At 44.1% G+C, this 230,686-nt stretch carries 183 protein-coding genes, 2 pseudogenes and 2 riboswitches (2 of these 187 only partly in view); of the genes and pseudogenes, 28 read left to right on the forward strand and 157 right to left on the reverse strand.

Annotated features, from left to right (window positions below):
• From MKY54_RS28335 to MKY54_RS28400, 14 genes and pseudogenes are all read right to left on the reverse strand, one after another.
• A protein-coding gene (locus tag MKY54_RS28335; protein WP_076179704.1) for a DUF6056 family protein crosses the window boundary here: on the reverse strand, positions 1-513 show its 5' portion. 915 nt of this gene lie to the left of the window's left edge; 513 of the gene's 1,428 nt are visible here — the first part of the coding sequence; its start codon is at positions 511-513; its stop codon lies off the left edge, out of view.
• Positions 514-531: 18 nt separating this feature from the next.
• On the reverse strand, positions 532-981 hold the full coding sequence (locus tag MKY54_RS28340) for a GtrA family protein (RefSeq protein WP_081383742.1): 450 nt from the start codon (positions 979-981) through the stop codon (positions 532-534).
• 1 nt (position 982) lies between these two features.
• Positions 983-1,909, reverse strand: coding sequence for a glycosyltransferase family 2 protein (locus tag MKY54_RS28345; protein ID WP_036678648.1), 927 nt, complete (start codon positions 1,907-1,909; stop codon positions 983-985).
• Positions 1,910-2,049: 140 nt separating this feature from the next.
• Positions 2,050-2,913, reverse strand: coding sequence for a dTDP-4-dehydrorhamnose reductase (rfbD, locus tag MKY54_RS28350; protein ID WP_339188649.1), 864 nt, complete (start codon positions 2,911-2,913; stop codon positions 2,050-2,052).
• A 24-nt stretch (positions 2,914-2,937) separates the two neighbouring features.
• A complete protein-coding gene (rfbB, locus tag MKY54_RS28355) occupies positions 2,938-3,960 on the reverse strand; it encodes a dTDP-glucose 4,6-dehydratase (protein ID WP_339188651.1) in 1,023 nt (340 codons plus the stop codon).
• Between the two features lie 30 nt (positions 3,961-3,990).
• On the reverse strand, positions 3,991-4,542 hold the full coding sequence (gene rfbC / locus MKY54_RS28360; RefSeq protein WP_036678644.1) for a dTDP-4-dehydrorhamnose 3,5-epimerase: 552 nt from the start codon (positions 4,540-4,542) through the stop codon (positions 3,991-3,993).
• 19 nt (positions 4,543-4,561) lie between these two features.
• A pseudogene (locus MKY54_RS28365) lies at positions 4,562-5,303 on the reverse strand (sugar phosphate nucleotidyltransferase).
• The gene (locus tag MKY54_RS28370) at positions 5,300-6,439 is read right to left on the reverse strand and encodes a DegT/DnrJ/EryC1/StrS family aminotransferase (RefSeq protein WP_076179701.1); all 1,140 of its coding nucleotides are present in this window, start codon (positions 6,437-6,439) and stop codon (positions 5,300-5,302) included. Before MKY54_RS28370 ends, MKY54_RS28365 begins: the two are co-directional and overlap by 4 nt.
• 24 nt (positions 6,440-6,463) lie before the next feature.
• A complete protein-coding gene (locus MKY54_RS28375) occupies positions 6,464-7,150 on the reverse strand; it encodes a hypothetical protein (protein WP_076179700.1) in 687 nt (228 codons plus the stop codon).
• A 12-nt stretch (positions 7,151-7,162) separates the two neighbouring features.
• Positions 7,163-8,269 carry a glycosyltransferase gene (locus MKY54_RS28380; RefSeq protein WP_339188652.1) on the reverse strand — a complete coding sequence of 369 codons (1,107 nt, stop codon included), beginning with the start codon at positions 8,267-8,269 and terminating at the stop codon, positions 7,163-7,165.
• 14 nt (positions 8,270-8,283) lie between these two features.
• Positions 8,284-9,195, reverse strand: coding sequence for a glycosyltransferase (locus MKY54_RS28385; RefSeq protein ID WP_339188655.1), 912 nt, complete (start codon positions 9,193-9,195; stop codon positions 8,284-8,286).
• Complete coding sequence (locus tag MKY54_RS28390; RefSeq protein WP_076182195.1) at positions 9,188-10,810, reverse strand: class I SAM-dependent methyltransferase; 1,623 nt, start codon at positions 10,808-10,810, stop codon at positions 9,188-9,190. The genes MKY54_RS28385 and MKY54_RS28390 overlap by 8 nt, the downstream gene beginning before the upstream one ends.
• 17 nt (positions 10,811-10,827) lie before the next feature.
• The gene (locus MKY54_RS28395; RefSeq protein ID WP_036678636.1) at positions 10,828-12,138 is read right to left on the reverse strand and encodes an ABC transporter ATP-binding protein; all 1,311 of its coding nucleotides are present in this window, start codon (positions 12,136-12,138) and stop codon (positions 10,828-10,830) included.
• A gap of 15 nt (positions 12,139-12,153) precedes the next feature.
• Positions 12,154-12,957, reverse strand: a complete 804-nt coding sequence (locus MKY54_RS28400) for an ABC transporter permease (RefSeq protein ID WP_076179696.1) — start codon at positions 12,955-12,957, stop codon at positions 12,154-12,156.
• 156 nt (positions 12,958-13,113) lie between these two features.
• Here MKY54_RS28400 and MKY54_RS28405 point away from each other — a divergent pair, with 156 nt between their 5' ends.
• Positions 13,114-15,867 carry an O-antigen ligase family protein gene (locus tag MKY54_RS28405; protein WP_339188658.1) on the forward strand — a complete coding sequence of 918 codons (2,754 nt, stop codon included), beginning with the start codon at positions 13,114-13,116 and terminating at the stop codon, positions 15,865-15,867.
• A 74-nt stretch (positions 15,868-15,941) separates the two neighbouring features.
• Here MKY54_RS28405 and galU read toward each other — a convergent pair whose 3' ends face one another.
• From galU to uvrB, 7 genes are all read right to left on the reverse strand, one after another.
• A complete protein-coding gene (gene galU, locus MKY54_RS28410; RefSeq protein WP_076182190.1) occupies positions 15,942-16,829 on the reverse strand; it encodes a UTP--glucose-1-phosphate uridylyltransferase GalU in 888 nt (295 codons plus the stop codon).
• Positions 16,830-17,148: 319 nt separating this feature from the next.
• Positions 17,149-19,671, reverse strand: a complete 2,523-nt coding sequence (locus MKY54_RS28415) for a U32 family peptidase (RefSeq protein ID WP_339188662.1) — start codon at positions 19,669-19,671, stop codon at positions 17,149-17,151.
• 580 nt (positions 19,672-20,251) lie between these two features.
• Positions 20,252-22,165, reverse strand: a complete 1,914-nt coding sequence (locus tag MKY54_RS28420; protein WP_339188664.1) for a stalk domain-containing protein — start codon at positions 22,163-22,165, stop codon at positions 20,252-20,254.
• A gap of 27 nt (positions 22,166-22,192) precedes the next feature.
• The gene (locus MKY54_RS28425; RefSeq protein ID WP_249267658.1) at positions 22,193-23,242 is read right to left on the reverse strand and encodes a trypsin-like peptidase domain-containing protein; all 1,050 of its coding nucleotides are present in this window, start codon (positions 23,240-23,242) and stop codon (positions 22,193-22,195) included.
• A 176-nt stretch (positions 23,243-23,418) separates the two neighbouring features.
• Positions 23,419-23,628, reverse strand: coding sequence for a DUF2759 family protein (locus tag MKY54_RS28430; protein WP_036678627.1), 210 nt, complete (start codon positions 23,626-23,628; stop codon positions 23,419-23,421).
• A gap of 973 nt (positions 23,629-24,601) precedes the next feature.
• Positions 24,602-27,475, reverse strand: coding sequence for an excinuclease ABC subunit UvrA (gene uvrA / locus MKY54_RS28435; RefSeq protein WP_076137311.1), 2,874 nt, complete (start codon positions 27,473-27,475; stop codon positions 24,602-24,604).
• Positions 27,476-28,025: 550 nt separating this feature from the next.
• Positions 28,026-30,017: an excinuclease ABC subunit UvrB gene (gene uvrB, locus MKY54_RS28440; RefSeq protein WP_036678623.1), complete on the reverse strand. Its 1,992-nt coding sequence runs from the start codon at positions 30,015-30,017 to the stop codon at positions 28,026-28,028.
• A gap of 179 nt (positions 30,018-30,196) precedes the next feature.
• Between uvrB and MKY54_RS28445 the strand changes: the two genes are divergently transcribed.
• Together MKY54_RS28445 and MKY54_RS28450 are read left to right on the forward strand one after the other, a co-directional pair.
• Positions 30,197-30,979: a flagellar motor protein gene (locus MKY54_RS28445; RefSeq protein WP_339188666.1), complete on the forward strand. Its 783-nt coding sequence runs from the start codon at positions 30,197-30,199 to the stop codon at positions 30,977-30,979.
• Positions 30,976-31,806 (forward strand): flagellar motor protein MotB, encoded by an 831-nt coding sequence (locus MKY54_RS28450; protein WP_038573513.1) that lies wholly within the window; start codon positions 30,976-30,978, stop codon positions 31,804-31,806. The genes MKY54_RS28445 and MKY54_RS28450 overlap by 4 nt, the downstream gene beginning before the upstream one ends.
• 428 nt (positions 31,807-32,234) lie before the next feature.
• Here MKY54_RS28450 and gcvH read toward each other — a convergent pair whose 3' ends face one another.
• The gene (gene gcvH / locus MKY54_RS28455) at positions 32,235-32,627 is read right to left on the reverse strand and encodes a glycine cleavage system protein GcvH (protein ID WP_036678614.1); all 393 of its coding nucleotides are present in this window, start codon (positions 32,625-32,627) and stop codon (positions 32,235-32,237) included.
• Between the two features lie 226 nt (positions 32,628-32,853).
• Positions 32,854-32,952, forward strand: a riboswitch (glycine riboswitch).
• A gap of 186 nt (positions 32,953-33,138) precedes the next feature.
• On the opposite strand from gcvH, the gene gcvT reads away from it, so the two are divergent.
• From gcvT to gcvPB, 3 genes are all read left to right on the forward strand, one after another.
• Positions 33,139-34,251, forward strand: a complete 1,113-nt coding sequence (gene gcvT / locus MKY54_RS28460) for a glycine cleavage system aminomethyltransferase GcvT (protein WP_339188669.1) — start codon at positions 33,139-33,141, stop codon at positions 34,249-34,251.
• Between the two features lie 106 nt (positions 34,252-34,357).
• A complete protein-coding gene (gcvPA, locus tag MKY54_RS28465) occupies positions 34,358-35,710 on the forward strand; it encodes an aminomethyl-transferring glycine dehydrogenase subunit GcvPA (protein ID WP_076279169.1) in 1,353 nt (450 codons plus the stop codon).
• Positions 35,707-37,167 (forward strand): aminomethyl-transferring glycine dehydrogenase subunit GcvPB, encoded by a 1,461-nt coding sequence (gcvPB, locus tag MKY54_RS28470; protein WP_076182165.1) that lies wholly within the window; start codon positions 35,707-35,709, stop codon positions 37,165-37,167. Before gcvPA ends, gcvPB begins: the two co-directional genes overlap by 4 nt.
• A gap of 48 nt (positions 37,168-37,215) precedes the next feature.
• On the opposite strand, the pseudogene MKY54_RS28475 reads toward gcvPB, so the two are convergent.
• Both MKY54_RS28475 and MKY54_RS28480 read right to left on the reverse strand, forming a co-directional pair.
• Positions 37,216-38,192 (reverse strand): annotated as a pseudogene (locus MKY54_RS28475) (reverse transcriptase domain-containing protein); the annotation flags it as partial.
• Positions 38,193-38,260: 68 nt separating this feature from the next.
• Positions 38,261-39,109: a helix-turn-helix transcriptional regulator gene (locus tag MKY54_RS28480; protein WP_076220106.1), complete on the reverse strand. Its 849-nt coding sequence runs from the start codon at positions 39,107-39,109 to the stop codon at positions 38,261-38,263.
• A gap of 275 nt (positions 39,110-39,384) precedes the next feature.
• Between MKY54_RS28480 and MKY54_RS28485 the strand changes: the two genes are divergently transcribed.
• From MKY54_RS28485 to MKY54_RS28515, 7 genes are all read left to right on the forward strand, one after another.
• Positions 39,385-39,855, forward strand: coding sequence for a hypothetical protein (locus MKY54_RS28485; RefSeq protein WP_339188674.1), 471 nt, complete (start codon positions 39,385-39,387; stop codon positions 39,853-39,855).
• A 39-nt stretch (positions 39,856-39,894) separates the two neighbouring features.
• Positions 39,895-40,116, forward strand: a complete 222-nt coding sequence (locus tag MKY54_RS28490) for a hypothetical protein (RefSeq protein ID WP_076123799.1) — start codon at positions 39,895-39,897, stop codon at positions 40,114-40,116.
• 28 nt (positions 40,117-40,144) lie between these two features.
• The gene (locus MKY54_RS28495; RefSeq protein ID WP_076123801.1) at positions 40,145-40,357 is read left to right on the forward strand and encodes a hypothetical protein; all 213 of its coding nucleotides are present in this window, start codon (positions 40,145-40,147) and stop codon (positions 40,355-40,357) included.
• 519 nt (positions 40,358-40,876) lie between these two features.
• Positions 40,877-43,102, forward strand: a complete 2,226-nt coding sequence (locus tag MKY54_RS28500; protein ID WP_339188677.1) for a peptidase domain-containing ABC transporter — start codon at positions 40,877-40,879, stop codon at positions 43,100-43,102.
• Positions 43,099-44,757 carry an HlyD family efflux transporter periplasmic adaptor subunit gene (locus MKY54_RS28505; RefSeq protein ID WP_076220104.1) on the forward strand — a complete coding sequence of 553 codons (1,659 nt, stop codon included), beginning with the start codon at positions 43,099-43,101 and terminating at the stop codon, positions 44,755-44,757. Before MKY54_RS28500 ends, MKY54_RS28505 begins: the two co-directional genes overlap by 4 nt.
• A 16-nt stretch (positions 44,758-44,773) precedes the next feature.
• The gene (locus MKY54_RS28510; protein ID WP_339188679.1) at positions 44,774-46,054 is read left to right on the forward strand and encodes a hypothetical protein; all 1,281 of its coding nucleotides are present in this window, start codon (positions 44,774-44,776) and stop codon (positions 46,052-46,054) included.
• A gap of 44 nt (positions 46,055-46,098) precedes the next feature.
• Positions 46,099-47,286 (forward strand): copper amine oxidase N-terminal domain-containing protein, encoded by a 1,188-nt coding sequence (locus MKY54_RS28515; protein WP_076123809.1) that lies wholly within the window; start codon positions 46,099-46,101, stop codon positions 47,284-47,286.
• A gap of 139 nt (positions 47,287-47,425) precedes the next feature.
• Here the strand turns inward: MKY54_RS28515 and MKY54_RS28520 are convergent, their stop codons facing one another.
• From MKY54_RS28520 to MKY54_RS28550, 7 genes are all read right to left on the reverse strand, one after another.
• Positions 47,426-48,232: a helix-turn-helix transcriptional regulator gene (locus tag MKY54_RS28520; protein ID WP_076123811.1), complete on the reverse strand. Its 807-nt coding sequence runs from the start codon at positions 48,230-48,232 to the stop codon at positions 47,426-47,428.
• Between the two features lie 741 nt (positions 48,233-48,973).
• Positions 48,974-51,982 carry an efflux RND transporter permease subunit gene (locus MKY54_RS28525; RefSeq protein ID WP_339188684.1) on the reverse strand — a complete coding sequence of 1,003 codons (3,009 nt, stop codon included), beginning with the start codon at positions 51,980-51,982 and terminating at the stop codon, positions 48,974-48,976.
• Between the two features lie 277 nt (positions 51,983-52,259).
• Entirely contained in the window at positions 52,260-53,414 is a 1,155-nt protein-coding gene (locus tag MKY54_RS28530) for a cation:proton antiporter (RefSeq protein ID WP_076123814.1), read from the reverse strand.
• Positions 53,415-53,637: 223 nt separating this feature from the next.
• On the reverse strand, positions 53,638-53,961 hold the full coding sequence (locus tag MKY54_RS28535; RefSeq protein WP_038573529.1) for an L-rhamnose mutarotase: 324 nt from the start codon (positions 53,959-53,961) through the stop codon (positions 53,638-53,640).
• 122 nt (positions 53,962-54,083) lie between these two features.
• Positions 54,084-55,244 (reverse strand): ABC transporter permease, encoded by a 1,161-nt coding sequence (locus tag MKY54_RS28540; RefSeq protein WP_339188687.1) that lies wholly within the window; start codon positions 55,242-55,244, stop codon positions 54,084-54,086.
• On the reverse strand, positions 55,237-56,409 hold the full coding sequence (locus MKY54_RS28545) for an ABC transporter permease (protein WP_339188690.1): 1,173 nt from the start codon (positions 56,407-56,409) through the stop codon (positions 55,237-55,239). The genes MKY54_RS28540 and MKY54_RS28545 overlap by 8 nt, the downstream gene beginning before the upstream one ends.
• A gap of 17 nt (positions 56,410-56,426) precedes the next feature.
• Positions 56,427-57,362 carry an ABC transporter ATP-binding protein gene (locus tag MKY54_RS28550; protein ID WP_339188693.1) on the reverse strand — a complete coding sequence of 312 codons (936 nt, stop codon included), beginning with the start codon at positions 57,360-57,362 and terminating at the stop codon, positions 56,427-56,429.
• A gap of 164 nt (positions 57,363-57,526) precedes the next feature.
• Here MKY54_RS28550 and MKY54_RS28555 point away from each other — a divergent pair, with 164 nt between their 5' ends.
• On the forward strand, positions 57,527-58,684 hold the full coding sequence (locus MKY54_RS28555; protein WP_339188695.1) for a sensor histidine kinase: 1,158 nt from the start codon (positions 57,527-57,529) through the stop codon (positions 58,682-58,684).
• A gap of 17 nt (positions 58,685-58,701) precedes the next feature.
• On the forward strand, positions 58,702-59,355 hold the full coding sequence (locus tag MKY54_RS28560; RefSeq protein WP_339188698.1) for a response regulator transcription factor: 654 nt from the start codon (positions 58,702-58,704) through the stop codon (positions 59,353-59,355).
• A gap of 351 nt (positions 59,356-59,706) precedes the next feature.
• Here the strand turns inward: MKY54_RS28560 and MKY54_RS28565 are convergent, their stop codons facing one another.
• The 5 genes from MKY54_RS28565 to ftsE form a co-directional block, all read right to left on the reverse strand.
• The gene (locus tag MKY54_RS28565) at positions 59,707-60,681 is read right to left on the reverse strand and encodes a PDZ domain-containing protein (protein ID WP_339188701.1); all 975 of its coding nucleotides are present in this window, start codon (positions 60,679-60,681) and stop codon (positions 59,707-59,709) included.
• A 450-nt stretch (positions 60,682-61,131) separates the two neighbouring features.
• A complete protein-coding gene (locus MKY54_RS28570; protein ID WP_076123824.1) occupies positions 61,132-62,598 on the reverse strand; it encodes a S41 family peptidase in 1,467 nt (488 codons plus the stop codon).
• A gap of 124 nt (positions 62,599-62,722) precedes the next feature.
• Positions 62,723-64,021, reverse strand: a complete 1,299-nt coding sequence (locus tag MKY54_RS28575) for a peptidoglycan DD-metalloendopeptidase family protein (protein WP_076123826.1) — start codon at positions 64,019-64,021, stop codon at positions 62,723-62,725.
• 28 nt (positions 64,022-64,049) lie between these two features.
• On the reverse strand, positions 64,050-64,964 hold the full coding sequence (ftsX, locus tag MKY54_RS28580) for a permease-like cell division protein FtsX (RefSeq protein WP_076123828.1): 915 nt from the start codon (positions 64,962-64,964) through the stop codon (positions 64,050-64,052).
• Complete coding sequence (ftsE, locus tag MKY54_RS28585; RefSeq protein WP_036678556.1) at positions 64,954-65,640, reverse strand: cell division ATP-binding protein FtsE; 687 nt, start codon at positions 65,638-65,640, stop codon at positions 64,954-64,956. Before ftsE ends, ftsX begins: the two co-directional genes overlap by 11 nt.
• 342 nt (positions 65,641-65,982) lie before the next feature.
• Between ftsE and MKY54_RS28590 the strand changes: the two genes are divergently transcribed.
• Entirely contained in the window at positions 65,983-67,410 is a 1,428-nt protein-coding gene (locus MKY54_RS28590) for a VanW family protein (RefSeq protein WP_339188703.1), read from the forward strand.
• A gap of 153 nt (positions 67,411-67,563) precedes the next feature.
• Complete coding sequence (locus MKY54_RS28595; protein ID WP_076123832.1) at positions 67,564-67,971, forward strand: CBS domain-containing protein; 408 nt, start codon at positions 67,564-67,566, stop codon at positions 67,969-67,971.
• Positions 67,972-68,008: 37 nt separating this feature from the next.
• Here the strand turns inward: MKY54_RS28595 and MKY54_RS28600 are convergent, their stop codons facing one another.
• The 8 genes from MKY54_RS28600 to MKY54_RS28635 form a co-directional block, all read right to left on the reverse strand.
• A complete protein-coding gene (locus tag MKY54_RS28600) occupies positions 68,009-68,611 on the reverse strand; it encodes a DL-endopeptidase inhibitor IseA family protein (RefSeq protein ID WP_051491029.1) in 603 nt (200 codons plus the stop codon).
• 195 nt (positions 68,612-68,806) lie between these two features.
• On the reverse strand, positions 68,807-69,412 hold the full coding sequence (pilO, locus tag MKY54_RS28605; protein ID WP_339188706.1) for a type 4a pilus biogenesis protein PilO: 606 nt from the start codon (positions 69,410-69,412) through the stop codon (positions 68,807-68,809).
• Positions 69,396-70,997: a pilus assembly protein PilM gene (gene pilM / locus MKY54_RS28610; protein ID WP_339188709.1), complete on the reverse strand. Its 1,602-nt coding sequence runs from the start codon at positions 70,995-70,997 to the stop codon at positions 69,396-69,398. The genes pilO and pilM overlap by 17 nt, the downstream gene beginning before the upstream one ends.
• A 15-nt stretch (positions 70,998-71,012) precedes the next feature.
• Complete coding sequence (locus tag MKY54_RS28615) at positions 71,013-71,762, reverse strand: prepilin peptidase (RefSeq protein WP_339188711.1); 750 nt, start codon at positions 71,760-71,762, stop codon at positions 71,013-71,015.
• Positions 71,763-71,835: 73 nt separating this feature from the next.
• On the reverse strand, positions 71,836-72,330 hold the full coding sequence (locus MKY54_RS28620; protein ID WP_312148767.1) for a type II secretion system protein: 495 nt from the start codon (positions 72,328-72,330) through the stop codon (positions 71,836-71,838).
• Positions 72,331-72,519: 189 nt separating this feature from the next.
• The gene (locus tag MKY54_RS28625) at positions 72,520-73,725 is read right to left on the reverse strand and encodes a type II secretion system F family protein (protein WP_036678542.1); all 1,206 of its coding nucleotides are present in this window, start codon (positions 73,723-73,725) and stop codon (positions 72,520-72,522) included.
• Positions 73,725-74,774, reverse strand: a complete 1,050-nt coding sequence (locus MKY54_RS28630; protein ID WP_312148768.1) for a type IV pilus twitching motility protein PilT — start codon at positions 74,772-74,774, stop codon at positions 73,725-73,727. Before MKY54_RS28630 ends, MKY54_RS28625 begins: the two co-directional genes overlap by 1 nt.
• A gap of 43 nt (positions 74,775-74,817) precedes the next feature.
• Positions 74,818-76,482 carry an ATPase, T2SS/T4P/T4SS family gene (locus MKY54_RS28635; RefSeq protein ID WP_339188716.1) on the reverse strand — a complete coding sequence of 555 codons (1,665 nt, stop codon included), beginning with the start codon at positions 76,480-76,482 and terminating at the stop codon, positions 74,818-74,820.
• Positions 76,483-76,846: 364 nt separating this feature from the next.
• Between MKY54_RS28635 and MKY54_RS28640 the strand changes: the two genes are divergently transcribed.
• A complete protein-coding gene (locus MKY54_RS28640; RefSeq protein ID WP_339188717.1) occupies positions 76,847-81,451 on the forward strand; it encodes a DUF5057 domain-containing protein in 4,605 nt (1,534 codons plus the stop codon).
• An 84-nt stretch (positions 81,452-81,535) separates the two neighbouring features.
• On the opposite strand, the gene MKY54_RS28645 is transcribed toward MKY54_RS28640, so the two are convergent.
• The 3 genes from MKY54_RS28645 to MKY54_RS28655 are packed head-to-tail and all read right to left on the reverse strand — an operon-like array spanning position 81,536 to position 84,427.
• Positions 81,536-83,335 carry a hypothetical protein gene (locus MKY54_RS28645; RefSeq protein ID WP_339188718.1) on the reverse strand — a complete coding sequence of 600 codons (1,800 nt, stop codon included), beginning with the start codon at positions 83,333-83,335 and terminating at the stop codon, positions 81,536-81,538.
• A 14-nt stretch (positions 83,336-83,349) separates the two neighbouring features.
• Positions 83,350-83,892, reverse strand: a complete 543-nt coding sequence (locus MKY54_RS28650) for a prepilin-type N-terminal cleavage/methylation domain-containing protein (RefSeq protein ID WP_339188721.1) — start codon at positions 83,890-83,892, stop codon at positions 83,350-83,352.
• Positions 83,876-84,427 carry a type II secretion system protein gene (locus MKY54_RS28655; protein WP_339188724.1) on the reverse strand — a complete coding sequence of 184 codons (552 nt, stop codon included), beginning with the start codon at positions 84,425-84,427 and terminating at the stop codon, positions 83,876-83,878. The genes MKY54_RS28650 and MKY54_RS28655 overlap by 17 nt, the downstream gene beginning before the upstream one ends.
• A gap of 188 nt (positions 84,428-84,615) precedes the next feature.
• On the opposite strand from MKY54_RS28655, the gene MKY54_RS28660 reads away from it, so the two are divergent.
• On the forward strand, positions 84,616-85,404 hold the full coding sequence (locus MKY54_RS28660) for an alpha/beta hydrolase family protein (protein WP_076123851.1): 789 nt from the start codon (positions 84,616-84,618) through the stop codon (positions 85,402-85,404).
• Between the two features lie 113 nt (positions 85,405-85,517).
• Here MKY54_RS28660 and MKY54_RS28665 read toward each other — a convergent pair whose 3' ends face one another.
• The 84 genes from MKY54_RS28665 to fni all read right to left on the reverse strand — a co-directional run bounded on the left by MKY54_RS28665 (position 85,518) and on the right by fni (position 181,297).
• Positions 85,518-86,354 carry a phosphoenolpyruvate hydrolase family protein gene (locus MKY54_RS28665; RefSeq protein WP_038573568.1) on the reverse strand — a complete coding sequence of 279 codons (837 nt, stop codon included), beginning with the start codon at positions 86,352-86,354 and terminating at the stop codon, positions 85,518-85,520.
• 43 nt (positions 86,355-86,397) lie between these two features.
• Positions 86,398-87,606: a Tm-1-like ATP-binding domain-containing protein gene (locus MKY54_RS28670; protein WP_339188727.1), complete on the reverse strand. Its 1,209-nt coding sequence runs from the start codon at positions 87,604-87,606 to the stop codon at positions 86,398-86,400.
• A 152-nt stretch (positions 87,607-87,758) separates the two neighbouring features.
• The gene (locus MKY54_RS28675) at positions 87,759-88,958 is read right to left on the reverse strand and encodes a phosphoenolpyruvate hydrolase family protein (protein WP_076123857.1); all 1,200 of its coding nucleotides are present in this window, start codon (positions 88,956-88,958) and stop codon (positions 87,759-87,761) included.
• A gap of 136 nt (positions 88,959-89,094) precedes the next feature.
• Positions 89,095-90,510 (reverse strand): argininosuccinate lyase, encoded by a 1,416-nt coding sequence (gene argH, locus MKY54_RS28680; protein ID WP_036678523.1) that lies wholly within the window; start codon positions 90,508-90,510, stop codon positions 89,095-89,097.
• A gap of 93 nt (positions 90,511-90,603) precedes the next feature.
• A complete protein-coding gene (locus MKY54_RS28685) occupies positions 90,604-91,839 on the reverse strand; it encodes an argininosuccinate synthase (RefSeq protein WP_076123861.1) in 1,236 nt (411 codons plus the stop codon).
• A 297-nt stretch (positions 91,840-92,136) separates the two neighbouring features.
• Positions 92,137-93,105, reverse strand: a complete 969-nt coding sequence (gene argF / locus MKY54_RS28690; RefSeq protein WP_076182119.1) for an ornithine carbamoyltransferase — start codon at positions 93,103-93,105, stop codon at positions 92,137-92,139.
• Positions 93,102-94,388, reverse strand: a complete 1,287-nt coding sequence (locus MKY54_RS28695; protein ID WP_339188730.1) for an aspartate aminotransferase family protein — start codon at positions 94,386-94,388, stop codon at positions 93,102-93,104. The genes argF and MKY54_RS28695 overlap by 4 nt, the downstream gene beginning before the upstream one ends.
• 69 nt (positions 94,389-94,457) lie before the next feature.
• Positions 94,458-95,288, reverse strand: a complete 831-nt coding sequence (gene argB / locus MKY54_RS28700; RefSeq protein ID WP_339188732.1) for an acetylglutamate kinase — start codon at positions 95,286-95,288, stop codon at positions 94,458-94,460.
• 41 nt (positions 95,289-95,329) lie between these two features.
• A complete protein-coding gene (argJ, locus tag MKY54_RS28705; protein ID WP_339188734.1) occupies positions 95,330-96,562 on the reverse strand; it encodes a bifunctional ornithine acetyltransferase/N-acetylglutamate synthase in 1,233 nt (410 codons plus the stop codon).
• Between the two features lie 20 nt (positions 96,563-96,582).
• Entirely contained in the window at positions 96,583-97,632 is a 1,050-nt protein-coding gene (gene argC, locus MKY54_RS28710) for an N-acetyl-gamma-glutamyl-phosphate reductase (RefSeq protein ID WP_217696596.1), read from the reverse strand.
• Positions 97,633-97,815: 183 nt separating this feature from the next.
• The gene (locus tag MKY54_RS28715; protein ID WP_036678511.1) at positions 97,816-98,700 is read right to left on the reverse strand and encodes a YitT family protein; all 885 of its coding nucleotides are present in this window, start codon (positions 98,698-98,700) and stop codon (positions 97,816-97,818) included.
• A gap of 102 nt (positions 98,701-98,802) precedes the next feature.
• Positions 98,803-99,916 (reverse strand): peptide chain release factor 2 gene (gene prfB / locus MKY54_RS28720; RefSeq protein WP_139330096.1). Its coding sequence is split into 2 segments (ribosomal slippage): positions 98,803-99,843 and positions 99,845-99,916, totalling 1,113 coding nucleotides; the frame shifts between segments, so codons are not numbered across the junction.
• A gap of 365 nt (positions 99,917-100,281) precedes the next feature.
• Positions 100,282-102,789, reverse strand: a complete 2,508-nt coding sequence (secA, locus tag MKY54_RS28725) for a preprotein translocase subunit SecA (RefSeq protein ID WP_339188736.1) — start codon at positions 102,787-102,789, stop codon at positions 100,282-100,284.
• Positions 102,790-103,058: 269 nt separating this feature from the next.
• Positions 103,059-103,607 (reverse strand): ribosome-associated translation inhibitor RaiA, encoded by a 549-nt coding sequence (gene raiA / locus MKY54_RS28730; protein ID WP_036678506.1) that lies wholly within the window; start codon positions 103,605-103,607, stop codon positions 103,059-103,061.
• A gap of 229 nt (positions 103,608-103,836) precedes the next feature.
• Positions 103,837-105,273 (reverse strand): S-layer homology domain-containing protein, encoded by a 1,437-nt coding sequence (locus MKY54_RS28735; protein WP_339188739.1) that lies wholly within the window; start codon positions 105,271-105,273, stop codon positions 103,837-103,839.
• 317 nt (positions 105,274-105,590) lie between these two features.
• Positions 105,591-105,788 (reverse strand): cold shock domain-containing protein, encoded by a 198-nt coding sequence (locus tag MKY54_RS28740; protein ID WP_019915069.1) that lies wholly within the window; start codon positions 105,786-105,788, stop codon positions 105,591-105,593.
• Positions 105,789-106,022: 234 nt separating this feature from the next.
• A complete protein-coding gene (locus tag MKY54_RS28745) occupies positions 106,023-106,358 on the reverse strand; it encodes a flagellar protein FliT (RefSeq protein ID WP_076123873.1) in 336 nt (111 codons plus the stop codon).
• Positions 106,351-106,749: a flagellar export chaperone FliS gene (gene fliS, locus MKY54_RS28750; protein ID WP_339188742.1), complete on the reverse strand. Its 399-nt coding sequence runs from the start codon at positions 106,747-106,749 to the stop codon at positions 106,351-106,353. Before fliS ends, MKY54_RS28745 begins: the two co-directional genes overlap by 8 nt.
• A gap of 30 nt (positions 106,750-106,779) precedes the next feature.
• Positions 106,780-108,309 (reverse strand): flagellar filament capping protein FliD, encoded by a 1,530-nt coding sequence (gene fliD / locus MKY54_RS28755; RefSeq protein WP_081391785.1) that lies wholly within the window; start codon positions 108,307-108,309, stop codon positions 106,780-106,782.
• A gap of 16 nt (positions 108,310-108,325) precedes the next feature.
• The gene (locus MKY54_RS28760; RefSeq protein ID WP_339188745.1) at positions 108,326-108,715 is read right to left on the reverse strand and encodes a flagellar protein FlaG; all 390 of its coding nucleotides are present in this window, start codon (positions 108,713-108,715) and stop codon (positions 108,326-108,328) included.
• 345 nt (positions 108,716-109,060) lie between these two features.
• Positions 109,061-110,293 carry a flagellin lysine-N-methylase gene (fliB, locus tag MKY54_RS28765; protein WP_076303600.1) on the reverse strand — a complete coding sequence of 411 codons (1,233 nt, stop codon included), beginning with the start codon at positions 110,291-110,293 and terminating at the stop codon, positions 109,061-109,063.
• A 76-nt stretch (positions 110,294-110,369) separates the two neighbouring features.
• Positions 110,370-111,200 (reverse strand): flagellin Hag, encoded by an 831-nt coding sequence (gene hag, locus MKY54_RS28770; protein WP_076303599.1) that lies wholly within the window; start codon positions 111,198-111,200, stop codon positions 110,370-110,372.
• 243 nt (positions 111,201-111,443) lie between these two features.
• Positions 111,444-111,686 (reverse strand): carbon storage regulator CsrA, encoded by a 243-nt coding sequence (gene csrA / locus MKY54_RS28775; protein WP_076303648.1) that lies wholly within the window; start codon positions 111,684-111,686, stop codon positions 111,444-111,446.
• A gap of 1 nt (position 111,687) precedes the next feature.
• Complete coding sequence (locus MKY54_RS28780) at positions 111,688-112,134, reverse strand: flagellar assembly protein FliW (protein ID WP_076303598.1); 447 nt, start codon at positions 112,132-112,134, stop codon at positions 111,688-111,690.
• A 108-nt stretch (positions 112,135-112,242) separates the two neighbouring features.
• The gene (locus MKY54_RS28785; RefSeq protein ID WP_076303597.1) at positions 112,243-112,809 is read right to left on the reverse strand and encodes a DUF6470 family protein; all 567 of its coding nucleotides are present in this window, start codon (positions 112,807-112,809) and stop codon (positions 112,243-112,245) included.
• Positions 112,810-112,824: 15 nt separating this feature from the next.
• On the reverse strand, positions 112,825-113,742 hold the full coding sequence (gene flgL, locus MKY54_RS28790) for a flagellar hook-associated protein FlgL (protein WP_339188752.1): 918 nt from the start codon (positions 113,740-113,742) through the stop codon (positions 112,825-112,827).
• Between the two features lie 15 nt (positions 113,743-113,757).
• On the reverse strand, positions 113,758-115,341 hold the full coding sequence (gene flgK, locus MKY54_RS28795) for a flagellar hook-associated protein FlgK (protein ID WP_076303595.1): 1,584 nt from the start codon (positions 115,339-115,341) through the stop codon (positions 113,758-113,760).
• A 54-nt stretch (positions 115,342-115,395) separates the two neighbouring features.
• Positions 115,396-115,896 carry a flagellar protein FlgN gene (locus tag MKY54_RS28800; RefSeq protein ID WP_036678457.1) on the reverse strand — a complete coding sequence of 167 codons (501 nt, stop codon included), beginning with the start codon at positions 115,894-115,896 and terminating at the stop codon, positions 115,396-115,398.
• Positions 115,897-115,908: 12 nt separating this feature from the next.
• Positions 115,909-116,196, reverse strand: a complete 288-nt coding sequence (flgM, locus tag MKY54_RS28805; RefSeq protein ID WP_036678454.1) for a flagellar biosynthesis anti-sigma factor FlgM — start codon at positions 116,194-116,196, stop codon at positions 115,909-115,911.
• A gap of 103 nt (positions 116,197-116,299) precedes the next feature.
• Positions 116,300-116,710, reverse strand: coding sequence for a TIGR03826 family flagellar region protein (locus tag MKY54_RS28810; RefSeq protein WP_076124340.1), 411 nt, complete (start codon positions 116,708-116,710; stop codon positions 116,300-116,302).
• Positions 116,711-116,879: 169 nt separating this feature from the next.
• Complete coding sequence (locus tag MKY54_RS28815) at positions 116,880-117,734, reverse strand: ComF family protein (protein WP_339188757.1); 855 nt, start codon at positions 117,732-117,734, stop codon at positions 116,880-116,882.
• Positions 117,731-119,743 (reverse strand): helicase-related protein, encoded by a 2,013-nt coding sequence (locus MKY54_RS28820; protein WP_339188760.1) that lies wholly within the window; start codon positions 119,741-119,743, stop codon positions 117,731-117,733. Before MKY54_RS28820 ends, MKY54_RS28815 begins: the two co-directional genes overlap by 4 nt.
• 138 nt (positions 119,744-119,881) lie before the next feature.
• Positions 119,882-120,325, reverse strand: coding sequence for a glycosyltransferase family A protein (locus MKY54_RS28825; RefSeq protein ID WP_076123908.1), 444 nt, complete (start codon positions 120,323-120,325; stop codon positions 119,882-119,884).
• Between the two features lie 135 nt (positions 120,326-120,460).
• Entirely contained in the window at positions 120,461-121,183 is a 723-nt protein-coding gene (locus MKY54_RS28830; protein WP_036681509.1) for a response regulator transcription factor, read from the reverse strand.
• Positions 121,184-121,187: 4 nt separating this feature from the next.
• Positions 121,188-122,348 (reverse strand): sensor histidine kinase, encoded by a 1,161-nt coding sequence (locus MKY54_RS28835; protein ID WP_036681511.1) that lies wholly within the window; start codon positions 122,346-122,348, stop codon positions 121,188-121,190.
• A gap of 57 nt (positions 122,349-122,405) precedes the next feature.
• Complete coding sequence (locus tag MKY54_RS28840; RefSeq protein ID WP_081388197.1) at positions 122,406-125,138, reverse strand: stalk domain-containing protein; 2,733 nt, start codon at positions 125,136-125,138, stop codon at positions 122,406-122,408.
• A gap of 215 nt (positions 125,139-125,353) precedes the next feature.
• Positions 125,354-129,388 (reverse strand): Ig-like domain-containing protein, encoded by a 4,035-nt coding sequence (locus MKY54_RS28845; RefSeq protein ID WP_339188763.1) that lies wholly within the window; start codon positions 129,386-129,388, stop codon positions 125,354-125,356.
• Between the two features lie 200 nt (positions 129,389-129,588).
• Positions 129,589-130,791: a methionine adenosyltransferase gene (metK, locus tag MKY54_RS28850; RefSeq protein ID WP_036681514.1), complete on the reverse strand. Its 1,203-nt coding sequence runs from the start codon at positions 130,789-130,791 to the stop codon at positions 129,589-129,591.
• 339 nt (positions 130,792-131,130) lie between these two features.
• Entirely contained in the window at positions 131,131-131,400 is a 270-nt protein-coding gene (locus tag MKY54_RS28855; RefSeq protein ID WP_036681516.1) for an alpha/beta-type small acid-soluble spore protein, read from the reverse strand.
• Positions 131,401-131,553: 153 nt separating this feature from the next.
• Complete coding sequence (locus MKY54_RS28860; protein ID WP_076123912.1) at positions 131,554-132,093, reverse strand: hypothetical protein; 540 nt, start codon at positions 132,091-132,093, stop codon at positions 131,554-131,556.
• Positions 132,094-132,180: 87 nt separating this feature from the next.
• Complete coding sequence (locus MKY54_RS28865; protein ID WP_076307531.1) at positions 132,181-135,033, reverse strand: Ig-like domain-containing protein; 2,853 nt, start codon at positions 135,031-135,033, stop codon at positions 132,181-132,183.
• 500 nt (positions 135,034-135,533) lie between these two features.
• Entirely contained in the window at positions 135,534-135,875 is a 342-nt protein-coding gene (locus MKY54_RS28870; RefSeq protein WP_036681520.1) for a hypothetical protein, read from the reverse strand.
• A 154-nt stretch (positions 135,876-136,029) separates the two neighbouring features.
• A complete protein-coding gene (locus MKY54_RS28875; RefSeq protein ID WP_339188766.1) occupies positions 136,030-139,956 on the reverse strand; it encodes an S-layer homology domain-containing protein in 3,927 nt (1,308 codons plus the stop codon).
• Between the two features lie 160 nt (positions 139,957-140,116).
• Entirely contained in the window at positions 140,117-141,244 is a 1,128-nt protein-coding gene (locus MKY54_RS28880) for an MraY family glycosyltransferase (protein ID WP_036681523.1), read from the reverse strand.
• Positions 141,245-141,360: 116 nt separating this feature from the next.
• Positions 141,361-142,116, reverse strand: a complete 756-nt coding sequence (locus MKY54_RS28885; protein WP_036681526.1) for a WecB/TagA/CpsF family glycosyltransferase — start codon at positions 142,114-142,116, stop codon at positions 141,361-141,363.
• Between the two features lie 6 nt (positions 142,117-142,122).
• Positions 142,123-143,256, reverse strand: coding sequence for a polysaccharide pyruvyl transferase CsaB (gene csaB / locus MKY54_RS28890; RefSeq protein WP_076279125.1), 1,134 nt, complete (start codon positions 143,254-143,256; stop codon positions 142,123-142,125).
• Positions 143,232-145,268, reverse strand: a complete 2,037-nt coding sequence (locus MKY54_RS28895; RefSeq protein ID WP_076219972.1) for a DUF5693 family protein — start codon at positions 145,266-145,268, stop codon at positions 143,232-143,234. Before MKY54_RS28895 ends, csaB begins: the two co-directional genes overlap by 25 nt.
• Positions 145,269-145,396: 128 nt before the next feature.
• Positions 145,397-147,118: a phospho-sugar mutase gene (locus MKY54_RS28900; protein WP_076219973.1), complete on the reverse strand. Its 1,722-nt coding sequence runs from the start codon at positions 147,116-147,118 to the stop codon at positions 145,397-145,399.
• A gap of 42 nt (positions 147,119-147,160) precedes the next feature.
• On the reverse strand, positions 147,161-147,583 hold the full coding sequence (fabZ, locus tag MKY54_RS28905; RefSeq protein ID WP_036681536.1) for a 3-hydroxyacyl-ACP dehydratase FabZ: 423 nt from the start codon (positions 147,581-147,583) through the stop codon (positions 147,161-147,163).
• 263 nt (positions 147,584-147,846) lie between these two features.
• The gene (locus MKY54_RS28910) at positions 147,847-148,071 is read right to left on the reverse strand and encodes a DNA-directed RNA polymerase subunit beta (protein WP_036681538.1); all 225 of its coding nucleotides are present in this window, start codon (positions 148,069-148,071) and stop codon (positions 147,847-147,849) included.
• 10 nt (positions 148,072-148,081) lie between these two features.
• Positions 148,082-148,903, reverse strand: a complete 822-nt coding sequence (locus tag MKY54_RS28915; protein ID WP_076099680.1) for a flagellar hook-basal body protein — start codon at positions 148,901-148,903, stop codon at positions 148,082-148,084.
• A gap of 51 nt (positions 148,904-148,954) precedes the next feature.
• Positions 148,955-149,833, reverse strand: a complete 879-nt coding sequence (locus MKY54_RS28920) for a flagellar hook-basal body protein (protein WP_038573634.1) — start codon at positions 149,831-149,833, stop codon at positions 148,955-148,957.
• A 47-nt stretch (positions 149,834-149,880) separates the two neighbouring features.
• Entirely contained in the window at positions 149,881-150,879 is a 999-nt protein-coding gene (locus MKY54_RS28925; RefSeq protein WP_036681546.1) for a rod shape-determining protein, read from the reverse strand.
• Between the two features lie 129 nt (positions 150,880-151,008).
• Complete coding sequence (gene spoIIID, locus MKY54_RS28930; protein ID WP_036681548.1) at positions 151,009-151,296, reverse strand: sporulation transcriptional regulator SpoIIID; 288 nt, start codon at positions 151,294-151,296, stop codon at positions 151,009-151,011.
• Positions 151,297-151,568: 272 nt separating this feature from the next.
• Positions 151,569-152,312, reverse strand: coding sequence for a M23 family metallopeptidase (locus MKY54_RS28935; RefSeq protein ID WP_076123922.1), 744 nt, complete (start codon positions 152,310-152,312; stop codon positions 151,569-151,571).
• Between the two features lie 61 nt (positions 152,313-152,373).
• Positions 152,374-153,516 carry a stage II sporulation protein D gene (gene spoIID / locus MKY54_RS28940; RefSeq protein WP_339188772.1) on the reverse strand — a complete coding sequence of 381 codons (1,143 nt, stop codon included), beginning with the start codon at positions 153,514-153,516 and terminating at the stop codon, positions 152,374-152,376.
• A gap of 217 nt (positions 153,517-153,733) precedes the next feature.
• Positions 153,734-155,110, reverse strand: coding sequence for a UDP-N-acetylglucosamine 1-carboxyvinyltransferase (gene murA / locus MKY54_RS28945; protein ID WP_076123926.1), 1,377 nt, complete (start codon positions 155,108-155,110; stop codon positions 153,734-153,736).
• 200 nt (positions 155,111-155,310) lie between these two features.
• Positions 155,311-155,568, reverse strand: coding sequence for a DUF1146 family protein (locus MKY54_RS28950; RefSeq protein ID WP_036681556.1), 258 nt, complete (start codon positions 155,566-155,568; stop codon positions 155,311-155,313).
• A gap of 195 nt (positions 155,569-155,763) precedes the next feature.
• Positions 155,764-156,180 carry a F0F1 ATP synthase subunit epsilon gene (locus MKY54_RS28955; RefSeq protein ID WP_036681559.1) on the reverse strand — a complete coding sequence of 139 codons (417 nt, stop codon included), beginning with the start codon at positions 156,178-156,180 and terminating at the stop codon, positions 155,764-155,766.
• 102 nt (positions 156,181-156,282) lie between these two features.
• Positions 156,283-157,683, reverse strand: coding sequence for a F0F1 ATP synthase subunit beta (gene atpD, locus MKY54_RS28960; protein ID WP_036681562.1), 1,401 nt, complete (start codon positions 157,681-157,683; stop codon positions 156,283-156,285).
• Between the two features lie 238 nt (positions 157,684-157,921).
• Positions 157,922-158,791, reverse strand: a complete 870-nt coding sequence (atpG, locus tag MKY54_RS28965) for an ATP synthase F1 subunit gamma (protein WP_036681564.1) — start codon at positions 158,789-158,791, stop codon at positions 157,922-157,924.
• A gap of 191 nt (positions 158,792-158,982) precedes the next feature.
• Positions 158,983-160,494, reverse strand: a complete 1,512-nt coding sequence (gene atpA / locus MKY54_RS28970; protein WP_036681566.1) for a F0F1 ATP synthase subunit alpha — start codon at positions 160,492-160,494, stop codon at positions 158,983-158,985.
• Between the two features lie 11 nt (positions 160,495-160,505).
• Complete coding sequence (locus MKY54_RS28975) at positions 160,506-161,057, reverse strand: F0F1 ATP synthase subunit delta (protein ID WP_076123928.1); 552 nt, start codon at positions 161,055-161,057, stop codon at positions 160,506-160,508.
• The gene (atpF, locus tag MKY54_RS28980; protein WP_076123930.1) at positions 161,054-161,542 is read right to left on the reverse strand and encodes a F0F1 ATP synthase subunit B; all 489 of its coding nucleotides are present in this window, start codon (positions 161,540-161,542) and stop codon (positions 161,054-161,056) included. The genes MKY54_RS28975 and atpF overlap by 4 nt, the downstream gene beginning before the upstream one ends.
• Positions 161,543-161,639: 97 nt before the next feature.
• Positions 161,640-161,852: a F0F1 ATP synthase subunit C gene (gene atpE / locus MKY54_RS28985; protein WP_036681574.1), complete on the reverse strand. Its 213-nt coding sequence runs from the start codon at positions 161,850-161,852 to the stop codon at positions 161,640-161,642.
• 105 nt (positions 161,853-161,957) lie between these two features.
• Complete coding sequence (gene atpB / locus MKY54_RS28990) at positions 161,958-162,725, reverse strand: F0F1 ATP synthase subunit A (RefSeq protein WP_036681575.1); 768 nt, start codon at positions 162,723-162,725, stop codon at positions 161,958-161,960.
• 29 nt (positions 162,726-162,754) lie between these two features.
• Positions 162,755-163,132 (reverse strand): ATP synthase subunit I, encoded by a 378-nt coding sequence (locus MKY54_RS28995; RefSeq protein WP_036681578.1) that lies wholly within the window; start codon positions 163,130-163,132, stop codon positions 162,755-162,757.
• The gene (locus MKY54_RS29000) at positions 163,125-163,358 is read right to left on the reverse strand and encodes an AtpZ/AtpI family protein (RefSeq protein ID WP_036681579.1); all 234 of its coding nucleotides are present in this window, start codon (positions 163,356-163,358) and stop codon (positions 163,125-163,127) included. Before MKY54_RS29000 ends, MKY54_RS28995 begins: the two co-directional genes overlap by 8 nt.
• Positions 163,359-163,536: 178 nt before the next feature.
• On the reverse strand, positions 163,537-164,697 hold the full coding sequence (gene wecB / locus MKY54_RS29005; RefSeq protein ID WP_076123932.1) for a UDP-N-acetylglucosamine 2-epimerase (non-hydrolyzing): 1,161 nt from the start codon (positions 164,695-164,697) through the stop codon (positions 163,537-163,539).
• 58 nt (positions 164,698-164,755) lie between these two features.
• Positions 164,756-165,385 (reverse strand): uracil phosphoribosyltransferase, encoded by a 630-nt coding sequence (gene upp, locus MKY54_RS29010; protein WP_036681583.1) that lies wholly within the window; start codon positions 165,383-165,385, stop codon positions 164,756-164,758.
• 422 nt (positions 165,386-165,807) lie between these two features.
• Positions 165,808-167,055: a serine hydroxymethyltransferase gene (gene glyA, locus MKY54_RS29015; RefSeq protein ID WP_038573642.1), complete on the reverse strand. Its 1,248-nt coding sequence runs from the start codon at positions 167,053-167,055 to the stop codon at positions 165,808-165,810.
• Positions 167,056-167,170: 115 nt separating this feature from the next.
• On the reverse strand, positions 167,171-167,755 hold the full coding sequence (locus tag MKY54_RS29020; protein WP_076099682.1) for a TIGR01440 family protein: 585 nt from the start codon (positions 167,753-167,755) through the stop codon (positions 167,171-167,173).
• A gap of 74 nt (positions 167,756-167,829) precedes the next feature.
• A riboswitch (ZMP/ZTP riboswitch) is annotated at positions 167,830-167,912 on the reverse strand.
• 48 nt (positions 167,913-167,960) lie between these two features.
• Positions 167,961-168,548 (reverse strand): low molecular weight protein arginine phosphatase, encoded by a 588-nt coding sequence (locus MKY54_RS29025; protein WP_339188774.1) that lies wholly within the window; start codon positions 168,546-168,548, stop codon positions 167,961-167,963.
• 45 nt (positions 168,549-168,593) lie between these two features.
• Positions 168,594-169,166 carry a manganese efflux pump MntP family protein gene (locus MKY54_RS29030; RefSeq protein WP_038573646.1) on the reverse strand — a complete coding sequence of 191 codons (573 nt, stop codon included), beginning with the start codon at positions 169,164-169,166 and terminating at the stop codon, positions 168,594-168,596.
• 104 nt (positions 169,167-169,270) lie between these two features.
• Complete coding sequence (locus MKY54_RS29035) at positions 169,271-170,632, reverse strand: L-threonylcarbamoyladenylate synthase (protein ID WP_339191304.1); 1,362 nt, start codon at positions 170,630-170,632, stop codon at positions 169,271-169,273.
• A 105-nt stretch (positions 170,633-170,737) separates the two neighbouring features.
• Positions 170,738-171,496, reverse strand: coding sequence for a stage II sporulation protein R (spoIIR, locus tag MKY54_RS29040; protein WP_081382511.1), 759 nt, complete (start codon positions 171,494-171,496; stop codon positions 170,738-170,740).
• A gap of 83 nt (positions 171,497-171,579) precedes the next feature.
• Positions 171,580-172,767 carry an FtsW/RodA/SpoVE family cell cycle protein gene (locus tag MKY54_RS29045; RefSeq protein ID WP_076123936.1) on the reverse strand — a complete coding sequence of 396 codons (1,188 nt, stop codon included), beginning with the start codon at positions 172,765-172,767 and terminating at the stop codon, positions 171,580-171,582.
• A 531-nt stretch (positions 172,768-173,298) separates the two neighbouring features.
• Positions 173,299-174,483, reverse strand: coding sequence for an FtsW/RodA/SpoVE family cell cycle protein (locus tag MKY54_RS29050; protein ID WP_076123938.1), 1,185 nt, complete (start codon positions 174,481-174,483; stop codon positions 173,299-173,301).
• 140 nt (positions 174,484-174,623) lie between these two features.
• A complete protein-coding gene (gene prmC, locus MKY54_RS29055; RefSeq protein ID WP_256716007.1) occupies positions 174,624-175,577 on the reverse strand; it encodes a peptide chain release factor N(5)-glutamine methyltransferase in 954 nt (317 codons plus the stop codon).
• A 25-nt stretch (positions 175,578-175,602) separates the two neighbouring features.
• Positions 175,603-176,679, reverse strand: a complete 1,077-nt coding sequence (prfA, locus tag MKY54_RS29060; protein ID WP_036681601.1) for a peptide chain release factor 1 — start codon at positions 176,677-176,679, stop codon at positions 175,603-175,605.
• Between the two features lie 233 nt (positions 176,680-176,912).
• A complete protein-coding gene (ychF, locus tag MKY54_RS29065; RefSeq protein ID WP_036681604.1) occupies positions 176,913-178,013 on the reverse strand; it encodes a redox-regulated ATPase YchF in 1,101 nt (366 codons plus the stop codon).
• Positions 178,014-178,113: 100 nt separating this feature from the next.
• A complete protein-coding gene (locus MKY54_RS29070) occupies positions 178,114-179,481 on the reverse strand; it encodes a S41 family peptidase (RefSeq protein ID WP_339188781.1) in 1,368 nt (455 codons plus the stop codon).
• Positions 179,482-179,650: 169 nt separating this feature from the next.
• The gene (locus MKY54_RS29075; RefSeq protein WP_232061473.1) at positions 179,651-180,121 is read right to left on the reverse strand and encodes a GNAT family N-acetyltransferase; all 471 of its coding nucleotides are present in this window, start codon (positions 180,119-180,121) and stop codon (positions 179,651-179,653) included.
• Positions 180,122-180,157: 36 nt separating this feature from the next.
• Positions 180,158-181,297 (reverse strand): type 2 isopentenyl-diphosphate Delta-isomerase, encoded by a 1,140-nt coding sequence (gene fni / locus MKY54_RS29080; protein WP_339188784.1) that lies wholly within the window; start codon positions 181,295-181,297, stop codon positions 180,158-180,160.
• A 284-nt stretch (positions 181,298-181,581) separates the two neighbouring features.
• On the opposite strand from fni, the gene MKY54_RS29085 reads away from it, so the two are divergent.
• On the forward strand, positions 181,582-183,117 hold the full coding sequence (locus MKY54_RS29085) for a phospholipase D family protein (RefSeq protein WP_339188786.1): 1,536 nt from the start codon (positions 181,582-181,584) through the stop codon (positions 183,115-183,117).
• A gap of 51 nt (positions 183,118-183,168) precedes the next feature.
• Here the strand turns inward: MKY54_RS29085 and cls are convergent, their stop codons facing one another.
• Positions 183,169-184,677 (reverse strand): cardiolipin synthase, encoded by a 1,509-nt coding sequence (cls, locus tag MKY54_RS29090; RefSeq protein ID WP_076123942.1) that lies wholly within the window; start codon positions 184,675-184,677, stop codon positions 183,169-183,171.
• A gap of 226 nt (positions 184,678-184,903) precedes the next feature.
• Here cls and MKY54_RS29095 point away from each other — a divergent pair, with 226 nt between their 5' ends.
• Both MKY54_RS29095 and MKY54_RS29100 read left to right on the forward strand, forming a co-directional pair.
• Entirely contained in the window at positions 184,904-185,821 is a 918-nt protein-coding gene (locus MKY54_RS29095) for a TetR/AcrR family transcriptional regulator (RefSeq protein WP_076123944.1), read from the forward strand.
• A gap of 115 nt (positions 185,822-185,936) precedes the next feature.
• Positions 185,937-189,110: an efflux RND transporter permease subunit gene (locus MKY54_RS29100; RefSeq protein ID WP_339188789.1), complete on the forward strand. Its 3,174-nt coding sequence runs from the start codon at positions 185,937-185,939 to the stop codon at positions 189,108-189,110.
• Between the two features lie 729 nt (positions 189,111-189,839).
• Here MKY54_RS29100 and MKY54_RS29105 read toward each other — a convergent pair.
• The gene (locus MKY54_RS29105) at positions 189,840-190,532 is read right to left on the reverse strand and encodes a molecular chaperone TorD family protein (protein ID WP_076123947.1); all 693 of its coding nucleotides are present in this window, start codon (positions 190,530-190,532) and stop codon (positions 189,840-189,842) included.
• Between the two features lie 416 nt (positions 190,533-190,948).
• On the opposite strand from MKY54_RS29105, the gene moaA reads away from it, so the two are divergent.
• Entirely contained in the window at positions 190,949-191,950 is a 1,002-nt protein-coding gene (gene moaA, locus MKY54_RS29110) for a GTP 3',8-cyclase MoaA (protein ID WP_339188791.1), read from the forward strand.
• A 263-nt stretch (positions 191,951-192,213) separates the two neighbouring features.
• On the opposite strand, the gene MKY54_RS29115 is transcribed toward moaA, so the two are convergent.
• The 3 genes from MKY54_RS29115 to MKY54_RS29125 are packed head-to-tail and all read right to left on the reverse strand — an operon-like array spanning position 192,214 to position 195,726.
• Positions 192,214-193,266: a HAMP domain-containing sensor histidine kinase gene (locus MKY54_RS29115; protein WP_076192343.1), complete on the reverse strand. Its 1,053-nt coding sequence runs from the start codon at positions 193,264-193,266 to the stop codon at positions 192,214-192,216.
• Entirely contained in the window at positions 193,263-193,940 is a 678-nt protein-coding gene (locus MKY54_RS29120; RefSeq protein WP_076123953.1) for a response regulator transcription factor, read from the reverse strand. Before MKY54_RS29120 ends, MKY54_RS29115 begins: the two co-directional genes overlap by 4 nt.
• Positions 193,870-195,726, reverse strand: coding sequence for an ABC transporter ATP-binding protein (locus MKY54_RS29125; RefSeq protein ID WP_076182036.1), 1,857 nt, complete (start codon positions 195,724-195,726; stop codon positions 193,870-193,872). The genes MKY54_RS29120 and MKY54_RS29125 overlap by 71 nt, the downstream gene beginning before the upstream one ends.
• Positions 195,727-196,088: 362 nt before the next feature.
• On the opposite strand from MKY54_RS29125, the gene MKY54_RS29130 reads away from it, so the two are divergent.
• Positions 196,089-197,324: an MFS transporter gene (locus MKY54_RS29130; protein ID WP_305953522.1), complete on the forward strand. Its 1,236-nt coding sequence runs from the start codon at positions 196,089-196,091 to the stop codon at positions 197,322-197,324.
• An 85-nt stretch (positions 197,325-197,409) separates the two neighbouring features.
• On the opposite strand, the gene MKY54_RS29135 is transcribed toward MKY54_RS29130, so the two are convergent.
• Positions 197,410-199,116 (reverse strand): glutamine--tRNA ligase/YqeY domain fusion protein, encoded by a 1,707-nt coding sequence (locus MKY54_RS29135; RefSeq protein WP_038574952.1) that lies wholly within the window; start codon positions 199,114-199,116, stop codon positions 197,410-197,412.
• 230 nt (positions 199,117-199,346) lie between these two features.
• Between MKY54_RS29135 and MKY54_RS29140 the strand changes: the two genes are divergently transcribed.
• Complete coding sequence (locus MKY54_RS29140; RefSeq protein WP_036681941.1) at positions 199,347-199,895, forward strand: GNAT family protein; 549 nt, start codon at positions 199,347-199,349, stop codon at positions 199,893-199,895.
• Between the two features lie 94 nt (positions 199,896-199,989).
• Here the strand turns inward: MKY54_RS29140 and MKY54_RS29145 are convergent, their stop codons facing one another.
• From MKY54_RS29145 to MKY54_RS29230, 18 genes are all read right to left on the reverse strand, one after another.
• Positions 199,990-200,634, reverse strand: coding sequence for an MOSC domain-containing protein (locus MKY54_RS29145; protein ID WP_339188794.1), 645 nt, complete (start codon positions 200,632-200,634; stop codon positions 199,990-199,992).
• Positions 200,615-201,145 carry a GNAT family N-acetyltransferase gene (locus MKY54_RS29150; protein WP_038573668.1) on the reverse strand — a complete coding sequence of 177 codons (531 nt, stop codon included), beginning with the start codon at positions 201,143-201,145 and terminating at the stop codon, positions 200,615-200,617. The genes MKY54_RS29145 and MKY54_RS29150 overlap by 20 nt, the downstream gene beginning before the upstream one ends.
• 44 nt (positions 201,146-201,189) lie before the next feature.
• Positions 201,190-202,410 carry an MFS transporter gene (locus MKY54_RS29155; RefSeq protein ID WP_339188796.1) on the reverse strand — a complete coding sequence of 407 codons (1,221 nt, stop codon included), beginning with the start codon at positions 202,408-202,410 and terminating at the stop codon, positions 201,190-201,192.
• Between the two features lie 460 nt (positions 202,411-202,870).
• Positions 202,871-203,698, reverse strand: coding sequence for a formate/nitrite transporter family protein (locus MKY54_RS29160; protein ID WP_036681949.1), 828 nt, complete (start codon positions 203,696-203,698; stop codon positions 202,871-202,873).
• Positions 203,699-206,396: 2,698 nt separating this feature from the next.
• Entirely contained in the window at positions 206,397-207,761 is a 1,365-nt protein-coding gene (locus tag MKY54_RS29165) for an FAD-dependent oxidoreductase (protein ID WP_076123965.1), read from the reverse strand.
• A 334-nt stretch (positions 207,762-208,095) separates the two neighbouring features.
• Positions 208,096-209,730 (reverse strand): formate--tetrahydrofolate ligase, encoded by a 1,635-nt coding sequence (locus MKY54_RS29170; protein WP_339188800.1) that lies wholly within the window; start codon positions 209,728-209,730, stop codon positions 208,096-208,098.
• Positions 209,731-209,978: 248 nt separating this feature from the next.
• The gene (locus MKY54_RS29175; RefSeq protein WP_036681956.1) at positions 209,979-210,455 is read right to left on the reverse strand and encodes a glutathione peroxidase; all 477 of its coding nucleotides are present in this window, start codon (positions 210,453-210,455) and stop codon (positions 209,979-209,981) included.
• 141 nt (positions 210,456-210,596) lie between these two features.
• Positions 210,597-211,463: a M15 family metallopeptidase gene (locus tag MKY54_RS29180; protein ID WP_076123968.1), complete on the reverse strand. Its 867-nt coding sequence runs from the start codon at positions 211,461-211,463 to the stop codon at positions 210,597-210,599.
• Positions 211,464-211,663: 200 nt separating this feature from the next.
• Positions 211,664-213,463: a DEAD/DEAH box helicase gene (locus MKY54_RS29185; protein WP_081383618.1), complete on the reverse strand. Its 1,800-nt coding sequence runs from the start codon at positions 213,461-213,463 to the stop codon at positions 211,664-211,666.
• A 390-nt stretch (positions 213,464-213,853) separates the two neighbouring features.
• Entirely contained in the window at positions 213,854-215,521 is a 1,668-nt protein-coding gene (locus tag MKY54_RS29190) for an AarF/UbiB family protein (protein WP_076123972.1), read from the reverse strand.
• Positions 215,522-215,869: a phasin family protein gene (locus tag MKY54_RS29195; protein ID WP_036681962.1), complete on the reverse strand. Its 348-nt coding sequence runs from the start codon at positions 215,867-215,869 to the stop codon at positions 215,522-215,524.
• 98 nt (positions 215,870-215,967) lie between these two features.
• Positions 215,968-216,606: a ThuA domain-containing protein gene (locus MKY54_RS29200; protein WP_076123974.1), complete on the reverse strand. Its 639-nt coding sequence runs from the start codon at positions 216,604-216,606 to the stop codon at positions 215,968-215,970.
• Positions 216,607-216,811: 205 nt separating this feature from the next.
• On the reverse strand, positions 216,812-217,624 hold the full coding sequence (locus MKY54_RS29205; RefSeq protein WP_339170288.1) for a uroporphyrinogen-III synthase: 813 nt from the start codon (positions 217,622-217,624) through the stop codon (positions 216,812-216,814).
• Between the two features lie 115 nt (positions 217,625-217,739).
• Positions 217,740-219,716, reverse strand: coding sequence for a methyl-accepting chemotaxis protein (locus MKY54_RS29210; RefSeq protein ID WP_339188806.1), 1,977 nt, complete (start codon positions 219,714-219,716; stop codon positions 217,740-217,742).
• Positions 219,717-219,936: 220 nt separating this feature from the next.
• Complete coding sequence (locus tag MKY54_RS29215; RefSeq protein WP_076123979.1) at positions 219,937-220,332, reverse strand: transcriptional repressor; 396 nt, start codon at positions 220,330-220,332, stop codon at positions 219,937-219,939.
• A gap of 91 nt (positions 220,333-220,423) precedes the next feature.
• Positions 220,424-221,521, reverse strand: coding sequence for a Ger(x)C family spore germination protein (locus MKY54_RS29220; protein ID WP_339188808.1), 1,098 nt, complete (start codon positions 221,519-221,521; stop codon positions 220,424-220,426).
• Entirely contained in the window at positions 221,518-222,618 is a 1,101-nt protein-coding gene (locus MKY54_RS29225) for a GerAB/ArcD/ProY family transporter (RefSeq protein WP_076123983.1), read from the reverse strand. Before MKY54_RS29225 ends, MKY54_RS29220 begins: the two co-directional genes overlap by 4 nt.
• On the reverse strand, positions 222,618-223,976 hold the full coding sequence (locus MKY54_RS29230) for a spore germination protein (protein WP_076123985.1): 1,359 nt from the start codon (positions 223,974-223,976) through the stop codon (positions 222,618-222,620). The genes MKY54_RS29225 and MKY54_RS29230 overlap by 1 nt, the downstream gene beginning before the upstream one ends.
• 159 nt (positions 223,977-224,135) lie before the next feature.
• On the opposite strand from MKY54_RS29230, the gene MKY54_RS29235 reads away from it, so the two are divergent.
• The 3 genes from MKY54_RS29235 to MKY54_RS29245 all read left to right on the forward strand — a co-directional run bounded on the left by MKY54_RS29235 (position 224,136) and on the right by MKY54_RS29245 (position 227,799).
• The gene (locus tag MKY54_RS29235) at positions 224,136-225,683 is read left to right on the forward strand and encodes an FAD-dependent oxidoreductase (protein ID WP_076182015.1); all 1,548 of its coding nucleotides are present in this window, start codon (positions 224,136-224,138) and stop codon (positions 225,681-225,683) included.
• A gap of 148 nt (positions 225,684-225,831) precedes the next feature.
• Entirely contained in the window at positions 225,832-226,551 is a 720-nt protein-coding gene (locus tag MKY54_RS29240; RefSeq protein ID WP_036681981.1) for a 3-ketoacyl-ACP reductase, read from the forward strand.
• Between the two features lie 936 nt (positions 226,552-227,487).
• A complete protein-coding gene (locus tag MKY54_RS29245) occupies positions 227,488-227,799 on the forward strand; it encodes an antibiotic biosynthesis monooxygenase (protein ID WP_076201979.1) in 312 nt (103 codons plus the stop codon).
• Positions 227,800-228,136: 337 nt separating this feature from the next.
• Here MKY54_RS29245 and MKY54_RS29250 read toward each other — a convergent pair whose 3' ends face one another.
• Positions 228,137-230,362 carry an MMPL family transporter gene (locus MKY54_RS29250; RefSeq protein ID WP_339188815.1) on the reverse strand — a complete coding sequence of 742 codons (2,226 nt, stop codon included), beginning with the start codon at positions 230,360-230,362 and terminating at the stop codon, positions 228,137-228,139.
• 212 nt (positions 230,363-230,574) lie between these two features.
• On the reverse strand, positions 230,575-230,686 hold the 3' end of the coding sequence (locus tag MKY54_RS29255; RefSeq protein WP_076182009.1) for an ABC transporter ATP-binding protein. Its footprint extends 1,784 nt past the window's final position; only the last 112 of its 1,896 coding nucleotides appear in the window; the start codon falls outside the window, past its right edge — the gene reads right to left on this strand; it ends in the stop codon at positions 230,575-230,577.

The following is a 230,686-nucleotide window of genomic DNA, read 5'->3' on the forward strand; positions in this document are numbered from 1 at the left end:
CTTATTATTATACTCCTTCTCGAAATAATTATAAATTATAGGAATTAAACTAAATAAACCAAGAGCAGTAGGCCAAAGATAATTAAAAGATCCAGTAACCCAAATGCTACCACTCCAAAAAACTGCATCAGGTAATAAAAAAATGGACAGGCAAATAGATATTATCAAGTATGTCTTTTTTTCTCTTCTATCTCCAGTTATGGCTAATACAATCTTATACATAGTTAAAAATAGCAAGATAAAAATCATGGTATTTAGTATTTTCCAAACAATTGGATCTAGAACTATTATACTTGTAAGGAAATAATTAATCATAATTCTGCCATTCCAATTTAAATAGTAATTTTTGACAAATTCAAAAGAACTCACATCAGTTAGAGCCTTTTTAAATTCAATATCATCTGAAATATTACTATCCACATGTAGATTCACTATAAACATAATAATTGAAAAAAATATAAACAGTAATGTAACATTATATTTATTGGAAAACTTTTTTATATGATCTATCATATGTCAAATCCTTTACGATTATTTTCTAAATACTAATAAACGCTGTCCTAAATAGTTCAAAATTGTATATAACCCCATACCGAATAACATTGCTAGTTGTTCATTAGTTTCTATTGAAAACTTTAAAGAAAGTAAATTTATAATTTCTAGTATAAGGCGCTTAGATATAAGAAAACCAACTAAATAAGATACTGAGCTTACTAAAAAGAATTGAAAAAATGATTTGTAGTCGAAGTTACCATATTTAAAAGTAAAGGTCTTGTTTAAGAAATAACTAATAACCCCACCAAATAAATAGCTCAATGCACTTGAACTCCAGTATCCAAATCCAAAGTAATTATACAACAGGAACATAGTGATTGCGCCCAAAATTGTATTAAATACACCAACGAGTAGGAACCTTATGAGCTTATTGTTAGTTAGTTTCATACATACCTCTTGTGTCTTTTCCACAACTATATTTTTCATGCTATCCTTCTTGTTTTACTATATATATTGGACGCCCTTTTGTTTCCAGATAAATATTCGCCAAATAATTCCCTATAATTCCAGTGCAAAAAAGTTGAATCCCTCCAACAAAAAAAACTATAGATGCTAGTGAAGGCCAGCCAGTTACAGGATCCCCCCACAATAAAGTTTTAGAGATAATAACCAAAATAAGAACAAAAGAAGCAAAACAAAAAAACAAGCCTATTAATGAAGAAAGAGCAAGCGGAACAGTAGAAAATGCGACAATTCCTTCAATCGAGTAAATAAAGAGCTTCCAGAAAGACCACTTAGTCTCACCAGCTACCCTTTCAATATTTTCGAATTCAAACCATTTGGTTTTAAAACCTACCCAACCAAAAATACCTTTTGAAAAGCGATTGTATTCTCCCATTGATAATACTGCATTAACCATTTGACGAGTCATTAGTCGGAAATCGCGCGCTCCATCAATAATTTCAGCCTTTGATATTTTTTTTACGATTCTATAAAACATTCTTGCGAAGAAAGAACGTATTACGGGTTCGCCATTTCTTGAATTTCTTCTTGTAGCAGCACAATCATATCCTTCCTCTTTAATAGACTTAAGCATGTTAGGAAGGAGTGCTGGTGGATCCTGCATATCCGCATCCATTACTGCAACATAATCGCCTTTTGAATATTTAATACCTGCATATAAAGCTGCTTCTTTTCCAAAATTCCGTGAGAAAGATATAAATCTAACGCGATTATCTGAATTAGCAAGATCTTTAATAATATCTAAAGTGTTATCAGATGACCCATCATCCACAAAAACAAATTCAAATTCAACCTCGTTCATTAATTTAGCAATCCGTATTATTTCATTATAAAAAATAGGAAGACTTTTCTCTTCATTATAACAAGGGATACAAATGCTTATAATCTCCATAATTCATAGCTCATCCTTTATATTTAATACTAATATGGCAGTTAACATTAATTAATTAACCCTTATTTAGTACCTAATACTAAATAAGGGCTATTCATAGACCTAGTTCTCTTCCCGTTACGGGGATAATGCTACCACTATTAATTTTTAAGTTCTAGCAGAAAGCTTCTCAAACCTTCACGCCAGTGACGTATATCCTGAAAACCGTTTGTACGTATTGACAAATGCTCCATCACAGAATTACGAGGGCGTGGTGCAGGACGTATAAATTGTTCCGTAGAACACGGGTTAAGTTTGGCCGTAAAACTCAAACCCAAAATAGCCTCAGCCTCTACAAAAATCGCTTGTGTAAATTCAAACCAAGTACAAGAATCACTATTTGACGCATGGTATACACCATACTTCTCAGTTTGGATAAGCTCAACCAAGAATTGAGCTAAATCGACTGTATATGTTGGCGAACCTTTTTGGTCATCGACAACTTGAAGCATTGGCTTTTCTTGACCAAGCTTTAGCATTGTTTTGACAAAGTTATTTCCGTATTTGCCGTACACCCATGACGTTCGTACGATGAAATACTTAGAGGAGAGGGATTGAACGAGTACCTCACCCGCACGTTTCGATTTGCCGTATATACTCTTAGGGTCTGTATTATCATATTCATGGTAAGGCTGTGCACCCATACCATCAAATACATAATCCGTGCTAATATACACCAGCTTGGCTCCAGCTTTTTCAGAAGCAAGCGCTACATTTCGGCTGCCAGTAGCATTAATTAAATAAACTGCATCAATATCACTTTCTGCCGCATCTACTGCCGTATGAGCAGCACAGTGAATAACCGCATCCGGTCCAAACCCGCCAATAACTTGGATGCACTGATCCAGATCAGTAATATCCATCTCCTGACGATCGCAAGCCAACACTTCGTGACCTTGATGCTGGAGCAGTAAAACTACGTCCTGACCTAGTTGTCCGGCCGCACCTGTAACAAGTACCTTCATAGCTATTTTACCCCCGTATCAAAATTACAATGAGTCACCTAAACGATCACCATATTGCTGTTCAGCATATTTTTGGTATTCCCCAGATTGAATACGGGTCCACCACTCGCGGTTATTGAGATACCATTGGATAGTTTCTTTAATACCTGTTTCAAACGTATGTTTCGGCTTCCATCCCAGTTCATTCATAATCTTAGTTGGATCAATCCCATAACGGCGATCATGACCAGGACGGTCTTGAACATAAGTAATCAAAGAATCAGGCTTGCCTAGTTCCTGCAATACCGTGTTTACAATATGCACATTCGTACGTTCATTATTGCCACCAATGTTGTAGACTTCGCCGTTCACACCCTCATGAATAACCAAATCAATCGCGCTGCAATGATCCTCAACATACAACCAATCGCGGATATTCATTCCATCGCCATAAACAGGCAACGCTTGATCAGCAAGTGCACGGGAAATCATCAGCGGAATAAGCTTTTCCGGGAATTGGTACGGGCCATAATTGTTTGAGCAGCGGGTAATATTCACTGGCAGTCCAAACGTTTCGTGATACGCACGTACTAGCAAGTCTCCGCCTGCTTTGCTTGCTGAATATGGACTGTTAGGAGCCAGAGGAGTTTCTTCGGTGAATAATCCAGTCGCTCCCAGTGATCCATATACCTCATCCGTAGATACTTGAACAAACTTAGTGATACTGTATTTTTTCGCCGCATCCAAAAGCACTTGTGTTCCAAGTACATTCGTCTTCACAAACACTTCCGGCTCTAAAATACTCCGATCCACATGCGACTCCGCCGCGAAATTGACAACGACATCCACACCCTGGCTAATCAGTTCATCCATCGCAGTAACATCTGTAATGTCGGCCTTCACAAACGTATAGTTCGGATGATTCTCCATCGATTTTAGGTTCTCCAGATTACCTGCGTAAGTCAATGCATCCACGTTGACGATCTGGTAATCAGGATGTTGTTGCAGCATGTATAATACAAAGTTGCTGCCGATAAATCCGGCTCCGCCAGTAACTAGCAGTTTCATTTATAGCCCACCTTTTGTTCAATGAGATGTTTACATTTCGAAGTTTAACTCCGCATCCTTCAGTAAAGGATGACGTTGATCTTTATCCGATAATATCGCACTAGAAGTTGGCCAACCAATACCCAGCGCTGGATCATTCCATAATATGCCACGATCATTCTCAGGGGAATAATATTCGTCCACCTTATATAACACTTGGGTATTAGGTACTAATGTACAGAAGCCATGAGCGAATCCTTTCGGAACAAGCAACTGTCGCTTATTATATTCGCTAAGTATTACACCTACCCATTGCCCAAAGGTAGGCGAATTAAGACGAATATCAACAATCACATCGTAAATAGCACCCGATAAGACACGAATTAACTTAGTCTGAGATTTGGGATTAAGTTGGTAATGGAGACCACGCAAAACACCCACCTCAGCAGATAGGGAGTGGTTGTCTTGAATAAAATTATGAGTTATACCTAACTTGTTCATTATTTCTTCATTATAACTTTCCATAAAAAAACCACGATTATCACCATGAACCACAGGCTCTATTAAATTTGCACCAAACAGTTGAAGAGGAATTACCTTCATAGCCTCTCCTCCTTCACCATTATAATTTCAGCTTACCGAGCTCATTTCCAAACACAACAGATTGTGCTAGTTCATTCGCCTTAGCTAAGGACACATTCGTACCAACATCTGTCCACCAACCTTGCAGAATATCATAGGTTAACTCATCTCTTACAATATATGCATTATTTAAATCTGTGATCTCTAATTCACTACGTGCGGATGGCTTTAAGCTTTTAACTATTTCAAACACATGACTATCAAACATATAGATACCGGTTACTGCGTAATTCTATTTTGGTTCAGCCGGTTTCTCTTCTATTGAAAGAATTCGCCCATTGCGAAGTTCGGGAACACCAAATCTTTTGGGTTCAGATACTTCTTGAATCAATATTTTGGCCCCTTGTTTTTGATCAACAAAGTTCTATACATATTGCGTAATATCATCTTCAAAGAAGTTATCTCCAAGTATTACAACCATTTGATCATTACCAACAAATTGCTCAGCTAAATCTAAAGCTTGTGCAATCCCACCTGCTTCATCTTGTACTTTATATGTAAAGCACACGTCCATTTCACGACCACTACCTAATAGGTTAACCACATCACCCATATGCTCTTTACCAGTAACAATTAGGATATCATTTATTCCAGCTTTTTATAACTTATATACGGAATGAAATATCATAGGATATTTACTACAGGTAGCAAGTGTTTATTAGTAACTTAGTCAAAGGAAATAGACGAGAACCAGTACCTCCAGCAAGAATTATGCCTTTCATAATGACCTTCTATGGATTATATCTATATTTTTACATATTAAATCAACTATGTCATAACTTAAATCAGGATATATAGGGAGAGTTAGGATGTTATCACTTATTTTCTTAGCATTAGGCAATTCAATATTTGAATACTCCTCTTTAAAACAACTATAATCAGTTGCCAATGGATAAAAGTATTTTCTAGTGAAAATATTATTGTCCCGAAGGATTTCATATAGAGTATTTCTGGATACTCCGTACTTTTCTTTATCAATTACAATAGGAAAGTAAGAGTAGTTATAAACTATATTTGACTTTTTGTAATCCAGAAGACTTATTCCTGGAATCTCCCCAAGTAAGTCTACATATCTTTCTGTTACCAATTTTCTTTTTTCAATATTTTCCTGAACATGATTTAAGTTCACGAGTCCCATTGCTGCTTGGAACTCATTCATTTTTGCATTATAACCAACAATTTCAACAGTTTCAGGACCGCTAATACCAAAGTTTTTATAAAGATCAATTATTCTTTTATATTCGTCATTTTTATAAACTAATACTCCACCTTCAATTGAATGAAAGAGTTTCGTAGCATGAAGACTAAACATCGAAATATCTCCGAACTGACTTATAGGTTTACCATTAATCTCAACCCCAAATGCATGTGCAGCATCATATAATACTTTTAAATTGTATTTCTGAGCAATCCTCTCAATAGCGTCTACATTACATGGAGTTCCAAATACATGTACGGGCATTATGGCACTCGTATTTTCATTAATAAGTGCTTCTATTTTGGTACAATCAATATTATAGTCACTTAAATCAATATCACAGAAAACTGGTTTTAAATTATTATTGACAATAGCATGAGTAGTTGAAGCAAATGTAAACGGAGTAGTTATAACCTCACCAGTGATCCCTAAAGTCTTAATGGCTGTTTCTAAAGCCAAGTGTCCATTTACGAGAAGACTAACATTATTAATGGATAAAAAATCAATTAGCTTTTTCTCGAATTCTTGGTGCAACTCTCCATTATTCGTAATCCAAGAATTATTCCAGAGACGTTCAATTTCTGCAGTAAACTCCGAAAAAGGAGGCATATAAGTCTTTGTTACATTGACAGGTGTTTCTAATTTAATTAATTCATTCATTATGAGTTGCCCTCCACTTATAAATCATGTAGACATTTTTGTTGCAGCCTTAGAAATAACTATTGTAGAATCCTCAACATTCTTAATTATTATTGCCCCTAACCCAACAATACTTTTAACACCTATATTAGTTTTTTCTCTAACACAAGCTCCTGCACCAATTAATGTTAACTCACCAATAGACACATTCCCTGAGATGACTGCTGCAGGATTAATAGTGCAGAAATCACCAACCGTAGAATCGTGACCAATATTACAGGATCGATTTAATAATATAAAATTCCCTAGTTTCACATTAACAGTAAGATTTACTCCTGAACAGATTACATTTCCATACCCCATATTATTATTAGAACTTTTAGACAATTTAGAGAGAGGGTGTATTAAATTAGGAAAAACAATATTCGATTTATTTAAATCCATAATTTCTTGATATATCTTTTCTTTAATCTTTGGATCCGCTAAACCAATTATCACACCGATCACCGAGAATTTGTCGCTATACCCGGAAAATTCCATATTAGAAGTAATAATCTCTACATCTTCAATAGATTTACCAATTTCATTTGGATCATTAGTCACAAAACCAACCAAATGATATATATTAGTATACGAATAATCATTTATTTCATCTATTAAAGCTTTGATTTCTTTAGCACACCCTCCAGTACCATAAATAACAATCGGTAATCCATTCCACTCATTTGACATGCTTACCGACTCCTATTTTTTAAAAAATTTCCTGATCGTTGAATATAGGTTTGTATCTTTTTGAATTTTCCGTTTAGCACTTTCCACTACTACCTGATGAAATGACGTTTCAAACACATCAATAATATCAAGTTTACCAGTATATGCGAAGAAATCATTGGCACTAAAATTATACTTTTCTTTTAAAACTCTTCTTGTGTTTTCATTTTTCAAAAGAATGCTAAGTTTTCGTAAACCAATAAGAACGTAAATAGGTTTGATATCAGGAGATATTTCTTTTAAATAAGCGAATGCTTTTTCACATTCAATTTCTTCTTTCGTATATAAGGCGTTCGATTCATCTAGAAAACCTTCAACAAAATCTTCGTCTTTTATTTCATCAAAAAAGTTACTCATAATAATAAAAAGCTCATTTTTATTCCTAATTCTATTTTCATAAGTAACAGAACTAGTATTCATTTCATTAGATAATATTCTAAAGTTAACTAATTTTTCTTCCATTACATGAATATTGAATTTTTTAATAACATTTATCCACATTGAAAAATCCGGTAATTGTCTCAAACTCGGATCATACAATCCAACTTCGTTATAGACTTCCTTTTTAATTAGCATCGATGGATGACAAAAGCAATTTAATTTATAAAATAATTGTTTTAACCATTGCCCCGAAGACTTATTATTTTGAGTGAATGCATCTGCCCAAAAATAATCTGTTTTTGATAATACTTTTCCTGCTTCATCAATAAAATTGGCGTCTGAGAAAACACAATCCACACTATCACTTTCTTCTAAAAAGTGTACTTGTTTCTCTAATTTATCTATTTCCCAATAATCATCTGAGTTTAACAAAGCAATATACTCTGATGATGAGTTTATTATTCCATGATTAAGTGTATCAACTGCTCCCTGATTTGTTTCAAATCCATAAAATTTAATCCTGGAATCTTCATATTTCTTTATCACATCTACAGAGTTGTCAGGTGATGCATCATCAATAATTAGTAATTCAAAATTTCCATACGTTTGGTTTAAAACACTCTCTATAGCTTTTCCAATGAATTTTGAATGATTATAGGATGGAATAATTATAGAAACTTTCGGATTAGTACTTTTCAATTTCTGCACCTGCTCTATTTATAAAATTTTGGGGGTATTATACCTTTTAAGAGTGATGTTGCAAATGGAGGAAGGTATTTCTTTACTTTTTGTTTAATACTCTCTTTACTAGTAATAATCAAAGGACCATCTATATTATCTATTCTATCCTGAAGTCTTCTTTTATGAGCATTGAACTCTTCATGATACAGACCATCTAGATATTTATCATACTGCTCTATTAAGGAAATAGTATCTTTCAACTTTTCCAATTCCTTCTTTTGACTCCAAGTTCCGTTCGGATGCAAGCGATACACAGACATCACTTCTGGGAGATAGGCAATCAGTCCATTCTGGGATACCATTATATTCGTCATCCAGTCATAAACTGTCAACTCATATAAAGAGCTATCTAATTGCTTCAAATACTTAGCCTTATATACGCAAGTAGAGAAATTACCTATAAAATTGTCCAGTACAAGTTCAGAGACTGTGATCAACTGGAAACTACGATCCCAATTCCAAGGTTGAACATTATATCTCTTTTTCTTCATGTCATGTACCACAAATTGATTAAAGGTCATAACACAAGCCTTATTAGACTCTAGAAAATCCACATGTTTTTGGATTTTCAAAGGATCAGTCCAAAAATCATCACCTTCTAGAATAGCTATGTATTCTCCCTTACATGCAGCAAAGCCTCTCTTATAGTTTAGCGTTATCCCCAAATTACTCTCATTAGCTAAAATTCTAAATTTCCCAGGATGATTCTCAGCATATTGCTGAATTATACTCATAGTACTATCTTTTGAGCAGTCATCTGCTACTACAATTTCATAATCAAACGTCGTTTTTTGTTCTAGAATACTGTCTATTGCTTGATTGATATAACTCTCGTGATTATATGTCACCAATAGAATACTACATTTTGTAATTGAATCAGTCATTTTTTGTTCTCCTTAATTTATCAATGATTGGTTCTAATCTTGTTATTAACTTATAGGCCTTTCTATTCTTAATAGCTTCGATTTCTTTTTCTAATTCACTTTTCTCTTTTGAAATCCCCAAATTATTCAACTCAATCATTTTAAGTACTTCATCTTTCTTCTTAAACTCATCATCAAACCAATTTTCTCGTGACTCATTCATTTCTTGCATTTCTTGATTTCTCTGTATCAGATCTTCATTTGTTAACTTTAAAGTCTTAATCCTTCTTTTGAGAGTTTGATTCTTCATCCGTAATTTATTCACAAAATTCATATATTTATATTTAGTATGTTCCCAATCACTATTCGCTTGTAATTTTGAAATTAAATCCTCTGATATATCTAGTACAGGAGTACTATATTTAAGCAGACACGAAACTGATCTAATATAAGTGCCTTGCATAACCTCAATAACAATTTGAGGGTCATTATTAAGAAACATATATTGGTTATTTTCTGTAGAGAAAGCATTTGAACTCAGTGTATATTCTTTGTTTTTTAAATTATCTTGATTTGTTAATTCTAAATCTAAAATTTCAATAATGCACTTAGTAGCAGAAGGATCTATTCTAATCTTATTGGCTAAAGCAGGAAGATCGAAATTAACTTGAAATATTTTTTGGGATTTTTCTACTTTAAAAGATTCACTTTTTGATTCACTGTACCCCTGACCATCATCCCAGTATATTTGAAGGTATAAATTATCTTTATCAAGATCACCTCCGTTTTTTTTGTTGTTATCTGCATTCATTTTATGAGTTGACATAAAGTCAATCATATTTTCATGATGCGATATCATTGCATAATCTTCCGAGGTCATTTCTGCACTTATTTTTTTGAAAAGCGAAGGCAAGTTATCAATTCTTTTTTCGAATCCATTTTTTCCATATATAATAAACGTACGTACTGATTCTTCATTATTAAAATCTTTATAAAATAATTTTTCATTGTAAAAACTATTTACCGTATTCCAGTACTCATATATATCAGGATGTAATCCTGTCTTAAACTCCATTTGCATAAATTTCTCGAACAGAAAAATTGAAGCATGGTTAAATTGATTCCACTCTCCATTAAATTGATCCATCTTATCTTTAATTAATTGAAGATCAGGCAAACCATTTTCCTGATGTTCTTTACTCCATAGTATTTCACCGTTATATAAATAATGAAAAAAAGCACCTAATCTCTCTTCCACTTCCTCTATCCCGTTATTTGAAAACGGCGCTGAAATTATAAATCCATATTTAGATACTCTTTCAATTTCAGATAGAAAATCATTTCTCTTATTCAGAGGAATATGTTCAAGGACATCCAGCCCAATAACAAAATCAAAGTAATTATTATCAAAGCTAAGGTTAGTAGCATCACCCTGTATGAATGATGGATCATTTAATAACTCTTCAGGAAGGAGTAAATCCAAATATTTTATATTCTTATTTTCAACAAAGTTCTCTAAATTTTTATGTTCATTCGCCCCTACTTCCAGAATAGAAAGTTCAAGTTCTTTAATCCCCAATAATTCAAAAATAATCTCTACCATCTTATAACGTTGAAATTGATGAAATGGAATCACAACTCAAAATTCACCTCCTAATTAACTCTACTTATCTGTATTTCATTTGGAATGTATAACTTGTTCCAGATCTTATAAGGATCCCTTTCGCGCATTTCAAATATATATGAGTTCTCTGTATAGTCTACGAATAACGATGTTCTATTTTTTATAGTTGAGGTAGAAAGAACAGTAGAAAAATTATACATTCCTTCTACTAAGGGTAAGCGCGTTTTGAATTCAACAATTATCTTCTGACCTGCTTCGCCAGATATTTCGCCGATTTCCTCAATCAAAGTATTACTGCCTAAATATTCGATGTTTTGTTTATCTCTAATATGATACCCAACAGAAATTTGACATTTTTTATCAAATTTTATATGCATTCTAATTTTAATTTTGTCATTAAAATCAGCTGTTATAACTGGATTATTGTTGCTATCTAACACTTCTAGCTCTGTTAAAATCGCATCACGGGTCCCCTGCCTGAAATATTCCACTTTCTCCATAAACTCAGAATTCTCTTTGAAAACAAGATTGTCATCCAGGGAAACCTCATCGAGATGGTACAGTTTATCTTCCGAGTTCACTCTCCCCTTAGTATTATTGTTCATTTGATCTCTAACATATTTAGCATACATATCTACTACCTTTTCAGCATCTCCGTAAGCTTCAAGATTTCCGTTTTTCAAATATATAGCCTTTTTGCACAAGGACTTAACAGAATTCAAATCGTGACTTACATATAAAACTGTAACTCCCTGTAGAAATAATTCTTTCATTTTCGTTATACATTTCGCTTGGAAATACATATCTCCAACACTCAGAGCCTCATCAACTATTAAAATATCAGGTTGTACATTGATAGCAACAGAAAAGGCTAACCTTGCAAACATACCACTACTATATGTTTTAACTGGTTGATAAATATACTCCCCTAGTTCTGCGAACGAGAGGATTTGCTCAAGTCTTTCTTTTATTTCTTCTCTTTTAAAACCCATCATCAAACCATTTAAATAGATATTTTCAATACCTGTATACTCAAAATTAAATCCGGCACCAAGCTCCAAAAGTGCAGCTACTTTTCCATTCACTTCTGAGATACCACTTGATGGCGTTAATACTCCGGTTATAATTTTTAACAAAGTTGATTTACCAGATCCATTCTCTCCAATAATACCTACAATATCTCCCTTATCTATAGTGAAATTGAGATTCTGAAGAGCATGGTGCTCAGAATACAATGTCTTCTTGCGATAAAATAAAGACTCCTTGAGCCTATCCATAGGAGTTTTATATAGTTTATAAGTTTTGCTGACATTTTGAGCGCTGATCGCTATAGTTTCCATTTCCAAACCACCTTATCAAAGCACATCAGAAAGATGTGGTTTAAGTTTTCTAAATACTTTTATTGATATAGCAAAATTAACTATCACTACTAATGCAAAGTAAAGTGTCAATTTGTATTTCTCATAAAACCAAATTTTATTAATCATAGAATCTCGAAAACCTTCTACGATATAATAGAATGGATTTAATTTAAACAAAAAAATCATATGCGGAGACAAAACATCTACAGACCAAAGAATTGGCGTTAACCACATACCAAACTGCAAAATAATAGACAATACGTACGAGAAGTCTTTAAAAAATGGAGTAATTGCTGCAGTTAACCAAGATATACTAGAAATAAGAATTATATTACATAGGGTATAATATATAATTTGAACTGCAAAAAAACTGATAGGATAACCATAACTAATAAAAAAGGAGAATAAGATTATAATGAAAAACAGATGCACTAAGAATGCCGAGAATATCTTTACTAATGGTAATAATTCAATTCTAAAAACAACCTTCTTAACTAAATAATTATACTCTAAGAAACTATGTGTCGCTGTTGTTAATGCTTCAGAAAAATAGAACCAAGGTATAATCCCAGATACAAACCATAAAACGAAAGGTGCGTTTAAATCAGCCGGGGCGCTGACTTTCAAACCTTTTTCAAAAACAAACCAATAAACCAGTATAGTAACTAATGGCATTAGTAACGCCCATAACAATCCAAAATATGAACCTGCATATTTTGATTTGAAATCATTAATAGCTAAACTTTTAGTTAAGGAACATATATTTTTGATCCTCTTCATGTACGGTTCTTTCCTCATTTGTGCGTCTCCTTAGTAAAATCATATATATATTATTATTGCATTTATTACCTATACGTTTATTATTAATGTATTTATTATTAATGATAAAAAGTAGTTAGGTCGCCTTACATATGTTAAAATATCCACGTACCTACAGGAAAAGGAGATTATAACGTGTCGAAACCAGTATACGGTAAAAACGCCGCTCAGTCGAGAAATGTTGAAAAGATAGCAAGTCCGATATGGGCATTAGTTGTTGGTTTTATTCTATTTTTGTGTTGGACCCCATTTCAAGTGGGATTGTTTAATGGATCGCTAGTAGATTACGAGAAGCCAATATATGTATCCGCACTATTAAGCGCACTGATGCTGCTGGTCTGTGTTGGCTTGAACTACAAACAATTCAAGCTTGAAGAGCAGAGTGATTTAGTAGCTTGGGCAGCATTATTGCTCCCTGTGACCTATGCTCTGTCACTGTTTGTCGCAGTTTCGCATTATACGGCGATGAATATGCTGTTCATTCAGTGTACATATGCCGCAGTTTTCATTATAGCCTTTTATCTCATGAAGCAAAAGCAAGTAAATGTTGTCATTCAAAATGCTATATTAGCGATTGCCTATTTTATAGTGGGTTTTGGACTTTTAAATTGGCTAGGCAGTAGTAAGTTAGCAGGAAATCTTATAGGTTGGTTCTCAAACACCGTCCGAAATGATGTCTATTTAGATGCTGTTATGACTGACTCTAACGGACTTCGTCTGACTTCGATCTTTCAGTACGCAAACACGTACGCTGCCTTCTTGATGGCCTTTCTATTTGTAGCAATATTCGCGCTTATTCGCTCTAAAAATTGGTATGGATCGTTAACTCATGGCTTTATGTTAGTTCCCATTATTGTGTCGATCTTGTTAACCTTATCTCGTGGCGGCTTAGTCCTGCTACCTGTAGTATTCATACTCCTACTTTTATTCCTAAAACCTGCACAGCAAATCCTTTGGATTCTGCATCTAGGAGTTGCTGGTATTGTAGCTTTGCTCATTACGACACCCGTTACTAACCTAGGAATAGAGTTAAATGCTAATTTCACTTCTTCTTCAGCTTTAAAAGGTTGGACGTATCTATTAGGAGCCTCAATAGTTGTGGCTGGCCTTTCTTGGGTCATTCAGCGTTTTGTCGCTCCATGGTTGTATGCAAAACTAGAGAATTGGTCGTCACGTAAACGGACAGGTCTTTGGATTCCGCTCGGATCTGTCGCTCTAGTTGCTATTGTAGCTTTCTTGCTTATCGGTACGAGTGCAAAAAGCATCTTACCCGACAATATGGAGACTCGCCTAGAGAACATCAACTTCCAACAACATAGCGTACTCGAGCGGATTACTTTTTATAAGGATGCCTTGAAGGTGGTTAAGGATTATCCGATCCTCGGTGCTGGTGGAGGAGGCTGGGCATCACTCTATGAGCATTATCAGAATAATCCTTATACAAGCCGGCAGGTGCATAACTTCTTCTTACAATTTCTCATTGAAGTAGGTATTGTTGGATTTATAATATTTATGAGCTTCATTCTGTATATCTTCTATAAATATATTCGTGGATATGTAAAACGGGATAAGAATGAATTCGAGAATGGTTTCTTCTATTTAATTATTGCTCTATCTATTCTTGTGCACAGTCTACTTGATTTCAATATGAGTTATGCCTTTATGGGCATACTAGTTTTTATTGGTCTTGCTGGAATGGCAGCTGTTATGGATAGCAAGCCACTACGGAAAAATTGGAATAAAGCGGGCATCCGTTTTGGATACCTCGCTGTGCTTTCTTTAGGAACCTTGTTCCTAGTGTTCTTATCAATTAGCTATATTGGCTCCAGTAACTCCGCTTTGAAAGCTAAACAATTGAGGAGTTATAGCAATTCTTACGAAGAGCTTAGAGCTCCCTTGATAGAGACTTTGAACAAACGTCCAAGCCATCCAGAATCGACAATTTATCTTTCAGCCTTAGATCAGCAGGTATTTAGCCAGACCCAAGAGGAACAGTTCCTTGACGAATCTTACAATGTTTTAACTCGTGCACTCAAAGATGAGCCATACAACAAAAATCTTCTGCTCCAATTAGTGAGCTACTACGATCTGAAAGGTCAAAGCGACATCGCCTTGGGTATTTACCGTGACAACGCAGATAAGTTCAACTGGGATATCGATTGGTATGATGCAATAATCAGCCGTTCCTTTGCCTTAGGTCAGCAAGCACTTAATCAAAAGGATGAGACAAAGAAACAAGAGTATTTCAATGAAGCGCAAGAAGCATATAATCACGTTCTTGCTGGAATAGATCATCTGAAGACTCTTCCACCAGAACAACTGCAAGGGCGTCCTTTCTCAGTAACGCCAACTATCGCTTTGAACGTTGGCAAAATGCAGCTTTTATCCAGACAAGAGGATGCAGCGAAGACCACCCTCAAGCTTAATTCAGATGCTAATTACACGGATATCATGAACAGTGAAACTCCATGGGATATAAATTGGTACAGTTCACTCATCAGCCGTTCATTTGATTTGGGGCAGACAGCTTATGCACAACAAGATAATCCAGATAGAATAGACAATATGAAAGCTGGTTTTGTCATTGGGCTTTTGGCCTACGATCATGTACTTGCGGATAATGATCCTTCGAAGACATTTAATCCGGATGTAACACTGAAGGTAGGAAAGATGCAGTATATGTCTGGAAAGATACAAATTGCCTCCTCCATCTTAAAAACAGCTTTAAGCCAAGATTTCGCAGATGCAACTAATCGAGAGATTGCTCGTTGGTACCTAGCTGCACTGGCGAAAACTGGTGGCGAGGATCAGGCACTATACGGTTCGCTGATTGCAGCTGACCCTGCGGAAGCAGCACAAGTTGAGGCCATTACAAATTCACAATTTTAAAAAAGAAAGAAACCATAAAAGCGCGCCACTGTAATAACCGTGGCGCGCTTTTTTTTCGATTATACGAGATTTACTTATAGCCCGGTCTTAGCCGCTTCACTCTCAACAAGCTCTTTCATATAACGAAGCAAGTCATCTTTAAGCTCCTCGTGTTGAAGTGCATAATGAATGGTGGTCTGGATAAAGCCCATTTTCTCACCAACATCATGACGTTTACCTTCAAAGTCATAGGCAATAATTCGTTCAACCTCGCTTAGACGTGCTATCGCATCAGTAAGTTGGATCTCTCCACCTACACCTACCTGCTGCTCACCTAGCATATCAAAGATACGTGGGGTTAAGATGTATCGTCCTAAAATTGCTAGATTAGAAGGAGCCTCTTCTCTCTTTGGCTTTTCTACTAGACGATTAGCTTTATATACCCGTTCTGCCAAAGGCGAAGCATCTACAACACCATACCGTGATACTTCTTCCCATGGAACAGGCTGAACACCCACGATAGAAGATTTATACTCGTCATAAACATCTATCATCTGTTTGAGACAAGGTTTATTCGCTTCAACAATATCATCGCCTAGCAGGACAGCAAACGGTTCGTTTCCTATGAATTTACGTGCACACCAAATTGCATGTCCGAGACCTCTTGGTTCTTTTTGACGAATGTAGTGGATATCTGCCATTTCGGAAGATTTACGAACGGATTCAAGCAGCTCCCACTTCTGCTTCTCTGCTAAGTTAAATTCCAGTTCAAAAGAGTTATCAAAGTGATCTTCAATCGCACGTTTACCTTTCCCTGTTACAATAATAATATCCTCGATCCCAGAAGCAACAGCCTCTTCAACAATATATTGGATCGTCGGTTTATCTACAATCGGGAGCATTTCTTTAGGCATTGCTTTGGTCGCAGGCAAAAAACGGGTACCAAGACCTGCGGCGGGTATAATGGCTTTACGGATCTTCATCACATTAACTCCTTCTGTCAGATACTCTTCCATTCTAAATACTCAGTATGTAAAATGGCATATTTCCTTCAATTATAGCAGTTATAGCAGATTTATGTCAGAGTGTTTGTTATATTTGTATATCTATTCCATTGAAATAAGAGAGAAGGAATTATAAAATCATTTACTGCTAGAATAAACACTTTGCTGACCCTCATGATATATTATTTAGTATATGCAAATTAGGATGAGGACGAGATCAATTCTAAAAAAAGGGCTAAGCAATACCAGCATCTACCTGGTAGTTACTTAGCCCTTTTTCTTCAACTCTTAACTCTTATTACTTCGCGTTCACCAATTGCCCACGCGTTACACCAAGTTGGTTAGTAGCCTTTAAGCTCTTCCATACCTGTGTACCAGAGATTTCACCACGCAGAGCGCGGCTGTAGAGGCTAATTACCTCAGCCACTTGCTCTGGTGTCTCTTCCAAGAACTCCACACGGTATGAAGATACTCCTAGGTCACGGAAATTATTCAGATACTCCGCACCAGACTGCTCAACAGCGTTATAGACGGTATTACGGCAGCCTTCATCCACACGAACTGGATGTGACATTCCAATACGGTCTTGCAAAGAAGCACGGTGCTCTTCACAAGGACGACCACAGTTCGTATAGTCTGTGCCTTCACTCATAAAGGTACAGTACACGCAGTGTTCAGTATGGAACATCGGCAAATGCTGATGAATAACAATCTCCATCCGGGACGTATCACTGTGTTCAAGCAGATCAACCATCTGTTGAATGTTCAAGTCATAGGATGGCGTTACTATGTCACAGCCAGCCTCAAGGAACAAATCCACTGCTTTATGATTGGCGATATTCAGTGAGAAATCACCGATCAGGCGTGGATGCACAGCATCCGGCTGCTCCTGGCGGCGGCGCAGATAATAATATAACGCGCCTGTATTACGCACGAGCACAGCATCCGGCTGCAAGCGAAGAATATTCGCGTGGTAGCCGTTCTCGCCCGGCATATGAATGCGCGGCGTGGCCAGCGCTATGCTGGCCCCTGCAGCCCGTACCGCATCTACCGCTGCCGGGAACTGCTTGATAAACTCGAAGTCGGCGTAGATGTTTCTCACGCCGGCCTCGAGCGCAGCCTGCACCTGCGGCAGGCTGCGGCACAGCGCGGTGAGCTCCGCTTCACCAGCGCGCTGCAGAGCGACGCCCCTGCGGGTGGCGTCGCCGTAAACCTCGATCGCCCGTTTCACGTAGACGGGCGGTTTCGGGCGCTCGCCCGCAAGCAGCTCCACCGCTTGGCGGCGGATGCTGTTCAGCTCGCGCATAGGGACGATGACGTCGCCTTGCAGATGCGACTCCAACGCGTCAAGCTGGAACACGGTCCCGCCCAGGCGGCCGAATTGTTCTTCCAGCAGCGCGGTATCCATCGGACGCTTTTGCGCGGCTTCCAGCGCGAGCTCCGAGTCCACACGGACGGTAACGTTCTTCTGAACGTCCGTCCACCAAGTCGTCAGCTTCTCGCCGACGCAGCCTTGCACTCTAACATGTACCGGAAATACCCGGTACGGCTTTTCAGTTTCATAAGTCTGGCGCAGCGCCTTATCTAACGCAGGGTCATTTGTCTTCCAAATGCGGTCACCGACATTTAGACGACGAAGATCCACATCATTACGACCGGCTACGATGTCGATGATCCAGCCTTCTCCGGCTTCGCCTTCCAGCTTCACACCTTTACGACGAAGGTCGTAGACACGGCCGCCTTCTTCTTTTTTCGTTGGATCCCCAGCGTCAAAAACAATTCCGTCCCCACGCTTAAGCGGTGCATGAATACGGCAGACCACTCCGTCACGCAGAATTTGCTCAACCGTCCCTAAATATACACCACGGCTTTTTGGGAAAGTCCCGTCTACCAGTTTCTTATTGTTCGTTTCATCCAGGAAACCATGTGTAAACCCGCGGGAGAAGCTTTGTTGCAGCTCGCGCACCTCCTCCTTCGAAGGTTTAGACAGATCGCCTTCAAAATACCGATCAATCGCTTTACGATACTTACTAACTACATTCGCTACATATTCCGGGCTTTTGAGGCGGCCTTCGATTTTAAAAGAAGTCACACCCGCCTCGATCAGTTCAGGCATTAGATCAATTGCTGCCAGGTCCTTAGGAGAAAGCAGATAAGTTACGTCTCCCATAGGTTTTACCTCACCATCCACCATCAGATCATACGGCAGGCGGCAAGCCTGAGCACATTCACCGCGGTTGGCAGAACGTCCGCCCCACATTTCAGAGGTCAGACATTGACCTGAGTAGGAAACACACAAAGCACCGTGTACGAATACTTCCATCGGTAAGCGGGCTTGCTCCCCGATCGTACGAATTTGTTTCAAATTGTTCTCACGACCTAATACCACACGTTCCAAACTGAAAGGTTTAGTAAACTCGACCGCTTCCGGCGAAGTAATGGTCATCTGTGTCGATCCGTGAATCGGAAAATCCGGTGAGATTTCGCGGATCATTTTGACCAAACCTAAATCTTGTACAATTACTGCGTCCACGCCAGCATCCACGCACGCATCAATCAGTTCTTTTGCATCAGACAATTCATTTTCAAAAACCAGTATATTAAAGGTCAAAAAGCCCTTCACACCATAGCTATGCAAAAACGCCATAATTTCCGACAGCTCGTCCATGCGAAAGTTGTTCGCTCTGGCCCGTGCATTAAACTTCTCTACGCCAAAAAAGATAGCATCCGCTCCGTTTGCTACCGCTGCACGCATGCAGTCCCAATCACCTGCGGGTGCCAATAGCTCCACGTCTTCTCTGCGTATTTGTTGCTCTTTCATTTATATCCTCCCAAACCGCCATTTGACGGGTCATTTCTAGTTGATTAACTTGATAATTGTATCAAATATCACACTTGAGCGCTATGCGTTTACCAACATTTATATAGAATAAAAGTCATAATGCTGTCAGGAAGCTGACTTCTTGCTTATTGCTCTTTACTCCATGAATGTTGTAGAACATGCAACTTTATTGCCTAATCCAGCGCTTCGACAACTAAATGTTGTACTTAAAGCATCATTCTCACACTCTAGTAGCGACAACCGGTACAAAAAGTTGCAACATTTACAACAATTCACTAGGAATTCCGTGACATACGGGACATACGATAGAATGTTGTATCAAATACATCAATCCACCCTTTAGCTATTCACATTATGCCCAACTTGGATAACATTGGCTCCGAACCTAGCGATATCAATAAATTGTGACAAACGATTCCAATCGTACACCTCATATCCCTTTTCCCCCTTTATACAAAAAAAGAACGCCCCAAGCCAAATCGGCAACTGGGACGTTCTTCGTCTGATTGAATTACACGCTTCTATTCGTGTGTCAACTACGACATTGGTACTCTTTTAACTACTTGCTGCCTGTAAACCGAAACGATTGTAGTGTCTTGTCTAACAGAGCCTGCTGTTCTGCAGTGGCATTGGCATCATTCAGCGTAACGGTAATCGTGTAGACCACATCATTTTTACCAAACACAACCTGCTTACTGCGAAGAGGGATACCATTTTTGATTTGATGTGCAGTTATGATCGTAGCAGGGACATCTGCAATGGTAGACTCCACTACACTTTCTATACGAGGGCCTTTGGGATCATTATTTTTATTTTGATAAGCATCTTTGAGCACATTAACTGTATAATCCACTGAACCCTCGGGTTTTGAGTTGATCTGTAGACGTCCTCCGCTGAACCGATATTCAATCGACTGCGTCTCAAAAATATCCTGATAAGGTGTCCATAAACTTGGAATATCGATGGCATAGCCGTAGGTTTTGGATACTTTGGTTAATGTCTTATTTTTGAGCGTCTTATAATCATCACTAGCGAGCCGCCCGAAGTTCTCCTTCAGCAGAGCAAAATCAATATCAATAGAGGATATGATGGCTTTGAATTTTGCCTTATCGTCATCTTGCCCAGCTGCTGTTACATATTCAAAATAATAACGATACCCATTTTTGAGTATGAGAGCTTGATATTCTGTAGTAACACCGTTGCCGTAATTTAGCTGTAGCTCATTAATTTGTGCGGATACGCCCGAGATCTCCGACTTGTTGCTGTCTTTCAGAATATAAGCATCCGCTACAAAGTTTTCTTTAGTTTTCATTTTCAGATCTTCAGCCCAGCTCTCTAGTGTAGAACCAGCAGGTGCCGAGGTAACTGCCACACTCAGATGACTTCCCTGCTTACTCTCGTAATAGAGATGCTGGTCGTCCTTACTCCAATCTGCGGGAACCTGTAGTGAAATCCCATAGTCCTCATTGTACGCGTCACGCAATCCACTTTTCACCGTAGAAAGATCACGGATTTTTTTGCTTTTAGTATCAAAAGAAGGCTGGAAAGAGTTAAGTAATCCTGTATATTTAGCAAAATCCTTATAATTAACTGCTTTGTTATCCGTCAAATAAATCTCGTATAGTCGACCTTCAGCATATAACAGTCTGCTCTCCCAGAGCGCTCCACTGGAATCTTTACTGATCAATCTAGCATAAGGTACCGCGGCCTTGGGGAACGACTCCCGATCCAATATCAACTCCCCACCTGCCTCGACCTCCCGAACCAGCTGTTCCAGCAGCCCATCCGCATCCACCGCAACCGCCTGGTCACTTACATGAATCTCCACATAATATAGATTGTCCGCACTTGAAAAGGTAGCCACACTTTCATCTCCACCGCTATTTCCAGCAATCAGCCCAGAGGGATAATTCAGTGTCCAATGATAATAACTGTTTCCAATTTGAGTCTTACCAACATCGCTGTCAATCCCAGTATCCTCTGGCGTATCTTCTTCGTTGTCTATAGGAACTAGGGTAACCATTAGCTCACCCCCACTCCCTTGAGAGAGGGTCGCACCTAACACATCAGCTACAAAGCGTAGCGGTACCATCAGCACATCTGAAACCATCCGGGGCGCTGAGCCCAGTTTAACTTTGATCCCATCCTTCCAAGCGATATCACTCCCAATCGTCATCACCCCTGAATGAGCACCATAGGTTACTTTTACAACATTGTTCTGCTCTAAGGAAACAGTGCTGCCAAACGTCTTTTTAAAAACCCCAAGCGGGACCATAACCGTTCCATTCTCCGTATAAGGCCGCTCGATAGCCACCTTCTTACCATTCACCGTAGCTGAAGTACTGCCAACTTTTAGACTCAGCTGTAGCTTATCTCCTTGTGAAGCTAATACTGTTTGTATGGGTAATATAGAAAATAGCAGTAATAAGGTCAGCATCGCACAAAATCCTTGTTTTAAAATTTTAAAGCCCATTTACCGTCCCCCTCTCCAGTTTGCTGATCACTCTTCCGCGTGCTCGTCCCCATCCGTTTCATAATCATCTCCGCTTAACAATGGATCACCTTGAGTGAGCACGAGTTTACGGACGACGATATCCCCATCGCTTTGCATAACCAGCCGCACAGTTGCTCCCGGCAGGTAGCTTTTGAACAATTCATTAATATCAACTAGTGAGACCACACGATGCCCATCGATGCTATACAAGACGTCCCCTTCAGCAACCCCTGACTTGAGCGCTTCTGAAGACACCACCTTAGTGACGGACAGCGGGTCCAGCGTTGGCAATCCCACAATCGTAGACCAGCTCGCCTCCAGCTCTAGCCCTAGACTCGGATGCTGTACCTCACCATATTTTAAAAGCTGGTTCATAATATACTGCACAGTATTCGCTGGAATCGAAAACCCCATATTTTCCACACCCACCGCTGAGTATTTCAGGCTGTTGATTCCCAGCACCTCACCTTTCATATTTACAAGCGGCCCTCCGCTGTTTCCGGGATTAATCGCAGTGTCACTCTGGATAAGACGATAAGCCGCATCTACCTCACGGTTAAGACCACTTATAACGCCTACAGTCGCTGAGTTTCGTAGAGAAAAGCTAATCGGTGTTCCGATAGCAATAACCTTCTCCCCAACCACTGTTTTGCTATTCGCTGGAATAAACTTGGCGGGCTTTAAATGGGTGGCATTGATTTTGATCAGCGCCAGATCACTAACTTCATCCAGATAGGTTTCTTTAACGCTGTAGGTTTTAGAGTCCGAAGTGACCACTATGGCATTTTGCAGATCCTTGATTACATGAGCATTGGTTACAATCCATCCGTTCGATTTCACAATGATGCCGGAGCCATGCGTCAGATTGTACCGATCATCCGGGCCACTATTACCGCCACTCTCGTCTTTGCCGATAATGCCCACAACAGAAGGAGTGATACTTTTAATAATTCCAGGTATCGGATCTTCTGCCGCTGCTTTACTAACCACCTTACTAGTACTATCAAAAGCAAACACCGACTGACTCCATACTCCCGACAGCACTACGCCGCACAGTAATAGACCTAATCCTTTCTTCACCAGCTTCTCCCCAACACTCCTCATTCCTCACCAGACCCTCTCTTTGCTCATGGATAAATTTTACATTATATTATTTGAAAAAAGACGCCTTCAATGCGCCCATGGCGTTAAAGGAGTCTTTTGGTGCAAAGCTGTTCAATTTAGTTCTTTCATTAACTTAACCAATGCATCACCATGGCATAGTCAGAGATCACAAAAACCAGCAAACTAACGGCTCCAAAACCAATAGCAAATTTGTTCTTCTGGGGAGCTTTCAATAGTCGAACAACCCCGACCAAAATCAAGATGGTAAATAAAATCATAAACACATCAAAGGTATGAAATTTAGACGGTCCTTGCGCGGCAACTTCTGCAAGCAGCATAACCTTACCTCCTCAAAAATGTTGTCAAGCAAGATCCAGTAATCCCCATATCACCTTCTATGTTATCGCTACCATTTGGGCGATGCAATAGGTTTTGTAGAAAAATTATGTATTTGTCATAAAAAATATATTTTATCCCTGCAAAATCCGTAATAACGATGAGATTGATCACTGACAATTGGGGCGGATTAGTGAAAGTACTGTGAGTCCAATCAACTCTATCGTCATAAAGGTTACAATAGAAAGTCCGTTAACTGCTTTAGAGATGAGATAAATTGAGCAGTGAATTGGAATTAAAATTCAGTACTTAGAACTTAGAACTTAGAACTTAGAACTTAGAACTTAGAACTTAGAACTTAGAACTTAGAACTTAGAACTTAGAACTTAGAACTTAGAACTTAGAACTTAGAACTTAGAACTTAGAACTTAACATTCTGGGCTCGAAATTTAGGGTTTTAATGAATTAGGGAAATTTTCCCTAAAATTGACCGATTATCAGCTCATTTTGTGATTATCAGGGAATTCCTCCCTAAAAATCATTAGAAAACCGGCTATATGAGTAAATTCACCCGATAATTAGGGAGGTTTTCCCGGATTTCACCTTCTATGATCTAAAAACTCAGGTTTTCAGGGAGGTTTTCCCTAATCTAATAAACAGTTATTTGATAGAGTGATATGAAGGATTAATTATTCGGTTTTCAAGGAACTTTTGACCCTAATGTTAATCACTTACCCGTTAACCCTATCAACAGAATACTCCTCATTGAATCTTACTACGAACATGTCCTACATATGCCTACCTTACCTATTATTAAATCCATTTTTTCTATAGAATCCGTATAACTTTTGCTAGAAAGATCACATCATATATCTATGAGCCGTCTTTCGTATAATTACCGGATAATCCTACAATAAAAGCCCCGGCAAGATACCGAGGCCTTATTATACATAGGTTATATTACTTTCTGTTTATTTAGAGGGTTTCCGCCGTCTCAAGCATAAGCGCTTCGGTCCGCTCTGTATCACGAATCAGAACCGGCTTCAGATACTTACCTGTGTAAGACTCTGTGACAGTAATGATCTTCTCCGGTGTTCCTGTTGCCAGAACGGTACCACCGCCGCTACCACCTTCCGGTCCCATATCGATGATATAATCCGCTGTCTTGATTACATCCAGATTATGTTCAATAACAAGAACCGATTCTCCGGAATCCACCAAACGATGCAATACCTCAAGCAGACGACCAATGTCATCTACATGCAGACCTGTCGTAGGCTCATCCAAAATATAAAGTGTTTTACCCGTACTGCGACGGTAGAGCTCAGAAGCCAATTTTACCCGCTGTGCTTCACCACCGGATAAAGTGGTTCCCGGTTGACCAATCTTAATATAACCAAGGCCTACATCCATCAGTGTTTGCATTTTACGATGGATACGCGGGATATTTACAAAAAACTCTGTTGCATCCTCTACCGTCATCTCTAACACATCTGAAATGTTTTTGCCTTTATATTTCACTTCTAGGGTTTCCCGGTTATACCGTTTGCCTTTACATACTTCGCAAGGGACGTATACGTCCGGCAAGAAGTGCATCTCAATCTTAATAATCCCGTCTCCACGGCAAGCTTCACAACGTCCGCCTTTTACGTTAAAGCTGAAGCGCCCCTTTTGGAAACCACGTACCTTAGCCTCATTTGTCTTGGAGAATAGGTCACGGATGTCATCGAATACACCTGTATAAGTTGCTGGGTTGGAGCGCGGTGTCCGCCCGATTGGCGACTGATCGATTTCAATAACCTTATCGAGATTTTCTAGTCCACGAATTTCTTTATGCTGACCAGGACGCACCTTCACAGCCTTATTCAGCTGCCGTGCCAAACTCTTGTAAAGAATCTCGTTGATAAGCGAGGATTTACCGGAACCCGATACACCTGTCACCGCTGTAAATACACCTAATGGAATCTTCACATTCACATTTTTCAGGTTATTCTCTTTAGCACCACGTATTTCTACCCAGCGATCATCGGTAGGACGGCGTTTAGCAGTAACCGGAATAAATTTACGTCCGCTTAAATATTCACCCGTTAATGAATTCGGATCTTTCATAATCTCTTCTGGCGTCCCTTGAGCCATAACTTGTCCACCATGAATACCTGCGCCCGGACCAATATCAATAATATAATCCGCTGCCATCATCGTATCTTCGTCATGCTCTACAACAATCAGCGTGTTGCCTAAATCACGCATATGCGCAAGCGTAGAGATCAGGCGATCATTGTCCCGTTGATGCAAGCCAATACTTGGCTCATCCAGAATGTACAATACGCCCATGAGACTTGAACCGATCTGAGTAGCCAAGCGAATACGCTGCGCCTCACCACCGGAAAGCGAACCCGCTGCACGGCTAAGCGTCAAATAATCCAAGCCTACATTCACAAGGAATCCAAGCCGATTGCAGATCTCTTTTAAAATGAGATTGGCGATGGCTGTTTCTTTTTCGCTCAATTTTATCTCTTCAAACCAATGCTGACAGTCTCCTATTGAAAGGTCCGTAACATCAGAAATATTATGATCATTGATAGTCACAGCTAATATTTCTTTTTTCAGACGTTTACCTTTACACACATGACATGGCTTAGCACTCATAAATCCTTCGATAAATTCACGAATACCATCCGAAGCAGTTTCACGGTAACGCCGCTCGAGGTTAGGTATAATCCCTTCAAAAGCAACCATCGCATCTTTCTTTTGACCGAAATCATTTTCATAACGGAAGCGAACCTTCTCACTGCCTGTACCATTCAGTAATTTATTCATATGATCAGGTGTCAGACTGCTTACCGGAACGTTCTGAGGAATTTTAAAGTGTTCACAAACCGACTTCAGAAATTGCGGATAGTAATTAGAAGTACTTCCAGTCCAAGCTAAAAAAGCACCTTCTTCAATGGATTTCTCAGCATCAGGAATAAGCAGGTCTGGATCGACCACCATCTTCATGCCAAGTCCATCGCATTCTGTACAAGCTCCAAACGGACTGTTGAAAGAGAACATCCGTGGTGCCAACTCTTCAATACTAAAACCACAAATTGGACAAGCAAAGTTAGAGCTGAAAAGCAGCTCTTCCTGGCCGATGATATCAACAAGGATTTTACCGCCCGAAAGCTTAAGCGCCGTCTCCAGTGAATCCGTCAGCCGGGTCTCCACATCGTCTTTAACAACGATCCGGTCTACCACAACTTCTATTGTATGTTTTTTATTCTTTTCTAGTTCAATATCCTCTGACAGATCTCTTAGCTCCCCGTCCACACGCACACGTACGAAGCCTTGCTTAGAGATATCTGTGAAAAGTCCTTTATGCTCACCTTTACGTCCTGAAATGATTGGCGCCAGGATCTGTAACCGAGTTTTCTCTGGATACTGCATAATCCGGTCTACCATCTGTTCAACGGTCTGGGAGGTAATCTCAATGCCATGCTCTGGGCAATGGGGATGACCAATACGTGCAAAGAGCAGCCGCAAATAGTCATAAATCTCCGTAACTGTACCTACCGTGGAGCGTGGGTTCCGGCTTGTTGTCTTCTGATCTATAGATATCGCCGGGGACAAACCATCAATCGAATCCACATCTGGTTTCTCCATTTGTCCCAAAAACTGACGTGCATAAGCCGACAAAGATTCAACATAACGCCGTTGTCCTTCAGCATAAATCGTATCAAATGCAAGCGATGATTTACCTGAGCCGCTAAGTCCCGTCAGCACGACGAAACGGTCACGTGGAATCGTCACATCGATGTTTTTGAGATTGTGCGCCCTCGCGCCTTTAATTACAATATTTTCGTTCGCCAACGGAACCTCTCCTTTTAAAAAAACTATTTCAACTTTATTTCAAAATATTCTCAAAGCCTCTTCAGAACCCTTTCAAAGCCTTTCGATCCCTCCCAAACCCTCCCTTCCAAGGGAGGGCCCCAAGGGTTGCACCCTCTGGACACCCGCATTTTCTGGAGAAGGAGTATGGTGGGACGTAACTTAGTGACTACAATGCTCAGAGCGCTTATCCCTACGGGACCGCTTGGACGTTAGCGCACTAACTAAAGACAGGTACATGCAACTGTCATAAACGTTGCATGGTGCTGTCCCTGCGGGATACGCATAAGTGCCAAGTTCATTGCATGGTGCTGTCCCTGTGGGATACGCATAAATGCCAAGTTCATTGCATGGTGCTTTCCCTGTGGGATACGCATAAGTGCCGAGTTCATTGCATGGTGCTGTCCCTGCGGATACGCATAAGTGTCATAAACATCGCGGGATACGCGACCCTCTATTGATTCAAAAAGAACGGTCTAGGACAGCACCGTTCAATACCTATTTTAAATATCGGTGATGCATTAATGGTTTGTTACTCAGCCCGAAGCTCCAGCAATGCGTCGCGTAGCTCTGCCGCGCGTTCGAATTGCAGGTTCTTGGCAGCGTCCTTCATTTCAGCTTCCAGACGCTGGATCAGACTTTGTTTTTCTTTCTTATTCATCTTGCCACCAACACCTGTGAGATAATCAGCTTTAGACTCAGCAACCTTCGTTGCCTCGATGATGTCACGCACTTTTTTATTAATGGTGGTTGGGGTGATGCCATGTTTCTCATTATGGGCAATCTGAATGGCGCGACGGCGCGATGTTTCACTCATCGCCTTCTCCATCGAATCAGTGATCCGATCACCATACATGATTACACGACCCTCAGAGTTACGAGCCGCACGGCCAATCGTCTGAATTAGTGAACGTTCGGAACGAAGGAACCCTTCTTTATCGGCATCGAGAATTGCAACTAAAGATACCTCCGGTAAGTCGAGACCTTCTCTCAGGAGGTTAATCCCTACCAGTACATGGAACGTACCGAGACGAAGATCCCGCAAGATCGCCATCCGTTCCAGCGTCTTGATGTCAGAGTGCATATAACGAACCTTAATCCCGATTTCCTTAAAGTAGTCTGTCAGATCCTCCGACATCTTCTTCGTCAAAGTGGTAACGAGTACACGTTCATCGCGTTCAACCCGGTCACGGATTTCGCTAATCAGATCATCAATCTGACCTTCTGTAGGACGGACCTCGATGATTGGATCCAATAGACCAGTCGGACGGATAATCTGCTGCACCATAGTTTCGCAGTGTTCCATTTCATAAGGTCCAGGTGTCGCGGAAACGTAAATGATCTGGTTTACTTTATCTTCGAACTCTTCGAACTGAAGCGGACGGTTATCCAGTGCAGAAGGCAGACGGAAACCATGCTCTACCAACACTGTTTTACGCGCCCGGTCACCGTTATACATCGCCCGAATTTGCGGAAGGGTAACATGGGATTCATCTACGACGATTAACATATCATCAGGAAAATAATCCATTAACGTATATGGAGTTGCTCCCGGTTCCCTGAAGGTTAGCGGCCCGGAATAGTTCTCGATCCCCGAACAGAAACCCACTTCCTTCATCATTTCAATGTCGTAACGTGTCCGTTGTTCCAAACGTTGCGCTTCCAGAAGCTTGCCTGCGTCACGAAGCACGGTCAGCCGCTCTTCCAGCTCCCGTTCAATATTGACTATTGCTACACGCATCGTTTCTTCCTTGGTAACAAAGTGAGAAGCCGGAAAAATGGCGACATGATCGCGTTCACCGATCAATTCGCCCGTTAAAACATCTATTTCAGTGATCCGCTCAATCTCATCCCCAAACAATTCAACACGAATCGCATGTTCACCCTGAGAGGCCGGGAAGATCTCAACCACATCACCACGTACACGGAATGTTCCGCGTACAAAATTGATATCATTGCGCTGGTATTGAATATCCACCAGTCTGCTCAGAATCTCATTGCGCGGTTTCTCCATCCCAACCCGCAAGGACAACAGCAAGCTTCCGTATTCCATTGGTGAACCGAGACCGTAAATACAAGACACACTCGCTACAATAATAACGTCACGCCGTTCGAACAAGGAGCTTGTCGCGGAGTGGCGAAGTTTATCAATCTCTTCGTTAATACTGGAATCTTTCTCAATATAAGTATCGGAGGAGGGAATATACGCCTCTGGTTGGTAATAGTCGTAGTAGCTGACGAAATAGTCTACCGAATTATTCGGGAAAAACTCCTTAAACTCACTTGCCAGCTGGGCAGCGAGTGTCTTGTTATGCGCAATAACCAGCGTGGGGCGATTTAATTTGGAAATAACTTGCGCGACAGTAAAGGTCTTCCCTGTACCTGTCGCTCCCAGCAGCGTCTGGTGCTTCTTACCCTGCCGGATGCCTTGTAGTAATTCATCTATGGCATGAGGCTGATCGCCCTGGGGTGTATACTCGGACTCCAATTCAAAAGTCTTCGTACTGACGACAATATCACTCATTTGCCCGTCTCCCCTCTATCGTCTAAACTAGATTAATATATTATAATTGTTGTCTGAATCTTCTCTCTCCATACGATAGTAAAAAATATGGAAGATAAGAATATGTGTTCCCGTTCATTATACAGTGTTGCTTAGATCGATGCAAACCATAATACACAGAAATGTTAGGAGCTTGAAGCATGGATATTACCGCAATAATCGGCCTAGTGGCCGGACTGGCTGCGCTAATCGGCGGCTACCTCTGGGAAGGCGGAAGCCTTTCCGGACTGCTGCAGCTTAATGCAGCTTTGATTGTATTTGGAGGTACGATTGCTGCCGTAATGATCAGCTTCCCGGCAGCTAAGCTACGCTCCATTCCCGCCGCTCTGCGCATGGCTTTTGGCCGCAATCCTGAACGTGATGAAGAGAAAGCAGAAGAGCTTATCGCAATGGCCACAGTGGCCCGCCGCGGCGGCGTTTTAATGCTCGAAAAACAAGCGGAACTGCATCCTGATCCTTTTACACGCGAAGGACTGTTGCTTATCGTCGATGGCACTGACCCTGAGCAGGTAAGACAGATTTTGGAATTGGAAATGGATGCGAAAGAATTGAAGTATGAAAGCTACGCCAAGATTTTTGAAGCCGCTGGCGGATATGCTCCAACGATGGGGATCATCGGTACAGTTATGGGACTTATTAGGGTACTGGGCAACCTTACGGACCCATCAAATCTAGGTACCTCTATCGCAGTAGCGTTCACTGCAACACTGTACGGAGTAGCCATCGCTAATCTAATATTTTTACCCATTGCTTCCAAAATCAAATCCCGCAGCCAAAGTGAGCTGCATAGCATGGAGATGCTGCTAGTAGGCATTCTTTCTCTACAGAACGGGGATCATCCGCTGCTGGTGCGTAAAAAACTGAACTCCTTCATTTCAGACACCACCACAGATGACCGTGCAGAAGCAAGAGGTTTTATATGAGACAAAGAGACCGGCGCAAACGGCGGGTAGAGAATCGAGAAAGCCGTGATCGTTGGATGATTACTTACGCTGATCTAATTACACTTTTACTTATATTTTTCGTTATATTGTATGCGATGAGCAGCCTGGACACTGACAAATATAATATCGTTACCGGCTCTTTATCCCAGACTTTCAAGTCGAGCAGCACTGTTCTTGAAGGCGGGGATGGTATTTTAGATGCTGGAAAGACCCCTGACAACAAACCAGAGAGTACAGATGGGAATGCGAACGCAACTGCAAAACCAAATGACGGTTCTGATGAACAAACGGAGAATGAAACACCTTCAGCACGGGAGTTGGCTTTTCGAGAACAAGAGGCGAAGCTTGCTGAGTTAATGGGTGTGATCACCCACTATGTGGAGGAGAATAATCTCGGTGAACAAATATTTGTAGCCGACAAACCGCAGGGCATAGAAATCACGCTCAGCGACCGTTTTCTTTTTGATGTGGGTAAAGCAGATGTGAAGTCACCAGCCCTTCCTGCTCTTCAGCAGTTGTCTGGCTTATTCAAAGATATCGGAGCAACGATCAGCATTGAAGGACATACGGATAATACACCAGTGTCATCAGCTTCACGTTATAACGACAATTGGGAGCTATCGGGTGCTCGTGCGCTTTCTGTGCTGCGCTTTTTCTTAGATAATGAAGGACTGAACCCGGACACTTTTCAATATGCAGGTTATGCCGATACCCGACCAACAGCAGATAATACTACGGTAGCAGGCAAACAGAAAAATCGACGCGTAGAGATCATTGTACTTCGACAGCTTCAAGAGGTGGAATAAAATATAGTTGCTTGCGCTCAGAGCTAAGTTCGGCGGCAGGGGCCTTTGCAATTACCACATTGAGCTTACAAGGGGCTTCATCCAATTTAATTAGGGAAAACCTCCCTGATTATTCACCTATTATCGTATCCAATCGCGGAATGAGGGAATTTCCCCCTGATTATTACTCTTTTTAGTCTGAAATAGTGGTTTTACCGAGATGATTAGGGAGGAATTTCCTAAAACCCTAACTCTCACGCTATAATCGTCTAAAATGAGGGAGGTTTTCCCTAATTCCATACTCCACTAGACCCTCAAACCACTCGATTGGGTTTACGAATACTCGCACAATCCACATAAGAAACACAAACAGAAAGTCCCCGAATCACAGAAACTTGCTGCTAAAAATATCACACTTGATCAGACTATTTTCCGTCCCCGATTTCCAATTATTCAGCAACTAACGCGCTATAACCAGCTGCATCTAACAGACCTTTTACAGCATCAGCATACTCTCCATCAACTTCAATCTCAAAAATCCAACCCCCGCCATACGGCTGATCATTGATAAGCTCCGGACTAGCTTCTAATCCATCATTCACCTTGGTAACCGTCCCAGAGACGGGCGAATACAACTCCGATACCGTCTTAACGGATTCGATACTGCCTACGCTGTCACCGGCCGAAATGGTCGATCCTACCTCAGGAAACTCAACAAATACGATGTCGCCTAATAAATGCTGAGCATGGTCCGTAATCCCAACACGTACTACTCGCCCTTCTACTTGCTGTGCCCATTCATGCTCTTCGCTGTAAAGAAGGTTGTCTAATACTTCACTCATTTCAAGCCGCCTCATTTCCAATTTGGAGTTCTAAATTTAGTTATAGCCTAAGTTATCCCGGCTCACAATGTCAATATTACTAACAGGAAATTTAAATTTGTCATTTTTTCGACGTTTTCTTGTTGACAGCGCCCGACTATACCCGTTTAATGGAGACATACAAGAAGAAATGACGTTGTCGTCTTTTTATAGACAATAACCGTTTCTCGAAGAAATATAATTGCGGATGATGGCATAGGGAGAGACTGTCTCACTTGAAGACGGCGCCGAAGGAGTAAGCCCTAACAGGGGTGAATCTCTCAGGCAAAAGGACCTTTGTCGGACGTATCTCTGGAGAGCATCAGACGCAAGGCTAGATGCGTCAGATCACCAACGGGGAAACCTGCAAGCTAGTTACGGCAGGGTAACTCTCAGGTACAAAGGACAGAGCAGAAAGCGATTTGTGCATTTATGCATGATTGCTTCTGCCTGTCCTTTTTTCGTATGTAATCAGATCAAGGGGAGTGACGACATGGATGCTTTGAGAAGAACACCTTTTTATGATCTCTATTCCGCTTATGCGGAGTCCAGGTGCATTGACTTCGGTGGCTGGGAGCTGCCAGTACAGTTTACAGGTATCGTGAAAGAGCACGAAGCCGTTCGCCAGCAGGCTGGGCTGTTCGATGTCTCGCATATGGGTGAATTCATGGTGATTGGGAGCGGTGCAGAAGACTTTTTGCAAAAAATGACAACCAATGATGTCAGCCGCCTCACAGATGGTGCGGCGCAATATACGCTGCTCTGTTATCCAAATGGCGGAGTTGTCGACGACCTACTCGTGTATCGCCTAAGCGAAGGGCATTATATGCTCGTCGTTAATGCCTCCAACATCGACAAAGACTTCCAATGGCTGCAAGAGCATTTGACCTCTGAATTCGGCGAAGTCACGCTCACTAATGTCTCTGACGAGACGCTTTTGCTCGCCTTGCAGGGTCCTCTGGCAGAGACCATTCTCGCGGAAGTTACTGATGCTCCTATTTCAGCACTCAAGCCTTTCCATTTCATCGAACGCGCTACCGTTTGCGGTGTAGAGGTACTTATCTCCCGTACGGGTTATACCGGTGAAGATGGCTTCGAGATCTACGCTCCGCAGGAAGGTGCAGAAACGTTATGGAACGGACTGCTTGCAGCAGGCGCGCCCCACGGATTAACACCTGCTGGACTGGGTGCACGGGATACCCTGCGTTTTGAGGCAAAATTACCACTGTACGGTCAGGAGCTATCTGCTGATATCACCCCGCTTGAAGCAGGAGTACAGTTCTTCGTGAAGCTGGACAAAATAGACTTTATCGGACGCGATGCACTAATACAGCAAAAAGAAGCTGGCATTCCCCGTCGCCTTGTCGGCCTAGAAATGATTGATCGAGGCATTCCACGCTCCCATTATCCTGTCTGGGCAGATGGGGTTAAGATTGGTGAGGTCACAACCGGAACACAGTCCCCTACGCTGAAACGTAACCTGGGGTTGGCTTTGATTGATACTGCTTACAGTGAAATAGGCACAGAGGTTTACGTAGAGATACGCGGTAAGCAGCTTAAGGCTGTAGTGATTAAGGCCCCTTTTTACAAGTATAAACGCCTTTAGCGTCCATATAAGGACGGTGAGCTTTTAAGCGAGAAATAGAAGGATAAAGTATAGCGTCAAAATTGTACTTTCTTATATTTTAAAAAAGCCAAGGAGTGAAACCTTAATGAAGCACCGTTATCTGCCCATGACAGAACAGGACCGCGTAGAGATGATGGAGGCCGTCGGGATTCAGTCTATAGATGAGCTGTTCTCCGATATTCCTGAAGCGGTACGTTACCAAGGCACTATGCCGATGTCTGAACCACTCGATGAATACGCCCTGCTGCGCCACATGAAAGGTTTGGCTGACCAAAATGCCGACTTTGATTCTCACGCCAGCTTCCTCGGTGCCGGATTATACGATCATCACATCCCTGTGGTCATCAACCATGTCATTTCCCGTTCTGAATTCTACACTGCCTACACTCCTTACCAACCGGAGATCAGCCAAGGTGAGCTGCAAGCGATCTTCGAATTCCAATCCTACATTTGCGAACTAACCGGTATGAAAGTTGCCAATGCCAGTATGTATGATGGTGCTACAGCTTTATCCGAAGCAGCGGTTCTCGCGGCTGGTGCTACCAAACGCAAAAAATTAATCGTCTCCCGTACCGTTCATCCTGAGGCTCGCCAAGTGCTACGTACTTCGGCTAATGCTTGGGGTCTGGAGGTGGTGGAGATTGACTATAAAGACGGTGTTACCGATCAAGCTAAGCTTGCTGAAGCTATCGATGGTGATACTGCCGCAGTACTGATGCAATCGCCTAACTTCTTCGGCAGCATTGAGGATCTTCGCTCGGTTGAGCCGCTGATTCACGCGGTTAAAGGTCTTCTTGTAGTCAGCGCCAACCCAATAGCTCTTGGTGTACTTGAAACTCCGGGCAAACTTGGAGCCGACATCGTAGTCGGTGATGCTCAGCCACTCGGTATTCCAGCTTCTCTCGGGGGTCCAACTTGCGGATTCTTTGCCGTAGCTGATCACCTGATGCGCCGCATGCCAGGCCGGATCGTTGGCCAAACGGTAGACCGTAATGGTAAACGTGGCTTCGTTCTTACACTTCAAGCGCGTGAACAGCATATTCGTCGTGAAAAAGCGACATCGAATATCTGCTCCAATCAGGCACTGCTGGCTCTCTGCGCATCCGTCTACTTGTCCGTTATGGGCAAAGAAGGCATGCGTGAAGTAGGCGAACTAAATATTCGCAAAAGCCATTACGCTGCTAATAAACTTAGCGGACTAACAGGTGCTGAACTTGCCTTCTCCTCCCCATTCTTTAACGAATTTGTTGTGAAGCTTCCTGAAGGCAGCAGCGTGACCGCTATTAATTCTAAGCTGCTGAAGGACGGTTATCTCGGCGGTTATGATCTGGGTCGTGATTATCCTGAACTTGCTGGACATATGCTGGTTGCCGTAACGGAAAAAAGAAGCAAAACCGAAATCGACCAATTCGCTAGCGCACTGGAGGGCTGTTTATGAAACCGGAGCAAAGTCTAATTTTTGAATTAAGCCGTCCCGGCCGTTCGGCCTATTCTTTGCCACTATGCGATGTGCCACAGGAAGAAACCTTGGAGTCCCTGATTCCATCAGGTTTACTCCGTAGCGAACCCGTCGTACTTCCAGAAGTATCGGAAGTGGATGTCATTCGCCACTACACTTCTCTTTCACGTCGTAACTTTGGTGTAGACAATGGCTTCTATCCACTCGGTTCATGCACGATGAAATACAATCCGAAGATTAACGAAGATGTTGCCCGCTTCTCCGGCTTCGCCAAAATTCATCCCTACCAACCGGAAGAAAGTATTCAAGGCGCACTGGAATTAATGTATACCCTGCAAAATGATCTGTCCGCGCTGACGGGCATGGATGCAGTATCTTTACAACCTGCCGCAGGTGCGCATGGTGAATGGACCGGCCTCATGATGATCCGCGCCTACCATGAAAGTCGCGGCGAGACGCGTACTAAGGTTATCGTGCCGGATTCCTCGCACGGAACCAATCCTGCTAGTGCCTCAGCAGCAGGACTTGAAACGATCACGATCCCTTCCACAGATAAAGGAATGGTCGATCTTGAAGCACTGAAAGCAGCCGTCGGTAGCGACACAGCCGCACTAATGCTAACTAACCCAAGCACACTCGGCTTGTTCGAAACCCAAATCGTCGAGATTGCTGAGATCGTGCATGAAGCAGGCGGCCTACTCTATTACGATGGAGCCAACTCCAATGCCATTATGGGCATTACCCGACCTGGCGACATGGGCTTTGACGTTGTGCATCTGAACTTGCATAAGACAATGAGCACCCCACATGGCGGTGGCGGCCCTGGGGCCGGACCAGTCGGCGTAAAATCCATCTTGATTCCATTCCTACCACAACCTACTGTGGTGAAGAGTGAAGATAGCAGCTTCTCACTCGACTTCGGCGGACCCGAATCCATTGGACGCGTGAAAGCTTTTTACGGAAACTTTGGTATTCTGGTTCGTGCCTATGCCTACATTCGCACCTATGGTCCAGACGGACTACGTGAGGTATCCGAAAATGCCGTGCTGAATGCGAACTATATGATGCACCGTCTGGCGCCGTATTTTGAAATCCCATATCCGGGTGTATGTAAGCATGAATTCGTTATGTCCGGCAAAAACCTCAAGCAATATGGCGTGCGCACCTTAGACGTTGCTAAACGATTGCTCGACTTCGGCTACCACCCGCCAACCGTGTACTTCCCTCTGACCGTTGAGGAATGCATGATGATCGAGCCGACGGAAACCGAAAGTAAAGAAACGCTAGACGGCTTCATCGATACGATGATTCAGATCGTTAAAGAAGCGCAGGAGACACCGGAAATCGTAATCAACGCACCGCATACCACAGAGATTAGCCGTTTGGATGAGACACAGGCTGCGCGTAAGCCGGTTTTGAATTGTTCTTGCGGTTAATATTTCAATAATAAATCGAGTAGGAGGGGGCGGCGAGCCCCCGGCCTCTCACACCACCGTACGTACCGTTCGGTATACGGCGGTATTCCGTAAGGAGTTGTATCTGTCCAATACACTCTTTAATCCATTGGATTCCCAATATTGGTTATTCAATGCACGTTGCAGAATTGGACTCCCTGCAATTCGCCAATACCCTTTCCGAGTATTTCCCCACTCAAAAGGCTTATATCCTTAGGCACGCCTAAGGATATAAGCCTTTTGACTTTGGTTCTCGGGCTCTTCCATTGCTTCCAGAGACACATTCGCAATCTCCTTCGAATCCACATATCCATCGCTTTAAAGGCACTTGGCGTATCCGCCAGCGAGAAATATCCGTGCCATCCCATCAAGTATCGATTGAGCTCCTGGATTCGCTCTTCCGTTCGCATCGCTTTCTTCCGGGACGTTATCTCCCGAATTCGAGCCTTCGCTTTCTGCAAGGACTGTTTTGCTATCCTCACCTTGGGCTCTTTATCGCTACTAAAGCAAAACCCAAGAAATTTCCGTCTCCATGGGCGGTCCACCGCACTCTTCGCTTGGTTCACCTTTAGTTTTAGTCTTGTCTCAATGAATCTGGTGACGGATGCCTTCACTCGCTCTCCTGCTCTTAGTGTTTTCACATAGATGTTACAGTCGTCCGCATAACGGACGAAGCGGTGTCCACTTTTCTCGAGTTCCTTGTCGAGCTCGTCCAAAACGATGTTAGATAACAACGGACTGAGTGGACCACCTTGCGGTGTCCCTTCTGTTGTCGTATTTACTAGCCCGTTCTCCATCACACCTGACTGAGGATATTTACGAATCAGCAGGAGAACTTTCTTGTCCTTCACTTTAGCCGAAATCTTCATCATCAGTCGGTCATGGTTGACGCGATCAAAGAATTTCTCCAAGTCTAGATCGACTACGAATCGATATCCCTCTTTCATGAATGCTCTGGCTTTCCTTACCGCATCATGCCCTTGTCTTTTCGGACGAAATCCATAACTATCGGCTGGGCGCACTAAATAAAGGAGACCACTTAACACGTGGTCTCCTTTTCTCATATTAAAAAATGCTATTTTACATACAGAAGTTCTGGATTATGTACGGGATTAAATGAAAGTTTCTTAGTGAACTGCCAACGGTCAGTTACATTCATTTTGTTATATATGCTCTTCACTACATTTCTAACTGTACCTTCACTAATTCCCAACTCGTTAGAAATACGCAATGCACTTTTTTCACATAACCACATTTGAGCCACCTCTTTTTCTCGGGCAGTCAAGTTGAATTGTTCAAAACTAAACTCTAGTCTAAGTAACTGCATCTCAGGGTTACTCCACATCCATTTCTCGGTAACGTTTTCAGCTATCTGTTGCATAAATGGAATAGCAAATTCGATTTGCAGTCCTTTGTAGAAAGAAATATCTACATAGCCTCTTATAACACCATCTGAGTAGAGAGGAGAACATACACAGTTCCAATTAGAAAATATAGAATTCGTATGTTCGCTCCCTTTAACTACTCCAATAGAATTCATTTCCATAGAAAGTGAAACACCATTTAGCCCGAAATCCTGTTTGGCAAAACTCTTCCCAACTCTTATTCCTGCCTTATCAAATTCTTCTTTTATATGTACTGAAGAGAAATACAGATCGAGAATTCCCCCCATATCATCTGTTAGAAAAGCCGCAAAATCTACAGATATATACTTACTAATTTTAATCATCTCGTTATGTAGGGAAAGAATCATTGCCTCGTGATAAATAGATTCCTGGCCAATCTCCTCAAAAGAGTGCGCACTCGTTCTTTGTGGGGCCTTTGAACTTTTGACTTTACCCAATGAAGAGATAGAATCCATTTGTTCCTTCTTTAGATCTTCAGCTGAACACCAAAGTTTTGTCTGATCGTATGTTACTGTCAATTCCAACTCCTCCTGATTTCCATCATTTATAATGTAAAATGATACCATTATATATTTAAACATTGAAGATTCAACCAACTATTAACATATTTATTCATATTAGTAAATATCCAATGGGGGATATTTTCAAACTTTGTTATAAAGACCATAATTACATTTGTAGAACTTAAATAACCGCTAGATGCCCCATTTATTATTAATAATTATCCTTACACTCTCTTCTATTCAATGTGCCTTAAGTCATAGAAAAAAGAAACCTCTAAGGAGATAACACAGTGGAATTGTATAAAATTAATGAAAAACAAACATTCCAGTATTTTAATTTAGTCTCATATCGCAACACTATTCCTTCCAGTTTTTTACATCATAAACTAAACGAATTTATCCTTTCACTAAACAACTATAACCTCCAAAAGAATGGTCCTTTAATCACTTCTACTCATTCTGTATCCCGAAATAATGGCATAGAGATGGTGGATTTTGAGATTATGGTACCAGTAAAAGGAGAAATTAAAAAAAATCCCCCTTTTATATATAAGCAAGAATTCAAGTTAATAAATGCAATTTGCTTGATGTATGAAGGTAAAATGAATGGCATCAATTCTGCTTATGAATTTTTAGTCAAATATATCTCTCAAAACAATCTACATCAAATAACATCCGCATATAATATAAACTTATCTGAAGGTACTAGTGAAAATATAAAAATAGATATTTGTATTGGCATCAATCCTAGTCTTCTTTAACTAGTCAAAACTCGTCTATCTCGAAAGGAGGTGAATAGAATGGAACTGAGTCTTAATAGTCAATTTTCAACATTGTCCAACATTGAAACGATGGAGATTTCCGGAGGTATAAATTGGGATAATGTTGCTTATGGAGTCTTGGGAATGGTAACCGTGGTAGCCGCTGTTACCACAGCACCAGTAACGATTCCTACTGCGATTATGGCAGTGGGTGGATCAATAGTATCTGGATATCTTACTGGTAGCGGACTAAAACATTAAATATCTGTTATAAGGAGTGAGGAATTAAATGCTTTCATATGCCCCTAGTTTTTCAGAACTTACACTTGAAGATAGTATCAATATTGATGGTGGCGTTGATTGGGCCAAGGTAGGTGCAGGAGTGTTAGGTATGGTTACAATCATGTCTGCTGTTGCTGCCGCACCAGTAACAGCCACAGCCGCAGTTGTCTACATAAGTGGTACAGTGGCTGCCGGATATTTAGTGGGTACTTCATTCTAAATTTTGATGGAGACATTCATCTTCAGATGGATATGTCTCCATCTTTTCTTCTATAAAAGAAGAGAATAATCATAAATAGATTGCGAGTGATTTTTTTGAAAATAGATAAATTAATATCGTATCTAATTAGAATAGACATTACTTTAGGGCTAGTAATATCATTCTTATTAATTGTAAGACCTAATATAATCCTCCCATCCCAATGGTTTATAATGAATTTCTTAATTTTTCTAACAGGTATATATATATATAAGAAAAATAAAAACAAGACATTTATAGCAGTTTTTATTTATGCTTTCATCTATTTTTCTTTAGTCATATTAGATATGTTAACTTCAAAAGGTATTATTCGAAGTGACAATAGATCTGGAGATATTTTATTAAGCGTAGGATTAGTGGCGTTAGGCCTGATCGGATTTTTCATTGCATTTTACATGAGCAACAAAGATAAATGATTCATTGTATAGCACAGGTCACAATATAAAATCATCATTTAATAATTGCTTTTCGGAGGATTATATGGCATTCACTAAATACCAATGTGTCAAACAACAAGATATTAAAGACTGCGGGGCTGCCTGTCTCGCCACTATAAGTAAAAACTATGGTCTCAACTATCCTATAACTAAAATTCGCGAGATGTCGGGAACCGATAAAATGGGTACCAGCGCCTATGGCCTTGTTAAAGCTGCTGAAAAATTAGGATTCACTGCCAAGGCTGTAAAAGGGACTCACGAGGCATTCTTCGAAGATTTCCCCCTTCCGGCTATTGCTCATGTGGTCATAGACCAAACTTTATTGCATTACGTTGTTATTCATAAAATCACAAAAAAAACAGTTGTCGTTTCGGATCCTGCGAAGGGCATTGTTAAATATACACCAGAAGACTTCTTTAAAATCTGGACCGGTGTTCTCATATTAATGGTTCCTACCCCTCAGTTCAAAAAGGGCGGTGAGTCCAAGGGTTTATTCACTCGTTTTTTTGGTTTACTTATTCCTCAGAGAAGAATGCTACTAGGAATTTTTTTGACATCCATGCTCTATACAATATTAGGTATATTATCAGCCTTTTATTTTCAATTTCTGCTAGATGAGATTCTTCCTTTTGGCTTAAAGAAGACTCTGAATATAGTATCCATTGGAGTAATCATTCTATATCTATTCAAAGTTTTATTGAACGCTTTTCGTAGTCACATTCTACTAACATTGAGCCAAAAGCTTGATATTTCGCTAATTCTCGGCTATTACCATCATGTGTTGAAGCTACCCATGAACTTTTTTGGTACTCGCAAGACGGGGGAAATCATCTCAAGACTTATGGATGCCTCTAAGGTACGGGATGCCATCTCCAGCGCAACCCTCACCATCATGATCGATATTATCATGGTTATTGCGGGGGGAATCATTCTTTATTCGCAGAGTGCCCTTTTATTTGGTGTAACTGTGCTGCTGGTTCCTTTGTATCTAGCGTTAGTGTGGGGATTCCACAAGCCATTCGACCGGTTAAACCGTGAACAAATGGAGAAAAACGCCCAACTTACCTCCTACATCGTTGAATCCATAGACGGTATCGAGACGGTCAAAGCCTACCATGCGGAGTCTAAAGTTGGCTTTGAGACGGAACAGAAATTCATCACGTTTCTGAAATCCGTGTTCAGCTTTGGTATTTTCAATAATATACAAGGCTCGCTAAAAGGTGTGGTTCAGTTGCTTGGAGGTGTAGCCATCCTCTGGGTAGGTAGTAATCAAGTAATAAAAGGAAATATGACCATGGGTCAACTTATCACTTATAACTCATTACTTGCTTACTTCCTTGAACCTATTCAAAATCTCATCAATCTCCAGCCTACCCTGCAAACAGCTGTTGTAGCGGCGGACCGATTGGGGGAAATACTCGACTTAGAAGCGGAGAAGCTTGAGGATGAGGACAAGAAGATTCAACCCGCTTCATTAAAAGGTGATATTAGATTTGATCGTGTCAGCTTCAGATATGGTACACGTTCCCTTGTACTTCATGATATTGATTTGAGACTTAGACAGGGCGAGAAAGTCGCCTTTGTCGGTGAGAGCGGCTCGGGTAAAACCACCCTGATCAAATTGATCATGCAATTTTACCAACATGAAAAAGGCGATATCTTAATTAACAACTACAATATTAAAGATATTCATTTAGATAGCTTGAGACAGCGAATCGCATATATATCACAGGATACTTTCTTTTTTAGCGGAACAATCCGGGAAAATTTATGTCTGGGTGTCAATCAGGATACGGATCTGGAACAAATTGTTTCGGCCTGCCAGACCGCACAGGCACACGAATTCATTAATCAGCTTCCACTCCGCTACAACACTTTGTTAGAAGAAAATGCTACTAACCTTTCCGGGGGACAGAAGCAGCGACTAGCTATCGCCAGGGCAGTTCTTAAACAGCCCGATATTCTTATAATGGATGAAGCCACTAGTAATCTGGATTCTACAACGGAGAAGGCTGTATCGGAGACGATTAATGCTTTTGAAGACATGACTACGATTATTATCGCTCACCGGTTGAGTACAATCATGCGTTGTGATCGGATTTATGTCATGGATCAAGGACGGATTATTGAGCATGGAACTCATCAGGAGCTTCTGGATTACCGTGAAAAGTACTATGAATTGTGGAAAGATCAACTCCCTGGAGTTGAACAAAAACAAGAACATAACCATCAATATGCCGCAGGAGTAGGCGAGGTGTCTCTTGTATGAGCGCACAAATACATAACTTATCAGAAATGACAGATAGCAGAGAAATCATGGAATCCAAGACCAGTCCTGTGATTTCCATTTTCATACTTATCTTATTCATTCTATTGGGGGCTGCGTTAGTCTGGTCCTATTTTGGCCAGATCGATGAAGTTGCCAAAGCCTCTGCTGTAGTTAGACCCAATGAAAAAGTCAGTACCATTCAGACTTCATCTATGGGAAAAGTGGAACAGGTATATGTCCATGAAGGGATGCAAATTAAGCAGGGCGAGCAGTTAATTTCCTTTGAGCATAAAGAACTTGATATAGAATTATCCAATCGTAATTCAGAAATCAATAAGCTCACTAAGAAACTGCACTATCTCGGGCTGTATAAACAAAGCATTAGCAATTTAGATAATCAGTTTTCTTCTGAACGTGCAGATGAGGGTTACTATTATGACATGGTAGAACAATTTCTCCTTGAATACAGCCAGCAGCAGCAGACCTTTCAAGGAACCCAGGATCAGCTTACAGCTGCCATTCACGAGAATATAGGCTTGCAAGATTCTGCTACCTTTAGTGCCGAATCTAGTTCGGATAAATCTCTTCAGAATAAAATTGAATTGGAACGAAAAAAGAAACTGCTAAATGTTGAAATTGCAAACGAGAAATTGCTTGTGCAATCCATCAAAGAGAATCAAAATCTTCTTCCAATTGAAGATACCAAACGGACGGAACAATATAATACATACCAAATTAAATATGTCCAACTGTCTAAACAATCTGCTGAGAAAAAAGAAATCTACAATCGTTCGCTCAGCTTGGGGGACCGCCTTGTGCCTCAATCCCAGATTACAGATGAACAGCATCAATATGAAAGTTCATATTTGCAAATCAACCAATTCCAAACCGAAGCCGTGCTCAGCTCAGAAAGCAATATCACCAATTACAATCAGCAATTGGTTGAGATAGAGGTCAGCCTCGATTTGCTAAAAAATGGGCACGATCCATCAGTTTCAGAACGAAAAACTTTAGAAATGCAAAAGAAACAGCTGGCTGAGCAGCAAAATGATCTACTGAATCAAGAGAAACTTAACCGTTCATCTGAAGCAACCTCATTGAAAAAACTGAAACTTGACCGTATTGTACAGATTCATTCAGCAATAGAAGAAAATAAAAGAACCTTAATTACGCTGCAAGAGGCTGTTAAGGGACTTGAGCTTGAACGAGACAAAAGACTGCTCATAGCACCAATTTCCGGGACCATTAATATTTTAAAAGAAACCAGCATCGGGGACATGGTACAATCCGGCGAAGCCTTGATCTCCATTATACCTAGCAACGAGTCAAAATATAAAATGAGCATCGCTGTACCTAATGCTGAAGCAGGAAAAATAGCGATTGGCAATAAAGTTGATTTCAGCTTTTCAGCCTTTCCTAAACAAAATTTTGGTTCCCAAAAAGGTACGATTACATCTATCAGCACAGATTCAATTATTCAGCAAGACGGTCTAAGCTACTATCTGGTGGAGGCAACGATATCCAATGACCCACTTGTTAATCGCAGAGGTGAACGTGGAGAGCTTCGTGTAGGGATGATAGCGCAAGCCTCTGTTATTACCGACTCCAAGAAGATCATTGATTTTGTTCTTGAAAAAATCAACTTAAAGGAATAGTGAGGTTGCCAGCTAAATGTTAAAGAAATCAGCTCTCTTGATACTCTCCTTCTTATTACTCCTATTGCCGCATTCCATTACAGTTTATGCTGATACGCAGGTATCCAGCGCAATAAAATCGCTTTCCATGGAAGAAGCAATCCAGCTAGCATTAACTAACTATGTAGATATCAAGCTCTCACAATGGAATATTGCAGAAACGGATTCCAAATTTTCATATGTATCATCTGAAGAGAAAAAGTTGAAGCAAAAAAATGTAGTCACAACCAGCGGGCTGCTGCCAGTAAATCCTGATATTTTTATCAATAGTATTCCTGGTTACGCTGATTTAAGTGAAGAAGAACAGGCAGGGGTCAATCAATCCATTCTCATTCAAATTATGATTAACACATCTCTGAATCAATGGGTTAGCGCTCAGAATGAAAGCCAAAACAGTTACAATCAAGAGACTAAAACAGCGCAGCTTAAGGAATTTCGTGACCAGTTACGCACATTAGAAACAGATAAAGTAATTAATCAGTTACGACTTCAAAAAACAGAAGCCCTCATCCGCTACTATGCTGTGCAGAAATATTATCAACTCTCTTCTCTAAAAAAAACGATTGAATATGACAAACAAGAAAGCCAATATTGGTTTCAACAGTCTGAGGATACCTTGCGGTCCTATGAGCATGGTCTTCTGTCTAAGAGAAGTTTGGACGATTTTAATCGTAAAAACATAGTACAAAAATCTATTTTTGAACGTAACCTTCGAAGTTATGAAGCTCAGTTAGAACAATTTAAGCTTGAGTTAGGATTATCATCCTATTCAGAAGTCCTTCTAGATGATGTCATTTCCAGTACACCAGAGCCTGTGAATTGTAATACAGTAATTAGCCTCTCTAGTAATTATGATTTACGCGAAGAAGATGCACGTATCACACTCGCCAAAGATAATCTTGACGCAGCTAAAGCTTCCGATGCTGAACTCATCACTTATTATTCAGTCCTATGGTCTAGCCAGATTGCACACAAAAATATAGTACAACAACAACTCGAAGAAAAACTGGCTAGTTATAAGCCGGAAGCAAATGAAATTGATTTTGAATATTCAGAACTAAAAGAGCAGCAATTGGAACTCGTACGCGTCTCCCAGGATAATGATACTCTCCTAAATAGCGGGTTAATCTCAGCGGCTCAGGCAGATCAGGACAAGCTGGATTTACTAAACTTAAATCGGCAATTCGATAAGCAAAAAGTAAAGTACGGTTTATTCCAAGCAAAAGTTACTTTGGCTCTTAGTGGAGTTATCCTCTAATAACCATTAATTTATCATTCATAACCCAAAGGAGATATCACAAGATGAAAACCATATCTAGCCTAATCGCAGCAACTCTTCTTTCTACCGCTATCGCCTGGCCTGTCCATGCCGCAGAGAAGCCAATCTCCATTCAGATCAATCAGCAACAGCTCGCACTGAAGGGACAGGCTCCCTTCAATGATAATGGTACAATTGTCGTTCCTTTTCGCCCGGTTTTTGAAAAACTAGGACTTTCAATCGATTGGAATCAAACCACAGGTACCATAACGGGTACTAAGGAAGGGCTTACGATTACACTGCAACTAGGCAGCAAGCAGGCCAGCGTCAATGGTGTAATAACCCAACTTTCTGTTGCCCCTAAGCTCATCAATAATTCCACTTACATTCCGCTGCGCTTCGTTGGGGAGGCTACAGGTAATGAAGTCTCCTGGAATGCACACTCGAAGACAGTAACCATTACAGGCAAGACTAACCAGGTAAACCCGCAGGAAATCAATGCTTTTTTTGAAAAATACGTAACCTATACCAACAATGAGAATTATGAAGGGTTCATGAGCCTAATCGATAGCAAGTCTCCTCTTGTGATCATCGGGCCACAGATTAAGAGCCAAATGGAACAATACGATCTGACCACTTCACTTGATCAATTAGAGGTTATCAGCCTTCAACCCACAGAGGCTACGGTTCACACCGTTGAAACGACTACACACCTCAGCGGTCCATTCACCTTAGACAATACCTCTGAATATATTTATAGCTTAACGCGTACTGCCAGCACTGAAGACTGGAAAATCAACAACCTGCAGATTAAAGGCGTACAATATATACTCCCAGATAAACTGCTGAACGCTAAGCCAGCTGTGACGAAGTCGGATGAAACGGATATATTAGCTGTGCTTAAGAGCAACTTGGACTATACCAATGCAGAGAATATTCAAGGTGTGCTATCTACTATTGATCCTGAGTCCCCTGCTCTCGAACAAACCAAACAGCTCTTCAGCCAAATTTTCACAGTCTATGATCTAAAGTTCACTCTGGAATCTGCCAAAATCATTCATTATACCCAGGATACCGCAGCCGTATATATGGTTCAGACGAGCATCAAGCTTAAGGGTCCTGAGTTTCAGGATAACCGCTCCACCTCTGTCACAACGCTGAAGAAATCCAAAGCAGGCAAATGGATGCTGGATCAGACCTATCCGATTAGTGTAGACAAGTTAACTCCATAATTATAAGGATTTGTAACAAAACAAAAAAACGGCAAGCCCCATTAACCCGGAGGCTTGCCGTTTGCTTATCTAAAGCGCCGGAGCTCAATCTTACCCGCTTCCCCTACGTTCTCTGGCTGATACGGATATAGAACAGTTCCTAAATAGTTGGGACCACAATGGCCAATCTTTCAATCAATTCCCATCTCTCGCTGATATTCATCTTACTGTAAATACTCTTAACGATATTCCGCACAGTTCCCTCTTTCACATTAAGGTCGTTGGAAATTTGCAGCGCCCCTTTTCTTAGTGCCCAGTGATACGCTACCTCTCTCTCTCTAGGGGATAATCGATACAAATCACACTTCTCCTGAAATATGTACTCAATTAACTTCGGGCTTCGTTCCTTCAACTTCAACACAATCTTTTCGGATAATTGTTTAATAAAGAGAATCGAAAAACCAAGTTGCCTCTCGGCTTCAAATGAGATGTCTATATATCCACATATACAATCATTTATCATTATAGGAGCGCATACACAATTCCACTCTTTAAACATTGGCATACTATGCTCTTCTCCACGCACTACTGCAATTGACTCAACCTCCATCGCTAAAGAAACTGCATTCACTCCAGAGATTTGCTTCGAAAGATTAGTTCCACTCCTAATTCCATAATGATCTACTTTCTCCTGAAACGTTTCGAATGGACTGACAATATTAATAATATTGCCGGCTCGATCTGTTAAGAAAAAGACAAAGGGCAATAAGAGAAATTCCATTACTTTCGCCAATTCTGAATGTAATACTTCAACTAAAATCTCGTAGGGAACCAGCTCTTCTATAGAAAAGGATTTTTCTGTTTTGAGGTTACTCCAGGGTTGGCAAAATTCACACACGGAATTATTAGATTCTTTATCTACATCATCTACCGTAAACCAGGCACGTTCGCATTCAACAATATTCAAACAATCCATTCTCCCAACTTGTGGTATTAATGAAACAGAGCATATCATATCACTCCCTTCAAAGGAAAACAATGACATAATTAGTTAGGGTTGTGGGAGATTAGTAAGAATTGAAATAACATTGTTTGGGTTATTTTTCTATGGCCGATTATTTGATAAGAAATTTTCACCTGTCCTGTATTCTTGGAATTTCGTCAAAAAAGAATAGAGCATAACAATTACCACTTGTCTATATCCTACCTAGAATATATACGAAATCCATTTTTTTTATGAAAATAGGGATATTCGTTGATTAGAAAAAAATTTCACAATGGAGTCTGAGACTAGCGAGAAATCATGCTCAACATATTTATATCTGCTACCCTGAAAGGAATGAATTCCATCAAGAGTTTAGTAGGGATTTTCAGTAGAAAGTATACAAAGTCTATTCCATTTTTACTTTTGTTTTCATTATTTATATTGGCATTTTCTGCGGTAAATAGAATATTTCCAATAATATCTTTCTTAATAATTATGTTAAATGCTCTGTACATTGTTGTGAAAATAGCAATATTTAAAATTAAAAAATAAATATTTATTTCAGGGGGGGATATTGCAATCTGGCAAAGCGCCTTTCAGCCTTTCCTAAACAAAGTTTTGGCTATTAGTTTAGACAAGTTAACTCCATAATTATAAGAATTTGTAACAAAACAAAAAAAAAACGGCAAGCCCCATTAACCCGGAGGCTTGCCGTTTGCTTATTTAAAGCGCCGGAGCATTAGTCTTTTCTGCTCCTTTACGCTCTTTTGCCGATTTACGGAAGTAGAACAACTCGTAAATCGCCGGCACTACAATCAGCGTAAGCAGTGTTGCTGCGGTTAATCCGCCAATGACTACAATCGCCAAGCTTTGCGAGACGATGCTGCCCATCTCGGCATGGCCGAACAGCAGCGGTGTCATGGCGCAGATGGTGGCGATCGCCGTCATGAGAATCGGACGCATCCGTGTTCCGGCAGCTTCTAGAATAGCCTCGTGGATACTCATATTGGCTTCATTTTGCTTAATCCGGTCAATGAGCACAATGGCATTCGTAACAACAATACCTATTAACATCAACGCCCCGAACAGAGCTGTGAAGTCAGGCGTTACACCGGACACGATAAGTCCAACAATCGCACCAATCGCCGCGAGCGGTAAGGAGAACATAATCGCCAGTGGAGCCCGAAGGGTTTTAAAGGTGAGTACCATAATCAGATAGACCAACCCGATGGAGATCAATGCCGTCATGCCCAAGTCGTTGAAATCCTCTGACTGATCAACTGACGCTCCGCCTGCAAATAAGGTCACGCCTTTCGGAAGTGTAAGACTATCGGTTTCTTTTTTAATATTCGCACCGATCTCAGATACCTTCTTCGGATCAACCTCTGCTGTAATTCGTACATACGGCTTCCCATCTTTATGGAACAACATTGCTGGTTCATTCCGAACCTCGTAAGTTGCGAGCTGAGACAGTGGCTTCGGCCCCTCAGCCGTCATGAGCGTCAGCGCTTTTAAATCCTGCTCCGTTTGCGGCTGAACCATAGGATCTAACACTACACCTGCTGCGTCACCATCGAGCTCAATTTGCCCCATTGGAATCGGATTAAGCATCGCTGACAGCTGCATTGAAATCTCTTGCGCATTACTTTGCGCCGGATCTACCTTAAAGGAAAATACAGGTTTCGTGTCCTCCATATTGCTGCTGACTTTTTGAATTCCCTCTACGGTCTTCAGCTTAGCGGTGACTTCTGTTGCTACAGTAGTAATATCTGTAAGATTATCTCCGACAATATCAATATATTCACTGGTAGAGCTGGATCCCATCATACTCATTTGGTTAGCAACAAGTGTTGCTCCAGTGTATGAATCTTTTACCTCACGAACATGATCAATAAAAGCCTGAGCATCTGCACCTTTTTTCATAACAACGGTATAGTCCACTAAGGTTTCAGAGGTAACACTCCCCCACTTAGCGGCGTCCGCACTATTCCCTGATTGCATGATTACCGTTTCTGCTTGTGGCTGCTTCATCAAATCTTGTTCTAACTGCTTTCCCTTTTCCAAAATATCTTTGACAGGAACATCCTTCGGATAATTCATCTGAACAGAAACATAGCTGGCATCCGAAGCATCGAGCGCCCCTTTGGGCATAGTCACATAAGCAGCAATGGAGCCAATCAGAAGCAGGAGACCCAACGATAAGCTAACCCATTTACGGCGAAGATTCCAGTCCAGAAAGCGGATAAACCATTTAGAAGGTTCGTGTTCTTTCATTGATGTTCTTCTCAGCAGCCATGAGCTTAAAAGAGGAACAACCGTCAAAGCTACTACGAGTGAAGTAAGCAATGAATAGGTCACTGTTAAAGCAAACGGCAGTAGGAAAGCTTGCAAACTACCACGCAAGAGACCCATCGGCAAAAATACTGCTACGGTAGCAATGGTTGATGAGGTAATCGCTCTAGCCACTTCCCCAGTTGCACTAATAATCATTTCACGGGAAAAGGGTTCTTTTTGCAGCCTACGGTAAATGTTCTCAATCACCACGATACTATCATCGACCAAACGGCCTACCGCAACCGCGACTCCCCCGAGTGTAATGATATTCAAGCTTATGCCGGAAATATTCAGCAGATATAAGGTGACTGCTAACGAAAGTGGGATGGATACTGCCGTAATCAGAGTAGCCCGCAGGTTACGCAGGAACAACAGAATCACAATCGTCGCAAATAATGCACCTAGCAATACCTCACGCATCATACTGTTTACCGAGCTAACTACCATATCCGATGTACTGAATACCACTGCTGCTTCTGCATTAGGAATGGTTGTATTAATATGATCTACGGCAGCCTGAATGTTATCTCCGACACTGACTGCATTCGCATTAGCCTCTTTGGTCACTATGGCGAATAGAACGTCTTTCCCGTTCGAACGGCTGACACTTTCCTGATCCTGCTTCAATTCGACAGCAGCGATATCCTGTAGCTTAACGCCCGCAGATACAGGAAGCTTTTTCAAAGTATCCATACTATCTATCGTAGAAACTACGTTAACATTGCCGGTCTGCCCACCAATCGTTTGCTCCCCAAGGGATGCCGATACATTACGTCCTTGAAGTAAACCTAATACTTGTGGAGTCGTGACTCCCTTCTCAGCCATTAATTTCGGGTCCAGCTTAACGCTGACCTGCGGAGTTACCTTACCATATAAAGCAACGTTCGCTACCCCTTCAGCTTTTTGCATCTCTGGAATGATAGTTTCTTCCGCAAGCTTAAGATTCTCTTTAGTCAGGCCTTCGTCAAAAGCAAGAGTAACCTGTGATACAGGAATCATGGAGGTATTCAACTGAAGTACAAAAGGAGCCATTACCCCTTCCGGGAACTTCAATGAATCGACGACCTTCTGAACCTCCTGCGCAGCATCCTTCATATTCGTTTTCGAATCATAAAAAATATTTACCTGCGCATATCCGTCTCCGGAAGTGGACAGTATTTCCTTCTTCCCTTTCACAAAAGCTGCTCCAGCTTCTATCGGCTTCGTTACATTAGTCTCCATAGCATGTGTATCCTGGCCAGGACCCAGCACAGTTACAGTCACTTGAGGATTATCCGCCTCTGGCATAAATTCCATCGGTAGCGAAGTGTAGCTCATCCCTCCCACCACAAGAGCCATGACTACTAAAAGCCCCACCGCAGCCTTGTTACCGAACGACCATTTTGTTAACCATTTCATTTTCTTTTTCCCCTTCCACTCCACATGATTTCTGGCACTCCCCTTATGTCTGTTTGATTATGTATTAATTTCCATCCCGAGATTTAGTTTAGTCATTTTTGGCTGAACTCAAAACAGCCCTACGGCTGGTTTCGTACTCAGTCTTAAGACGGGGAACTTTCCCCTTCTGTAGACAGATCCCCGTCCTTTTTCTTGATGATGGCAACTGGAACGTGAGCATAAAAAAAGAGCCCCGTTAGCCATATAAATGACCAACAGGACTCCCTTTTGTTATGGTTTATTTCCCTTCCGCACGTACTGGATCACGGAACATAAATTTCAATAGTGGCGGCGTTACAAGTGTAGTTACAATGACAACAATAATGACCGAAGTAAAATACTGTTGCTGTAACAAGCCGCTTTGCAGCCCTGTGGCGGCAATGATCAACGCAACTTCCCCCCGTGAAATCATCCCAGACCCAATAATGGCAGACGAGTGGTTATCAAAGCCTGTAAGACGCGCACCCAGACCGCCACCAAACAGCTTGGTCAGAATGGCAACAACCGTAAGCAAGATCACGAAGCCTATTTGACTGCCTACTCCTTCAAAGGAAACACTAAGTCCGATACTTACAAAAAAGACCGGCACAAAAATCGAATAAGCAATCGGCTCGAGCTTGGATTCTACCGTGTGCTTAAAGGAAGTTTGCGAGATAGCAATCCCAGCCGCAAAGGCACCAATGATTCCTGCCATCCCCATGATTTCAGCAAAATAGGCGAATGCGAAACAAATCATTAACGCTGCTGAAATAATCGCCTCTGTCACCTTCAACGGAGCCATCCATTTCATGACCCGAGGAACAATGAACCAGCCGGCAATAATCGCTACGGCAAAGAACAACACCTTTTTCCCAATTAAAAGACCAATAGAAACGTCTGTACCTGTACCAAAAAAGCTCATCAGAACAGCGAGCAAAATAACAACTAGAATATCATCTACTACGGCAGCCCCCAGAATTGTAGAGCCTTCACGTGTGTTCAGCTTATTCATATCTTTTAACACCTGCACCGATATGCTGACCGATGTTGCACTAAGAATAACGCCCATAAACAAAGCATTATGATAAGCAAAACCAAACATTTCTCCTAAGGCGAACCCACCCAAAAAGGGTAATATAATTCCACCGACGGCTACTGCAAAAGCTGATTTCCAGTTCTTGCGCAATTGATCCAGATCCGTCTCAAGCCCCGCTATGAACATTAACAGTAGAACACCGATCTCAGAGATATAATGAATAAACTCTCCATCCTGAACCCAGCCCAGTACCGCAGGCCCCAGTATGATTCCCACAATAAGCTTACCTAGCACAGCTGGTTGCCCAAGCCGCACAGATAGATCACCAGCTACTTTGGTGAACAATATGATCAGCATAAGATATAAAACAAACTCCATCTTTCAATCCACTCCCTTGTTGTATATAAGAACTGCCAACCAGGAGCTTCTCCAAGCCAAAAAAAGACAAAGAGGAGCCCTTGTTGACAGGCTCCTCCAAAAAACAAATAATTATTCAATTTAACTTTATAAATTATATTATACCTATATTTAAAATAACTGTAAACCAGATGCGCCGATAATATAAATTATGCACATTTGATTTGTTCTAGAATTGAATTGCTTATTTCAGATAGAACACTTCACGTAAGGGCTGCATAGGCACCTCATCATTGAAATCAAATGACCCTTCAACCATCTTAGAGGTAATCGCATTCCAGCGGTTGCAGGCATCACTTTTGGCAATGTAATCAAAAGCCGCCTTACTATCCTCACACTCATAACAGTAAAAAAATTGATTGCCATTCTGAAAGATGGAATAGTTAGAAATACCAGCCTTACTGTGCTCCTCCAAAATTTCTGGCCAAGGATTTAAATGCATAGCTACATACTCCTCTAAACATTCTTCCTTCACCCGCCATGTCCAAGCCAATTTATTGCTGCTCATCTGCTCATCCTCCTAGAAATCCCCTCTTTTACACATATTAAGAACTAGGGACATTTGATACCTATTATTGTACCTGAATAGAGTAGTCCAAGCTATGCATATCTATATGATCTGTAAATTTTTTAAGCGTTAATTCCGGCTTCACTCGGACGTAGAATAGCAGAACCAATCGCCAGCAGCACCGCGGCCATAAGACCCAAGATGGCAAAAGGCAGCCATAATTCATTCCAGCCTCCACCTGTAGCAGCGATATCGATCGCTTGGATCGCCCATTTTTGCGGTACAAAATTAGCTGCCTTCTGCATATAATCCGGCATAATGGATAACGGCCAGAAACAGCCTCCAAGCATACAGGTCGGGGTCAGGATCAGCGAATTAAGCATGCCAGTATTATTGGGATTGCGAATCAGACCTGCTACCGTACTGGCTAAGCCCATGGAAACGAGCATAAATGCTGCAAGAACCAAAAAATACAAGTAGAGCGGTAATCCAAAGTCAAACTGCAGTACATAACGGCCCAAAGCAAGTACTACAACAATTTGAATTAACCCAACAATGAAGCTTCCCAGAAAATTACCGAGGGCAATCTCATACGAACGAACCGGGGCACTGAACATACGTTTCATTGTTCGTTCTCTTCGATCATCCATAATAAGCGACACTGAACTTGTAACCAGCCCCATTAAGAACATCAAAGTAAATCCTGTGACGATGCTTAAGCCCTCTTTGGGATATAAATCATAATCTGTTCTTATACTGCCTACACTATGTTGCTCAGCTCTTTGCATTACGGCAGCAAACTGTGAGTCCGAGTCCGTAGCCTCAGTCCGAGCTGCTCCAATTAGTCCAGCAGTGTTTCGCATTTCATCAGCAATTACACTGATTTTCATTTTTACCATAATGGATGTTTCAGTAGCCTTAAGCTCATACACACTAATTTGTGGCTCTTCTCCAGCAAGCAGTGCGGAGGTGAAGTTTTGCGGTATCAAAATACCGGCGTCTCCGTTCTGATCGATAATACTCTCCCTCAAATCAGCCTCATCTGTCTTCTCTACCAGCTTATAATCACCGGTATTCTCCAGCTCGGTAAGCAAATGTTTGCCCGCTGCACCATCGTCCATATTCGAATATAAAATAGTAGCCGGTCTCTCACCCATACTTCCACTAATTGCTACTACCCCGGCCACGACAAGACATGGCAGAAGAATATACGAAAGCAGCCCATTCCGAGAACCAATCGTTCTTTTCACCATATTCCAAGCAATCGTTAAGATCTTATCCATGGTAACCTACCTTCCGGTACGAGATAACCGCTGCACTGAATAGAACCAGACAGATGATCGACAAGACCAGCAGATTCGGCAAAATCTCTGAGACCTCTGCATGCAGCATCATTTTTAGAACAGCTTGTAGTACCCAGTGATTCAGGGTAAATGCCCCGACCGAGTTCACCCATGATTCCGGAAGTGGAGCCATCCCTCCACTAATGAAGGTCATGACCACAGTGATAACATTAACAATACTTCCTGCACTTGCTTTAGTTTTGCAAAACATTGAAATAACAATCGATAATGTCATGGAAGCTATGATCATTAAGAGACAGAAGAGCAGCAGCAAGCCCGGACGATTGCCCCAATTTACGCCAAACAACAAATGAGTCAGGATAATAATCGCTGCGCACTGCACTACACTTACAACCCCTACGCCTAGCATTTTACCAATAAACAGCTCAGAACCTTTTACCGGCATTGAAGTTATTCGGAAGAGGGTATGATTTTCTTTTTCATTAAAAAGAGAGGTACTGACGGTCAAACCGCTATATAGCAGAAACATCAGCATCATGGATACCGCATAGAATTGGGAGGCTGTATAGGATCGGCCACCTTCACTGAGCGCCCCAACCTTAACAGAAGGCTGCTCTCCCAAACTTGGTGCAGTAGCGGTCAAAGCTTCTGGACCCAACGTCATAGCTACGGATTGCTTATAGTTAATATTGTTCAAAAAGTTATCGAATACCGTCCCCGCAACCATATTATCTGTCCGATCTTTGCCCAGAACAAACTCTAGCTTTGCAGTTTCGCCGCTTTGTACTTTCTTATCGAAGCCTAGGGGAACAATAACCGCATAACCATATTTCCCGGCGCGCAGGCCGCTTTCCGCTGTCTCTCGGCTCCCTACTTTGACCGGAATAATGATATCCTTAAGCTCCGGCGTCTTCAAAAAGCTGTCTATCATCGCCGAGCTTTCATACCCTTCTCCAGAAAGATTAACTACACCAACACGTACAGGGTCAATCTTAGACGCTGCCTTATCACCGATTACACTGGAGAGGGAAGCACCCAGCAGAAAGATCAAAAGCAGCGGTAACAGAAACATATTAATGATGATTGAGCGTGAAATAAACAGCCTGCGAAGCTCATAAATCATAATTATCCAAATATTTCTCAAAACGTTCTCGCCCTCCTTTAATCGCGCAATGTCCGTCCTGTCAAACTAAGGAATAATGTCTCCAGATCCGGCTCCTCAATATTTAAAGAACCAATAATGCCTTCATGTTTAGCAAAAATAAATAAGATATCCTGCAGCTCATCCTGTGAGGAGGGGAGATACATTTCTACCGTTCCCTCTTTACTTTCCACTCTCGTGATCCGCGGGTGTAGACTAAGCTCATTGATTAACTCCGGGGTGATGTTCGTTGCTTTGACCACTATTTTTTCTTCCTGAGAAACCCGTTCCCGCAGCTCCTTTTCCGTGCCACAAGCAATGATATGTCCCTTATCCATAATCGCTACCCGATCACAAATGGCTGCAACCTCTTCCATATAATGACTAGTGTAGATGACGGTTGAGCCAAGCCGATTCAGCTCTTTGACCGACTCAAGGATATGATTACGAGACTGCGGATCAATCCCTACGGTCGGCTCATCCATAATAATCAGCTTTGGATGATGCATGATGGCACAAGCGATATTCAAACGTCTTTTCATCCCTCCGGAGAAGGTGGCTGGTTTTTCTTTGGCCCGGTCACTAAGTCCTGTGAAAGCAAGAGCTTCCGCCACCCGCTCTTTCAGCAATTTTCCCCGCAAGCCATACAATCTTCCGAAAAAAGTTACATTTTCAGCTGCTGTCATTGTATTGTACAAAGCCAAATCCTGCGGAACTAAGCCGATCTTTTTCTTAACCTCCAGTGCATTCGAAGAGACTGATAACCCATCAATAACAATGTCTCCACTATCAATCTTTAGCAGGCCGCAAATCATACTTATAGTTGTACTTTTACCTGCCCCGTTCGGGCCTAGCAGGCCAAAGATCTCTCCTGCTTGAATCGTAACATTCACATGATCTACCGTTAATTTGTTCTCATACCGTTTCACCACATCGGTCAACACCGCGATTGCCATCTCTTATCTCCCCTGTCGTGTGTGCTTCTATATTTTCAATTTTATTCTAGGTTGAATTTTTGCGGATGTACGAAAGGTCATTTTTTGAAGGTGACTAAAGTCATCTCCTGAAGTAGTGGGATAATATGCTAAGATTATTAAAAAACATAAAGGATGACTAAGGCGTGCCCAGAGAGCTAAACTTATTGCGTTACGGACTCATCTTAATCCCTGCGTTTATTACCATTTATGTCTATCAATATAACGATTATGGAATCTTCACGCTGCATATCCTGATGCTTCTATTCCTTGTGGTCATGGTGCCAAAGCTCCCTCGATCCATTCATGCTTTGATTAGTATCATTGAAATCTTGTTCACGGCCTGGTTATGTTATCAATATGGCAGCATGATGATTTTCCCCGCTATATCAGCACTGCTTTATTATTCCAGACTCCAGCCTAAAGCAGTGCCTTATGTGTTCACAGGTGTACATCTGATAGCTTTGAACGTTGCACTCCAGAATTCTCCATCGCTCGTAGTGACTTACATTAACCTTTCATTTCTGCTCACTGCCTACCTAAATAAGCTATTATTGAAAGCTGGCCAGCGGCGCGAAGACACTCTTCTTCTATATGATGAGTTGCGCAAAAAGCATTTCGAACTCGATGAAGCTCGCAACCGCCTGCTGGAGTTCAGCGCGCAAGTAGAAGAGTCTGCCCAGTCCAAAGAGCGCGTCCGAATCTCACGCCAGCTCCATGACGATATCGGCCACCGGCTAATCCGGATTAAAATGATGATGGAGGCCGCCCTCCAGACCTTACCTACCTCTCCCGAGAGCGGAATGCAAATGATGGAACTGATTCGTGACCAGCTGTCGGCCAGCATGGACGATATGCGGTCCGCAGTTAAACGTATCAACTACACTCCGAAGCTTGAGGGAGCTTATGCGTTAGACCGGCTGCTCGAAGAGATTGGGCGTGAGACGGGGATCGAGACCTCATACCAAGTTCAGGGCATACCTTATCCGCTCTATCCTAGTATCCAAGTGATCCTGTACAAAAACGCCCGTGAGGCTATAACCAACGCCTTGCGGCATGGAAAAGCAACGTCCATCCGGATCAAAATTGACTACGCACAAGCAGGAATCACTATGGAGGTTAGCAACAATGGATCACTTCCAGAAGAAGAGAAGCTCCGCAAATTATTGGGGAGTGGTGGGGACGGGATGAAAGGCATGTACGAGCGCACTCATCTGATCGGCGGAACACTCGAACTAAGGCAGGAGCCACATTTTACAGTCGTTACGCGGCTGCCCATATATAAGCAAGATGAGATTGTATAACGAAAGGAGCCATGCTAATGATTAAAGTGTTAATTGTTGATGACGACCCCTTTATTCGCCAAAGTCTGCAAGTATTGCTAGGGATGGACCCAGATATTGAAGTTGTTGGAGCAGCTTGTGAAGGTAACGAAGCCTTGGAATTACTTCAAGAAGGATTAATGGCCGATGTGGCTCTGATGGATATCCGCATGCCCGGCTGCGGTGGCGTTGAAGGAACGGAGAAGATTAAGCAGGTTTTTCCGCAAATTGCAATATTGATGCTGACCACCTTCGACGACGATGAATATATCATTGAGGCACTGCGTAACGGAGCTAGTGGATATTTGCTCAAAAACATACCGCCAGACCGGATCATCCAGGGCATTAAAACGGTTTTTGAAGGGAACATGCTTATCCACCCTGATATCGCCCGCAAGCTGGCAACCTTTCTGCAGCCCACGGCACGGCAAGAATTGCCACAGGTACAGCCACTGGAATCCTTCGGATTGACCAAAACAGAGCTGGCTGTAGTGGCTTCTATCGCTGAGGGGCATAGCAACAAAGAAATCGCCGGACAGCTTTTTTTAAGCGAGGGCACCGTCAAAAATTACATAACGGATATATTAAGCAAATTAGAGCTCCGCGATCGTACGCAAATTGCAATTTTTTATTTGAAGAATAGGCAAGGTTGAACTAGTAACATATAGCATATGAATAGTCCACTGCCAAAGTTAGTTTTTCTTACGGACTCCAGTGACATTACTCCTTGGACGCGGGTTCGGACTCCAGCGACGCTATTTACAATTTTATCGGCGTTTGAGCAGAGTTTCGGACCCCAGCGACGTTATTCCTCAGAAGAGGCTCATTTGGGGTGTTTTTGATGCCAATAGCGCCTTTTGGGTCCGTTACCATTCTAAAAAAGCGAAAATGCTGTGATTAGGGGCAACTGGGTCCGATAGCAACTTCTCGCACGCAAAACTACCATCTAATCAAAAACAAAGATGCCCCATTCACCATTTCATGGCTTATGGGGCATCTTCTAGTTATCCTTCCGCTGATTCCTGCTTGGCTTCAGTGGTTTTTTTTCGTTTAAGTTGGCCGTCCGGAAGGTTCCGGCTGCGTATGCCTGTCTTCATCCCGATGATGCTGTAGATGCTGGAAGGCTTCGCCTCAGTGGTAATCATCCCATCTGTCTCCGGCACCAAAATAATACCGAGCTGATGGTGATCCCCATCATAGATCGGGCTTTGAAGGTATTTGCTCTCCCCTTCACGGTTCAGCACCTCCAGCTTGCAGAACGCTGGATTCATGCGCAGCGCCTCATGTAGCTGCGCCGCATCGGTCAACAGGACCCCGTTGACCTTCAGTAAGATCTCGCCGGGCAGGATGCCCAGCTCCTGGCCGGGACTGCCCGGCAGCACGGCCAGCACTTTGCGGCCGCGCGGTGGATGCACGAAGATGGGGCTGATGCTGCGCTCTTCCAGAGCGCTGTACCAGCTTAACCCTTCGTGCAGCACAATAGCTGCGAGCGCCGCGACCAGAGTCAGCGGGCTCCACCAAGCGGCAAGCAGGCTTAAGCCGAGCAGGACGATGCTGTAGATCAGCAGCCGTCCTGCAGTGCGGGCCGCCTTGCGCCCGGGCAGCATGCCCTGTGTCATCTCGCTGAAGCCGATGATGACGGGCAAAGAGACGATGCCAAGGCTGCCGCCGAGCAGCGAGTGCCATGGCAAATCCGTTCCTGCTCCCGATGGGAGCAGCAGGAACAGCGGCAGCGGCCAGAAGGCCTGCAGCTGATAGCCGCCGACGACCATGCCGCGCTTTCCCTTCAGGAAGAGCGGCGTTGCAAGCTTGGCCCCTTGTCTGCGGGCCAGCAGTGCCTCCGCCATGTGCAGCAGCGCAGCTAACACTAGCAAAGCAGGAATATCCATCTCCCGTATGGCGGTGGTAATATTCCCTACCGTTCCACTATCTAAAGCATCTGGAAAGAAAGAAATTACAAACTGAATGATACCTAACAAGCCTATAGAATACGCAAAGCACAAATACCGTACACGCAATAGCGACAACACGAGACTAACTACCCAAATGCAGGCTACAGCGGTACCTGATAATGATATTCCTAGCAGAACGGCTGCTATAGAGACGACCAAACCCATGACTAGACCACTCCATACCGTCCGCCACGTTTCCTGACCCCAGCTATGTAATTTCACATGTATCAGCTTTCGTTCTAATGCCACCTGCCTACGGTAATATAACGCAATAAATATAATAGCAATGTAGTAATACGGCTGGATCAATAAGTGTAAGAACGCAGTGCCCAAGCTTCCTAACAGTTCCTGAATCACATTCAAACTGTTCGTCACACTCCTTTTCGTCCGATGACTGATTTGTATATATTCTAATTCCTCTACGTCGGTTGGCATTTTCTTATCTAAAAGAAAAAAAGAAGGCTGAATTCAGCCTTCTTACTTTTTCGACGCTGCCGCCTTAATTTCCTTCTGAATCTCAGCAATCCCTTTATTCCGTTGGTTGTCGTGAACAGGGTCTTGAATGACCTTGATCAGCGCCGCTTCCAGCGCCTCGGCTGTCTTGGCGTCAATTATGCCTGTGACTTGAAGCTTTGCTGTACTTTGGAACTTCTTCACTGCGTCCTTAGTGCCAGCATCGAAATAGCCATCTTTACGTCCAGGCTTATAACCCAAACCGTCCAGCATCGTCTGTGCACTCTTAACATCAGCGTTGTTCATATTATATTGCAGCGCCACGCTCTTGTTAATTGGAGCCACCGAGAAGTAATCCGGCTGCGCTACCGCGATATCCGGTTTAATGCCCTTACCGTGAATCCATGTGCCGTCTGGCGTAAGCCATTTGGCAATGGTAACTTTCAGCAAGCTGCCGTCTCCAAGCTGTTTGTCAAAGCTCGTCTGCACGGTACCTTTACCGAAAGAATTGTCACCGATCAGCTTAGCTCCTGCCGACTGTTGCAAAGCACCCGCCAATATTTCCGAAGCACTTGCGCTACCTTTATTCATCAGCACGACCACTGGATAAGCTTTACTCGATCCTTTTGAGGTACTAACTTCGCGTTTTTTGTCTTTATATTCTATTTGCACTATAGATTTGCCAGCTGGAACGAATTGCTCTGCCATTTCAATAACAATCGGAAGAACACCACCTGGATCATTACGGACGTCAATAACAAGTCCCTTCATGCCTTGCTTCTCCAGCTTCTCCAGCTCTTCCTTGAATCGTTCTGCGGTATTCAGGGAGAACTGCGTAACCTCGATTACACCCACATTGTCCTTTTCCATGGTAGCGTAGACTGTTTCAAGCTTCACATCATCCCGGGTAAGAACAAATTCGAGTGGCTCTACAGAGCCGGAACGTTGTATTTTCAAAGTGGCCTCACTGCCCTTAGGACCGCGAATCTTGGCAACAGCTGCATTCAGCTCCATGCCTTCCAGCGATTCACCGTTAACGGACAGAATAACATCTTTGGCCTGAATCCCAGCTTTCTCAGCAGGTGAGCCCTTGATCGGAGAGACCACGACTACCTTGCCATTATCCGAAGAGACCTCCGCACCGATACCTGAAAAGGAACCCTCAATACTTTCTTCGAATTTCTCAGCTGTTTCTTTGCCCATATAGTTGGAATAAGGATCGCCCAGCGCTTCCATCATACCGTTGACAGCACCGTCTATCAGCTTCTCCCGATCTACTGTCTCGTAGTAATTGCTCTCAATCAGACTGAGAGCCGTTCCAAGCTTCTGGGATTCCTTCTGCTGAAGGCCAGTAACCTGCAATGCCGAGGCCAGTCCTTCTCCTGCAGCTTGTCCGATAACATGACTATAACCCGTCACGCCCAAGGTCACCAGACTACCGCATAGCAGGGCGGCGATAATCATAAACGCCGCTGTGCTTTTTTTTAACATGATGTTCCCACCGTCCCTTCTTGTCCATCTCGCAAACAACTCCATAAGTCCGTCCTGAAAGGTACGGTATCTCTTCCAGTATATGCCGTACGCTCAAATAATATGAGTTATAAGTTCTTAAAAATTAGAGATAAGGCATCGGATTTACTGTCTTGCCGTCGATCCGAACTTCAAAATGGAGATGGGGGCCCGTCGAATTACCTGTAGAACCGGATTCAGCAATCACATCCCCACGATTGACTCTATCCCCAGGACTAACCTTGATACCACCTTTACGGATATGTCCGTAGAGGGTCCAAACTCCGCCGCCATGATCAATAATTACACAATATCCATAACCGCTATACCATTCAGCTACGATTACCGTTCCCGAATCAGCCGCATGAATATTGGTTCCTTGTGGAACTGCAAAGTCTACCCCGGTGTGTACTTTCCCCTTCTCCCCCGTAATAGGGTGTGTCCGTGGTCCGTAGGAGGAGGAGATTCTTGCCGAGCCTACAGGGAGCAGGAAGGGTCCATCTCCACCAGCATACGCGGTTGAGGAGCTGGAGCTTGAACTGCTGCTTGCCTTGCTGGCTGCGGCTTTCTTGGCAGCTGCTGCTGCCCGGCGTGCCGCTTCTGCTTTGGCGGCTGCTGCTTTGCGCGCTGCTTCCTCAGCTTTAATCTTATCCTTTTGGGTTTCCAAAGCAGAACGTTCGCTTGCCAGCTTAACCAGCTTCTCGTTCTGCTCTTCACTTAGATCATCGCTTTCTTGAATCTGCTTATCATAAAATGCGATAAGCTCCTGCTTCTCCGCTTCCTTCTCTTTCAGCAGGCTTCTCTGATTTTCCAAGGAGGTGTATAACTGCTTGGCTTGAGCATATTGCCCCTCAAGCTCCTGCTTTTTCTCTACAACTGTCTGCTTGTCCAGCTTGTGTTGGACTAACAGCTCCTGATCCTGATCCACAATCATCTTAAGCGAATCGGTGCGGCCCAGAAAATCAGAGAAGCTTGTCGATGAGAGCAAAACATCTAGGTAAGATACCGCTCCATCCGTGTACATCAACCGGACACGGGATCCTAAGAGTTCTTCTCTTGAGGCCACTCGTGCCTCTGCTTCATCCAATTCCGTTGCTGTAACATTAAGAGATTCTTCTGTATCGGAAATTTTGTTAGAGATTTCGGTCATTTTGCCTTTAACTTGATCCACTTGCTGCAATACATATTGTAAATTGATATTTGTCTTATTCTTATAGTGCTGCGCTTCCTGCGTTTGGGACTCCGCTTTCTCTTGCTGCGCCTTAGCTTCCTGCACCTCTTGTTGCAGCTGCTTTAATTGCTTATCGATTTCGGCAACACTTGTTTTTTTGGCATATCCATCAGAGGGTTGGAATATAGTGACAGCTAGTAACATTACGGCTAGTCCGGCGGCAATCTTCTTCAACTCGCACTCCCCATCCTTCACTCTTAAATTAAACTTTCAAAAACTTACGAATAGAAACCGTACTTCCCCAGACGCCGATCAACACACCTAGTCCAACTAACAGACCTACGAGCAGCAGCCAAATATCACTGAAAGGGATCAGCTGCAATCCGAGCATTGGATCTCCCTGTATCGAAGATTCCAAACCCTTGTAGCCGGCATATAAAACACCCGAAGTAATCAATGATCCAATGAGTCCAATTAATGCCCCTTCTATAAAGAAAGGCCAACGAATAAAATAATTTGTCGCGCCTACCAGCTTCATAATCCCAATCTCTTTACGCCGGGCAAGAATCGTTACCCGAATAGTATTGGAGATGAGGAACATAGACATAAGTGCCAGCCCCGCTACAAAAATAAAGCCAATGTTGCGTACGGCACGCGTGATTTTAAACAATGTTTCTATCGAGCCTTTGCCATATTTCACTTTGTAGATAGGCTGTTCAGTATGTGTCTTGTTAAGGGCTTGAATCTTCTCAGCCACAAAAGCAACGGTAGTAGGTTCAATAACTTCTACCTGAAGGGTATCTGGAAGCGGGTTATTGTCTTCATCGAACCCTTCCAGAAGCTCTGCTGCCTCCTCGCCCATATCTGCGCGGAGATCTTTAAGTCCCTGTTCCTTGGAGATGAACGTAATCTTGCTGATCTCCGGCATATTGCCAATTTCAGTCTGCAGGGTCTCACGCATCTTCTGATCTGTATTCAAAGCTAGATGCACTTTGATCTGTACCTGACTGTCTGCCTCATCAGCTACAGAATTTACGTTAAGAACAAGAAGAATAAATACACCTAGAACAAAAAGAGAAACAACAATCGAAGTGATTGAGGCGATCGACATCCAGCCATTACGGAATACGCTTTTGAAGCCTTCCCGCACATGTCGCAAGAAGGTTTTAAAACTCATAACCATATTCCCCTCTCGCTTGGTCTCTGACAATGTTTCCATTCTCAATCGCAAGCACCCGTTTGCGCATTTTGTTCACAATATCTCTGTTATGGGTAGCCATTACAATCGTTGTTCCACGAAAATTAATCTCGTCAAGCAGCTGCATAATGCCCCATGAAGTCTCGGGGTCTAAGTTACCTGTAGGCTCGTCCGCAATAATAACAGAAGGATTATTGACGATAGCCCGTGCAATAGCGATCCGTTGCTGCTCACCACCAGAAAGCTGTGAGGGCTCACGATTCGCTTTACTTCTCAGCCCAACCAAATCAAGAACCTCATTCACACGTTTCTTGATGACTTTTTTCGGCGCTTCAATAACTTCCATAGCAAAAGCTACATTCTCGTATGCCGTCATTCTGGGCAAAAGCCGAAAATCTTGAAATACAACGCCGATATTACGGCGGACATAAGGGATTTTGCGTGGTTTTAGCTTTCCTATATTGAAACCTCCCACCGAAATCTGTCCTTTGGTAGGCACTTCTTCTCTATAAATCAATTTCATAAAAGTAGATTTACCCGCGCCGGAAGGGCCGACAACGTACACGAATTCATTGCGGTCGATTTTCACTGAAACTCCTTGCAGTGCGTGAGTTCCGTTAGGGTACGTTTTCCATACATCTTGCATTTCAATCATTTTCTCACTTCCCAATTATGACATTTTCCACTTGTGCGAATCGACATTGTCCACCTCAAGTTTCCATAAACTTCAATATTTCCGCAATGTATCTATTGTAACAAATCTGTAACTGATTGAGTACCCCGTAACTGCACGACTATTCGAAAGTTTTGTAGTGACTGGACATATACATATAAAAAAGCACCTAGCGGTGCCTGTTATCAGATGTCCTAACTCCCTTTATTAGAGACTACTTATTTCTTACTAATTTATTATCGGTATCCCACGAAGTGTTCTTTAAGTTCTGTTACAGGGCCGCGCCTGCTTAACGCAATCCAAATCCCCAAAAGGAGATTAATCATGAAAAAAATCCATGCTGCCCTCATAGTGGTCATCGCACTCGTCCTTATCGGCTCCTGTATTTACGGAGGGCTTCATCTATATGGCAGCAAAACCACGCTTCCAAAGGGTACAACCCTTGCCGGCTGGCAGGTCGGAGGCATGACCCTCACCGAGGTCCGCTCCCAGCTGGATAAACGGCTACATGCCCTCGAATCCGTCCCTCTAGTACTAAAAGTGGAAGGCAATGCAGATTTACCCCTAACTCTTAGTAAGACTGGATTGAGCTATGAAGCCTCTGCTTTTCAGCAGGGCTTAAAAGAGCTTGCCGAAGGAACGCTTTGGGAGCGGGTAAAGGCACGCTATAACTTTCCTCAGCTGTGGAGGCTTGAAACCCATCTGGAAATCGCACAATTTCAAAAGATTCTAAGTCCCACTTGGGAGAAGGAGTCCTTTGGTGAACCAGTGGACGCTACACGACGAATTACAGGCGATGACCGAATCGTATATACTTCTGAGAAAACTTCCCTGGAGGTTGATTGGACAGCTCTGGAGACTTCCTTAGGAGCAGCTGCCCCCACCAACTTTAATCATCTGAATGCCCTGCTGGAGAAGGGAATCACGATGGAGGTCCCTTTGTTAATCCTGCAGCCTGACATAACTTTAAAGAAATTAAAGGAACAAGGTATCGAGCGAAAAGTAATGCAGTTCAGCACCTCTCTAGGTGCAAGTGGACCTGGACGAAGCTACAACGTGGAAGCTGCTGCCAAAGCTGTGGATGGAACCATTCTCCCGCCTGGAGCCGTCTTTGATTATGGAAAAGCTATAGAAAAAGCAAAGGTGAATTACGGCTTCCGTGAAGCGCCGGTGATTGTGAACGGCAAACTGCAAGCAGGTGTTGGTGGAGGGATCTGCCAAGTGTCGAGCACTCTTTACAATGCCGCACTGCGTATAGGGCTAGAAATTGTGGAACGCCGTAATCATTCCTTGCCCGTCAACTACTTGCCCAAAGGTCAGGACGCAACATTCGCTGAAGGTTATATCAACTTTCGTTTTCGCAATACGACTGGCAAATATCTCATAATTAAAGCAGCTGTGCAGGGTAAATCACTGACCATAAAGCTGTTCGGCACGTTTCCGCAAAATGTCACTTACAAAGTTCATTCAAAAACAGTAGAGGTACTCCCACCAGTCGATAAATACGTAAACGATTCTTCACTGCCTCGTGGCAGCTCACGCGTTATTCAAAATGGGAAAACCGGATATATTGTTGAAACCTACATTACAAAGTATGTTGACGGTAAATCCACTGAGGTGAATAAACTGTCCCGCGACGTATATTACGCACAAAAACGATTAATCGCCATTAATCGTGGAGGCGTGAGCAAATCCATAATCCCGGATGTCCCCCGAAAGCAGCTGGTGGAGGACGGCGTCCGCAGTGAATAGCTAACAACAAATAACCGGTCAGAGCCCCTAAGGTCTGATCGGTTATTTTTTCCAGCCATCTATTTTACCTGTAGCTTACGTTACCCGGCTTTGAAATTTACGATTCAGGGGTACATTAGAAGTAGACCCATAATCAGAAAGGATGAACATCCTATGACAACAGCTCTTGTAAATGATCTTACTGGTATTGTCCGCAGTGCTCCTGCTATTTTTGCCTCACGCACTTGCAGAGAAGCCCTTCGCGTCATGTTTCAGCATCCAGAATCCAAATGTATCGTCGTCTGCAATGCTATGAATGAACCCCTCGGATTGTTGATGAGCGAACGTTTCTTTTTGAAAGCTACAGGAAGATCGGGAGTAGACCTGTTCTACAGAGAACCTGCCATGAAGCTTATGAACAAAACCCCGCTCATTCTTGACATTTCCACTCCACTCGATATGGTATTGAGCCTCGCTATGAACCGCCCAGATCCTATGAAAAATGATTGTGTCATTATCACTCGCAAAGGTAAATTCGCTGGTGTTGCATATACCTCTGACCTTATCCGCGCCCAAGCGTAGAACCTCATTACCTTTCCTCTTCTACCCTAAACCTTCCTCAAAAAAGAATATCCGGTGACGTATCAATTCTCCAGTATCCATTCACCTTTTTCAGCTTCACATACACCGACTCACTGCCTTCCTGCCCGCTCGAATAAGGAACTGTTAAGTCAAATTCAGCGGTTGTTGCAGTTTTGGAGAGCATTCGGGCGGTGGCTTTTTCAAACATTAATGAGTTTCCAAGATCCGCATTCACCTGTGACATTCTACCTTCATGCTCCAAAAATTGAGTCTGCACATAATAAGCTGCTGCATTATGCGTGTAGGCTTTTTTTATGTAATTCATCAGCTTCGCCTTTGTCCCAATATCATTGGAAAGGTAACGGTACTCTTGCGCTTTATACATGAAGGTTTCCATCGGGAAAAAGTTGCCCCCGCGGCTAGTATAGAAATAGATTGCTCTGGCATGTACAACAAGCGGTACAACACTTTTTACCGTCAAATTGTTTATGGTAGCTGGACCTTCTTTTCCTGTACCAATCACAGCCACATTTTTTATTGCCGAGCTTCCCACTGATGATGAAGCTGCCATAACTCCGCTACCTGCTGATAAAAGGCCTAAGGAAAGGGCCAACGAACCAAGCATCCATTTTTTGTTCATCTGAAGTTCCTCCTCTTTCATCTAAAAAATACAGGCGATCGCCACTGTTTCAGCTTATGCACCCCGCAAGCTAAAATACCCAATAAACAGAGGAATGAAAACGTATTACAACTCTTTTGGAAATATAAAAAACTCCACCCTCCTGATTCACAGGAAAAGCGGAGTAATATAATTAAATAAAGTAGTACTAGAACCCTAATTGGATGCTGCTGCGGTGGCCTCATAATACGCTGTAAAAGCTACGTTAGCAGTCAAAATACTCTCCGTATTGTTCTTAGTACGATCCTCGTAGGATTGCTGAAAATTGAAAGAGTCCACATTCACAATACGAGGTAAGGCTTGTAGTTCATCCATCCATTGCCGTATCCCCGAATATGTCCCCTCCACCACTGCAGTCATTTTGATCTGTTTGACCGTCGGGAATGACACCTCAGCTGAACCTGTCATTTGCTGAATCGGATTAGCCTCATCCAAAACAAAACTAAGATCCTTTAGCCGCGCTTGTGAGGACGTGCTAACCTCCCGCAAATCAACAATCAGACCTTCGCTGTCATCGCCCTTTGGGAGTTCCCCCAGTAATTCCTTCTGTTCTAGATCTCCCTCATTGCCGCTGCCCTTCAGCTCATTGATTTTGGTTTGGAGCATTTCTGCTTCCTTTTCCAACTGACTGATCTCGCTGCTCTGTGCGGAAATTTCCTTAGTAGTCGGCTGAACACCCAGCATATAGAATGCAAACAATATCAGGAATAGAATTAACACCCCTAGTACGATGGGAGAGCGATATTTATTGATCTGTTCCATCGCTGCTCACCTCCCCTTGGCTGGCATCCGTTTCACTGTTTTGCTGCTTAGCCGCTGCTAAGTTCACTTTATAAATAGCCGTATACGTATTGTATGAAATGGCATCGGCGGCACCTTCAGTAAGCTTTTGAATAGAGGCATCGGCCGTAAAAGACATTTGGCGAAGTTGTCTTAAATAGTTGGAAGCATCCTCCATAGTGGATACATTTACAGTCAGATCTATAGATGTCCGGTAGGTATAGTTAATATCACGGATTAGTGCCTCCTTAGGCAATCCTTCCACTAATTCGTCCAAGATAGGGACTGCAATCACCTTATTGTCCTGAAGCACTGTGATGGCTGCTTTCCGATCTAGCTGTCCAGGTCCGCTGTTCTTAAGCTTCGCGAGCTCTACTTGGAGCATTAAACTGCGATCCTGCAGGCCTTGCAGCTCTTCTTTACCATTAGAAATTTGACCCTTATTGGCCGAAAAATAAATCCCCGTTCCGATCATCCCCAGCAGCCAGATCGCTACAAGCCCCATCGTGACATAAGGAAATAGCAACGTCTCTCGATCTTCTCTCGGCAATAGATCAATCGTATCCGTGTTGATGCTATTTTTTAGAGCGGTCCCGGCAGCTACACGGTAATCATTTAGATCAGGGTCAGAAACAGCAGCACTAGCCATCTGTTCCAGACTTATTGGTGTTATTTCAAGTTCAGCTAGGGACTGCTGGAGCTCCAGGTCCAGTTGTTTACGAATCGAGGGAGTGCCCGTAATCACTAAATTGTTGATACGAGTGGAACCGTCATGCAAGCTGTATTGATAAAAGCTGAGCATACGGGAGATTTCCGCAGTGATTTCCACCATTTGCTCGGGTGATAAATGTTCTTCCACAGCGACAGCTGTTTCTGCCAAGGTTTCACTGTCTGACAAAAGATCCATTCCCGCTAAATTTCTTCCTTTATGTAGATCAAGTAAGTTTATCGTACGAATGAAGACCGGATTCCCGTTTCTGAACATATAAATGTCCATTACCGATGGCTCCATATTAATCAGCATCGTCTCCGCAAAGCTCTCCCCGTGCCCAGTGGTTATAGCACGCGCTAAGGCGGTTGCCGAAATTTCGACACTACTTATCCGAAGACCCGCCCGCTCCAGAATTTCTACGTAATCCTGAATCGATTTTCGCGGAGCAGCAAATACGAGCAGGTGACTTTGCTCCTCATCCACTTCGAGCGTTACATAGTCGTAGACAGGATTTTCAAAAGGTAAATGCAGTCCCGTCTCCACTTCCAGCTTCACGAGTTGTTCTACCTGTTTGTCATTGGTACTAGGAATACTCATTTTACGGATAATGATCTGCGAAGGTGGAATGGACAAAGAAACCTTACTTCCCCTTAACCCTTCCTTCTTCACCCACTGCCTTACCCGATCATAAAGCGCCTCGCTATCCGCCACCTGATTCTCAATGATCATGCCTGGAAGGAGCGGGAGAAACCGTTTTTTACGGACTTCCCATGACTGTTTATTCTTAAAACTAATATAACGGATTCCGGCAGCTTCAATTGAAAGTCCGGCCACTTTGGGGCCTAATCCAAGCATGTGATCGATGTCCTCCTATCCGATGAGCGAGAGATACGCGCCGATGATGTGTGAACCATATCCAAAACTAATTAAAGCTCCTATAGCTAACCATGGGCCGAAGGGTACCGGCTGTTTACGTTTGATTACACCGAGCAGCATCAGCAGTCCGCCCACCACGCTCCCAAGCAGACAAGCCACAAAAAAGGCCAAAATCACATTCAGAAAGCCAATCACCAAGCCCAGCAGCGCAAATAACTTCACATCTCCAGCCCCCATGCCACCTAATAGAACAAAAGGGATAAGGCCCCCTCCCCCAAGCACAGCTCCTAGCAGATGATGCCATATCGGTCCTTCTGGAAATAGTAGTACAAGAATCAGCAGCAGCGGTAAAAAAAACAACAATACCTTGTTGGGAATCAGCATGTACTTCAAATCCGCAACCGTCACGATAACCGCTAAACTCACAAGAATGAACCCGATGATTCCCTTACCCGTCAGACCAAATTGCAAATACACCCATAAAAAAAGCAAACCCGTTGCCGCTTCTCCAAGCGGGTATAATGGCGAAATCCTTGTGCCGCAGTATCGGCACTTGCCTCCTGACAGCAGGTAGCTTACCACCGGAAGCAAATCCCGCGCTTTCAGCCGCGTATTGCAGTTCGGGCAATGTGACGGCGGATTAAGCAAGGATTCCTTGGCCGGCACCCGCAGCGCTACTACGTTATAGAAGGAGCCTAGAACCAGGCCCAGTAATGTGATGTAACTTGCGATAAATATCGTCATGGCTGTCCTCTGTTAGCTTCTGGATTTTAAAAAAGGAATCGGGAAGTCCGATTCCTTGAAAGTCTAATTCATTTTATTTTTTTGATTTCTCAGATTTGAGAACATCGGCAACAACAAAAGTATGATCTACCGCTGCTGGGGCAGTCCCTCCTGATGGAGTACTACCAGTTGTACTTAGAGAAAGAGCTGTTAATGCGCCATCGGTAAAGGTAACTGTGCCTGCGGTAATTGTATGTTTATTGCTGGGCAACAACAGATTAGGCTCAAGATAATGACCTGCTATTAATTCTGCAACTGTAACATTAACTGCAGTACCAGTTGTCGTAGTGTCAGAGTCGAATGCTCCATTTAACTCGGAAGTAATATACATACGAGTTGCATCATAAACTTGACGAGCAGTAGCAACATCAGCATCCTCTTTTGTGTTATTAATTATTCCACCAATCATCGGAATTGCAATAACCGCAATAATCCCCAAAATAACAATAACCGCCAGCAACTCAATCAGCGTAAACCCCTTTTGATTTTCCTCTTTGCTTAATCTTCTTTTAATCGCTTGTGCTAACATTTGATTTCCCCCTCTAAGTGGTGTGTGATGATAAGACCTATATCCTTTATTTCAGTGAATCCAGCATCAGCTTTCTTGTGCTTACGGAAACAGCTCGTCCATCGTCGTCTAATCGCCAGCGTAAGTTCGTGGATCTTGCCCCGCCTCCCCGGCGTCACCCCTCTCAATATATACAAGGAACCAAGAGGTTCACATATTACCGTACAGACTGAACATAGGCAGCATAATGGCTGCTACAATGACACCTACAACAGCGGCTAGAAAAGCGATCAATAGTGGTTCAAGCAGCGATTTCAGACGGTCGACGGTATTCTCCACGTCCATCTCATAAAAATCAGCTACCTTAGACAACATCGTGTCGAGCGCCCCTGTCTCTTCGCCAATCGCTATCATCTGCGTAACTAGTGGCGGAAAGACCCAAGCTTTTTTTAGCGGCTCAGATAGTGGATTACCTTGTCTCAGCGAATCCCCTGCACTACGGATGAATTTCCCGATGACCTTATTTCCTGCTACCTCCTCAACAATCACCAAGGACTGTAGGATCGGTACAGAGCTGGCATAAAGAGAAGAAAAAGTACGCGTAAACTGAGCAATCGAGCCTTTTTGATTCAGCTTACCGAACACAGGTATCTTAAGCTTGGCATAATCCAGAGCGTAAGCACCCTTTTCCGTACGTTTTGTAATCTGAAAAGCTATCACTAGGAGAAGTACTCCGAGTATCCAGAAATACCATTGACCTTGAATGCTTTTGCTAAGTGCCAAGACCATCTGTGTAATTGCCGGAAGCTCGGCATCCATCGATTCAAACATCGTTACAAACTGTGGCACAATCGCCCAAAGTAGATAGATAACCGCGGCAATCGCCATAACCCCTACGGTAATCGGGTACGTAAGCGCTGATTTTATCTTCTCTGTCGTGGTGTGCTGTTTCTCAAAAAACATAGCCAACCTGTCCAACGTCCCCTCAATATCACCGGATTCCTCACCGGCACGGATCATGCTGACAAATAGCTGCGGGAAGATTTTTTTATGATCCTGAACGGCTTGTGAGAACGATATCCCGCGCATCAGGCTGGAATTAACATCTACTAACGCTTTGCGCAGTGGCTTACTCTCGGTCTGCTCTGCCAAAATACGCGTTGCATCCACAATCGATACCCCCGCCCGCATAAGCGTGGCAAATTGTCTGCAATAAATGATGAAATGAAGCGGCTTAACGGGATTACCAATATAAATGTCCATCGATAAAATTGTGGTTTTGCGTTCAATCAGTGAAAATACCGTAAGTCCCCGCTTGCGTAGCTCCTCCATCGCCGTAGGTTTATCGGTTGCCGTTAGTTTCCCTTTGATAGATTTGCCTGCGGATGTCTTCACCTGATATTCAAAAAGAGGCATCAGCTGCTCACCTCCGCCATAAACGCCTTAGCTGCTGTTGGATCAATAAGCCCCTGCGATAAATAGTCACGGATGCTCATGTCCAAGGTGTGCATGCCTTGTGAGCGTCCCGTTTGCATCACATTTTTGATCTGATGTGTTTTTTCGGTACGAATAAGATTGGCTACGGCTGGTGTATTGATCAAAATTTCCGTAGCGCATAAACGCCCCCGACCTCCAGCCCTTGGGAACAACCGCTGACTGACTACTGCCAGCAGCACTGATGCTAGTTGTGAACGAATCTGTCCCTGCTGATGGCCCGGAAAAGCGTCGATAATTCGGTCAATCGTCTGTGGTGCGTCTGTTGTGTGTAAAGTTGCCATCACAAGATGACCTGTCTCTGCGGCCGTAACCGCTGCTGAAATGGTCTCCAAATCCCGCATCTCACCAACGAGAATGACATCCGGATCCTGACGTAAGGCAGCACGCAATCCATTAGCAAAACTAGCCGTATCACTTCCCACTTCACGTTGATCTACTAGACAGGTTCCATGGTTATGTAGAAATTCTATCGGATCTTCCAACGTCACTATATGCTTGCTCTCCGTCTGGTTAATATAATTCAGCATAGCTGCAAGCGTAGAAGATTTGCCGCTGCCTGTGGGTCCTGTAACCAAAATTAGACCTTGTGGCTTAAGCGACAAAGTAGTTAAAATCGAAGGCATCGACAGCTGTTCCAGACTCGGAATCTCTGCAGGAATGGCCCGGGCGGCGATACTAACCTCGCCCCGCTGACGATAAACGTTCACCCGGAATCTTACCCCACCATCAAGCGGATATGAAAAATCCAATTCGCCCGCATTCCGAAATGCTTCAATTCGTTCACTACCAAGTAGCATTTTGGCCATATCTGCCGCTTCTTCAGCAACCACGGACTCACCCTCAAGCGAGTGCAGCTTTCCATCCATCCGAATAACCGGCGGTGATCCTACGGAAATATGTAAGTCAGAAGCTTTGGAGGAGTAAGCCGTTTGTAATAGTTGTCTAATATCCCGCGTATACGTTGGCATTAGCCGCTCCCCCTAAGTTAGAATGCTAAATCGCTGTTAAACTCTAATGTGAGACCGTCTCGCGCATGACTTCTTGAAGCGTTGTAATTCCTTGACTGACCTTGAGCAGTCCGTCATCCATCAGTTGAACAAGCCCACGCGCTTTACCTGCTGCACGCAGTTCTTCTACTGAGGCAGTGTTTGTAATGAGCTGCCGTAAGTGATCATCAATACTGAGTACTTCATGAATCGCTATTCGTCCACGATAGCCAGAATTGTTACAGCTACCACAGCCGCGTCCACGCTGTAATGCTTCCACAGGTAGTCCTAAGCTACGTAGCATAATTGCTTCCTGTTCAGATGGTTTGTAGGTTTCTTTGCAGTCAGTGCAGATTTTGCGCACCAGCCGCTGTGCTACCACACCAATCAGCGAAGAAGCGATCAAATAAGGTTCTACCCCCATATCCCGCAATCGGGAGACGGAGCTAATCGCATCGTTTGTATGTAAAGTAGACAACACTAGATGACCCGTTAATGAGGCGCGAACAGCAATTTCAGCAGTTTCCGCATCCCGTATTTCACCGACCATTACGATATTCGGATCTTGTCGAAGAATCGAACGCAGCCCAGCTGCAAAGGTTAGTCCAATAGCCGAGTTTACGTGTACTTGATTTACTCCTTCAAGCTGGTATTCCACTGGATCTTCGACTGTGATAATATTTGCGCTTTCTACATTAAGTTGATTTAACGCTGAATATAAAGTTGTTGTTTTTCCGCTGCCTGTAGGTCCCGTGATCAGCAAAATCCCATAAGGACGAGCTATCATCTCCTTAAAAGCTTCTGCATTCCCCTCACTGAATCCCAAAGCATCTACGGATTTGACCCCTGTGCTTAAATCTAGCAGCCGCAACACAATCTTCTCTCCGTGCATCGTTGGTAATGAAGACACACGAATATCTACCATTTTGTAATCGAACTGCATTTTGATCCGCCCGTCCTGCGGCAAACGCCGTTCTGCGATATTCAGGCGGGCCATTATTTTCAGACGGGCGGTGATAAAGCCCTGCATCTGCTTAGGAATAATCCGCTCTGTCCGTAAGGTTCCGTCAATGCGGTAGCGGATGGTTAAATTATTTTCACCTGGGTCCATATGTATATCAGACGCCCGCAGGGCAACTGCCTGCTGAATCATCTGGTTGACTAAACGTACGATTGGGGAGTCCTCATCTGTAATCTCGGTCTCTTCTATTTCTTCCTGTGTCGGGAGTTCTACCAGCATCTGATTCATAGAATCGCGCATGCCATAGTGGCGCGCAATCGCCCGCTGCAGCTCATCTCTCGTAGAAATAGCGGGTTCGATCCGGAAGCCAGTACTCATACGTAAATCTTCTATCGCAAAATAATCCAGCGGGTCCGCCATCGCAACCATCAGCTTACCACCCTCTTTTAAGAATGGAAGCACCTGATATCGCTTAGCCATACTTTCAGGGATAATCTGCGTGATTGCGGGATCTACCTGGTATTTAAATAAACTGACATGCGGGATGCCGAGTTGAAATTCAAGCACTTCAATCAGCTGCTGCTCCGTGATATAACCTTGAGAGATTAGCAGATCGCCGAGCTTACGTTTACTCTTACGCTGTTCCGCGAGAGCCTCAAGCAACTGGTCCTGCGAAATAATATTATTTTCTACCAGCAAGTCGCCCAGTCTCTTTTTCGCGATAGCCAAGTCTATTCATCTCCGTATGCCGTTATTTATGCCGGCTGAAATAATGGATATTTTTTATAGAAATAGAAATCAAACTCCCAGCAAAATTCACTCAAAAACGAAAGATATAATTACCATAAATAGACCTTCCATAAATTTGTCAATTTTGAGTATTTTTCAATCTAACTAGGACTTTAGTTATAATTTAATAGGTATATTTCAATAGATTTATGTTGTCTATCAATGCTGAATGTCCTAGAATGTATATAACATAGATTGGATAATTTTACAACGACACGGAATGAAAAATGCTGTCGGAATCTAGCATATACGAGACGGAATACGACCATATCTGCCAATAGTTAACAATCAGGGAGAGATGACAATGAAACTTGCCAGTAACAAAAAAGTTTTTATTTTTACAGTAACTACCCTGCTTCTCCTTCTGCTTGTTATGCCAATCAAAAATCACTTTATGAATGTCGATGCCAGTTCTAATGAATACCAAATTCGTATGCTGGAGGTTACAGAGAGTGGGGTTAGTGAGCTTGCGTCTCTAAAAACGGGAATATCTAACCTTACCATCGACACGATGAGTATGAAGCGCTTTGTGGCGCTGCGGGATGATCTGGACGGGAGATATGATGCGGTATATATCGGGAAGGGGACTTACAATCCTGCACAGGTAAGTAATCAACAACCCGCCTCGGAGGAAAATAGAGCTAAGGCCCTTAATACCAAAAGTATGAAGAATGACATTACTCATCTGAAGGCTGATCAAATTACGAAGGAATTTATCAACAAGGGATTATATGTTTTTTTTCATAGCCAGCCCTTTAAAGACAAAGATGCAAAACCTCAAACTGAGCAAGGTATACTGTACAGCTCTTTTAACAGTTATCGTCTTTCCACCTCCAACCCAAATGTTAAGTTTGTAGATGACAGTGAACTGGCGGATATTTTTGCCGATTTAAAAAAACAAGACTCCAAATACATAAGCGACTTGAAGAAACGCCCTCGTCTACAAATTACGAATAGAATTCCCAACTATGACCCTAATGCAACTAACAGCAAAATCTATGTTCCTGGGGAGAAGCTTTCTTTTAATTTCAATGTCAACACACCCTCTACACAAAATAGTGCTCCACTCTCAGTCAAACTGTACGTTGGTCTTGATAAATCCATCAAAATGGGAGAAGAACAGGTCGTTGCTGAAACTGAGATTAGTACGTCCAGCGGAACTATTGAATACACTCTGCCAAAAACATACTCTGGGTTGCTCTACTGGAAGCTAGAAGTTAATGATTATCACAGTAGACAATTAAAAGACTTCGACAGCGGTGTAATTCGTTACCGTGGCGAGAAAACCATAGTAAATATTCTTCAGATTATGCCTGACACTCTAACGGAAAGCAGCCTCCTAGACACTAGTAATATGAATCCAAATTTTCTCGATACATCTGACTATAAGCTCGATATAAAAATCAAAACGATGACTGAATTTAAAAAATATGTTGATGACAGCTATGCTGCAACACATAGTTACGGATTAAATGGCACCTATGACATGCTCATCTTTGGATTTGTAGACGAATACTACAAAAAATCTAATTTAAACACTAATGCGATTAACGCTATTACACAATTTACTGGTACTTTCAAGCAAAGCGCCTTGTTCACTCACGATACCATCATTAATTTAGATGCAAATAAAAAGAACTGGATCAATAATTTCATGGGGATTACTGGTCAGGTGAATCCTGAGACCAACTTAGGCCATAATGCCATCAATCTTTCCACCAAGGTTAAGCCGGTGAATGACGGGCTTTTGATGCAATATCCTTTTTATCTAAGCAAGAGGGACGACAGCAACCAGCAAATCGATATTTCCACACCACAAATTGCACCAACACATAACCAGTACTTCACACTTAATCTGGAAGATCCTGAAGTAGTATCTTGGTATAACATTCAAAGTGAAGCATCAGGTACGAGGATAAAACCAAATGGAGAATATAATCAATACCAACGTGATACCGAGGATAGCTGGAATCAATATTACACATATTCCAAAGGAAATATTACCTACTCAGGTACAGGTCACTTTTTTGGAGTAAGTGATATTCCAGCCAATCTAAAGAAATTCCCTGTCTGGGAACAACAATTGTTCGTTAATACTATGTATCGTGCTTTTATTGGTGCCAATCATGCTCCAGAGATTACCGTGCATACGCCGGCTAATGATTCATCGATTCCGTCTTATCAAAAAACTCTCCTTGTCGACTATACAGTAACTGATCTGGACTTTAACGATCGTGATCTAACAACTGAAGTCCGTTTCAAATCAGGGAACACATACTTTCCTATGAATGAAATAAGCAAGATGGACATCAAGTCCGGTCAAAATATATATAGAACAGTTGACAATCCGCTTCCTAACGGAGGTCTACTCGACATCGAAATTAAAGCTTGGGATCAAAATGGGGCGCTCTCAATTAAAACGCTCAGAGTAAATGTCCTGCCGTCGAACACCAATTTGAGTGTAACACGATCTCTCTCTCAGAATGTTGTGAACGGCAAAATAGAAAAGGGAGAACCGGTCACTCTTAGTTATTCCATCACCCCAAAATCTGTACCGTTTGATAAAGTCGGCACGGTCAACCAGACCTCTAACACACAATTAATATCGGATATTGTATTTACCGAGAATCTCCCACCTAACCTGGAGATTTCAGGAGAATTACCAGCCGGTACGATAGTCACTGGAAATGCAACCAGTGGGTTTAGATTGACACGCAATCTAAATAACATAACCTATTCATTGAAAACGGTGAACGGCGCCCAAATCTATAAACCAGACTCTGAACAGCCTATAACGTTCCAAATCACAGTTAAACCGACCGAGACCCAAACCTATATTTTAAATGATTCCAAACTTAGTTATGTCGATATTCATGCCACATTGCCACCTCTGGGAATCTTAGGTAAATACAACGCATTTATCCTTCATGCCACTTCACTTCGTGGAGGCACTATCAAGGGACCACTGGCTTCCGGGGGAACAGTCAACTTCAACAACGCGGGTATTACAGTAAATGAACAATTTAAAGACCAAGTGCCATATGGTATTGTCACGGGCGGAGATGTTTCCCTTCCTGAAGGAACAGTTTACGGAAACCTAATGGTTAAAGGCACCGTTAAAGACCAACGTCCTGGTTCTATCCAAAATGGTACCATCAATTACGGAGAACTTCTCGATTTCAACAAGCAAGAGAGTTATCTCCTTGGACTCTCTGATGCTATTGCCAAGTTGCCTTCCAATGCCACGGCGACTCATGAATACGGAAAACTTACGGTCACAGGTAACTCAGATATCAATATTGTTAATATTTCTAGTTCAGCGTTAAATACGCTTAACAGTTCCGAGCTTAAGGTTCCGCAAGGATCAACGGTAATTGTTAATGTACAACAAGACAGTAACAGTGAACCATTTTTACATTTCCCACTGGGGAGCGACGGTAGCCGTGTGCTATACAACTTCCCTAACGCCAAGCCTTTGCTAATTTCCCAAGCCAACGTATACGGAACCATTCTGGCACCACGATCTACTATAAACTTTGATGGAGGACAGGTGTATGGAACAATCATTGGAGCTTCAATGAATATGAGTAGTGCCACTTTATACCATTTCCCTTTTACCGGTAGCCTACCAGCGGAAATCTATCCGCTACCTGTTCCAATCCCAACAGATCCTTCATCGACTAATTTAGCGCGGACTACGGTTTCGTTTGAGACTTTAACTTTTACAGCCGAATATAAAATTAAAACCCTGCAATTGGATGACAAAGCTATTTATGTAGGAGATAAGATTCGACTAATTCCAATAGTTACGCCTTCTGATTTAAGTAATTCTGCATTCCTCTGGACAACTAGTAATGCTTCAGTTGTACAAATAGACTCCAGCAGTGGCGATATTATCGGGTTGGCCAAAGGAACAGCACAAGTCACTGTTAAGGCTCTTGATGGTAGCGAAGTTACTGGTACTGCATTCATAACTGTAGAAGAACGTAATTCTCGTTCTCTATCAATTAAAGGATATGAAACAGCGAGAATCTATGAATCCATTACGTTAAGTGCCTCGTACGTCCAAGACAGTAAAGAACCTGAGACCAACATAACCTATATCTGGTCCGTTAAAAACATTACCTCTGGGGCAAGCACTGCTGTAATTAATACCAATCCAGAGTATCCCGGTGATGATACCGAAAAGATTTTCAGTGCGACGCAGTCAGGAACTTACCTAGTAAGTCTTACTGTAAATTCAAGTAACCCGGTTCCAATTACCCAAGATAAAACCATAACAGTTACTAACCCACTAACCTCATTGTCGATTACAGGTCCAACAACGGTATTGATAGGAGGACAAATCGACCTAAGCGCAAGTAGAAATCCTACGGATGCTGATCCAGCAACGCTAAGATGGAGATTCGTGAAATCAACGGATAAAAATATTACGGATGACACTATTACGAATGATCATATTGCTACTCTTACGCCTTCTAGTGATGGCTCGACCGCTAAATTGACGGCTGGTGATACCGCTAAAGAAGGACTGCTGATTGAGGTTTCATTCAAAGATATGACTTCAACACACGAGGTTAACATCGTTGATGCTTTGAAAGGGTTACGATTTAAAGAACAGTCCATTACTATTGAAGTGGGCCATACTTTCCCGTTAACCAATATTTTATGGGCATTCCCTACCTCCATCTCGATCGAGCAAATCAAAGGTAACTTAAGTTGGGTAAGCGACAATTCTGGAATCGCCAGTGTCGATAATGGAACCAATATTGATAGCAGAGGAATTGTTACAGGTGTCAAAAAGGGATCAACCACCATTACAGTTACTTATACCGGAAGCACAGGCACAACAGCAGAAGCAGATATTACAGTTAAGGTTGTAGCACCCCAGAATGACGATCGTTACTAATCTTTACATTTAAAAATAAGAAACTTCCAACGAAAAAAAGGGTATCCCTAAGCACTCGCTTAAGGATACCCTTTTCAATTGGTCTCAATGACTCACAAGCTCCAGAGGGCCTACAGTTACATTCACCTGCTGCACACGCGGGAGGCTAGACTGCTGATGAGTAAAAACATCCTGATTATATTGAATCTGAAAACGGTGACCCAAATTATATCGATCCGCATCCTGATTTTCAAAATTAAAGCCGAGAGCCGGATCTAAGGGCTCAGTTACTCCTCCTAGTACTGCGTTTACTGTAAGATTCCCTTTGGCAAAGAAGCCACCATTTAACCAAAAGATTGACCCCACTCCGTACAAATCAGCGTCACTATCCGTGTAAAAAAAAGCTTTCATATAAAATGAATCCTGCTCAACTTTTTTCTTAGGTGGATTAGTAAAAGTATCAATTCGGTTAATGAGCACATCTCCTTGAGATATGAGGACTAACTCCTTACTACTTAAACCTTGGATCACGGCGTCCTCGACTTTCGTTTCTCCTAAAACAAACATAGTAGAGTTGAATTTCACCTGTCCTTTAATAGTAACATTACCTGTAACTAGAATATTAGCTTGAATCTCCAAAAATTTAGTTATATCTGGACTATAGTTATTTACCTCCAGATCACCATTAACAATAAACCATTTGGGCTTATTAGAAGGATTACCTGTTTTGGCTTCATCACTAAACTTTAACTGTTTGTAATCAATTCCATCGATAAGCAGATTACTGTTATAAACAGTAGAATTATTCAAATCCTTATCCAACAAGGAATTCTGATATATGCTCAATTGTTCTAAGTATTGGCTGTACTCTAGTTCGTACTTATCCTTTTCTTCTTTTGTCGGATTATCTTCAAGTACTGGCTCAGTGTAGGGTGGATTCTCATCGGGTAGTCTATCTAATGTTGTTGTGCTTAAATAATTCCCCAGTTGATTATCCTTAATAGCTTGTTCAAGTTCAGACCTTTTCCCGGTCACCCCTGTCGCTTCCTCCACTTTATCAAGAAACGATTCCAGCACATTAATCTGCACGAACTTTTTTTGCGGTTTGATAAACACCTGCTCTTTATTAACTCCCAGTATGTTAGGAAGAATAATTGAGGCATTGTTTTTATTTACTGCTGCGTTAATAATTCCATTTCCGGAATATTTAATACTTTCAAGTGATTGCACATGCACCTCAGGAAGAGGTTCCGTAGATGCTGGACTGGCAGAGTCTTTTAGTAATTCTACTTTAGGATATTGAGTCTTTTCTTTAAGATCTTTCACTTTCTTATACGTATAAACAGCCGTATCGCTGATGTTTAGTTCTTCACCCGCATATATATTGCCATGGAGACCAGGTGCTCCGTTTAATGTTAATACTTTTTCCGATCCAAAAGCATATTTAAGAAAATCAGGATAGGTATCAATGACAATCTTTTGTCTCAGCTGTCTGATGACGCCATTAACTGTGGCTTGTGCTTCAATATCTACATAATATTTTTGCTTATCCTGCTTCTCATAAGTGATACTTTTGATCGTACCGCCAGCTCCAGATAATCCCGTACTTACGCCATTGTTAACGCCGACAACTTTGGTGGTCACCTCACTAACAATACTTTTAATCTCATCTTCCATATGATCAGGGTCAATATCCGTACGCCCGTCCAACTTCGTCTGTATGTATGCCGCTGCTTCATCGAGCCCCTTTTGAGCCAGATGCAGGCTCTGCACGTCGTTTTCCCTTGTCTCCGTTCGTTGTGCGCCACCCATCGTTGCCCCGAGTACAGCTACTCCGAGTATAGTAAGTAGAAGAGCAACAAACATAACTAATACTAGAGCTGAGCCTCTTTCATTATTCTTCATCCCTCCTGCTCCTCCTAGAATCCGAATTTACTTTTCAACTCCAATGGGTAATCCCTTCCGTCGTAGCTCTGAACTAGCGATAAATTTATAGATATCAAGCCGCTATCACAAGGGATGCTATTCTGACACTCTAAAGTTATAGCAGAACCCTGTTCTAATTTAGATATCGTCTCAGTTCTTGCATCTACTGGTGGATCGACTACATCAGGATTTGCTATTGTAAGAGCACCATTAACAATACGAATCTGAGACTTAGTTCCATCCTGACGTTCTAACGTAATGTAGCTATCAATAATAGTCCCTGCATCATTTTTGAGAATAGTTGGAGTGACCTTCTCAGGAGCAAATGTATACAACTCCGTTATAATCGCCGACATTAACAAATCACCTTCGTCTCGTAATGAGTTTTCAATCGATATTTTATGATAGCTTCGTAAGCCCAGCATTGTTATCCCCGAAATAATTCCCGCTGCAACTGTAAACAACGATAGTGCCACAATTAGCTCCACTAAGGTAAAGCCGCCTTCTCTGCGAAGAAGATTAACGAATTTTCTCATCGGTAATATATCCCTCCACAACAGGTTCACTTTCAGGTCCGCCAGAAGAATCCGCTCTGCTGACTTTGACCAACACAGGTAACAAATATACTGCCATATTTTGTTTCTCCGGATCACTAGATTCCAAGCTTTGGTTATGTAGATCACGCTGATATTTAATATCTATCTGATAGTTCACACCATTTATTGCAGGATTCAAAACCTGGTTTAAGATTTCTGTATCCTGAACAAGCCCCTTGTAATCCTCACATTTCAGAGAATCATCCGTATCCTTTTGGCATTTCGCCGCCTCTATCGCATCATGATTCTGCTTTATAAAAAATTCCTTCATCGCCTCAAAATCCTGCTTCTCCACATAAAATAGCGCGTTACGCGCCAGATTGACCATAATCGTTTTGTTCTGGTTCGATTTAGAGTAACTCATGGCGTTAGTAAAGTAAGACGTAAGCACCAGAGAAACTATCGATAAAATTACAATAGCGGCCAGAACTTCGATTAACGTAAATCCTTTTTCCTGCTTTAGGCCCGGTTTCATCCTACTTTCCGCCTCTCGCCTATGAAAATACTTTTCGTATTTGCACGTTTTTCCTAAATTTTCTACTTCCATTATATTCTCTCATATCCAGCTACAGCAATCCTCAAAACCCTTATAATTCAGATATTTCTACAATATCTCTCACTTTAGGTCTATGCTATGATTTGGAAAGAGAGGAGATGAATGAAATGGCTTTAATAGAGTGCAAATTTTATTCTGAAGTACTAGGTTTGAATACCTCAATGACTGTAATTTTGCCGCAAAAAACAACTACACAAATCGGGATGAGTAATGTAACAAGAGGTGATCTTCACCCTACTTTGTATTTACTGCATGGCTTGTCTGACGATGATTCGATCTGGCTGCGCCGGACTTCCATAGAACGGTATGTAGCGGAGATGGGGATAGCTGTGGTAATGCCGAATGTGCACCGCAGTTTCTACACAGATATGGCGATGGGAGGCCGTTATTGGACCTTCATTAGTGAGGAGTTGCCGATGCTGGCGCGCTCATTTTTCCCGCTTTCTGATAAACGCGAGGAGAACTTTGTAGCCGGGTTGTCGATGGGTGGTTATGGAGCAATTAAGCTGGGACTGCGTAAACCCGAGTCTTTTGCAGCGGCAGCGAGTTTGTCTGGAGCACTTGATATGGCGCATAATTTCTTGAACGGGGAAGGTGCTACCACTAAAAGTAAAGAATACGAAATGATCTTCGGAAAAGAAGATACCGCCGGAACGCCGGAAGACCTTCTTTGGCTGCTTGAGGAAGTGAACCGCTCCACGGGACCAAAACCAGCGTTGTATCAATGCTGTGGCACAGAAGATTTCCTATATACCGATAACTTGAGATTCCGCGATGCCTGCCAGGCAACCTCACTTTCTTTAACCTATGAAGAAGGTCCGGGGACACATGAATGGGGATACTGGGATGCCAAAATCCGCGATGTGCTGGCATGGCTACCTTTAAAAAGTAACTAGCTGTACTTAATAGACAACAAAAAGATGCAGCCATAAGCTGCATCTTAATATCTGTTCTACTCAGATTACCCTCTTCGGAGGGTTCTTTTTAATTATAAGGACGCCGAAGGCAATTATGCTTGTTTGGTGATATTTTTAAATAATCCAGTCTGTTCTGTGATTCCTTTTTCAGCAGCAAATCTTTCAATACTCGATGCACCAAAGAATCCGTCTATGCCTTCTGTCCGTTCAATTACGTACGCCGCATCTTCCGGCTCTGCAATCGGTCCACCGTGACAAATCACCATAATATCTGGATTTACTGCTTTCCCTGCTTTAATAATCGCTTCGATTCTTTCTACACAATCATCCAATGTCAGAGCGGTCTTAGCTCCAATTGTACCTTTGGTAGTCAAGCCCATATGTGCCACCAAAATATCTGCGCCTGCTTCTGCCATGGCTTTTGCTTGCTCAGGATCGAATACATAAGGAGTGGTGAGCATATCCAATTCATGCGCAGCTCTAATCATATCTACTTCTAAACCATATCCCATGCCGGTCTCTTCTAGATTCTGTCTGAACACGCCATCGATCAAACCTACGGTTGGGAAGTTTTGCACGCCGCTAAAACCTTGTTCCTTAAGTTGTTTTAAATAAACTTCCATTACTCTAAAAGGGTCCGTTCCGCATACGCCTGCCAATACAGGGGTGTTTTTAACAACAGGCAATACTTCCGAGCCCATTTCGACTACAATTTGGTTGGCATCCCCATAAGATAATAACCCTGCCAGTGATCCACGGCCTGCCATTCTGTATCTTCCTGAATTATAAACAATCAGCATATCTGCTCCGCCAGCTTCGCTGCTTTTTGCAGTAATTCCAGTGCCGGCTCCCACGCCTAAAAGAATCTTTCCATTTGCCACTTCTTCTCTAAACTTCGCCATGATTTCAGTTCTTGTATTTTTGTTCATGTGTAACGCCTCCATTTAAATATTTATTTATCTTATAAAAGCCTTATTTGCTCATGAGATCTATTAGCTTCTGCGCTGCTGCTTCTGCAAACTCCATATCATTAATGGCACAATCCATTTCGATAACCTCGACAACATTTCTGTTTACACCATTTCTTAAGGTATCAAATAACATTTGATCTTCCTCTACCCCATAAAAAGCTTCCCCTGCAACATCAATGCCGGATATCCCTTTAAGCGGCAGCATTAACACCGTTTTCTCTTTGGCCATATTTAATTTCTCGACAAGCTTTTTGCCGATGGCTTCATTTTCTTCTACTGTTGTTCTCATCAGAGTAACTGTTGGATTGTGTTTATAAAACTTATGCCCAGCAAATTTCGCTGGTACCGTATCATAAGGACCAAAGTTGCACATATCAAGCGCGCCTACCGAGACAACCTGTGGAATATGATGTTTACCAGCAGCTTCTAACCGATGAGGTCCAGCATTCAGCACGCCGCCAATAATTTCGTCCGCCCATTCTGTTGTGGTCAGATCCAATACACCTTCAATAAAACCAGCCTCGATTAGCGCTTCCATGGACTGGCCACCTACCCCTGTTGCATGGAATACAAGCACTTCATAGCCTCTAGCTTCAAGATAGTTACGGGCTGCCGTCACACAGGGGGTTGTTACCCCAAACATCGTTGTAGCTACTAATGGTTTTTTCTCTATCACTTGTTTATTCTCAAATTTAAGCATACCGGCGATGGCGAAAGCTGCATTGGTAAAAATCTTTGTTGAAATAGAGTTTAGTCCGGCAACATCCACTACGGATGGCATCATGACAATATCACTAGTGCCTACATATGGAGCAGTATTTCCTGAAGCTACGGTCGAAACCATCACTTTAGGTACACCAATAGGTAATGCCCGCATACCCGGGGTTACAAGTGAAGTGCCTCCAGTGCCCCCAAAGGAGATAATTCCATCAAATTTGCCTTGCTTATATAATTCAGGTACTAATTTTTCCATACCTTTGGCTAATAATTCTGTTGCTAGTGCTCTATCTTTTTTGGCAACGAGCTCATCTATACTTACACCCGCGGCTGCTGCTACTTCTCTATTAGAGATATCCGGTGTAAAAGTGGGCTCAAACACACCCGTATGAATCGTAAACGTACCTAACTCCAAGCTTTCCAGTAAATTTTTAATGTAGAGATATTCTTCACCCTTGGTGTCAAAAGTTCCGGCAATAGCAATCGTCTTCATTTCTTCAACCTCCTCTTCAAATATCTACAACAAGAAATATAAGGATAATGTATAATGTGAAACTTATGCTTTCTTATATTTCAAAAAAAAGCATGATCAACTTATGAGTTAATCATACTTCTTTGATTTATGGATGAAAACGATTTTATGTCTTATGTTTTTGTGTTTATGTTAGATTTATATTGTTTTGGAGAGAACCCTTTATACTTCTTGAACATTTTGCTAAACTGCGCATAATCCTGGTATCCAACTAATGGCGCTAGCTCAGATAACTGGATAGGGTCTCTATGTAATATTTCCGCCGCCTTATCCATCCGAAATTGCACGAGATACGTTTGGAAGCTGCAGCCTACTTTTTTGGTGAACAAACTACTCAAATAACTTCGGGATACATGCGCCACCTTAGCTAAATCTGCAAATAAGATCTCATTCCTATAATTTTGAGCTACGTATTCTTTTACAAATTCAACATAATCATAGTGCTTTGTGATGCCGTCTAACATTTTGACCATAAAATCATCTTCATCCAGCGTCCCCGACACTTTAAAAGCTTTGGTTATATTTGTAATGGACTTCTCCGAGGGAATTCTTTCAAAAGCAGAGCCTCCGATATATCCCATCAAGTTTTGATTATTGCTGTACATATATTGCACATCAATTGGCGTTTTCACCGGACCACCGTAAACCAGCTTAATTAAATCTGGCTTTAGCTCATTGCATGTATTAAATATCTTGTCCGCTTTAACCTTGGCAGCTTCCAGAGAGAATACTTTCTTAGCGCCTAATAACCCGCCTTCTGTTAGACCTAGATGTGCACAAATAATATCCGCTCCAGCCTCAATCATCTGTGCTGCCTGGATTTCGTCAAATACAAAAGCAATGGTAAACAAACCCTTCTCATGGGCTATTCTTATGGCTTCTACTTCAAGTAGATAACCATTCCCCTCTTCTTCGAGCGCTTCTCCAAATTGACCATCTATTAAACCCACCGTGGGGTAATTATTAATGCCGGCAAAGCCTCTATTCTTTATTTCACTTATATAGGATTCCATATCTTTGGTCGGATCAGTTGCATTGAGGCCAAAAATAATAGGGATATCTCTGACCAACGGTATGATCTCTCTAGATGCAAAGTCCATCACCATATCATTGCTATTACAAAATGGTAAAATACCAGCGAGAGAGCTCCTCCCCATCTGGCGAAACTTACCCGAGTTTAACATCAGAATGAAATCAGCTCCACCTTGCTTCGCATACTTTGCCGTTATACCAGCACCGGTGGCTACTCCAATAATATGATTGCCTACTTTTAATTCCGATCTAAGCTCGTCTAGGGTTTGCTTTCTGTTCATATCTACGAACCCTCCTATCCTAACCTAAGGATAACCGTAAAGAACACTGCTAATCCAGTCATAGTTCGTTTAGATAATAAAAAAATCCCGCCTGATACCTATAAAGGTCTGAGGCGAGATTTGATATTGATACGGTTTACAATATAGCGTCTCCGTGTTGTACAACCCATTCATTAGCTTCGTGCAATGCCAGCTCTGCCCGTTCAATTGCAGCCTTCACCTGAACGGTGGCTGTGCCGCCATAAACGTTACGAGCGTTAACTACAGCTTCCGGTTGAAGAACAGCATAGATATTCTCGTCGAACAGCGGTGAGAATTGCTTGAACTCTTCCAGCGTCAAATCCAACAAGAATTTGCCTTCGTTGATGCAATAGAGCACTGTTTTTCCGATTACTTCATGCGCTTGGCGGAAAGGAAGACCCTTGCCTACCAAGAAGTCGGCGATATCCGTTGCATTCGAGAAATCCGTGTTCACAGCTTCACGCATACGACCTTTGTTCACCTTCATAGTGGAGATCATCGGCGCGAACAATTGCAGTGCACCAGTCAGCGTAGTAACCGTATCGAACATGCCTTCTTTGTCTTCCTGCATATCCTTGTTGTACGCCAGTGGCAATGATTTCAGCACCGTCAGCAAGCCAATCAGGTTGCCGTAAACGCGGCCTGTTTTGCCCCGTACCAGTTCTGGTACGTCAGGGTTCTTCTTCTGCGGCATAATGCTGCTGCCTGTGCAGAAAGCATCATCCAGTTCTACAAAGCTGAACTCTGTGCTGCTCCACAGGACCAGTTCCTCACTGAGTCTGGATAGATGTGTCATGATAAGGGAAGCATTCGCCAAGAACTCCACGATGAAATCGCGGTCGCTGACAGCATCCAGACTGTTCTCATACACACTGTCAAAACCCAGTTGTTCCGCTACAAAATGACGGTCAATCGGGAAGGTCGTTCCCGCAAGCGCTCCTGCTCCGAGTGGCAGCACGTTGATCCGTTTGTAGCTGTCCGTCAGACGTTCTGCATCGCGGCGGAACATCGATACGTAAGCCAGCAAGTGATGAGCAAACAGGATCGGCTGTGCCCGTTGCAAATGCGTATAACCAGGGATGATGGTCTCCACATTGTCTTTTGCTTGTTCGATCAAAGCTTCCTGCAGCTCATGCAGCAAACTAACTAGCTCAACTACACGGCCACGTAAATAAAGGTGCATGTCCGTCGCCACTTGATCGTTACGGCTACGTCCTGTGTGCAGCTTACCACCAACTGGACCGATTTCCTCGATCAGATGTTTTTCAATATTCATATGGATGTCTTCATCCGATACTGAGAAAACGACCTCTCCAGCATTAACCTTGTCCAGCACTTTGTTCAGACCTTGTTTGATTGTTTCCACGTCTTCTTGTGGAAGGATTCCGCATTTGCCCAGCATCGTGACATGTGCCAGACTGCCTTGCACATCCTCTTTGGCCAAAGCCTTATCAAAGCCAATGGAAGCCGTATATTCCTCAACCAGCTTGTTCGTTCCTTTAGTAAACCGTCCGCCCCAAAGCTTGCTCACCTATTGTTCCTCCTCTTGGACGCCAGAGGGCCGCTCCTATCCTGACGGGAGGAACGGCCTTCGGGGTTGCCCGTTTAAGTATATGTTATCGTACTATTTAGAAGCTCCATTTACACCTGTAGAAACTTTAAGGCGCAATGCGTTCAAGTGAATAAAACCAGTGGCATCCCCTTGATCATAAGCTTGTGTAGGATCAGCTTCCATCGTTGCAATCTCAGGATTGTACAGGCTGACTGGGCTCTTCACTCCAGCGCCGATGATGTTGCCTTTGTACAGTTTAAGACGAACAGTACCCGTTACATTTTGTTGGCTCTGTGTTACAAGAGCTTGCAGTGCGATACGCTCTGGAGCGAACCAGAAACCGTTATACACCAAAGTGCTGTAACGAGTGATCAGGCTGTCACGCAGGTTCATCACTTCACGGTCCATCGTGATGGATTCCATTTTGCGATGAGCGACGAACAGGATTGTTCCACCTGGAGTCTCATACACGCCGCGGCTCTTCATGCCGACAAAGCGGTTCTCAACCATATCCACACGCCCAATACCGTGTTTACCACCTAGCTCATTCAGTGTCTCCATAACTTGAAGTGGGGATAAGGATTCACCATTCAGGGCTACACAGTCTCCCTTAACGAATTCGAGCTCCAAATATTCCGCTTCATCCGGAGCATCCTCAGGAGCGTTGCTCAGCAGGAACATTCCTTTGTTCTCTGGTGCACTTGGATCGAACCAAGGATCTTCCAGTACGCCGCTCTCATAGCTGATGTGCAGCAGGTTACGGTCCATCGAATACGGCTTCGCCGCAGAGGCTTGTACCGGAATATCATTAGCTTCCGCATAAGCGATCATTTCCGCACGACCTGGGAATTGATTGCGGAACTCTTCTAGACGCCAAGGTGCAATCACCTTAATGTTCGGAGCCAATGCAGCTACGCCAAGCTCGAAACGGACTTGGTCGTTCCCTTTTCCTGTCGCGCCGTGCGCGATAGCCGTTGCGCCTTCAGCGATGGCGATATCTACCATGCGCTTAGCAATCAATGGACGAGCAATACTAGTTCCGAGCAAGTATTGGCCTTCATAAAGGGCGCCAGATTGGAACATCGGGTAGATGAAATCGCTAGCGAACTCATCGCGCAGGTCGTCAATGTATACTTTCGATGCGCCAGTAGCGAGTGCTTTTTCCTCCAAACCGTCGAGCTCTTCCTTTTGGCCGATATCAGCAGTGAAGGCAATGATCTCCGCGTCATAAGTTTCTTTAAGCCATTTTAAAATAACAGATGTATCCAATCCGCCGGAATAGGCGAGTACAATTTTTTCTTTAGCCATGGTGTGGCAACTTCCTTTCGTGTGGGCTATATAAATTAAAATAAACGTGCCTTTGCCAGCACTCTGACGATAAATCGCAATTACACTGAATATTTGGACTTCCGGTCGCTGTTATCATCAGATTTCTTTTATTTCAAACCGCATTGTGCGGATAAAATCTGATGATAAAGGCGAACGCTACGCTCCTACAGTTCCAAAAATTCCGCTCCATTACTCCATCGTCCAAAGTCTAACTTCGCCCAACATTAATTCAATTTATATAGTAATTTATATTTTATTTTATATTTTTTAAATTCCTTAACTCATCAACGCAGCCATTAAAGCTTTTTGCGCATGCAGGCGGTTCTCAGCCTGATCAAAGATCACCGAGTTAGGGCCGTCAATCACGCCTGTGCTGACCTCTTCCTCACGGTGGGCTGGCAGACAGTGCAGGAAGAGATAATCGCTCTTAGCGCCTTTTACAAGCTCCTCATTGACCTGATAGTCCTTGAATGCCGCTTCACGTGCCTTTTGCTCCTCCTCGAAGCCCATACTCGCCCATACGTCTGTATAGATGACGTCAGCGTCTTGTACAGCTTCTTGCGGGCTGCGAGTGACCACAATCTTCGCTCCGGTTTCTTTAGCGATCTCACGAGCTTCTGCGACAACCGCTGCATCTGGCTCATAACCTTCCGGTCCGGCGATAGATACGTCCACGCCCAGCTTAGCTCCGCCAATCATTAAGGAATGCGCCATATTGTTGCCATCGCCGATGTAAGCCAGCTTCAGGCCCTTGAGCTTTCCTTTGTGCTCATAAATCGTTTGATAATCGGCCAGCACTTGGCAAGGATGTGCCAGGTCACTAAGACCGTTGATTACGGGAATAGAAGCATAACGAGCGAGATCTTCAACCTTGTCATGACCGAAGGTACGGATCATAATTCCATCGAGATAACGCGACATTACTTGCGCTGTATCTCCAACAGTTTCTCCGCGTCCAAGCTGGATATCATTTTTGCTCAAGAAAAGGGCATGCCCTCCCAGCTGATACATTCCAACTTCAAACGACACACGTGTACGTGTAGAGGATTTTTCAAAAATAAGTCCAATCGTCTTTCCCTTCAGCGGCTGAAATTCTTCGCCATTTTTCTGCTTCTTCTTCAGCTCAATCGCCGAATCAATCAGATACGTAATTTCCTCCGGGCTGTAGTCGTTCAGCTCCAGTAAATCACGGCCTTTCAGTTGCTGCGCAATGTTGTGCTTGTTACTCTGTACGCCCTGACTCATGAGCTTACCTCCCCGTTTGCTTGTTTAGCATAAGTATGAATGAGTTCGCATAGGATGTCCACCGCTTGGTCGATCTCCTCTTTGCTTACATATAGATTAGGCAGCAGACGAAGGACATTAGGACCGGCTGTCACGAACAACAGGCCTTTCTTTTGTCCAGCCAGTACAATATCGCCCACTGGGGATTGACATTCAATCCCGATCAACAGCCCTTTACCACGGATATCCTTCACAAAAGAACAGTCCGCCAGCTTCTCTTTCAAAAGATCTGTCAGGTACTTACCCATATCTTCGGCACGCTGTGGAAGCTCATCTTCCAGCATCGTCTCAATCGTCGCTGCCATAACAGCTGTTGCTAGCGGTGTTCCCCCGAAGGTGGACGCATGGCTGCCCGCTGAGAAGGCTTCACGCAAATACCCTTTGCCAAGCATTAAACCTGCCGGGAACCCGCTAGCTATCCCCTTAGCCAAGGTGAAAATATCCGGTTCAATTCCATAATGCTGATGAGCGAACAGCTTGCCTGTACGTCCCATACCTGTCTGTACCTCATCTACAATCAGAAGCAATCCGTGTTTCTTACACAAGGCCACTACAGCGTTCAAGAACTCAGGTTCTACCTCAAGCACGCCACCCTCTGCAAGCATCATCTCCAGCATGATAGCAGCTGTATGATCTCCGATAGCAGCTTCTAACGCTGGGAGATTATGCAAGGGTACGGTCTTGAAACCTGCTGGAAGTGGCAGGAACCCTTCTTTCACCTTTTGCTGGCCTGTAGCTGTTAGTGTGGCCAGTGTACGTCCATGGAAGGATTGTTCGAATGTGATAACCTCATAACGGTCGACACCCTTAATCTTCTGATGGTAACGGCGGGCCAGCTTAATAGCAGCCTCATTCGCTTCTGCCCCGCTATTGCAGAAAAACACTTGATCAGCGCAGCTATTCTCTGTCAGAAGGTTGGCAACTTTATCTTGTCCCGGAATATGGAACAGATTCGAGACATGCCAGAGCGTATCAATCTGATCCTTCAGCTTAGCGCCGACTTTTTCAGGAGCATGACCTAGACTGGTCACAGCCAATCCACTGGTGAAATCCAGATACTTATTGCCTTTATCATCCCATACCCAGGTGCCCTTGCCTTTAACTAAGCTGAGATCATATCTGGCGTAAGAAGGGAACACTGCACTCAGCTTGCTTGTTGCAACATCCGGTGTACCTGATCCTACTGTATCGGTCTGCTGTGCCCCTGCTTGCGAATCCAACTCCGCTTGTGTAAGCTTGCTCATTCTAAGTCACTCTCCCATCGGCTGCTCCTGTGAACAGGCTGCGCCTCTAATTTGTATTCATCTATGATTCTACGAACGAATAATACGTGTACCTATCGCTTCACCTTGCAGGACTCGACTAAGCACCCGCGGTTCTTTTCCATCCACAATGATAACCTCTGATACGCTGCCCTGAATGCAATCGATAGCTGCCCGCACTTTGGGGATCATGCCACCGTAGATTTCCCCACTTTCGATCAAGGCTTCGATTTCCTGTACAGTAACGGAGGGAAGCGCAATCTTTTCACCTTCCACTGTACTCATGATGCCTGGAACATCTGTGACGACAATCATTTTGGGAGACTCCACATAGGAAGCAACTGCCCCTGCTGCCGTATCTGCGTTAATATTGTAGCGCTGACCTGCTGCATCTACTCCGATAGGTGCAATGACAGGAATATAACCCATCCCAACAATACCAGTTATGATCTCAGCCTTAACTTCCGTTACTTCTCCTACCAAACCTACTTCGGCGCTGTTCGCCACTGGTTTAGCAATAATCATATTGCCATCGATGCCCGAAAGCCCCAGAGCTAGACCACCGCTCCCTTGAATTCGCCGGACAATCGCCTTGTTTATACTTCCTGCCAGCGTCATCTCTACAACATCTAGTACTTCCTCGGTGGTTACTCGCAGGCCATTCACAAAGCTGCTTTCAATGCCCAGTTTCGCTAGATTCTCGGAAATGGCTGGCCCTCCACCATGAACAATTACTGGCTGAATGCCCTCCTCCTGCAAATCTCGCAAATCCTCAAAAAAAGATTCAGGTAGAGCCGCAAGCGTACTGCCGCCGCATTTCATTACAAACAATCCACTACCATCTAAAGCATCTATAAGTTCAAGCTCGCTATTTAGCGTCATATAATCGATATCCTTCCCTTATGGGCTTAACACGCCATAAATCAAGTGCGATATGCGGCGTTAATACGCACATAATCGTAAGTTAGGTCACAGCCCCAAGCCGTTGCTTTTCCGCTTCCATCATGCAGATCTACAGTGATCAGCACAGTTTCACTTTTTTGCAAATAGGCCAAAGCCTTTTCCTCGTCAAAAGCAACTGGCTTCGAGTGCAAAAGCACCTCAATATCCCCTAACGAAATGTTCACATGCTCCGGCGATACCGGAACACCCGCGCGTCCAACCGCAGCAATAATCCGTCCCCAGTTCGCATCCGCTCCAAAAATAGCAGATTTCACTAGACTAGAACCAACCACTGTTTTGGCAATCGCTGCCGCCGCCTCATCATGAACAGCACCATTCACTTGAACCTCAATCAGGTGAGTTGCACCTTCGCCATCACGAGCAATCGCTTTGGCAAGCGTCTGGCAGACATACGTGAATCCAGCAGCAAAAGCGTCCCAATCCGGATGCAGTCGTGTCAGCTTCTCATTACCGGCAAGCCCACTCGCCATCGACACTAACATATCATTGGTGCTAGTATCTCCATCGACTGTAATCATATTAAAAGTAACATTCGTAGCTGAACTTAAAAGACTAAGTAAATCCTCCGCTGCAATATCAGCATCCGTGGTCATAAAGCCAAGCATGGTAGCCATGTTAGGATGGATCATCCCTGAGCCCTTTGCAGCTCCGGCAATTGTAACTTCTACACCGCCAACGAGCACCTTCACGGCGATCTCTTTTTTAACTAAATCAGTGGTAAGTATAGCTTGGCAGAATTCCTCCGCGCCAATAGCTCCTCCGTCCAGCTTCTCTGGTATTGCAGTAATTCCGCTACGTACGCAGTCCATCTTCAACAGTTCACCGATAACTCCAGTCGAAGCAACAGCCACATCATTAACGGCCACACCTAAATGCTGAGCCGCAGCAGCGCGCATCTCATAAGCATCTGCTTCACCTTGTTCGCCTGTGCAGGCATTGGCATTCCCGCTGTTCACGATAACCGCCTGCAATACTCCGTTCGAAAGGCTTTCCCGAGTCACTTTCAGCGGAGCCGCCTGAAAAACATTCGTCGTATACACGGCCGCAGCCGTTGCCGGAACTTCACACAGAATCACTCCGAGATCGTTGCGATCTGTTTTTTTTAATCCACAATGCAATCCTCCGGACTTAAAACCCTTAGGTGAAGTGATGCTTCCACCCTCCAAGGTGGTAAATAACTCAATCTCGCTCATATTATTTGTACCGCTGATCCTTATGGATACACAGGTGTGTAGCCGAGGCCAAGGGTTTCCTCCCATCCCATCATCAAATTAAGGTTCTGTATTGCCTGCCCTGCCGCACCTTTTACAACATTATCAATGACGGAGACTATGGTCACCCGCCCTGTACGAGCATCTGTTGCAAATCCGATATCACAATAATTAGAGCCGCTAACTTCTTTTGTCGCCGGAATCACACCTACATCACGCACCCGCACATATGGCCGGCCCGCATAATATTCGCGGTACAAATTCACAAAATCCTGCTCCGTATAATTGTCCGTCATCCCTGCATACATCGTACTCATAATTCCCCGGCTCATCGGCACGAGATGTGTGGTGAACGTTACCGTTACCTTTTCTCCAGCAACCTCTGTGAGTGTCTGCTCAATTTCTGGTATATGTTGATGCTTATTGATTTTATAAGCTTTAAAGTTCTCATTAATCTCTGCATAATGTACCATCAGGCTTGTTCCGCGTCCTGCTCCAGTAACTCCTGATTTCGCATCAATAATAATACTGTCGTGCTTAATCCAACCTGCCTGAATTGCAGGAATTAGTCCAAGAAGTGTAGCTGTAGGATAACAGCCTGGATTAGATATAAAATCAACCCCTGCCGCACGCTCTCCAAACACCTCGCAAAGTCCGTATACAGCCTGCTCTAGATATTCATCAGCCGGAGCGGGATGTTTATACCAGTGCTCATACTCTGCACCATCCTTCAATCGGAAATCACCGGACAGATCCACGACCTTAAGTCCAGCTTCCAGCAGCTGCGGCACCAGCTTTGCGCTCACACCCGACGGCGTTGCCGTAAATACCACATCCGCCCGCTCAGCCATTTGAGCCGGGTCAACGCCATCCAGCCTTCGATCAATGATGCCCGTCAAATGCGGAAAACCTTCCTCTATAGCATCCCCTGCGCTTGATGAGGAAATTACCGAAGTAATCTCTACCTTAGGATGACTTTGTAGCAGCCGAATCAGCTCTACGCCCCCATAACCCGTTGATCCAACAATCGCCGCTCTCAGCTTGCCCTCCACTGTCATCCCCACTTCCTGCTTATCATGAATTATAATAAATAATATAATGCATACCGTCTTAGAAATATGTATTATTATACGACTCAATTAATATAAATACAACACATAGTGTTAACTTTCTTTATTCCTAAATATAATTCTATTTACAAAAAAAGAGAAGCATAGCTTCTCCTTTAGGAGAAATTACACTTCTCTTTTAAAGCCTTCACCCAGCACCTCATGCGCCTCAGTGATAATCACAAAAGCACTAGTATCTACCGATTGAACAATCGCTTTTAATCTGGAAACCTCATTCTGACCTACTACAACCATTAGCACCGTACGCTCATCACCAGTATAACCGCCATGTGCATCCAGCTTCGTCAGACCCCGATCCAGATCATTCAAAATCGCCTCAGATATTTCTTCCGTCTTGTCCGAGATTATGTAAGCCACCTTTGTATAACGGAAGCCTACCTCTATCGCATTAATGGCCTTACCTGTAACAAACAGACCGATCAGTGCATACAGTGCTTGTTCCATACCGAGTATAAAAGCAGCCAGCACAATGACCGTCCCGTCCAGCAGCACTACAGAAATCGAGAAGCTGAGACCGGATATCTTTTGAATAATCTGCGCCAAAATAGTAAGTCCACCTGTCGAGCCCCGTCCGCGGAACACAAGACCTAACCCCACCCCCACACAGATACCGCCATAAATGGAGGCTAAGAGTGGATTGGTGGTAGGTGCAGGCAAATCTTTTGTCAACAAGATAAAGAGCGGCAACACAAAGCTCCCAAGCAGCGAGCGAACTCCGTATTGTTTACCCAAGAAGATTACCCCGAGTACAAACAACGGAATATTAAGCGCCCATTGCGTAAATGCCGGCTCAGCCCCAAACCAAGCTTCAGCCAATACCGACAGACCGGATACACCACCAGAAGCAATATGATTAGGCAGAAAAAAAAGATTAAACCCCAGCGCTGTAACTAGCGATCCGAGCAAAATTAACATCGTATCCACCACATGTCGGAGTGGCCCATTCAGAGGAATCAGTGGGGGTTTATTACGTGAATTGACTTTTTGCATTTCAAAGGCTCTCCTTAAAGTGTCATCTTGCTCTACGAAAGAAGAAACGGCCATCCCATCCTAATCCATGAATGGTATCCGTTTCCCCCGAAACTTTCTCTTTTATTCTGCCTCAATCTTGATCTGGCTACGCAGGTAACCATCAATGAATACATCAATATCTCCGTCCATCACAGAACCCACATTCCCCGTTTCCACGGAAGTACGGTGATCCTTAACCATGTTATACGGATGGAATACATAGGAACGGATCTGACTGCCCCAAGCAATATCGGATTGCTCGCCGCGAATCTCATCCAAATGCTGTTGCTGTTCTTGCAGTTTACGCTCATACAACTTGGAACGCAGCATCTTCATTGCTTGCTCGCGGTTTTTGATCTGTGAACGTTCGTTCTGACAGGTTACCACCACACCCGTAGGTAAGTGGGTAATCCGCACCGCAGAGTCTGTGGTATTAATATGCTGTCCACCCGCGCCGCTCGCCCGATACGTATCGATCTTCAAATCCTCAGTACGAATTTCAACTTCTACATCATCGGCAATTTCCGGAACGACATCACAGGATACAAAAGAGGTATGCCGTCTGCCCGAAGAGTCAAACGGAGAAATCCGTACTAGCCGATGTACACCTTTTTCAGCTTTCAGATATCCGTAGGCGTTGAAGCCTTTAATAAGTAATGTGACACTCTTGATTCCCGCTTCATCACCCGGTAAGTAGTCCAGCACCTCAACCTTGAATCCACGTTTTTCAGCCCAACGGGTATACATCCGCAGCAGCATCTGGCCCCAGTCTTGGGATTCCGTACCGCCCGCACCCGGATGGAGCTCAAGAATAGCATTCAGCTTGTCATACGGCTGGTTAAGTAGCAATTGCAGCTCGAATTCATCCACTTTACTGCCTAAACTGCTGATCGTCTCCCCAATCTCTGCCGCAAGACCTTCATCGCCCTCTTCATCCGCAAGCTCCGCCATCATCGCAGCATCGTCGTATTCTTGTTGCAGCTTCTCGTATTGATCCACGGACGATTTCACGGCATTCATCTCGCCGATCACGCTCTGTGCCTGCTCTGGATTATCCCAGAAGCCTGGAGCAGCCATTTTTTCTTCAAAGTTCGAGATCATCTCTTGCTTAAGATCTAAGTCAAAGAGACCCCCTAAGGTCAGTTAGTTTCTTGCCTATTTCACGCAGATCCTGCTTTACATTAGCTTCAATCATATGGTCACTTCACCTTTCAAAATAGGTTGTTACGGTCTTCACTATTGGAAAGTTAGTAATGAGTGAATGTTCAGCCATTCCGAGAAGGATTGGACTTCCGATCGCTGTTGTTTCCAGATTCCTTGAATTGATAACCGCATAGGTGTTGGAATCCCGAAACAAAGGCGAACACTCCGTTTCTCCAGTTCCAAACCTTCTCTCCATTCCACATTCACTCAAGTGCTAAATATCCAAAAAAGCGACTGGGCCGTAAACGGGGGATACCCCCGGGCCCAGCCGCTCTTTATGGTTAGTATACCCATAGAGATCAGGGCTAAAGACTTACATCTTCAACACCTGAATATGAGCGCTACTAAACGTTTGTCTTATGCGTTTTGACCGTGGCAGTTCTTGTACTTCTTGCCGCTTCCGCAAGGGCAAAGATCATTACGACCAGCTGCCGCCTCAACATGTACCGGACGTTTCTCAGCAGGTTCGCTGTTAGTGGAAATTTTATTTTCCTCTACAACGGATTGACGCTCCTGATTTGTCTCGATGTGAGCCTTCATAATATAAGTAGCTACTTCTTCTTGAATCGTAGCCGTCATAGTATTAAACATTTCGAATCCTTCGAATTGATACTCGCGAAGTGGATCTGTACCACCGTAAGCACGTAGGTGAATCCCTTGACGCAATTGATCCATCGCATCGATATGATCCATCCACTTGCTGTCCACGGAGCGCAGCACAATTACCTTCTCGAATTCACGTACCAATTCTGAACCCAGACGTTCTTCACGAGCAGCATATTTCTCAAGTACACGTTCGAAGATGTACTCAATGATCTCTTCTGCTTCCTTGCCCCACAGAATATCACGAGTCAAAGCACCTTCTTCAAGCAGCTTGCTGTTTACGTAATCAGCAACTTCTTGCAGCTCCCAGTTCTCAGGAATATCGTCACTGCAGTGTGCGTGAACAATACGTTCAATAACCGGCTTGATCATTTCAAGTACGATATCTTTGATATTTTCAGACTCCTGAATCTCACGGCGTTGTTTATAAATAATTTCACGCTGTTGATTCATCACGTCATCATATTGCAATACGACTTTACGAATATCAAAGTTATTACCTTCAACACGTTTCTGAGCAGATTCCACAGCACGCGTAATCATGCGGCTCTCAATCGGCTGATCTTCCTCAAACCCAAGGCGATCCATCATACTCAAAACGTTGTCAGCGCCGAAACGCTTCATCAACTCATCCCCAAGGGACAAGTAGAATTGTGTAGAACCTGGGTCTCCTTGACGACCCGCACGACCACGCAGCTGGTTATCAATCCGGCGCGATTCATGACGCTCTGTACCAATGATATGCAGACCACCAAGATCTGTCACACCTTCGCCCAGAACGATGTCCGTACCACGACCAGCCATGTTGGTAGCAATCGTAACTGTACCTGGCTGACCTGCATGTGTAATGATTTCAGCTTCCGCAGCGTGATGTTTCGCGTTAAGCACTTGGTGTCTAACGCCTTTGCGCTTCAGCATTTCAGATACGAGCTCTGAATTCTCAATCGACACTGTACCCACAAGTACAGGTTGGTTCTTTTTGTGACGCTCTACAATTTCTGCCACAACAGCGTTGAACTTACCGTTCTCACTCTTGTAGACAACATCCGGCATATCTATGCGCTGATTCGGTTTATTCGTAGGGACTTGAAGAACTTCAAGACCATAAATCTTCTTGAACTCTTCTTCCTCAGTTTTAGCTGTACCTGTCATACCGCCCAATTTGCGATACATACGGAAATAGTTCTGGAAAGTAATCGTAGCAAGCGTCATGCTCTCATTCTGTACTTCGATTTCTTCCTTCGCTTCAATCGCTTGGTGCAAACCGTCACTATAACGACGGCCTGACATTAAACGTCCTGTAAATTCATCAACAATAACGACCTCACCCTCGTTAACAACGTAGTCTACGTCACGACGCATAATTACGTTTGCTTTCAGGGCTTGGACGATATGGTGATTCAAGGTTACATGACTGTGATCATACAAGTTCTCAATACCAAAAGCGCGTTCAGCAGTAGCTACACCTTTTTCAGTCAAGGCTACGGACTTCACTTTGATATCAACTGTGTAGTCTTCTTCAGCTTTAAGCTTTTTCACAAAACGGTCTGCTGCAAAGTACAATTCAGTAGACTTCTCAGCTTGTCCGGAAATGATAAGAGGTGTACGTGCTTCATCAATAAGAATGGAGTCCACTTCATCAATAATACAGAAATAAAGAGGGCGCTGAACCATTTGTTCTTTATAAAGCACCATGTTGTCACGCAAATAATCGAAACCAAATTCGTTGTTCGTGCCATACGTAATATCGCAGGCGTAAGCATCTTGTTTATCAGCATGGTCCATACCGCTTAGGTTAACCCCAACCGTCATGCCCAGGAAGTTATAGATTTGTGCCATTTGTGCGCTGTCGCGCTGAGCCAAATAGTCATTGACCGTTACTACGTGTACGCCTTTACCAAGCAAAGCATTTAAGTACACTGGCAATGTTCCTACTAGAGTCTTACCTTCACCAGTCTTCATCTCGGAGATTCGGCCTTCATGCAGGGCCATACCACCAATTAACTGTACATCAAAATGCCGCATGCCAAGCGTCCGTTTGGAAGCTTCACGTACGGTTGCAAACGCCTCAGGAAGAATTTCTTCCAAGGTTTCGCCTTTCTCAATACGGGCGCGGAACTCTTCCGTCTTAGCTTTTAAAGCTTCATCGGATAGTGCTACAAATTCCGGCTCCAATCCATTAATTACATCGACTGTCTTCATGAGACGTTTAACGTCACGATCGTTTGTGTCTCCGAATATTTTCTTTACAAGTCCTAGCATGGTTAACCCCTTTCATGCAACACAGATGGTGGAACCGAGCCCATCCTCACAAAATTGAAAGGGCCATTTATAAATTCGATTCCGCTGCTTCATAAATTGTAACAGTTTGTAAGAGATGCCGCAATACAAGGTGTAACAGCCACATTTTTCATATATACGCACAAGAGCCCTATTCGCTATAAGCGAATAGGGGCTCGGTTTAAATTTCCTAGGTTCTGACTAACTCTCGAGGCCCTTTATACTTAGAGCATAACTGGCATCATTGTATCTTAGCCCTGTTCAATCAGTCCATATTTACCATCATCACGTTTGTAAACTACGCTAACTTCCGAGGTGTCGATATTGGAAAACACAAAGAAATTATGTCCTACCATGTTCATTTGCAGAATCGCTTCTTCCACATCCATCGGCTTCATCGTAAAGCGTTTGTTCCTAACCACTTCTAAATCATCATAATCTTGTTCTTCTACAGCAACAGCGGCACTAGCTCCATCCACAAACAGCGTCTTGAGTCCCTCTTGACGGAACTTACGGTTCAGCTTCGTTTTGTGTTTGCGAATTTGGCGTTCCAGCTTGTCCACAACGGCGTCTATGGAAGCATACATGTCATCGCTGCGATCTTCCGCACGAAGCGTCACGCCAGCAAGCGGAATGGTTACTTCCACCGTATGAAGGCCGCGAACTACGCCAAGCGTCACAGACCCTTCAGAGGTAGGGGGTGCTTCGAAATACTTCTCAAGTTTGCTGAGCTTCTTATCAACATACTCTCTCAAAGCGTCGGTCACGTCAATTTGTTGACCTCGAATGGTGAATTGCATGGCCACTCCTCCTTTAGTTACACCTTCATTATACCAAATTGTAAGCGCTAAGTAAAAAGCAATTCCTTACAGCCCTTACATTTAGATAACAAATGTTGTCATAGCGTTCACAAATAAAACAAGTCCGGTAAGAGCAACCAATCGCCCTACCGGACCAAAAGTAAACCTGTCGTTATTATAGTACGGATTCCACTCTTATATTCTCCGAATGAAATCACATAAGGTCAGGCTATTTGGTATGAATTTGAATGATTTCTACAGGAGACCATTGAGAACCCGATCCTGCAATAACATATACCTTATAGGCAGTATTTGCTGCTAAACCAGTTAAAGTCTGTGTATGCTTTACACCAGGAGCAAACGTAAGCGTGTTAGTCCATGGAGCAGCCAATGCAGTACCGCTACCATTTTGACCTAAAGCAATCTGTGCTGCAGTAGGTGCCTTATCATTTGCTGGCAATACTACATATCTAACTGGGGTTGTAGTGCCACCTGTCACACCATATTTAACATATACATCTGCTGTAACTGTACTAACTTGTCCCGGCTCAAAAAGCGAAATCGAGCTAGCAGTAGCTTGAGCAGTAGTCAACCGAACTGTCGTTACAGTAGACAAGTTACCAGCTGCATCCGCCAGCGTGATATATGTTGCATATTCTGTACCAGGATTCAATCCGTAAACAGAGAATGTAACCGTTGTGTTAGCTACAGTCGCAACACTACCATGGATACCACTTGCAGTCCCGTTACTAATTTGCCCTTTTTCCACCTGCAATGCAGTTGGAGCAGTTACATCAGCATTATAAGGAGCTACAACATAGTATACTGCACCAGTTACGGAAGGTGTCAGGTATACATCCGCTGTGACCGAACCAACATTACCGTAGGTTGCCCCACTTACTGTTGGCGCTGTGCTACTTCCGCCGTCACCGTTACCACCACCAGAACCTCCGCCCGTACTACCACCTGGAGCAGCAGTTGGGGTTGGTGTAGCTGTTGGTGTCGGAGTCGCCGTTGGAGTTGGTGTAGGTGTTACACCACCACCTGTGCCACTACCAGGATAATAAATAGCTGAAGTATTGATAATACCTACAGCCTCGGCACGTGTTAACGATCTCTTAGGACCAAAGGTTCCATCTGGATAACCGTTAACAATCTTCTTTTCCACTGCGGCTGCTACAGCACCTTTTGCCCATGCTGCAATTTGTGCATTGTCTTTAAATTTGTTCGAAGTTGTATTGGTGCTCAATTTAAGTAATTTTGCAGTAATTACAGCTGCTTCTTCTCTTGTAAGCGGATTATTAGGACGGAACGTATTATCCTCGTATCCTCCGATATATCCAGCTTCCACAGCTTTAGCCACTTCACTGTAATTCCAGTTTGTGCTCTTCATGTCTTTGAAAGTTACTGTTGCTTTAGTTGTAAACCCTAACAGGCGATTTACCATAGTCACATACTCACCACGCGTAATTGCTTTGTTTGGTTTCACCGTTCCATCTGGGTAGCCTCCAAGGTAACCTCTATCTAGCCATTCCTGCAGCTGACCTTGTGCCCAGTGGCCTTGAATATCCTTAGGTACAGTTGCAGCAGATACGCTGCCGAGAGACCCCAATAACATACTAGTACCTAATATTCCGGTCATAAGACCGCGCCACATCTTCTTCATCCTGCTAATCACCCTCCTAATTGTTTTGATAGCTTAGGCTATATTGAATTTCTTCGTGAATGTAGTAACCTAGGCTAACATAGTGTGTGTCGAGGTAAGATAAACAGCTCAACGTATATCTATTACCCACCTTTTGCAGAGTTCTAACATTTTCCATAAAATGAATTTACAAAATAGGCTATTTTCTTTACTAGGATTGGCTATACTAGACACATATGAACGCACAAAAAAAGGATCTTGGAAGATTCCAAGATCCCTGCTAGCGCTGTCTAAATTGCTAACCATCTACTTATATGTAGTTCGGCTTCGCCGGATGATTATAATTTGATTACGTTAGCTGCTTGTGGTCCACGTGCACCTTCAACGATATCGAATTCTACGGATTGACCTTCATCCAATGTCTTGAAACCATCAGTTTGAATCGCGGAAAAGTGTACGAATACGTCGCCACCGTCTGCAGTCTCGATAAAACCATAACCTTTTTCTGCGTTAAACCATTTTACTTTACCTTCCATTGATTAAACATTCCCTTCGTCATCAGATGAACGTGAGTCTTGCTCACAATTCGACTATACCACCGTAACTTCTTTATTGTCAATTGGAAAAGAAAATGTTTACATTCAATAATTTACCACGTAAAATAAACTATTAAATTTTCCATAAACAAGAAATAGATTCGGTACAATGATCAAAAAAAGGAGCAGACGGTATTTAATACCCGTCTACTCCTATAGTGAAACACTGATAAATTATTTTTTGCGATCCATAAGGAAACTGTCTGGGGTGTAGGCGGCCTCGTAGGCGTTGCGTTGTGTTTTGGCCTGATTCCGCTTCTGCAGCCAGTCTTGAGCTTCGAAGCGAAGAGCGTTCATTCTATCTAAGATCACATTATCATGTTCCAAAATTCGATTAATTTCTTGCTTTTGTGCAGGCGTTGCTCGACAAATTTTGGCTTCTTCTGCAATTGAATCGACAAGTTTCTGGCGCTCGTCCACAAAAGCCTCCAACTCCTCATAGGTGGTCTCTTGAAGACGCTCTTCGATCTCCCGGGTGAGTTGATCCAAACTCCGGATTAATTCATCCATGAGCACTATCAGCCTGTCCCTGACCCACAGCGATCTTCGATGCTTGTAGCCAAGTTTCCCGAAGGTCGGTTAGATAAACAAGAGCCTCTTCAGCTTTATCTGGACTTTTACGAATGTTTGCTTCAACTAAAAGATAATTTGTATATTCATAAAGTGAATAGAGGTTGTTAGATATCTCATATGAATAATCTAATGTACTCATTAACTCACTTACTATAGATTGTGCTTTGCCAAAATTAAGACTTGTCTTCTCATAGTCCTGTTTACTGAGACCGTCAATCGCTGTTCTTACAAAACGAATTGCACCGTCATACAACATAATGACCAACTGCACAGGGGTAGAGGTTTGGACAGAAGACTGGCGGTATTTCTCATATGGAGATGTAATCAATAATCTCACCCTCTATATTTTATAATTATCCTAGCTGGAGAAGAGACTGGAAGACTGCGTCTGTAGCTTGTTCATTGCTGTTTCCATCGCTGCGAACTGCTTATAGTAACGTGTTTCATAGTTATCCAACTTTTTCACCATGCTACTTATCCGAGTGTTATAGTCTTTAAGTCTCTTTCCCATAACGCTATCTTCTTTAAAGGCACTACTAATGTCAGTGGTATACTTATTAGTACCAGCGCGTTTTGAGATAGTTTCTAATGGTGTTGCTAGTTGTTTCCCCAATTTGCTGAATAGTCCCTCACTTGATGCACCTGCAGCTCCTTGAAATAGATCTATAACACTTTGGGGATTATCATTAATCGCCTGCTTGAGCTTGGATTCATTTAGAATTAACTTTCCTCCCTCTAAATAAGTACCTGTTGTGATACCCATTGCACTTAAACCACCCAATTTTTCTGTGATGATCGTACGCATGGAGGTTATTGTAGATTTCAGAATGTCATCATTTTTCAAAAGACCACTTTTGGCTTTTGCTGTCCAGGCCAAGATTTCGCTTTCCTTCATATCACTCTTTTGCGCATCCGTCAAAGGAGCATAATCGCTGTATTTAGCTTCATTAACTTTGTTATTTAATAACTGCAATAAACTATTATAGTCTTCAACAAAACTTTTAATTGTTTCGAGTGCCTTATTTGGATCAGATTCGCTGCTGATCTTTGTCGTTCCATTCCCATCCGTCTTTGCAAGCAACGTTAGTTGCACTCCGTTTATAGTGAAGGTATTACTCTTTTGACTTAAGCCCTGACCGTTAATTCTGACAAGAGCATCTACACCCATAGCTATATCATCATTAACGTCAATGTCATTTCCGCCATTAAAAAGCGACAGTATAGAGTTTTGGCCTCCAAGTTCTATTTTACCATTCATACTTGTTGAATCTGGATCTGTACTCGGAGCCCCGCTTGCCTTGGAGCGAATAATGAGCTTTCCTGTTGCCTCATCGAAGCTAGCGATTACATTCGCTTTACTGTCAGCATTAACAGTTGAAATAAAAGAAGCGACCGTAGTGGCCCCTGTGAATAAAGATTTAGTTACACCAGCTTCATCTGTTTTAGTAAAATTGACACCATTAATGTTTAAACTATACTCTTTGTCAGTATCTGCATCTGCAGCCAATTCTGCTAATGTAATTTTACTAGACTTATTTGCTCCTACACCAGATGTCGTTAATGTAGTCGTTGTAGCCAAATTCATAACTTCAACTTCCATATCTACTCTGTTTGCGGCGGCTGTAGCTTCAGCCTTCACTGCACCTGTATAACCGGTAACAACGGATTTATTTGCGTTTAACGCAGATGACACATTATATTTATCTGATAACTTATTAATTCTAAAATCATATAGCTTACTACTGATTTCACGGTAGCTATCTCTAGTCCAATTTAAAGTCTCTTTTTGTTGGTATAGTTTATCCAAGGGAGCACGCTTGACAGCCATCATACTCTTAACCATACTATCAATGTCCATACCTGAGAATCCATTTACTCTTGTTACCAAAACAGCACCTCCTATACTAAATTCTCTCGTCTATGAGAATACCTGCAATCTCCATCATTTTAGCCACTAAATCTAGAGTCTTTTCTGGAGGAACTTCACGAATAAGTTCTCCTGTATCCTTATTGAGCACCTTGACCATAATGTCATGCGTTTTCTCGTGGATGCTAATTGATAGCGTGGTTTGGGGGCCCTGTAAAGATTTAACTGCTCGCTCGATGGTACGAATTAGCTGTTCTTCAGCAACTGATACGTTTTTATCCTGCTTCTCTTTCTGACTGATTTCCTTAGCATATCGAGTAGGATCTGCTTTACTTTCGATATTTTCGGGCTCAACTCCAGACGTTACTTCAGATCTGCTTGATCCAACCGTCATAGAACTAGCAGAAAGGGAAAACTGTACATTCATATACCCCGACCTCCAACAACGCTCAAATTTATACTTTATATATCGGTTAGTTTTAGGGATAATTTAGGATTCACTTAAGAAAAGTATAGTTGACCAGAGTCTCTAGAGGGCTTCAGCGCTAGTTCATAGAATAGAAATATAAAAAATTGATTTTTTCCGTAGAGAGGGACATCTTTATCTGTTTAATTAATGTCCTAGTGTATTTGAGTCCAGAACATTCCACGAACTGAAAGTGATATGGCATAGATAAAAATAACCTAGATAATCGAAGATTTCTTATTCACTTATTAATATTACATAGCAGTTCTGTAGGCCTTCTTCCTAGGTTTGGAAAATATAACTCTACTAATGTTTTATCAAAATGGACATATATGTTAACTTCATAAAATCGTTATCTTTTATTAATTTCATTATTCTTCTAAAATATAGCTTATTGTGTTCAAATGTCTTTGAGAGGGATTGTACAAGTTTAACTACCAAGTCCTCGGTTAAGGTTTGATGATAATTTGCCATTCCAATTAGATGGATCTTGATTAAAGAATAATGCAAGATCATACGAGTATAACTCTCAAATAAAGAATCACTATCAAGAGGCATTATATTTTTAAACACGTAATTGACAAGGTAATTTTCAAGCATGTATTCATGCTGAAGCATAAAAGGTGCGTAGTATTTTTCATAAGAAGATGCATAATTCTCAAGGATCTCTTCGTCTGAAGCATCTTTTTCAATATGTAAACCAGACATCATCTCTCCTGAGCACTCTAAATATCTAGATGAAGTAATTTCGTATTGCAAACGTAATACGACAAGTTCCCTGCTTAATCGAAGTTGAATGTCTAATCGATTTGGTATATTTTCAAATGCTCCTTGGAGAGCGTTATTTTCTACACTTGTAATATATTGCCCAAAGATGTCGGGAATCTCATTTATTCGATCGTTATCCACGCATTCTTGTAGTTCGTTATAAAGTAGACCTAGAACGAGCAAACGTTCTTCCAGGGTATAATTTTTGTTCTGCAGTATGGAAATAGTCACGTAACGATATTCATTGAAATAGTCCTTCCAATCAGAAGCTACTTCTTTATTCGTATGAATGGTTGCTCTTGTTACATCCCTTGTAGAGGGGGATTCTTTGAATTGATCGAAGCTAATTCCATCTTTACTCAACAAGACTAACCTAGCTGCTTCAGGACAAGATACAGTTAATGAACGTTCAACAACACCGTTTACATTATGAACTATTCTAGGATAAACAGCACAGGTATTGCACAAATTTTCTTCTCCTAAGGTCAATTGAATGTCACATAAATTTTCCTCATTTAAGAATGAACACCTTGAGTTATTCATTTTCATTTTCGCTACGTTATTCTTTGTAGGGTTTGAACGATTGCGAATCACATATTCATCTAGTTGTGACTTGATCTTATAATTTTTAACTTTTTTATATTTCTTGTATGTTTGCTCGTCCACAGTTACTTGCCATCCTGCACAGCACGTATCTTCACAGGCCGAACCAATACAAGTAAATTCTTTGACATATTGAGGAGTTAGCGTTTCAACTAATTTCGATGTCATTTATGATTAACCCCTTATAGACTAGTTTATATAAAAAAAGGAATGGGAATCCCATTCCTTTTCTTATCGTTAAAGATTAACGAAGCAATTGAAGCACACCTTGTGGTTGTTGGTTAGCTTGAGCCAACATAGCTTGAGCAGCTTGAGCAAGAATGGAGTTTTTAGTTTGATCCATCATTTCTTTCGCCATATCAACATCACGAACACGGGATTCAGCTGCAGTCAGGTTTTCAGAAGCATTGTTAAGGTTGTTAATAGTATGTTCTAGACGATTTTGGTTTGCACCAAGTTTAGAACGGGAAGCAGAAACCAATTTAATTGCATCATCTACAAGTTTAACGTCAGTATCAAATTTAGCAGTTGTACCATCAGGAGCTAGCGCGTTGACACCTAAATCAGTCGCACTGAAACCTTTACCAGTTGCTCCTTCAATTTTCAAATTAAGTGATTGTGCTGCATTAGCACCAATTTGGAAATCTTCGTCAAATTTACCATCCAACAATTTTTTACCGTTGAATTCTGTACGTTCGGAAATACCTGTTAATTCATTGTTTAATTCTGCAATTTCATCTTTGATAGCTGTCAGATCTTCTGTTGCTAATGTTCCTCCGTTACCTGCTTGAACAATAAGTTCACGTTGACGTTGCAGGATAGAATGAGTTTCGCCAAGAGCACCTTCAGCTGTTTGAATCAAGGAAATCGCGTCTTGTGAGTTACGGGATGCTTGGTCTAAACCGCGGATTTGACCGCGCATTTTTTCGGAGATCGAAAGACCTGCAGCGTCGTCCCCTGCACGGTTAATGCGAAGACCTGAAGACAATTTCTCGATGTTCTTGCTAGTTGCTGCAGTGTTTGCACCCAATTGACGGTGAGTATTCAAAGCTGTAACATTGTGGTTAATAATCATTTGATATTTCCTCCCTGAAATTAAATTAGTTCCACATCCATGTGGTAAACGCCGAACCATTAAGGTCGGCCGCCCTGCCGATTCAGCGTCTACTTCATATATCGACGGCAAGTACCAAAGTGTTTAGAGTAATTCGAAGTTTTTTTGAATTTTTTTTTGGAGAAATCTCTCAAACTAAATAAAAAACCTGAATCTGCATTTGTGCAGTCTCAGGTTTTGGATTCCTTATATGCGATATGTTGATTAGTTATTATTACTCTCACTACGAAGGCTATGGATTAATGCACTCAGATCAGACTGCTGCGGAGCAACAGATTCGCGATTGGCTTCTTGAATCGATAGGTACACTTCTTTGCGAAAAACATCTACATGTTTTGGGGCAGAGATACCAACCTTCACCGTATCACCGTCTACACTTAAAATTGTCAGCTCTATCTGATCTTGGATAATAATAGACTCACCTTTTTTACGGGTTAGTACGAGCATATTATCCACCATCCTTTCCCTCTATAACTGACTTCTCCTGCACCAAACTATGTTTCGTATGATAAGGAGTCCTATGTAAAACGATTTGTTTACCGGAATGTCCTAAAGGATTCATAACAATTGGAGCCAGAAGATTGATCGTCGACTGATCGACTGATTCCTTCAGCGTAATAATGCAACGGACGATCAACTCTGTATCGATCCCTAACTCTTCAGCCTCATCATCAGGCAGTTCGAATTCATAGGACGGATAAAAAGAAAACGGATCTCCTAACAGAAAGGATAATCCTTTTTCTCTTATAGACTGTAAATACCCAAAAGGCGTCTCAGGTATCGTGATTAAGACGAAGTCCGTTTCCTCATCAAATCCAGGTATACCTTTGGAGAAATGATATATCTGCTCCTCATCCACTTCTAGTTTACCCCAAGATAGTGTTTCTATAATCAAGTTGCCCACTCCTCAAAAGTTTCGCTCACGAAACTGGTATCCATTAAGATTATTATTTATAACACAAAAGCTATAGAGGCGCTTTCTGGCACGTCTATAGCTTAAGAGCTACGTTTGAAGATTTACTTCCGGTGGAATAAACTTTATGGAAGCATATTGCTGCATATAAATATTTAACTTGCCACGGGTATATTCAATTTCAGGATCATGTCTTACCACTTGAATATTCACTTTTGCGGCTCGAAAATCGATTTGTGGTGCTCTCGTTTCTATATGAATATCTACATTGTCAAATGATGCCGGACCACGAATCTCTGGAAATGAATTTGGTTCGGTATCTGTTCCATAGACTTCGGCAATGGTATTTCCGGGCTTAAAAAACTGGGCCATCCGATTGCCTTGCTCGACCTTTTTTGCAATACCCTGAAGATATAACTGTTGAATACCTGAATATATTCGTTTGTTCATATCGAACATATTACCACCATTATAGGCTGCCCAAGCTCGGGACTGATCTATGGTAAGCTCTGGCCTAAAAGATTGAACCGTAAGTTTCCCTGGAGTGGTTGTTATTTTGACCTCAGGTTTAGGCTGAGTAATCGAAAATGTTCCCTGCTCATTATCAATTCCAATCAAAGCAGGAGTCTGACGAATTTGCAATATCGGCTGCAGCAACGAGAACCACCTCTGTTATCTAATAAAATCTACTAGAGTTGTAGATATAATCTTAGCGCCTACAGAAAGGGAAGCATTATAAATATTCTCTTGAATCTTCGACTCCATAATCAAACCTTCGTAATCTGCATCTTCTGTCTTAGCTTGAAGTTCCGTCAAATTAATATTTAAATCACTTAGCCGATCCTGCATCAATTCAACGCGGTTAGTCTTAGCCCCTATCTCGGAACGTGCTGATAGAATAGTCTCTACACGTGTATCGATTTTATCAAGTTGACCAGATACTGTACTAAGATTACCAGATTTTAACCCAGCAGAAATAGTATTAATAATACTGAACAGATTATCCGCATCCCCAGTATAACCAAATAAATCATTACCGGTAGTACTAATTGGCATACGCACATCTTCACCTACAATAAACTGAATCTGCCCAGTATCCGTAGTAATCGGTTTAGATACATCGTATGTACCGTCTGCACCTTTAGTATAATCATATGGTTTGGTGGTGTATTGTTCGCCATTAAAGATATATTTACCATTTAGTGTACTGTTAGCAATGTCCACAAGCTGTTCTTTTAGCTGCAGAACCTCTTCATTGATACTATCGAGTGCAGACTGCGGATTGCTTCCACTCGCTGCCTGTACTGTCAATTCGCGAATCTTCTGAACAACATCTCCAGCCTGACCGAGTACCGTATCATTATAATCAAGCCATGAAATGGCACTATCCACATTCTTGGTGTACTGCTCGTTAGATGAAAGCTCAGCACGATAGCGGAGAGAATAAGTAATACCCACTGGATCATCGGAAGCTTTGTTGATCTTACGTCCTGTGGCAAGCTGTAGCTGTGTGTCGTTCATTGTACGTGCATTACGGTTTAAGTTAAGCAGAAGCTGTGAATTCATCATGTTAGAGGTTACTCTCAACATACGCTATATCTCCTTTTATCTGCCGACTGTGCCGGTGGAATTAATCAATTTGTCGAGCAGTTCATCAAAAGTAGTCATAAAACGTGCTGCCGCACTATAAGCATGCTGGAACACTAGCATATTCGACATTTCTTCATCTAGAGAAACGCCGCTGACTGATTGACGACGGGAGTTAACTTGCTCTACGAGATAATCTGAGTTATCCGTCTGACGTGCAGCCTCTTGGGATTGAATACCCAGCTGACCAACCATAGAGCTAAAAAGCCCTCCCACAGTGTTGCTTACACTACCGTCTGGCTTAGTAAATTTACTATCCTTCAGGCTAGTCAATAAGAGTGCCAACGTATTATTTCCTTTAACGACTTGCGTATTTCCATTCGCATCAACAGTTGTACGTAACGAAGTTGCGAATAAATTCACATCCGCAGCAATTTCCGGATTTAGCTTAATCGTTCCAGCCTCGCCTGATGTTACAAAGAAATCGCGTCCGACGCTTCCATCCATCGCGTAACCTAACTTGTGAAGTCCGTTAAACCCTTTGACAATGGTCTTGGCGTCCTCATACATTGTTGCGCCCTTAGGCATGGCCTGACCAGCGGTCAAAGTAACTACGGTACCGTCAGCTTGTGTAATCTTGGCATCACTTGTCAACACTGTGCCCTCAGGAAGATTGGAGCCAGCTGGCACTGTAATTTCAACGTCACCTGTAGCAATAGTGCTCGCCAAATCATTGAGCTGTTTCTTGTAATCGGCAACATAGGTATTATTGGAGAAAATCATACCGTATGCCTCGCCGCCCTTCAAGGTTCCGGAGGTATAAGCATTATTAAGAAATGCACTATCTACGGTTGCGGTAACTTCTCCACCCTCTACGAGAGGTTGTCCACCCAGAGAAATGTTATAACCCTCTTCCGTCTCTACAACAGTAATATTAGCAATTTTGGAGAGCTTGTCCGCCATCAGATCGCGTTGATCACGTAGATCGTTTGCATGATCCCCCATACCCTCAATCTTATAGATTGATTTGTTTAGATCTGCGATAGCAGTCAGGTAATTTTGAGCTTCTTTTGCCTTAACATCTATATTAGTGGTTAGATCCCGCTCCAGATTATTCAGTTGCGTGCTCATGTAGTTCATAGCATCTGTCAAAGATTGTGCAGTTTGCACTACAATCTTACGGGCTGTTGGATCTTCAGGGTTCTTACTTAGATCCGACCACGATTTCCAGAAGTTATCCAAAACTGTACGAATGCCTGTATCCGATGGCTCATTAACGATAGCTTCCAGCTTAGAGAGCGTATCTGCTTGAAGACTCCAGTTGCCGAAAGCAGCGTTCTCACCACGGTACTGATCATCCAGAAACATTTCTCGAATCCGATCGATAGATGAGAATTCCACCCCTGTACCCATTTGACCTGGAACGGTAGATTTTAACAATCCGTACGCTTCAATAGGTAAAGAGGCTTGCATATTAACACGTTGACGAGTATAACCTTCGGTATTCGCATTAGCGATATTGTGTCCAGTTGTATTAAGAGCTGCGGTCTGAGTAAAAAGGCTGCGTCTCGCCGTCTCTATCGAGTGAAATGTGGATGTCATGCTTCTTACTCCTCCTTATGTTCTGCTCCGGCAGAACACTTCATCAGTACAATTCTAACCTCGTGCATCAAAAATCCCCGACCGATTTACGTTGTTACCTTTGTCGGACGGACGATGATAAGTGATATCCTGATTTGGTCTTCCGACCAACAGATCCAAAGAATAATCTATAAATGTAAGCGACTGCTCTATCAGCTTCTGATTTAGGTCATTGGCTTCTTTCAGGCGATGCAAAGTGCCCGAAAGCTTCTGCTGAATATGCAGCAGTCGTGCCTTGTCTTCAGGGTCAAATATAAGCCTGGACAGCTCCGTTAGGTTCAGGTTCAGGTTGGAACGAATACCCACACCTTGCAAAACGGTATATGCGGCTAATATTCGCTCTTCCTCGAGCTGCCCAATTACCTTCATTAGCTTGGATTCACGGTTAAGGATGTCGATTAACGCATCCACCTTGTTATCCATAATTGTCTGTTTCTTCTCAGCGGCCAGATCCAGCATTTGAACATGCACTCCATCTAGCCGCTCCAATAGTTCTATTAATGTCGTCAATGCCATGGATGTTTTCACCTAATTCTCGGAGGATTGCTTAAAGTAAGGGGCGAGTTTCTCTGCTAGCTTAGATGCATCAACTTGATAGGTACCTGCGGAGACCTGCTGCTTTAGATTGTCGATCTTAAGTGCGCGTTCTGGATCATTCTTGCCAGTGTTTTGTGCTTGCAAGAGTTGAATCGCTTCATCAGAGATCGAAACCTCATCCTTGCGTGTGCTTTTCTTCATTTGTTCCTGCCTTTGCGCTTCCGCGCTGCGTTGATACGGATTAATCGCGTTAATTCGTCCGGTCTCGTTAATTTTCATAACTTCCACCTTCCTTCTAATATAAAAAAGCCGATAATCTTTACTAAGTTTATCGGCGTAGACTGAAACATTCTTTATAGCTGCAAACGTTTTTTTGCAGATTTTATAGGTCACGCAGCTTATCTATGGCACGATATGCACCATCAGATGTCTTTTTAGTAGTATCCTCAGCAGAATTTTCCTTGACAGCATTCGTGAGATCTTTCCTGAGCCGGCTACGACAGCTGTCACACATATGGCCATCCCGAATCAGTGTACCACACACTTCGCAAGGGTACATCATATTGGGTGCATTAGCTATAGAAATCCGGCCTTCGCGAATAAAGCGGGTAATCTCTTTAATAGAAATCCCCGTAGCATCGGAGAGCTCCTGAATGTTGGTTCCTTTGTTTTCCCGTAAATAATTCACGCAGATCTCATATTCATGCTCCAGCTCTTTGATACAGGCCGAGCACAACCCCATAAGATTCTTGACAAACAACCGGCCGCACCTTGGACAATTGTCTAGATTCATAACAAGCAGCCGCTCCTCTCCGTACATTCTGTGCAATGCATAATATTCTTATGCTCCTAGATTACATGATTGCAAGGAATTCGTCTATGGGACAGAAGAAACGCTACCAACCGCAACTAATCCTTAATGGAATGGATATAGCTGTTCACAATCATGCATTTTTCGCGTTTTAGGAACGCGCCCAGGTTAGGCTATAGATTTCTGCAACATAATCATAGTTAGAAACCATTTGTTTTAGAATTTCGGCACAAGCACGAATCGTGCTTCCGGTTGTATAGATATCATCAACAATAATAATTCGAATAGGATGGCTTATAGGTGAGTTATCTTTCAGCCAATCCTTAAATAGTGTGGAGACTGCCGGATTTGCTCCAAAAGCATTCTTCATATCTGCCAATCGCTCCGCACGTCCTTTAAAGCTCTGCTTACCTGTATGATGCGTACGAATTAGTAGCGGTAGCTGTGGAATCTTTCTATGCCGAGATAGGACATCGGCCAATCTTTCCGCTTGATTAAAGCCCCGTTCTAGAAGCCTTGAATCACTGACAGGTACCGGAACTAATAAATCAGCTGACCAAAGGCTGTTTTTTTTGTACCTTTTATGTTGAATAAGATGAAAAAACGATGCCTTCTGGGATGAAAGAGCCCCCTGTTGCTTTTCCTCCTTTAGGGTTAAATATGCCCTATCCAGCATGAGTCCAAGTAGAGGGGCATATCGTTCATTCCCGCGATATTTATATTGACCGAGCCATTCTCTCATCTCATTAGTGTAGGCTACCGCACTCCGGTTACATACAATGGGTGAGGGCTCAGCGCTGCGAGTGCAGTCTGGACAGCCTACATGCCGCCCACAAACCAAGCAACGTGGAGCGCGTATCCAAGGAATGGATTCCGCACAATCCTTACAGATACCAGGCAGCTGTGAGGACTGTGGGCTGTGCTTCCCGCAGGTTAGACATTGAGACAACGAGGGGGTGAGGAGGAGAGACAAAGATTTTCGTACCCCTATAAGCATGGTATTCATTTAGCCCCACCTTTACGGAAATATCCATGGCGGCGAGCGATGATATTCATAGTACGAATCTGAGCAATCGCTCCACGCTGGGATCGGCTCCACTGAGGGGAGGCAAATACAACATGGCCATCAGGATCATCTTTAGAACGACCAGCACGGCCTGCCATCTGTACCAAAGAGGCTTCGTCAAAAAGACCACTGTCTGCATCCAAAATAAATACGTCACTGCGTGGCACGGTAACTCCCCGTTCCAGGATCGTAGTAGTTACTAACAAAGAGATGATACGGTTGCGAAAAGCAGTCACCTTTTCTGCCCGAAATGAATCCTTGGACGAGGTGCCTTCAATAACCACGCCGGGAAAGCTACGACGAAGTAGGATCAGCAATCCTTCGATATGAGCTATTCGAGACACAAATAGAAAAATTTGTGCTTTTCGCTCCAGTGACTTTTGAAGATTTTGTATAAGCGATCTTGGCAAACTCTCACGCTTCAGACAGGTTAGAACCGAGGGTATACTCAAATGCTGCGGGATAGGCAAGGGATGACCATGGAAGCGGACAGGCACTCTGGCATGTGGAAGCTTGCCTAACCGGACCAAACGCTGCATTTTTTGTGGTGGCGTAGCTGATAAATAGATGAAAGAGCCGTCCACTTTACAGGCTTGTTCAGCGGCATAGGCCAACATAGGATCATTGTGGTAAGGATACGCATCCAGCTCGTCGATGATTACGAGATCATAACCTTGATGGAAGCGCAGGAGCTGATGGGTGGTTGCGAGCGTTAAGCGACCGCTCACCCAGCGATCTGCGCTGCCGCCATAAAGTACGGCGAGAACCTCCGCCGGAAAAGCCCGGGCGAGCCGCGGCGCGAGCTCAAGTACGACGTCGCGGCGCGGCGTCGCTACCAGCGCCCGCCCTCCGGCGGCGAGCACGGCCTCTAGGAGCGGGAAGATCATCTCCGTTTTCCCCGCTCCCGTTACCGCCCAGAGCAGAAACCGCTCTGGGCATGTACTGGCGGAGCGCTTGCGCGCCTCCGCCAGAAAACCCAGCGCAGCGCCAGCGGCTCCCGCCTGCGCTGGGCTCAGCCCCCACCGGCCTGCGGCCGCGGCGGGGTCAAGGGCGGCCGTGCACCGCACGGCCGGAAGTGCTGCGCTGCGCAGCAGCAGCGCACAAGCCCGGCTGCGCCCAAGCGCGAGGCAGGCCTCGCAATAGGCGCAGCCCATAAGCCCGCACGCGGCGCATGCCGTGCGGCCGGTGGGCACGCTGCCGCAACGCAGGCAGCGCGAAACCGCGCGGCGAGCGACAGCGCCGCGCCGCAATACGTGCGGCAGCCTAGCCGCCGCACGCATCATAACGCCAGCACCCGCAGGGAGCTGGCGGGCCCGCGCCCCGTGCGTAGCCGGGGGCGCATTGCCTACGGCGGCTGTAAGCAACAGCTGCCCCTGCAGATACGCCAGTTGTGCCGCCTGGCGCCAGCAACCTCCTAGCTCTGGCAATTCTTCTGCCAGCAGCGCTTCTACTTCCGGCTCCAATAAAGAGCGCCCGGCCACAGCCCGCAATAATTGTTCTGAATCCGATTCTAGTAATCCAGATTGAAAATCCTCTTTTTCACACCAATCGTATCTTTCATTCTTCTTATTGTCCTGATCTATTCCGAAACTTGATTCATTAGGCTTCCATATGAATATTCCATCATTCAACCACTGAGCCTCCCACAGTCCCCCTGCCTCTTTCTCCTCTCTCAACTCAGCCTCAAGCATACTATTAATATATTGCCCCCACTCCTTAATCCCCCAGGTGCCCATTGCGCTTCTTTGTTTAAAGTTGTCCCGGAGCTTCACAGCCCAACCTAGCGGCAACGCAGAAGAAAGCAGAACCAAACTATTCGCCGCTAAGGAACTCCCAGCTTTCTTCTCCGGTCTAGCTACAGACCACCACCATCTATCCACGCTAAGATCTAATGAAATTTCAACCCTCCAGCTCCCCCTACATTCCACAGCATATACAGCGACTTGCATAATAATCCCTCCTACCTCTCGCTTGTACTTAGCAACTCCATATTTGATCCCAAATTCACGACTCCGTCTCCCCAAACGCAAAAAGCACACTCCCCCAGTTCTTGGAGAGTGTGCTTCACCCGTTACTTACATATTTACTTAAGATCTGTTGCGCTTTGATTCGCATCCCCTACTTCCTGCCATCCCCATAAAAGGCAGCGATACAGACTGCCCTGACAGCCGCAAGTCTACTACAATTCCTTCATGCTGCAATTCTTCACTCATCTGAAGAGAGTACATAGATGTTGCAAGATCGATAGAGCAGCCGCTAGCGGCCATTTTGGAAACTATCCCAAGTGTTCCATCGCTCGAACCATCATCCATGAACGTTACTCGCAATCGTTTTCCGGTTAGAAGAGCTTGAAATGTCAGTGCCCGAATGTACCATTCCACAACAGATTCATGATTGCGGGTAATAAAAATATAATGAATCCATTTTCCGGACTGCGGTGTTTTACGCACCTTCTGCCGGTTATGCAACATATGAATCATCACTGCAGCGGATACATAAACAACCGCAATCCATATCAACTGGGCTACCATGGAGATGCACCTCCTCTGTATACCAACACTATATGCCGGCATTAAAAGGTCGGTGACTGCCTAGAACACCCATCAGGGAAGCAAGCTGTGTCTACTTAATTTCTTTCCTATATGTAACGTATTACTGTGAAGCTTCTACAAGGTTACCCAGCCATATTTAATCGAATTAATAACAGCTTGAGTCCGATCATCCACTTCCATTTTTTGCAAAATACTGCTAACATGGTTTTTAACTGTTTTTTCACTAATGAATAAATATTCACCAATCATTTTGTTGCTCTTACCTTCAGCCATTAGACGCAGTACTTCTGCTTCACGACGGGTCAGAGGATTGTTGTCGCCAGCAATAAATTTAACACCAGCTTCCTTCACCACTGTATCTGTAGTTACACCAGTCTCGTTAAGGTAAGTCATACGCCGCAATTGATTGATAAGCTTTCCAGTAACCTTTGGATGGATAAAGGCATGTCCTTCACAGACCGAACGAATGGCATTAATAAGGGATTCAGCCTCCATATCCTTCAATAAATAACCATTGGCGCCCTTACGAAGGGTCTCAAATACATAACTCTCATCATCATGAATGGATAAAATAATTACCTTAACCTCCGGGAACATTTCCCGAAGTTTTTGAGTGGCTTCTACGCCGTTCTCAACAGGCATATTGATGTCCATCAATACGATGTCCGGTTTAGTCCCGTTACAAAACTCTAATACCTGAATACCGTCGCCGCACTCCCCTATGACCTCGATATCCTCCTCCATATTCAAAATGCGTTTCAGCCCTTCACGAAAAAGCTGATGATCATCCGCCAAAAGAACCTTAATGGGCGTTTTACTAGAGTTTAAGTTCTCCATCACACTACTCCTTCCCCTTCTCCACATTCGTCGGAATATGGATCACGATTGTTGTCCCCTGATTCTCGGCTGATACAATTTCCATTCTTCCTTCAAGCAGCTCTACACGTTCCCGCATACCTACTAGCCCGAAGCTTTCCCGATTACCTTGCTGATTTTTTAACTTTTGTACATTAAAGCCTAATCCGTTATCTTTAATCACAATCTTAATTAACTGCGCTTGGTATGTAATCTCCACCAATACGAAGCTTGGGTAGGCATGTTTTGCTGCATTAGACAATGCTTCCTGAACAAGACGATATACCGCCGCCTCCATCGCTGAGGATAGTCGGTGTTCCTGTCCCCGGGTTTCCAGAGTCGTCCGCAGTTTCGTCTTCTCTTCAAAATCATGCACATATTTCCGCAAAGTCGGAATCAAGCCCAAATCATCGAGAGCCATCGGTCGTAAATTAAAAATAACCTTACGCATTTCTTCCAGGCTGTTACGAACCTGCCCTTTTAAATCTACTACTTCGTCCTGCACCAGCCCAAATTCCTGCTTTACCAGCATTCTTTCTACAATTTCCGTCCTAAGGACTAGATTTGCCAGCATTTGAGCGGGACCATCATGAATTTCCCGGGCAATTCTCTTCCGTTCTTCTTCTTGAGCCAGGATAATTTTGAGTCCGATCATCTGTCTGTTCTTCGCAGATTCGACAATTCTCGTCACTTGGCCTAGTTCTCCCGACAAATATTCGAGCACTACGCTCATTTGCGAACCAATTGACTCTGCACGCTCTACAGAATTTTCGACACTGCGCACTCGCATTTGTAATTCATCACGTCTGCTTCGAAGATAGACCTCTCGCTCACGCGTCATCATGAGTTCGAGCTGAAGCTCCGTAGCCTTCTCATAAGCAATACGGATATCCTTCTCTGAGTAGCGGACAAAGTCCCGGCTGACCTCTGTCAGCCGGATTCTGGAGCGGTGATACTGCAGCTCCAGCTTGTCTACCTTTTTCAACGTTTCATCCGTTTCGTCCATGACCCGCTGCAGTTCCTTGTTGAGTGCAGCAAGTTCATCACGTGCAACCTGCAATATTTCAAAAATCTGATACTTGCTGCTCTCCATCACGTCGATGGTATTTTTAATAACGCGATCAATCGCATCGGCTTGAAATTCCACGGATGCTTGCCCCTTTTCTATCGGATCGTATTAAGGTTTTCCTTATATATTAACATATCACGATTCGATAGTTACGGTCTTCGTTTTCTGTTCCCATTTTACAGTTAATCCTAACTGTTCAGAAACTAGTCTCAGAGGTACTAAAGTCCTACCCTGTAAAATAATAGGTGCTACTTCAGCACTTTGTCGCTTACCATTTAACAGGTATTCCTTTTTATTTACCGTCAGATCCAGTGCCTTGGCTCCGCGCAACACCATGATCTTCTTATTCACCTGATCCCAGGTAGCATTCCCTCCAAAAGCATCCAGCACATAACGGATCGGCACATAAGTACTGCCGTCTTTCACAATTGGAGCTACATCAATAGCCTTCTTATTTCCGTTTACGGTCATTGCTTTGGAGCCGATGCTCATCGAAGCTGTACCCTTTGGTAACCCTGCATCACTGGAAAGTGAAGGCATTGTGAAGGTGATATTATCAAAAGCAACGGTACCTGTCTTCGCCCGTTCATCTTGGCCTTCCTCTACGTTGACTACATAAAGTCTCTTCAGCGTAGCCGGGAATTTAATCCCTGATCCTGACAAGTCGATGTTTATGTTCTTCCAACCGTTCCAATCGATAATCTTCGCAAGATCTACATAGGCTGTAGCTCCACTATTGTCTACAAACTCAGCACGCAGCCAATTTAAGCTCATATCGCCCATCACATCAACTGACATCGAAGTTGCAAGCGCTGGAACGGCTTTTCCACTTGTGCCGTTAAGTTGAGCATAAGCGTACATTTTACCGCTGCCAGCCGTCATATCATAACTGAGTGACAGCACCTTGGAGCCTACTCTTTCAGCCGATCCGTCTACTATTGTTGCAGTCCCCTGTACCGCTGGCACATTGGTAGTAAAGTTGACTGGATAACTTACCTTCTCGAAATCTTCCCATGTTGTAGCTGCTGCTGTCGATAATACAACCGCTGTGCTAAATCCATCATAACGAGCAATAGCGTAACCTGTAGTAACCCCTGCATCCACAGAGTTTACAGTAAGCTTGCCATTTTGCACGACTCCCTTAAAGCCTACAAACTCCCACTTCAGCGCTGAATCTGGAACGCTTATGGTTGCTCCACTCTTCGTAGAGGCCTTTACAGGGACAGATACAGTTGTCCCAGCTGTCAGTGGCGCTGTAGCAGTGCCTACACTCATGCTGGATAGATCATCTCCACCCAAGACTGTAAGGGTTGTAGAAGCGCTTGCTACGCCGCTTTTAGCCGTTAAGGTAACGGTGCCTGGCTTCACTGCCGTTACTTCTCCTGCACTTACAGTTGCGCTTCCTCCGCTTGATGTCCAAGTAGGATTGCCTGCTGCTACATCTATAGGGTTATAATAAGTGTCATAACCTTTTAACGAATAAGTAGCCTTTTGTCCAACTAATAGCGAAGTGCTTCCGCTAATTTTAATTCCTTTTACTTCACCTTGTGGTGCGTTAGTATACACACCAAGCGCGTTAACAATGCTGCGCTGCTCTGTGCCATACTCTGTATTAAAGGTTAGTGTGGCTGAGCTTTCACCAAGAGGCCGGTCTACCATCGTTGTAGAGCCGCCTCCGTCTAAGTTAAGCCCTTTCCAGACTCCAATATTGGTCATAAAAGATTGCAACTCGGTCAATGACATTCCTGAGCTGTTGCCATTTTTTTCAGTAGCTATAATATAAACATAACGTCCATCCTGAGAGTATCCTAAAGCCGTACGTGCACGATAACCGCCAATGCTGCTAGTCGAGCGAGAGAACGTTGCAGCTTTTCCGTTATTTACAAGAATCGTATGTCCACCAATCATTGTTTGCAGATTAGCAGGATCTAGCGATTGCTGCGTAGTCTTGGATTTCAGGGAGTACACACTTGTTACCGGTTGTCCTACAGTCAGATGGGCAGTAACATACCGTGCGGCTAAGCCATGGGCCCGCAAAATATAAGCTCCCTTTGGAACCGCTGTAGGAAGCGCAGCATTTTCAGATATTTGAGTAACTACGCCGTTCTCAACGAGCACCTCTGTCGGTGTGGTTGAGCTGTTTTTGGGACGATCGAGTGCGGTCCATACATCCGTATAGATGTACATTGCATTAGCATGGCTATAAGTAGAGCTTCCACCTTCAGGGCTATAAGCACCTTTATTGATACCGGATATCTCAAACTGTGCGCCGTCAGGTGCGGTTATCATTCCTTCAAAGCTGAACTCATCAATAAGAGGCTTGCGGTCCTTAGTCACTGCAAAGGCATACATTCCATCCAATTGCGAAGGGGTGGAAACCAAGACGCCACTGGATACTTGTCCACCAATCGGAGCGCCTTCCCCGCCTGTATTAAAATAATCTCCGTTTACTGCAGCCACGGCTCCAGTTTCCTTAGCCATCCCGCCAGTACTTTGACGTGTTGTCAGGTTTCCACCTTTACCTGTCATAACATCTAATGAAACATATGGATTGTTGAGGTCAACGCGAATAACATCCGCCAAGCCAGAAGCACTCGCTCCTGAACGTGTAGCCGTATATTTGTATTTCATCATAATGGCGCCCGAAGTAATTACTTCTTCTCCCAGCTTGCTTACTTTAAAATTAGATGTGGCTGCGGCAGCAATTGGTGTGGAACTATGACCAAACATTGCTAAGCCTTCACTGCCAATTACCGGCATAATCCACAACACACCTGCTAATGAAGCGGCAACCCATTTTTTAGTAGATGATAATTTTATTCCCCGAACAACTTCTCTACTCTTCTTCTCCATGAAAACTTCATTCATTTCGACGTAACTCTCCCATCTCTTTTTTACTCTTCAAGTCCGTTATCAAAAGTCTGGAAACTGGTTCCTATTTTTCTAGTACTCTTTTAATAGACTGAAAATAAGCGAAAAAGTTGCGAAATTGAGAGATTTCAAGCTTTATAGAGTCTCGTAGCACAAACTATTAACATAAAAAAAAGCCCAGCAGAATGCCAGGCTTTACCAATCAATTTATTCTACAAATAATCTGTTTGCTTCAGCATCCGATGCAACATCACAGCAGCTTGTGCACGAGTGGCATTACCCTGAGGTTGGAACTCACTTGTGGTCATTCCCAAAATAATCCCCGATTGCACAGCTTTAGCTACGAATTCTGCACTTTGATTCTGAATTTTGGACTTATCCTTAAAGCGAGCCAGTGTTGAGGCAGAAGTGCCGCTTAATGTAATAGGATGTTTGGTGTATTCCATTGCCCGAATCATCATGATTGCCATCTGCTCACGAGTGATATTATCGTTAGGCCGGAAGGAGCCATCCGTGTTCCCTGTAATAATACCAGCCTTAGCTGCTGCACCAATATAGTCTCCAGTTTGTGTAGAAGGCTGCACATCCCGGAAGCGCTGTGCGGTCTCGCGATCGCCTAGCAAACCAAGTCCCCGGCTAAGCATTACTGCAAACTCTGCACGGGTAATCTTTTTTTCTGGACTAAATGTAGTCCCGTAACTGCTATCGATAATAGTTTTTGCACTAAGCTCTGCTACGATCGAATTACTCCAATGCTTACTCATATCTGAGAAGGCCCGGGTTGATATAAAAGTTCCTAACACCTGATTACCCTCCGTACGAGCACGAATAATCGTATAGCTACCTACCGTACTTACTTTTGTTGGCAGATAGGCTGCATCGTAATAGGAAAGATCCAGTCTAGCAGCAGATGTCTGCGCATTGTTCAATGAAGAAGTTGTACGCACAGTGTATTCTCCAGGTACCGATAATGCCTTAGCATTAGAATAATTGCTGCTTACTATCGCAGTCACCCGGACATCCATAAGACTAGTAACGCTCTGCATCCCCATAGTTTTTAGCTTTTGCTCAAATGGGGAGAACGTACCTGCCGGAACCTTTTCTAAGCGGAACACCAGCGAGATATTTTTACTATCTGCAATCAAGCTAGTCGCTAATCCGTTCATATCGATATCGTCTAGTCCTACGCTATATAAGTGATCGCCATAACGTATCATAAATTTTGTGATTTTACTACGATTTACAGCATCAAGCAAAGGCTTTAAAGGAACAGTCACATAGGCCGATTGTTCTGTAGCAGGCACCTCAAAAGCTAATGTATCACTACTTGCCTTATACAGATATTCATAACTGGCCGTCAGGCGATCTGTGTTTAAGGTATATCTTTTTACAGATTGATTGTATAACGAACGGTCATCCACGATTTGTGAAGAGTCACTCTTCAGCAGCGCGTATTCTTTTCCAAACTCACTTGTTGCAAGCGTCCCTAGATAGGATGGACGATTTCCCGTTCCGGTGCTCACGCCGGTTAGGTTCTTAACAGAGAGAGAAGAGAATGAGGACAGTATATTACCGTTCAGATCCTTGATCGTACCTGAACCTGACATATAGGACAAATCGATAGTTTGCCCGGTCTTTACTACTGAGGATGTTGTTATTTTCAAAGCATCCCCTGACAAAGTGTAGTTTTGTACACCCATACTGCTCCCATCTGCTCTAACTCCGAACTGATTAGCGTAGAGGGAACCAGATGCCTGCATGTTTTTACTGAATGTAACCGTAAGCTCGTCGCCATTGATGGTGGCAGAACTAATCTCAGGTATGCTAGTTCCGCTGTTTTCCGAGATGGACACAGGCTGCAGGTTAATATAAGCTGCACGGTTTCCATTTAAATCGCTTATTCCGGTAGTCCCCGGAACATAGGATACAGTAACATTCTGATTCACCGCCAAAGCACTCTGGAGCGTTAGCGTGACCTGTGAGCCACTGACCGATACATTCGTAACATAGTTAGGAGTGGTGCCAACAAGCACAGAGAACTGGCTGTTCATCGGGAGGTTTGTCGTTGACAAGCCTTCATTGTAATTCAGAAGGATTTTATTGCCACCTCCGGTTGCACTTTGGAACACGGGTGGAATTGTATCATTGCTGTTGCGAATGTAGAAATCTGTGAAATCCGCAATATTTTGTCCAAAAGAATTCTGCAAAGGATAAGAGCCTGCATAATAGGAGACACGAACGGTCTGGCCATTAGAAGCATCGCTATTTAACCCTAAATATACAGTGTTCCCGCTGGAGCTTATGGAGTTGACCCCTAGGGATCCCCCATCTGAAGTCACTAGAAACTGACTATGTGCGTAAGAGGAAACTGCCTTTAAGGAGTCATTGAAATTCAACGCTACCGTTCTACCCGTGATCCGTCCATCTTTGGGTGTAGGCATGGAGGACTCGATAGTGTTAGTAACCTGCTTTGAGCTAAAGGTGCTGGCTGCATTTCCGCTTGGATCTTGAATGGTCCGCAGACCCCCTGTATAGCTAACCTTCACGTTCTGTCCAACCGCTACCCCTGTACTGAGTACCACATAGGCGCTGTCTCCCTGGATATAGACACTTTCAATTGTACGACTCTCATCATTCACCGTAGCACTAAAACTGGAGATCAACAGTGCAATGGAAGAGTTGAGACTCTCATTGTATTTTAAACGAATGGTCCGATTGTTCTCGAGTGATGCAGATGTGAGCTGTGGAGCTGTTTTGTCCTGAGACAAGGTCCGGAAGCTCCATGAATTTTTGCCGCTTAGTCCATCATAGATAACATTAGCATCAATAGCGTCTACAAAAGCTCCTTTAGCAATATCAATATAATAGGTTGAGTCGCTATCTAAAGCTGTTTTAGGCGTAATTACATATTCGTTTGCAGCAGTTGTACTCCGGTTAACAGTAACCGGAACCTGTGCGCCACCACTTTTATAAAGTGCTACGCCATTTTCCACAGCACTGTTATAATTCACATTACGATTGAATGTGACAGAAAATGATCTGTTGTTAGCTATGGATTCACTCCGGTCAGCCGGGTTTAGCGCGCTTACGTTAAGTCCTGTCAAAGAAGCCGTTGTAAATGTCCAGGTATACGCACCCGAAGCCGGAAATACATTTCCGTCTTGATCGTAAAAAGCTCCCTGCGGTATCGTCACCGTATACTGCGTACTGTTTAGCAAGGGTGATGCTGCTGATGCTGGAAGCAATGTTATAGTTCTGCTGCTTCCTCCTGTAACGGCTGGGGAGTTTACATTAAGCCATCTCGTTCTAGCATCGTTAGCTGCACCTGGAGATACTGTTATGGTTCCAGCTGCAGGCATCATAGGACGATCAAATGTAAGCTGTAGGGCTCCAGTGGTAGATACCCCACCTGATCCGTTTGCCGGTGCAGGAGTCACTGGAATCTCTGCCACACCTTTAGTAGAGAAGCTCCACACATCACCGCTTGAAATCCCGGAATACGTTCGATTATCAACATCCTTAAAAGCATAAGAATCTATAAGAACATAATAGTTACTTCCGGAGGCCAATGTTTTATCCAATGTTAGTTTAACTGTAGTAGAGTTAGCATCAGTCTGAACGTTGACTCTAGTATCATCATCCTTAATTTTGAACTCTTGTACGGTTGCATTATCTGCAGACGACAAAATTCGAATGGAACCTCCACCTTTTATCAGGTTTTTATTTAAGGTTAGACTTAGCTCCTTAAGGGCTCCTGCATCCACTCTTGTATTATTAGCAGGTGAAAAGTTGCCTGCCGTAATCGCTGTATTACTCTCAGGCGCAGTAGTAAATGCCCATGAAGTAACACCTGACTCATTACCATCATTATCCTTGAACAACCCCTTAGGGATTGTCACTGTATAAGTCTTGTTTGAAGTAAACTGTTGATTTAGCTTAAGCTCGTAATCTTTTGAACTACCAATTAGACCATAACTACCAATAGGAATCGTTAAAAAAGGTGAGCTATCACCTTGACCCGTAATAGTAATTTCACCTGACTGCGGGTTTACTTGACGATCAAAGCTCAGTCTAAGGGATGATCCTATACTTACATAACTTGCTCCAGGCGCTGGTGAGACTGTTATACCAAACTCTGATGCAGCGTACACTGCTGAATTCCCTATTCCAATAGCAGGATAACCCGAACCAAGTACTAACTCTCCCGCTAGAATAAGTGCCGTCCATATTGAAATTTTTCTTTTCATTCCGTGATAGACTCCTCTCAAGCCATACTATCGTCTTTATGTATATTCTTATATTTCGGCTAAAAGGCTGGCAAAGTTTAGTAGTCTACTTCTCTATGGTTAGATTCACTAGCCTTGCTCGTTTTCGCACGCAAAATAACCCGCAGAGCTGACACCATGGCCAACTTGCGGGTTAACATATTATAAGACCGTATGATGAATTACAACCCTGCTTGATCTCTTAGCAATTCTGCTTTATCTACGCGTTCCCATGGAAGATCAACATCAGTACGTCCGAAATGACCGTAAGCTGCAGTTTGTCTATAAATCGGTTTACGCAAATCAAGCATAGAAATGATGCCCGCAGGGCGAAGATCAAAGTTGTTGCTGATCAGTTGAACCATTTTCTCTTCACTGATTTTACCTGTTCCGTATGTATCCACATTTATCGAGACAGGAGTAGCTACACCGATGGCATAGGCAAGTTGGATCTCACATTTGTCGGCCAAACCAGCAGCTACAAGATTCTTAGCTACATAACGAGCCGCGTAAGCCGCAGAACGGTCCACTTTAGTTGGATCCTTACCTGAGAATGCTCCGCCGCCATGACGAGCATATCCGCCGTATGTATCGACGATAATTTTACGGCCAGTTAGACCAGCATCCCCTTGAGGACCCCCAATAACAAAACGTCCGGTTGGGTTAATAAAGTATTTGGTTTCTGCATCAAGCAGTTCCGCAGGAACAACAGGCAAAATAACATGTTCTTTAATATCCGCCTGAATTTGTTCAAGAGAAATTTCCTCTGCATGTTGTGTAGATACTACGATAGCGTCTACGCGTACAGGTTTTTCATCTTGATACTCAATCGTAACTTGTGTTTTACCGTCTGGACGAAGATAGTCCAAGGTTCCGTTCTTACGAACTTCAGATAAACGACGTGCAATACGATGTGATAAAGCAATCGGCAGTGGCATCAGTTCAGGTGTCTCGTTCGTAGCAAACCCAAACATGAGCCCTTGATCGCCTGCACCAATATTAGCAGTTTCTTCAGCTACTTGAGCAGGATCACGGTGTTCTAAAGCAGAGTTAACACCTTGGGCAATATCAGCGGACTGCTCGTTAAGAGAACTCAACACAGCACAAGTATTATAGTCGAAACCATATTTTGCACGTGTGTATCCAATTTCTTTGATGGTATTGCGTACGATGGCAGGAATATCAACATACTCTGATTTGGTACTGATTTCCCCGATCACCAGTACAAGACCTGTTGCTACTGCTACTTCGCAGGCTACACGTGCATTAGGATCATTAACTAAAAATGCATCCAATACCGCGTCGGAAATCTGGTCACAGATTTTATCCGGATGCCCTTCCGTAACGGACTCAGAAGTAAACAAATGACGCCCTTTAATAGACAAGTATAACAACCTCCCATATGGTTAGTCTGACACTGTATAAGGGATTCCTTAATGATAACAGGCCAAATAATAAAACTAAATAATATAAATAATTCAGGTTTGCCTGATTTCTTTTTATGAAGGATTTTTGCAAAATTTGATGCCTACATTCACTAAACTCTTCAAAAAATGAACCTTTTCCATATGGAAAAGGTTTAAGGCTTTCCTCAAAAGTCATATTATCTTATTTAGGGGGTGGTGTCAATTAAACACAGAACCCCCCGTGAGAGTATGAATATTGATTTCACGCTATAAAAAAGCAATATCAGATAAGGAATAAGGGCATCCTAACCCCTGATATTATTGAAAAAGAGACTGTTCAGCTTGCTTAATGAGTCTCTTCGTAATTTCTCCTCCAACAGACCCATTATCCCTTGAACTTAGATGCCCAAGGTACTGACTACGGCCAGAACCACTACCTCCGACTGCTCCTAACTCAGAAGCAAACTCCGTGTCTGCCCCGCCTCCATAATGAGCCCCATATAATCCAAATTCAGCTGCAATTTCATATTGCATTTGTTTCAGCATTGTCCGACTTTCAGGTACGACTGTACGATTATTACGTGCCATGTTACAGCACCTCCTGTGAATTTGTAAGATTACAGGAATATTGTGCGTCCATCACTTAATCTTCAATCGCGCCAATGATTTGTAACTTTGGAAAACAGTTTGAAGGTATGATTACGTCTGTTTACGGGCATTATGAATATATATCATTACACATTATTTCAAGGTATATCCACCACGAACCATCACAACAAGACCAAGTGTTTGACCCTCTTGAACAGTTATTCCACGACCATCACGAGGGAAGGACAATAAGTGGTTAGATGGTGCAGCTAGTCCATTTGTTAGATCTTTACCATCTGTTAAATCTGCCACACCATTCGCATCTTGTGAAACGATTACTGCTTTACCCGCGCGAACGATAAATTCAGCGCCTGCAGAAGCAATTAAAGTTTGGCCAGGCTTCACATCAACAATCACAGATTCATTACTGCTATTTTGACCAGGTGTAGCTACTGGCGCTGTGGTTGCACTAGGCGCAGGTGTAGCAGTCGCTACCGGAGTCGTCACTGTACCACCTGAAAGTGCTTTCTGAATTTGCTGATCTACGTAGCTTTTCGTAACTACAGGATCATCCGTTGTGCCAGGCTGAGAACCAACACCTGCACCTTCAGCAGTAATATTTAGCAGAGATCCAGCCCATACACTACCAGCCAGCAATACAGCGGTGGTTGTTACTTTCCATACCGATTTCAAAGAAGTTCCTCCTCATTATTGGGGATAAAAACCTATAAAAAAAGAATAGCCTCCGAAGAGGCTATTCTGTGCTTCGGTAATCGGAGATTACTTAGCGGAGATTTCTGTTTCGCCTTTGATCTTGTTGCCATCAGCATCGAAGATTGCAGCGTCTTTCTTAACTTTAACAATGATTCTGTTAACACCGTTGGCGTTAAGATCAAGTTCTTCTTTAGCACCAGCAGCGGAATCAATGATTTTCTTGGAGAATTTAACAGACCATTTTCCTTTATCAGATCCGTATTTAATCGGAGTGATAGAAAGAATGTTTTCTGATGAAATTTTGTTGCTAGAATTAACATCAGTGTTGATGTAGAATTCCAGGTTCGCTTTCAAGTCAGCTTCAGTTGTAGCTTCATTCAGGTCTTTGGAGAATCCGAGAATCAGTTCAGTTGAACCTCCGCTGGATACTACAGCTGAATCAAACGCAGGGCTAATTCTGCTAGTCAGCTTACCTTTTTGTTGTGCAACTGTACCATCGATTACGTTACCAGCAGTATCAGTAACACCATTCACAGCAAAGACATAGTCTTTAGTTTCTGTGATGCTGGAGCTAGGGATATATACATATGCACGAGCACGAGTTGGGTTAGTAGCAGATGATACTTCTTCGCCTTTTTCGTTCAATGTTTTAATTGTAACGTAAGAAGTGCTTGGAAGACCAGCATTGTTCAATGTGTAGCTGTTTTTATCAAGAATTGTGGATGATTTCAAACCGCTAGCATCAAACAGATCAACAGTGATCAAAGCATCACCATAAGTGTCATCACCAACAGATTTGCTATCATAGAACTTGATAGGAGCAGCGCCATTAACAACCAACAATTCTGGAGCTTTATCGTCAGTTGAAGTAGATCCGATTGTTACAGGCAATACTGCAGCAGTCAGTTCATTTGCACTGTAGGATTTATCTACGAACAATCCTGCAGGAATACGCAATGTGTAGCTACCAGCAGTTGGTACACTTACACCAGTGATAGTGAAAGTACTTCCGCTACCTTTAACAAGACTAGAATTGTGAAGCACAGTTGTAGCTTCACCAGTAGTATCATTAATCAGTTGCAGGGTGCCTTTACCTTTGTATACAACATTTTCAGAGAATTTCAGAACCAGACCTTTATTAACAGCTGTAGTAGTGTAAGTAACACCAGTTACAGTAGGAGCTACAGTGTCTTTAGTAAAGGTAATTGCTTGGCTAGCAGCTGTTCCCAAAATGTTACCCAGAGTATCTTTTACAGAAGCTCCGAATACTACAGAACCAGTGAAAGTTCCAGTTGAAGGGAAGCTAGTCAATGGGCTTTGAAGGGTGAACTTCTTGCCATTGTCAGTAGTCAACACTTGGAACGTACCTTGGCTTTCACCAACGGAGTTCAACAAGCGAACATTACCAACCAAAGAAGCACGATCAACTGTTTTGTCGAACTCAACTTCAACATACTTGTCACTTACTGGAGTTACGCTCTTGATTACTGGAGCAGCAACATCAGAAACTACAGTTACAGTAGTTTTGATTGGGTTAGGATTAGCTACATTACCTGCAAAGTCAGTAACGTTAAGCAACGATACATCGTAAGTTTTGCCGCTATCCAATGTTCCTGCAGACAATTTATACTCAGTGTAAGTATCATTTGTTACAGTTACAGTAGCAACTTGACCATTTACGTAAGCAACAATACCAGTAGTTTTAACTGGTTCGCTGAATTTCACGTATACATCTTTAGTAGTTGCTTTTGCAGTAGAGCTAGCAGAAGCAAGTGTTGGAGCAACTGTATCAGCAACAGTGATCAGTTGTGTGTAAGCTGGGATAGCTTCAGCAGATGTTGTTGTTACAGCATCGTTAAGAACTACAGTGTAGTTACCTTTAAGGAATTTAACTCCTGGCAGGGTAATAACAGCTTCAGTGTTGTCAGCGTTGAAGGTAACATTAGCATTAGCTACTTCGTTAACATCACTACCCACTTTAGTTACTTTTACTACGCCGTCGATAACTTTGCTGGATTCAGCCAGTGTATCAACATCGATTGAACGGTTAAATTTGATTACTACTTGTTTAGCATTTGGAGCTTCTGCGGAAACAACCTTAGGAGCTGCCAAAGTTACTTTTGTAGTGTAATCATGATCATTGTGTTTGAAGTTGATTGTAGTTTCAACGCCTGCTACAAGAGCAGTTGTCAATTCAACAGTTGTAGTAGTTTTGTCAGAGAAAGTAACAACTACTTTAGTTGGGCTCAATGCTTCAGCAGAAACGATTGTAGCTGCTTGGCTCAATTGATCCACAGCATAAGCTGTTTCAACTACCAAAGAACGGCTAGCGTTAGCTTTGAAGTTAGTGTCTTTAGCAACCAAACCTGCATTGATTACTGCTTGAGCATAACCTTTAGCCCATGCGGATGCAGAATTATCAGTTGTAGTTGGTTGTTCCAATTTCAAAGCGCGGAACAATACAGCCGCAACTTCTTCAACTGTTACTTTACCGTTGTAGTCAAAGATACCTTTAACAGTATCTTTACCTTGCATGTAGTTTACTGCAGTAACAGCTTCGATGTAAGGCACAGCCCAGTTCGATGCGTTGTAACCTTTGTCTTTGTAAGACAATTTGTTAGTTACTTCAGTAAGGTCGAACAATTTAGTAACGATCTTCGCGAACTCAGCACGAGTAAGATCTTTTTCAAGGTGAGCTTGACCATCTGGGTATCCGTTGAGAATACCTTTCGCTGCCAAAGCATCAAATTTTTGTTGCGGAGTTGTTGCTGCGTCACCAAACGCTACAGAGGCAAACATCGAGAATGCCATTGCTGTAGATAATGCTACGGATAAAATTTTCTTCATAACCTTTTTTTCTCCTCCTTGGACGTTCATAAACTGAGATTTTTCTTTAGTTGAGTAGCTCATGTCACTCATTAGCCGATGCACCCCCTTTCCCGAGTTGAGCAAATTAAGTATAAATAATGTCTGTGACGGGTATCACAGAAACTGGTAAACGATTTTAGGACATGACAATACTAGATTCCTAATTATACCTAAGTATTATACAATGTGCCTCAAGTCACGTAAAGCTAATTTTTCCATTTTGTTAAATTGGCTTTACCAGCGGTTAATTTCAGCCCCTGTGTAAATGACTCTACACCTTAAACGCAGAAGATTTGAAAAAGTTGCGGTTTCTCAAAAAAAATCTTCTTTTTTATATTTTCCGGTGTGATCCCATTAGAAGATACATATGTATGTTCTACTAACTATTGTTAATCATGGGTGCCTACGGAAAACAGTATATCATAGTCGCTTTCTAAACGTCATTATGCAATATTTACTAAGAATCATTAACACTTGTACTATTAATTTAAACATTCCTACAAAAAACAAAAAAAGCGCCGTTGCCGACGCTTGCTTCTATTACATTGTTTCTAACGAATCTTCATAGATAATTGGATCAATTCCTGACGCTTCTCAGGACTCGAGTTCACATTGTCATACATTGCATCAATAGCTGCGCGGTTCTCGCGGTAGCTCTTCTCATGCTTGATTGTAGTATGAGACCATTCGATCAGAGCATTCTCAGTAACAACAAGCTCGTTGTATGAATCGTGGAATCCTGTTGCTTGCACCAGTTCCTCCATGACCTCTTGAGTGATCTCCTGTAGTGCCCGTTTAGCTGCAATTTCCTTCTCCAACACTTTTGCTCTATTCTCAAACATATTCTTGGCTTTCATGTAATCCAACTGTGCTTTTGATAAAATCGGTTTCATCGATGGCTTTCACCTTTCAGAAAATAATATTTTCTACATTATTGTATCGTAAATCGGTGCAGATTACAAAATTTATGTCGCTGGTAATTGTTATCTTTACATCAAAACTCCGACCTACGAATACTTTTCGCAGGCCGGAGCACTTTTTTATTCTTTAGTTAAAGTTCTTAGGGAAGATGCTTGTACTCTTCTGTAAGAGTGCCACAGTAATCTTACCGGCCTCTGCTCTAGTCAACTTACCCTTCGGGTTAAAGTTATAGACGGGCTTCTTTTGGCCTGTAACGGTCACAGCACTTCCTTCCATAATCTTAGCTTTAGATATAGCTTCAATTGCAGGACGTGAGTAGAAATCCATGTTGCTTGTATCAACAAATGATTTGCTTAAGCTTGCCAACAGTTTACTGTCATTCAACGACATCTTGAGTTTCAACGCCCTAGCTATCATTACTGCGGCTTGTTCACGTGTTAAGGCTTGATCAGGCCCAAAGAAGCCATCACTGAGGCCTGTAACAATACCTGCCCTAGCAGCTGTCTCAATGTGTTTGAAATCCCATGTAGCCGCTACGGCTTCTGGCACAATATCAAAGAAGGTTTGTTTATTAGCATCATAGTTCAAAGGAATACTTAATGATTTCACCAACAATGTAGCGAATTCACCACGAGTGGTCAAATCATCCGCCCCGAATGCATCTGCTCGAAGATTAGTCATAAATCCTTTGGAATACAATCCATTCATTATATTTCTGCCCCAAGGATGATTCGTAATATCAACAAAACCACGGCGCAGCTTCATAACAGTGTAATAACCAAATTCATCGAATGGAACGGTGATGGTATGTTTTTTCGTATCTACGACGCCGCCCAAATTCTCCCACTTACCTGAATCTGTATATCGGAATACTGTAATAGTCGATCCCACTTCATCCACAATGCTGGAGTTGAAAGTAAGCGTCAATTCACCACGTTGGGAAGGTACGATTTTTCTTGTTTGACTATACTGCGTAAAGTATCCAGTCTTTCCACTGGCATCCACGAAATGCGGGGTAACCCCGTTGGTCTCAAGATTAACGCCATCATTTCCTAGACCACCACTAAGCCAATAGATATCCGATACTCTCGAAAAGTTATTAGTAGAAACGGTTGATGTAAAGCGTAGAGCAAGATCCTGTGGAATCACAAGCTGCCCGCCCCCGCCTTCGGTTCTGTCGTCACTACCCGTTACGTTGATAATGTTCCCGTAATCATTCTTACGTTCAACAACGCCATCAGCGGGATCCGCGATACCAAACAACAGTTTTGTATTAGGATAATATTTTGCAGCACCAGAGCTAGTATATCCCTTCATAATCGTGCCTTTAGGGAAGTTCAATTCCAAGGTTTTATTAAAGACACTATACTTCGTAGCTACCTTCTCAGCCATATATTGTGTATCAATCTGCACTGCACTAGCATAATACACATTTATAGTATCGCTTATTGTGGAGTTAGCACGAACCACTTGTATCTTAATGGGATTCGATTTGTCTGCTTTTAAGCCCACATAATCATAGGTGAAGCGATCTTGATTTGGCAAATCCGTACGTTTAATTGCTTCTTCTTTGCCAATTATTACTTTAGTGGCACCTTCAGCCTCAATATCAAAACGAACAAAGTTTTTGTTAACAACAATTTGCTCACCTACCGTCGCTACAGGTGACAGAAGACGATATGGAGCAACTTCCCGCACTACTTCAAGACGTTGTGTAGTTCTTGCTCCTGTTTTGTTAATAAGCTCTAGGGTATAAACTTGACTTCCTGGGGCATCAAACTTAATGTCACGTAATCTTAAAATAAAGTTTTTAGCACTGCCAATGTAGTCATAATACAAACCATTTGCAGCCACTTCATCAGGATAACGTTTAGGACCAATAGGTCCATCGGATTCCGTACCGTCAATTAGCAGCTTATCCTGCCCCGTCGAAGTAAACACCAAAGTAGAGCCCTGATATAGATTCAGCGTTGTAGCACCACTACCTTGTAGTACCAAGTCGAATTTATCTTTGCTTGTTGTATATTTTTCATCCTTATATACAATCTCAGCTGGCAATGCCAGCATGGCATTACGCTCGACTTCATTAGAAAGGGTTGTAGTTGTAAAAGGTAAACGATTATCCCCTAAAGTAGGATGGAATTGTTTTATCCCAGAAATGTTGGTATCAATGATGTAAATTTTAAGTTCTTTTTTGATAATACGTTGGTTACCAGCATTATCTCTTGAGACTCCAGTAAACACGATTTTATTCTCACCGTATACCAGTGGTCCCGTCTGACTGATTGTCACAGTGAAATTAAAAGTTGTTTTATTTACTGTTGAGTTTTTTTCTACTTCAAGCTTAAAAGGATTGCTAGATAATGAGTTACTGTCTGTACCGTTAATTTGCACTTGTGCATTTTCTATATTTTCGAACCCGATATATTCCCCAGCGACATTAAGTTTTTTTTCTACACTGGAATCGAATTCGTAGGTCTGACCATCTTGCAGATTACTTACATATATATAGTTTTTCGATACATATGAAATATCAGCATTATAGAAGGATTCTGATCCTTTATAACGGAATTGTACCTTTTGTTGACCATTAGAGAACCCTGATATTTTATAAATATATTCATTTGTTCCTGTGCCTGCAGTTACATAATCTATGGATAGTGGTTTATTACTCAAAGGCAAATAGTTTGCAGTTATATCTGCTGGGGTTGTTGATCTATTTGTCTTCGCCATTATATAGAAACTATCCGTCTCTAACTGTTGGCCATTCAAAGGCAATTTAGAGATATTGGTAAGATCACCTGAGCCTGTATATCCAGGAAGGTAGTACATTTCTGTTATAACAGTCTCATTTTTCAAAAATTTATATGAATAAAGATGAGAACTGCTGTGGCTGCCATAATCTACAGACAATTTAAAGTCATTTACACCCGCCAAGATTTCTAAATCAGCTGCAGTCTTAAATTTAACCAATTTATACGTTGGCGTAACGCCATCAGGACCAGGAATTGTTAATTCTTCTGTCACAGCACTAATCGTTACAACTTTTTCGGAACTATTACCTTTATTAAGAGTTAGCACAGCATTTGTTGCAAACGGAGCCACGTTATATGGAACTAAGATCTGTCCAGTAAAACCTGCAACACTTGGAGTCAAATCAGCAGTCAACGTAGGCACATTATCATTTAAGATATTATAGTCCGCATTGTCGTGGTTGATGTTCAAAGAAGCGTACGGTTGATCCTTATCAAAGAAATATACGGATCTGTCTATTGTTATTGAATCCGAAGCATTTTGAATAACAATCTTAAGCGTACTTAATCCCGGACTCAAGTTCAGCGCGGGGGTGAAAAATGTTCCGTCTTCCAATAGGGAAGTTTGTAATGCAGTTCCTCCATTCACGGAGACACTGACTTTAGTGGCATTCGTTACTTTACCTTGAAGAGTAACTGTAGATACTGGTACGACAACTTGTGTTCCTTCATTTAAATTAAGCGCAGAAGGACCACCCAAAACTTTTAATTCTGTTACATAGGGAACTTTATCATAAAGAACATAAAATGATTCTGAACGTTGGAGATTCCCTTGCATACCAGAAAAGGTCACCTTATTAAAACCTGTATACAAAACAAGACCAGATGCTACAAAACGGTTATCCGGGCTATTGGTATCTGTTGTTACCGCTCCCGTAGTCAGGTGAGTAGCATCTGTTACCCATTTATTAGATTGACTATCTTTTGTAAGCTGCTCTACAGTAACCTTCATCGTGGAAGATGTTACCTGAGAGTAGGTTCCTGTAATTGAAAAGGTAGGGCTACTTACTTTGTAAACACTAGAACGGTCAATAAGTCCCTCAGGATTAGGATTAGCTGTTGTTGCTACAACATCCTGTTTCAACAGAACAGTATTACGTAATGTGAGATCATCCGGACTGAAGAAAGTCGTGGAGCTCGTGGTAGCCGCTGCCGCTATGGGCGTGTATTTACCTGGGAACATAGAAACGATCAAAGCCGCCAGCATCAGCCAAACGAACGGTCTCTTAAAGCGTTGCATGTGTTATATCTCTCCTTTGAGTATAAATTCTCGTAAACCTTCACTTTGTTCTTTATCGGTCATAGGAGGCGATATTTTTAGGGAAAACAACAAAAAACTCATCCGAAAAGGGATGAGTTTTGTTAGTTATAGAAAATATTAGAATAATACCATTAATAAATTAAGATTTGGAACCTCTTTCCGGATTAGCCTTCATACGAATTCTTAAAAAGAAATCAATCAGCGGACGTTTAGTCTTACCGATCAAACCTGTAACTTCCGCACCAATCTGCAAGAAGAAGAGCATGATGCAGATGACTACAAAGGTAACCCAGTTCGCCTCGTAAAGAGCGGCAGAGGATTGAATAACAGCTAAAACTCCAAAAAATGCAGCAATACCATAAATAATGAGCACAGTCTGACGATGACTAAAGCCTAGCTCGCGAAGGCAATGATGCAAGTGACCTTTGTCTGGTGCAAAGATTGGTTTCTTCTGCAGCTTACGGCGCACGATCGCAAAGAACGTGTCCGACAACGGTACACCAATAATAAGCAAAGGTGTAATAAACGAAACCACGGCAATCTGTTTAAACCCTAGCAAAGCAAGTAAAGCTAAGCAGAAGCCTAAGAACAGCGATCCCGTATCCCCCATAAAAATCTTGGCGGGATGGAAGTTGAAGAACAAGAATCCGATTATGCTACCCAGAAGCAACAGGCATAACATGGCAACCATCGTGTTACCCATCAAGAAAGCCATTACCGCAATCGTAGCAATCGCAATCCCTGATACACCAGCAGCAAGCCCGTCCAACCCGTCAATCAGGTTAACAGCATTGGTGACACCAACAATCCAGAAAATCGTAAGCGGGATAGCAATCCAGCTTTCCAATGAAGAATACGTATTGTTAAATGGAATATTCACAAAATCTACAGTAATACCAAAACCGAAAACTACAATACATGCTGCAACAATTTGGCCCAGCAGCTTCAACTTTGCTGATAATTCAAATCGGTCATCCAACCCTCCGATAAGTACAATCAGTCCGCCGCCACACAGCAGCGCTTTGATGAAGTTGGCCTCCCGCGGAGTGAACTCATATGGAATAATCGGCAATACGGCAAGCAGGCCTAACACAAACGCCAGAAAAATAGCTAATCCGCCAAGGCGGGGCATAATTTTCGTGTGCACTTTACGAGCATTCGGCACATCTGTCGCACCAATCTTAATGGCGAATTTCTTCACCAAAGGTGTGAGGCCAAGTGCGAGTCCCATGCATACGATAAATCCAGCGATGTATATGATTAACATTTGATCAGTCGACCCCCATTTCTCTACCGCATTGAATTATACGCTGTTACAAAAACAAATTCCAATCCCTTTTTTAGGCTATTCATCTGATTTTCTAGGTGAATATCGGCATTTGACTAGACTTTTGTTACTTTATCTTTCTCACGCACCACTTTTAATGCGAATTTCGGCAACGCAAGCATTCTTTTGTACCGCGTAGGCTCTTTTAATAAACGGTACAACCATTCAATTCTCATTTTTTGGAAAACTTTTGGTGCTCTCTTGCTCTTGCCAGAAATTACATCAAAGCTGCCGCCGACCCCCATCATGATCGGAACACCTAACTTGGATTTGTGTTTTGCAATCCATGGTTCCTGACTATCCGCGCCTCTGGCCACAAATAATAAGTCAGGATTGGTTTTAACAATTCCAGCAATAATCTCATCATCCGATTCCGGACCAAAATAACCGTCATGATATCCTGCAATAATAACACGCGGATATTGCAATTGTAACCTTTCAGCGGTTTCCTGAATCACCTCAGGTGTAGAACCAAGGAGATATACCTTCCATCCATATCTTTCACCCTGTTGCATCAATTCATGTAACAGGTCAAAACCAGCTACCCGTTCGGTTACAGGCTCCTTACAATAATTAGCAGCCCATACCACACCGGTTCCATCTGGGACAACTAATTCAGCTGACTTCATTATCTCCATATAAGCTGGATCTTCCAAAGCAGCCATAACCATAATCGGATTAGCTGTAATCACTTGATGCGGGATACGGGTATGAACCGCCTCTGTCAAATATGCAACAGTTGCTGCCATATCAACCTTGGAGACTCTAATCCCAAAAATAGGAACTGTAGGTACCGCGCTTTCTGCTTTCACTTTAGATCATCCTTTATGGTGGAAATATTCTACGATTTGCCGTGCTGGAGCCCCTGCTTCTTGAATCAACGAGGAGAGGATCGTCTCCCTCTCATTTCTCCATCCCTCTGCTGTTTCCAAAAGATGGCCTATCTCAGCAGCAACTTGTCCAGCATCTAATGATTGGGTCGTGCCCACAGGCTGACACCGAACTCTGTCTAGAAAATGATCAATTTTCGGATCATAAGAGATACCAATCAGCGGAACTCGCCGCCCTGCGGCATAAATCAGGCTATGAAGACGCATTCCGATCAGCACTTCACATTGCCCTACTTCCCGCAGCATGTGTTGCGGATGACTGGCATCTTCACAAATACTGACCTGCCCCCCATGCTGGCTTATATTTTCTTCCAGCTTCTCCATCACATAACGTGAGGCTTCAATATCAGATGGAAGATGAAACGGAAGGAATCTTAAATGCAATGGTTTTTCAAGATTCGCCTTAATCAAGCCTTGAGCAAGAGCGTCCAGCTCCTTGCGATCTTGTTCCCAATAACGTACCGAAATACCTACTACCGGAAGTGAATCTGAAGACTCTGGTAATTCAGCAGCATCAGTCTCTTCAGGTAAAGATAAGCCCATCACCGGGTCAGGAACAACCTCTATGTTCTTCTGTTCTAATCCCATAGAAAGTAAAAGCTCGCGGGATTGTTCATCCCGCACAGAGATATAAGTACATTTGCGAAACACTGATTTGATTAATGGGTGGAAAAGCTTACGATTCACAGGTCCGATACCTTGAGCATAAATAAAGGTCGGTTTACCCATCCACTGCGCAAGCTTAATAATACCTAAATAGTAAGGAATACTCTTGCTTCCTGTTACATCTTGCAGCAAGCTGCCTCCACCGCTAATCAGACCAGAACTCTCATAAATAGCTTGACGGACTTCAACCAGCTTCATCCGGTGCACAGATTTCACTCCATATGTGGCGCTAGTCCACTCAGGATCGATGGACAAGACAATGGGTTCGATCTCTATACCTGCAGCTTGAGCATGTTGTTGCAGTGCAATCAATATAGATTGCAGTACCGCCTCATCCCCGCTGTTATGGAAACCGTAATAACCGGAAATAACTATCTTTTTAGGAGTGGCGACCATCGTTTCCAACACCCTTCTGCAATTTGCCATACGATTACGGCAATCACACCAATAATCAGTCCTAATCCAAGACCGAGCAAGCCACGAATGAGCGAGATCAGAACTGGCGAGTGAATATGAGCAAAGGTATCTACCATCGAGAGCTGACCGATTACAGCAATAATCATGATAAACGCTGCATTCCGATATCTAAAGGCCAAGAATGCGCCAAGAATTAATAACGGATGCGCTAGCAAAAACTCTTTATTACGCGGTCGAACGCCAACCGTATTTTCCAAGAATGTACGTAAAACCATTTCCAACGGACTCACACTGCCACCGTTACCTGTACGGGTCATGTAATAATAGCCAACAACCGCCAAAACAAAGGCAATGATAATCATCGCAAATGTGATTGGTGTCCGCAGTAGCTTACCTGTCTTGTTAAAGACAAAATCCCCACGATACAAAAGCACGTAAAGTGCCACAAGACCGATAGGCGCCATATGAAGCAGACTGACACCACGGAACTGGTTGAGAACCAGGCTATAAGTTACATTATTAAGCAGTGCTATCATAAACGGCACAGCGCTCAAAGAGATCAGTGAAGTCTTAAAATAAAGCACTAAGCTATGTGTAAACCGGCGTTGCGGGCTCATAGCCTTATAGGTAAGGGGATTGCTCCGTAGAGGTGGCCCCATTTCATTAACCTTACGAATGGCAAGCACAACGGCAAGCGTTGGTGCACTTATCGCAGCGGCAAGCGCGAGCGCTTGTTCAAACATTTCAGGCTTCACTAGCATCAGGCCTGCACTTCCAATCAGACCTAACACCCAGGCAGCAAGCGTGAGCTGTGGAATGAAGTAAGAGACCAGCAGAGCCACTAAAGACACTGCTCCAACCACCGCAACTAGCTTAAAGTAACGTTGATAAGAGGAATCTACAACCTCAAATGCCGTAGCTTGTCCCAGTTTAAATCCATTGTCTTTAATCTGCTCAACTGCTCCGCCTGGTTCGCTTAGGCTGGTAATAAGGTTATCTAATGTATCTGTAACCTGTGCCTTAGCAGTATTTCTTGCAGGAATCGTGTTTAAGTAGATCATGCGGATATTCCGATCCTTTGTTGCCAGAGCGAAACGGTCCGAAATTACTTTTGGATCTAAGGCAGAATCTCCCTCACTAAGGGAATATAAACGTGTCACATTATAATCCAGCAAATAAGCGAGCCTGTTAAAGCCCTTTTGCTGTTTTTTAATATTCTCAATTGCTGCAATCCCCATTCCACGTTCCTTAAGGAGATTAGCAAAGTCAGTGATACTGCCAGTATCGGCATCATCATTAAACCCTTTAACAGACTCACCTTCAAATAGAATCCGTTTAACACCCAATTCCTCATAACGATCCAACAGCTTCTTTACCGTGGCTTCATTATAAGTCAGAGAATCCACAAGACGAGGTACAATACTGAATCCCTTGTTATGCAGCATGTCCAGTGTAAATGGATCGGGCTGCAGCGGCTTCAATGTAGCGTCTTCTAGCGGGGTCTCGATGATAAGCCCCTGCTGTCCGCGGAAACTCCAGTCTCTTGAATTAATCCCAAGATTACTAAATGCTTCTTTAATTACAGGCGCTAAAGTATCGCTGTAATCAGCACTGGTAAACAGAATATAGGTATAGTTTTCATTTTCAGGTATGATCGTGTCCGTAAGATTAGCTATATCAGCCGCACCCCATATCATTAGACGACGCGCCTTACGGTAATCTTCCAATGTGCTTTCGTAAATCGCCATGCTCTGTACACCAGCGTCTTTAAGGCGATCTAACTGTTCGGAAATATAATCTTGTGGATTTGCACGATAGCTGGCTACATCAACCAGATCACGATAATCAAATACAAATTCTACTGTCTTGGAAGACTTCTCCGTCTGCAGTCGATCATAGACCACAGGCAAGGCTGCTATAACGCCAACCACAACTATGATCCACAGCCACTTTCGGGAAGTAATATTCCAACGTTGCCATTTTTGCCGCACCAAAAGTACCTCCTCTTTCGCTTTAAAAACTCTTTTAACAAAAGTAGAAACGGATCGTCATCCTTTTAGAGACGGTACCCGTTTCTACGTAAAATATAATTCACAATATAGAAAGCACTCTATATTTATTATTGTCCCCCGTCAACGCGAGCCATAACCTGTTTCGACAGTGCAGCAACCTTATCCTTAGCATTCTGCAGGGAGTCACCCACTACTGCAAAATAAACTTTAATCTTAGGCTCTGTGCCGGAAGGGCGCAGGCAGAACCAAGATCCGTCAGCCAGCAAATACTTCAGTACATTTTCCTTCGGCAGTCCATTTAAGCCCAGGGAATAATCCTGAATTTCTGTTACGGCAGATCCAGCAATTTCTTGTGGTGCATTAGAACGCCAATCATTCATGATTCCTTGAATTTGCGCAACGCCATCTTTGCCTTTCAGCGTACGGGACTCCAAGCTTTCCAAGAAGTATCCGAACTGCTTGTACAATTCCTGAAGAACATCATATAATGTTTTGCCTTGAGCTTTATAATAAGCACCCGCTTCAGCGATAAGCATAGCAGCAAGAACAGCATCCTTATCACGAGCATAATTGCCTGCAAGATAACCATAGCTTTCTTCATATCCGAAAAGATATGTGTATTCTCCGGATTGTTCGAACTGGGTCATCTTTTCTCCAATATATTTGAAGCCAGTCAGCGTATTAAATACAGTTGCACCATAATGAGAAGCTACAGCAGCCCCCATTTCGCTAGTAACGATAGTCTTTACAACCGCACCATTGCTAGGCAGCTTTCCTTGTTCCTGCAAACGACTCAAATAGTAATGAATCATCAGTGCTCCGGATTGATTGCCGGACAGAACAACAAATTTACCTTCATTGTCGCGAACTACCGCACCCATACGGTCTGCATCAGGATCTGTACCAATCAAAAGGTCAGCATTCAACTCTTCGCCCAGCTTCATAGCCAGCGTAAAAGCTTCACGCTCCTCCGGGTTCGGCGATTTCACTGTAGAGAATTCAGAATCCGGCTGTTCTTGCTCAGGTACAACATGTACCTGGGTGAACCCGATTTTCTCAAGTACACGGCGGACTGGCAAATTACCTGTACCATGCAGCGGAGTGTATACGATTTTGAAGTCTTTTCCAAGCGTAGAGGCAATCTCTTCACTTGCAAGACTGACCGCAGCAACAGTATCGGTAAACGCTTCGTCATCCTTCTCTCCTAGCCAGTGCAACAGCCCTTGAGCTTCAGCTTCTTCTTGCGAAATCCGCTTTACACCATCAAAAGTGTCAACCTCTAGTATGTAAGAAATGACCTTTTCGGCTTCGTGTGGTACAAGCTGTCCGCCTTCCGAATTATAGACCTTATAACCATTGTATTCAGGAGGGTTATGGCTCGCGGTGATTACAATACCACCTGTTGCTTTCAAATAACGCACGCTGAATGATAGCTGTGGTGTTGATCGAAGGGAGGTAAACAAATGCGCCTCGATGCCATTAGCAGCCAGTACAAGAGCAGCCTCAAGTGTGAATTCAGGCGAGAAGCGACGAGAGTCATGCGCGATAACAACCGAAGGTCTGCCTTCTCCAGTATGCTTTTCTAGAATATAATTAGCGAAGCCTTGTGTAGCTCTGCCAACAGTATAACGATTGATACGATTGCTGCCCGCACCAATAACCCCACGCAAGCCGCCTGTACCAAACTCTAAGTCTCTGTAAAAACGCTCTTCAAGCTCCTGTGGCTCATTCTCCAGAGCGCGAAGCTCTGCCTTTGTAGCCTCGTCAACAGAAGGGTCCTGCAACCAGCGGGATAATGTGTCTGCCGCTTTCGCACTTAATTGAGTCATATGAATCTCTCCTTTAGATATATTTATAGAAAAATAAAATATTTAGCTCAGAGCAAACATAATTTCTCCAGAGGCTACAACCTTACCTTCAACGGAAGCAGTAGCTTGTCCTTTTCCGATGCTGCCCTTAAGGCGGGTGATCTCTACTTCAAGAGTAAGTGTATCGCCCGGTACCACTTGACCACGGAAACGGAATCCGTCCAGCCCAGCTAAAAAACCGATTCGGCCGCGATTAGCTTCTACTCCCAGGATAGCAACCGCACCCACTTGTGCAAGGGCTTCTGTAATCAGTACACCCGGCATTACCGGATAGCCCGGAAAGTGACCTACAAAGAACGGTTCATTGATCGTTACATTTTTGATTCCTACAGCTTTTTTGCCCATTTCAATCTCGATAATTTTGTCCACCAGCAGAAATGGAGGCCGATGGGGGATGATTTCTTGAATTTGGTTGATATCCAGCATTATGACAAAACTCCTTTCGGATGTTGCACATTTTCTTTTATTCTTTGCCGAAATGCATAAAATTAGGCAGGTTCGGTAAAAACTATATTTATCCTTCACCAACTGCAGAAGTGGAGGTTGAGATAAGGGGCTTTCTCCACCGGATGCGGCAGCATGGCGGAGAGGGCCCTTTTTGCTGCCCGAGGCCCCCCACCATTATACATTTTTCAGCATAAAAAAGAAAACTCCCTTATATAACAAGGGAGTGGTTAAATCATCTTCATTTATGGAGCAAAAACCAAATCATATACATGTCTCCACGTACTCCACTGCAGAGCATCGCTTAACTCTTTCTTACCCAGGACAACGTAACCGACGGCCAGGCCGCCTCCAAGTGCAGCTACGAGAAGCAAGGGAATAAGAACCCATTGTATCATGGTCCATTTGGAGATCCCTCGTGGAGAGGGTTCTTTCTTCTCTTCCGATTTAACTTTTTCCTGTCGATCCATTCCTTCACCTCTACGCGCGCATGTTATTGGCTAGACCAAACATCTGATCACTGGACGAAAGTGCCCGAGCTACGAGTTGATACGTGCGTTGAATCTGCATCATTTCTGTCATTTCTGAGGTCATATCGACATTCGACTGCTCCAGCCATCCTGAGCGCACTCCAATTCCAGATGCCTCGCCTGCCGCTCTTTGTACAAAAGCCTGCTGTGCTGTAACCCCATCTGCAAGCATATAGAAATTCCCGTCGACAGCCTTTAAGGCATTCTGTGTCTTAGGTTCTACTATCATTATAGTACCCGCTACCTGAACAGGTCCATTCTCCGTCTTTTTTGTTAACACACGACCAGATTCATCGATAGCAGCATTCACACCTACAGGAACCGTTAGAGGTTTGCCCTCTGTATTTAAAACCGAGTTTCCTGTGTTATCAACCAATACCATCTTTTTAGCATCAGTCGTGTCAGGAATAAAGTGAAAATCACCCTGACGTGTATACGCTGTAGTACCATTGACCTGAACACCAAAAAGCCCGTTGCCCTGAATGGCTAAGTCGGTCGGACTCCCTGTTTCTTTAAGGGGTCCCTCTTCCCAATTCGTTGAGATCGAAGGCACATAAGTCCCAAAACCCATATTAAAGCCTAGGGGTGTAGAACGGCCCGGTTGGTCATAATCATCTGATTGCTGTTGTACACGAGTCAGCACGTCCTCAAAAGAGCCCTGCTTGCTCTTATAACCATTGGTATCCATGTTGGCTAGATTATCCGCTATAATATCAAGCCGCTGCTGAAGGCTCGACATGGAGACTGCTGCACTAATCGTTGAGTTGTTCATAGATCAAACCTCCTATAAGCTCTACCTGTAAAGCTCATTCCTAAGCACTGCCTATACCCTGCCAACTTCACTTACAGCCTTCTGCAAGCTGCCATCATAATATTGAACAATCTTCTGGTTCGCTTCATAAGCCCGATAGGCGGCATTCAAATCCACAGTAACCTGAGTAGGATCTACATTGGAGCTTTCCAGGTAACCTTGGCGTACTTGCATGTTATCTGTTCCGTTAGAGAAACGGATATCTGCCGCCTCTACATCATCAGCGTGAAATACACCATTACCGTCACGTACAAGCTCCTGTGGCTTTGTTACTACACTCACACCAAGCTTGGTCCCTGTCGGAAGTCCTGTTACTGGATTAAGCAAATTACCCTGCCCGTCCACTTTAAGGGTGTCCTGATTTCCTGTCAAGACAAGGGGCTTGCCTGTGGAATCAAGAACCTTGAAGCCACCACTGCTCAGTACCTCTCCTGTAGCCGCGTTTATTGAGAAGCTCCCATTTCGCGTATACAGATTATTCCCTTCAGCATCCTGTACAGTAAAGAAGGCCTGTGGACGATAAACAACCTCACCCTCAGGGCTTACATATTTGCCTGAACCATCAAAGGAGATATTTTGACCTGTCACTGGATCAGCTACTTGCAAATCCGTAGATAAAGCAAAATCCATGGTCTTGCCGCTCTCCCTTAAATCACCCTGTAAATATTGGGATATCGATTGTTCTGCAAAAACCCCAGTGTTAAGGCGCCCCACTGGCTTTGTATTGCCATTACTCATAGCAGAGATCAGTACATCCGGAAAAGCATGATTGACACTGTCAACCTGCTTGTACCCCGTTGTATTCAAGTTAGCGATGTTCTGTGTTGCCGTATCATGTCTACGCTGCTGTGTAACCATACCTGCAGCGGCTGTATATAATCCTCTTATCATGAAGGTAGTCCCCTTCCGAATCTTTTGCTACCTTTTATATCGGCTGCTTAGAACTTTTTCTTAACGACCTTGTCCAAATTATCTAGCATTATTCCGGTTCCCTTAACTACACAATGCATCGGGTCTTCCGCTATCCACACCGGAACATGTAATTCTTCTGAGAGGAGCTCGTCCAATCCATTAAGTAAAGCGCCACCACCAGTTAGAACAACACCCCGGTCAATAATATCTGCGGATAGCTCAGGCGGTGTACGTTCCAGAACGGACTTAGCAGCTGCCACAATAGAAGAAACCGGATCCCATAGTGCTTCTTTTACCTCGCCTGAAGTAATAGTGAGCGTCTGAGGGAGTCCACTTACCATATCACGACCACGAATATCCATTTCAGCCTGCATCAGGCCTGGACGCACGGTGCCAATTGTAACCTTAATATCCTCTGCCGTACGTTCACCGATTAACAGCTTATACTTTTGTTTAATATATCTTAAAATGGCCTCATCGAACTTGTCTCCTGCGACTTTAATCGAAGAAGCGGTAACGACGTCGCCCATAGAAAGTACGGCTACATCCGTCGTTCCGCCACCGATATCGACGACCATGTTCCCACTAGGCTGATAAATATCCATTCCCGCTCCGATTGCAGCGGCTTTTGGCTCTTCCTCCATAAAAACTTCCTTAGCCCCGCTCCGCTCTGCCGCTTCCCGTATGGACTTCTGTTCCACAGATGTAATATTTGTAGGGGCGCAAATCAGAATACGGGGCCGTGCGTACCAGGACCGGCCGCCAACGCGGTCGATAAAATACTTGAGCATCATTTCTGTGATTTCAAAATCTGCAATGACACCATCCCGGAGAGGACGGATTGTTATAATATTTCCAGGTGTACGTCCAACCATGCGACGTGCCTGTTCTCCCACCGCAAGGACTCTCTTCGTATCACTTTCAAGTGTGACCACGGAAGGTTCATCCAGAACGACTCCCCTTCCCTTAACATGTATGAGCACATTGGCCGTGCCGAGGTCGATTCCGATATCCTTGCTAAACATAATGAAAGAGCCCCCAAAGTGTTATTTTAATTGAAAAAACAGCAGTTAGTACTAAATTTAAAAATACCATACTTTAGGGGAAGTACACAATGTATTAAAGCTGAATATTTCCTTAAATTTCCGAAAATCTCATGGCTTTGATGCTACAGCAACCTCACGTTTTTTCCCCGTCGATTTTTTATATTTGATTTTTGTGGCTTCTCCCCCCCGAAGATGTCGGATGGACTTGTGATATTCGAGAATGTGCTTCACCTGATCGGCCAGATCAGGGTTGATCTCTGGCAGACGCTCAGTTAAATCTTTATGCACCGTGCTCTTTGAAACGCCAAATTCCTTGGCTATGGTCCGGACCGTATGCCTGGTTTCCACGATGCAGCGTCCGATTTTGATCGTACGTTCCTTGATGTAATCGTGCACGCTCCCGCCTCCCAACTGTGGATAGTTTGGTACATTATATGAGGGGCGGGCTTATATATTCGCGCTTTCAAGACATGACAAGCTATGGAGGGCTCATTTTATTTAATGGACAACCTAATAACCCGTGTTATTAGCATGATGAAAAGCCGTCGTTCTCCCTTTAGAACAACAACCGTTTCCCGCGTAAACAAAAGGCTCATCACAAACACAACCTTAAAAATCCTTATATACACAAAAAAATAGGGGGCTTTCGCCCCCTGCTATAGAAATTTTTATCGCTGTGGCAGTAAATCCGATGGATTGACTACTTTGCCATCTTCGTACACTTCAAAGTGTACATGATTTCCAAGGTCCTTTTCGATCTCACTGCGACCAGCTGTGGCAAGAGTATCTCCTTGCTTCACTACATCGCCTTGTTTAACTTTTGTTTCACCAAGACTTTGGTATACAGTCTTCAAATTACCTTGATGGGTAATTTCAATCACTTTACCTAATACCGCAACATCTTCCACTCTGGTCACTTCACCGCTGAGCGCTGCTTTAACATCGAACGTATTGTTGTCTTCACGGGCAATATCGATTCCGACATTAGGAATAAATTTGTCGTTATATTGCACCATAGCGGCAACGTGATTGTCCTCTGTACCATTCTCATCATAGTACGGCTTAACTACTTCTACTTCACCTGGATTAGCTACTGGCCAAGTCATACTTTCCGTTGAAGCAACAACTTCAAGTGCATCTGGACCTCCGGTTGTTGTACCAGCTTCGTTAGCGGAAGTTCCTACTTGCTGCGAAGTGGCGGCGGTGTCCTGGTTGAGCGGCTTCTGGCCGGCATCCTGATAGACCCACACCAAGGTTAGTATAATTGCCGCTGCCGCCGTGTAGACTGCTGGGAATACCCAACGTTTAGATACCAGTCTGTTCCATGAAGAAGGTTTTGCACCAGGTAAATCTCCCTGAGTTTTTTTGAGAGATTCATCTTGGTTTGTTTTGTTTTTGTCTTGTTCATTCATATGGTTATCACCTCAGTAACCAGTGTTACCGGGGTTTTCTCTTTTATACGTATCTTTCAAGTTATTTTTTCAGAAGAGTTGAGATTTGTGTAAATGAGATACCACTATAATAGTGTTTGAGAATTTGGGTAGCAGTTCCACCCTCTTTAGCCATCCCATTTGCCCCCCACTGGCTCATCCCTACTCCATGCCCATTTCCGAAGGTCGTGATTAAGATCTTATTTCCCTTACGACTCCAACTGAATTGGCTGGATCGTAGGCCCAGCTTCTCTCTCACTTCACGTCCAGTAAATATAGAGCCTCCAATTGAGACCTCTTTAATCCGATGTCCAGTGGTAAGAGACAACACTTCCATAGGTAATCTCGAAGATGATGAAATCTTAGTTGTAGTTCCTGAATTGGTAGTTTCTTTGGAGGCTGGAATGACTTTATCGTTTAGACCCAATCTAGTAAGTATTTCAGCAACAGTAAAGGTGTTAGTCACTGCATAGTTTGGGGTAATCTCTTTCTCCCAAGGACTCGTCACGCTGCGCAGATAGGGAATCGCTGCATTCCAATACTCTTCTGAGTTCTCAGTATATCCTCCACTGGAGGCGAAAAAGGAGGCCGTTATCGGCTGCCCTTTATAAGTCATGATCACTCCGCGCGTCTCAAGGACCGCGCGCTGCAGCTTTGCGAGGTCGGCGCTTCTTCCGCCGAGCTTCCATTGCCGTTCCAGCGTGTCCTTAGATATGTAAGCCTGATGGCTTACCGTATCGGTTACATCCGCCTCCGGAACGGGTACGCCGCTTCTGTCGCCAGCCACCAGGCGGCGCATGATAAAGGTGCGGGCAGCTACGGCCTGCGCTTTGAGCGCTTCAAGCTCAAAGTCGGCCGGCATCTCGGCCGCAAGCACGCCGCGGACGTAGTCCTCCAGCGGCAATGTCTCTATTTGTCCGCTGTGTGACAAATAGACAGAGACGTCCGGCTGCGGCGCTTCCTGCGCAGCCGTCTCCGGCGCCGCCGGAGGGGCCGTGACCGTCGGCACGGCCACAGGCGCCGGTTGTCCCCGGTGTAGCGGGACAACCGCCAGCGGAATCAGCAGCGCCGCCAGGAAAGGCGCTGCGAGCCAGGCGACGGGGATGAGTCGCCTGCGCCGGGGAGCAAGGGGACGCGAGTGCCAGCGCGTTATCTTGTTTTTTCGCAAGTAGCGGAAATCTTTCATCTCTATGGCTCCCTTCCGTGAATCACTGGTGATTCTTATAGATATGAATTTGCAGCAACTGCTAGAACACAATTTGAGAGAAAGAGAGTTCCTGTCCTCAATCTATTACTAGACCACAAGCTATTAAATTGCATACAAAAAAATCCCCATCAGATGAGGATTCCATAAAAAAAGACCAAGCTGCAAACAGCAGCCTGGTCTCTCCTAATGATTGATATTATACCCAAGTTGGTTGAACCTGAAAGCGTGGTTTAACCTCTTCGTTTTTAGTCGATTCACTCTTGGATACTTCCGGTTTAAGAACTTCATCCTTCACGGTTTGCGCTGAAGTATCTTCCATGGAGATGCGCCAAATTTCCGCACCCAGTCCGGATAGTTTCTCAGCCAAATGAACATACCCGCGGTCAATATGATGAGTTCCGCTTACTTCAGTAGTGCCCTCAGCAACCAGACCTGCCAAAATAAGCGCAGCTCCCGCACGCAGATCCGTAGCACAAACCTTAGCTCCGACCAATTGTGCATTACCTGTAACGATCGCCGAGCGACCTTCGATCTTAATCTCAGCATTCATGTTGTGGAATTCATCCACATGCATAAACCGGTTCTCAAATACAGTTTCTGTAACGACACTGGTACCTTCAGAACGCAACAATAATGCCATCATTTGCGACTGCATATCCGTAGGAAAACCTGGATACGGCAAAGTCTTCAAATCAACAGCTTTGAGAGGCTTGTCACTGATTACACGAATACCGTTCTCGTCAGGAATAATGGTTACACCCATTTCTTCCATCTTAGCAATAACAGGACCTAAGTGATCTGCAATTGCGCCTTCCACATATACATCGCCACCGGTAATTGCTGCAGCCGCCATGTACGTACCTGCTTCGATACGGTCAGGGATTACATGATGTTTGACCCCATGCAGACGTTCTACCCCTTCAATACGGATAACGCCTGTTCCCGCACCGCGTACGATTGCGCCCATACCATTCAAGTAATTGGCCAGGTCGACAATCTCAGGCTCCTTAGCTGCATTCTCGATAACGGTCACGCCTTCGGCTAGTGTAGCTGCCATCATTATATTTTCGGTCGCACCTACGCTTGCTACATCCAAATACACTTTGGCACCGCGCAGGCGTCCGTTGCTTTTCGCTTCAATGTAGCCCTGGCCGAGACTAATCTCCGCACCCAGTGCTTCAAACCCTTTCAAATGCTGATCAATCGGTCGTGTACCAATGGCACAGCCGCCTGGCAGGGAAATTCTTGTCTGACCAAGTCTAGATAACAGTGGGCCCATGACTAAAAAAGACGCCCGCATTTTTCGAACCCATTCATAAGGTGCTTCACAGGAAGTGATGTTTGTAGCATCCACCTGGATAATATCGTTCTGATATGTAACCCCTGCACCCAGAGATTCCAGCATTTTTGATATCGTCATCACATCATCAAGCGGAGGTGCGTCTACAATGACGCTTACTCCTTCTTCTGCCAATAGAGAGGCGGCTATGATCGGTAATACGGAATTTTTTGCGCCGCTAACTTTCACGCTCCCGGTCAATCTGTTGCCACCGCGGACGATAAATTTGCTCATTTTCGGTTTCCCTCCGCGTCCATTATTTCTTAAATTATTTTTTTAGATTAAAGTAATTGCAAAAAAAGTTCTCTACTCCATCAATACGCCCATTTACTCGGGCATGTTCCTTAAAGTTCAGTGTTGACATAATAAAACCTTATTATTCGACACCTTTTGACCACTGCGACCTAAGACACTTATAACCAAACTACATCCCCTTAAAACATATATCGGATCATCCCACTCCAGCTCAGGTAATCCAGGAAGAACCCCGCTACAAAACGACCAAGTACAATGGCCAACAGCAAGTGCAGCAGCCTTCCCTGAGGACTCTTGGGATATCTTATGACCAAATCGAGCTTAAGGTTCTGCAATGCCCACCAAGATAATACAACACTGAGCAAAGATACAATCATTGAGACCATACTGCTGGTTCCAACTGCGCTAGACAACCCACCCGACAATATATCCTCCATGCTAACCCTCCGTGTTCGTATTACTCGGAAATCGACTCTTATATCATACTTGTGAAGGGCAAAAGAATCCAGTACTTTTACAAATTTTTAAACAATTCAACGCCATTATCCAAAATAATGAAGAAATTTTAACCTTTTTTCAATAGATTACTATAATAAAAAGCAGTCAAACCCTAAGGCTTGACTGCTTTTATCCTACTGTTGTCCTTTTCCAGTGGACACTTTAATCCGTGTAACAGCGCGTTGCAGCGCCAATTCCGCACGGCGGTGATCGATATCATCTTGTTTGCTCCGAGTCTGGAGACGGCGTTGAGCCCGTTCTCTAGCCGCTTCGGCGCGCTCAACATCGATATCTGTTGGCAGCTCGGCACTTTCAGCCAGCACGGTTACTTTGTCCTTATGCACTTCAACGAACCCGCCATGAACAGCGATGGAGATCGTAACACCGTCCGATTTGACGGATAACGGAGCAACCTGAAGTGGAGTCACAAGCGGAATGTGTCCCGGCAAAATACCCAACTCGCCTTCGACCCCTCTTACAATCAAGCTATTCACTTGCTTGGAGTAAACGAGATGCTCCGGCGTGACAATTTCCAACAAAAAGGTATTCACTTCCATTCCTCCTTAAAGCTTTACATTGTAAAGCTCGCTTCGAAAGCATGCACTAAGCTTTACGAAGTAAAGCTTGCATCGAAAGCATTAGCTAAGCTCAGGTTACATCGATTTCGCTTTTTCTACTGCTTCTTCAATCGTACCTACAAATAGGAAAGCTGCTTCTGGAAGATCATCATGCTTACCATCCAGGATTTCCTTAAAGCTGCGTACAGTTTCTTTGATTGGTACATATTTACCCTTAAAGCCAGTGAACTGTTCAGCCACGTGGAATGGCTGCGACAGGAAGCGTTCAACTTTACGAGCACGAGCTACGATAACCTTATCATCCTCACTCAATTCATCCATACCCAAGATGGCAATGATGTCTTGAAGCTCGGTATAACGTTGCAGCAATTGTTTAACACCTTGTGCCACGTTGTAATGTTCTTCACCAACAATTTCTGGAGCGAGCAAACGCGAGCTGGAAGCCAGTGGGTCAACCGCTGGGAAAATCCCCTTCTCGGAAATTTTACGCTCAAGGTTAGTTGTTGCATCCAAGTGAGCAAACGCTGTAGCCGGAGCAGGGTCAGTGTAGTCATCCGCCGGTACGTAGATTGCTTGAATCGATGTAACTGAACCTTTTTTAGTCGATGTGATACGCTCTTGCAGCTGGCCCATTTCAGTAGCCAGAGTCGGCTGATAACCAACCGCAGATGGCATACGGCCGAGAAGAGCGGACACTTCGGAACCCGCTTGGGTAAAGCGGAATATATTATCGATAAAGAGCAGCGTATCGCGGCCTTCCACATCACGGAAATATTCCGCCATGGTCAAACCGGTCAAAGCTACACGAAGACGTGCACCTGGAGGCTCGTTCATTTGTCCGAAGACCATTGCTGTCTTCTTAATAACGCCGGAATCCGTCATTTCGTGATAAAGGTCATTACCTTCACGAGTACGTTCACCGACACCTGCGAATACGGAAATACCACCGTGCTCTTGGGCAATGTTATTAATCAATTCTTGGATTGTTACTGTTTTACCTACGCCGGCACCGCCGAAGAGGCCGACTTTACCACCCTTAGCATAAGGTGCGAGCAAGTCGATAACTTTAATACCTGTTTCCAAGATTTCCGCTTGTGTTGACAATTCGTCAAATGTTGGTGCGAGACGGTGAATCGGGTTCTTTTTCTCAGCAAGAACTTCACCAGCGTTATCAATTGGATTACCAAGTACGTTAAATACACGGCCTAATGTCGCTTCCCCTACAGGAACCGAAATTGGACCTCCTTGATCGATTGCATCCAGTCCACGAACCAGACCATCAGTAGAAGACATCGCGATACAACGTACCAGATTGTCTCCCAAGTGATTGGAAACCTCAAGTGTTAGGTTAAGCTGACGACCATTGTCCAAGACGGTTTCAATTTTGATAGCGTTGAAAATCTCGGGCAACTGGCCGCGTTCAAATTCAATATCGACAACCGGACCCATAATGCTTACAACGCGTCCTTTGTTCATCTTCTTTTCCCTCCTCGAAAGCTGTTACATCAAGAAGAAACGACGTTGTCGTCATATAAAGATGACAACCGTTTCTCGTAGAAATATAAGCATTTTGTATAGTGTAAAACCATACTTTCTTATATTTTAAGAAGAACTTACAGTGCCGTTCTTAAGGAGCTATGCACCCTAAGCAAGCGACACTGTTTCTCGTAAAATACAAGACAAGTTAAGCACTTAGTTTAACTTTTCTTGTATTTTAAGACTGCGCGTTCGCTCCGGCCACGATCTCGGTAATTTCCTGCGTAATTGCCGCCTGACGGGCACGGTTGTACGTAAGGGTAAGTTCTCCGATCATTTTCGACGCGTTCTTCGTTGCACTGCCCATAGCTGTCATTTTCGCACCCAGCTCACTGGCCTTGCCATCCAGAATAGCGCTATAAATCAAAGTTTCAGCGTACTTTGGAAGCAATACTTCTAGCACGCCTTCCGGTGAAGGTTCATATTCGTAGTTTGCAGAAGCTTCATGATGCTCTTGATTCCCTACTCCATCCATAGGCAACAGTCGCTCAACGGTTGGGATCTGGGTGATAGCATTGACGAATTGATTGTAACAAACATACAACTCATCATACGTACCATCTACAAACTGCTGTACTGCCGAATTCGCGATAGACTTGATGTCAGCAAACTTCGGCGCATCCGACAGCTCAGTAACTTCCTGTACAATCGGATATTCACGGCGACGTAGAAAGTCACGGCCCTTACGACCAATAACAAACAATGCGTACTCATCTTTGGACTTATGCTTCTCCGCGATGAGCATTGTCACCTTACGCAAAATATTAGCGTTGTAACCACCTGCAAGCCCTCTATCAGAGGTAACGATTAGATAACCAGTCTTCTTCACAGGGCGGCTAACCAGCATAGGGTGTTGAACACCTTCTGTGCCAGCCGCAATGCTCGATACAACCTCTTTTAGCTTCTCAGCATAAGGACGGGCGGCAATTGCCTTCTCCTGAGCTTTTCTCAGCTTGGATGCGGCTACCATTTCCATCGCTTTTGTGATCTGTCTTGTGTTTTGAACACTCTTAATTTGACGTTTAATATCACGCATGCTTCTTGCCATGATTTCACCACCTTAGAGCTTTGACGGAGTCAAAGCTAACTTCGTAAGCATCATCTTAGCTTTAACGGAGTCAAAGCTAACTTCGTAAGCATTCTCTTAACTTTGACGAAGTCAAAGCTACTTCATAAGCACAGCCTGAGCTTCGGCAGAGCCAAAGCTCACTTAGTAAAATCCGTTAAAGTCTATCTATATTAGCTAGTAGCGAAACCTCTTTTAAAGGTATCAATCGCTGCTTTAAGAGCGGCTTCGTTATCAGCTGTCAAATCTTTTGTATCCCTGATGGATTGAGCTACATCAGCAGCACTGCTATCCATGTAAGCAAGGAATTCCTTTTCAAAACGTTTTACGTCTTTAACTGGAATATCATCCAAATATCCTTTTACAGCTGTGTACAAGCTAAGCACTTGATGCTCAACAGACAACGGCTGATTCACACCTTGTTTCAGAACTTCCATCATACGTGCCCCGCGATTTAGACGGGCGAGTGTAGATTTATCAAGATCTGAGCCGAACTGTGAGAAGGCTTGAAGTTCGCGATATTGGGCAAGATCCAGACGGAGCGAGCCGGCTACCTTCTTCATCGCTTTGATTTGAGCGGAGCCCCCTACACGGGAAACGGAAATACCGACGTTGATTGCCGGACGTTGACCAGAGTAGAACAGATCGGATTCAAGGAAGATTTGACCATCTGTAATCGAGATTACGTTCGTAGGAATGTAAGCTGATACGTCAGATGCCTGTGTTTCGATAAATGGAAGTGCGGTTAATGAACCACCACCGAGCTCATCACTAAGCTTAGCTGCACGCTCCAAAAGACGGGAGTGCAAGTAGAATACGTCACCCGGGAATGCTTCACGACCCGGTGGACGACGAAGCAGCAAGGACAATTCGCGATAAGCCGAAGCTTGTTTCGAAAGGTCATCGTAAATGATCAGTACGTGCTCGCCCTTGTACATGAAGTATTCGCCCATTGCGCAACCTGCGTATGGAGCAATGTACAACAATGGGGACGGCTCGGAAGCCGATGCAGTTACAACGATTGTATATTCCAAAGCGCCATGACGGCGAAGAGTTTCTACAACCTGTGCTACTGTGGATTGCTTTTGACCAATGGCAACATAAATACATTTCATGCCGTTGCCTTTTTGGTTGATAATCGCGTCAATTGCGATTGCAGTCTTACCTGTTTGACGGTCACCAATGATAAGTTCGCGTTGTCCACGACCGATTGGTACCATCGCATCAATGGCTTTAAGACCTGTTTGCATCGGTTCATGTACCGATTTACGATCGATAACACCTGGTGCATTATTTTCTACAGGACGGAATTCAGTTGTAGCAATTGGGCCTTTGCCGTCAAGCGGCATACCAAGTGCGTTAACTACACGACCGAGCAGAGCTTCACCAACAGGAACTTGCATAATTTGTCCTGTACGTTTTACTTGATCGCCTTCACGAATTTCCTTGTACTCACCCAGAATAACAACACCGACGTTGCTTTCTTCCAGATTGAGCGCCATGCCCACTACTCCGTTGGAGAACTCTAGCAATTCGCCAGCCATTGCGTTTTCCAGACCGTAGACACGGGCGATACCGTCGCCGACTTGAATGACGGTGCCGACTTCGGCAACTTCGATATCGGCTTTATATTCCTCAATTTGACTTTTGATCAAAGTGCTGATCTCTTCAGGTCTGATGCCCAATATCCTCACCCCTATCTTCTATGCTTATCATTAAAGGATTTCTCGAGACGCTCCAATTTGTTAGACAGACTGCCGTCATACAGCGTATCGCCGATATAAACTTTCAGTCCTCCCAACAGGCTTGGGTCCACCACATTCGTAATCCGGATTTTACGGTTTACGAGTTGGCCGAATTCTGCAGCTACAGCTGCTTTTTCTTCTTCACTTAAAGAATAAACAGAGTATACCTTAGCATCACCAATGCCAAGAGCGTCTCCTTCAATCTTGATATACGTATCCAGCAGATCGGCAAAAATATCGGTTCTGCCTCGCTCTACTAACAATTCTACAATGTTCATCACGATGGGAGAGAGCTTATCTTGAAGCGCTGTGCGCAGCACTTTCAGCTTGTCGGACTCCGAGATGCGCGGTGCAAGAATAAACCGCTTTATCTCTTGGTCGGAATGTAATAATCCAACCACTGCCTTGAGCTCTTCTTCTACTTCAAGGGTAATCCCTTTCTCTACCGCTGCACTGTACAATGCTCTAGCGTAGCGCTTGGCAACTACCGTATCGCGGCTCATGATTGGCCTCCTACCTCTTTGAGGTATTGGTTCACAAGTTGCTCCTGCTCGCCGTTAGCACTAACTTCTTTCTTAAGAAGTTTAGAAGCAATACGAACAGATGCCGTTCCAATTTCGCTGCGCAACTCTTCCACTGCTTTGTTCTTTTCGTTCTCGATATCGCGCACGGCCTCTTCTTTGACACGTGCTGCATCTGCTTTGGCTTGTGCCAAAGTTTGTTCTACCTGTAGATTGCTTGTGATTTGCGATTGTTGAATAATCTGTTGAGCTTCCTGGCGTGCACTGTTCAGCGCTTGCTTCTGCTCTTCCACATACGCGACCGCTTGTTCTCTAGTCTTCGCAGCTTCGTCCATTTGCTGCATTACCAGCTCACGGCGTTTCTCCATAACTGCAAAAAGTTTGCTGAACGCATACTTGCTAAGCAAGAAATATAAAATCCCAAAGGCGACAATTGAAAATACTATGTTTGTCCAAACAATATCCACTGAGGTCACTCCCTTCCGTTACCGCGTCATGCGGACGTATACAAAAGTAAGGCGCGGATGGCATCGGCCGTCCCCGCCAAACCGTAACTACGGTTTATTAAGTAAACATAATCAGGAATGCGATAACTGTTGCTGCCAACGGAATAACTTCGACGATACCTACACCAATAAACATTGTTGTTTGCAAAGCATTTTTCGCTTCTGGTTGACGAGCGATGGACTCAACTGTTCTACTAACGATCATACCGTTACCAAGACCTGCGCCAAGTGCACCCAATCCAACCGCTATTGCTGCTGCTAAAAATTCCATTTGTAAATATCCTCCTTTAATTTCGGTTCATATTTGTGTTTAATGATATAAGATATCTCCCACGAAGGAAAATCAGACGATAGCCGTTCTCTTCGCAGCAGTTCATTAATGTGCTTCTTCTTCGTGAATCGTCATCTGTGCGATATAAACCATCGTCAGAATCGTAAAGATAAACGCTTGTAGTGCCCCGACGAAAATACTGAAGCCCTGCCATACAGCCAGGAACGGAATACTGAGAATCCCCAGCTTCAAAATGACTGTAATCAGTACTTCTCCGGCGAAAATGTTAGCGAATAGACGAATAGCCAACGCTACAGGTTTTGCCAGGTTTTCGATAATGTTCAGTGGCAAAAAGATTGGAAACGGCTCGATGTAGTGTTTGAAATAATGTTTGCCGTTGAGCTTAATGCCCAGAAAGTTCATCAGTACAAATACTATGATTGCCAATCCTGCAGTGACGTTAATGTCAGCAGTTGGCGACTTGTACCATAAAATTTCTGCATGCTCACCATTCGCCAAGTTCTTAGTTGCTTCAATCACGTGGCCAAACACTGTTACAGGTCCATGCGCCTCAGTTACAACGGAGAAAGGCAATCCAAGTAGATTGGAAACAAAGATAAACAGAATCAATGTCAACCCTAAAGATATGTAAGGTTTTCCTTTCTTCAGATCCATGGCACTGCTTATGACACCCTCTACAAATTCCACAACCCATTCCATGAAGTTCTGAAGCTTGGATGGATTTTCAACGGAAAGCTTACGAACCGAAAGCATAACCAGAACAAACACCACTGTACAACTGATCAGAAGCATCAACACGGCGGATAAATCTATCGGTATTCCCCCGACAAATATTTTCGGCATGTCATGCATAGTATCATCCCCCTTTCTCTTTAATCTGGTTAAAGCTTATTCTTCACACTCAGATATATCCCCGCAGGAATGGCGAGAAGCTGAGGAATGAATACGCCCGAAACAGTTGCTACCAGGGAGAAATGCTCAATCTTGACCGAGAACATGGTGACCAAAATTGCGAAGCTAATCCGTGTAACAAAACCGAGGCTGAAGGCATTCCCTTCGTTGCTCGCAATCGACTGCGTAACCCGTCGAACCTTGACGGCCAGATAACGAAAGTTTACCAATCCCGCCACCAGACCCAGAGTCATGCCCAGTGTAATTGCCCGGGTCTCATGATGAAGCACCCAGCCCATTAAGAGTCCTGCCATAAGGACGAGCGTAACTCTAGTGACGGTATTGATCATGGGAGTCATATTATCCATTCTGCTCCCCCAAAAATTTTTTAATTAACAAGGCGACATTCACAATTCCCAGAATCATTCCAGTTATAGTGCCAATGGCGAGCCAATATTTCGGCCCCTCCATCAGGTCTTTCAGCCATCTTGCCGCAAAAAAACCAATAAGAATGTAAGCGGCAAGCAAAGTGCCTGCACTTCCAATGACAAGCGCGGTCTGTAACAAGCTGTCCTTGCTATTTTGTTCTTTCATGGGCTACAATCCCAACTAATTTTACTGAATTTCCTGAGTCTTTGTCAATTCATTGAACATTGCCTAAAAACCCTTGAAAACATGAAAATAATCACAGCAAAACGTTCCAAAACCATATAAACCGTACAGTTTCACTGTATGTTGATTTTAATCAGATCAGATATTAGTTTAATTGAAATTATTTATTTTTTGTGAACATTCTGTGAAACTCTTCAGGACGTTCCTTATTAACACCAAAATGGTGCAAAATCGCATTGACAATCCGTTGGGAAGCCTTGCCATCTCCATACGGGTTGGCGGCCCGACTCATCGACTGATAGAGCTCATTATCAGTCAAAAGAGCATGTGTCCGTTGATACACCTTCTCCTCGTCCGTGCCCACAAGTTCCAGCGTTCCAGCCTCTATCCCTTCGGGACGCTCCGTTGTATCACGAAGCACAAGAACAGGCACTCCATAAGAAGGAGCTTCCTCTTGCAGACCGCCGGAATCGGTCAATATCAAGTGGGTATGCGGATAAAAATTATGCAGGTCCACGACATCCAGCGGATCAATCAGCTTAATTCTCGGATGTCCTCCCAGTATCTCATGCGCAGGTTCCTTAACGGCAGGACTCGGATGCACAGGGTAAACAATGGCGACATCTTCGAATTCATCAGCGATTCTTTTAATAGCTCGGAAGATATTACGATGCGGTTCACCTTGAGATTCTCTGCGGTGAGCGGTCATCAAAATAAGTCTTTTTCCTGAAGCAAAATCCAAAACAGGATGCCGGTAATCCGGCTGTACGGTATATTGAAACACATCAGTTACGGTGTTGCCTGTGATATAAATACTTGATTCTTTTTTGTTCTCGTGTCTCAGATTGTTAGCTGACAAATCAGTTGGAGCGAAATGCAGATCAGCTAACACACCTGTGAGTTGACGGTTCATTTCTTCAGGATACGGAGACAATTTGTTCCATGTCCTAAGTCCTGCTTCTACGTGCCCAACCTGAATTTGCTGCAGGAAGGAAGCGTAACTAGCTAAAAACGTTGTTAAGGTGTCCCCATGCACCAGCACGAGGTCAGGTTTAACTTCTTTCAGTACAGGTTCCAAACCTTCAAGCACACGAATAGTAATCTCATTCAAGGTCTGACGGTCCTTCATCACGTCCAAATCGTAATCAGGGGTGATATTAAACACTTCCAACACTTGATCGAGCAGTTCTCTATGCTGTGCTGTTACACATACTATTGATTCGATATGCTCAGGATGCTTCTTCAGTTCAAGAACCAGAGGAGCCATCTTGATCGCCTCGGGGCGCACTCCGAAAATAGTCATTACTTTGATTTTGGACATTACCCCTACCCTCTCATCAAATATTCTCGCATTACTATACTTAATACTTAATTACTTATTACTTGGTTCCATAAAGACGGTCACCAGCATCACCAAGACCTGGCACGATGTAACCATGTTCATTCAAATGATCATCAAGCGCTGCTACATAAATATCAACATCCGGATGAGCTTCCTGAACTGCAGCAACACCTTCTGGCGCTGCAATCAAGTTCATCATTTTGATCTGTGTACAACCACGGTTCTTCAGTGAGGTAATCGCAGCAATTGCGGATCCGCCTGTAGCAAGCATCGGGTCAATTACTATCAACTCACGTTCCTGTACATCCGTTGGAAGCTTGATATAATACTCCACTGGTTGAAGAGTGTCTGGATCACGGAAAAGCCCTACATGTCCTACTTTAGCCGCAGGTAGAAGCTTCAGTACACCTTCAAGCATACCTAAACCCGCACGAAGAATAGGAATAAGCCCCAGCATTCTTCCCGAAATCACTTTGCTTTCCGTCTCAGTGACCGGTGTTTGTACCGTAATGGTCTCTAGTGGAATATCACGTGTAATCTCATAAGCCATCAATGTGGCAACTTCGTCAACATGTTCTCTGAAATCCTTCGTGTTTGTTCTAACGTCGCGAATAAATGTTAGTTTGTGTTGAATTAAAGGATGATCGCAAATCACCAATTTTCCCATTTACTGTCCCTCCGGTAATTGTAAGTCTTGTCTATAGCCATAGAAAGCGCTTTGCTTCTCAGTGGCTAAATCCTGTCTATTATAGCACTCCCGCCGCTGCATTTCACCTCAGAATGGTACTTGAACTCACATTGAACATATTCCTTTGTATTTCCTTGTTTTTAAAGGTAATGATTGGCTTAATTAGGAAACCAATCACTTATAAAACCTAGATTATGTTGTGCAACTTTGGCTTTTTCATACTATTCACATTATTTTCACTAATTTTATTGAAAGTTCCATGAACTTTCATGATTAATTTCATTCAATTTCATCTATTACCTACAGTGATATTTGTGAACAATATGCAACAAAAAAGCCTCCATCAAACCCGGAAGAGGGTATGGATGGAGGCAGAATCATTTCTTATTAGAAGCAAAGATTTAGTATTTCAACTCTGGATAAAGAGGGTATTGGTCAGTCAACTCAGCCACTTGACGCGCAGATTCTGCCAAGTTTGCCTCATCCTTCGGATTCTTTAGAACATTAGCAATGATACGTCCAATAGTGACCATCGCCTGCTCGTCCATACCACGGGATGTGACTGCAGGTGTACCAATACGAATACCACTTGTTACGAAAGGACTTGTAGGATCAAATGGAATTGCGTTTTTATTCACAGTAATCCCGATGGAATCTAGTACTTTTTCCGCATCTTTTCCGGTAATGTTCAGATTACGGGTATCCAGCAGCATCAAGTGGTTATCTGTACCTCCGGATACAATGTTAACCCCTTCGCTGATCAACGTTTCTGCAAGAACATTAGCGTTCTTCACTACATTTTGAGCATAAGTCTTAAAGGATGGCTGCAATGCTTCACCAAATGCGACTGCTTTTGAAGCAATTACATGCATCAGAGGTCCACCTTGGGAACCAGGGAATACCGCTTTATCAATAGCAGCTGCCCATGGCTGTCTGCACATAATCATACCTCCGCGGGGACCGCGCAAAGTCTTATGCGTAGTAGTTGTAACGAAATGAGCATGAGGAACCGGGCTCGGATGAAGACCAGCAGCAACCAATCCTGCGATATGGGCCATATCTACCATAAATAGCGCACCCACATCATTGGCGATAGCGCCAAGTTTTTCGAAATCAATAATACGCGGATAGGCACTAGCACCAGCCACAATCATTTTTGGACGGTGCTTGAAGGCTGCTTTACGTACTTCATCATAATCAATTAGGAAAGTATCTTCTTGTACTCCATAAGCAACGAAGTTATAAAGCAATCCAGAAGCATTAACTGGGCTACCATGTGTCAAATGACCACCGTGCGCCAAATTCATTCCAAGAACGGTGTCGCCAGGCTTAAGTGCAGCCAGATAAACTGCCATATTTGCTTGAGCGCCGGAATGTGGTTGTACGTTGACATGATCCGCGCCAAACAATTCTTTTGCACGATCACGAGCAAGGTTCTCAACGATATCTACATCTTCACAGCCACCATAATAACGTTTGCCTGGATAACCTTCTGCATATTTGTTCGTAAGCACGGAGCCCATAGCTTCCATTACGGCTTCGCTAACGATATTCTCTGAGGCAATAAGCTCAATGTTGGCACGCTGACGTTTCAGTTCCAGTTCCATCGCTTCCAGTACTGCCGGGTCACTCTTACGCAATTGTTCCATGTTCTTATTTCCTCCCTAGTGTGTGTAGATATGTTGTATTTAAGTAGAAACGATTTGCCCGCCATAAAGAGACTTAGGTCTACGTTTCTGCAAAAAATATAAAAACTAAAGTTCGTTAATCACAAAACTGTGAACCACTTTGTTCTGGAGCACGATATACCGCACGTTCCCCGCCAATTAGTGGGGGTCTGGTCCATGCCGCATTCACTCTGGCTGCTCCAATGTATCGTAGAGTCGGACGGAAAGGAACGGCTACCCGCCGTAAATGCATTCCTATCAGTGTCTCGCCAATATCTAAACCAGCATGAGCTTCTATCGTTTCCGCCAAAACAGGATCTTTCATAGCGTGATAAGCAGCCGTAGCCATCGAACCTCCAGCACCTCGTATAGGTACAGCTGATACTTCCTTCAGACCAAGTGACTCTAGCAGAGAGCGTTCCATGACAAGTGCACGATTTAAATGCTCGCAGCACTGATACACCGGATGAAATCCTTTTTCCGCTGCTACTAAACGAACACCTTCAAGCAGTTGTTCTGCAACTTCAAGTGCACCACCAGTTCCAATCCGGACACCAGCAACCTCACTTGTGCTCACTCCGACGACAACAATTTTGCCTGACCCAAGGTTACCAGCCTCCGCCAACTCCCTTAACACAGTGACGGTGGCTTCAGTTAATGATAGCTCCACTACTTCGTCCATCACTCTACCTCCTCAAACTTCAAACAAGCTTATTTTAAACAAAAAAGAGCAGTCCGCAGGTAGCTGCGGATTTGCTCTTTTGCCCAGGCGACCGGCCGTTTATTCCGATGCTCCATCGTGGTTTGATCCACATTTGTCGCCAGTTACATCGGAACCGATTATTTGTAACTTCATCTTAAAGCAAAGTGAACTGAAAATCAACCATTTACAAATGGCGGAAGGTTTCCAGCTTATCCAGCAAACTGAATAGCGCAGTGCGAATCTCAGCAGCAGTTAGCTCATAGTCCTCACGCGTGCCACCAAATGGATCAGAAATATCGAAGCTCGGAATACGCTGGCGAATCTCAATCATCCGCTGCAGATCCGTTGCATTCGGTTCACCACCAAGGGCTAAGCTCAACTCCGCATCTGCGTAAAGGCTGTCCAATTCCTTGATATCTTCCGTCACCGTATCTTCATCATGCACGTATTCCTTCAATGTATAGGTTTTCGTTACAGCATCCGGAAAATACTGCAGCAAATGCTGCTTATGCCCACCCGTCAAGGTCAGCACAAGGTCGGCCCAAGCGACAGCTTGACCTGTCAATTGTGACGACTCCATTGAATCATGAATTCCTTCTTCCTGCAGTATAGCTGCAGCATGTCTTGATATAGAAGTACCGGAAATGGCGGATACACCTGCAGACCGCACTTCCAGGTCGATTCCACGTTCCTTCGCGAGCTTTCGTAAAAGCCCCTCAGCCATAGGACTTCGGCATGTATTCCCGGTGCAGACGAATAAAATATGCAGCATGTTTTGCACCCCCATGAAATTAAATATTCTAATGCCGTTATTGTATCAAAAGATGAATAGCAAGCCAAACCCCAGAAGTATTGCACCGCCTAGCGCTTCTCCATAATCCCCGAGACCACGACTGACATGCCGTCCAATTAGCAACCCTAGAATCGACATTAGTCCCCCGCAAGCACCGAAGGCTAAGATGGTCAAAAGTACTCCATTCACAAACATCCCCAGTGATACACCCACGGAGAAAGAGTCAATACTGACACTGAGCGAAAGAAGTATCATCCCCCACAAGGTTCGATGATCCATAGCTCGTGAGCTTCCTGTATCCGGACGAAAGGAGTTGTACACCATATGCCCGCCCAAAAGAACTAGAAGACCTCCAGCAGCATAAGTCGTTACTTGACCTAACAGGTGTCCGACATAACTTCCTGTCAATAAACCCAGGAGAGGCATCAGCATATGAAAAACAGCAATGAGCAGACTCATTTGCAGAACATGCAGCAGACGAATACCTTTCATCCCGATCCCTACACCGAGCGAAAAGGCATCCATCCCTAATGCAACCGCCATTATAGTAATGGTAACAATCTGCCCCCATTCGGTATATACATCTCCTAAGCCCATGCTTAACCCCCCAAGTCCGAAATATCTTGTACAACAACGATATGCGGACAAGGGGGTATTCATGACTTCATATGGGAGTCATATACGAAAAAGCAATGCCGTGGTTATCCGGCGTCGATGACAGATCCGCCGGCGGCTTTCATAAGCCGGTTCATGATTGCAGCGCCGAGGCCGGTATACGGGCAAGCCTCGGCTAAGATGTAAGTCGCTCCCGCTTCATCGAAGCACCGCAAGGCGGCATATAGGGAGCGAGCCCCTTCCTCCGGCGAGGATAACGAGCCGAGGGAAAGAACACAGGCGGCAGGGTCGGCGGGATAAAGGGCCTTATGCTCCTCGAAGAGGAGCAAGCCCGTGACCTCGCCGTTTAGCTGCGCCGCCTGAAGTTGACTTGCGGCTTCATCCGCCACGCGCTGCGGGGAAGAGCCGCGCACTACACCAAGCCAGCCGCGCGGTGCGTAGTGCGTGTACTTCATGCCCGGCGCGCGCGGCGCCGAAATATCGCCAGCAGCATCCGCACCATGCTGCTCAATAGATGCGGAAGCCCTTTCGAAAGGCTCACGATTGTTAACATTCAGGCAATCCGCTGAAGATTGCGCGGTAGTTGCTTTAGCTGTGATTGGCTCAGCAGTACTGAAATCAATAACAGAGTTTGTCGTCCCCGAATCAGCCAAGACAGTAGCGGTTGCGGTAGCGGCAGCAGTTGTCTCAGCATTACCGGGCTCTGAGCTTACAGCTTCTGCTCCCACCACTGCAGCCAATTGTTCCGAAGTAATCCCGCCGGGGCGCAGCACAGCAACTTTTCCGTCAGGCTGTACCTGCACGACTGTTGACTCTAGTCCAACTCCAGCAGCACCACCATCAAGGACGCCATCAATGTATCCAGCCAAATCTTCCATCACATGCGAAGCTAATGTCGGGCTCGGGCGACCCGAACGATTAGCACTGGGCGCCGCAACTGGACAACCTGCGGCACTTATCAGTGCTAGAGCTACCGGATGATCCGGCATCCGCACACCAACCGTATCCAAACCCGCCGTCACACAGGGCGACAGTACACCTTCACGAACAGGAAGCACAACTGTCAGCGGACCAGGCCAATAAGCTGCCATCAACGCCGCCGCCTTAGGATGCACCTCTGCAACAAGCTCGTCCAAAGCTGCCGTATCCGCAATATGCACAATTAACGGATTGTCAGAGGGCCGTCCTTTTGCCGCAAAAACAGCCTCAACTGCCGCCGTATTTCGGGCATCCGCCCCTAGCCCGTAGACGGTTTCGGTTGTAAAAGCCACGGTTCCGCCTTCACGAAGCATTGTTGCTGCCTCCGCTATCGCCAGCTTGTCAGCTTCATTCGGCTGAAATACCTCAGAGTTCGTTCCCTCAGCGGAATTCAACTTCCAGTATACAGTCTCATCTCTATTTCCACTCCGCCGCTGAACGGCGAATAAAGGATTATTGTGTTCATTCATTCTCATCACAGGCTTTCTAGAAGATATAATTTAGCTTAGCAAAAAAACGGCCCCTGTAGGGAGCCGTGATAGATCTGCTTATAAAATAGTAACACATCTGGGGTCTTACGACCATAATCCACTGATCCAGTTCCAAAGGTTTTGCAGCAGCTCCCAGACGAAGAACCGTACCTCTGGCTCAGCAGCAGTTTCTCCTGATGAAGCACTTCCTGCCGAGGAATCAGCCTGCACTGTTTTTGCAGCTGCTGATTTCACCTTAGCACTGTTATCCGCACCAGCAGCGGACACTGTTTTTGTACCTTTGTCAGCAGCAGGTGCTGCCGCATCTCCAGAGCCTGCATCGATAAAGCAAAGCGGAGGAAACAGTACACACCACCAATTTTGCCCCTTGCCCGCACCAAGTGTGACCCGAACAGCTTCATACTCCCCAGCAGGATAGACGGTGCCACCGTATAATTTGGTTGGAAAAGGGACTACGCCCAGCTCCACTTTATAGGAATATTCAATGCCCCGTTTCTCCAGCTCTGATCCAACCAACGCGTTAAGCTCCGGCAGATGATTTCTAATCAGAGCACGTGCCTGCTCCAAGCTCTGTGGATCCTCAAGAGCGGATACCCACTGGTTCATTTGCTCCACAATTTTATCGCGAATTTGCCGTTTCACCAGCTGATCTTGCGCTCCGTCAGAATTAGCTAGAATACGTAACCGGATAGATTCTTGGGGAATAGATACTTCAGCTACTGCAGCATCGGTTTTTTGACCTTCCCAAGCCATCATGAGGACCATAAAAAAACAAATTAAAATGGCAGTATACTTAAAAGTTACACGTAAGGAATCTCTTTTATCCATATGATTATCGTTCATTTGTTGCAGCCCCTCTCCTCTTAACTCTCATGCTAGTAGTATGCCCGGAGATAAGAGACTGCAAACCTATGAATCTATTAAAATTATAACTTCAATGCCAGCTCCTTATGCAGCTGCAAATCTTCCTCTACATCCTGCCCATAAAGATGCACGCTCATCACGACCCCCATGCTGGCCATATTAATCAGAAGAGACGTGCCTCCATAACTGATAAACGGAAGTGTTATTCCTGTCAACGGCATCAGGCCGATAAAAGCTCCAACATTCTCAAGAATTTGATACAACAGCATAGCCGTAATTCCAATGATTAGAAATGGTCCGCTACGCTCCTTACTCTCGAGAGCAATCAATATCATCCGATGCAGCAAAATAAAAAAGAGCAAGAGCAGTAGCGCAGACCCCACAAATCCAAACTCCTCGGCAATCTGCACGAATATCGCATCCGAATAGGTATATGGGACACGATTATTCTGCACAGAGCTGCCCTGCATATATCCCTCTCCACTCATTCCCCCGGAGGCTATAGCTATTTTGGCATTTTTCGTGTGATAGCTTGCCTTATCTGTCGCTAAATCAGGTACCAGCCAAGGGTCAAACCGCTCCACTAAATGATCCTTACCAATGCCTTCAAAAAATTTGACTGCCTCATCATGATAGTTTATGTAGCTCAAAATCCCAGCAAGGCCGATCCCACCCACTATAAGCAAACCGATGAGTGCATGCGACAATTTGATATTCCCGATCCATAGAAGCCCAATCAATATTACGATGTAGCTAAGGGCATTTCCCAAATCATTTTGCATAATGACTATACCAAATGGAATGAACGTAAGAATGGTGAGAGGAACAATCCCTTTCCAGAAGGTTAAGGTAGACCCTTGTTTTCGAATTAAGATCGATGATAAAAAAAGAATCAATACCAATTTAAACAGCTCGGCAGGCTGAAACCTAAGTCCACCGATCTCAAGTCCCAATTGAGCACCGTTCTCTACTTTACCAATAAAACTAACCGACACTAACAAGACTAAGCCCAAGAGATAAATATAAAGTGCATGTTTAACAAATATCTTAAAGTCCACAAAAGCGAGCACAATAAAAACTACAAAACCTAAAATATAGTATTTAAGCATTTGTAAATGAAATCCATCCAATTTCATCGGAGGCGTTATTCTTCCATTGGTTACACTGTATATTGAAAAAATACTAATCACCATCAGCATAATCAGAACAGTAACGATTACCTTATCAATCCTTTTGAACTTTTGAAGCATCTGCAAGCCCCTTACTCTGTTAAGGTTTCAACTCTCCTCTCTCAGGGAAAGTCGTTCCTTTCTATTGTAGAACATTCGTGAATATAATTCCAAATTTATGTAGCCAATCTATAAAATATCTTTCTATTAAAATTACACTCAGACGTGATTTTACTCTATGATCCAAACCTAACGGACTCCGTAGACTTTATTTATGGATTTATTGCTTCACGGGAACTTTTGCGGACTCCAGAGTCGTTATTACTTGCCATTTTGCAGTAAATCCAGTCTTTTTGATCAAATAACGTCTTTGCGGTCCGATACTATCCAATACGTAGTTAATATTCGAGTATAAGCGCATCTGAGTCCGAGTCAGGATACAAATACGAATATGATACAAATGCAAATACAAATACGAATTGCTTCCAGCCTGCTTACCTGAAACGGTCCGTATTATATTACACCAATCCGACGAAGCCGTCCTCCATCAAAAAGAACCGCCAGCACCCCTATTAAACAATAAGGACCTGACGGTTCTATTTTATTTCGTAGTTACACCTGTTTGGCAGCTGCATAAGGAGTAGGTTTAGGAAAATCCTCTTCCACTTCTTGCCCGTGCAGACGTACACTCATTACCAAACCAATGCTGGCCATGTTGATAAGCAGTGATGTACCCCCGAAGCTGATGAAAGGTAACGTAATACCAGTCAATGGCATCAAGCCGATAAATGCGCCGATATTCTCAAAAATCTGATACAACATCATCGCGACAACACCGACAATCAGGAAAGGGCCAGCTCTATCCCTAGACTCCAGCGCAATCAGAATCATCCGGTGAATCAAAATAAAGTACAGCAGCAACACAAACGCCGAACCTACAAACCCAAATTCTTCGGCAATCTGCACAAAGATAGAATCTGAATACGTATATGGCACCCGATCCGTCTGAACGGAGCTGCCGTTCATGTAGCCTTCGCCACTCATTCCACCTGATGCAATCGCCAGCTTGGCGTTTTTAGTATGATAAAGGGCTTTGGCTGTTGCCTTGTCTGGAACAAGCCAAGGATCAAAACGTTCAATCCAGTGAGATCGTCCAATATCCGTAAGAAAGGTTTTAATTTCATCATGATAATGGATATAACTCATAATTCCCGCAATCGCAGAACTAGCCACGATGACCAGCCCGATTAATGCATGCGTGTATTTAATATTGCCAATCCACAACAGACCCGCAAGAATCACAACGTAAGACAAGGCATTCCCAAGGTCATTTTGGGTAAGGACAATAAGGAACGGAAACAAGGTCAGAAGGCCGAGCGGCACAACATCCCGCCAGAACAGAAGCTTACTCTTATTCTTGCGGACAAGCATGGCTGCCAGAAAAAGAATTAATATCAGCTTGAACAGCTCTGCAGGCTGCAGACTCAGGCCCCCCGGCAGGGTCAACCAGCCTTGCGCATTATTTTTGGTCTCGCCCAAAAAGCTGACGAGCACCAGCATCCCTATCCCAAACAGATAAATATATATCGCATATTTCACTAATATTCTGTAATCCAAAAAGGTCATTCCAATAAAAGCTACAAAACCAATAGCATAATACATCATCATACGAATATGATGTCCGTCCAGCTTCTCTCTTCCATGAGTAACGCTATATATGGCGAAGATGCTGACCACCATGAGTAATAACAGAACGACTACAATAGCACCATCAATCTTTTTAATCTTCTGAAGCACGCTCTGCCTCCCTACTCTATATCTGGGCTTTCTTTATGATCCCCTAAGAAATCCTGCTAAATTCTATTGTAAAGGAAGTCGGATTGAAAATACAATTTCTCTACTCCGGACAAAATGAACCCTCTGCATAGCAGGCAATATTATCTCGTTATGCCTAGCACATGACGCGGGATTCCAGCCAGATCATTAATGGTGATAATCTCGGTCCAATGGCCCGCTGCCGCAAGGAGTGCAGCGACTTGCTCAGCTTGACCGAAGCCAAGCTCAAAGCCGATCAGGCGCGGCGGTGCCGGGAGCAGCGTCAGCTGCTCCATCATGCGGCGGTACGGGTCCAGCCCGTCCGCTCCGCCATCCAGCGCAGTGCGCGGCTCATGGTCGCGCACCTCACGCTGCAGCCCGGCGATATCCTCGCCGGGGATGTATGGCGGGTTGGAGACGAGAATATCCGTCTCCATCCCCGCGAACGGCTCGAGCAGATCGCCGAGCCGAAAATCCACAGCTGTGCCATTGCGCAAAGCGTTGCGCTCGGCCACAGCCAGAGCCGCCGGCGAAATATCGCCGGCGCAGACCCGCCACGCCGGCGCTTCCGCCGCCAACGTGACGGAGATCGCACCGCTGCCGGCGCCGATATCGACGGCGGCCAGCGGTCTTGCGGCGCGCACGTCCCCCGCGCCGCCTCCGTTGCGGGCCGCAGCGCCGCCCGCGCTATCCAGCGCCGCTTCGCCCGGCGTTACAACGCCGTCCGGCCAAAGCTCCGCGCCGTAACGTAAAATCGCCTCGACAAGCAGCTCCGTCTCCGGCCGTGGAATAAGCACGTCAGGCGTCACCTCAAAAGGCCGCCCGTAGAATTCTTGCTCGCCGATGATATACTGCACCGGCTCACCAGCGCCCCGGCGGGTAACTCCCGCCTCAAATGCTTCCTTAACCGCAGCTGGAAAAGGATCTGCCAGCGCCATGTAATAAGCTGCGCCAGACACTCCAAGCACATGCTCCAGCAGCAATTGTGCACTGCGCTGCGGTTCATTGCAGCCGCTCCGGCTCAAAAAAGAAGAAGCCTCCGCAAAGGCTTCCCGGATGCTTTTGACTTCCGACATGACATATACGCCATCGTTCAAAGCATTATTCTCCATTATCCATATTATCCATCAAGTCAGCTTGTTCAGCGATTGAAAGGGCTGAGATAATTTCAGTGATTTCTCCGTTCATAACCTGCTCCAAACGGTGCAGTGTCAGGCCAATACGATGGTCTGTAACCCGGCTCTGTGGGAAGTTATACGTCCGAATGCGCTCACTACGATCACCCGTACCTACTTTGCTCTTCCGTTCACCGGCATACTTCGCTTCTTCTTCCTGCCGTTTCATATCAGAGATACGGGCACGAAGCACTTGCAGCGCTTTTTCTTTATTGGAGTTCTGTGACTTACCGTCCTGACAGGTAGCAACGATGCCTGTAGGTACATGGGTTACACGTACTGCAGACTTGGTCGTATTTACAGACTGTCCGCCTGCACCACTTGAACAGAAGGTATCCACGCGAATATCTTTATCATGGATCTCGATCTCAAAAGCCTCAGCTTCCGGCATCACAGACACCGTAGAAGTAGAGGTATGAATACGACCTCCGGATTCGGTCGCTGGGATACGTTGTACGCGATGCGCACCACTTTCGTATTTCAGCTTACTGTATGCACCACGGCCGTTAATAAGGAAGATTACCTCTTTGAATCCACCAAGATCACTCGCGTTAACATCCATTAACTCAACGCGCCATCCTTGTGCATCAGCATAACGAGTGTACATCCGGTAAAGATCTGAAGCGAACAATGCTGCTTCATCTCCACCCGCTGCACCACGAATTTCAACGATTACGTTCTTATCATCATTCGGGTCTTTAGGCAGCAGCAATACGCGGATTCTCTCTTCCAGCTCCACTTGACGTTTGGAAAGGTCATCAATTTCCATCTTGACCATTTCTTTCATCTCATCATCAAGCTTTTCGCCTTGCATCTGCTTAGCAGCTTCAAGCTCTTCCATTACACTCTTATATTCAGTATACGCCTCAAATGCGGGCTGTAGGTCTGATTGTTCTTTGGAATAGTCCCTCAGTTTCTTACTGTCGTTTGCAACATCCGGATCACAAAGCAGTTCACTGAGCTTCTCATAGCGGTCCGCCAGGGATTGCAATCGGTCCAACAAGGGAATTCACCTCTCCTGATTCAATTTCAAATTCGCAAATATAACATCAAATTTGTACTGTCATAAAAATAGATATACGACTTTATATTATACCAAAGATATTGTGAAATGGCTACAGTTCCGTACGCACAATACCTTAATAAAAAGCTTATATTTTTAAAAAGGATCATCCCAGCAATAGAAACTCCCACTGCTCGAGATGACCCCTTTATCATTCGTACACTTAAACCTTCTTAAACGTTAAAACGGAAATGCATTACGTCGCCGTCTTGCACCAAATATTCTTTACCTTCAAGACGTAGTTGACCACGTTCCTTCGCACCGTTCATGGAACCAGCTGCCACAAGATCCGCGTAAGCCACTACTTCAGCACGGATAAATCCGCGTTCGAAATCTGTATGAATCACACCGGCAGCTCCAGGTGCCTTGGTGCCGCGGCGAATCGTCCACGCCCGAACTTCCTGAACGCCTGCTGTGAAATACGTATACAAGCCAAGCAGTTTATAAGCCGCTTTAATCAACCGGTTAAGGCCGGATTCTTCCAGTCCCAGCTCTTCCAGGAACATAGCTTTATCTTCGCCTTCAAGCTCAGCAATTTCTGCTTCCACCTTAGCACTGATCGGAACCACTTCTGCACCTTCAGTAGCTGCAAAATCGCGAACTTGCTGTACATAAGGATTGTCCTCAGCACTTGCCACTTCATCTTCACTTACATTCGCCGCATACAGCACTGGCTTCAATGTTAACAGATGAAGATCGCGGATAATAAGCTTCTCGTCATCAGACAATTCTATACTGCGTGCAGGTTTATCTTCGTAGAGCACTTCTTTGACGCGTTCTAGCAGTTCAACTTCTTGAGCGTATTTCTTGTCGCCGCCTTTGATATTCTTACGGGAACGCTCAATCCGCTTCTCAATGCTCTCAATATCAGCAAGAATCAGCTCCAGATTAATGGTCTGGATGTCGCTGATCGGATTTACTTTTCCATCAACGTGGGTAACGTTCTCATCTTCAAAACAACGAACCACATGCACGATAGCATCTACTTCACGGATATGGGCCAGGAACTTGTTGCCTAGTCCTTCTCCTTTACTTGCACCACGCACGAGACCAGCAATATCAACAAATTCAAAAGCAGTAGGTACGGTCTTGTTCGGCTGTACCAGCTCAGTCAGTTTATCAAGACGTTCGTCTGGAACTTCAACAACACCCACGTTAGGGTCAATGGTACAAAAAGGGTAGTTAGCGGATTCTGCTCCCGCTTGCGTTATCGCATTAAACAATGTGGATTTTCCTACGTTAGGAAGACCGACGATTCCAGCTTTCAAAGCCATTTATATGACAACTCCTATTTTCAGCTAAATTGATCATCCGAATAAGCTATACGATCTAAACCATTATATATTAGAACATATTCGCCAGCAACACCGGATGTCAAGCAGATGTGTCCGAACGCGCAAGCTCTAATACCTTTTTTATCGCCGACTGGTCCAGTAATGGCTTAGATTTATCTGGATCAACCTCCACATCAGGCACAGTCTTTACCTCTTCATTACAACTTCCATCAGAATTCAGACCCATTTCAAAGGAAAACCTGAATACATAACCGCTATTTGGCAATGCAACAACAAGCGGATCTATCCCTAGTCCATCCCCACCTGTCCTGCCGCCTACAACCGTTGCAAACCCGGTGCCTTTTGCAAAGGCTGCAAGACCTTCCGCTGATGAATACACAGAGCTATCTACCAGCAAATAGATTTTCCCTTTAAATCCAACAGATTTATTAGGAGTTACTACATCATTTATTTTTCTATATGTCTTGAACATCTTTAAAGCCTCAGATGGCAGATTAGGCAGTTGCTCATCTTTGATGCCGGAAATAGGTTGTTGCCCGGCTGTGATCTGACGTGCCTGCATAAAAGTCTCCGCATATTTGCCTCTTGTATAAAGGAAGTATGTATTATATTCGATAGGTTTATTAATCAACAGAGGAACAATATGAATTCTCCAATAATTACTGTTTCCTCCGCCATTTCCGCGAATATCTAATATTAAGGTCTTATAGTCCTTTACCTCTATTAAAAAATCATGGATCTCGGAGCTGTCCATCTCCATGAGACTCCCGTCAAAGCTTTGCATGCCAAGATAAGCGATTCGATCGGGCTCTATAATGACTTTTTTTACATTCCCAGAAGTCTTTTTTGTTACATCTCCTACTCCATCTCCACCATTATGCATATCATTATTGAGTTCATTAGAGCTTTGCTGCTCCGCTAAAGGTTTCTGGTTGTAACGGGCCAATACGTTAGGCTGTTGAACCACGTCGATCCAAGGTTCATAACCAAAACCTGCTTGAACATAGGTATGTAGATACCAAGGATATTCCTCCTTGGATATAAAATTCGTATGCCCATTGTTTAATCCGCTAAGGACAAATCTCATTCGTCTCAAAAACTCATCATCCGATTTCACGGCTGCTATTTTATTGCGGTATTCCTCTTTTTTAGCAAGCCAATCCTCTCCATTGAGACGTTTATTCACCTCTAGGAAAGGATAGTTCTCCTCAATAATCTTCCACATATAATCAAAGTCCTCTAGCCTTTTTTCTACTGTCAATGAAGGCAACGCTACTTTCGATTGTTCTTCAACTACAGCTGAAGAGGCTAGCGGTGCAACCGGACTTGCCTGGACTTGCTCAGACTCAGATTTCTTCTTTCCTGGTAAATCGCCACTGTTGCAGCTAACCAGTAATAGTAATACTACTGCGGAAACAACCACCCACGATACAGTCCTTGGCCTCACCTTAATCCCCCCTTTTCTCTCTTTATGACTTAATCCATTTTCAGGAAGTTATTTTTTAATCATATTTTCCTAATCATCCTAAATCAAATATATTTATCACAATTATTTACATAATAATTCAGTAGAACAACAAAAAAAAGACCTCTTTCGAGGTCCTCACACTTATGGACTATAGATCTTTAGACATCGTGATGTCAGTTACGATATACCCCATTTTTTTGTATAGCTCAAATGCGCGATTGTTCTGGCCGAAGACGTGCAACCCGATTTTGGTAACATTCATCTCCCGGGCTTCTTCATCGAGTGCGATCATAGCCTGCTTGCCATAACCCTTACTCTGGAACGGTTCAAAAACATAAAAATCATAAATGAAAGCCTCGCGGCCACCACGACCTTCACTTACGTTAAACCAGATATAACCCACCTGTTCATCACTGCTTATTTCTACTATGGAATATAGATAAGCACCATCTGTGTGCAGCCCTTTTGGCAAAGAGCGTGTTATAGCTTCCTCAGACAGCTTCATCGCGATCTCTGGATCCCAAGCACCGGCGCTGATCTTATCTTCCGCATAATCCCGGGTAGCTTGACCTAAGAAAAATTGAAAGGCCGACTCATCCATATGGATCAGTTTAATCATAATCTTACTCACTTCCTCGCTTCAATATTTACCATCCTATTTACGTATTAAACGGGAAGTTCCACGTAAAGTTGCTAAATCTGGAGCGCCAATACCAAACATTGCTATTTTCAGCTCCAGTTCTACCTGTGCTAATGCAGCATCCAGCGCCTCTTCAGAATCGACAGCCGGCCCTAACAGATTGCGGCCAAAGCCTGCCAGATCAGCTCCAAGTGCCAATGCTTTCGCTGCATCCACGCCATGTTTCAGTCCGCCGCTGCCAATCAAAGCGCCCTGCGGAGAAACTGCACGCACCTCTGTGATACAATCAGCTGTTGGAGTGCCCCAATCCGCGAAAGCCTCCGCCGCTGCCCGCCGTATAGGATCTACACTGCGGAACTTCTCCACCTGACTCCAGGATGTCCCGCCTGCACCCGCAACATCAATAAAAGCCGCTCCTGCATTATAAAGACGTGCAGCTGCATCTCCATCAATGCCCCAGCCTACTTCTTTCACACCTACAGGGACTTCAAGTGCCCGGCATACCTTCTCTATCTGCGATAGCAAAGAGGCAAAACCAGTGTTCCCTTCCGGTTGAAAGACCTCTTGCAGGCCATTCAGATGTAGTACAAGAAAATCAGCACCTGCGATATCCACAGCCCGGCGACATTCCTCAATCCCAAAACCATAGGACAGCTGTACAGCACCAATATTGGCGATAACCGGAATATCAGGCGCTTGATCCCGCACATAAAAGGTTGCCGTAAGCTCAGAACGCTCCACTGCCGCCCGAACCGAACCTACACCCAGCGCCCAACCCCGACGCTGCGCAGCTGCGGCTAACCGGGCATTAATCGCTCCTGTAGCTGCACTGCCACCTGTCATCGAGCTGATGAGCAGCGGCGTACGCAGCTTACGATCCAAAAACATAGTCTGCAATGATATATCGTCGAAATTCAGCTCTGGCAGAGCATTATGCTGAAATCTGTAATGTTCAAACCCTGTAGTCACACCGACGCCACCTACTTCCTCATTTAGGCAAAGGCGTACATGTTCAATTTTGCGTTCGCCTGTCTTCGATGTAGGCAATAAAGATCTTTTGTCAGAAGCCTCTGCAGCCGGTAGGTCCTTGCCATGATCTGCGCCAGACTGCCTAGTCGCATCATATGGCACGGCCTCTTCTGGCGTATGATTCATGCTGCGTTCCTCCTATTTCCAAACTCGATTTATTATAACATATCCCTACAGATGAATTTACAATATGAGGTTAGCGATTACAATTCTCCGGTTTCGTAATCATTAATTTCATAAACATCGTACTAATTGCTCAAACTCATTATAGCTAGCCGAATGTTATTTCATTACTGTTAAGGATATTTGGGCTGCTTCATTTCGCTCCACTAGGTGTTAATAGGTTGGTAATACACCGGAGCATAACAATCACAAGGAAGTGCTCTGCAATAATTTCAGGAGGAACTTCCATGAATTCAGATCGTCAGCAACCCGTTCACCCCTATAAACCTAAAGAAATAAACTATTCTCCCGGTTTAACTACGAAGAAACGTTCCGGTTCACGCCGCCTTACAATGGTGTTATGGGCTGTCTTCATTCTAATTCTCTGGCTAATCGGCGTAATGACTTACCAGACCCACAAACCTTTACCCCGCGGCATTTCCTATGAAAGCCCTATATACAAAACCAATCATGTATCCTTCTGGCACGACCTGACCTATTCGGACGGTACAGCCACGGGCACTCAAGAGAGTCAGATTCTTTCGAGGATTCTACAAATTATCGAGGAGTCCAAAGAATTTTTGGTGATTGACCTCTTTCTTTTCAATGATTATACCCATAAAGATCAGTCATTTCCTCCGGTCAGCCGAATGTTGACGGACAAGCTTATTTTACAAAAAACAACTTATCCTGAGATGGAGATCGTCTTCATTACAGATGAGGTTAATACCAATTACAACTCTGCACCCAATCATCTTCTGGAAGAATTGAAGGCTGCGGGGATTAAAGTGATTTTGACCGATGTAAATGCTCTACGCGATTCTACGCCTGCTTATTCCGCTGTCTGGCGTACCTTTATTCAATGGTTCGGACAGTCGGGCGAAGGCCGGATTCCCAATCTTATGGCCAGCGGAGGACCGGATATTACCGCACGTTCTTATTTGAAGCTACTTAATGTGAAGGCTAACCACCGTAAGGTAGTTGTTAGTGAGAATACCGCTCTAGTCTCCTCAGGAAATATCCATGATGCCAGCGCCTATCATTCCAATATCGCTCTGGAAGTACAAGGCCCAATTATTGCTGATATTCTCCAGACGGAACAAGCCGCGGCCAATCTTTCGGATGCAGGGCCACTACTCACTTATGAGCCAGACTTCACCAAAGAGAAGGATCAGCACTCTGAAGAATCTATGGAGGTCCGCTATTTAACGGAAGGAAAGGTATATAAATATGCACGGCAAGCCCTTCAATCTGCGCAGAAGGGTGACACCATTTGGGTGGGTATGTTCTACCTTGCCGATGATGCCATTCTCGATGAATTAGTAGAGGCTACCCAACGAGGGGCAACGGTAAAATTGATACTGGACCCCAATCAGAACGCCTTCGGCCGTGATAAAATCGGCATTCCTAACCGTCCAGTTGCCATGAACTTGAACAAGCGTACAAACGGAGAGATCTCTATTCGCTGGTACAATACGACCAAAGAGCAATATCATCCAAAGTTGCTCTTCATTGCCAAACAGACTGGAAGTTCCATCATACTTGGCGGTTCCACCAATTTTACGACACGCAATCTGGATGACTACAACCTGGAGAATAATCTGTGGGTATCTGTAAAACAAGATCAGCCTCTTTATACCGAGATGGAAACCTACTTCAATCGACTGTGGAATAACGAGGACCATGAGTATACTCTGCCTCTTGAAGCTTATCAGGGGGAAGCAACTTGGTTCAAGTACATTCTGTTCCGGTTGCAGACCACCTTGGGTTTAACCACTTTTTAAAGCAAAAACCACCGCAGATGAGGGATAACACCCTCTGCGGTGGTTTTTGGGTTATAGTAACGGTGACATAAGCCGAGCAGCAGATTCCAGTATACGGATCACCATACGCTTATTCATAAATTCCTCATGCTCAATTAAGCTGGTAGATAATAAATCCCGTTCAAAATCAGCAACAATACGAGCAACGCTCTCCGTCTGAATCAGTAGTGCATTCACTTCAAAGTTAAGGTGGAAGCTGCGCATATCCATATTGGCCGTGCCAATGGTCGCTATTTCACCATCAACGATAAGCAGCTTCGAGTGGATAAATCCCTTTTCATATTCATAAATCTTCACGCCAGCTTCCAGCAACGCCGGAAAATAAGAGTGTGAAGCCAGAAACGGAATCCATTTATCCGGCTTAGCCGGGAATAACAATCGCACATCTAAACCAGAAACAGCAGCTACACGCAGTGCAGTTAAGATGTCCTCATCAGGAATAAAATATGGACTGGCAATCCACACCGATTTCTCGGCAGAAGTGATCATGGAGAAGAAAATGTTTTTGAGCGCACGACGTTCGTTATCCGGCCCACTAGCAATAATCTGTACGGCACCATCACCTGTCATAAAGCGAAGCTGCGGAGTGAGATAGTCTTGCTCCAGTATTTTTTCACCCGTAGTGTGCATCCAATCTTGCAGAAAAATAATTTGCATCGTCCGTACCGCTTCGCCTCTAACCAACATATGTGTGTCACGCCAAAACCCATAAGTCTTACTGCGGCTTAAATATTCATCGCCTACATTGAGACCCCCCATGAATCCGACATCACCGTCGATCACAACAATCTTACGGTGATTCCGGTAATTCACACGACTGGAAAAAAAGGATGTTGAATTTCCGTACGAAGCCACCTGAACCCCGGCATCACTCATTTCCTTCAAAAAAGCTTTGGAAAGCTGAAAACTGCCAACGGCATCATACATAAATCTGACTGCAACACCGGCGCGAGCTTTATCGATCAGAATTTGTTTAATGCGTGTTCCAATGTGGTCCGCCCGGAAGATGTAATACTCCATATGAATGTGATGTTTAGCTTGACGGAGCTCCAACAATAACGTACCAAACGTCTCTTCACCATTAGTGAGGATACGTGTTTCTGATGCAAAGGAAATAGGAGTACGTGCTAAAGTTTTGGATAACAGCAGCAGTTTTTGGCGCGAGGGATCAAAGACTGACCAATCTTGGTGCGTACGTAAAGCGTCATTCTCAATTCTTTCGTAGGCCATAAGGTCTCTTTGTGCCTTTTTATCATATTTACGGCGTTTGAACACATTTTGCCCAAATAGAAAATAGAAGACCAGTCCCAGCACCGGGATCAACGCAAGCAATAAGATCCATGACATTGTTGTAGAAGGATTACGGTTCTCCATAAAAATAGCCAAGCTAATCGAAATGACTGTCAGAGTGGAGAAGATACTAATAATCGTTCCCGCAGTACTCCCAAAAATGCCGAAACCAAAATAATAAAATGCTATGAATGCCCCAATGATAATTATAGATTGAAGTCCTCTTCTCATACTCTACCTACCTTCTTATTCATACAAGCAACACGAAATTGACACATTTTATATATTACATGAAGAACACATTTCTTCCTAGCAAATTACTGTTTAAAGTCTATTTACGACAAAACTGTAACCCTTCTGTTCCGATATTTGTAATGCCTGGTTGTATAGAATATAATTATTCTGACCAACTAGTCAATTATAGAACCGGGTAGTCAGAAAGGAGGTTAATCCTTTAATGAATGATAAAACTGTTGATAAGCAGGAGCAGATTATTAAGATTGCTATGCAGTTATTCGCTGTAAAAGGCTCCTCGTCCACATCCATGCAAGAGATAGCTGAATTATGCGGGATTTCGAAGGGCAGTTTATATCTGGTATTTAAATCAAAAGAAGAGCTGGAGCGCAGTATCTTCCTTTATTGTTATCGGATGATTCGGGATCCCTTGTTACGTGAAGAACAGGAAACCCGACGAACACCACGTGAGAAGCTTAGGAATCAGATAGAAATTCTGCTAAGTCATGTGTACGAATTACGCGAGTTCTTGCAGCGTCAAATTCAGGAGGTTGCGGGCAAAGGATTTGATACTGAAGTCCCAGACTGGCTGCGTAGAAACAACGCTTCCTTCTTAAGATGGTTCCAGGTAAAAATGGAGTTACTCTACGGAAAAGACGTCGTTCCCTATACCGGAGATTTATGTATGATCGGACATGGTCTCATCAAATCTTATATTGCGGTTATTTTTCGTAAGGATACGCAGGTACCTATTGCCGATATGGCAGATCATCTAATGAATTTAATGGATATGATCGTGTCTGGCTTGCTTACTAGTAAACAGGCTCCGCTAATCAACTCTGCTACTTTAGCAAACTGGATGGCGGAGAATGAGGAGAACAAACGAAAAAATCCATTACAGCTCATTAAAGAAATGAAGACTGCGATCAGTAAACTAGATAGTATAACATCCGAAGAAGCAGCCGATCTGCTGGAATCGCTCAACATTCTGGAAGGTGAAGTGCTTATCCCTCACCCACGAAAAGCAATCATTCAGGGGATGCTGTCCAACCTCCAATCCTGCTCTGAGCTCACAGCAGAATTGGAAGAGCTGAGGAAGCTAATTGCCTCAATTCCGCACAATTCATGTGTATTTCGTTAATTGACTCTAAGAAGAGTTCGGTAGAGAGAAAGTCATGGATAGTGAGTATTATGATTTTTTATAATGGCGCCTTATTTCGTAAAGAAAAGGGCCGAGAGGAGCAGAAACGAAACTTATGAAAAGCTTAATTAATTTCTCGCTCAGGAACAAATTTGCCATTTGGCTTCTGACGATAATTATTGTGTTTGCCGGTTTATATAGCGGACTGACGATGAAGCAAGAAACCTTGCCTAATATTAGTATACCCTATCTTAGCGTAACAACCATTTATCCGGGGGCCGCACCAGAAGGCGTCGTTAATGATGTCAGCAAACCGTTGGAGCAAAAGCTCCGCAATGTGGATGGTGTAAAGACGATCACCTCCACTTCTCTGGAGAATGCCTCCAGCATCCAAATTGAATTCGATTATGGAACAAATCTGGATAATGCTACAGCAGCAGTGCGCGAATCACTAAATGAAGTCTCATTACCTGACAATGTGCAGAAGCCTTCCATTTCCCGCTTTAGTCTTAGCTCAATGCCTGTTGTCTCCCTCAGTCTTTCTAACGGGGATACCCAGGATCTTGAGGAACTGACCCGTATTGCTGAGAACGATATTCGCCCGGCCCTAGAGGATGTTGAGGGTGTCGCTTCTATTCAAATCTCTGGTCAATACGTCAAAGAAGTATCACTTAAATTCAATCAAGATAAGCTCAGCCAATATGGACTGACCGAAGATACCGTTAAAGGTATCATTCAAGGCTCTTCCCTCCGTGTTCCACTAGGATTGTTCGAAATGGACAAAGCTCAAAAGGCAGTTGTCGTGGACGGCAACATCACTACCGTTGAGGATCTTAAAAATGTAACCATTCCGGTAATGCCAACTGGCGCTAACGCTGCTGGTGCTGGAGCTACTGGAGCTGCCGGCATTGATGCTGGTGCTGCTAACGGAGCTGCTGGCGCAGGCGCTGGAAATATAGCTACTGGCGGAGCTGCAAGTATGGGACTTCCAACCGTGAAGCTCGGAGAGCTGGCCACGATTGAGGTTGTGGGCAATTCCGAATCCATCTCACGTACAAATGGTAAAGAATCGATCGGTATTCAGATTGTCAAAGCCAATGATGCCAACACTGTTGATGTTGTAAATGGCGTTAAAGACAAAACTGAAGAATTAAAAGCACAATATAAAGGTATAGACCTTACTGTTCTACTTGACCAAGGGAAGCCCATTGAGGACTCCGTAAATACGATGTTGTCCAAAGCGGTATTTGGTGCCTTATTCGCAGTAATTATCATTTTGGTGTTCCTGAGGAATATTCGTTCGACGATTATTTCCATCATCTCTATTCCATTATCCCTGCTGATCGCAGTGCTGTGTCTGCGGCAGATGGACATTACGCTTAATATGATGACACTAGGAGCGATGACGGTCGCGATCGGGCGGGTAGTCGATGACTCGATTGTAGTCATAGAGAACATATATCGACGACTCTCCTTATCTGGTGAGAAGCTGAAGGGCAGAGAATTAATCAGTGCGGCCACACGTGAAATGTTCGTGCCTATCATGTCCTCTACAATTGTAACCATCGCGGTGTTCTTACCACTTGCTTTGGTTAGTGGTATGGTTGGTGAGCTGTTCTTGCCTTTCGCTCTAACCATGGTCTTCGCCCTGCTCGCTTCATTAGTAGTTGCGATTACCCTAGTTCCTGCAATGGCTCACTCGTTGTTCCGTAATGGATTGAAAGGTAAAAAAACTCACAGCGAGAAACCAGACAAACTTTCTGCTGGTTATCAAAAGATTCTGAACTGGTGCCTTTCTCATAAGCTCGTTACGTTTGGAGTTGCCGTTCTTCTCCTTGCAGGCAGCTTGTTCTTAATCAAACCTATTGGTGTAAGCTTTATGCCATCCCAAGAGGATAAAACCGTAATGCTTACTTATTCACCAAAGGCTGGACAACGGATTGAGGAAGTTCAAGAGCAAGGTCTGAAAGCTGAAAAATACATTTTAGCGCAGAAGCATATAGACAAAATGCAATATTCCATTGGCGGCGGAAGCCCGATGGGTATGGGTGGATCCAGCAATTCAGGACTATTTTTCATCGTTTATGATAGTGACACTCCTGATTTTGAAGCTGTTAAAGAGAAGCTTATTGAAGGTTTGACCGCAGAAGTGCCAGATGGTGTATGGGGTGACATGTCCGCTCTGATGAGTGGAGGCATGGGTGGAAGCACTCTGACCGTGAATGTATTCGGAGATGAACTGGATCAGCTGAAGCCAGTCGCGGATGAGATTGCCTCAATCGTACAGGCTGACACCACTAATTTCAAAGACGCAGAAACAAGTCTCAAGGAAGCTTACGATCAATATACGATTGTAGCGGATCAACAGAAGCTTAGCTCCCTTGGACTTACAGCCGGACAAATTGCGATGAAGCTGAGTCCAGCAGGCACACGTCCAGTGCTCACAGAAGTAGAATTGGACGGCAAGAACTACAAAGTCTATATCGAAACAGATAAAGAAACGTACAAGAGTATTAAAGAAATGGAAGAGGCTACTTTGACTTCCCCACTAGGCATCTCCGTGCCAATCGGGCAAGTCGCTAAAATTGAAAATGGCTCCTCCCCTGACTCGATTACTCGTATGGACGGTAAAATGAAGGTAGATGTTACTGCCGAAATTATTTCGAGTGACGTGAATAGCGCTTCGAACAGCGTGAAAGAAAAAATAGACGCTATGGAATTGCCTGATGGTGTAACTGTTACCTTCGGCGGTGTAACCGAGCAGATCAATGATACGTTTGGTCAATTAGGAATTGCTATGGCGGCGGCTATTGCCATCGTATACTTCGTGCTTGTGGTTACATTTGGCGGTGGATTAGCACCATTCGCTATCCTGTTCTCACTTCCTTTCACAGTGATCGGGGTACTCGTTGCCCTTCTGATCGCTGGAGAAACCTTAAACGTGTCCTCGCTCATGGGTGCGCTGATGTTGATTGGTATCGTAGTAACGAATGCGATTGTCCTTATCGACCGCGTTATTCATAAGGAAAAAGAAGGACTCACTACGCGTCAAGCCTTGCTTGAAGCAGGTGGCACACGTTTACGTCCAATCCTGATGACTGCACTTGCAACGATTGGTGCATTGCTGCCATTGGTTACTGGACTTGAAAACAGTGCTGGAATTATCTCTAAGGGGCTCGGTGTGACCGTAATCGGTGGTTTGGTCAGTTCCACGCTGCTGACACTTGTAGTAGTGCCAGTCGTGTATGAATTCCTGATGAAATTCCGCAGCAAAAAGGTAATTGATTAGAACTATGATGTGAGCAAGTAAATAGGCTCAAACGAGAGGCTGTCTCCAAAGTAGTGAATTCTACTTATGAGGCAGCTTCTTTTTTTTTAGTAAAAGGCTGCACAGCGGATTCTTGCCTTAGCCAATAGACTGTGTGCTGTGCCAATTGTTCAACGCCATTAGGGTGGGTGGTGAGAAGGGAGAGTTGAGCGGTGAAAAATACGTGATGAGTGATAGCTGATGTACTGTGGGTGCTGGACGGTGGACGAAGTACCGTGGGTGCTGGACGGTGGACGAAGTACCGTGGGCAATGTGCGGAGTGGATCTTAAACTAATTAGTGAAAAACTCCCTGAAAAAAGCCAATATTCGCTCTAAATGAACGAAATTAGGGAATTCCTCCCTGATAATAAGGGGGATTTCTTTTATTACCGCCGAATCATCTATATTTTAGGGAGGTTTTCCCTAATTATTAGTCTGATGACCAGAAACTCTAGAATTTCAGGGAGAAATTCCCCTATTATTCTATCGGCGCTTGAGTTGGGCAACAAGAAGGCGCTTCGGTTGGTACTTCCATTACTACTTCAGTTGGTGCTTCAGCCTCTACTTCTATCGGAGTTTAATTAGATCATCACTAGGATGCTTCCCACGGTACTTCTATTTGTGCTTCTACAGAGCTTCTATTAAAGCTTCATATCTACTTGACCAGTACGCAAAAGCCCGACCTATCAATTAGGCCGGGCTTTCTAATATTAAATGCTTGTAGCTGCACTGCTCTCCAATGAAGCTCTCCAGGAACGAAGCATTTGCAGATCAAGTGGCAGAAATTCCTCAAGCATATGTGAGAGGCCTAGATATAGCGGACTATCCGTTGCTGCATTCAGTTTCTGACAGAACTGCGGTGTCCATTGCAGTAGATGCTTTTCCAAAAAGGACTCCTGAATATCAAGCAGCTCCATAGCACTTCTTATTGAAAAGCTATTGTAAAGCATACGCTCATGCATGACTGCCATAAATTCGAGCTCAATAGCAATATGATCATCGGCTTCACCATTACACTTATTGAATACAATTCCAGCGGAGGTGTACACATCCGCAAGCACGTTACAGAAATCCTCCGAGCGTCCTAAAATCGCTGCTTCGCGCAATTTAAAAGAACTAACGGACTGTTCTTGCATAAGCCGTTTATATTCTTTGCTCTCTTTCTCGCATATCATTGGCAGCTTGTTCGGTTCCTGACTCAAATAGCGCTTCAGCTCCCGACCGCCTTCCGTCATCTCAGCCGCTACACTCATCTGGCGATTGCGGCTCCATTGAGCCACTAGAGAGAGTGATGGTTTTCTACCCAAAAAATCCACTAAAAGCTGATATATTAATCCCCGACTTTCCAACCAACGGCTAAAAGCCTCCGGAACGGTGAGCGATGGAACAGTATGTGTACTCATTTTGCAAATCCTCCTCAATGGTTTCCCGGTCACTCTCCGTCACATTACCGACGTGCGGTTTCCGGTATCCTATCTGTTTTCGCAAAAGTGAACGTTAAAACTAATCCGCACCTAGATTATATCGGATATTAAAAGCGCTTTCCGTGAGCATTCTATGTCTAAAAACTTTATTTGTCGTACTTTTGTCACACTTTCCGTTGTTCAATATGCGTTATCTTCTTATCTAGTTTGTCCAGTTTTATGTAATGAAACCCTGTCGTCCAGAACTTTGCTCATTGACGTGAATCCAAGCGATCTTTAAAATTCTAAACAAGTATAAACAACTTCGCGTTCTGTCCTATTAGGGACGTTATGCGTGTATACGAGAAAGTATAAGAGCAATTTACCAGCCAGATTTAAAGGAAGGGAGCAACGCCATGGAGCCGCTGACGGACCCTTTTGGACGTTTACACGATTACATCCGCATTTCGGTTACCGACCGCTGCAACCTGCGTTGCATCTATTGTATGCCAGCGGAAGGGATGCAATTCCAACCGCAGGACGAGATTCTGAGTTACGAAGAAATTACCGCAGTCGTTAAGTCGCTAGCCCCTCTTGGATTACGTAAAGTACGACTAACTGGTGGAGAACCTCTTGTCCGCAAAGATCTGGAAAAGCTTGTTGCTATGATATCTGCGATCCCAGGTATAGAAGATATTTCGCTGACTACAAATGGTTTAATGCTTCCAGCCAAAGCAGCACAGCTAAAAGAAGCCGGTCTGTCACGGGTAAACATCAGCCTAGACTCCTTACGGCAGGATCGATTTTCTATGATTACTCGTGGCGGCGAAGTCGCCAAGGTATTAAAGGGGATCGAGGCCGCACAAGCCGCCGGACTTCAACCGATAAAGCTTAACGTTGTATTGATGAAAGGAATTAATGACGACGAAATCAAAGACTTCATCTCCCTTACGCTGGAGAGTCCTCTAAATGTACGCTTTATAGAATACATGCCGATTGGCAGTGCTACTGATGCTTGGCGCCAAACTTATCTGCCTCTGGAAAGGGTTGTAGAAGCTTGTACTGAGGCTGGTTGGGAAACGGAAGCGGCAGAAATGCCCTCCGGGAATGGCCCTTCCCAGAATCGGCGGGTTGTCGGAGCCCCTGGTACATTCGGCCTGATTCATCCGGTGAGCGAGCACTTCTGCGATAATTGCAACCGCCTGAGACTTACCGCAGATGGGCACATCAAAGCTTGCCTATATTGGGCAGATGAATACAATGTCCGCCCTTTGATAAGCGATCCTGCTGCTGTGCAGGCCTTATTCCGGAAAGCGCTGGGCAACAAACCCCATAATCATGAAATGGCCTTAGCTCTGGAGAAAAAAGCACAGAGCCACACGCCGACAGCTCGGCGCATGTCTCAAATTGGTGGATAAACGTCCATCCCGGTATTATAGTTCCTCTTTTAATTGCATAAATACAAAAAACGCCGCTTTCCCACTGAACGATCTGGGAAAGCGGCGTTGTGCTTAAAGCTTAGCGATGAGCTATTCAATCACTATTAGAGAGATAGAGCTTCGAGCAGCTTAGAAATAGTCGCCGCCGCCTCGGCTCTTGTAGCCTTTTTCTCAGGACGGAAGGTATTGTCTTCGAATCCACCCAGAATACCGGCTTCAGCTGTTTTTCACATACAGCAAGTTTATTTCATTCGTACTGGCAAGCTCACCTTGAACGCTGTCCCATCCCCCGGGCGACTATTTGCAGTTACCTTACCTTCATGCAGCTCAACGATTTTTTTAACCAATGACAGACCTAGTCCACTACCGCCACCACTTGCGGTTCTAGCTTTATCTGCCTTATAGAAACGCTCGAAGATCCGAGGCAGATCTTCCTCCGAGATGCCAATCCCACTATCTTGAATCTCCACCTCTACCTGCTCATCCACCATGCGAAGGCTAATATGGATGCAACCGTTCTGCGGAGTAAACTTGATACTGTTATGCAGCAGATTAGTCCAAACCTGACTCATTAAATCTTTTACAGCAGATACATTCACTTCTTCCAGTTCAGCCTCTACCTCTATTTTTTTCTCCAACCACTGTGGTTCAGAAGCCAGAATCGTATCTCTAAGCTGCTTATCCAGGCGGTAAATCTGATTTTCAAACGGAAAATTGCCCGATTCAAGCGCGGACAGCTTCAATAAATTATCACTGAGCCCAGATACGCGGGTACTCTCAGCCACTATAATATTAAGGTAGTGCCTCCTGCTCTTCACACTCAGAGTTTCATCCTGCAGCGCAAGAGCAAACCCCCGAATAGAGGTTAGCGGAGATTGAATTTCATGCGATACATTAGAGATAAAATCCTGACGCATGGTCTCCATCTGGCTCAGTTCGCTGGCCATTACGTTGATACTCTCTACAATCTCACCGAAATCACCGTAGTCCTTTGTATTATCAAGTACCACATTGAAATCACCCTTAGCAATCCGCCCTAAACCTTCGATAATTGATTTATAAAAAACACGTTCCCAGCCCCGGAATAACTTGGAGGTTACCAATGCCATCAAAAACAAAATCACAATTCCGACCATCACGCCGATTAACTGGGTCAAATACTCCGAAGAGGGGCGTCCAACCCTGCCATATATCCAGTTCATCAAGAAATAAGCTGCACTCCAGCTAATCCCAACACCACCGAAGTAAATAAAAGTCATCCCAATCCGCTTAAGAAGCTCCTTAAACCGGTTCATGCCTCTGCCTCCAGCCGATAGCCTAATCCGCGGATGGTACGAATAACAAACCCGTATTTATCAGGAGCGAACCGTTCGCGCAAACGGTTGATATGCACATCGAGCGTCCGCTCATTCCCTTCAAAATCATAACCCCATATCTCTTCGATTAGCCTGTCTCTAGTCAATGTCTGCCCCGGATAGCTGCCCAGCTTAAATAACAGCTCAAATTCCTTAAGTGGCAAGGTGACTTCTCCATACGCTGAGGATACCTCGTAGGTTTTACGATTCATTCGCAGCCGGCCAATCCCCACACTTTGTGCAGCAGAGATTTGGTAACGTTTGAGCAGCGCCTTTACTCGCGCAATAAGCACCACTGGCTCAAAGGGTTTGACGAGATAGTCATCACTTCCCAGCTCAAAGCCCTTCACAATTTGTGAGGTCTCTCCCTTAGCCGTCAGCATCAATATCGGAAAATCATAGGTTTGGCGCATCTTCCGGCACAGCTCCCAGCCATCCAAATTGGGCATCATCACATCAATAATGGCTAAGTCTATGTTATGGCTCTCCAGAATCTGAAGAGCCTCCAGTCCATCAGAAGCTCCATAGATGTCATCCATCCCCTCAGCTCTCAGAAATACTTCTACCAATTCGCGGATGTGCGGATCGTCGTCCGCTACTAGTATTTTTGTCATGTATCACTGGAGCCTCCTCTTTATTGTCTTGAATCTCAAGGTTATTCATCTGCAGCTGCTGGGTGGCAAATTCACGATATAGCTCATGGTTTTCCAGCAGTTCTTCATGTCTTCCCATCCCGGTAATCTGGCCCTTTTCCATAAAAATAATCTGCTCAGCATTTACAACAGTAGCCAAACGGTGCGCAATTACAATCGTAGTCCGGCCCTTCATCAAATTGGACAGTGCCTTCTGCACTACGGCCTCTGATTGGCTATCCAGACTGGAGGTCGCCTCATCAAGCATAAGAATCTTTGGATTCCGCAGCAGCGCTCTAGCAATAGCAATCCGTTGCCGCTGTCCACCCGAGAGCTTCACACCTCTCTCACCGACATCCGTATTATATCCTTCAGGAAGCTCATCGATAAAGCCATCTGCATAAGCCATTGCTGCTGCTGCGCGCATCTCCTCCATGCTAACGTCTCGATCCAATCCATAGGTTAAATTCTCAGCAATCGTACCTGCCAACAATGGGCTTTCCTGTGAGACGTACCCGATCAGTTTCCGCCATGAGCGTAATGAGAAGGTTGACACTGGTTTATCGCCTAGCTTAACCATACCTTTCTGAGGCTCATAGAATCGTTCGAGCAGTGAAAATAATGTAGTCTTGCCTCCCCCGCTCGGTCCAACAATAGCCGTCACCTGACCCGGAAGCATCCGGAAGCTTACATCGGTTAGCACATTCTCACCATTTTTATATCCAAAGCTTAGATCTTCTACCGAGATAGGACCCTCTGCACCGTTCGCCTCTTCCTGGCCCTCATATACCTCCTCTTCTGCTGCCAGGGTTTCAATAATGCGCTCTGATGCCCCTTTAGCTTTCTGAATCTGTGTAAAGAACGTGGTCAATTGAGTAAGCGGCATAATAATCTGAATAAGATACAGGATAAAGGCTACCAGCTCTCCAGCTGTCAAAGCCCCGGAAGATACCTGCATTCCGCCATAACCGATAATGACCACAAGTAACATCATAAAGACAAAAGAGACCAGTGGGCTGATCATAGCGCTGATTTTGCCTTCACGAATGCCAAAGGAGAGCAGGTTCATAATTCCGGTTTTGCCTGCTTCGTACTCTTTTTTCTCTGCACCCGAGGATTTCACCAGACGGATCTCTGACAATACACCACTAAGTGTGGCGGTAAAAGAAGCTGTTTCGTCCTGCATGCCTTTGGAGATTTTGTACATCTGCCGTCCAAGCGGCACCAAAATCAACGCAGATAGTGGAAGAACGGTGAACAGAACAAGCGTCATCTTCCAGTTCAAAAATAACAGCACAGCAATGGAGCCCACAATGGAAATCACTCCGGTAAATAAGCTGGCCAGATGTTCAGAGATCAGCGTTTTGATGATCCCTGTATCATTCGTCATCCGGCTGACGCTTTCTCCTGTCCGATTATCATTGTAATAAGCTACTGGCAACACTAAAAATTTACGCCATAACCGGTCACGAAGACCTGCAACCATCTTCTGGCCTACATAATTCAGCAGATAGATAGAGATTCCCCCGGCGATCGTCTGCGCGATAAAAGCACCCGCTATGCCCACAATTTGCAGCTTGCTGACAGAAGCCAAAGAAAAGCCATCCACCAGATTTTTGGTGAACATTGGGATCACCAGACTAACCAATGTCGAGATCATGCTTAGTGCAATGGCTATTGCCAATAAGCCGTATGAAGGCTTGGTTTCTTTTAATAATGTGAGGAATGGCTTCAGCGCCGTTTTCCCCTTAGCTTCGGATTTTTTCATGCAAAAACTCCCCTTTTCTTGGTGAATCTGCGAGAAGAATGTATCTTCTCTGTTTCGCTTAACCCTATCCTAGCCCTGAATTGTAAACTGAAGTTAAACCCATTGATTCTCTTTTATACAAACGTAGATAGGATAATCCTCAGGCATATTCCTAATAAAGAGGAGCGAACTCTTAACATTTCTACCACCTGCAAACTTGTTATATGCGTTTTTTGTCACTTAGCGGATCAAATTTAAATAAACGTTAAAAAAATGTAAAAAAGTAAAAAAGGAAGTTTGTATCCCTTTTCAACACGTGTTACAGTGATAGAAGGGCCTAATATTGGTCAGTATATCCATGCAAGACATCTAGTGGGAAAGGAGTGACGCATTTGCGGAAAGGCGTTAACTATCCATCTTCTTTCACGTCTTTAAAATGGTTCAATTTTTTTGTATACGGAACCATGGTCCTCTTCTCCAGCTTCTTTCAACTATACCTGCTGGATGTAGGGATGAACAAATTAGAGATCGGTGCCGTATTTTCTATGGGTGCGCTAGTATCCATCTTTGCAAATCCATTCTGGGCAATCTGGACTGACCGATACCAGAATATCCGGAGAATCGTTTTGCTTATGTTAATCGGAACGTTAGTGTTATCCCAGCTTATGTTTCGGGCAAATACATATGAGATGATCTACATCTCCATTCTTTTGTTCTATTTCTTCCAAGGACCGTTATTTGCTCAGAGCAATACGATGATTCTCAGCTATATTGACGGAACTAACTATCGCTTCCGTTCTTTTCGGCTTTGGGGTTCATTGGGGTGGGCACTAATTGCAATTGCCGCCGGATTGGTCCTAGATTGGGCTGGTGTATCTATCTTGTCCTATCTGTTTGCAGGCTTACTATGTGCATCAATGTTATCCATTCTTGCATTACCGAAACTTAACCATACCATTGGCATGGCTCCTATGCCGTATAGAGGCTTCAGCAAACTAATTTATAATCCCTTTTTCTTGTGTTTCATATTGTTTGGTATCCTAGTTTCCATACCGAACACCATGAACACTACATTCATGTCTTTGTATATTACGGACCTAGGCGGCTCCAAGGGAATGATTGGTCTCGCAGTATTCCTCTCCTCTATTTTGGAAGTGGGTGTATTTGTTCTCTGCGACCGATTCCTTAAACGTAAAATATCTGTTCTGCTCGGCTGGCTTGCGCTGGTTAGCGCTTTATTCGTACTACGATGGTGGTTCATGGCGGACGCGACTACAGCCCTCCAAGTAGTGCTCATTCAAATTTTACACTGCATAACATTTGGTGGTTTCTTCTATGTAGGCACTCAACTGACCATGCTTCTTATTCCAAGACCTTACCGTGCTTCAGGACAAGCGCTCTACACACTGACTTGGAGCGGTATAGCCGGTATTGTTGGAGGAGTTCTCGGAGGTTGGATGTATCAAAATCTAGGGGCACAGAGCATGTATCAAGCGGGTGTCTTCTTGACACTGTTTGGAACGCTAGGCTTTACTTTCATGTGGCTCTTTGTAAACCGTGGAGGCTACCGGCCCCCTACAGAGGATGAGGAAGAACTCTCTCACATCGAAATATTATAAGCGAAAATATAAAAAACAGGCTTAAACGTACCTAAACGGGACGTTTGAGCCTGTTTTATTATAAAGAACCTGAACGAATCAAGTGTTAGCCTTGTTTTGGAGGCTGAAATGAACTCTTCAGTGAAACGATAAGATTGAATACGAGATGCCCAGGCGCCGAATATTTGCTATCTACATTAAAATAGCCATGACGGAAGAACTGGAATTTATCCTGAGCCACACTGTCCTTAAGCGCGGGTTCCACAAAACCTTGTAAGATTTCAATGGATTTAGGATTAAGCTGATCCAAGAAGCTAGGCTCCGCTTTCTCTACCGTGGAATCCAGACCTTCAACTTCTGCAGCTTCATCTACTTCTTCAGCAGAAATCAGTGGCTCGTATAAACGGAATTCTGCAGGCACAGCTTGACTAGCTTCTACCCAGTGCAGAGTACCTTTTACCTTACGGCCTGTAAATCCACTACCACTCTTTGTTTCCGGATCATACGTACAATGCAGTTCAACAACCTCGCCATTCTCATCTTTAATGACTTCATTACATTTGATGAAATAAGCATGCTTCAGGCGTACTTCATTGCCGGGGAACAAGCGGAAATATTTATTGGGCGGATTCTCCATAAAGTCGTCGCGCTCAACATAAATCTCACGAGAGAACGGAATTTGGCGTACACCCATTTCTTCATTCTCTGTATTATTCTCCGCTTCAAGCCATTCTGTTTGGCCTTCCGGATAATTGGTGATAACAACCTTAAGCGGACGAAGTATAGCCATGGTGCGAGGCACAGTTAACTTAAGGTCTTCCCGGATAAAGTGCTCCAGCATTTGCAGGTCCACTAGACCCTGACTCTTGGAGATCCCTGCTTCGTACACGAATTTACGAATCGCTTCCGGCGTATATCCTCTGCGGCGCAGGCCGGAGATCGTTGGCATCCGCGGATCGTCCCAGCCATCCACATGTTTTTCGTCTACCAGCAGCTTCAGCTTACGTTTACTAGTCATAGTTTGAGCGAGATTCAGACGGCCGAATTCATATTGATGCGGAACTGAAGGCATCTCACATTCCGCTACGACCCAATCATAAAATGGGCGTTGATCTTCAAACTCAAGCGAACAAAGGGAGTGAGTTACTCCTTCAATGGCGTCCTCAAGTGGATGAGCGAACGTGTACATCGGATAGATGCACCATTTATCCCCTGTATTATGGTGATGCGCATGAGTAATCCGATAGATGACAGGATCACGCAGATTAATATTTGGTGATGCCATATCGATCTTGGCACGAAGAACCTTCTCACCATCTTTGAATTCCCCTGCCCGCATACGGCGGAACAGATCCAAATTCTCTTCGATACTGCGCTCACGATGTGGACTGTTCTGTCCTGGCTCTGTCAGCGTTCCCCGCAATTGGCGAATTTCATCCGCGCTGAGGTCATCTACATAAGCTTTGCCTTTAGTAATTAATAATTCGGCACGTTTGTACATTTCTTCAAAATAATCCGATGCAAAACGCAGCTCTTCCCATTCATAGCCCAGCCACTTTACATCTTCCTGAATGGAGTTCACATATTCCGTATCTTCTTTGGCAGGATTCGTGTCGTCAAATCTTAGGTTAGTCTTGCCACCGAACTCGTCCGCCAGTGTAAAGTTAATCCAAATCGCCTTGGCATGTCCGATATGTAAGTAACCGTTCGGCTCCGGCGGAAAGCGTGTGACAACTTCTTTTACTTTACCCGTACGGAGGTCTTCGGTAATAACATTTTTAATAAAATTGGAGGGGGTAGTACGGTTCTCCACAGCTATCAACCTTTCGTTCTGTAGTGTTACACTACTTCTTGTATAAACATGTTTCCTACTAATATACCCGTTAACTGTAGATTGTTCAATAAAAGGGGGCACATGGCCTGGATCAATTTTTAGCATCTTTAGACCTTTTGACTTCTCTGCGGGCGATAGAGTAGCATGATAATCATAAGAAAAAATCCATAATCATACATAAGGCCTTGTGCCGAAAAGGAGGCAACTGCTTGTTTAATTATGTCATCGACGAAGAGCTTATCTTAAAGCCACTCATGCCTGAGCATGCTAGGCACATATTCGCGTTAGTGGAGCGCTCGCGGGAACGACTTAGGCAATGGCTTCCTTGGGTTGATGCCGTTACGGAACAGGATCACACCCTTAATTTCATTAAAAATGCTATAAAACAAGGCACCGACAATGGCGCCTTCACTGCTGGACTTTGGGTCCGCGGCGAGCTCGCTGGCGTCATTGGGTATCACCAGATTGACTGGCATAACCGTTCGGTAGGGATTGGCTATTGGCTTGGTGATGGCTATGAAGGCAAAGGTTATATGACCAGTGCCTGCCGAGTTCTAGTAGACTACGCACTGCTGGAAATGGAGCTGCAGCGGGTAGAAATTCGCTGCGCGACCGCCAACGTAACTAGCCGGGCAATTCCTGAACGGCTTGGTTTTGTGCTCGAAGGTGTGATCAGACAGGCAGAAAAGCTGCCCGATGGCTACGTGAATCACGCCGTATATGGTTTATTGCGTAGTGAGTGGCAGCTGCTCGGCTAAGTTACTTAAGCAAAGCAAAGTTAAACAAACACGTAAGCAGAAATAAACCTGGCTGGCATACGCCCCCAGGTTTATTTTATTGTGCAGACCAAGATTAGATCTCTGGCATACCCAGTTGTTTTCGAAACTTGTTCCGTACTACGGCTGAGAGAGCTTCCAGCTCCACAAGCTCTGCCAGAGCAGCCTCCTCTTGCAGCCCAACCTGCATTAAATGCAGTACATGCGCCACGGAAGCATTGCTGTCTCCGTTTTCTTTTTTGACAATTGCATCGCCGGTTGAAATCATTCCTTCACGAAGTACACGTAAGTAAAATCCGCTATACCTTGTATCCAGAACTTGAGCCGGTAGATCTGAGGGTCCATGCTTTTGTGAGATTTTGAAGCAAGGGTATCGTGGTTGGCTAACCTGAAGCAAAGTGGTGCCTATTTCATATACATCGCCAATACACACCTCTGTCTCCAGTAGACCCGTTGTGGTGATATTTTCTCCAAAAGCCGAGTACTCCAGTTTCTTTCCCAGCTGCTGTTCCCAATACGGATAGTGCTCAATGGGATAGGCGCATACCGCCTTGTCAGGACCTCCATGATGTTTAAGATCTGCCTGGCCATCTCCAACAAATCCATTGGTATGTAGCTGAACTGATCCATCTACAGGCGTTTTATAAATTCCGGTCTCCAAAGGTTTTCCCCGATAATCCACCGTCACCGGCCGACCGACATTAAGCGAGACGATCTCCATATCCATTTCCTCCTGTCAGCATGCAGCTCATAAATATCTCATCCACATAACGACCGCCAAGATAAAACTCCTCCCGCAGACGTCCCTCTTCCACAAAACCGCATTTCCGATAAAAAGAAATCGCTGATTCATTACAGGATAATACACGCAGGCGAAGCTTACGAATAGCATGCGCCGCAGCGTGTTCCTTAATGGCTTCCATGAGCTGCCGGCCGATGCCTAAACGTTGATAGTTCGGATGAACAGCAATATTAACCTCGCACACATGCCGGTTGCTCTCCATTCTACTAGGGCAGCCAAACCCGACATATCCACATAGCTTGTCATCTTGCAGCGCTACGAGCTGAGAGCCCGGGGGAGCATTCAGTAAGAAATCTTCTTGTGAGCGCCACAACATAGGTCCCGGGCTAGTGTCCTCTGTCCAAATCAGATGGTCCAGATCAATCAGTTCTCGCACGTCTTTAATCTCTGATGGTCTAATAGTTAACCTTGCCTTGTTGATTTGTTTCATAAGATGTACACCCCTTGCCTTGCACCTCTATAGAATTCATATAGTTATCCTAGGGGCCGCTCTAACGAATGGCCTTTACGATTGAATAAAGCATGGATGACGAAAAATCCTACAGACAGCAGCGCCATCGCACAGGCCAGCCAGGCTGTTGGTGCCAAACCACCGCTATCATACAGTCTGCCCATGAAGTAAGGGCCAATGACTCTCCCGACTGCACCAATCCCTCCGCTTAGTCCCAAATAAAATGGTGCGCTGCGCCCCGCATGATCCGAGATAAATGATGGCATCGCTGGAGAAATCAGCATTTCTCCCAGTGTAGCAAGCACCATTCCGAGCACTAAGCCAGGATAATTAGGCATCCACAAAAGAAACGCATAGCCACCCAAATAAAACAGGGCACTTGCAGTCATTTGCGCCGTTGAGGTAGACGCGAACCAGCGCTTAATCATTGTTACCAATGGCTGAGCTGCAAAAATCAAAATACCGTTCAGTGTCCAGAGAAAACCATAAGTTTTCTTAGGCCAGCCCTCTGAAATAATGAACGGAGATACCCCTGTATTCCAGATAGAGTTACCGAGAAGCAGGAACAAAGAACCGATCCCCATATAAAGATAAATACGAGTATGCCCCATTAGCTTCCACGTGGATTGTTTCTCTGGTTCATTCTTCTGATGCCCCATTACCTCATGCGCAGGTTCTCCACCGATTTTCTTCAGATATATAAAAAAGAAACCCGCAAATACCGCCGAAGTTACACCATTCATTACAAAGCTTAGCATATAGGAAATATCGGCCAAAAAACCACTTAATGCCGTCCCCAGTGCTACACCAATATTATTGGCGACATAAATAACATTAAACAGCTCACCACGTTGCTTCGTGAAACGAAAGCCGATAAATGCCTGAATGGCAGGTAATGATAAGGAATTAAATAATCCTACCAGTCCCATTGCTACCATAAATAACGTCCAGTTGTTACTAGCTGCTGGCAAGGTGAACAGTGCCAAAGCATTCATGGCGAGCGCTCCGACAATCAGCCGGTTAACGCCTACCTTATGATAGAGTGAGCCCCCGAGTAGTTGACCCACGATCCCACCAACCGATTGAATAAGAATCACCAGTCCAGCATCTGACATGCTGCGTCCAAGCTCATCAAATACATACATCGTAACGAGCGGCCACATCAGCGCACTACCTGTTGCGTTAATTAGGCTGGCAATTAGAAATATTTTCACTTCTTTTGGATATGCCTGTAAAAACTTCATAAGTAGTGTACATCCCCTGTTATATATGTGTCATTAATTCATCCAGTATCATCCCAAAACAGGGCTATGAGCAAGCATACACATTGACGTTTTATCGTGATAAAGTACGCATGAAATCTAGAGGATAAGACGCACATATCGCATGAAATATCCCGTCTCCCTTGGGGTTCACGTCCGCAGTCCTCCCTAGTTCTAATATCTATTCTTATTTTAAAGCCGTGGCTGTCGTCCGTAAAGCAAACTAAACAAGAAGAAACTGATTCGCTTTTAGAAAGACGGGGTAATAGAGCCTAGAAACACTCCCCCTTCAAAATTCGCCGTGATCCGATTTCGTTCCCCCGAGCGCGGATAAATCACGGCGGATTTTTTTGTGTCTACATAACAAAAAGCACCCCTAAAACATTAACGCCACCAATAAGGCAGACCTTGAATGTTCTATGGAGTGCTCTATAAGACGAGCTTAAGCGTGTTTTTTGACACTGCTGCCGGACATGCTATCTACGGATTGAATAGCCGTAGGTGCTTTACGCAAGTATGCCATCCAATAGGCAGCTGCGACAAATATTGCTCCACCCGTTAGATTGCCGAGCCAGACGGGAACAAAGTTAGTGAAGTATTGCCCCCATGAATAATAACCTTCAAAAATAGCTGCTGGAATTAGGAACATGTTAGCTACAACGTGCTGGAATCCGATCGCAACAAAGGCCATCGTTGGAAACCAAATACCAAGGATTTTGCCGCTGAAGTTATCTGCTCCATAGGAGAGCCATACGGCCAGCGCAACGAGCCAGTTACAGCCGATACCCGAAACAAATGCCGGAAAGAATTCTGCATCGATTTTATGACCAGCCATATCCACCAATTTTTCTAAATACACACCCTCTGAAGTTAAACCCACCACATGACCGAAGAAATAAGCTACAAATAATGCCCCTGCCAGATTACTAATCGTTATGAGCAAAAGATTCTTCACAACTTCCCAGAAAGAAATCTTCTTAGCCATAAAAGCGAGCGGCACGGCCATCATATTCCCTGTCAGCAGTTCTCCACCTGCAAGGAGTACCATGATCAGCCCAACGGGGAAGACTGCGGCTCCGATAAAGTTAGCAATGGAACCCCATTCCTGTGGTGCGCCAGCAATGACGCGAATATCTAATAAAAACCCGAGCGCAATAAACGCTCCTCCCAAAAAGCCCAGAATAAGTACGGTACTTAGCGGATTATGAGCTTTTTTTATGCCGTTCTCTACAGTTACTTCGGCAATTTGCTGCGGTTTGCTATAAGCCATGGTTCCTATCCCCTTCATCTATTTACTTCAAATTTGTTCCTTTATGACCATTGTAGCGTGTCGTAAAACACATTAACGTGATAATTATCACTTTGAGAAAACTAAGTGAAAGTTTTCACTGACATGTCAAATTTAATGCGACCTGTGCACAAATAGAAGTTTGTGTATGACCGGCTAAGCCAGCATATCTTGTTTCGTTGGATTACATTTGAGCGTACGCAGCAGCTATCGGACTCAGTTGTCCTTATATGCAGCAAGATCTCACTGTAGCTATACCTCACTGTAGTCATACCTCACTATCGTCATACTTCACTATCGGCATTCTATCGGACTCGGATGACTCTAATCGTAGCTTTTGAGCATATTTGGCCCACACCCGGACATCGGACTCAGATAACCTTATTCGTAACTTTCGAGCACATTTGACTCGCTATCGGACCCCATAGTCGCTATTAGCACCAAAAACACACTAGTTTTACCTCGTTCTATGTAATAGCTGCACTGGAGTCCGAAATCACGCTCAAAAGGCGATTAATTGCTAATTAGCGGCTTCTGAGTCCGGAAAATTCTCAGGTGGGCGGTGACTCAGCACGATCGGACTCAGATGACCCTAATCGCAACTTTCGAGCACATTTGGCTTGCCATCGGACCCCATAGTCGCTATTAGCACGAAAAACACACTAGTTGTACCTCATTCTATGTAATAGCTGCATTGGAGTCCGAAACCACGCTCAAACGGCGATTATTTGCTATATAGCGGCTTCTGAGTCCGATAAATTCTGCGGAGGGCGGTGACTCAGCACGATCGGACTCAGTTGACCCTAATCTTAGCTTTCGAGCACATTTGACTCACTATCGGACCCCATAGTCGCTATTAGCACGAAAAACACACTAGTTGTACCTCGTTCTATGTAATAGCTGCACTGGAGTCCGAAACCACGCTCAAACGGCGATTATTTGCTAATTAGCGGCTTCTGAGTCCGGAAAATTCTCAGGTGGGCGTTGACTCCGCATGATCGGACTCAGGTGACCTTATACAGAGCTTTTGAGCAAATTTGGCTCGCTATCGGACCCTACAGTCGCTATTGGCACGAAAAACACACTAGTTGTACCTCATTCTATGTAATAGCTGCATTGGAGTCCGAAAGCACACTCAAACGGCGATTTATTGCTAATTAGCGGCTTCTGAGTCCGAAAGCTTCTGCGGAGGGCGATGATTCAGCACGATCGGACTCAGATGACCCTAATCTTAGCTTTCGAGCACATTTGACTCACTATCGGACCCCATAGTCGCTATTAGCACGAAAAACACACTAGTTGTACCTCATTCTATGTAATAGCTGCATTGGAGTCCGAAACCACGCTCAAACGGCGATTATTTGCTAATTAGCGGCTTCTGAGTCCGAAAGCTTCTGCGGGGGGCGATGACTCAGCACGATCGGACTCAGTTGACCTTATTCGTAACTTTCGAGCACATTTGACTCGCTATCGGACCCCATAGTCACTATTGGCACCAAAAACACACTAGTTTTACCTCATTCTATGTAATAGCTGCACTGGAGTCCGAAACCACGCTCAAACGGCGATTATTTGCTAATTAGCGGCTTCTGAGTCCGAAAAATTCTGAGGAGGGCGTTGACTCGGCACGATCGGACTCAGTTGACCTTATACGTAGCTTTTGAGCACATTTGGCTCGCTATCGGACCCCATAGTCGCTATTGGCACCAAAAACACACTAGTTGTAACTCGTTCTATGTAATAGCTGCACTGGAGTCCGAAACCACGCTCAAACGGCGATTTATTGCTAATTAGCGGCCTCTGAGTCCGAAAGCTTCTACGGAGGGCGATGACTCAGCACTATCGGACTCAGTTAACCCTAATCGTAACTTTCGAGCATATTTGGCTCGCTATCGGACCCTATAGTCGCTATTGGCACGAAAAACACACTAGTTGTAACTCGTTCTATGTAATAGCTGCACTGGAGTCCGAAATCACGCTCAAACGGCGATTATTTGCTATATAGCGGCTTCTGAGTCTGGAAAATTCTGAGGTGGGCGGTGACTCCGCACGATCGGACTCAGTTGACCTTATACGTAGCTTTTGAGCACATTTGATTCGCTATCGGACCCCATAGTCGCTATTGGCACGAAAAACACACTAGTTGCACCTCATTCTATGTAATAGCTGCACTGGAGTCCGAAATCACGCTCAAAAGGCGATTATTTGCTTATTAGCGGCTTCTGAGTCCGGAAAATTCTGAGGTGGGTGTTGACTCCGCATGATCGGACTCAGGTGACCTTATACAGAGCTTTTGAGCAAATTTGGCTCGCTATCGGACCCCATAGTCACTATTGGCACCAAAAACACACTAGTTTTACCTCCTTCTATGTAATAGCTGCACTGGAGTCCGAAATCACGCTCAAACGGCGATTATTTGCTATATAGCGGCTTCTGAGTCTGGAAAATTCTGAGGTGGGCGGTGACTCCGCACGATCGGACTCAGTTGACCTTATACGTAGCTTTTGAGCACATTTGGCTTGCTACCATCACCGAAGCCATTGGATTGCATCTACCCAAGCAGCTATTCAGCACCTAACAAAAAAAGCAGCGATCCTCCCGTAACAGGAGGATCGCTGCTTCTCAAGCTTTATAAGGTTGTCTTTTTCGTCGATAAATCACTCAGGAACAACGTCCCTTTTTAAACCGTTACAGCCTCTTTGCTTGGTACTGTTGTCGGCAGCGCTTGAAGACCTACTGTATTCAGGAAGTTCCAAGGTTTGTTGTAATGCGGTTGGAAGAAGAAATCGATAAAGGCAAGTTGGTCGATTGTCATTTGATTTTGAATACATACAGACACTGTGTTGATCGATTGCGTCAGATCCATCTTGGACATAATTTGAGCCCCGAGAATACGGCGTGTGGCGCGATCAAACACTACTTTTAACTGAACCTGCTCAAAGGTGGGCATAAATTCTGGACGGTAGTTATCAATAATCATGGCGGTTTCTACGTCCATTCCTTCAGCCTTAGCTCCTTCTTCAGTAAGCCCTGTTGCAGCGATATTGTCTTCATAAATCTTAATGCCCGAAGTTCCTTGTGTACCCATATAAGGAATGGTCTCTGTTACCAAGTTGCGCGCAACTAAGGTTCCCATCCGTACGGCATTGGTTGCCAGTGGGATATAGGCGTGTTTGCCTGTAGGGTTGTAATGAATCGCACAGCTGTCGCCAGCGGCATATACATCCGGGCAGCTAGTCTGCATATAGTTATTGACTACAATGGCACCATTAGGCAGCATATCGACTTGACCTTTTAAGAGTTCAGTATTAGGACGGAAACCAATGCAGAGAATGACCAGATCTGTCTCATGCTCACCTTTGCTTGTAATAACCTTTGTTACCTTACCGTCTTTGCCTGCAAAAGAGCTAACCTTCTCATTCAGTGCCAATTTAATCCCATGATCCTGAAAAGATTGTTCGATCGGTGCAGTAAATTCCTGGTCCAGATATTTACTCAGAATGCGATCTTCACCATCAATTAGTGTAACTTGCTTGCCATTCATTTGAAAAGCTTCCACCAGTTCTACGCCGATATATCCAGCGCCGACGACGGTGATTTTATTTGCTTGTTTAGCTTTTTCTATAATAGTGTTGGAATGATCATAGTTCTTGGAAAGTAAAATCCCCTCGAGTTCAAATCCTTCAAGCTTCGGCACAATCGGCCATGAACCTGTAGTCATAATCAGCTTATCGTAGGTATCAGCGAACTCGTGGCCTGTCTCCAGATTGCGTACACGCAATGTTTTGGACTTCGTATCCACTGCAGTTACTTCATGACGCATATTGGTCTTTACGCCAAGCTCTGCAAGCTTTTCTGGTGAAGAATAGAATAGCCCCTCTGGGTCTTTAACCACTCCACCTACATACAAGGCAATCCCACAGGATAAGAAGGAAATATTATCATTACGCTCATATACAGTAATCTCGGCATCCGGGTAAAGTTGAGCAGTATTCACAATTGCGGCGGTTCCGGCATGGGTACATCCAATGACAGCTACTTTCATTATTTCTTCCTCCTTCAAATGGACAATCGGGTTATATATTTGACTTGCATGACCGATCAATGATGGAATCTGATCAACAATGGGTTAGTTGTGATTTATTTCACTTTATAAACTGATTATATTGTGATATTTATCACATTACAAGTCTTTTTTACCTATATCCTCATATTGTTCACAATTTTAAGTTTTTTCCGCCACTGCTGCCGAATGCGACTCCGTTAGCTTTGCCACGTGGGAGGTACATTATGATCCGTATTTGCAGGAATCCAAAGGAAGCATAAAAAAAGGCCTCCCCTCTAATACCAACAAGGAGAAGCCTTTTATTAAAACACTTTTACACCAAACCGTGAATCTCTCCGTCCTCATCCATCCATAGTCCCTCAGCGGCTGGCTTAGCTGGCAGACCTGGCATCGTAACGATATTGCCTGTAATAACTACCGCAAAACCTGCACCAAGCGAAAGGGTAATATCTCGGACACCAATCGTAAAGCCTTCTGGTGCTCCGAGGAGTCTAGGCTGGTCGGAGAAGGAATAAGGCGTCTTCGCCAAACATACTTGAAGATCATTTAGCCCAAGCCGCTCGATAACCGCCAGACTCCGCTTAGCCGCCGGAGAAAAGTTCACTTCTGCCCCGCGGTAGATCTCACGGACAATTTTGTTGATTTTGGATGAAATGTCGAGATCCTTCTCATACAGAGGAGCAAACTGGCTCGGGCCACTATTGTCCAAGAGCTTGTTCAGTTCAGAAGCCAATTCCTGTCCACCTGCACTACCTTCCGCCCATACTTTTGAGATCGCAGCTGGCACGTTTAAATTGCGGCAGGCCTCCAATACATCATTAATCTCGCCCTCACTGTCCCCTTCAAAATGATTTATGGCAACTAAAACAGGGACTCCAAATTTACCGAGATTCTCTACATGACGTTCTAAGTTCACCAATCCCGCGCGAAGCGCCGTCCGATTCTCGGTTAGAAGCTCACCTTTAGGCACACCACCGTTATATTTTAAGGACTTAACAGTTACGACAAGAACAGCAGCAGAAGGGTTTAACCCGGCCTGTTGGCATTTGATATCCATGAATTTCTCTGCACCAAGATCCGCTCCGAAGCCTGCTTCGGTGACCACAACATCTCCCAGCTTAAGGGCATAACGAGTGCCAATAACACTGCTGCAGCCATGAGCGATATTCGCAAACGGCCCCCCGTGTACAATAACAGGCGTACCTTCCAGAGTCTGTACCAAGTTTGGCTTAACTGCTTCCTTAAGCAGCGCTGTCATCGCTTCAACGGCCCCGATTTGCTCGGCTGTTACCGGTTGTCCCTCTTGGTCATATCCAATCAGAATACGGTTTAAACGCTTCTTGAGATCAATAAGGTTATCGCATAAGCATAACACAGCCATAATCTCAGAAGCCGTTGTAATCTGAAAGCCACTTTCCCGTACCGCTCCATTTCCGTCCCCGAGCCCAGTCACAATACTGCGCAGGCTGCGGTCGTTCATATCCATGACACGTTTCCAAACGATACGCTGCGGATCCAGTCTCAGCTCATTGCCTTGGAAGATATGATTGTCAATCATTGCGGACAATAAATTATGCGCAGAAGTTACCGCATGAATGTCACCGGTAAAGTGCAAATTAATCTCATCAGCCGGAACAATCTGCGACTTCCCGCCGCCTGTTGCACCGCCCTTCATCCCTAAGCAAGGTCCAAGCGAGGGCTCACGTAAAGCAGCCACGGTCTTCACTCCTGCTGCATTCATTGCCTGCGCCAACCCGATGGTTGTTAAGGTCTTACCCTCGCCAGCAGGGGTCGGATTCACCGCAGTGACCAGAACCAGCTTGCCATCTGGCTTGTTTTTCATATCCTCCCATAAGGAAGGTGAGAGTTTGCTTTTATATTTGCCGTATAGTTCCAGATGCTGCTCGTCGATTCCTGCTTGTGCTGCTACCTCTGTAATTAACTTCATGCTTGTATAAAACCCTCCTGCCGTTATTATCCTGCTGTACTCCGCTTTTTTATGCATGTTCGCACAGTTGCTATATTCTCTTCAAAGGATACATCGTCTTTTTAAAGCGTCAAGTATAATTTATCACAATAAAAATTCAAGACAATCTCCATTAATCCTTTAAAAAAAGAAAATCCCCGCGAGCATCGGTCGAAACCGAGTCGAGGGGATACTTGGAGGATCACTCTGCAACTGACCCCATAATGGATCTACAGTAGTGACTCAATATGTTGTTTCATCGTTTCCGGCGATTCTTTGGGCTCCACACGAGCCACTACATTGCCGCTGCGATCAATTAGAAATTTCGTGAAATTCCAGCTAATGTCGCTGCTGTCCCCAGCACCAGGCTGCTGCTCCTTCAAATAATTGAAAAGCGGGCTGGCATCCGGTCCATTAACATCAACTTTGGCGAATACCGGAAAGGTAACTCCATAATTAATCTGACAGAATTCCTCAGCCTCTTCACTCGTACCTGGCTCCTGGCCCGCAAACTGGTTGCAGGGGAATCCTAATACTACAAGTCCTTGATCGCTATACTGTTCGTATAGTTTCTGAAGATCTCCATACTGTGGCGTAAGTCCGCACTTACTAGCCGTATTAGCAATCAGCAGCACCTTACCTTCATACTCCGCAAACGGCACTTCTTTACCCGAAGGTGTAACGCCGGCAAAATTGTAGATCGACATCTTTATTCCCCTTCTTTCCTTTTACTTAGACTACACTACGTATCTTACCCGAACTGTAAGGGAATGCAACTTCTGAACTCTTTTTATAGCCATAGAAAAAGCAGCCCTACAAATTTCATAGGACTGCTCTCTGCGTCTGTGTTATTTCGATACCGGAATTGCGTCATAATATTCTTCCAACGTAATATCCTTCTCATTGATATAGGCAGCAATGTCCTTACCTACATAACGGATATGCCAAGGCTCGTACTTATATCCGGTAATGTCTTGCTTACCTTCAGGATATCTGATAATAAAACCATATTCCCCTACATGCTTGGCCAACCACTCGGCTTCCTTCGTCCCACCAAAACAGCTCTCAGCGGCACACTTGCCATCACTTCCCGAGACATCAATAGCCAGCCCGGTCTGATGCTCGCTATAGCCAGGGACTGCACTGTAAGTACGGGCTTTTTCTTCCCCATCTCTCTCCACATAACGGTTATACAAAGTCGTCTGGGTTGCCTGTGAGCGGTAGGCAGAAACGCCTGCTAAATAAATTCCGTCTTCCTCTGCACCTGCGAACATCTTCTCCAAGGCTTTAGCGGCTTCGCTGCGCATCATACGCTTTTCGATTTTCTCTTTGAAGGTAAACCGGACATCAGGATAGACAAGATCCGTTGGTTTATAATTATCAGGCAAACCATACTGCTTATTTACCATCACTGTAATACTATCAGGCTCTGCAGATATAGGATCTGGAACACTACCTGCATTATCACCGCCTGATTCAGGCGGACTAGAGGGTTCTGATGGATCTGGTGTATCCGATGGATCAGCTACTGCCGGGTCTGTAATCCCCCCTCCATCACTTTCCCCCGTATCCCCAGGCTCACCTTGAAGATTATCCCCCACATTTATATTTGAACCGTTACTCTCCGAAGCAGAAGGAGACGTGTACTTTCCTATTCCCCAACCGACAGCAATAACGACAATTAACAAGATTATAATTTTAAATTTTTTTGACATCTGTAAGTTCTTCCTCCTCGAAGCCGAACATTCTATTTATCTATTAGACAGGCTTTCCTTCATAAATGTTTCACTAAGAACCTATTTTTAATATAAAAATCAATATGTTCCACGCTATAAAATAAAGGTTACCATAGGTCATTAGCTTCAGCGCTAACTACCCTATGGTAACAAGTTTCATCTATAAAACTCTACTAACTTTATCTGGAAGTGCCGCGACCGCCGCTTTTAAAGCCACCGGATCCATTGCTACGGCCACCGCGTGAAGATCCGCCGCCGCTGTTGCGGCCGCCTTTGCCAGCAGCGCCACCCTTGGCACCGGCGTATCCACCTTTGCTGCCTTTACCACCTTTGCCGCCTCTAGACGGGCCTGCACCGTAGCCGCTGCCTAAGCCGCCACGTGGAGTGCCTCCAGTGTAGGCACCGCCGTCCGCACCTCTAGCTACGTTCTCACTGTAGCCAGTGCTTGGTCCGCCCTTCCGGTTCGCACCGCGCGAACCGGCGCTAGGCGTTGCCGCGTTACCGCTGGCAGACGCTTCGCCTCGGGAGGCGAAGGCGCCATAGCCGCCGCCTACTCGCACTACGCCGGCAGCCTTGCCGCCGCCCTTAGGAGCAGCAGCGTCATAGCCGCTGCCGCCACGCTTGCCCGCCGCCGCATCGGAACGACCGCGGCGACCTTCTGCAGGCGCGCCCCAGCCGCCTGCTTCTTTACCGCGGCCACGGCCACCTTGCCGCGCTCCGCCTTCGCCGCGCGGAGCTCCTCCGCGGCCAGAGCCGCCGGTCTTCGGCCCGCGGCCCGTGCGCGCTGCTTCAGCGCCGCCGCTTTGGCGACCGCCGTGGCGTCCGCCGCCTTGCACAGGGATGAATTCGCCAACGCCGAATTCATCCTTCTCGTAACGGCGGCGATCCAGCCGCTGCGAGATGCCATGCTCGATCAAATCCAGACCCTCTTGATCACGTGGAGATACGAAAGTAATTGCAAGCCCTTTGCCTCCAGCACGGCCAGTCCGGCCGATCCGGTGAATATAGCTATCCACATCAAGCGGCATATCATAATTAAAGATGTGAGTAATACCTTCAACATCCAGACCCCGAGCTGCTACGTCTGTCGCTACAAGCAGCTGCAGCTTCGCATCACGGAATCTTTTCATCACGCCTTCACGTTTACCTTGGGACAAATCACCGTGCAGCTCGTCACATTCATAACCGGCTGCTTGCAGCGCTTCGTTCAAATTGGATACCCGTCGTTTCGTCCGGCAGAAAATAATAGCCAAGTAAGGACGATCCCGTTCAATGAGGGATTTGAGCGCTTCTTCTTTATTACGGTCCGAGCATTCCACTACTTGCTGTTTGATATTATCCAGCGGAATCGGCGAACCACTCTTAATGATGATATCCAGTGGCTCTTTCATGTAATTAGCAGCGAGACGTTTAATCGGATCAGGCATTGTCGCGGAGAACAACATAGTCTGACGACGATAAGGCACAGCCGTAATGATGGTCTCAACATCCTCCAAGAAGCCCATGTGCAGCATTTGATCGGCTTCATCCAGAACGAGCATTTTTACGCCGCTAAGATCCAGCGTCTCCCGGCGCATATGATCCAAAAGTCTGCCCGGTGTACCGATGATAAGATGTCTGCCGCCTTCCAGCTTGCGCAGTTGCTTCTCTACATCCTGACCCCCGTAAACCGCCAATATTTTGATATCCGTGTGACGCGCCAGCTTGCGTGCCTCTTCTGTAATCTGCAAAGCCAGCTCACGTGTTGGAGCCATAATCAGCGCCTGAGGGTAAGCCCGCTCCGTATGGATCTTGTCCATAATTGGCAGCAAAAAGGCCAAAGTCTTCCCTGTACCTGTCTTCGCTCTAGCTATTACGTCCAAGCCCTGCACCAATGGCGGAATGGCTTCCTGTTGCACTGGCGTAGGCTTAACAATGCCTTGACTTTGAAGCAATGTACACAGTAATTCTGAAACTCCTAAATCTTTAAATCCCGGCAAATTCTCCACCTCACTATTTTCTCGGTTTAATTTGATTACATCTCTTTCTTAACTTCCGTCTTCAAAAGCCCTGTATGAGGCAGCCTGCATAGGCTGTCCTGTTCTGGGGCATATGCTTCAGATTCAGCTATATTCAAACAAAAGCGGAAGAACACCGTCACCGGCATCCTTCCGTCCCATGTATCCCTTGACCCGTTAAAAGAGTGCGGTCAAAGTTCGGTTTCTGGGCAGCAGCGATCCACCGGACGTTAAGACGGCACTCCATTTGCGTTCCATTCCACTTTATACAATAGAAGTAAAGTTAAGCTTAGAAAGTTATCTTTTATATTGTACTTGATAGAAAGGCATTTGTGTGAAACTGCTGAAGAATAATTATTCAAATCCCTTAATCTAGAACCTTCCCGATTTAAAAATCGCATAGATCAGCCACAAGAACATCAGAAGTGCCACTACGCTGCCAACCTCCACTGTAGGGAAATTCCATAACACTGAGGGCTGTCCACGCATCGCAGTACCAATAATGAGTCCTGTCATGATGATGCTAAACGCGAGCATCACAATACTGAAAGCTAAACGGTTACCTACCCGGTCCAGCTTACGCTCCAGATTCTGCATCTCAGGTGCCACAATCTCCACCTTTATCTTCCCCTTACTGATCAGCGCGGATAACTGCTTTGCCTGCCCAGGAAGCTCCAGCAGACTCTCTGTTAAGTCCGCTACGCCTCCCAGGAACTTACGCTGCAATCGACTGCCGCTAAAGCGCTGCTTCACAAGTTCCCGCCCAAAGGGTTCCGCCATCTCCAAAATACTGATGGTTGGATCTAAGTTGCTGATGACTCCCTCCAGCGTGAGCATTGTCTTCCCTAACATCGTCAAATCCGGCGGCAGCACTAGACGGTGTTTTCGCGCTATGCCAAACAGATCATTCAGGGCTTTGCCTATACTCATTTTGCTAAATGGAACATCATAATATTCATCCCGCAGCCGATCCATATCATCATGCAGCGCACTTCGATCAGCATCCTCGGGAATGACTCCAAGACGCAAAATTGCCCGGACCATTGCATCCGTATTTTTGCGCATCAGAGCGATAATAAGTGCAGACAGCTGCTCCTTCATCTCCTCATTCAGCCGACCCATCATGCCAAAATCAATCAAAGCCAGCTTTCCATCACCCATCCGTATAACATTGCCCGGATGAGGATCAGCATGGAAAAAACCATGAATGAAGATTTGTCTAAGCATCATCTCCACAAGTTGCTGAGCAATGGCTTTAAGCTTAACGCCTTTACTCAGCAACTCATCGCGACGACTCAGCGTTGTCCCTACCACATATTCCATCGTCAGCACTCGTGTTGACGTATAGTCCCAATAGATATCCGGGATGTACACTCCCTCATAATCCATCTGCTGATCGATTTTCTCTGCATTACGCCCCTCTTGGCTGTAATCCAGCTCGCCAAGCAGCGATTTCGAGAACTCCTCTACCATACGGCACAGCTGATATTGCCTCGCCCAAGCGAGCCGCTTTTCAGCAAGCGTGCTTAAATCTTTGAGGATTTCCAAATCCCTGCTCATCGTTCGCAGAATACCCGGACGTTGAACTTTAACAGCTACGACTTGTCCACTGTGAAGCACAGCCCTATGCACCTGACCGATGGATGCCGCAGCAAGTGGCGTATCCTCAAAAGAATTAAAGATTTCATCCATATGCTGATCCAGTTCCTGCTCAATGATCGCGCGCACGCGGTCGACAGGAAAAGGAGGCACATTATCCTGTAGTTTTACCAATTCCTGAATAATAGAATCAGGCAGCAGATCTGAACGGGTACTGGCGAGTTGTCCCAGCTTAATAAAGGTTGGACCCAAATCCTCCAGCACCAGCCGAATCCGCTCCCCGAGCGTAAGGCTTGTGTGTGCTTCCTGCGTTACAAGACGACGTGGAAGGGATAGTAAGTGATAGAGCCCCAGCTCTTCCACCATATAGCCAAAACCATGGCGCATAAGCGCCATGGCGATTGCCCGGTAACGTCCGGCATGTCTAATGCGTACTGCCATTTAGTCCGAACGCGTTTCCGCCGATGTTCCCTCTAGATGGGAAATTCCCTCTAGCTCGGCCAACCGGCGCTCCAATACTGCAATTCGCCCTTCCAGCTCGGCAATATCGTTTTGTACAGGCACATTCATTTCCTTCAGCACGCGTTGTACTTGCTCTTGTACAGCAGATTTGAACATGCCTCGTTCTTCCTCACCACGTTCAATTAGCCGATCGACGAGAGCCCTAGATTCCGAAGGAGCAAGCTCCCCGCGTTTCACTAGTTCTTCAACAACCTTCTCTACTTTTTCCTTACTGACAATGGTGAGGCCCACTCCTAAAGAGATCGCTTTTTTAAACAAATCACTCATGGCACTTTCCTCCCAAAGATTCCGTTTCATTACATAACGGAGTTTATGATTAAAGTATACCCCACTGTGTACGTATTTCAAAAAAAACACAACATTGCTTAGTTAGTGACCGGAATACGGGCAGCCCAAGTAGCCGCCTGTAGAATTAGTTTACGTAGTGCCGGATGACGGAAGGAAGGTTCATGATGACCAGGCATAAGGAATACTACTCGTCCTAAACCATAGCTATGGCACCATGCAGCTGGAATCCATTGCCCCTCAGATTCATATTGAAGTAGAATAGTCCGTTCTGTGAACGGGTCAAATTCAAAATGATAGGGCTCCTCATCCAATTGGAAATCTTCCACACCTTCGGTAATGTCATGCTCTAGCACTTTGAAGTTCAGGGGTTCGTAAGCTGTGTGTCCGTTAAATCGACCCCCGATTAGCTGTGCAAGCTCGTTACGTTTCGTCAGCGAAGCTCCCGTATGAAGAACAATGAGTCCGCCTCCTCCACTTACATAGCTGAGCAAACCAGCCGTTTGTTGAGGGGAGACTGTTTCGTTCCACAATTCATTGTAAGCAATACATAGGTCATAACTTGCTAAATGCTCAATGCGCATTAATTTTTTATTTTCTGAACATTGCACGGTTAATAGATCATTTAAGATCTCACTAATTTGTTGGTCCACTCCTTGAAGTGGATGAAACCGGGGATGGGTGTAATCACCAAGTAATAGACATTTTCTCTTGTCCATGGGATCCTCCTCCTTATTCGTTGTTATTATTCGTCACATGTTGCCTATATTCTAAGGAAAACTGCCGCGAATGTCCATGCAGATGGCAGGTATATTGCTCTTTGGGCTTATTTTTCCGGGTAAAAAAGCATCCCCGGCCATGATAACAGGCGGGAATGCTTCTGTGCGATAACGTCATTCGTGTAAAGCTGACGCAACTTGTGACTTAGCGATTCGCCGCCACATATTTGCCTAGCTCTACAATCATGCTTCCCATCCGTTCATGCTCAGGCATAATGATACGCTGTACGCCCTCTTCTTTAAGCGCCTCAGAGGTAATCCGTCCTACAGAAACAGCAAGCACTTTATCCTCGAAAGACTTCAGCATTTCTTCCAGCTTTCCCTGTTCCCGGGCAAATTGACAGAGGAAACGAAACTGTGGTGCACTCGTAAAAGCCACGGCATCAATTTTGCCTGATATGATTTCTAGAAGCAATCTTTCCAGTTCGCCCGGCTCAGGTGGGGTATGGCGATACGGCAGCACTTGGCGGGTAGTAGCCCCAGCCTCCTGCAGCCATGCAAGCATATGAGGAGCTGGATCGCCGTGCAGCTGAAGAACGACTTCTTTCCCCTGCAAATTCAGGGATTGAAGCCCACGAATCAATCCGATTGTACTTCCGTCGTCGTCACGAACCTCCGGCGTAAGTCCTCTTTTTTTCAAAGCATTCACTGTCTTATAACCCCGTGCGGCAATAATAGAACCAGAAAGTACTTCTAAGAAACGTTCTTCGATCCCCATTCGCTCAGCCATATCGAAGAGAGCATCAAGTCCCATCCCTGTAGTCAGGATCGCCAAGTAAGGAGGCTGATTGATCCATGCATTCAAACCTTCCTGCAATGCCTCATCATCTAGAAATACAGTCCCTTGAGCAGGCCGGCATACTGCCGTTCCCCCCATATTCTGAACCAGCTTGGCCATTTCTTCCGATTTGCGCGGACCCGCCAAGGCGACAGTGAACCCTTTTAATTGCTCTGCCATTTCCTATTATCTCTCCTCTCTCCATTGCCTAACCCAACATTATTGTTTATCAGTATACTTGCAAAGGAGTTCAAAAGGGAAGATAAAAAGCACGGTTGTCCTATCAGAAATCAATCTAATTACCAGAAGCGTTTATCTTAAAGCGGCTCGCCAGCTTCTGCAGTTCTTCTGCAAGACGGCTAAGGTCGGTAGACGAGGATGCCATCTCCTCTACAGAAGCAAGCTGCTCTTGTGCGGCAGTTGCGATAGTTTCCGTATTCACAGCCGCCTCTTCCGATATGCCGCGAATTTCCCCAATAGCCTTCTCCATATCATTAGATTCCACCAATAAAGTCTGCACAACCCCACCCATGGCTTCAATCTTCTCCGCGGCACTCTTTACTGCTCTTCGGATACGAGAGAAAGAACGTCCGGAAGTATCCACAGCCTCAATACCTTCGGATACGCGCTGTCTGGTGTCTTCCATCGTATGAGTTACCAGCAGCATTTCACTATTAATAGCGGTAATCTGTTCGGCAATCAAATGTGCGGATCTCTCTGATTCCTCTGCCAACTTACGCACCTCGGCAGCAACCACCGCAAATCCACGCCCTTGTTCCCCGGCTCTGGCTGCCTCAATGGAAGCATTGAGGGCCAGCAGGTTGGTCTGGCGGGCAATCCCGGTGATGACACCAACAATGCCCTCAATTTGACTGGTTCTTTCATTCAGCTTGTCAATTACACTGCCCAGCTCTCCGACCGTTTCATGGATACCATTGATTTTGTCCACCACGCTGATAACCGAATCATTACCTTCTGATGCTGAGAGTGAAGTCTTGTCCATCATTGTGGATACTTGCTCCATATATGTGGAAATCTGCTCGACCTCACTAGCTGTAGCGGCAGTGCTCTCCATTCCTTTTCGTACACTAACCACCTGTCGCTCCGTCCCTGCCGCTACGTCCTGAATCGCTATGGTCACCTGCTCAATCGTTTGGGCAGTCTGATCCGCACTAGCCGTCAGTTCTTCCGCTGAGGAGGATACATTGCTTGTCATCTCCTGCACGCCAATGATCATCTCGCGCAAGCTGATCACCATTAATTGAAAATTCTCTGCCAGCAGCCCTATTTCATCTTTACGGAAAACACCCATGTCTTCCGACAGATCACCTTTGGCTATCACCGCAGTTGCTTTCCGCAGCCGGAAAAGCGGTCTCAAAATCGATTGAATATTAAAATAGATCACAACCAGCGCAAGCAGAACGGAAACTACAATAACAAGCAGAGCTGTATCGCGAATTCCACTAGTTGCTGAGTTAACCTCATCAATGCTGATCGTACCTCCGATTCTCCAACCCGTCAGTTCATTGACCATAAAGGTCATCTTTTTGGACGTATCCTTGAAGACATAATCGAAGACCCCTTGTTCTTTCTCGAACATTTTCTTAACAAAATCATCAGACGATTCCTGCCCGATAGCTTCTGTAGGATGAACTAGAAACTTCTTGCTGTTATCAACGATGAGGATATAACCTTCCTTGCCCACCTTAATTGAGGTCAACTCCCCTAAAGTAGACAGGTTGAGATTCATTGTGATCACCCCATCACCGCCCTTAAGAACCGTTGATATCGCAATCGCGGTTTCTTTATTTACGGTTTGAAAAGCTGGAGAAATCACAGCCCCTTTTCCTTGCTTCAGAGAATTAATATAGGCGCTTTCCTGCCTTGGATCATAACCCTCTGGCAGCTTAGCATCTAAAGCATGAATAGCCTTGCCATTGCTTGTACCCACATAAATGTCCAGTACATCCGGATGCAGCGCCACATATTCCTTCAGTCTGGCTTTTACAGCAGAGGAAGTCCCCTCAGATGAAAACTCCGCGGCAAAATAAGAAATCGCATCTATTTTGGATTGAATATTAGAGTTAATGATTTCATTTACGGCCAACACACTTTCGGTAGCATTGTTCACCAGTTGATCTTCCACTTCCTGGCTGGCAGCTTGATAGGTTCGCCAGCCTATTATAATACTGGGCAGCAGCAGTATTATTAGGTATGTAAGAATTAACTTGGTACGGATAGTCATACCCGCATTTTTTTTCATAGACGTCATCATCTCTCTCTCATCTGAGTCTTAGGCAAGGATACATTTACCAGACTTAATATATAATTTAAAATCTGTTTTAGGAACCGATTTTCCTCCTATCTTTCTTTGTTTTTCTCATTTTTTTTGAGAATTGTCATATAAATGCAACAAAAAAGGCCGCCTCAATGAAAGCGGTCTCTCCGGATATACATATTATTACCGCAGCACAGGCTCCGGCACCTCTATCCTAATTATTCTTTTTGTTCTTACAGTTTGGGCAGACGCCCCCGAATACTACATGAGCATGACCAATGGTATAACCGGTATCCTTGGCCACTGTATTCATCCATTCACGCGGAACTTGATTCATAACCTCATCCACTGCTCCACAAACCTCACAAATGATATGCTGGTGATCATCCATACGTGCGTCATATCTGCTGGCAGCTTCACCAAGCTTAAGCTCACGAATCATTTGTTTATCTGAAAGATAACGCAGAGAGTTATATACCGTACCGTATGCTAAGCTATGTCCCTGCTCTACTAGCCGATTCATTACTTCCGCAGCAGTAGGATGGTCATGTGAATTAAGGACGATATCGTAAACGGCTTGACGTTGGGAGGTCAAATTTAGACTTTTCATTACTATCATCCTCTAACTTATTTTTAGATCAAGTATAAATCTTGTGAATGGGAACGTCAATCCCATTTTTATCCACACCTTACTTTCCCAGCTACTTGATCATCCCTGAATATTTAATATTCACGTCTGCTTTAATCTCAAATTTAAGATCTGAATAGAGCCCCTTCCACACTTTCATTTCCGTATCGTTATTAAAATGCCTTGCTCCATAATGCAGCCCCCAACCAAAGGGATCTAGGCCACTGGCTTGAATTTTGGTCAGCAATGCTAAGATATCCGCTTCCAATTCCTTTTCCCCGGCTTCCTGGATCTTCTTCAACATGTGATGTGTCACCAAATCGGGGCTACTGCTCTCTTCGAGAATACCTTTTATCTTAATACGATAACGAATAGTAGCTTTCCCATGCTCTGGAGTCAGGATTTTGTAGTCTGAAGATGATCTCTCTGTGTAGTATTGATACATAATGCCTTCGGAATGGGCGGGTAAGTTGGTTCGCAGATTCGGGCGTGATAACAGATTATATAGCCGGGTTTCGTTGGGCGTAAGAACCATTTTGATTTTCTCGTTATTCAGCAGAGCAATTTTATCAATTAAAAACTCCTTATCCCCTTTAGCCTCGATAATCGGCAGGATTGGATCAATCCCCTCCTCAAAGATATTTCTCATCAGCTGAAAGGAATACACACTAGAAATAAATGGAGACTCTGTGCCTTGTCCACTCATAGCCAGAATAAGAGAATTCGATGGGATCCGCTCCGATTCGGGTCTTACCTTCAGCACTTGAAGTGCTTCCGGACGCCCTATTGCAAAATTGACAATAAGCTGGATATCTCTACGTCGCACAGCCCAATCCATAACATGGAGAATATCTTCACGGGCAACCCCTTCCCCCAAAACAATTGATTTACAATGGGAGTAATCAAGCTCCTTTTCCACTCTGGATTTCATTCTACGAAGGGCTTCCGAAATGCTTGGAGACTCCTCGGTCAAGATTTGCATCTTCTCATCAATCTTAGTAACATCCCCCTGAGGGATGGCAAGTTTCAAGCTAATTTTAAAATTCCCTGCTTCTGTACCTTGGTCAACGCCGATCGCTAACACGAAAATCCGCAAATCAATCTCCTTGAAGTCACAACCGGGAAGAAGAAGGAGCAAGGTAATTCCAATTCCAGCAAGTACTCTTCTCATAGCTTCCCCCTCCTAGCTTTGCGATAACAATAAAACAACAGAGCGATGATGAACATCTCACCAAACCAGCGAATTTGCAGAAACCAGGCACCAAACATATTAAGTTGATACTGATCCTGCCCCATTAAGGACAGAACCATCGCGCTAAACAAGCCTAGGATCCCCCACTCTTTCCAGCGCTCTGCTTTTGGGGACTGTTTTTTTGCAGATGAAAGAGCACCTTTAAAAAGCTCTAAACCTCCATGCCAATGAACGATTACACTCACCAGAGATAAACTTAAATAGGCAAAATAAAAAATAAACAGCATCCGTTCAATAATAAAGGATTCCATCCGAATACTGTCGGCCGTCGAGAACCATGTATACACATGTCTATCAATAGCAACGGTTCCGAAATAGCCGATGGGAACTAAAAAAGTCAAGAGTAATACGAAAAGACCCTCCACCCCTAAAATCCAGACATGCTTCAGCTTCAGCCCATGAAATACCCGATTAAATATGGCCAGGTTTAAGTAACCGCTAAACGAAAAGGTAGCCGCCGCAAGGCTCATTAGGTCCGGCTTATGCCAGAAGTATGTAGTGACCTGCAGAACAGAATCCCAATTAAAGTCCGGATTGGTCAATGCTTTTACGAGGCCATAAATAATTAAAGGTAAGGATACGCTGAGAATGATTTCAAGCCCATACAAGAGTGATAGAGAATCGAAGCGACAGCAGATGCAGACCAAGACTAAAAAACTGATCACAACCGTATAAGGACTCGAATCCGGACTGATAAACCGCAGCGTAATATCTACAAAAGAAAGCAATGTAACTCCCCCGGCCACACACCATAAGCCAGCAAAAAGGACCAGTAAGATTCTGGATAACTTCTTAGGAAGCAAAGAGTCAAATATTTCCGGGAACCCCTTGCCGGGGAATTTAGCAATCAGTACAGTAAATATATAGACAAACAAAGTGCCCAAAATCGTTCCGATTAGTATGGACATCAAAGCGCCACCAAAACGTCTGTCTATTAGTTCCCTTGGAACAAAATTAATGATGTTGATCAGGCTGTTCATCAGAAAAAGACAGTAGAAATAACGGCTTTTGGCCATCAATGCTCTCCACCCTTCTTCTTGCCGAGATTATCGAGAAAAAACAATCTGAAATAAGGTTGTCCGAAGGTACGCTGTTTGCATAAATACATTGCGAATCCCACGACACAGACTACTACCCCAACCAATCCTAAAAAAGCTGCGGCAATTAGAAATATATACTTCAGCACTCGTATGGACAAGCTCATCATATTCAGCGGAATTAGAAAATTGGATATCGCAACAGCAGAAACCAATATGATCATGATATTTCCTACAAGTCCTGCTGCCGTCGCTGCCTGCCCCAAGATAAGCCCCCCTACCGTCGTGGCCGTTGGACCAATTGCCTTGGGGAGCCGTAAGCTCGCCTCAGTCAGAAACTCCATCATCATGAGCATTAAAAGCACTTCCACAAAAGATGGATAAGGCACAGTCGCACGACTGCCCGCAATAAGCAAGGCAATCTGCACACGAATAATCTCTGGGTTATACGAGGTGAGTGTTACATAGAGCGCAGGCAGCCACAACGTCATGCACACACCGATAATCCGAAGCAGCTTTAGGAATCGCCCCACGATAGGAAATTGTATTTTATCATCCATGGATGTAAAGAAATCATTAAAAATAGAAGGCAGCACTATCGCATAACCGGTTGTATCCAGCACTATCGCTACTTTTCCTTCAGACAAATTAAACACCACTCTATCCGGTCTTTCGGTGATGATGGACTTAGGGAGTATTCTTAATTTGTCACTGCTTATAAACTTCTCAAGCTCTCCTGTAGCCTGCAAAATATCAACCTTTAGCGTTCCCATCTTCTCCCTTAATTCTTTTAAAACGTTATGGTCAACACGACTGTCATCGTATAAAATAGCTATCTTTGTTTTAGAGACATCGCCGATGACCATGGTCTCCATTTTGAGATTAGTGGATTGATAACGCCGCCGAATCATGTTCAAATTAATCGCTATATCCTCTGTCAGTGCATCTGACGGCCCCTGTGAAATACTTTCGGCAGACGTTTCACTAACACCGCTGCTCTCCGTACTCATAGCATCGAAGAAATATATCACATCTTTTATACCCAGAAGCACATAACCACTGAGCAAAAGGTCGATCGCCTTCTCTCTCGTAGTCGCCTCTTCAGTGCCCGGATAAGTCATAATGTAATCCTGATAAGCGCTAATACTCTCCATTTCATAAAACGGCGCAATCACGTGGCGGCTGAGTGTCTGCGCATCTGTAACACTTTTGATATATAGCAGGTTGATTTGCCCAAAAGGGGCAACGCTTGTTTTATCGATTAAATCCGCGAACCCGTTCAGCTGATCTTTGATCCATTCCAGAGAAATATTGTCCTTATCCTGTTGAACTGACATGGAACATCATCCCTCCTATTTATCCTTTACGTCCCAGTTTCCACCTTATTTTGGCACTGTTTCTCTGAATTCATGCACAGCACGATGGAATGGGAAGTTTCTTTTCACAGGACTGTGGTAATAAATGAGATGAAGATTGTAAAGATGGAGGGATAATAGATGGACCCAAACCGTAAAATAACGCAAAGTCTTCCACAATTTCCGGAATCATTATGGAGAGATACCACGGATTTACCGGCTTTTCCAAAGCTGGCTGAAGATATTTCTACAGATGTGGCAGTGGTAGGCGGTGGAATTACAGGCATTACAACAGCCTATCTCCTCAGCAACGCAGGCTACAAAGTCACACTCTTAGAAGCCGGAGAAATTCTGAGTGGCACTACGGGTTTTACCAGTGCAAAAATCTCAGCACAGCACGGGTTAATCTATCATCATTTGATAAAGCATTTTGGGCAGGAGCAAGCCCGGCTCTATTATCGCTCGAACAGCGAGGCTATGAATTGGATCCAGAATACGGCTGAGGAACTTGAAGTATCCTGCGGCATGAAACATGAGGCGGCTTTTCTGTACGCGGATGCTGAAGATCATAAAACGCTTAAACAACTGGAGGAAGAGTATAAAGCCTATGAACAATTGGGTCTGCCCGGAGAATGGCTAGATAACGTCTCTATCCCTCTGATGGCGAGTGGTGCCATTAAATTACCAGGACAAGCCCGCTTTCACCCGCTGCAATATCTGAAGGGGCTACTGAAGGTCATTCAGGATAAAGGTGGCGTAATCTATGAGCATACGATGATGGCGGATAAGGTGGAGAAGAACGATAAGCTTACGCTTTTTACTGAAAAGGACGAGCATCGGATCACCTGCCGCTACGCCGTTTCAGCTTCTCATTTCCCATTCTACGATGGAGGAGCACTATATTTCTCGCGGCTGCATGCTGAACGTTCCTACTGTCTGGCGATCCAGCCTGAAACGGATTTTGAGGGTGGAATGTATCTAAGTGCAAGCGAACCCACCCGTTCTCTTCGTGCAGTAGAGTGGGAAGGCAGGAATCTGGTCATTGTCGGGGGAGACAACCATAAGACAGGCCAGGGCATCTGTACGATAGGACATTATGAGAATTTGGAGCTATTCGCAGGAAATCTGCTCGGCATCAAAACAATCCCTTACCGCTGGGCAGCACAGGATTTAATCACCCTAGACAGAGTGCCCTACATCGGCAAGATTTCGGACAACGAAGAGATTTATATCGCCACAGGTTTTGGAAAATGGGGCATGACAAGCGGTACGCTGGCCGCACAGATTATCTCGGATCAGATTCAGCGCAAAGATAATCCGTATACCGAATTGTACGATCCGTCCCGCTTCAAAGCTGGCACCAGTCTAAAAAACTTCATCGTGCAAAATGCCAATGTGGCAAAAGAGCTCGTGGCGGGCAAAGTGGAAATCGTCCATAAAAAGACAACTGATTTGGAAGCTGACGAAGGAGCCGTTGTGTTCCATGATGGCAAACGTGTGGGAGCTTATAAGGATCCAGAAGGTAAACTTCATCTGGTGGATAGAACCTGCACCCATATGGGCTGTGAATGCGAATGGAACAACGGGGATCGCTCTTGGGATTGCCCTTGCCATGGTTCCCGCTTCTCCTACGATGGCGAAGTTTTAGAGGGCCCTGCTTCGGTACCGCTGACGAAACTCCATGAATAATACTTTTCATGAAAAGGCAGTTCGGCTTCATGAAAATTTGCAGTCCCTTTTCTAAGGGGCGATTGTAATTGCCCTATAGCATTCAGGTATAATAAGACTTGAATGAAGCAGCTGCTTCAAAAAAGTTTGAAGGAGAGTGACGATAGAGATGGATTTGAGAGGAAAGAGTGTTGTAATTACTGGTGCAGGCAAAGGGATCGGAAAAGCCTTGGCAATGGCACTGGCTAAGGAAGGTGCTAATTTAGGCCTGATCTCCAGAACTTCAGGTGATCTCGAAGCGTTAAAATCAGCCTTAACGGAAGTATATGACGTTAAAGTCAGCATTGCCGTGGCCGATATCGCCGTACGCGAAGAAGCTGAACGTGCTGTTGCTTCCCTGCAAAATGAGCTTGGAGCATTTGATGCATTAATCAACAATGCCGGGATCGCAAAATTCGGCACTTTAGTAGAAATGGATCCTGCAGACTGGGAGCGCCACATCCAAGTTAATCTTTACGGTACTTATTACGTAACTCGTGCTGCACTGCCTGCGATGATTGAGAAAAATGGCGGAAATATCATCAATATTTCATCCACAGCCGGAGAACGCGGCTTCGCGACAGGCTCTGCTTATTGCGCGTCCAAGTTCGCTCTCATGGGCATGACCGAAGCCCTCGCACAAGAAGTGCGCAAACACAATATTCGCGTCGTAGCCTTGACTCCAAGCACCGTCAACACTGGCCTAGCTTCCAATGCTGGACTTAAAATCGGTGACGAAGACCGCATGATGCAACCTGAAGATGTTGCTGAATTGGCACTGACAGCTTTGAAGCTGCCGGATCGCGTCTTCCTAAAAACAGCAGGACTATGGACCACCAATCCGCAATAAAATCGCGCTGGACGCGGGGGGAGCCGGGTGATCTGGGGGATTGCATTTTGTGCAATAGAATCGCTCTAGACGAGGGTGAGGCCTTGGGTGATTGCACGTGGTGCGGGATAACGCTTCAGGATTGCTCTACTGCGTTTTCTAATTGCACTTTGTGCAATTGAATCCCTCTAGTTAAGGGCGAAACCTTGGGTGATTGCACGTTGTGCAATCAGTTTAGTGGCTCCCCTCCTTTTTAGGCGATTTGGGCTTGATTCTATTGTACAGAATGCAACAGACTGCCTTATTCAGATAACATTCAGGCTATTCTGTTGCACATTCTGCAATGTAACTTCATTTGGGGGCTTAATTAGGGAACTGGGACTGAAATTAGGTGCTAGCTGTAATGGTGGTTTTGAGTAAAAACTTTGGAGTTGGGTTGGCACTTTGGCTTAGAGTAACATTACGGTTGAGGTGGCACTTTACTTGCGGTAGTTACTTTAACGTGCAGTAGTTACTTTAACTTGCTAAAGCCACTTTACTTGCGGTAGACACTTTGATTTTCCGCAGGTACCTGAGTTTGCACAATACTTAACGTTTAAATAGATAATAGTTGCACTTTGTACATCTATTCAGCGCAATTAGAGGAGAAATCATACTTTAATTGCACTCTATACAGTTAAAAGAAGGCTAATCTCGGCGATTCACCAGATTCGCATAAATTAGTTGCAGAGAATACACTTATTCGATCGTTTCTGGTGTGATGGATAATTTAAGTGTACAAAGTGCAATTAAACGCCCGCACTCTTGTGTCTTGTGGGATGGTCTTTTATTTTGTTAGTTGAAAATCACGATGTTACCTTGAGATATTGGCTAATTTTCGAGGTTCCCATGTTATATTATTTCGATTCACAATGTCCTGAAAAATATACTAACTTTCTGATCGGAGGTTTATCTATCATGCTGGTAGTAACTAATACTATTAAAGTAAAAGAAGGCCATGGCGAAGCTATTGCTCAACGTTTCGGAGGAAATAATGGTGTGCAGGATATGCCGGGGTTTGTACGTATGGAGGTTTGGCGTGGAAATGCCAAGGAAGGTGTCGAGGAACTAAAAATCTGCACCGTATGGGAGAATGAGGATGCATTCAAAGGCTGGACCTCCAGCGAGTCCTTCCGTCAGTCGCACCGTGGTGCTGGTGGTAATGACGCAATCCTGGGTGCTTCCATCGATAAATATGAACTAATGATCAGCCGCACGCCCGGTAACTAAGTATTTGGACCCCCAAACAGAGCCGTAGCTTGATGGAACCAGCAGTGTGTACGGGATAGTTGCCCGATAAGTACAGTTAGCTAATTGTCTTTTACCTCTTGGCTAAGACAATCAGCCGCTAATTAACACAGTTATCGCTTCTAGATACTAATTAGCACAGTGAATACTTAGAATAACTATCGTCAAGCAGACTGATTGATTAGCCTAATAGATACAATTAAGTTAGTTGGTACAAGCAGCGCTATTATCCAGCGATGTCCTGTGCCCAAGCCTAAAACAAACAGGGATGTCCGGAGCCAATATGGCTCTGAGACATCCCTGTTTGTTTATAAACTCATTATTTACTTACATCTGGCTGAGGGGTCTCCACCTCTTGATGTTTACCCGGCCAGAACGACCAACGGCCAAAGAGCGTTGTAATAGCTGGTACAAGGAACGGACGAACCACGAAGGTATCCAGCAGAACCCCAAGAGCGGTGATGATACCGAACTGCACAAGCACCTGAATCGGCAAGCTTGCCAATACAGCAAATGTACCTGCCAGAATGAGGCCGGCAGAGGTAATTACCGAGCTGGTCTCATTCACACCTTCCGCGATAGCCTGCTTAAGCGGCATGGTTTTACGCTTTTTCCAGATATTCGAGATCATGAAGATGTTGTAGTCTTCTCCAAGTGCCACCAAGAAAACAAAGGAATACAGTGGGATCGCTCCCTGAATGGCATCTGCTCCCATCACATAGTGAATGATAATCCAACCTAAGCCAAGCGCTGAGAAAAAGGAGAGAATAACGGTGCCGACCAGATAGATGGTGGCCACTATTGAACGCAGATATATCAACAACAGTACGGTGATCATTCCGATCACCACGGGGATAATCAGATCGGTGTCCCGATCTCCAATCTCTTTAGTGTCATGCTGTGTCGCCGTCTGCCCGCTTAGCCACACGTGATCCGCAGGGTTCGCAACGTCTACATCGATTAATGCCTGCTCTGCGGTAGCAAGAAGGGTAGGAATATGACCCATCGCTTCTAGTGAATATGGATTGCTTTTAAATTCAATATCAAAACCAACAATATCTTTGTTTACTGCCCCCTGCTGCGGATCGGAAACCGTGTCCACATAGGTGAGTCCGCCAAGAATGACCTTTAAATCCTCTCCGCTCGCTTTTCCTTGGGTATCAATAATCAGCTTCGCTGGAGCTAATTCTCCGGGAGAGAACTGTTTGCCAATAAGGTCGAAACCTTCGCGGGACTCCATATTTTTAGGAAAAGAGGATAGGATATCATACGTAAATTTGATGCCACTGGAGAATGAAGCCAAAATCCCCAGTCCGATAACGGTCACACCTACGATAGCCCAAGGCCGGGTTACTACCAAACCACCAATTCCTTTTTTACGGGAAACTTTGGGTTCCGGAATAGGTTTGCCTTTAGCCTTAGCCCGTTCTACCTCCATTTGCGGTGTGCGCGGAATGAATGGGAAGAACGAGGTCCGTCCGAAGATTGCCAGCAGTGCTGGTACGAGGGTTAGACTGGCAATTCCCATGATGAAGATAGATACGCTAAATGGAATGGCAAAACGATGATAAGCTCCATACTTAGCCAGCAATAACGCAAACAGCGCGAGCACGACGGTGAAGCCACTCATAGCAATGGCGCCTGAAGATTCGGTAATGGAGCGAAGAAGCGCACGACTCTTACTCTCTTCTACCTTCAACAACTGCCGGAACCGTGAGATCAGGAACAGGCAATAGTCCGTACCAGCTCCGAATAGCAAAACAGTCATAATCGAGACAGCCTGTGAATCCACTGTGATCCAGCCTTCTTGCGCCATTTTTCCAAGAATCGGACTAGTTACACCATAAGCGAATCCAACCGCAATAAGTGGAATAAAAGCCAAGATCGGTGAACGATAAATCACCAATAAGAACACCAGCACAAGCATAACCGTAGCAATTAACAAGGAAACGTCTGCGTTCTGAAACAGGCCTGAAGCATCTATGGAGATGCCCACTGGACCCGTAACACGTAAACTCAGGTCTTTTCCATCCACCTTAGCCGCGGAGGGGTCTCCACCCGTCTCTGTGTTTATGATCTTCTTCATTTCTGTCACAGCTTCGCCAAGCTGATCACTATCTGCTGTTTTATCAAAAAGCACCGGGGTTACCAGCGTACTAAGATCCTCAGATAACGAGGCTTGTAATGCCTGTGGCGGCAGTTGTCCTAATGGGGGAACAAAATTCTGATGGGGCAATGGTTGCTGCTCCAACTTCTTGTACACAGCAGTGATATGTACTAAATCATCTTGTGAAAGCCCACCTTCTCTATGCCATACGAGCAGCGCAGGCACTCCACTTCCACTAGGGAATTCTTGCTCTGCAATAGCTGCTGCCTGTACCGATTGTGAATCATCTGGGAGGTTAGGCGCATTATTAGCAACCTGAGAATTCACTGCAGGCCATAACAGGGTAAGTGCACCTACAAGCACTATCCATACGAGAAGAGTAATCCACTTCGTCTTTTTTCCTGCCACCCATTTTCCGTAGCCTGACATTCCCTTCATCCTCTCCTTTACCTTGCAGCCTTAAAAATGAGCCGCGGGTCATTTTTTATTCTATCATATATATGCTTTAATTTTTAATCAAACTTTTTTTATTTTTCAGAAAAATTAAAACACATCATCACATATAAAATACCCCTCTCTTCACATAAAAAATCAGCAACATGTGAAAAGAGGGGTTTATGGGTTATCTATACTTTTTTCTTCACTTCAATTTAGCCTACGTCCAAATCTCCTTCAGAGAACTGACTGTTATAGAGATCCGCATAGAATCCGCCTTGGGCCAGCAGTTCTTCGTGGTTGCCTTTCTCGATTACACTACCTTGA

Source organism: Paenibacillus sp. FSL P2-0121 (assembly GCF_037975345.1).
Classification (GTDB): Bacteria; Bacillota; Bacilli; order Paenibacillales; family Paenibacillaceae; genus Paenibacillus_AQ; species Paenibacillus_AQ odorifer.

Excerpts from the sequence above, each read along its gene's own strand:
- MKY54_RS28340 (WP_081383742.1), bottom strand. The coding sequence starts at position 981 with ATGAAAAATATAGTTGTGGAAAAGACACAAGAGGTATGTATGAAACTA.
- MKY54_RS28345 (WP_036678648.1), bottom strand. The coding sequence starts at position 1,909 with ATGGAGATTATAAGCATTTGTATCCCTTGTTATAATGAAGAGAAAAGT.
- rfbD (WP_339188649.1), bottom strand. The coding sequence starts at position 2,913 with ATGAAGGTACTTGTTACAGGTGCGGCCGGACAACTAGGTCAGGACGTA.
- rfbB (WP_339188651.1), bottom strand. The coding sequence starts at position 3,960 with ATGAAACTGCTAGTTACTGGCGGAGCCGGATTTATCGGCAGCAACTTT.
- rfbC (WP_036678644.1), bottom strand. The coding sequence starts at position 4,542 with ATGAAGGTAATTCCTCTTCAACTGTTTGGTGCAAATTTAATAGAGCCT.
- MKY54_RS28370 (WP_076179701.1), bottom strand. The coding sequence starts at position 6,439 with ATGAATGAATTAATTAAATTAGAAACACCTGTCAATGTAACAAAGACT.
- MKY54_RS28375 (WP_076179700.1), bottom strand. The coding sequence starts at position 7,150 with ATGTCAAATGAGTGGAATGGATTACCGATTGTTATTTATGGTACTGGA.
- MKY54_RS28385 (WP_339188655.1), bottom strand. The coding sequence starts at position 9,195 with ATGACTGATTCAATTACAAAATGTAGTATTCTATTGGTGACATATAAT.
- MKY54_RS28395 (WP_036678636.1), bottom strand. The coding sequence starts at position 12,138 with ATGGAAACTATAGCGATCAGCGCTCAAAATGTCAGCAAAACTTATAAA.
- MKY54_RS28400 (WP_076179696.1), bottom strand. The coding sequence starts at position 12,957 with ATGAGGAAAGAACCGTACATGAAGAGGATCAAAAATATATGTTCCTTA.
- galU (WP_076182190.1), bottom strand. The coding sequence starts at position 16,829 with ATGAAGATCCGTAAAGCCATTATACCCGCCGCAGGTCTTGGTACCCGT.
- MKY54_RS28415 (WP_339188662.1), bottom strand. The coding sequence starts at position 19,671 with ATGAAAGAGCAACAAATACGCAGAGAAGACGTGGAGCTATTGGCACCC.
- MKY54_RS28420 (WP_339188664.1), bottom strand. The coding sequence starts at position 22,165 with ATGGGCTTTAAAATTTTAAAACAAGGATTTTGTGCGATGCTGACCTTA.
- MKY54_RS28430 (WP_036678627.1), bottom strand. The coding sequence starts at position 23,628 with ATGCTGCTTGCAGAAGTTGCCGCGCAAGGACCGTCTAAATTTCATACC.
- uvrB (WP_036678623.1), bottom strand. The coding sequence starts at position 30,017 with ATGAGTGATATTGTCGTCAGTACGAAGACTTTTGAATTGGAGTCCGAG.
- MKY54_RS28445 (WP_339188666.1), top strand. The coding sequence starts at position 30,197 with ATGGATATTACCGCAATAATCGGCCTAGTGGCCGGACTGGCTGCGCTA.
- MKY54_RS28450 (WP_038573513.1), top strand. The coding sequence starts at position 30,976 with ATGAGACAAAGAGACCGGCGCAAACGGCGGGTAGAGAATCGAGAAAGC.
- gcvH (WP_036678614.1), bottom strand. The coding sequence starts at position 32,627 with ATGAGTGAAGTATTAGACAACCTTCTTTACAGCGAAGAGCATGAATGG.
- gcvT (WP_339188669.1), top strand. The coding sequence starts at position 33,139 with ATGGATGCTTTGAGAAGAACACCTTTTTATGATCTCTATTCCGCTTAT.
- gcvPA (WP_076279169.1), top strand. The coding sequence starts at position 34,358 with ATGAAGCACCGTTATCTGCCCATGACAGAACAGGACCGCGTAGAGATG.
- gcvPB (WP_076182165.1), top strand. The coding sequence starts at position 35,707 with ATGAAACCGGAGCAAAGTCTAATTTTTGAATTAAGCCGTCCCGGCCGT.
- MKY54_RS28490 (WP_076123799.1), top strand. The coding sequence starts at position 39,895 with ATGGAACTGAGTCTTAATAGTCAATTTTCAACATTGTCCAACATTGAA.
- MKY54_RS28495 (WP_076123801.1), top strand. The coding sequence starts at position 40,145 with ATGCTTTCATATGCCCCTAGTTTTTCAGAACTTACACTTGAAGATAGT.
- MKY54_RS28500 (WP_339188677.1), top strand. The coding sequence starts at position 40,877 with ATGGCATTCACTAAATACCAATGTGTCAAACAACAAGATATTAAAGAC.
- MKY54_RS28505 (WP_076220104.1), top strand. The coding sequence starts at position 43,099 with ATGAGCGCACAAATACATAACTTATCAGAAATGACAGATAGCAGAGAA.
- MKY54_RS28510 (WP_339188679.1), top strand. The coding sequence starts at position 44,774 with ATGTTAAAGAAATCAGCTCTCTTGATACTCTCCTTCTTATTACTCCTA.
- MKY54_RS28515 (WP_076123809.1), top strand. The coding sequence starts at position 46,099 with ATGAAAACCATATCTAGCCTAATCGCAGCAACTCTTCTTTCTACCGCT.
- MKY54_RS28525 (WP_339188684.1), bottom strand. The coding sequence starts at position 51,982 with ATGAAATGGTTAACAAAATGGTCGTTCGGTAACAAGGCTGCGGTGGGG.
- MKY54_RS28530 (WP_076123814.1), bottom strand. The coding sequence starts at position 53,414 with ATGGAGTTTGTTTTATATCTTATGCTGATCATATTGTTCACCAAAGTA.
- MKY54_RS28535 (WP_038573529.1), bottom strand. The coding sequence starts at position 53,961 with ATGAGCAGCAATAAATTGGCTTGGACATGGCGGGTGAAGGAAGAATGT.
- MKY54_RS28540 (WP_339188687.1), bottom strand. The coding sequence starts at position 55,244 with ATGGATAAGATCTTAACGATTGCTTGGAATATGGTGAAAAGAACGATT.
- MKY54_RS28550 (WP_339188693.1), bottom strand. The coding sequence starts at position 57,362 with ATGGCAATCGCGGTGTTGACCGATGTGGTGAAACGGTATGAGAACAAA.
- MKY54_RS28560 (WP_339188698.1), top strand. The coding sequence starts at position 58,702 with ATGATTAAAGTGTTAATTGTTGATGACGACCCCTTTATTCGCCAAAGT.
- MKY54_RS28570 (WP_076123824.1), bottom strand. The coding sequence starts at position 62,598 with ATGTTAAAAAAAAGCACAGCGGCGTTTATGATTATCGCCGCCCTGCTA.
- ftsX (WP_076123828.1), bottom strand. The coding sequence starts at position 64,964 with ATGAGTTTTAAAACCTTCTTGCGACATGTGCGGGAAGGCTTCAAAAGC.
- ftsE (WP_036678556.1), bottom strand. The coding sequence starts at position 65,640 with ATGATTGAAATGCAAGATGTATGGAAAACGTACCCTAACGGAACTCAC.
- MKY54_RS28590 (WP_339188703.1), top strand. The coding sequence starts at position 65,983 with ATGAAAAAAATCCATGCTGCCCTCATAGTGGTCATCGCACTCGTCCTT.
- MKY54_RS28595 (WP_076123832.1), top strand. The coding sequence starts at position 67,564 with ATGACAACAGCTCTTGTAAATGATCTTACTGGTATTGTCCGCAGTGCT.
- MKY54_RS28600 (WP_051491029.1), bottom strand. The coding sequence starts at position 68,611 with ATGAACAAAAAATGGATGCTTGGTTCGTTGGCCCTTTCCTTAGGCCTT.
- pilO (WP_339188706.1), bottom strand. The coding sequence starts at position 69,412 with ATGGAACAGATCAATAAATATCGCTCTCCCATCGTACTAGGGGTGTTA.
- pilM (WP_339188709.1), bottom strand. The coding sequence starts at position 70,997 with ATGCTTGGATTAGGCCCCAAAGTGGCCGGACTTTCAATTGAAGCTGCC.
- MKY54_RS28615 (WP_339188711.1), bottom strand. The coding sequence starts at position 71,762 with ATGACGATATTTATCGCAAGTTACATCACATTACTGGGCCTGGTTCTA.
- MKY54_RS28620 (WP_312148767.1), bottom strand. The coding sequence starts at position 72,330 with ATGTTAGCACAAGCGATTAAAAGAAGATTAAGCAAAGAGGAAAATCAA.
- MKY54_RS28625 (WP_036678542.1), bottom strand. The coding sequence starts at position 73,725 with ATGCCTCTTTTTGAATATCAGGTGAAGACATCCGCAGGCAAATCTATC.
- MKY54_RS28630 (WP_312148768.1), bottom strand. The coding sequence starts at position 74,774 with ATGCCAACGTATACGCGGGATATTAGACAACTATTACAAACGGCTTAC.
- MKY54_RS28640 (WP_339188717.1), top strand. The coding sequence starts at position 76,847 with ATGAAACTTGCCAGTAACAAAAAAGTTTTTATTTTTACAGTAACTACC.
- MKY54_RS28645 (WP_339188718.1), bottom strand. The coding sequence starts at position 83,335 with ATGAAGAATAATGAAAGAGGCTCAGCTCTAGTATTAGTTATGTTTGTT.
- MKY54_RS28650 (WP_339188721.1), bottom strand. The coding sequence starts at position 83,892 with ATGAGAAAATTCGTTAATCTTCTTCGCAGAGAAGGCGGCTTTACCTTA.
- MKY54_RS28655 (WP_339188724.1), bottom strand. The coding sequence starts at position 84,427 with ATGAAACCGGGCCTAAAGCAGGAAAAAGGATTTACGTTAATCGAAGTT.
- MKY54_RS28660 (WP_076123851.1), top strand. The coding sequence starts at position 84,616 with ATGGCTTTAATAGAGTGCAAATTTTATTCTGAAGTACTAGGTTTGAAT.
- MKY54_RS28665 (WP_038573568.1), bottom strand. The coding sequence starts at position 86,354 with ATGAACAAAAATACAAGAACTGAAATCATGGCGAAGTTTAGAGAAGAA.
- MKY54_RS28670 (WP_339188727.1), bottom strand. The coding sequence starts at position 87,606 with ATGAAGACGATTGCTATTGCCGGAACTTTTGACACCAAGGGTGAAGAA.
- MKY54_RS28675 (WP_076123857.1), bottom strand. The coding sequence starts at position 88,958 with ATGAACAGAAAGCAAACCCTAGACGAGCTTAGATCGGAATTAAAAGTA.
- MKY54_RS28685 (WP_076123861.1), bottom strand. The coding sequence starts at position 91,839 with ATGGCTAAAGAAAAAATTGTACTCGCCTATTCCGGCGGATTGGATACA.
- argF (WP_076182119.1), bottom strand. The coding sequence starts at position 93,105 with ATGAGTCAGGGCGTACAGAGTAACAAGCACAACATTGCGCAGCAACTG.
- MKY54_RS28695 (WP_339188730.1), bottom strand. The coding sequence starts at position 94,388 with ATGAGCAAGCTTACACAAGCGGAGTTGGATTCGCAAGCAGGGGCACAG.
- argB (WP_339188732.1), bottom strand. The coding sequence starts at position 95,288 with ATGACGCTAAATAGCGAGCTTGAACTTATAGATGCTTTAGATGGTAGT.
- argJ (WP_339188734.1), bottom strand. The coding sequence starts at position 96,562 with ATGAGCGAGATTGAGTTATTTACCACCTTGGAGGGTGGAAGCATCACT.
- MKY54_RS28715 (WP_036678511.1), bottom strand. The coding sequence starts at position 98,700 with ATGCAAAAAGTCAATTCACGTAATAAACCCCCACTGATTCCTCTGAAT.
- secA (WP_339188736.1), bottom strand. The coding sequence starts at position 102,789 with ATGCTAGGACTTGTAAAGAAAATATTCGGAGACACAAACGATCGTGAC.
- raiA (WP_036678506.1), bottom strand. The coding sequence starts at position 103,607 with ATGCAATTCACCATTCGAGGTCAACAAATTGACGTGACCGACGCTTTG.
- MKY54_RS28735 (WP_339188739.1), bottom strand. The coding sequence starts at position 105,273 with ATGAAGAAGATGTGGCGCGGTCTTATGACCGGAATATTAGGTACTAGT.
- MKY54_RS28740 (WP_019915069.1), bottom strand. The coding sequence starts at position 105,788 with ATGGAAGGTAAAGTAAAATGGTTTAACGCAGAAAAAGGTTATGGTTTT.
- MKY54_RS28745 (WP_076123873.1), bottom strand. The coding sequence starts at position 106,358 with ATGGATGAATTAATCCGGAGTTTGGATCAACTCACCCGGGAGATCGAA.
- MKY54_RS28760 (WP_339188745.1), bottom strand. The coding sequence starts at position 108,715 with ATGAATGTACAGTTTTCCCTTTCTGCTAGTTCTATGACGGTTGGATCA.
- fliB (WP_076303600.1), bottom strand. The coding sequence starts at position 110,293 with ATGACATCGAAATTAGTTGAAACGCTAACTCCTCAATATGTCAAAGAA.
- hag (WP_076303599.1), bottom strand. The coding sequence starts at position 111,200 with ATGATTATTAACCACAATGTTACAGCTTTGAATACTCACCGTCAATTG.
- csrA (WP_076303648.1), bottom strand. The coding sequence starts at position 111,686 with ATGCTCGTACTAACCCGTAAAAAAGGTGAGTCTATTATTATCCAAGAT.
- flgL (WP_339188752.1), bottom strand. The coding sequence starts at position 113,742 with ATGTTGAGAGTAACCTCTAACATGATGAATTCACAGCTTCTGCTTAAC.
- flgK (WP_076303595.1), bottom strand. The coding sequence starts at position 115,341 with ATGACATCCACATTTCACTCGATAGAGACGGCGAGACGCAGCCTTTTT.
- MKY54_RS28800 (WP_036678457.1), bottom strand. The coding sequence starts at position 115,896 with ATGGCATTGACGACATTAATAGAACTATTGGAGCGGCTAGATGGAGTG.
- flgM (WP_036678454.1), bottom strand. The coding sequence starts at position 116,196 with ATGAAAATTAACGAGACCGGACGAATTAACGCGATTAATCCGTATCAA.
- MKY54_RS28810 (WP_076124340.1), bottom strand. The coding sequence starts at position 116,710 with ATGAATCTAGACAATTGTCCAAGGTGCGGCCGGTTGTTTGTCAAGAAT.
- MKY54_RS28815 (WP_339188757.1), bottom strand. The coding sequence starts at position 117,734 with ATGAATACCATGCTTATAGGGGTACGAAAATCTTTGTCTCTCCTCCTC.
- MKY54_RS28820 (WP_339188760.1), bottom strand. The coding sequence starts at position 119,743 with ATGCAAGTCGCTGTATATGCTGTGGAATGTAGGGGGAGCTGGAGGGTT.
- MKY54_RS28825 (WP_076123908.1), bottom strand. The coding sequence starts at position 120,325 with ATGGTAGCCCAGTTGATATGGATTGCGGTTGTTTATGTATCCGCTGCA.
- MKY54_RS28830 (WP_036681509.1), bottom strand. The coding sequence starts at position 121,183 with ATGGAGAACTTAAACTCTAGTAAAACGCCCATTAAGGTTCTTTTGGCG.
- MKY54_RS28840 (WP_081388197.1), bottom strand. The coding sequence starts at position 125,138 with ATGAATGAAGTTTTCATGGAGAAGAAGAGTAGAGAAGTTGTTCGGGGA.
- MKY54_RS28845 (WP_339188763.1), bottom strand. The coding sequence starts at position 129,388 with ATGAAAAGAAAAATTTCAATATGGACGGCACTTATTCTAGCGGGAGAG.
- MKY54_RS28855 (WP_036681516.1), bottom strand. The coding sequence starts at position 131,400 with ATGGCACGTAATAATCGTACAGTCGTACCTGAAAGTCGGACAATGCTG.
- MKY54_RS28865 (WP_076307531.1), bottom strand. The coding sequence starts at position 135,033 with ATGAGTGACATGAGCTACTCAACTAAAGAAAAATCTCAGTTTATGAAC.
- MKY54_RS28870 (WP_036681520.1), bottom strand. The coding sequence starts at position 135,875 with ATGAAACCGATTTTATCAAAAGCACAGTTGGATTACATGAAAGCCAAG.
- MKY54_RS28875 (WP_339188766.1), bottom strand. The coding sequence starts at position 139,956 with ATGCAACGCTTTAAGAGACCGTTCGTTTGGCTGATGCTGGCGGCTTTG.
- MKY54_RS28880 (WP_036681523.1), bottom strand. The coding sequence starts at position 141,244 with ATGTTAATCATATACATCGCTGGATTTATCGTATGCATGGGACTCGCA.
- csaB (WP_076279125.1), bottom strand. The coding sequence starts at position 143,256 with ATGGTCGCCACTCCTAAAAAGATAGTTATTTCCGGTTATTACGGTTTC.
- MKY54_RS28900 (WP_076219973.1), bottom strand. The coding sequence starts at position 147,118 with ATGACTCAATTAAGTGCGAAAGCGGCAGACACATTATCCCGCTGGTTG.
- fabZ (WP_036681536.1), bottom strand. The coding sequence starts at position 147,583 with ATGCTGGATATCAACCAAATTCAAGAAATCATCCCCCATCGGCCTCCA.
- MKY54_RS28910 (WP_036681538.1), bottom strand. The coding sequence starts at position 148,071 with ATGGATCGACAGGAAAAAGTTAAATCGGAAGAGAAGAAAGAACCCTCT.
- MKY54_RS28915 (WP_076099680.1), bottom strand. The coding sequence starts at position 148,903 with ATGAACAACTCAACGATTAGTGCAGCAGTCTCCATGTCGAGCCTTCAG.
- MKY54_RS28920 (WP_038573634.1), bottom strand. The coding sequence starts at position 149,833 with ATGATAAGAGGATTATATACAGCCGCTGCAGGTATGGTTACACAGCAG.
- MKY54_RS28925 (WP_036681546.1), bottom strand. The coding sequence starts at position 150,879 with ATGTTTAGCAAGGATATCGGAATCGACCTCGGCACGGCCAATGTGCTC.
- MKY54_RS28935 (WP_076123922.1), bottom strand. The coding sequence starts at position 152,312 with ATGAATGAACAAGACAAAAACAAAACAAACCAAGATGAATCTCTCAAA.
- spoIID (WP_339188772.1), bottom strand. The coding sequence starts at position 153,516 with ATGAAAGATTTCCGCTACTTGCGAAAAAACAAGATAACGCGCTGGCAC.
- murA (WP_076123926.1), bottom strand. The coding sequence starts at position 155,110 with ATGAGCAAATTTATCGTCCGCGGTGGCAACAGATTGACCGGGAGCGTG.
- MKY54_RS28950 (WP_036681556.1), bottom strand. The coding sequence starts at position 155,568 with ATGGAGGATATATTGTCGGGTGGGTTGTCTAGCGCAGTTGGAACCAGC.
- atpD (WP_036681562.1), bottom strand. The coding sequence starts at position 157,683 with ATGAACAAAGGACGCGTTGTAAGCATTATGGGTCCGGTTGTCGATATT.
- atpG (WP_036681564.1), bottom strand. The coding sequence starts at position 158,791 with ATGGCAAGAAGCATGCGTGATATTAAACGTCAAATTAAGAGTGTTCAA.
- MKY54_RS28975 (WP_076123928.1), bottom strand. The coding sequence starts at position 161,057 with ATGAGCCGCGATACGGTAGTTGCCAAGCGCTACGCTAGAGCATTGTAC.
- atpE (WP_036681574.1), bottom strand. The coding sequence starts at position 161,852 with ATGGAATTTTTAGCAGCAGCAATAGCGGTTGGATTGGGTGCACTTGGC.
- atpB (WP_036681575.1), bottom strand. The coding sequence starts at position 162,725 with ATGCATGACATGCCGAAAATATTTGTCGGGGGAATACCGATAGATTTA.
- MKY54_RS28995 (WP_036681578.1), bottom strand. The coding sequence starts at position 163,132 with ATGGATAATATGACTCCCATGATCAATACCGTCACTAGAGTTACGCTC.
- MKY54_RS29000 (WP_036681579.1), bottom strand. The coding sequence starts at position 163,358 with ATGAAAGAACAAAATAGCAAGGACAGCTTGTTACAGACCGCGCTTGTC.
- wecB (WP_076123932.1), bottom strand. The coding sequence starts at position 164,697 with ATGTCCAAAATCAAAGTAATGACTATTTTCGGAGTGCGCCCCGAGGCG.
- upp (WP_036681583.1), bottom strand. The coding sequence starts at position 165,385 with ATGGGAAAATTGGTGATTTGCGATCATCCTTTAATTCAACACAAACTA.
- glyA (WP_038573642.1), bottom strand. The coding sequence starts at position 167,055 with ATGGAACAATTGCGTAAGAGTGACCCGGCAGTACTGGAAGCGATGGAA.
- MKY54_RS29020 (WP_076099682.1), bottom strand. The coding sequence starts at position 167,755 with ATGGACGAAGTAGTGGAGCTATCATTAACTGAAGCCACCGTCACTGTG.
- MKY54_RS29025 (WP_339188774.1), bottom strand. The coding sequence starts at position 168,548 with ATGCTGCATATTTTATTCGTCTGCACCGGGAATACATGCCGAAGTCCT.
- MKY54_RS29030 (WP_038573646.1), bottom strand. The coding sequence starts at position 169,166 with ATGGGCTTAGGAGATGTATATACCGAATGGGGGCAGATTGTTACCATT.
- MKY54_RS29035 (WP_339191304.1), bottom strand. The coding sequence starts at position 170,632 with ATGAATGAACACAATAATCCTTTATTCGCCGTTCAGCGGCGGAGTGGA.
- spoIIR (WP_081382511.1), bottom strand. The coding sequence starts at position 171,496 with ATGAACGATAATCATATGGATAAAAGAGATTCCTTACGTGTAACTTTT.
- MKY54_RS29045 (WP_076123936.1), bottom strand. The coding sequence starts at position 172,767 with ATGCTTCAAAAGTTCAAAAGGATTGATAAGGTAATCGTTACTGTTCTG.
- prmC (WP_256716007.1), bottom strand. The coding sequence starts at position 175,577 with ATGTCGGAAGTCAAAAGCATCCGGGAAGCCTTTGCGGAGGCTTCTTCT.
- ychF (WP_036681604.1), bottom strand. The coding sequence starts at position 178,013 with ATGGCTTTGAAAGCTGGAATCGTCGGTCTTCCTAACGTAGGAAAATCC.
- MKY54_RS29075 (WP_232061473.1), bottom strand. The coding sequence starts at position 180,121 with ATGATTAAACTGATCCATATGGATGAGTCGGCCTTTCAATTTTTCTTA.
- fni (WP_339188784.1), bottom strand. The coding sequence starts at position 181,297 with ATGAATCATACGCCAGAAGAGGCCGTGCCATATGATGCGACTAGGCAG.
- MKY54_RS29085 (WP_339188786.1), top strand. The coding sequence starts at position 181,582 with ATGAATTCAGATCGTCAGCAACCCGTTCACCCCTATAAACCTAAAGAA.
- cls (WP_076123942.1), bottom strand. The coding sequence starts at position 184,677 with ATGAGAAGAGGACTTCAATCTATAATTATCATTGGGGCATTCATAGCA.
- MKY54_RS29095 (WP_076123944.1), top strand. The coding sequence starts at position 184,904 with ATGAATGATAAAACTGTTGATAAGCAGGAGCAGATTATTAAGATTGCT.
- MKY54_RS29100 (WP_339188789.1), top strand. The coding sequence starts at position 185,937 with ATGAAAAGCTTAATTAATTTCTCGCTCAGGAACAAATTTGCCATTTGG.
- MKY54_RS29105 (WP_076123947.1), bottom strand. The coding sequence starts at position 190,532 with ATGAGTACACATACTGTTCCATCGCTCACCGTTCCGGAGGCTTTTAGC.
- moaA (WP_339188791.1), top strand. The coding sequence starts at position 190,949 with ATGGAGCCGCTGACGGACCCTTTTGGACGTTTACACGATTACATCCGC.
- MKY54_RS29115 (WP_076192343.1), bottom strand. The coding sequence starts at position 193,266 with ATGAACCGGTTTAAGGAGCTTCTTAAGCGGATTGGGATGACTTTTATT.
- MKY54_RS29120 (WP_076123953.1), bottom strand. The coding sequence starts at position 193,940 with ATGACAAAAATACTAGTAGCGGACGACGATCCGCACATCCGCGAATTG.
- MKY54_RS29125 (WP_076182036.1), bottom strand. The coding sequence starts at position 195,726 with ATGAAAAAATCCGAAGCTAAGGGGAAAACGGCGCTGAAGCCATTCCTC.
- MKY54_RS29145 (WP_339188794.1), bottom strand. The coding sequence starts at position 200,634 with ATGGAGATCGTCTCGCTTAATGTCGGTCGGCCGGTGACGGTGGATTAT.
- MKY54_RS29150 (WP_038573668.1), bottom strand. The coding sequence starts at position 201,145 with ATGAAACAAATCAACAAGGCAAGGTTAACTATTAGACCATCAGAGATT.
- MKY54_RS29155 (WP_339188796.1), bottom strand. The coding sequence starts at position 202,410 with ATGAAGTTTTTACAGGCATATCCAAAAGAAGTGAAAATATTTCTAATT.
- MKY54_RS29160 (WP_036681949.1), bottom strand. The coding sequence starts at position 203,698 with ATGGCTTATAGCAAACCGCAGCAAATTGCCGAAGTAACTGTAGAGAAC.
- MKY54_RS29165 (WP_076123965.1), bottom strand. The coding sequence starts at position 207,761 with ATGAAAGTAGCTGTCATTGGATGTACCCATGCCGGAACCGCCGCAATT.
- MKY54_RS29170 (WP_339188800.1), bottom strand. The coding sequence starts at position 209,730 with ATGAAGTTAATTACAGAGGTAGCAGCACAAGCAGGAATCGACGAGCAG.
- MKY54_RS29175 (WP_036681956.1), bottom strand. The coding sequence starts at position 210,455 with ATGTCGATCTACAATTTTGCCGGCGTTACACCTTCGGGTAAAGAAGTG.
- MKY54_RS29180 (WP_076123968.1), bottom strand. The coding sequence starts at position 211,463 with ATGTCAAAAAAATTTAAAATTATAATCTTGTTAATTGTCGTTATTGCT.
- MKY54_RS29190 (WP_076123972.1), bottom strand. The coding sequence starts at position 215,521 with ATGGCAGTACGCATTAGACATGCCGGACGTTACCGGGCAATCGCCATG.
- MKY54_RS29195 (WP_036681962.1), bottom strand. The coding sequence starts at position 215,869 with ATGAGTGATTTGTTTAAAAAAGCGATCTCTTTAGGAGTGGGCCTCACC.
- MKY54_RS29200 (WP_076123974.1), bottom strand. The coding sequence starts at position 216,606 with ATGGACAAGAGAAAATGTCTATTACTTGGTGATTACACCCATCCCCGG.
- MKY54_RS29205 (WP_339170288.1), bottom strand. The coding sequence starts at position 217,624 with ATGGCAGAGCAATTAAAAGGGTTCACTGTCGCCTTGGCGGGTCCGCGC.
- MKY54_RS29210 (WP_339188806.1), bottom strand. The coding sequence starts at position 219,716 with ATGACGTCTATGAAAAAAAATGCGGGTATGACTATCCGTACCAAGTTA.
- MKY54_RS29215 (WP_076123979.1), bottom strand. The coding sequence starts at position 220,332 with ATGAAAAGTCTAAATTTGACCTCCCAACGTCAAGCCGTTTACGATATC.
- MKY54_RS29220 (WP_339188808.1), bottom strand. The coding sequence starts at position 221,521 with ATGAGAAGAGTACTTGCTGGAATTGGAATTACCTTGCTCCTTCTTCTT.
- MKY54_RS29225 (WP_076123983.1), bottom strand. The coding sequence starts at position 222,618 with ATGGCCAAAAGCCGTTATTTCTACTGTCTTTTTCTGATGAACAGCCTG.
- MKY54_RS29230 (WP_076123985.1), bottom strand. The coding sequence starts at position 223,976 with ATGTCAGTTCAACAGGATAAGGACAATATTTCTCTGGAATGGATCAAA.
- MKY54_RS29235 (WP_076182015.1), top strand. The coding sequence starts at position 224,136 with ATGGACCCAAACCGTAAAATAACGCAAAGTCTTCCACAATTTCCGGAA.
- MKY54_RS29240 (WP_036681981.1), top strand. The coding sequence starts at position 225,832 with ATGGATTTGAGAGGAAAGAGTGTTGTAATTACTGGTGCAGGCAAAGGG.
- MKY54_RS29245 (WP_076201979.1), top strand. The coding sequence starts at position 227,488 with ATGCTGGTAGTAACTAATACTATTAAAGTAAAAGAAGGCCATGGCGAA.
- MKY54_RS29250 (WP_339188815.1), bottom strand. The coding sequence starts at position 230,362 with ATGAAGGGAATGTCAGGCTACGGAAAATGGGTGGCAGGAAAAAAGACG.